Below are 230,686 nucleotides of genomic sequence, written 5' to 3'. Positions count from 1 at the left end.
GTAACCAGATCCTTTTTATCTATGGCGCTTATTTTGCGCTTGGCCGGTAATTTGCTGAAAGGCAAGAGGAAAAAGGGCGAGAAGCTAAGTCTGAGTTTAAAATCATACTTTGGGTTGATAGCTTGCAATTCATCCGGCCCAAAAGTGTTAGCGCTGGGTGGTTTTCTGGTCAAGTAATAGAGTAAAATAATTGATTTTATTCGCATAACCTGTTCCTTTGTCGATACAGGCCCCCGTTTTGTATCGGTTATACTTTTGGCGGATCTTTCTGCTACTTTAGGCTGGGTAATGTAACGTTGTTGTTACATTTGCAATATCGGTTTCCGGCACAGTGCAACGCTGCAATTTAGATGCTGCTTAAAAAATGTCCTAGGTTAAAACGGCCCTCGAGGCAAAATCATAATAACCAAGGAAATCATTATGCAAAGGAAACATTTCATTGCGATTGCAGTTGCTGCAGCCCTGAGCAGCCCGCTCGTTCTGGCACAGGACTATCAAGCCCAGTTACATGCGGTCAATCCTGCCAAAGCCATCAAAGATCAGTACATAGTAGTGTTCAATACCCCGGCGGTTATCAACCTTAATGACCCGAATGGTGTCAGCGCCTACGCCAGCAGTATGGGCGCAAGGCTCGCCAACGAACACGGCATTGAAGTCAGACAAAACTTTGGCAACAGCCTCAACGGGGTATTGGTCAAGGCTAATGGGGCTCAGATCCAGAGTCTGCTTAAAGATCCCAACATCAAATATGTTGAGCAGGATCAAAGGGTGTCCATTGAACCCATGGTGGAAGCCGCCGGCGATCAAGGCGGAGCTACCTGGGGGCTTGACCGGATAGATCAGCGGGATCTGCCGCTCAACAGTAACTACCATTACGACTATGACGGCTCCGGCGTCACCGCCTTTGTCATAGACACAGGTGTACGTAACACTCACAATGAGTTTGGCGGCCGTGCCAGCAGTGGCTATGACTTTATCGATAACGATAACGACAGCAGTGACTGTAACGGTCATGGTACCCATGTTGCCGGGACTATAGGCGGCAGCACTTACGGAGTTGCCAAGAATGTCAATATTGTTGGGGTCAGGGTACTTAACTGCTCGGGCTCAGGTACCAACTCCGGAGTGATTTCCGGGATCAACTGGGTGAAAAACAACGCCCAAGGGCCTTCGGTTGCCAACATGAGTTTGGGCGGCGGCGCCTCCCAGGCGCTGGATGATGCGGTAAATGCGGCCGTAGCGGCCGGGATAAGCTTTGTTGTGGCAGCAGGCAATGACAACAGTAATGCCTGTAACTATTCACCGGCGCGGGCCGCCAATGCGGTGACTGTGGGTTCTACCACCAGCACCGACAGTCGCTCAAGTTTCTCCAACTACGGCACCTGTCTGGACATCTATGCTCCGGGTTCGTCAATCACCTCTGCCTGGTACAACTCCAACAGCGCAACTAATACCATTAGTGGTACTTCCATGGCATCCCCCCATGTTGCCGGGGTGGCGGCACTTTATCTGGCGGAAAACCCAGCCTTGAGCCCGACTCAGCTGACTAACTTGCTGGTAAGCCGCGCCTCATCCGGCAAAGTGGGCGATGCCAAGACAGGTTCACCCAACAAGCTGCTCTATTCTCTGGCAGGCGATGACGGCGGTTGTGGCAATGATTGTCCATCGGATGATACTCCATTGGATAACGGCGTGGGGATCAGTGTCAGCGGTGTCCAGGGTTCATCCAACTATTTCTATATCGATGTCCCTGCGGGCGCTGCCGACTTGAACATAGATCTGGCTGGCGGCAGTGGTGATGCCGATCTCTATGTCAGCCAAGGCAGCAAACCCACGTTAAACAGCTACCAATGCCGCCCCTACAAGAGTGGCAACAATGAGAGCTGCAGCTTCAGCTCGCCGGCAGAAGGGCGCTGGTACGTGATGCTGCAGGGTTACAGTGCCTACAGCGGCGCCACATTAACGGCAACACACAGCGCCGGCGGTGGTTGTGGCAGCGATTGTCTGGAAAATGGCGTGCCGAAGAGCAACTTGAGTGGCAGTGCGGGTTCAGAGCAGCATTTCACTGTCCAGGTTCCGGCGGGTGTTAGCCTGAATATTGCTACCAGCGGCGGCAGTGGTGACGCCGATCTCTATGTTCGCGCCGGGGCTGCACCTTCTACGTCTGTGTATGATTGCCGTCCGTACAAGAATGGCAACAGTGAAAGCTGCAGCTTTCAAGTCACCCAGGCGGCGACCTATCATGTGATGATCCGCGGATACTCCGCCTTCTCGGGCATGCAACTCTTGGCAAGCTTCTGACTATAAAAGGATAAAAAGCCGCCTTCAGGCGGCTTTTTTACTGACGCTATGGTACTCATTCACATATAGAGAACATCCACTTAAAAGATCATCCACTTCAGAGACTGGATTTGCATACCAGGATTAATCGCTCGGCAGTGAAGAAGGCCTCCCCAGAGTTCGCGGAAATGCAGCCGAGACACAGGGAATAACCTCAAAACGATAGCCATAAAGCTCGCCGGCGTCGGGCAAGATCTGCAACAGCTCGTAATCATTGAGTTCAACGCCGGTCGCATTGGCAGACATCTGGCAACGACTGCGGCCATCGGCTTCCATGCCAAAAGCGAAGTCGGCCACAAGCTGCCTGACTTTGTGCCTGTAGGCGGCGGTGAAACGGGCGTATACCAAAGCATCATCTTCCGCTTTTGTTGCGTTATTTTCCGTTTCTTGCGCTTGTGATTTCTGTCCTGCTGGATCCTGGCGTTCAGTATTCAGCTTGTTTGTCTCTTGCTCAGCGCTTAAGACATCTTTTCCTTGGGCGGTGTCCGGGACATGCAAAGGGGGGAGGTTTGCATTTGCTTTATCCTCGTTTGGCTTAAACTGACCATTAAAGGAGAAGCTGACGCCCTTGTCATCGACTCTGAAGCGGCTCTCCATGAAACGCTCCATATCGACCAGCAGCATCAGATGATGCAGGATTAAAAACGATAACATGAGCCTGAGAAAGGTTGTGCTCACAGGATAGGCGTACTTGGGCTGCCACTTGAAGCCGATAAGCCCCACCAGCTTGAGCAGCAGCAGTCCTACCAGGTAGATGGGCAGTAACATCTGCAGCAGCAACAGGGCAATACTGCTGGTGATCACCATCCAAACCGGAAGCTCCAGTAACAGGGCGAAGTTATGGGTATAGTTGAAATGCGCTGCCGAGACGCCGGTGACTTCATTGACTATGGCACCGCTACTGGCCAGCGAAAAGTTGGCTATGGTGGCATAAAACAGCAAAATGACCGCCTTGCCTGCCAAAGAGTGCCACAGTTTGTTGAATAACGGCCAGAACTCAATAACCAACGCGCTGACTGTGAGCAGGGTTGTCAACGAAGGGTGTTGTTCATAAAACGGCAGACTGAATAGCGCCAACAGGTAGAGCTTTTGGGCCGTGCTCAGCTTGGCGAGCCGTTGACTTATACCTGTGCGAAACCTCTGAAGAGAGGTTGAGATCTTATGATACGGCTGCAGGATTGCATGCCGGATGAGTTCGGCTGTTCCCATTGAAACCCGATGAATTATTGATTTGAAATATGGGCTTATTGTCACCAAAAGATAACCTGCTGGCAACATGCTTATCCATTGATATACAAGGGCTGAGTCGGTAAATAGTGGCAGAAGACAATAGGGGAGCAAGCTGCCAGAGCCTGCGGCATCACAATGGATTATGCTCCAGGTGCAGTTCCGCTACAGGAGTCGCTTAGCTTTTGCCACCAATTCACGTGGCGTTTGAGTTCCTTGTCGAGCCGGATATTTAAGCTGTCTTTGTTAGCGGTTTCGGCAAAGAAGTACGCGACACGACTCTCCACCGCGGTTCCCTGATAGAGTTGCTGCAGCAAATCGCCCAAACGGCGTTGAATGTGGCGACTCTGGCTAAGTTGCCGTTGTATTTGCCCGATGAAGTTTTTTACCAATATTCGCTGCAATATCTCCTGACGCTGATTGTTATGGCCTGGGCGGCACAGCAGGCCATCGAGCCGAGGCTCCAACCAATCGTTGAGGCTCGAAAGCCAGAGCAGGCTGACCGCCTGACTGCGCATATTGCGGGCAATAATCCGACTGCGCGCCAATTCAGCCAGTGCCGCATCAAGAGTCTGGGTGTCCAGTGCTTGCCAGGAAAGTTGCCCAACTTGTGCTTTCATTATGTCCGTTTTGAGTTTCACCAGGGCGGCCAGTGCTAATTCTGTTTCGATTAGACCGGCAAGCGGGGATTCGCTGGACAGAGACTCAGTGCCGATAAACAGCAGTTTGTCCAATGCCCTGTCTTGCAGAAGCATCCAATTGAACCAGTCCAGCGCATCTTGTTGCTTTTGCAATAGGGCTTCTGTCAGCAACTGTTTGGTCTGACTTTCTAGCCTGGCGTCTATAAGACAAATCGGCGCGGCTTGAATAAAGGCAAGCTGATACTTAAGCAGCTCGCTGGGCTCTGCGACTCTGCCAAGGCTGGAGTTATGTGCGGCAATTAACTCCCCGAGCCTGCAATGCATTAAGCCAAGGCTTTCCAGCAGTGGCAGTCTGGCTTCCAAAGCTTCAGGTCTATTTGCTGCATTCAGGTTTTGGTCGACTTCAGGTCGATAGTCCGGAGCGATAAAGTTTTGTGCTGTGACTCTCTCAAGCCTTGCGCTGTAATCTTGCCATAGCGATTCGGTATTATCCCGACATGCGGGTAGGGTGAGCAGTATCAGCACTGCAGCAAGGCTACGATAGACTGTTGAAGGAAAAGGTGTCATGGCAAGCCTTATTGGGAAAAGGGATTGAGCCCGGCGCAAGTAATGTTCTCATACAGTTACTCGACCATAAGTTTTATAAATTGTGATCCAAGAGGCTAAGCCCTGCCAAGCTGTCGTAACTAATACAACGTAGCGTTACGCAGACTCGTGCAGAGTTGTGCTTGCTGCTATCAGTTGTTTTTGAGCGCCGTTCAATCTTGTGTAAAGCGTCGTTGGCTTTTTCATCAAGATCTTTCTGTGCAAATTTGCTACAATGATTGCTCGCTTTTTATTGACCTTCCCCCGGAAATTTTTTGCCCGGGGATGATCTGCTTACCCAGACACGACTGCATAGCTACCGCCAATCTGCCGCGGCCGGGGAACTTTTCCCTCAGCAAAAGGCTTTTGAGTAAGACGGTACTCTACAGTTTGACTTTCTGTACTTGCTTGCGGCAAGAGGTTGATCAAGAAGGCGAAGCTACTGCCCGGGCTGCCACGGGCAAGGTCGGGCCCGTCAGGACCTTGGATTCATAGTCAGAAGCGACCCATCGGAGGTAAATGCATTATGACAATAGCTGACGTATTGACAGAGAAACACTCACCACTTTATCACACCGAAGACAAGACAGTTGTCTCCCACACCCAGCGGGATGAAGGCGACTGGATCCAACATACTCTGATGCTGGAAAATTGTGATGCGCCTTTTCGCTTCAAACGCCCTAAAAAATACCGTTCATTGAAAGGTTCCCGAGTGTCGGTCGACTATTACCCGCAAACAACCATAGTAGCCGGTTTTGAAATGGAAACCATGAAGGTGGTGCGGATCCGTCGCTGCTGAAAAAAACTGCTGGAAGTTCTCTACAAATGTTAATATTTTGTGTGTTTCCGGTGGGTGTTCGCTGAACCCGGGGCTATAACCCGGGTAGAACCCACCCAAACCATGCCTTGTAAGGATATTCCGGCCACATAAGCTCGCTGCAACAGCCTACGTTAACTCCTTGCTCCAGCTGTCGTTGACCACCCTCTGCCGACTATTTGTCATTTTGCCCCTGTTCCTGCTGACAACGGGCCAAAGCCAGGCCGCTGAAGATACGCGCTCGGATACCGCTCAGCAACCCGCAAGAGAACTGGTTATTGCCAACTCCAATTCCTGGAAACCCTTTTCATATTTGAATGATGCCGGTGAACCGGCCGGGATCCTGGTGGATATCTGGCAAGAATATGCCAAGGCCAATAGGGTCGAAGTCCGCTTTATATTGACAGACTGGCAAGGTTCGCTGGATCTGGTTCGCAGTGGTCAGGCCGATATCCACGCCGGGCTGCTTTGGTCTCAGGACAGGGAACATTACCTGGATTATGCCCAGGGTTTGCTGGGGATCGAGAGTCAACTGTTTTTCAGTCAAGGGTTACTCGGTACCGAGCCGGACGGCTACCTGACCAACGGCGGTGAAGTCGGCGTTGTCCGTGGCGGCTATGAAGAGACGTTTGTACGTCAGAAATACCCGAAGGCCAGCGTGCTGACTTATGCCAGCAACGATCTAATGTTAAAGGCCGCCTTTGCCGGCAGGTTAAAGGCATTTGTTGCCGATCTGCAGGTCGCCAACTTCTATCTCTATACCTCACGCGAGCCGGCGCGTTTTATTCCAGTCCGCCATCTTTACAGTGCCCAAATTCGTCCGGCTGTCAAAGAGGGGCAGAGCGCCTTGCTGGAAGAGATCCGCCAGGGGCTGGCCCGGATCCCAGATTCCGAATATCAAAGGATCCTCAATCGCTGGATGTATGTGGAAACTGTCTATCCACGCTATCTGCTGCAAGGCTTGCTTGGGATACTTCTGCTCGGGATCCTGGTGTATGTGTTTATGCTGCGCCGTACCGTGGCGGCGCGCACCGCCGAGCTTGAGGCTGCCAATGCCGAGCTGGCTCACCTGGCGGCTACAGATGGGCTTACCGGTATCGCCAATCGGCGGGCATTTATGGATGCGCTCGAACAAGCCTGTGATGGCCGTGGTTATGACAGTCTGACCTTGTTACTGTTTGATATAGATGATTTCAAGCGGATTAATGACAGTTATGGTCATCATGTGGGTGATGAGGTCATTTGCCAATTGACGCAAATGGTAGTGGCCATCTTGCCGGAGGGAAGCGTATTTGGCCGCATAGGCGGTGAGGAGTTTTGTATTCTGCAGCTGGGCATGACAGAAGCCGAGGCCAAGACCCTGGCCACCCGGCTGCTTTTGTCGGTAGACAGAGAGCCATTTGCCACCAAGGCCGGCAAATTGCCCCTCAGTATCAGCATAGGTGCCGTGTATGCCAAACCCGGTGCCCGGGATGCCCAGTCTGTGCTGGCCGACGCCGACCGTTTGATGTATCAGGTCAAGGCGTCCGGGCGTAACGATCTCCTGTTTAGGCGGATCTGATAGTAATGGCATTCCAGGCTCGTATCCCGAGCCTTAGTTAGTAAAACAACTCTCTTTAAGAGTCAGTCAAGTACCATAAGTAGTCTGTACTCATCCAAAGCGTATTGGTCTGTCATGCCGCTGATATAATCCTGCAGCAAACGACACCTGTGGTAAAACTCAGGATACTGATTGGCTTCAATGGCTCTTTTATAGGTGGCCAGGTGCTTGCCAGGCAGCTTATGGAACAGCCGGGTTTCGATAAGAGCTGTTTTGGGCAGGCCTTGTACCAGTTTGCTAAACTCATCTTCGCTCAATGCCAGCAGGGAGCGATAGTTATCCAGTAAGCCTGTGATGATCCTGTATCCCTGCAGCTCAAGTTTCTCCACTTCCCGATGGCAAAATACCTGCTTGATAGCAACTTGCTTGAGGGTTTCTGTAATGGCGTGTTCGTAGCCGCCATCTTCAAGCAGCGACTCGTTCAAGTTGCCGTGGTACACAGCTTCAATATTGTCGATAAAGCGCTTGGCGGCGTGATTGACCAAAGGGTGGATCAGTCGAACGCGGAGGAAGGTAAAAAACTGGCTCTGTTGGTTGATTGCCAGGTGGCGGGCGCTGCTGTCTGCCGCCTCAATCGATTTGCTCATAAAGTCCTTGTGTCCGAGAGCGCCTTGCTTGACCGCAATTTGCCGTTGGTACTCGGCTATCAGACTCTGTTTTAGGGTATCCAGCTCTATGATGCCTTTTTCCACTGCGTCTTCAATATCGGCCAGGCAATATGAGATGTCATCGGCGGCCTCCATGATGTAGCTCACCGGGTGGCGACAACCGGGTGCCATCTCCATGGCTTGAGTCAGTTCGGCAACAAACCTGGACTCACTGGCGTAATAACCGACTTTTTTCATCAGATAGCTTTGCTCAGGATTGGCTTTATCTTTCACAAGCATACCCGGACGGGTGTATTTCAAAATGCCGGCCAGTTGACTGTAGGTGAGATTGAGCCCGAGCAAGGTGTGGATCAAACGAATGCCTTGGGCATTGCCTTCAAAATGGGATAAGTCTTGGATCAACTCTGGATACCCGGAATCGAAACCCGAAGGCGCCAGAGAAACAAGGTTGCGCTTGAACCAATCACTGATCGCGGCCTCACCGAAGTGACCAAAGGGTGGATTGCCCACATCGTGCATCAGGCAGCTCATCTCCACCAGGGTTTCCAATTGCCGTTCCAGATATTGCAGGCCCCAGCGTTCGGCACCTGGCCCCAAAAGCTTGAATATCTTCTGTGCAATAAAGCGGCCTACCTGCTGAACTTCCATCGAGTGTGTCAAACGGCTTCGCACCGCGGCATTGCGTTCAAGCGGAAACACCTGGGTCTTTTGCTGCAGACGACGGATGGCGGCCGAGTTAATGATGCGGCCACGATCGCTTTCCAGCGCCAGCTGCAATTTTTCTGGATTATCTACCCGAGTGTCTTCCGGTTTACCAAAGGGGCGCTGCGCAGTAATTTTGCGGCGAAAATCTATCTCAGAATGCATGTCAGACACCGAGAGAACCTCCAACAAGTAGTTGCCTAAGCAAGAAAATGACTTGGAATCCGTATGTTACTCCAATGTGCCACAGTTTATCCCATGGGGCCAATTTGTGACACTCTATGTAAATTTGCGATGAGTACGATAGCGTCTTCAGTCATCGCAGAGTACTATCCTGAAAAATCCTTTCTCAGAGATGTGTTAATGCTCAAGTCCTTAAGTGTGATGTTGCTGCTTATTTTGGCGGCAACGCTCGGTTTTCTGATGTTCCATGGCGATGATGCCATGCCGGACAGGCTCAAAGGGGAGTGGACCACAGGTTGTCTCGGTGACGGTAAACTGGGTAAAGAGTTTGTCATGCGCTTTGAGGAAAACCGCTACCACAGTGTCGCCAATCTTTATGACAACAACCAATGTACAGGGGCGCCGCTGAGCCAAATCAAGGGCAGTGCCTATATCGAGTCCATAGGCGGCAAAGTCACCACTTGTGAAGGCCAGGAAGCGGATGAGGCGATGCTGTATTGGGATGAACTCGGTGATGCCAAAGCTTTTGTTTATTACATCAATGAGCAAGGTGAGCTGTTAACCGGCCGACCCAACGAAGACAAGAGTGCTACGGCACACTGGTGTCTCGATAAGGACGCCAAGTTTCACCGCCGTTGATAGCAGATTTAGGGGGCGAGTATTTGGAAGCGCCCCCAATGATTTGAGCTTCATTGGCTTTATGCCATTCTCGATAACAACCCTTTTCAGCCACCGTCAGGCTTTGCCGATGGTTGGGCAATATCTAGCTCCCATTAACCAATTCATTCACTGCCGCACGGCCAGTGCACCCTAGTGGGCCAAACTTGGGGCTGTACTGTTATATTGGATATATCAGAGGGTTCGGGTCCATTCAACTTAGAATGACGTTTTCCGCCTCTGCCAGAGTAAATCTCTGGCAGAGGAGGCTATCTTTGCTTAATCGTATGACGATAGCTGTAATAAGTCCGCATGATTCATCATAGGTACCATTACGCCTTTAATATTGACGCGAACCCGGCGTTGATAGGCGTCTTCAAACTCATGATTATAGAGCTTGGTCTTTCTTACACAGTTACCTTGCCGTATGACGCGGGCACCCTTTTGGTAGTTGGCTATACCACCAGGATTACCTGTTACCCGGCCAACAGCTTTGCGCGCCTGTTTAGGGTTTTCGCCCTCTGTGTCGGTCCACAAATGTAGCATTTCGGAGTTGCGGGCTGATTTATCTTTGCGCACCGCTCTGTTGAAAACCAAATACCGTACCTGAAACAGTTCCATAGAGGCGCAGAGTTTCAGCCATTCATCGGAAAAGCTGTCAGCGATTGCCTTGGTGAGGGGATCTATATCAGCCACTTGAGTGCTGCGATGGGCGATAACATCCAGGTCGACATTGTTGCAAACAACCCCCAAGCGTTCTTGCCAGGCTCGCTCAAAGGTCATTCTGTCTACCAGTGTCATTTTGACCAAAGTGGCCTTGAGTTCGTTGTAGCAGCTATCGGAAAAATCGAGCTTCACTTGCGTCTTAACATCTTCCCATGGCTGCGCACTATCTTTCCAAAGGGAATAATGTTGTTTTTGGAACTTATTCAGTTGCTTGACTTCGATTTCTGTCAGCGGCTCGGGTAGCCAAAGTTGTAAATAATGCTCGTTCAGTTCGTCGTATTGATCGTCCACCAAGCAGCGTATTCCCTGTTGCCTTAACAATTCCAGTACGTATTGATGGACAGCATTAAACTTCAGATTCATATTGAATTACGTCCTATGTAATTTGGCCGCACACGCTAGCGAGTTTTTCGATGAAAATCAAGTGGTCATGCCTATTTGAACCTTCTGCAATACCATGCACCCGGCCTTCCAAAAATCATAATTGAGCAGGGGTTATCGTTCTGCCTTCTCAACAAAAGCCGTATTTTATCTGACAATGGGAGCTATCAAGCGAACATGGAGTATTTAACCAGAGGCTTAAAACGGGCTGCAAACTGTAACAAAGCATGTCTCTTTAGCAACAATTGCTGAAAAGTCGTCGCGTCCATGATTTACTTGCGCACTATGCACCCGAAAAAACCGATAAGAATTCAAATTTCCAACAAACGGGTGCCGGGAAGGAAAATAATATGAAAAAACTCACCCTTTGCCTGGCGGTGTCATTGGCGCTGACAGGGCTGTCTGCATGCCAAACCCAAGGCTCTCCCGAGGCGATGGCGTCCAAAGTCTCTGCTGCTGTAAAACAAGATCAGAACCAAGCGTTCAGTGCGTTCAGTCAAAGCTTTATCGATTCGCTATGGCAGGTTGCGCCGACCTGGGCACTCTATAACGGCTTTCATCAATACGATGCCAAACTCCTGGTACCGGATGCGAACAGCCGCACCGCGACGTTGAACTTTATTCAGCAACAGCGCGCCAAGATGGCGAGCTTTGATTTTGCGGCGCTGACAGCGGCTAACCTGATTGACTATCGTTTGATTGAAAATGTCCTCGGCAGCATGGAGTGGGAAATCAAGCGCTTCAAGTCCTGGCAGTGGGACCCATCCAGTTACAATGTGGCCGGTGGTTTTGCGCAAATCATCAATGAGGACTTTGCACCTTTGGATCAAAGGCTGCGCTCTGCATTGGGCCGATTGGAAAATGTGCCGGCCTATTACCTGGCGGCGCAGCAAAATATCGATAATCCCACTCTGGAGCACACAGAGTTGGCCATCATGCAAAATCAGGGTGCCTTTACCGTATTGTCCGATGAACTGCTCGCCAAGGTGAACGCCTCCGGCCTGAGCGCTGATGAAAAGGCGTTATTCAAGCAAAGAATGGATAAAGCCGTGGCGGCCATTGAAGGGCATATCCAATTTCTAAAACAGCTGGAGCAGCAGCTCAAGCGCGAAGGCAGCCGTAGTTTCCGGATAGGTGAAGCGCTTTATGAGGAGAAGTTTGCCTTCGATATTCAGGCTGGTATGAGCGCCCAGGCCCTCTATGAAAAAGCGCTGGCCGATAAGGCCAGGGTTCAGGGCGAAATGGCGAAAATTACCGATAAGCTCTGGAGCAAGTATTTCCAGGAGCCCAAGCCGCAAGACGAGAAGAAGGCTATCAGGCAGTTGATCGACAAGCTTTCGGCCCGGCATGTAAAGCGGGAAGATTTTGTGGCCGAGGTGAGGGCGCAGATCCCCGAGCTGGTGAAGTTTGTCAATCAACACGACTTGGTGACTCTGGATCCGAAAAAGCCTTTGGTGGTCAGGGAAACTCCTGAATATATGCGGGGTTTTGCCGGAGCCTCCATCAGTGCTCCCGGCCCTTATGAGAAGGGCGGCAACACCTATTACAACGTGACTCCCCTCGATGGCATGACCGACGAGCAGGCCGAAAGTTACTTGCGCGAATATAACCACTGGATATTGCAGGTACTGAACATACATGAGGCGATCCCCGGCCATTACACCCAGCTGGTGTATTCCAATGAGTCACCGAGCCTGGTCAAGAGCCTGTTTGGCAACGGTGCCATGGTGGAAGGTTGGGCCGTTTATGCCGAGCGTATGATGCTGGAACAGGGCTATGGCAACTTTGAGCCGGAAATGTGGCTGATGTACTACAAGTGGAACCTCAGGGTGATTTGCAACACCATTCTGGACTACAGCATTCAGGTCAAGGGGATGACTGAAGAGCAGGCCATCAAGCTGATGACGGAAGAAGCCTTCCAGCAGCAGGCTGAGGCGGAAGGTAAATGGCGCCGGGCAACGCTGAGCCAGGTACAGTTGACCAGCTATTACGCCGGATATCGTGAAATTTACGACTTAAGGGAAGAGCTCAAACAGCAGCAAGGCAAGGCGTTTGATCTTAAGACGTTCCACGAAAGCTTCCTCAGCTATGGCAGTGCCCCGGTCAAGTACATCAGTCAATTGATGCAAGACAAGTAGCAAAGGCCGGCGTAAGCCTTGTACTGCATGGCTTACGTCAGAAGAGAGGGCTTGATTGCCGCTTGCCCAATTGTCTATAGGGACAGTTTGACCATCTGTCCCTTTTTCATTATTCCTTCTGTGTGATCCTGCGCACTTTAGCCAGTACTAAAGGAGGATTTTGCTAGCTCGGTTAGGTTAACTATGTTAACGTAAATGGTAATGGTTCTTATTTGAGAATTGTGTTGACGGAAATGACGAAAATTTTGTTAGTGGATGATGACCTGGAGTTCAGGGACTTGCTCAAAGAAGCACTGGAGGGCGAGGGGCACGATGTTGTTTGTGCCGCTGATGGTTTGGATGCGCTGATGAGACTCGACACTTTTACTCCGGATGTTATCTTGCTCGATTTAATGATGCCCAAACTCAATGGCTTTGAGATGTTGCTTGCCCGTAAGGACAACACTCCTGTCATAGTGATCTCGGCTATCGACAGTGAAGAAGAAAGGATCAAAGGTTATGAACTGGGGGCAGACGATTTTCTGAGCAAGCCATTCAGTGTCAAAGAACTGCTGGTGCGGATTCAGGCGCTCATAAGAAGGATCAATATCAGTAAAGGGCAGGACACCGCCGATCTTACGCTCAACAAACATATTCAGTTTGACGAAACTGATTACACTGTGGCCATTGCCGATCAGCAGCTATCCTTGACCCAGACAGAATTTCGCCTGTTTAAGTACCTGTTTGAACGCAAGGGACAAGTGGTTACCAAGCAGGAGCTGCAGCGACGAGTGCTAAAAAAAGAACTGGGGCGGTTTGACCGTAATCTGGATATGCATATCTCCAATACCCGGCGAAAACTGGAACAGACCCGTTTGCCAAGAAGCCTTATCAATACGGTGCGCGGCCAGGGATACAGCTTCAGCCTTTGGTAAGATGCTTTAAACCCTACTGATTTCCCCCTCGAATACCAGAGCCTGTTTCGGCCGCGTTTTCAAGCGCGGTCGATTTGGTTTATCCTATAGCCCACTTGCGTGAGCCTTCCCAGGCTCCACACCCTATAAAAGCAATGAAGGAAAACATCATGCGGATCAGCGCGAATTTTGATGGTGGCAATATTCAGGTCATCAGTCTTGATAACAAGGACGACATCAGACTGGCGATCCGCCCGGATCACGGCGGAGAGTTCTACCAGTGGTTCAATTTCCGTTTTGAAGGCCAGGTAGGAAACAGTTACACCCTCAATATCATCAATGCCGGCAGCGCTTCCTATCCCAAAGGTTGGGAGAACTATCAGGCAGTTGCCAGCTATGATCGCCAGCACTGGTTCCGTCTGCCGACCAAGTATGATGACGGAAAATTGAGTATCAATGTGGAATTGGACGCCGATGCGATTCAGATAGCCTATTTTGCACCTTACAGCTATGAACGCCACCTGGACCTGCTCAGCGCAGTACAGGTGCATCCTGAAGTGAGCCTGGAGCACCTGGGTCTGACCCTGGATGGTCGCGATCTGACGCTGGTCAAGGTGGGTGACGGCGATAACAGCAAGCGCAATATCTGGATCACAGCCCGTCAGCACCCAGGGGAAACCATGGCCGAATGGCTGGTGGAAGGTTTGCTGTATCGATTGCTGGACTCGGATGACCCTGTCTCCAAACAGTTGCTGGATAAGGCCAACTTCTATGTTGTACCCAACATGAATCCGGACGGCAGCGTCAGAGGCCATCTGCGTACCAATGCCGCCGGTGTAAACCTAAATCGTGAGTGGCAAACGCCAAGCCTTGAGAAGAGCCCCGAGGTGTACCATGTGGTACAAAAGATGAAAGAAACCGGCGTGGACCTCTTCTATGACGTCCACGGTGATGAAGGTCTGCCTTATGTGTTCCTGGCAGGCTGTGAAGGCATTCCTTGTTGGGATGAGCGCTTGACTCAGCTGCAGCAGGAATTTGCTTCGGCGCTCTTGCTGGTTAGCCCGGATTTCCAGAGCGAACATGGTTATGAAAAGGACGAGCCAGGCAAGGCCAACCTGACCATAGGTTCCAACTGGGTCGGCGAAACCTTCAACTGCCTGTCAAACACCTTGGAAATGCCATTTAAAGACAATGATAATCTGGCCGATCCGCTGGTGGGCTGGTCCCCCGAGCGTTGCCTGTACCTGGGTGAAGCCTCTTTGACCGCCATGCTGGCCGTCGTGGACAAACTCAGGTAAGGAGCAGCTATGGCACTGGTTGAATGCCCTTTATGCCACAAACGGATCTCCAGTAAGGCACCCAGTTGCCCACACTGCAGTTCCAAACTGGGACCCAACACCGAGTCGCTGTCGAGGATTAGCCATATTCAGCAGTCGACCAAACTGATGAACCAGAGCTTTTTGGCCTTGACCCTGTTTATCGCCGGGGTGGTCATCTGGTTTTGGGGGGGAGAAGTCGCCGAAGGCAATCGAGCTATCGCCGGTGCCGTCTGCTTTACGCTCGGTTTTGTGGGTTACCTGATAACCCGGGTACGTATTATTTTGCACAAGCGGAAAAGTGTATGACAGATATCAACAAAGTGATTGAAGAGATGCCGGTTGAAGTCTATGAAAGACTGCGCAGCGCCGCCGAGATAGGTAAGTGGGAAGATGGTACTGTGCTGACCGAGGAGCAGCGGGAAAACACGCTGCAACTGGTGATGCTCTACCAAGCCAGGCGTTTGGATCAAACCGAGCACTTCACCATAGGCGCCGGGGGGCAGATCAACGAGCTGTCCAAGGCGCAGCTGAAAAAGCAGTTTCGCGGTGAGAGTATTGCTGAATTCAAAGAATCTGATCTGTAATTAATTACTAGGATTCTATTTATAAAAAAGCCCTGTATATACAGGGCTTTTTGCTATCAATTAAATTCAGTCTGCCGTGAGTTCGCCACAGAGGTTTTGCTGCATCTGCCGTCTTATCTCTTCTGTGCCCAGCCCTTGGGAGAGCAGGTAGTGCAACTTGGTCAAGGCGGCTTCCGTAGTCATATCGGCGCCACTGATAACGCCTGCCTTGGCCAGGGCGTTGCCTGTGGCATAACCGCCCATATTGACTTTACCCTGCAGACACTGGGTCAGATTAATAAGCACAGTGCCCTTGTCGTTGGCCCGTTTGAGGGTTTCCAGCAAGGCGGGATCCTGCGGTGCATTGCCGACACCATAGGTCAGTAATATCAGGGCTTTTACCGGTTGCTGCAGTATGTTGTTGAATACCTCGGTGGAGATCCCGGGATACAGAGTGACCACACCTATGGGATGAGGAGTAATGGGCGCCACTTTCAAGGGCTTATCGCAGGGCGGCGCAATTTTTCCGGCCCGCAGGCGAATTTTGATCCCGGCTTCCAGCAATAAAGGGAAGTTCGGCGAGGCAAAGGCATCGAAGCCGTCGGCATGGGCCTTGGTAGTGCGGTTGCCGCGGAATAGTTTATTGTTGAAGAACAGGCAAACCTCGGCAACCGGATAATTGGCCGCGATATACAAGGCATTGAGCAGATTGGTCTGGCCGTCTGAGCGCAGCTGTGACAGCGGAATTTGCGAGCCGGTGACGATAACCGGCTTACCGAGATCCTGCAGCATGAAAGACAGTGCCGATGCGGTAAACGCCATGGTGTCTGTGCCGTGAAGAATGACAAAGCCATCGTACTTGTCATAGTTGGCCTGAATGTCGTCGGCTATCATCTGCCAGTGGCTGGGGGCCATATTGGAAGAGTCTATCAGCGGACAATATTCCTGGATCACGAACGTCGGCATCTCTTCATGGAAAAACTCCGGCATGGAGTTGACGCATTCTGTCAGGAAGCCGGCGACCGGGGCAAAGCCGTTACTGGTTTTTTGCATCCCTATGGTGCCGCCCGTGTATGCGACATAGATGGACTTTTTTTTGTTCATAATCTGGCTTTAGTTTTCACTGGGGCAAAAGAGAGGCCGGATTATAGCAAATCAAGCCCGGCAGCATAAGGCACAAAAAAGCCCGGCGAGCCGGGCTTTCAGGATTATCAGTAACTGCAGTTATCACAGTAGAGATAGACGCCGTTAGGGTCGTCAAAGGCGGCAAACTCTTCCAGTACCTTGCTCCATTGAGTCAGCAGTTTTTCCAGCACGCTGGACTGCTTGACGCTGTGGGGCAGATAAGCGGAGACACTGGCGAACATCTCCTGAATGAAGAGTTGCTCAGGTGTCAGCTCCTGCTCTATCACTCGGCTGTCGAACTTATCCAGTCCGGCCATTTCGGCGGCCTTGGCGATGGCGCTATCGAGATCGCCCAGTTCATCCACCAGACCCAGCTCCAGGGCTTTCTTGCCGGACCAGACGCGGCCCTGGGCAATCTTATCCACCTGTTCGAGTGTCATATTGCGCTCGTTGGCGACCAGCGAGATAAAGTCTTTGTAGCCACGTTCGATATGGCGTTGTATCACCGCCTTGACGCCATCGGAAAGTGGCCGGGTAACAGAGAGACCGGCCCAGTCAGATGTGGCCACTCCATCAGTATTAACACCGATTGAAGACAGAGAGTCCTCGAAGGTGGTTATCATGCCGAAAATGCCGATGGATCCGGTCAGGGTAGTGGGGTTGGCATAGATATAATCGGCGCTGGCCGAAATCCAGTAACCACCGGAGGCCGCCATGCTGCTCATGCTGACTACCACAGGCTTACCGGCTTTCTTCAATGCCAGCACTTCCTGACGAATTTGCTCGGAAGCAAAGGCGCTGCCGCCGGGGCTGTCGACCCTGAGCACTACGGCCTTGATAGTGTCATCGAAGCGGGCCTTACGTAGCAGGGCAGAGGTACTTTCACCGCCGATATCACCGGCAGGTTGACTGCCGTTGAGAATATTACCCTTGGCCACTATGATGCCCACTCCTTCGGTGGGTACCAGCGCCGGCAGTGGTGCCATCAGCTTGGCATAGTCGTAGTAGCTGACCTGCTTGAAGCTATCTCCTTCCTTGCTTTTGCCTACCAGGTCCAACATCGCCAGGCGGAAGTCTTCTGCGCTGGCCAGTTTATCAACCCACTTGAGGTTAACCGCCATGGTGCCGGAATCACCGTCGGCTTGTTCCAGCTCTGCCAAATAAGCTGTGGCATTAAGGCCCAGGCTGGATTTGTCTATGCCGCGATTGGCGGCCACAGTGTCTGTGTAACTGCCCCAGATGTCGTTGAGCAGTACAGAGTTGGCTTCCTTGGCCGCTTCTGACATGTCATCACGGATAAAAGGCTCAACCGCTGACTTAAAAGTGCCGACACGGAAAATGTGCGCCTTGATTTTTAACTTATCCAGTGCCGACTTATAGTATTGGCGGTAGCGGCTCAGGCCATCTACCGCCACCATGCCCTCTGGGTTGAGGTAAACAGTATCGGCAAAACTCGCCAGGAAATACTGGTTCTGATCATAATAGTTACCTATGGCGACCACAGGCTTGCCACTATCTTTGAATTCGTTGAGTGCCTGGCCTATGGCGCTGAGCTTACTCAGACCGCCGTATTGCAACTCGGACAGATCCAATACCAGAGCCTTGATCCGCTTGTCATTGGTGGCGCTGTGAATGGTATAGAGCACATCACTCAATAAGATTTCGCCGTTGACATCGGGTCCTTTGCTTTGGCTTAACATCGCCTCGAACGGGTCAACCTGGCGCTTTTGATCCACTATGCCGCCGGCCAGGTTCAGTACCAGCGCCGAGCCATCCTCAACTTGGATTTCATCACTGCTGACCATGGCGATGACCACGGCTATCAAAGCGATGAAGAATAGCGGGAAGAACACTATGTTCAACACCAGCTTGCGAATGAAGTTGATCACATTCCAGATCAACATCAGGGTATTCTTGGTTGTCAGGGGTTTTGCGGACATAGCCACTCCATTTTTCCATGCATTCCGTTAATGCTAACTGAAAATAGCTGCAACGGGAAAATACATTTGTAAGTGATTTTATTCCTGAGCTTTCACTGCGTTAGCCGATGAGTCGCCGGCGGCCAATGCTTTATGTTGAGCTTGATGGCGGCTCAGGTTATGCTGATTTAAATCACTTGTTTAAAAAGGATGTTTTAATGTCGGGCTTTCCTCATTTATTAGAACCCTTGAATCTGGGGTTTACCCAGCTGAGAAACCGGGTACTCATGGGTTCCATGCATACCGGGTTGGAAGAAGAAAAGGGCGGTTTTGAGAAACTGGCACACTTCTACAAGGAGCGGGCGCTGGGTGGTGTGGGTTTGATTGTCACCGGCGGCATAGCGCCCAACTTTCGCGGCCGTTTGGCCCCCAACGCCTGTCAGCTGAGCTTTCCCTGGCAAGTGGGCAAACACAAAATCGTTACCCGAGCTGTACATGAGGGCGGTGGCAAGATCTGTATGCAGATCCTTCATGCCGGCCGTTACGGCTATCATCCTTTTTCGCTGGCACCGAGCAAGGTCAAGTCGCCCATTACCCCATTTACGCCGAGCGCCATGTCTTTGCGGCAAATCCGCGGCACCATAAAGGATTATGCCACTTCTGCCGAACTGGCCAAACGGGCCGGTTATGATGGCGTGGAGGTAATGGGCTCTGAAGGCTATCTCATCAATCAGTTCATCTGTGAGCGGGTCAATCAGCGCAGTGATGAGTACGGCGGCAGTTTTGCCAACCGTATTCGCCTGCCATTGGTAATTGTTCGCGCTATCCGCGCCAAGGTTGGTCCCGAGTTCATCATTATCTTTCGTCTGTCTATGTTGGATCTGGTCGACAAAGGCTCAAGCCTCGAGGAGGTCATTGAGCTCGGCAAAGCGCTGGAACAAGCCGGTGTCACTATCATCAATACCGGCATAGGTTGGCATGAAGCCAGGATCCCGACTATAGCCACCAGCGTACCCAGAGGCGCCTTTGCCTGGGTCACTGAACGTTTGAAAAAAGAACTCAGTGTTCCTTTGGTGGCTACCAACAGGATCAATACGCCTGAGATAGCCGAGCAGATCCTCGCTTCGGGGCAGGCGGATATGGTGTCTATGGCAAGGCCCTTCCTAGCCGATCCTGAGTTTGTCAACAAAGCCGCGGCCAATCAAAGCGAAGCCATCAATACCTGCATCGGCTGTAATCAGGCTTGTCTCGATCATACCTTCTCGCTCAAGCGTGCTACTTGCCTGGTTAATCCAAGAGCCTGCTATGAGACAGAGATTAATTTCCCCAAGACTGAGTCCCCCAAACGCCTGGCTGTGATGGGCGCGGGCCCGGCTGGGATGGCATTTGCCGTCTACGCCGCTGAGCGGGGGCACAAGGTGACCTTGTTTGAAGCCCGAGATGAAGTCGGTGGCCAGTTTAACCTGGCGCGCAAGATCCCAGGTAAAGAGGAATTCAACGAAACCATACGCTACTTCAAGAATCGCCTCGCACATTTTAAGGTGGACTTGCGTTTGAATACGCCGCTCAACGCCTCAGTGCTCAGGGATGAACCTTTTGATGAGTTGGTGGTTGCCAGTGGTGTCGTGCCAAGAGAGCTCAACTTGCCCGGGTTTGATTCTCCCAAGGTGGTCAGCTATCAGCAGGTACTGCGCGGTGAGGTGGAAGTCGGCCGACGGGTGGCACTTATCGGCGCCGGCGGCATAGGTTTTGACTTGGCGCATTTCCTCGGCGAGCAGGAGTCCAGCACGCTGGAGCCGGAACGTTGGTATCGTCAGTGGGGCATAGACACAAGTTACGCCGAGCGCGGCGGACTGGCCAAACAAACCCAGGCGCATGCCCCGGCCAGAGAGTTGTATTTGTTGCAACGCAAGAAGAGCAAGCTGGGTAAAGGCTTAGGTAAGACCACGGGCTGGATCCATCGCATGGTGCTTAAGCAGCACAAGGTGACAGAGCTCAGTGGGGTCAGCTATGAGCGCTTTGATGACCAGGGATTGCACATACTGATTGATGACAAGCCGCAGCTGCTGCCTGTGGATACTGTGGTGATCTGCGCAGGTCAGGAATCCAACCGCGCACTGTTGCCGGAACTGGAAGAGTGCGGCTTGCCAATGCACCTCATTGGCGGCGTTGATGTCGCTGCCGAGTTGGATGCCAAACGCGCCATTCGTCAGGGTGCCGAATTGGCGATGCGGATTTAGTCTCTAACCGGGCTTAACTCCCCGCCACGGCGGGGATTTTTTTGCTTTACTTATAACCTTATTGTCGAAAAGCTGACATACAACAGCATCGGATTGGAGAGATATCAATGATGAAAACTACCATGGCGAGTTGCTGCGCGCTGTCGCTGTTGACCGGCTCGAGTTTAGTGGCAACTGCCGCTGGTGCAGATAATCCGGTTTCCGTTGAAACGCCTGCCTATGATAAGGCGCTGGCCCATGCACTCGGTGCCGATAAATATGGTATGAAACCTTATGTGATGGCATTTTTAAAGGCGGGTCCCAATCGAAGTGGCAGCAAAGAACAGCGCGCCGAGCTTCAAAGAGCGCACATGAACCATATTCAGCGTTTGGCGCATGAGGGCAAACTCGTGTTAGCTGGGCCCTTTATCGATGGCGGAGAGTGGCGGGGGATTTATATCTTTGATGTTGCCAGTTTGGCTGAGGCTGAAGCCTTGACGGCCAGCGATCCTGCGGTTCAGGCCGGTAGCCTTATCATGGAACTTAAAGCCTGGTACGGTAGTGCGGCATTGCTGGAGGTCAACCGTATTCACGCCCGGATAGCCGAGTCACAGCCTTGAGTGACAAGCTTCGATAGCAACACTAAATGAGCGTTTCAAAGTCGCTTGAGAATATCGTTCGGCACTGAGCTCAACCCGGGCGGCGGTAAAAAACCGCCCAAGCCGCGTTCGATACGCAGATGCTGCAAATCCAGTGCCCGGGTCAGGGGCACGAAGAGGGCGCCGGGATGAAGGATATATTCGCTCACCAGGTTGAAGCCACCGCCACAGATAACTCTTTGATACTGCCAGCCAATATCTGAGGCCGGGTATAGCTGCAGCCGGGTTAATCCGGGTTTGTGCTCTTTGTTGTTGCAGTTGTTGAAGTCGCTCAGAGCACTCTTATCAAGGGGTTTGCTATCAAGGGGGGCGCTATTAAAGCCTGCATCAGCGCTTGGGTGCGGCGGCGCAATAATATCTATCTCTTCTCCCGCCTTTGCGGCGTGTTCAAGCAGCAAAGCCTGCTCGGCAAGGCTTCCCGAGTGGATCACCAGAGTCTGTTTAGGCTTTTCAAGACCCTTTGGGGTTGCATCTTGGGACTTGTCTTCGCCGAGTAACGGCAGCCAGAAGCGTTGGCCCGTTTGATTGGAGAGCGCCTGTTCCTGCTCCGGGGTCGGCCATTCACAAAACCAGATTTGCTGAAAACGGGGAATATGGGCAACGCGCTGGCGATAGACATTCCAGTTGAGCAATCTGGCGATATAGGCAAGTTTGCCAGGCAAGGGGATATCACCAAGCTCGCCCCAAATGCCCCCGGGAAAGGCATCTATCAGCATGAGCCGACACGCTTGTTGCTTGTTGAGCGATGCCAGTAACTGCTTGAGCCAGGCGCTGAGTTCGGCTCGGCTTTGAAGCCTGGTCGGCAGACTTAAGTGTTGAATGCCCTTTGGTAGCAGCGTGTCGACCGCTAACGGCAGTGGACTTGTGATCACCAACGCTTGCTGCGCCTTGATAAAGCCGAGCACTTTCAGCGCCCGGCTCAAGTGCCCGAGCCCGCCGCCGGGGGCGTAATAGATAAGCATCAGTGACTCGCCGTTTGAGCGACCAGCGTCTTGATGACAGCCAAATAACGCTCGGCTTCAGCCTCGGCGCTGCATTGACTCAGTACCGTTTGGTACAAAGCCTGGCTCTTGGCGGCGCGAATCGAAGCCGTATCGGTTTGCCAACGCACCAACGCATCCAAAAGCGATTCCGCCGAAGTTGGATGAAACAGATAACCTGAGTCCGTTTGGCCGCGGAGATTATGGGCCGCGTCACTGTCAGCCAAACGGCCATCAAAGACATGCTTTTCGCGCTCATGCAGGCTGTCGAAGATAAGATCGGCCATACCGCCGCAGCAGGCGCCGAGCACAGGGATGTTAAGCGCCGCCGCCTCCAGCAGCACATTGGGCGTTCCCTCATAGAAAGAGGGAATAGCGATAAGGTCGCATACCAGATAACGGCTTATCAGCTGATACCTGTCAAGAAACGGCTCCAGGGTGTAACTGCCCTCGGGCAGGGTCTGCAACAGCTCGGCGGCGCTTTCATCCAGCTCGCCAATCAGCAACAGATGGCAGCTGTGTACCAAGGGGCTGCGTTTGAAGGTCTCGATAAAAAAGGCCAAACCTTTTTTCTCTTTCAAATGGCCGAAAAGGCCAATCACAGGCTGACTGGGATTTTCCAGGTTATTGGAACGCCAGGCTTTGGCTTGCTCTTTATCCAGCGGCAATGGTTGCCAACGTTCACTATCCAGGCCATTACTCATGTTGTGCACTCTGACTTGCGGCCACAGGGCTTTGACCCGTTTTGCCTTGTCGGCGCTGACGGTCAATACCAGCGCGCTGGCTTGCAGCGTATCCTGCAGCACTTGATAGCGACGATGATCGAGAATACTCAAGTCGAAGTCGTTGCCGCGCAGCAATGTGATAAGCGGTAGCCCAAGCCAGGCGGCAAAGACTCGCCCGGCATGCATGGAGAAGGGATAGCCATAGGCAACGACAGCATCATATTCACCCTCCAGCTTGTGCCATAGAAGATTGAGCGAGTGCGCCGGGTTTGTACCCATGGGGAAGCTGTGATCGCAACCCTGCTCGGCAAAATAGCCGGTCTCCTTTTCCAAGCCGCCGGCGCGTAAATGATAAAGGGTGATATGTACCCCGAGCCGCCGCAAATGGCGCACCAGTCTATCGCAGGATAGTGCCATGCCGCCTTTGGCCGGCGGGTAGTGTTGAGTCAGCCACAGTAGCCTGGGGTTAGCTGTCATAGATATCCCGATATTCGTAATCCGGCAACTGCTCATCATCTTCGTCGACAGGGAGCTCAAAAGCGGCAAAGTCCTCGGCATCAAACTCCTTGTTGTAACTGCCGTGTTTGGTGTGCAGTTGGTACCAGGCACTGCCGAGATACAGTTGTTTGAGGGCGAAACCGGCAAGCGGATCCTCGGGTTTAACGCCTTGTAGGCTCAATTGCTCATACTTGGTGCCTGAGCGCGGATCTTCATAGACTTCCTTGCCGACCTTCAAGGGTTTGGCGGCGCACTGAAAACACAGACCGGTTTTGGGATCTAGGTGATGTTCGCAGACACTGGCTTGGCACTCACTGCAACTGCCAACGGCAGGTTGGCCGCAAGGGCTGAGGGTGAAAAAACCGATTTTTAGCTGACACTGACTCATATTATCCCCTGGCTCGAATACTGGTCTGTTGATAGGACTTGGCGATGGTTCTGAGAATATTCTCGGCATCCATCAAACGTGACTCACCGATAAATTTAAAGGTGGAGTTGGATTTCACCTTGGTGATGCCGTTTTGAGTCTGTGCCTTGCTCGTTGGTGCCAGTTTGGTTTTACGCAGATGGTAGTGATCAGGATTCAAGGTCAGGCAGCTGCGAATGCTGCGCCGTCCCTTGTACTTGATTTTGGTTTTGACCTTGCCTCGGGCGTTGCGACGGGTGCGTTTACGACGACAGATAACATCATCCACCCGCAGTTGCAGCTCATTGCCGTCTTTGAGTTTGGCCCTGAATTGCAACAGTGGCACTTCAAAGTAGGCCAGTTGGGTGCTCTTCTCAGGCTTTTCGGTTCGGGCCGGCTTACGTTTGTGTATGGAGTCGAGATCCAGTTTCAGCTGCACGCTGTTGGTCTCCATCGCCAGTACCTGCATCAACTTTATAAGGCCGGTGCGCACATTGTCGTTGACGTCCATATTGTTGCAGCTGTGAAGCAGTAATATAGACGCCAGAGTCAAACCCACCAGGGTATACACCACCAGGTGAGGCACGGGCAGGAATATGCTGACAATAGTGAAACCTATCAACCAATTGCGGCTGCGGCGAAACTGGCGTCTCAATGGGCTGCCCATACGATCCAATCGGGTCAGGCGCTTGAGAAACAGTAACCAGTGCTGGGTCGAATGGGTTGCATCCAACTTCTTGGTGCGGATAAATTCCTGCTCCGCCGGGGTTAACTGCTTGAACACTTTGCGCATTCGCCAGTAGTGAAGCGGGGCGTTAAAAGGGTTTATGGCTGTTTCCATATCGTTTCCTTGACATTAAACAGGTGCTATTAAACGAGTAGCTATTAAGCGCTAGCTTGCATTGGGCTTTGACTCAGCTGTATATACAAGTCGCTGAGCTGAGCGCAGATCTGTTGCCATTGGAACTGCTCTGCCACCCTTTGTTGGCCCTTGAGTCCCAAATCTTTGGCCTTAGCCGGTTGACTGAGCAGTTCAATACAGGCTCTGGCGAGCTCGGAAGGCCTGGAGGGGGGAACCAAGAGCCCATGCTCTTCATGGGTTACCAGTTCACGAATGACCGGCAGATCCGAGGCGATAACTGCGGTGCCGCAAGCCATGGATTCGAGCACTTTCAAAGGGCAACATCCCTGAAGCATGTTGCGCCTGCAGGGCGTGAGCGGCGCCAAAGACGCGCTCGCGGCCTGAATTTTTTGCCTGAGACTGGCTTGGTCCAGCCCGAAATGCAGCGAAACACAATCTTCCAGTTCCATGGACTTGAGCCAGGCCTTTACCTGCCGGGCCTGGCGATTTTCGAGTGACAGGCAGAGATCCAGCCGGACCTCCAACTGCTGACGCACCAAGGCAAAAGCTTTGAGCAGATCTCTAAGCCCCTGCCAGCGCTGGGCAGCACCAAAATAGATGAGCCTGGGCAGACTCGCATCCTCTGCTTGCCTCAATGGCTCGGCAGGCGGCAACTCGGCGCCGTTTGGCAGATAGACTACTGGAGTGGAAGTGCGTTTTTCAAGGCCGGCAGCCGTGAGTTTTGATGGGGTCACAATCAGATCGGCACCATCCAGGCAACGCTGCTCCCAGGCGCTGATTTTGGCCAGGGTTTTTCGCGGCAGCGACAGGTGAATAGGCAGCTCTATGCTGGGCAGGGCATTAACCTCATAGACGAGCTTGAGCGCTGGATTGTCCTTGCGATGATCCAGCAAAGGCACCCCCGCCCAGGGGTCGCGAAACTGCGCCAATGTCAGGGTATCGCGATTTTGCCTGAGCAGCGCCCCAAGCTGATTGGCATAGTCCAGCGCCTTGGCAAGCACGTTATTGCCCGAGCTTGGATTTAGCTGGTGCCTGACGATACTGACCGCACTGCTTACCTCGTAGGGATTGCTGCCGAGTGACAGGGTTTCCTGCTGCCAGGAAGGCATCTGGGGATCACCTTGTAGATAGAGCATACCAGGGGACTGGAAGGCAAACAGGGTTGACGCCATATAACGTATATGGGTCGAAGCGCCTTTGGGCAGAGGGTAACGATCAAAAGCGCAATAAAGACTTTTGAATGAATAACTTGAGTCTGATTTCATAAGTCCGGCAGAGTACCGGAGTCAGGCAGGATTTACAACGAAAAAACGCTTGTTTAACTGTAGGAGATCTGCCACTGACGGCGTTTTTTGCGCTTGTGTCAGGCCAAGTGTTTAACCCGCAGCAGCGGCATGTCGGCGCCTTCGCTGGAGAGATCCAAGTCCAGATCTTCCGTGGGCACACAGCAGCAGGGCAGACATTCATCCGCCTGTAACTCGGCCAATGGCGTGGTCAGGTAAGTGACCGCGCCACTGCGCACCCGGGTCTTGCATGCGCCGCAAAACCCGCTACGGCACTCGGAAAAAATGCTCACCTTACGGGCTTCGAGCGCTGCCAGGAGAGTCCTGTGCTCTGTGGTATACAGCAGCAGGGGCTCTCCGCGCAGCAGCACGATAGGGGCTTTGTTAAAGGTCAAAGTCGGAGAACTCATCGTCGTCGACAGCCGAATCTATCTGGCCGACCAGGTAGGATGATACTTCCACTTCCTGAGGCGCGACCTGTACGGCATCGCTCTCCAGCCAGTTTTTCATCCAGGGCAGGGGATCGCTCTGCTCACTGTATGGTGCGCCCAGGTTAACCGCCTTCATTCTCTGATTGGTAATGAACTCCACATACTGGCAGAGAATGGTTTCGTTCAGGCCTATCATGGAACCATCCTTGAACAGGTACTTGGCCCAAGCCTTTTCCTGCTCGGCGGCGCGCAGGAACAGATCGTAAGCTTCCTGCTGGCACTCTTTGGCGATTTCACCCATCTCAGGGTCATCTTTGCCACCCTGCATCAGGTTGATAATGTGTTGGGTCGAGTTCAGGTGCAAAGCTTCATCGCGGGCGATCAGGCGAATGATCTTGGCGTTGCCTTCCATCAGTTTGCGCTCGGCAAAGGCAAAGGAGCAGGCGAAGCTGACGTAAAAACGTATCGCTTCGAGCGCATTGACCGACATCATGCACAGATAGAGGGCTTTTTTGATGGTGCGGGTAGTGACTTCAAGCGTGTGACCGTTGACGTCAAACTTGCCTTCACCATGCAGGTGATACAACTGAGTCAGCTCGATAAGGCGGTCATAATACTCGGCAATATCGCCGGCGCGCTTGAGGATCTCCTCATTGACCACTATGTCATCGAACACCACGGATGGGTCGTTGACAATATTGCGGATGATATGAGTGTAGGAACGGCTGTGAATGGTCTCGGAGAAGGACCAGGTTTCAATCCAGGTTTCCAGCTCAGGCAGGGACACCAGCGGCAGGAAAGCCACATTGGGGCTGCGGCCCTGAATCGAGTCCAACAGGGTTTGGTACTTGAGGTTGGAGAGGAAGATATGCTTTTCATGATCCGGCAGGGCGCCGAAATCGATTTTGTCGCGGCTGACATCTACTTCTTCCGGGCGCCAGAAGAAAGATAACTGCTTTTCGATCAGTTTCTCGAATACTTCGTACTTCTGTTGATCGTAACGGGCCACGTTAACCGCCTGACCGAGAAACATAGGTTCGCGGGTGGCATCGTTGGGGGTTTGACAAAAAATTGAATAAGCCATGATCTACTCTTTCCAAACAACGGGGCCACCTGGGCCCCGAACTTGTTACTTAATCCTGCTTAAATCTTGCAGGCGCCGCCGGCACAACCGTCGTCTTCCTTCTCGATGCTGGTAATGTCATCGAATTTGTCGGAAGCACCATCACGGGTGTTGTGGTAGTAAAGGGTCTTGACCCCGAGTTTGTAGGCGGTCAACAGATCCTTGAGCAGCAGCTTCATCGGAACCTTGTTACTTTCAAACTTGGATGGGTCATAGTTGGTATTGGCCGAAATCGCCTGATCGACAAACTTCTGCATAATACCCACCAACTGCAGGTAACCGTCGTTGCCGGGCATCTGCCACAGCAGTTCGTACTTGTCCTTGAGTTCTTCGTAATCGGGCACCACTTGCTTGAGCTGGCCATCTTTACTGGCCTTGACGCTGATAAGGCCGCGTGGAGGCTCAATACCATTGGTGGCGTTGGAGATCTGCGAAGAGGTCTCTGACGGCATCAGTGCCGACAGGGTCGAGTTACGCAGGCCATGCTGCTTGATATCGTGACGCAGAGCATCCCAATCCAGGTGCAGCGGCTCATCACAAATCTTGTCCAGATCCCGCTTGTAGGTATCTACCGGCATGATCCCCTGAGAATAAGTGGTCTCATGGAACAGCGGGCAGGCACCCAGTTCTTTGGCCAGATTCATCGAGGCCTTGAGCAGGTAGTACTGTATGGCTTCAAATGTTCTGTGGGTCAGGCCGTTGGCGCTGCCGTCAGAGTATTTCACGCCGTTCTTGGCAAGATAGTTGGCGAAGTTGATGACCCCGATACCCAGAGTGCGGCGGTTCATCGATGCCGTCTTGGCAGAAGGAATAGGGTAGTCCTGGTAGTCCAGCAGGTTATCCAGGGCGCGCACAGCCAAATCGGCAAGGCCTTCCAGTTCGCCCAAGTCTTTTATCGCACCCAGGTTCAGCGCTGACAGAGTACAAAGGGCGATTTCACCATTTGGGTCGTCAATATTGTTCAGTGGTTTGGTTGGCAGGGCAATCTCAAGACACAGGTTGGACTGACGCACTGGGGCCACTTCGGCGTTGAACGGACTGTGGGTGTTACAGTGATCCACGTTCTGCACATAGATACGACCTGTGGAGGCGCGCTCCTGCATCATCAGCGAGAAGAGCTCGACCGCTTTTAGGGTCTTCTTGCGAATGCTCTGGTCCTGCTCATATTTCACATACAGGCGCTCAAACTCGTCCTGATCGGCAAAGAAGGCGTCATATAAGCCGGGAACGTCCGATGGGCTGAACAGGGTGATGTTCTCACCTTTAATCATCCGCTGATACATCAGCTTGTTGATCTGTACGCCGTAGTCCAGGTGACGGATACGGTTGTCTTCAACACCACGGTTATTTTTCAGTACCAGCAGCGATTCAACTTCCAGGTGCCAGATAGGGTAGAACAGAGTTGCAGCACCGCCGCGAACGCCGCCCTGGGAGCAGGATTTCACCGCAGTCTGGAAATACTTGTAGAAAGGCAAACAACCTGTGTGGAAGGCTTCACCACCACGAATAGGGCTTCCCAGAGCGCGAATGCGGCCGGCATTCACACCGATACCGGCTCTCTGACTGACATACTTGACGATGGAAGAGGCCGTGGCATTGATGGAGTCCAGGCTGTCGTCACACTCGATCAACACGCAAGAGCTGAACTGACGGGTCGGCGTACGCACGCCGGACATGATAGGGGTCGGCAAAGAGATCTTGAAGGTAGAAACCGCATCATAGAAGTCTTTGACATACTGCAGCCGGGTTTCCTTCGGATAACGGGCAAACAGGCAAGCGGCCACCAGAATATAGAGGAACTGGGCACTTTCGTAGACTTCATGAGTCACACGGTTTTGTACCAGATACTTGCCTTCCAGCTGTTTGACGGCGGCATAGGAGAAGTTCATATCGCGCCAATGGTCGATATAGCTGTCGAGCACATCCAGTTCTTCACGGCTGTAGTCTTCCAGCACATGCTTGTCGTACTTGCCCATGGCGACCAACTTGCTGACATGATCGTACAGTTTTGGCGGCTCAAACTGACCAAAGGCCTTCTTACGCAAATGAAAAACAGCAAGGCGAGCGGCCAGGAACTGATAGTCCGGAGAGTCGGGAGAGATCAGGTCGGCGGCAGCCTTGATAATGGTTTCATGGATGGCCTCGGTGGGGATGCCATCGAAAAACTGCAGGTGAGAACGCAACTCCACCTCGGAAACCGAGACGTTGTTTAATCCTTTAGCTGCCCAGGTGATAACGCGGTGGATCTTATCGAGATCTATCGTCTCGCGTGCGCCACTGCGTTTGGTAACTGTCATAGTGCTATTCATTGAAGATAGGCCTTGGTTGTAATATCTGTGAAATGACGCGACGGCGTCATTAAACCTTCCCTTGTAAAACAATCAACCGAACAGTTAACGACGGCGGCCCGAGAGGGCTCTGTTAACCGGGAGTTTCCAGTGCAAGACTAGTATGTCTGATTGCTACCGATACACAAGATATGGTGTTTTTCTATATCTTGGATAACAAGATAGTGAGGTATGGCACTTTTTGCAAGCCTGAGTTTTGGGTATATCTTGTGGATATCTTGAGGATATTGACTGGCCGATTCCGCAAAGCGGCATCATTGCTGGCGCACAGTCGTCATGGTCAAAATTCAAGCGATCTCACTCAAGGTGATCGACTGCTAAAATAAGCAGCGATCCGCGATCCCGCGCAGATCCGGTCGGTTAAAGCAGCATCCGGACTGCGACTTTCTTTAAGGTCTTGTCTACTCAGGAAAACAGTGCCAATTTAGTGCTTGTCTTACCTTGTTACCACAATGGCAGCGACATCACTGCCTGTGGATGATTTAACTGCCAATCGGCGCCCCATTCCGCCGGTTTATCCTCGGCCGCCAGATATCCCCACATGGCGATGGCAGAGGGCATATTCACCGCCTGCGCCGCTGCTATGTCGCGCTCGGCATCGCCAAGATAGAGAATACGTTCGGGAGCGCAGTTAAGCTGCTGAGCAGCCAGCAACATAGGGGCTGGGTGGGGCTTACGATAGAGGGTTGTATCGGCACTGACCACAGCATCAAAGCGCTTAAGCAGCCCCATGCGCTCTAACAAGGGCCGGGTAAAACGCGCCGGTTTATTGGTGACAATCCCCAGCGGTAAGGCTCTTGATAGGGCACTGTCCAGCAAGGCTTCTATGCCTTCAAACAAACAGGCTTTTTGGCCGTTAACCGCATCATATTCCCTGAGCATCGCTTGCCGGAGATGCTCCTGTTCCTCGGCTGAGGCTTGGGGCACGGCGGCTTGCACCATGGCAAGCGAGCCGTGAGAGGCCAGAGTGCGAAGAAGTTTGCGCTTATCCTCTATCGATACCCCATGGGATGCAAGGGCCAAGGCCAGTGCTTCGGTCAGGTCCTCGGCGGTATCCACCAGAGTCCCGTCCAAGTCGAACAGAATCCCTTGAAACGGCAGCTTAGGCGTCATGGCATCAGTCCTGGCGTTGGCAGGCAATCATATAGTTGACTTCAACGCTCTTGGTGTAACTGAATACGCCACTCAAGGGGTTGTATTTGATGCCCAGCGCGTCACGGCACAATAGTTCGGTGTTTTCTGCCATGGCAATTAATTCGGATGGGCGGATAAACTTACTGTGGTCATGGGTACCTGCCGGCAGCATTTTCAGCACATACTCGGCACCGAGTATGGTTTGCACCCAGGACATGATGTTGCGGTTAATGGTGGAGAAGAACACCCAACCTCCGGGCTTGACCATATCGCAACAAGCCTGGATCACAGATTGCGGATCCGGTACATGCTCGAGCATCTCCATACAGGTAACAGTGTCGTAATGCCCCTGATGATTCTGGGCATGCACTTCGGCGGTTTCCTGCAGGTAGTCTATGCTGACGCCGGCTTCCAGTGCATGCAGCCTGGCGACTTCCAACGGCTCAAAGCCCATATCCAACCCGGTGACCTTGGCGCCAATGCGGGCCATGCTCTCGGACAGAATGCCACCGCCGCAGCCGACATCCAGTACCTGCTTGTCAAAGATACCGCCGGATTGAGCGTCTATATAATTAAGGCGCAGGGGGTTGAGTTCATGCAGTGGCTTGAATTCACCGGCAGGATCCCACCAACTGGCGGCCATACTTTCAAACTTGGCAATTTCCTGAGGGTCGACATTGGGTTGAGAAGACATATTCAGACCTGAAACAGCAATAATAAAGATGTGCCCATTATAACCATATAAGCCATAGGGAAGGGCAGCATAAATTGGCGCCTCAATGTGATCGATAGCACTAAAGGCCAAAAGCTGCACAAAATATCGGCAAGATTCGGTTTTTGATGATAAAAACAGCAACGGAACTCATGTCTATGACGGTGATATCTGCCCCCGCTCGCGACTTGTATCATGCCCTTGGCGTTTTTGGCTGCAAAGGCGGCTTTAAGGACTTCCGACATTAAATAACTGTGTTAGAATGCCAAATCACGTTTGTTGGGCTCGACAATGACACGGATTACAAGTTGTCAGCTAATTTAAGGGGATCGAGCAGTTTATGACTGATCTGGCTTTATCAATTTCGCCAATAAATATTGAAGACGAACTAAAGAACTCCTATCTGGATTACGCCATGAGCGTTATCGTCGGGCGGGCATTGCCAGACGTACGCGACGGCCTCAAGCCGGTGCATCGCCGCGTACTCTTTGCGATGAACGAGCTGAAAAACGATTGGAATAAACCCTATAAGAAGTCGGCACGTGTTGTCGGTGACGTGATAGGTAAGTATCACCCTCATGGTGATAGCGCCGTATACGACACCATAGTGCGGATGGCACAGCCTTTCTCACTGCGTTACACCTTGGTGGATGGCCAAGGTAACTTCGGTTCCATCGACGGCGATGCCGCGGCGGCCATGCGTTATACCGAAATTCGTATGGAAAAGCTGGCGCATCAACTGCTGGCTGACCTTGAGAAAGAAACCGTCGATTATGTCCCCAACTACGACGGCACCGAAATGATCCCGGCCGTGTTGCCGACCCGGATCCCCAACCTGCTGGTCAACGGCTCCTCCGGTATTGCCGTGGGTATGGCCACCAATATTCCGCCGCACAACCTGACCGAAGTGGTTAAAGGCTGTTTGGCACTTATCGAAGAGCCTGAGCTGTCTATCGAACAGCTGATGGATTATATCCCGGGCCCGGATTTCCCGACTGCCGCTATTATCAATGGCAAGAAAGGCATAGAGGAAGCGTACCGTACCGGTCGCGGCAAGGCGATTATGCGCGCCCGTGCCGAGGTGGAAACCGAAGACAATGGCCGCGAGCGGATCATTGTTACCGAGATCCCATACCAGGTGAACAAGGCTCGTCTGATTGAAAAGATTGCCGAGCTGGTAAAAGACAAGAAAATTGAAGGCATCAGCGGCCTGCGCGATGAGTCTGATAAAGACGGTATGCGTATTGTCGTTGAGGTCAAGCGCGGCGAAGTGGCCGAGGTGGTGCTCAACAACCTCTATGCCCAGACCCAGATGCAAACCTCTTTTGGTATCAACATGGTGGCCCTGACCAATGGTCAGCCCAAGTTGTTTAACCTTAAGGAGATGCTGGAAGCCTTTATTCTGCACCGCCGTGAAGTGGTGACTCGCAGAACCGTGTTTGAACTGCGTAAGGCCCGCGAACGCGCTCATATCCTGGAAGCCCTGGCTATCGCCCTGGCCAACATCGACCCTGTGATTGCGCTGATCAAGGCCTCGCCAACACCGGCTGAAGCCAAGGTTAAACTGGTGGAAACCGGTTGGCAGCTCGGCAACGTGCAGGGCATGTTGGAAAAAGCCGGTGATGACGCCGCCCGCCCTGAATGGTTGGAGCCGGAGTTTGGTATTCGCGATGGTCTCTACTATCTGACAGAGCAGCAAGCCCAGGCTATCCTCGAGCTGCGTCTGCATCGTCTGACCGGTCTTGAGCATGATAAGATCCTCCAGGAATATGAAGAGCTGCTGGAGCTGATCGCCGGATTGCTGCATATCCTCAGAAGTCCAGAGCGTCTGATGGAAGTGATCAAAGAAGAGCTGGAAGAAGTGCTCGAGCAGTATGGCGATGAGCGCCGCACCGAGATCAACGCTTCTGCCGTGGACATCAGCCTCGAAGACCTGATCTGCGAAGAAGATGTGGTAGTAACCCTGTCGCACTTGGGTTATGCCAAGTATCAGCCACTGAGCGATTACCAGGCGCAGCGCCGCGGTGGTAAGGGCAAGGCCGCCACCAAGGTCAAAGACGAAGACTTCGTTGAGAAGCTATTGGTTGCCAATACCCACGACACCATTTTGTGCTTCTCCGACTTTGGCAAACTCTACTGGCTCAAGGTCTATCAGTTGCCGCTGGCCAGTCGTCAGTCGCGCGGTAAGCCTATCGTTAACCTGCTGCCATTGTCTGAGGGCGAGCACATTACGGCGATTCTGCCGGTTCGTGAATACGAAGCCGACAAGTATGTCATCATGGCCACTTCCCACGGTACCGTGAAGAAGACATCGCTTATCGAATACAGCCGCCCCAGAGCCAACGGCATTATCGCCGTTAACCTGAAAGACGGTGATCAGTTGATTGGCGTTGACCTGACCGACGGCAGCAATGAAATCATGCTGTTCTCCAACGAAGGTAAGGTGGTACGCTTCAGCGAAGATCAGGTGCGCGCCATGGGCCGTACCGCTACCGGTGTTCGTGGTATCAAACTCGAAGACGGTCAGGAAGTGGTTTCACTGATAGTGCCAAAAGAAGATGGCGCCATTCTGACTGTGACAGAGAACGGTTTTGGTAAGCGTACCGAGCTGAGTGAATACCCAACCAAGAGCCGTGCTACCAAGGGCGTGGTTTCCATCAAGGTCAGTGAGCGTAACGGCGCGGTAGTCGGTGCAGTTCAGGTCGGCGACAATGATGAGATCATGTTGATCAGCGACAAGGGCACACTGGTGAGAACCCCAGCGGCCGGTGTTTCCATCATAGGCCGTAATACCCAGGGCGTGACCATTATCCGCACTGCCGGTGACGAGGCCGTGGTGGGTTTACAGCGTATCGATGAAATCCAGTCTGATGAAGACGAAGTGGAATTCGATGAAAACGGCGAACCCATAGTGGCCGAAGCTGCAGCCGAGGATACTGAAGGCCAAGTGCCCGAAGCACCTGAAGCCGAGCAGGAATAACAACATCAAGCATATCTGAGCGTCCATCTGGACGCTCTTTTTTTCAAGGAGAACAATGAAGTGAGCACGATTTATAATTTCTGTGCCGGACCAGCCATGTTGCCGGCCGCGGTAATGCAAAAAGCCCAGCAGGAATTACTGGACTGGCAGGGACACGGTGTCTCCGTTATGGAGATCAGTCACCGCAGTCAGGCCTTTATCGATCTCACCAAGGCTGCCGAATCCAGATTGCGCTCACTGATGAATATTCCCGAAGATTACCATGTACTGTTTATGCATGGCGGTGGTCGCGGTCAGTTCTCGGCTGTCGTGAATAATTTTTTGGGCAATAACGGCAGAGCCCTGTATTTGGAGAGTGGTCAGTGGTCAAAGTCGGCCACGGCAGAGGCCAGAAAGCTGGCCGGAGATGACAGGATTGATAGCCAGAGCATTGTTGAAAAGGTCAATAGACTCAACAAAGTAACCTTACCTAAGCTGGAAGGTGATAGTGGTAAGTATCGCTATGTGCACTATTGCCCCAACGAGACGGTAGATGGTATCGAAATTTTTGAAGAGTTGGAGTCTCCCTGGCCAATAGTCGCGGATATGTCATCCACTATCATGTCCCGTGAAATCGATGTCAGTCGCTACGGACTCATTTATGCCGGGGCACAGAAAAATATCGGCCCTTCCGGTTTGGCCATAGTGATAGTGCGTAAAGAGATGCTGGCTTTGCCGGCCATGCCACAGTCGTCCATCATGGATTATCGCTTGGCGGCCGAAAACGATTCCATGTTTAACACTCCCCCTACTTTTGCCTGGTATCTGGCCGCCGAAGTGTTTGAGTGGCTGCACCGAATGGGCGGTATCGAGGCGATGGCAGCGCTTAACAAGGCCAAGGCCGAACTGCTTTACGCCTGTATCGATGAACTGGACTTTTACCACAATGGGGTGGCGGCGCAAAACCGCTCGCGGATGAATGTAACTTTCCAATTGGCCGATGAGTCGCTCAATGGTGAGTTCCTGAAAGAGGCGGAGGCCGCAGGTTTGGTGGCTCTTAAGGGGCACAGAATTGTCGGCGGGATGCGCGCCAGTATCTATAACGCCATGCCTTTGGCCGGCGTTGAGGCCCTGGTTGCCTTTATGCAGGCGTTTGCGGCCAAGCACAGCAGCTGAACCCCGGCGAAAAGCGCTTTATCGCAACAAATCCCATAAAAAAGCGAATGCCGAGGCATTCGCTTTTTTCATCTAACTCTCCAATTTTAACCTTGCAACACCTTGGCGATAGACTTGGCAAGGTAATCGACATTGCTATCGCTTATCCCGGCGATACTGATCCGGCTTGAGTCCACCATATAGATACCGAACTCCTGCTTAAGTTGTTCAACCTGCTCGGGCGATACCCCAAGGAAGGAGAACATCCCTTTCTGGCGGGCAATAAAGCTAAAGTCCTGCTCGACGCCTATCGCTTTTAAACGCTCAACCAGGATGGCACGGTTACCGTTTATCCTGTCACGCATCACCTTGAGTTCATCCAGCCACTGCTGCTTGAGCTGATTGTCGCCGAGAATGGTTTCCACCAACGCGGCGCCGTGTGCCGGCGGCATGGAGTAGAGGCAACGCACCACGTAAAGCAGTACCGACAAGGCGACATCGGCGGCAGCACTGCTGTTGGCTATGATGCTGCAGGCGCCGATACGTTCGCGATAAAGGCCAAAATTCTTTGAGCAGGAGGAGCAGAGCAACATGTCTTCCACGGCGGCCGCCATCTTGCGAACGCCGTAGGCATCTTCCTCGACACCGTCACCAAAGCCCTGGTAAGCCATATCGATTAGCGGGGTAAAGCCGCGTTTGACGGCGACTTGTACCACTCGGTCCCACTGCTCAGTGCTGAGGTCCTGGCCCGATGGGTTGTGACAACAGGCATGCAGCAGCACAACATCGTTTTCACCAAGGGTGTTGAGTTTGGCGAGCATTTCATCAAACTTCAGGGCCTTGGTGGCGTAGTCATAGTAAGGGTAACGCTCAACCTTGAGACCGGCCGCCTCAAAAAGTCCGGTGTGATTGGCCCAGGTCGGATCGCTGACCCAAACGGTTGCGCCTGGGCGACAACGTTTAATAAAGTCGGCTGCGACCCGCAGCGCGCCTGTACCGCCGGGAGTGGATACGCTGCGAATGCGTCCGGCGCTCAGGGTAGGGTGCTGCTCACCGAATGCCAGCTCGGCAATGAGCCGATTGAAATCACTGCTACCGGCAGGGCCGATATACACCTTGGTGGTTTCCGTGGCGGTGCGGCGCTGCTCGGCGGTTTTAACGCAGTCGAGGATGGGGGTATTTCCCAAGATGTCTTTATAGACACCAACGCCCAAATCAATTTTTTCACCGCGAGGGTCGTCGCGATATTGGCTGAGCAGCCCAAGAATGGGATCGGCTGGCATCGCCTTGAGTGTGCTGAACATAGGGTTCCCTGGATTGAATACTTGTTGAAGAGGATTAGCATAACGGCATTTAGGCTATTTGTTAACGGCTGGCGAGGCTGCAGCAAGCGATAGTCAGAGTGGTGCAACTGGCAAGCTGGGCTTCCAGGGTGTAAAGCTCAGTTGCAGGAAAGGAGAGTCGCATCTGTGAGTCACGTCTTCGAAAGTCAATCGGACAGCAAAGAGCTTATTTAGCGCTGCTTGAATAATTTTCCGCTGAAATCGGCTTTTTTCAGCAAAAAACGGTTGAATCCCTGTGGCGCTCAGGTAACTTTAATGCCACGAACACTTAATTCAGGCCTATCAGCACTCGCTGTATCTAATCTTTTGTCTTGATTTACCGGTTTTATCCCATAATCGGTGACAAGGTCTTTTAACCCGCTTTGGCGGTACGTGGCGTGACGCTGCAACTCCGTCAAACACAGATGCAAGAATCCAAAAAAGATGAAGCAATTGCGACTGGATCCCATAAGTAGAATGCATGGGGAGGTCAACATCCCCGGCTCCAAGAGTATCTCCAACCGGGCGCTGCTATTGGCAACCCTGGCCAAGGGCACCACAGAACTGACCAATCTGCTCGACTCAGATGATATTCGCCACATGTTGGCAGCGCTCAAACAGCTCGGCGTGCAATTTGAGCTTTCCGAAGACAAGAGCCGCTGCAGCGTGCAGGGCCTTGGCGGCGCTATCAACAGCAACAAGCTGCAAGAGCTGTTTCTCGGTAATGCCGGCACCGCGATGCGGCCATTGTGCGCCGCGCTGACCCTGGGGAACGGTGAGTTTGTTCTCACGGGTGAACCCAGAATGGAGGAGCGGCCGATAGGCGATTTGGTCGACAGCCTCAAGGCGTTGGGCGCGGATATTCAATATCTGAAGGATCCCGGCTTCCCGCCATTAAAAATCAAGGCAACGGGCCTCAGTGGCGGGGATGTGGAAATTGCCGGTAATCTCTCCAGCCAGTTTCTTACCGCGCTCCTGATGGTTGCGCCGCTGGCCGGTGCCGCTGTCAATATCAAGGTCAAGGGTGAACTGGTTTCCAAGCCCTATATTGATATTACTTTGGCTTTGATGGCGCAATTTGGTGTCAAGGTTATCAACCACGACTATCAGCGTTTTGAGATCCCATCCGGTCAAAGCTATCTGTCACCGGGCAAGGTAATGGTGGAAGGCGATGCTTCATCGGCGTCTTATTTCCTGGCCGCTGGCGCCATCGCCGGCGGCGAAGTGAAAGTCACCGGAGTTGGCCGTCTCAGCATTCAGGGGGATGTCAAGTTTGCCGATGCGCTGGCGGCCATGGGCGCCGAGATTGAATGGGGAGATGACTTTATTATTGCCAGGGGTAGCCAGCTCAAGGGCATAGATATGGACATGAACCATATACCCGACGCAGCAATGACCATAGCCACAACTGCGGTATTTGCCAAAGGGCCGACCCGCCTCAGTAATATCTACAACTGGCGTATCAAGGAGACAGATCGTCTCAGCGCCATGGCGACAGAACTGCGTAAAATTGGTGCCGAGGTGGAGGAGGGTGAGGATTATATTCTGGTTAATCCACCGCTTGCGCCCAAGCATGCCGCCATCGATACCTATAACGACCACCGCATGGCCATGTGTTTTTCGCTGCTGGCATTTGCCGATTGCGGCGTCACCATCAATGACCCGGATTGCACCTCAAAAACCTTCCCGGATTACTTCCAACGCTTTGCGGCCTTGGCCTGTTAAGCGGCTGAATTTCGGGCTGTTGACAGCAGCGGCCCGAAATTGACCTTGAATTCAGCATACGGAAAGCATGCAGTTGATATATAATATTGGCCGCTCATTTTCGGTGAACTCATACTGTGTCCTCATGGAAGATGACAATTACTGCGGAGGAATTTATGTCTGAACGGGCGCCTGTTGTCACAATTGACGGCCCAAGCGGTGCGGGAAAAGGCACTATAAGTCAGTTGCTTGCCAACAAACTTGGATGGAAACTGCTCGATAGCGGTGCCATATATCGAGTGCTGGCACTTGCCGCTATTCACCACGATGTGGAACTGGATAACGAAGAGGCCATCACCCTGTTGGCCGCGCATCTGGATGTACAGTTTCTGGCGGGAGCCGGAAATGAAGCCATAAAAGTGGTGCTGGAAGGCGAAGATGTCAGCCATGCCATTCGTACTCAGGAATGTTCTGACGCAGCCTCGAGAGTGGCGGCGTTTCCCCGGGTGAGAGAAGCCTTGCTCAGAAGGCAGCGTGCTTTCAGAGTTGCCCCTGGCCTTATAGCCGATGGCCGGGATATGGGAACCGTTGTTTTCCCGCATGCACCGGCAAAATTGTTTTTAACAGCCTCGGCTGAAGAAAGGGCCCAGCGGCGCTATAATCAGTTGCAGGACAAGGGCTTCGATGTTAATATCGAGCGTCTTTTAACCGAGATCCAGGAAAGAGATCACCGGGATATGAATCGCGCAGTTGCGCCTTTGGTGCCCGCAGAAGATGCCCTGGTGATAGACACTACAGGACTCGGGATTGAAACTGTGCTGGAGCTGGCGCTCAAGCACATAGTTGACAAGTTATCTGACGTCAGTCTTTGAGACTGGCGAGATAGGCATTCGCCACAGGGAAGAGGCGAGTTATTTTACTGACTCCACGTTCAGGATAGATACGTGGTTTATTACTTAAAGTTAATTAACATGACTGAATCTTTTGCTGATCTGTTTGAACAATCCCTTCAACAACTGGAATTCCGCCCAGGTTCTATCGTTCGTGGTACTGTAGTTGCCATCGAAAACGGTATGGTACTGGTTGACGCCGGTCTGAAATCTGAGAGCCCAATCCCAGCTGAGCAATTCAAAAACGCTCAAGGTGAACTGGAAATCGCCGTTGGCGACCAAGTTGACGTTGCGCTGGATAGCGTTGAAGACGGTTTCGGTGAGACTCAACTTTCTCGCGAGAAGGCCAAGCGCCACGAAGCCTGGATCGTTCTGGAAAAAGCTTACGAAGATGCTGAAACTGTAATCGGTGTCATCAATGGCAAGGTTAAAGGCGGTTTCACCGTTGAGCTGAACGGTATCCGTGCGTTCCTGCCTGGTTCTCTGGTTGACGTTCGCCCAGTACGCGATACTGCTCACCTGGAAAACAAAGAACTGGAATTCAAAGTTATCAAGCTGGACCAGAAGCGCAACAACGTTGTTGTTTCTCGTCGTGCTGTTATCGAATCTGAAAGCAGCGCTGAGCGTGATGCTCTGCTGGAAAACCTGCAAGAAGGTCAAGCAGTTAAAGGTATCGTTAAGAACCTGACCGACTACGGTGCATTCGTAGATCTGGGCGGTGTTGACGGCCTGCTGCACATCACCGACATGGCTTGGAAGCGTGTTAAGCACCCATCCGAGATCGTGAATGTTGGTGACGAAATCAACGTCAAAGTACTGAAGTACGATCGCGAGCGCACTCGTGTATCTCTGGGTCTGAAGCAACTGGGTGAAGACCCATGGCTGGAAATCAGCAAGCGCTACCCAGAAAACACTCGTCTGACTGGTCGCGTAACCAACCTGACTGACTACGGCTGCTTCGTTGAAATCGAAGAAGGCGTTGAAGGTCTGGTACACGTTTCTGAAATGGATTGGACCAACAAGAACATCCACCCATCCAAGGTTGTTAACCTGGGTGACGAAGTTGAAGTTCTGGTTCTGGACATCGATGAAGAGCGTCGTCGTATTTCTCTGGGTCTCAAGCAGTGCAAGACCAACCCATGGGAAGACTTCGCTAACCGTTATGCCAAGGGCGACAAAGTTACCGGTAAGATCAAGTCTATCACTGACTTCGGTATCTTCATCGGTCTGGACGGCGGTATCGACGGTCTGGTTCACCTGTCTGACATCTCTTGGAACGGTAGCGGCGAAGACGCTGTTGGCGAGTACAAGAAAGGCGACGAAATCACTGCAGTGGTTCTGTCTGTTGATCCAGAGCGTGAGCGTATCAGCCTGGGTGTTAAGCAGACTGAAGACGATCCATTCAACGCTTACCTGGCCGACAAGAAGAAAGGTACTATCGTAGTTGGTACTGTTACTGCTGTTGACGCCAAAGGTGTTACTGTTGAGCTGGCTGACACTGTTGAAGGTTACATCCGTGTATCTGACATCAGCCGTGACCGTGTTGAAGATGCATCAAGCGTCTACAATGTAGGTGACAGCGTTGAAGCCAAGTTCATGGGCGTAGATCGCAAGAACCGTGCAATCAGCCTGTCTGTACGTGCTAAAGACGAAGCTGAAGAAAAAGAAGTGATGGCTAACCTGAACAAGCAGGACGACGCTATCATGACTAATGCAATGGCTGAAGCGTTTAAGGCAGCTCGTAAGTAAGTGCCTGTAGTACAGGGGGCTAGCCCCCTGTTAGGTGACTGTGTTTGGCTTGATAATAGGGGTAGCTAGGATGACTAAATCCGAACTGATCGAAAAACTCGCCACTGGGCAGTCGCAACTGTCGGCGAAAGAAGTAGAAGGCGCCATCAAAGAGATGTTGGAGCAAATGGCGAAGACATTGGAAAGCGGTGATCGCATAGAGATCCGTGGCTTTGGCAGCTTTTCACTTCACTATCGTGCACCTCGCACTGGTCGTAATCCCAAGACGGGAACATCAGTCGAGTTGGATGGCAAGTACGTCCCGCACTTTAAGCCAGGCAAAGAACTGCGCGAACGCGTTGACGCTTATAACCGTTAATCGCTGTTGTATTAAAAGCCTCCGAAAGGGGGCTTTTTTATGTCTGGATCTTGGCTAAAGCTGGTCAGCTCAGTCAAATTACTGGATAATCAGAACATTGAAACGCGTTTATGGAGTGCAACGTGAAGTCATTTGTCGCAACCGTACTGGTGGCAATGCTGTTTGTAGTGGCACTGGTATTTGGCTCCCGCAATGAGCAGCTGGTCACCATCAGTTATTTTGTTGCACAGGGAGAGTTCCGCTTGCCTGTAGTGTTGGCCGTGGTATTTCTGGCGGGGTTTATCCTAAGTTGGATCATCGCCTTCTACTACATCATGAAGCTGAAACTGTCATTGCGTAATGCCCGCAAAAAGATCCAGACCTTAACTCAGCAGCAGGGGCAAGACGCCTAGTATGCTCGAACTTCTCTTTCTGTTGCTGCCTATTGCTGCGGCTTACGGTTGGTACATGGGCCGCCGCAGTTTGAGGCAGAAACAGAATTCAGCGCAAAAGAAACTGAGCCGTGACTACTTCACCGGGCTCAATTTTCTGCTCTCCAATGAGTCGGACAAGGCGGTCGATCTCTTTATCAGCATGTTGGATGTCGATGATGAAACCATAGACACTCATCTGTCGCTGGGTTCCTTGTTTCGCAAGCGTGGTGAAGTAGACAGATCCATTCGTATTCACCAAAACCTGATAGCAAGGCCCAATCTCGCCACAGAGCAAAGAGACATGGCGATGATGGAACTGGGCAAGGACTATATGGCCGCCGGGTTCTACGATAGAGCCGAGGAGATATTCCTTAATCTCGTCAGTCAGGACGATCACAGCGAAGAAGCTGAAACCCAACTGATCTCCATTTACCAAATCACCAAAGAGTGGCAGAAAGCGATTGATATCACCAAGCGCTTGCCACGTAAACGACAGCAGGGTCTGAAACCCGTTATCGCTCATTTCTATTGTCAACTGGCCGAGGAAGCCGGCGATGAAGCGGGAAAACTCAAGGGCTTTCAAGCGGCACTCAAGCAAGATTCTCAATGTGGCCGCGCCTTGTTGTCATTGGCCAAGACCTACCTGGATGCCGGGCAATTGCCTCAGGCCAAGCAGATGCTCAACCAACTGATTGACGCTGATGCCGAGCTTTTTGCCGATGCACTCGCTTGTGCCCGCCAGCTCTATCAAGAGCTCAAAGATATCGATGGTTATCGCGAGCTATTGGCTCACGCGATAGATAAGGGCGCCGGTGCCTCGGTTGTGGTGGCATTGGCGCAACGCATGATTGAAGACGGCAACATCAAAGGCGCCGAAGACATGGTGATGGAAGCTCTATATCGCCACCCCACCATGCGGGGGTTCCAGCACCTGATGCAGATGCATATCAAGCAGGCAGAGCAGGGGCAGGCGCGAGATAGCCTGGCGATGCTGGAAAAACTGGTAGAACAACAAATAAGATTCCGTCCAAGTTACCGCTGTCGGGAGTGTGGTTTCCCGGCACACACCCTATATTGGCACTGCCCATCCTGCAAGAGCTGGGGCAGTATCAAGCGGGTGCGTGGCTTGGACGGTGAATAACCCTCAGATAACGGAGTAAAAATGACAGAGACACCTATTGTGGTCGCCTTGGACTTTGATAACAAATTCAAAGCATTGCAACTTATTGATAAGTTGGATCCGTCTATGTGCCGCCTTAAGGTAGGCAAAGAGATGTTTACCCTGTTCGGGCCTCAACTGGTGAAAGAGATCCATGACCGTGGGTTTGATCTGTTTCTTGACCTGAAGTTTCACGACATTCCCAACACAGTGGCCAAGGCGGTCACTGCCGCCGCCGAAATGGGCGTCTGGATGGTGAATGTCCACGCCAGTGGCGGCCTCGCCATGATGGACGCCGCCCGCCGAGCATTGCTGCCTTACGGGGATAACGCCCCCTTGCTGATTGCCGTTACTGTGCTGACTTCAATGAGCGACGATGAGCTCAAGCTTATTGGTGTTGAAGGCAGTGCTGAAGATCAGGTTCGCAGGCTGGCGCGCCTGACGCAAAAAGCCGGTCTCGATGGTGTGGTCTGCTCGGCCCGTGAGTCCAGTATGCTCAAGGCTGAACTTGGCGCCGATTTCAAACTGGTGACCCCGGGCATTCGTCCGGCGGGCAGTGATGCCGGCGATCAAAAACGCATCATGACCCCGGCTGAAGCGATGGCGGCGGGCTCAGATTATCTGGTCATAGGCCGACCCATTACTCAAGCGGCCGATCCTTTGGCGACACTGCAGGCGATACATCAATCGCTGGCATAAACTTGTGACATACCGGCGACTCGCAGTATGGACCGGAATAACGAATGATCAGTGGATAGGAGAGAAGCTCAATGTTCGATTATCAGGGTAAGTATGTAGTGGTCGTCGGGGGTACCAGCGGCATTAACCTCTGTATCGCCAAGGCGTTCGCAGTTGCCGGTGCCCATGTGGCGGTTGCCAGCCGTAACCCGGAAAAAGTGGCAGCCGCGGTGGCGTTATTGAATGAAGCCAATCCACAAGGTCAACATCTGGGGCTGAGCTTCGATGTCAGGGATTTGCCGGCACTCGAGCAAGGCTTTGCCGTCTTGGCCCAGAGTTTCCCGCATATCGATGTGCTTGTCAGTGGCGCCGCCGGCAATTTCCCCGCCAGCGCCGCCAAGCTCAGTGCCAACGGTTTTAAATCTGTTATGGATATTGATTTGCTGGGCAGTTTTCAGGTGTTGAAGCAAGCCTATCCCATGCTTAAGCGCCCTGGCGCCAGCATTATTCAAATTTCGGCGCCGCAGGCGTATATTGCCATGCCGATGCAGATCCACGTTTGCGCCGCCAAGGCGGGCGTCGATATGTTGACCCGCACCCTGGCTTTGGAATGGGGGCCAGAGGGTATTCGGATAAACTCCCTGGTACCCGGGCCGATTGCCGGTACCGAAGGGTTCAATCGCCTGGCGCCGTCGGCGCAGTTGCAGCAACAGGTGGCCGAGAGTGTGCCGTTAAAACGCAACGGTGAGGGGGAAGACTTGGCCAATGCTGCACTCTTTATGGCATCGCCAATGGCTTCGTATATTACCGGAACCATATTACCGGTTGACGGCGGTTGGTCGCTTGGCGGTGCCAGTGCGGCCATGAGTCAGCTCGGGGCACTGGCAGCAAAGCAAGAATCAAGTAAGTAGCAAGAGAGAGATTATAAAATGGCAAACGCATTACAGGAACAGTTGCTCAAGGCGGGTCTCGCCAGCAAGCAAAAAGTTCGCGATGTCAAAACCCAAAAGAAACGTAACCGCAAGTCCAATATTGATGACGGCTCTGCTGAGCTGAAGGCGCAGATCGCTCAGCAGAAAAAGCAGCAGGCAGAAAAGGACAAGGCACTCAATGAACAACGCTTTGCCGAGGCCACAGAGAAAGGTCTGGTCCGTGGCCTGGTCACCGAAGTTAAGCAAAATGCGGTGGCGCTGCCGAAAGATGGCGAGATCAAGTTCAACTATACCCTGGAGAACAAGATATACCCCTTGTATATCAATGAAAAACTTCAGAGTCAGTTACTCGGTGGCCGCTTGGGGATAGTGCGAATTGAGCAAAGCAGCTATCTGGTGCCTCATAAACTCGCCGAGCGGGTTAATCTGTTGGTGCCGGCTTGGTGTGGCTATTTGTGGCAGGCCGAGAACAACGCCGCGCAAGTAACGGAAGAAGACGACCCTTACGCAGATTATGTCATTCCGGACGATCTTATGTGGTAAGGCGCTTATACCTACCGATTCGGTATAACGCTTGAAAGCCAAAGGCCTCCATAGGGAGGCCTTTGTTGTTTGTGCAGGTTTACCCGTCAGTCACGATACGTTTCACCATAGAAGCTCGCCAGCAGCAAAGCTTTCAGTTCACCTATCAAGGGATACCTGGGATTGGCGCCTGTACACTGATCATCAAAAGCATCTTCAGCCAGTTCATCGAGCTTATCCAGGAAATCGGCTTCTTTGACACCGGCTTCCTGAATCGAGGCCGGGATCCCCAAAGCCAGCTTCAACTGCTCGATTTTGGCTATCAAACGCTCGACTTTTTCGGCGTCACTCAGCCCAGCGTCTGTCAGCTTGAGGTGATCGGCAATGGCGGCATAGCGGCAGAGCGCCTTGGGTCTGTCATACTGGCTGAAGGCGGCTTGCTTGGTAGGCAGGTCGGTGGCGTTGAAACGGATGACATTGCTTATGAGCAGAGCATTGGCCAAACCGTGGGGCAGATGGAATTCGGCACCCAATTTATGGGCCATAGAGTGACATATTCCCAAGAAAGCGTTGGCAAAGGCGATACCGGCAATAGTGGCGCCGTTGTGCACTTTTTCGCGGGCAATCGGCGCTGCAGCGCCTTCTTCATAGGCTTTGGGCAAGTGCTCAACCAGAAGACTCAAGGCCTGCAATGCCTGGCCGTCACTGTACTCGTTGGCCATCACGCTGACATAGGCCTCCAAGGCATGGGTAATGGCATCGATACCACCAAAGGCTGTCAGGGATTTGGGCATATCCATCACCAGGTTGGGATCCACAATCGCCATGTTGGGGGTCAGCTCATAATCGGCGATGGGATATTTGGCACCTGTCTTCTCATCGGTCACCACGGCAAATGGCGTGACTTCAGAGCCGGTTCCTGAAGTGGTGGGGATAGCCACCATCTTGGCCTTGCGCCCAAGTTTGGGGAACTTGTAGATACGCTTGCGAATATCCATGAAGCGCAGCGCCAGATCGGCAAAGTCCACCTGAGGATGTTCATACATTACCCAGATGATCTTGGCGGCGTCCATGGGTGAGCCGCCACCAAGGGCTATGATCACATCCGGTTGGAAGCTCTCGGCCACCTTGGTTCCGGCGCGAACCACAGCCAGGGTAGGATCGGCCTCCACTTCATAAAACACCTCGGTATCCAGCCCCAAGCCTTTGAGGATTTTGATGGTTTCATCGCAGTAGCCGTTATTGAACAGAAACTTGTCTGTCACTATCAAGGCGCGGCGTTTGTCGGCCAACTCTTCCAGTGCTATGGGTAGGCTGCCGCGGCGGAAATAGATGGAGGATGGAAGCTTGTGCCACAACATATTCTCGGCCCTCTTGGCGACGGTTTTTTTGTTGATAAGGTGACTCGGGCCCACATTCTCCGAAATGGAGTTGCCGCCCCAGGAGCCACAGCCCAGGGTGAGGGAGGGCGCCAGTTTGAAGTTATAGAGATCGCCGATCCCGCCTTGAGATGCCGGGGTATTAATCAGAATTCGAGCGGTTTTCATTCGCTCACCGAAACGCTTGACCCGCTGCACCTGGGTATCCTGGTCGGTATAGAGCCCAGAGGTATGGCCGATACCACCGAGCTTCACCAAGGCATCGGCCTTATCCAGCGCCTCGTCAAAGTCTTTGGCGCGGTACATACCAAGCAGCGGCGAAAGCTTTTCATGGGCAAAGGCTTCGGCTTCGGTTATTTCACCCACCTCACCGATCAGTACCTTGGTCCAGCTCGGTACGCTGAAGCCGGCCATTTCGGCAATGCGCGCGGCACTCTGGCCAACAATGGCGGCGTTGAGGGCGCCGTCTTTGAGAATAACCTGTTTCACCGCAAGGCATTCTTCGTCACTGAGCAGATAGCCGCCGTGATGGGCGAAGCGCTCCCGCACCGCCTGATAGATGCTGTCGAGCACTACCACAGCTTGTTCGGAGGCGCACACTACACCGTTATCAAAGGTTTTTGACATCAGGATGGAGGCCACAGCCCGTTTGATATCCGCGGTTTCATCGATAACCACAGGTGTGTTACCTGCGCCGACACCGATAGCCGGTTTCCCGGAAGAGTAGGCGGCCTTCACCATACCCGGGCCGCCGGTGGCCAGTATGAGATTTATCTTTTCGTGAGTCATTAGATGATTGGATAGTGCGACACTGGGTTCATCTATCCAACCTATGATGTCCTCGGGAGCCCCGGCCTTGATGGCGGCATCCAGTACTATTCGGGCGGCCGCGACTGTGGATGCCTTGGCCCTGGGATGTGGGGAGAACACTATGGCATTACGGGTTTTCAGGCTGATAAGCGCCTTGAAGATAGCGGTGGAGGTAGGGTTGGTTGTCGGTACTATGCCGCAGATGATCCCCACGGGTTCGGCGATAGTGATGGTGCCGAAGGTGTCGTCTTCTTCCAGAATGCCGCAGGTCTTTTCATCCTTGTACTTGTTGTAGATATACTCGGAAGCAAAGTGGTTTTTAATCACTTTGTCCTCCAGCACTCCCATGGAGGTTTCGGCGGCGGCCTGTTTCGCCAGCACAATTCTGGCATCGGCGGCAGCCAGCGCTGCAGCGCGAAATATCTTGTCGACTTGCTGCTGACTGAAGCCGGCGAATTTCGCCTGAGCCTGGCTGACTCTTTCCAGTAGCAGATCCAGTTCCTCGGTATTGGTGACTTTCATAATCAGTTTCCCGTAAAAAAATTTAACAAAGACTCATCTTGGTTAAACTCTCTCACATGAAATAAAATTACAACCAAACGGCGTTGCTATCTGTGATCTTGGCCACAGGCATGGCGTTTTATGTAATTCAACAACGTTAGATCTCATCCAGGAGCGAAAAACAACTTTGCATTAGTGTCGACTATACTGCAGCTTTGGCTGCACTGATATTACGAAAATTTATTCGAAGTTGTGACCGAGAATAGAAAATCTCATTTCTGGGGTTTGTTAACTTAAGGTAGAGTATGCACCGTCTCAAGCTACTGTTTCCCGGTGAGTTCCCTACACTGGAAGGATACGAAATTGGATTTGACCCTGTACGTTAAATTTTTCCTCGGACTGGTGGCTATCATCAACCCGGTGGGCCTGTTGCCGGTATTTGTCAGCCTCACCAGTCACCAGACTGAGGCTGAGCGTAATCATACTGCCAAAATATCCAACTTTGCCGTGGTGGTGATCCTCCTGGTTACCACAGTGGCGGGTCAGTATATATTGAATATGTTCAGTATTTCGCTGTCGGCATTCCGAATTGCCGGCGGTACACTGATTGCCATCATCGCCATGTCCATGTTGCAGGGAAAGCTGGGCGAGGTGAAACGCAACCAGGAAGAGGACAGGGAAGCCTCGGCGATGGAATCGGTTGCTGTGGTGCCGCTGGCTTTGCCGCTAATGGCCGGTCCGGGGGCTATCAGCTCAGTCATCGTCTTTGCCGCCGAACATAAAGGCCTGGCCAATCTGCTGGCCATGTCGGTGACTGTGGCCCTGTTTGGTCTGCTCAGCTTTGCATTGTTCAGAATGGCTTCGGTTATCAATAAGCTCCTCGGCAAGACAGGGATTAACGTGATCACCCGTCTGATGGGACTCTTGATGCTATCCATCGGCATAGAGGTGATAGCTGCCGGCTTCAAGGGATTGTTTCCCAACTTACTGGGATAAAATAAAGCGCCCTCGGGCGCTTTATTGTTAGTTGGTTGCGACGATTGTTCATCAGTAATTCTGGCTCAAGTCTATGATGGCACCGCCTTTGGGGCTGAACAGTTGTTGATGCAGCCTGGCGGCAAACTCATCTGTCATTCCCGAGATATAGTCTGCTATCACTCTGTGGCTGTTTTCCCCCCTGCAGTTGGCCTGCTGCCAGCGTGATTGGGTATTGTGGGGCAGGAGCCTCAGAGGATCCGAGGCAAAGGCTTCAAACAGCTCCATCACTATCTGTTGGCCCTTGTACTCCAGCATCTGGATCTCGGGCTTACGCACCACATATTTGAGGACAAACTGTTTCAGCAGCTCCAGCAGCTCGGCAAAGGCGGGTTCCAACTTGGCATTGAATCTGAGCAAGGGTTCGGCAAAGTCCGGGTTCTCGTCGATTTTGATGGCGGTTACCAGCGCATTGACCAGGGTCCCTATGGCATCCTTACGCAAGTGATGTTTGCGGGAAAACAGCTTGAGCTCAATATTCCCGAGCTGGCTTTGGATCCACTCATCTTCAATGGCCTGTAGCGGAGCACGCATATCCTCTTGCCAATTCGCGCCGGTGACTATCCCCATTACTATGGCATCTTCGAGATCGTGCACCGCATAGGCGATATCATCGGCCAGCTCCATAATGGTGCAGTCGAACGACTTGAAGTGAGTGCGTCGGTGCAGCCCTTCCCCCGGGCTGTAATGACTGAGAAAGCTCTGCTTGTCTTTACTGTCCAGCGGCTCAAGTACCCAATCGAGGATAGCTTCATCATCATCGAAAACCCCTTTCACCGGCGGCCATTGGCTCGGCCTTAACTGACGATAGTGACTCAGTTCCGGCTGAGGTCTATCCACTTTCAGTGTGCGTACCGGAGCCGGGTATTTGAGTACACCGAGCAGGGTGCGCCGGGTCAGGTTCATGCCAAAGTGTTCGGTATAGGGTTCGAGCCGGGTAAGGATTCTGAAGGTTTGGCCATTGCCTTCAAAGCCGCCGTGCTCACGCATCATGTAGTTGAGCGCCACCTCGCCGCCATGGCCGTAGGGTGGGTGACCTATATCATGGGCCAGGCATAGGGCTTCGAGCAGACTCATGGAGTCGAGCAAAAAGGCCATTTCGGGATAGTGCTGCTTCAACTGGGCGGCAATGCCCGTGCCTATTTGCGAGACTTCCAGTGAGTGGGTCAGGCGGGTGCGGTAAAAGTCGTTCATGCCCACCCCAAGCACCTGAGTCTTGGCCTGTAAGCGCCGAAAGGCGGCAGAGTGTAGAATTCTGGCTCTGTCTCTCTGATAGGGACTGCGATTATCGTCTCGGCGCTGACTGTTATTGGGCTCGCGCCTGGCTTGCCAGTGGGCTTGGCTCATAATCTCTCCTGCTAGAGCAGTTGATTGATTTCATCCAGATCCAGGGTGAAACTGGGAATAAAATGCTCGCGAAAATACGCCACTGCCGGGTCGGGGTTGGCATCCAGCATGGTTTCGAGTCGCTTGCGAGCACTGTTGAACTCGTTGTTTCCGGCGCGTTTTTCTTCGAGACACTTGAGATAAGCGCACAGCGTATCGGCGGACTTAACCAACTTGCGATGGCTGAGCTCGGCGCTATCACTGATAAACAGAGAGCGGTAATCGTCACGAAACTCTTCGGGCGCCATCTCCAGCAGCCTGGCTTCGGCTATGGCTTCAATCTTCTTGTATTCGGCCTCTATCTCGGCATTGAAGTATTTGACCGGGGTGGGCAGATCGCCGGTAAGTATTTCGCCGGCATCGTGAAAGATGGCCAGGGTCGCGGCGCGATCGGGCGAATATTGGCCATTGAACTTACGGTTACTGATGATGGCCAGCGCATGGGCCACCATGGCAACCTGCAATGAATGTTCCTGCACATTCTCGGTTCGGACGTTATACATCAAAGGCCAACGCTGAATTAACTTCATCCTGGCCAGGTGGGCAAAAAGGTGACTCATACAACTTCCTTTGGTAGCTAAGTTTTTTGCTCGTTTCCCTTACTTTACCTCAGTGGTTAAAGGCTGTCAGTGCCGGGCGGGGATAAAAAAGCCGCCTCGATGGGCGGCTGGCATTGTGTTATTGGCGGTAGTACTCGAGGAAGTCACCGAAGGCGAGCAGGGCCCGTTGTAAGTCTTCCTTATGAGGCAGGAACACCACTCGCAGGTGATCCGGCTCCGGCCAGTTAAAGGCGGTGCCCTGTACCAAGAGAATTTTCTTCTCTTTCAGTAGATCCAACACCAGGCGCTCATCGTCCCTGAGACCGAAACGCTTGCTGTCGATGCGGGGGAATGCATACATGGCGCCCTTGGGTTTCACCACGCTCACACCGGGAATTTGATTGAGCAGCTCATAACAGATGTCCCGCTGCTGAGTCAGGCGGCCATCGATGGCGGTAAGCTCATTGATACTCTGATAACCCCCCAATGCGGTTTGAATCGCATGCTGATTGGGCACGTTGGCGCAAAGGCGCATAGAGGAGAGCATTTCCAGCCCTTCAATATAGCTGCGCGCCGCCTTGAGGTTGCCGGATAGCATCATCCAACCGACCCGGAAACCGGCAACTCTATAGGCTTTGGAAAGACCATTAAACGTCACGGTGAGAATATCGTCCGACAGGCTGCAGGCCGGGATATGCACAGCGTCATCGTAAAGAATTTTGTCATAGATCTCATCGGCAAACAGTATGATGCCGTGCTGCCGGCACAGCTCAACAATCTCCAGCAACAGCTCGCGACTGTATACGGCCCCGGTTGGATTGTTGGGGTTGATAATCACAATTCCGCGGGTTCTTGGGCCAATCTTGCTCTTGATATCCTCAAGATCGGGAAACCAGTCGGCCGCTTCATCGCAGCGATAGTGGCGCGCCTTGCCGCCCGCCAGGTTAACCGCCGCGGTCCACAGTGGATAGTCAGGGGAGGGAACCAACACCTCGTCATCGGTATTGAGTAGCCCCTGCATGGCCATCACAATCAATTCGGAAACACCATTACCTATATAGATATCTTCGATATCGACACCGAAGATCCCCTGGGACTGGTAATGCTGCACTATCGCCTTGCGGGCAGAGAACAAACCTTTGGACTCACAATACCCTTGGGCCGATGGCAGGTTGAGGATAACGTCACGAACTATCTCTTCCGGGGCTTCAAAGCCAAAGGGGGCCGGGTTACCTATATTGAGCTTAAGAATACGATGGCCTTCATCCTCCAACCGACGTGCTTCTTTATGTACCGGCCCTCGAATATCGTAACATACACTGTCGAGCTTATTGGATTTGATGATTGGCCGCATTACTACCTCGAAACTGGCTGATATGAAAGAGTTTAACCTTCGGCACAATACCTAATTTCAAGCGCCTTAGAAAGAGGGGTAAAGCCAAATTCTGTATTTGCGGCAGAACTTTCATCTTTAAAAGCAAAAAAACACGCATGATAAAAAGATAAAAAATCTGTATTTATTACAAAATTAAGTTTGAAGGACTGCTCTGGGTGCTAAGCAATAGCAGTTATCACAAAGTCGCCTTGAGTTTCTTTGAAATAAAAAGGCAGTTTAACTGAATGCTTATATGCAAATGCATGCAAAAAAGCATAAAAATGACATGTAAAACCCTTTGAATCATATGATGTTTTTTTTGGAATCGCCCGCAAGGTCAAAATTTGAACTGACTGACTCAATTTATGGTTGACTCATATCCAGTTGCGCATTATTTTCTGCGCGATGTTTTTAGCAAGGCTCCAACAAAAGCGACCAGTTGTTACTGTCCGTCTGGCGGAAAGCCGTAAATAAAGCAGTTGTTTTGGTGGTGTCTTCAACGCCCCACATGACTTTATAGGGCCGCAAGGCCATCTTTTTGAGGACCTAAGTGCATGTCTGAGCCGACAGCGTTAAGTCTTGTTCCCCCCATAGTTGTATTGGTGCTGGCCATTTGGCTGCGTCGTCCCATCCTGGCCTTAATCATAGGTGCCGTCAGCGGGCTATTGCTTCTTGACCCCAGTCAGGTGCTGAACAGCTTTGCCGATATCTCTCTCAAGGTGATGGCCGATGAGACCATAGGTTGGTTAATCCTGGTGTGTGGCAGTTTCGGTGCCCTGATAGCCTTATTGGTGCGCACAGGTGGCGCCTTGGCCTTTGGCCGTAAAGCGCTCAAACTCGCCAAAGGGCCACGCTCATCTCTGCTGATGACCTTTGTGCTAGGCCTGGTGATCTTTATTGATGATTACCTGAATGCACTCACAGTCGGCGAAACCATGAAACGGGTTACAGACAGGTTCAAGATTTCCCGTGAGATGCTGGCCTATGTGGTTGACTCCACCGCAGCGCCGGTATGTGTGTTGGTGCCGCTATCCACCTGGGCGGTGTTTTTCGGCGGACTTCTGGTCAACAACGGTGTGGCCGCCGAAGGCGAGGGGATCCAAATTTATATGCAGGCGATCCCTTATATGTTTTACGCCTGGTTGGCGGTTGCCATGGTGCTGCTGGTCATCCTTGGCATAGTACCGGCCATAGGACCCATGAAAAAGGCGCAGCTCGCGGCGGCGGCCGGCAATCCGGCCAAAGAGCAGATAGATCTGGATGAAGTTCAGACTTCAGATGAATATGCCGTGCGCGCCATGGAGGAGGAGTTTGAGCAGGCCGACAAGCAAGGTAAGCTGCATAACTTCCTGGTGCCAATTTTGCTGTTGGTTGGTTTTACCGTTTACTTTGATATCGATGTCTGGAAAGGCTTGTTGGCAACACTGGTGATTACCCTGCCATATTACGCGGTGCAGCGTTTGATGCCCTTGTCCGAGATGATGGATCAGATGATAGATGGCTTCAAGAGCATGCTGCCGGCCATAGGCACGGTTATCGCCGCCTTTGTGTTTAAGGATGTTTGCGACCAACTGTTGCTGCCTCAATATGTGATTGAGTCCCTGAGTCCCTTTATGACGCCAAAACTCTTGCCTGCAGTGGTGTTTGTGGCCATGGCAATTCTGGCCTTTGCCACCGGGTCCAGCTGGGGGATTTTTGCGGTGACCATTCCTATTGTAATGCCGCTGGCTCAATCTGTGGGGGCTGATATACCGCTGGTGATAGGTGCCTTGCTGTCGGCTTCATCTTTTGGTAGCCAGGCTTGCTTCTACTCGGACTCCACCGTTCTGGCGGCGCAAGGGTCGGGCTGTAACCTGGTAAGCCATGCGGTGACCCAGTTACCCTATGCCTTGATAGCAGCAGTACTTACCTTTATTGGCTTTATCATAGTCGCATGATTAGTCGCATGATTAGTTGAATGACGGCTGTTTCAAAGCCTGAGCCTACCAACAAAAATCCCCAAGGTTATCCGCGGGGATTTTTTTATCAAAAGGTTGCCGCAAGAAGCCATCAATAAAAGCGGATGCAAAAGGTTCAATAGCTCGACATATCAAACGCTTCTCGGCAGTATTGTGAATAACGATACAGGGAATTTGCCTTCTATGGTGTTTGTCAGTGAGTACCACAAGGCTTAAGGACAGAGCTGCATGCATATATTCTTTGCCATTACTGCACTACTGTTATTACTCATAACACCTCTAAGCAGTAACAAGAGCCGTTGGTTTACCCCATCACCTCGCCAGGCTATGGCTTTTATCAGCGTTCTTTGGCTAATTGTCTGGGGCTGCTCTGCAATTTTCAAAACTATACTTCCCGATGCTTCAGGCTCAGGTGTGATAAGTGCTATTGCAGGCTTGGTACTGGTTATTTTGCTTATTTTTGCCGGTATCTTAATGATCACCCGGATGGATGGAAAACACAGTGCCAAACGAAGTGCGGCACTTAAGGTTTTTCGCGCCAAACAGCGGCAAGATTATGGTCAAACCCCTTTGATTGAACATTTTAATGTTACTCAAAACCAGGATACTGCAGGTCAGCTCATCTCCTTAAACGCGGAGATCGTTTTTAAACGCGATCCCTTAATTGAAGACCACAACATTAAGATAATTGTCTTTGTGGATACCAATAGCCAGACTCAAGGGGCTTCCCTTTATGAAAATGTACTCTTCTCATCCCGCATGGCACTCCAGTGCCAGTCGGAAAGTTCACTCGTCTACCAAGTGGAGATAGAGGCTGCAGAGATAAGGAACGAGCTGAACCGAATAAGAGGCAGGTTGAAAGACTGTTCAAATGAAGAGTTAACGGGGAAGGATGAGAGTGATATCAAACTCGACTACTCTGTGTATGTAATCGGTCCTGATTATATTACGGAGCTAGCTGAGAAACCCGGTATATGCTTTACCTCTTTGTCTGATGAGGCGCTCGCTTTGCGGGACTATTATCCGGGAGGCTCCCCCTATGAAGCAGCTTACCCTGCCTTATCGAATGAGAAGTTAATGCTCAATACCCGTTTACGACTGACAAACCAATAACAAGATGTGTTTTTTACGGTACAAAAAAGCCAGCAATGATGCTGGCTTTTACAAAGGAGGGCGATTTAATTAAACGCGCTTCTTGAATTCACCGGTGCGGGTATCGATTTCAATCTTGTCGCCTTCTTTAACGAAGTCGGCAACCATCACCTTAAGATCTGTACCTACGATAGAAGCAGGCTTCATTACCTTACCTGAGGTATCACCACGGGCGGCAGGTTCGGTGTAACCTACTTCGCGAATGATAGTGGTAGGCAGTTCTACAGAGATGGCTTTACCTTCGTAGAAAGTAACCTGACAGATCTCTTCCATTCCATCAACTATGTAGTTGATGGCATCACCCATGTTTTCGGCTTCAACGTCATACTGGTTGAAGTCTGCGTCCATAAAGACATACATAGGATCAGCAAAGTAAGAGTAGGTGCACTCCAGGCGCTCGAGCTGAATATCTTCCAGCTTGTCGTCAGCCTTGAATACAGTTTCAGTGCCGGAACCTTGCAGCAGGTTCTTCAGCTTCATCTTTACCACAGCAGCGTTACGGCCGGATTTGTTGAACTCGGTCTTGAGTACAACCATAGGGTTGCCGTCAACCATGATAACGTTACCTGCGCGGACTTCCTGAGCAGTCTTCATTACGTATGTTCCTATATAAGCGGTTTTTCAATTCAGCGCAGAATCTTAGCGGGTTTTGGCCATTAGCACTAGCCTGTTTGCCAGATCTGCTTCATTTATTGCTTCAGCCGGCCATTTTTTTGCGTGTTGCATCAATGTCGGCATGGCAGAATTCAGTGCCAGCCAGCTTTGGCTGGCTTGGGCTCCCTGGTCGCAGTTGAACGCGGTATTCAGCGTTCGCCAGGTTTGGGCGACAAGGGGAGGCAGATTATGGCAGTATCGTGCCATAAAAGCATCCAATTTTACCAGATGTGCTTGTTCTTCCTGCTGATAGATATGCCAGATAAAAGGTTTGCCAGCCCACTGAGCTCTTAAAAAAGAGTCTTCCCCGCGAACTATGTTGAAATCGCAACTCCACAACAGCCGATCATAGCCATCTTGATCTGTCATCGGCAGGACTTGCACCTTGAGTGCGCCGCGACTGAAACTCTGGCCTGCTTGCCAACTGACAGGATCTTGCCAGTCGACTTTGGGTCCTGAATCCTGGTTAAATTGCTCAAGCAAAGGCGCGATACAACCTAAGCTGCGCCCCTTGGGGACTAACAGTTGTACCCGCCGCTCACTTTGCTGCCAAAGTTCCAGCAACGCCGGCAAGGCTTGGGTCTCGTAGCTGAACAGGCTAATGAGGTAATCATCAGTGCCAATATCACTAAGCCCCATCTTTGCCAAGTGTGCCATGGCGTGTTCAGGCTTTGCTTGCCAGGCATCACGCTCGCTAAACAGCGACTGCTCGCAGATGAGTCCGCCTGACTTTGGGGTAAAGCCCGGAAAGAAAAAGGTCTTCTTGACCCCTTTGAGCGCCGGCGAACTGAGACCGTGGCAATCATCTATCCAACTCTCGGCGCTGAGATAATCCAGATTTATCCATTTCGGTGCCTTGGCAAGCTCAGGCAGGCTTGTCAGCACTTCCGAGGGCAAGTCGCAAGCAAAGGCTTCTATCAATACTTCGCCCGGTTGCCAGGCTCGGGGTAGGGGAGACAGCCAATGGATGACTTCAACACCACCAAAGTGTTGACTGACAAGGGCCGGGTTTAACTCGGGTAAAATGTGCGTAAAGCTGTTGAGGTCATCGACCCACAAACGTACCTTAATGCCATATTCGCCGGCCAGCTGCCGCGCCAGGCGCCAGGTAACGCCTATGTCGCCATAGTTGTCCACCACAGTACAGAAGATATCCCAATGACGCAGATTATCGGCTTGCATCTTGTTTCTGTTTCCTGAGTAATAGCCAATAAAAAGGCGGCCATATAGGCCGCCGGAGAGTTACCGGGGAGCGAATATCAGTCTTCCAGCTCGGCCAGACACATCTCTTCGTAAATCTGTTTAACCCAGGCGTCGACACGCTCTTCGGTCAATTCGGGCTGGCGGTCTTCATCTATACCCAGACCAACAAAATGCTTGTCGTCAACCAGCCCTTTAGAGGCTTCGAAGTTGTAGCTGTCAGTCGGCCAATGGCCAATGACTATTGCGCCGCGCTCTTCAACGATATCTCGGACCATACCCATGGCATCGAGGAAGTACTCGGCATAGTCTTCCTGATCGCCGCAACCGAAAATGGCCACCAGCTTATCGGTAAAATCAATCTGCTCCAGCTCAGGGAAGAAGTCATCCCAGTCACATTGAGCTTCACCATAGTACCAGGTTGGGATCCCGAAGATCAGCAGGTCGTATTCGGCGATCTGCTCTTTGGTGCTCTTGGCGATATCCTTCACCTCAACCATCTTCTTGCCCAGTTTCTTCTGGATCATCTTGGCTACAGCTTCGGTGTTACCTGTATCGCTACCGAAAAAAAGACCTACAGTTGCCATTGTCTTTCCTTTAATGTCTAGTTCGCTATTTACTTCGATCTTTCCTGACAGGGGCTAACCTAGCTGCTCCTGAAGGATCAATTCTATTAACTGGCTGCGGCTGATGTTACTGGCCAAAGCCTTCTCATTCAAGGCGTCATATAAATCTTGTGACACTTTTAACTCTATTCGTTTCAGACCCTTCGCCCGATCCCGCATGATCTGGTTACGTTTATTCACCTTGAGCTGCTGCTCGCGGGGCAGAGGATTGCTTCTGGGCCGTCCGCGGCGCTTTTCAGTGGCAAAAAGGTCTATGGTTGTTCTATCTGTTGCTTCTTTTGCCATTTGAAATCTGATGTTTAACCTATACCTGAGCCTTCCCAGGTCATTTGAATTATCCCCTTGGCAACAAAGCCTGCACAGCCAAGGAAGAGTACCAACCAAACAATGAAGCGACCAAACTTGGGTACGTTACCCTGATTGAGTACATCCCTGATGGCCATACCGATAAAAAAGAAAATTGCTGCGAAAAACAGATCCAGTCCAACGGCTTCTATCTGTTGCATATACTGGTTCAACACGCTGCAGCCTCCCGGTGTTCCCTAGCCAAAAAGAGGCGCGAATATAGCATATTGGTTCAGGGGCTGCTACCGCATTTACCCTCAGCAAGGGCTTGGATATTAATCGTTACTGTCAATGAAGTCGGACACTATACGGTTGAATATCGCCGGTTTCTGGGCGTGTAGCCAATGCCCGCACCCCTCCAGGGTCTTGGCTTTGACCTTAGGAAACTGAGCCACAATCTCTTCTTTGTAAGCGGCGGTCACATAGTTTGACTCGCTGCCCCGGATCATCAAGGTGGGCCCTTGATAGCTAAGTTGGCCACCGCAGCGCTCAGGGCCATTATGCCAACCTATGATAGCCGGATAACTGTCAATCAGCCCTGGCAGATTCATCTTCCACTCAAAGCCGGATTCGCCGCGGCGCAGGCTCTTGAGCAAAAACTGCGCCGTCGCCTCATCGATCTCATGATTCAAAAGATGTGCCAGCGCCTGACGTCTGTCTTTAATATCCAAAGGCATGCTGCTTAGACCGGCAAACACTTTTTCGTGTCTCGGCGAGTAGGCCACAGGCGCGATATCAGCGGCGGTCAATGACTGTACCCGCTGCGGATAAGCCAGCGCGGTTGCCATGGCAATCTTACCGCCCATGGAATGGCCCACCAGATGCACCTTGTCTATAGCCAGTTCATCAAGCAGGGACACAAGCGCTTTTGCAAGCCCAGGATAGTCCATTTGCGGCCAATGTTCGCTCTGACCATGATTGGGGCAGTCTATCCTTATTACCCGATGATTTTGCTCAAGCAGAGCCCCAAGTGATTTGAGATTATCCAAATCACCGAATAGGCCATGGATCAGCAACACCGGACTACCGCTTCCGGTCGAAACAAAGTGCATACAGCCCCCTCACAGTGAGTTTGTTGCCAGTATTTCAGCAGGGGGCAAATTCTGCGACAAAGGTCAGTATTTGACAAGGATGGATGCGGATTTAACACTGGCTTTGACTGCTTTTTCAACAAATTGGCTGTGCAAGTCATAGGTTTGTAACTCTATTCTCGCATTTTGATGGATTGAGCCTTCCACCGCTGGAGAGTTATGGCATACTTTGAGCCAAATCGCAGCCGCGCCCCAGATGTGCTTTGACGGCAATGTCATGGCGGCTGCATAGAACAAGTTGAAACTAAAGGAATCGGGCCATGAAATATATTGAGGTGGATGAGGAACTGTATCGCTTTATTGCCGGGAAAACCGAAAGGATAGGCGAAAGCGCATCGGATATTCTTCGTCGACTGCTGGGCTTGGATGTGACAGCCGTTGAACCCAAGGCACCGGTTGAACTCAGCCAGCCAAGCATGGAGCAGGGTTATCGTCCCAATACATTACCCGAGGCCGAGTCAACCCTGGACTTTGACAACCTGTTTAGCAGTGCGGCTATCGAAGCCCAAAAGGGGGCTGTTGGCCGTTTTCTGTTTGCCCTCGAATGTCTCTATAACCAGGATCAGCAAGGATTTGAGCAGGTACTGCAGGTTCAGGGGCGTGATCGCCTCTATTTTGCTACCTCGAAGGAAGCCTTGCTTAAGGCCAGTAAATCGGCCAACCCCAAAGAAGTCGGCAGCAGTGGTTTTTGGGTAACCACCAATAACAACACTGCCAAGAAGCACACCATTTTGTCTGAAGTGTTGGAAAAGATGGGCTGCGACGGCGACAAGGCCAAAGAGATAGCCGATAAGGCACTGCCACTTAAGGCATAAATCTTTATTCCAACATCCGCCATCAAGGAGCACTATTTTGGCTATTCATGAGCGGGCCGGTAAGAAGGCCATGCAGAAGGATCTGGTTAATATTCCGCGGCTGATGAGCCATTATTACCGAATTGTCCCCAACTGTGATGACCCGGCCCAAAGGGTGTGTTTTGGCACCTCGGGGCACAGGGGCAGTTCCTTCAGCGGCAGCTTCAATCAAAACCATATCTGGGCCATTACCCAGGCAGTGGTAGATTACCGCCAATCCCAGGGGATTGAGGGTTCACTCTATCTGGGCATGGACACCCATGCCTTATCTGAAGCGGCTTATATTTCGGCCATCGAAGTCTTGCTGGCCAACAATGTAAAGTTGGTGGTGCAAGAGAGCCAGGGCTTTACGCCTACGCCTGTCATTTCCCATGCCATAGTTAGCGCAAACCGAAATGCCGCCGAGCTCAGCGATGGCATTATTATTACCCCGTCCCACAATCCACCTCAGGATGGCGGAATTAAGTACAATCCGCCCCATGGTGGGCCGGCAGAAGGTGAGATTACTGCCTGGATTGAGCAGCGAGCCAATGACTATCTCAAGGCACAGCTGGAAGGGGTCAGGAAACTCAACTACGGCGTAGCCGTCAGTATCGGACTCATCAAGGAAACCGATCTTATAGAGCCCTATGTTGCCGATCTCGCCTCTGTAGTAAATATGCAAGCCATCAAAGATGCCGGCGTTCGCATAGGTGTCGACCCTCTGGGCGGCTCAGGCATCCATTACTGGCCACATATTGTCCGCCGTTATGGCGTGAATATCACAGTGGTCAACGACCGGGTCGATCCCAGCTTCGGCTTTATGCCACTGGATAAAGACGGCAAAATCCGCATGGACTGCTCATCGCCTTTTGCCATGGCAGGCCTGCTTAAGCACATGGATGAGTTCGATATCTGCCTTGGGAATGATCCCGACTACGACAGACACGGGATAGTCTGCCCAGAGACAGGTTTGATGGACCCCAACCACTTTTTGGCGGTGGCGATAGATTACCTGCTGGAGCACAGACCCGACTGGCCGCAGACGCTGCAAATTGGCAAGACCTTGGTTTCCAGTGGCATGATAGACAAGATAGTTGCCTCACACGGTCGCAAGCTTTGTGAAGTGCCGGTTGGTTTCAAGTGGTTTGTCAGTGGTTTGAGTGAAGCCAGCCTGGCCTTTGGCGGCGAAGAAAGCGCCGGCGCCGCCTTCCTTCGACGTGACGGCACAACCTGGTGCACGGACAAAGACGGTTTTATTCTCGGGCTGCTGGCCGCTGAAATCCTCGCCGTAACCGGCAAAAACCCAGCCGAGCGTTATGCAGAACTGGCTGCGATACACGGTCATTGCTTCTACAAACGGATAGACAGCCCCATCAATGCCAAGCAAAAGGCGCGCTTTGCCACCCTCAATGCAGATACCCTGGGGGCAGAGACTTTGGCCGGAGACAAGATTAAGGCGGTACTGACCAAGGCCCCCGGCAATGATGGTGCCATTGGCGGTATTAAGGTGCTAACCGACAACGGCTGGTTTGCCGCCAGACCTTCAGGTACTGAGGCACTCTATAAAATTTACGCCGAAAGCTTTGTCAGCGAGCAGCATCTGCAGCAGATACTGGAACAGGCGAGAGCTCTGATAACCAGCGCCCTAAAAGGCAAGCCGAACTGAGCTTAAGAGATTGCCAATTCAGTAAAAAAGCGCAGCCGTGAACACAGTTGCGCTTTTTTATTTCCGGGGATCAATATTCAAGATGGCAACTGGGCAAGTTATTCTTCTGGATATAATCCTGATGATATTCTTCCGCACGATGAAACTGTTTCACTGGAACAATTTCCGTCACTATGTGCCGCTGACCCCACTTACCACTACGAGCCAACGCCAGTTTTGAGGCCTCAGCCTGCTCCTTCTGCTCTTTGCTATGAAAAAAAATCACGCTCCGATACTGGGTGCCGATATCACCACCTTGGCGATTGAGACTGGTGGGGTTGTGATTGCTCCAGAAAACTTGCAGCAGCTCGGTAAATGAAACCTGGGCTTCATCGAACTCCACCTGAACCACTTCGGCATGGCCGCTGTTTCCCTGTTTTACCTCTTCATAGCGGTTGATTCTATCATCACCGCCCATATAACCACTGGTGGCGTTTAATACCCCGGGCACTTGACGAAAGAAATACTCCACCCCCCAAAAACAACCGCCACCGAATGTTGCTACCGCCATTAAATTTACCTCTAGATGTCCAGATGGCCAAAATTATGCGTGATAAGTTTTTCCGGCGCAAGTGGTGTATTTGTCGGAGTGGCTTTTTTGCTCCTTAGTTAGATAAGAACTATCTGAAACCAGTTCGCAAGCCTGGCATTGGATAGCTTTGGTCACATAACCAATTTAATAAGCTGTGGTACTATGAAACCTTGCTCTCTGGCGCTGGTCTCAACAAGCAAACGCATTGCAACAAGTTCCCAGGAGACAGCGTTAATGGAAACAACAGCCAAATCGGCAATAAGAAGGAGTATTTCGTGTTACAAGCCCTGAAGGATAATCCTGACTTCCTGTCATTGACTCTGAATAACCCCAATTCATTGGAGAGTATTAGTGGCACGCTTGGCGACCACACCCGGATAGCGATTTGGGACACAGGAGTCTTGCTGTTTGAACCTCTGAACAACCAGAGTGATAAAGATATCGTGCTGTCATCCGGGGTACACGGCAATGAAACTGCACCTATCGAACTGTGTAATGGCATTATCAAGTCGCTGTTAAAGCAAGAAATACGGGTAGGGCAGCGAGTACTGTTCATGTTCGGTAACCCGGCGGCAATTAACCGTGGCACTCGTATTGTCGATGAAAACCTCAACCGGCTGTTCAGTGGCGAGCATTCAAATCCCCCCGGGCTGGTGAACCCGGAGCGGATCCGCGCCAAGAAATTGGAAACTTATGTCACACGTTTCTTCGAAGACGCACCACAAGGGGCAAGACAGAGGATCCATTACGATCTGCACACCGCCATTCGCGGCTCCAAGCATGAAAAGTTTGCCATCTATCCCTATCGACCGGGTAAGGCTTACAGCCGCGAACAATTGATGTTCCTGGAGGCGGCCGGAGTCGATACCGTGTTGCTGCATCACGAACCCACAACTACTTTCAGCTATTTCTCGTCAAATCAGTTTGGCGCCGACGCCTTTACCATTGAACTTGGCAAGGTTTACCCCATGGGACAAAACGATATGACACGTTTTATCGCCACCCGGGAGATGCTGAGCCGTTTGATCTGCAAGCAATCGCTCGAACTCGAGGAGCAGGCGCTTGAGCGGGTCAATATCTATCAGGTCTGTAGGGTCATCAATAAGCAGGCCGACGACTTTGAATTTACCTTCGCCAGCGATGTGGAAAACTTCACAGCTTTCCCCAAGGGATATGTGCTGGCGCGGGAAGCGGGCCGGGATATTCGAGTAGAGCAGGACTCGGAAGCCGTGGTGTTTCCCAACGCCAAGGTGCCCATTGGCCAACGTACAGTGATCTGCCTGGTTCAGGCCACAGAGGTGCCATTGGCCTGAATTGTAAACCAATATATACGCGCCGATCCCATGCTAGTTGGCAAAGCACCCAAGGCGGGAGTTGCTTGCTAGTTTACGTTAACGTAATGTTCGAGGCGCGTACTGAAAAAATCGGTAGGGCCGGTTTCGAGCCGGACAAACCCAGAGATAACAAGAGCACACTATGAGCAACGCAACAAAGATGAATGAGACGGTGCATCGGGTGAGTTTTTTGAACAAGGACTCGCTGCATATCCCTGTACTCAAAATACTTCAGGCCGACGGCACCACCTATGAAGAGGCAGTATTGCCCGTCATAGATGAAGCCCTGTCACGCAAGATATTCGATACCTGTGTCTTTACCCGTGTCCTGGACGAACGTATGTTGGGCGCCCAGCGTCAGGGAAGGATCAGTTTTTACATGACCTGTATCGGTGAAGAAGCCGCCGTTATCGGCAGTGCCGCCGCGCTGGATGACAAGGATGTGATCCTTGCCCAGTACCGCGAACATGCCGCATTGCGTTATCGAGGCTTTACCACTGAGCAGTTTATGAACCAGATGTTCAGCAATGAGAAAGATCTGGGCAAAGGCCGGCAGATGCCTATTCACTACGGCAGCCGTGAACTCAACTATCAAACCATCTCTTCACCGCTGGCGACTCAGATCCCGCAGGCATCCGGCGTAGGTTACTCGCTGAAGATGCAGGGCAAGCGTAATGTCGCTATCTGTTACTTCGGTGAAGGTGCCGCCTCTGAAGGTGATTTCCATGCCGGTCTTAATATGGCCGCAGTTCACAAAGCGCCGGTCATCTTCTTCTGTCGCAACAACGGCTACGCCATCTCAACCCCTACGGAAGAGCAGTACGCCGGTAACGGCATAGCCAGCCGCGGCGTTGGTTATGGCATGCACACCATCAGAGTCGACGGTAACGATATGCTGGCGGTTCTGGCCGCAACGCAGCAAGCCAGAGCCTACGCGCTTGAAAACAACGCGCCTGTGCTGATTGAAGCCATGACCTACCGCCTGGGTGCCCACTCATCTTCCGACGACCCATCCGGTTATCGCTCCAAAGAGGAAGAAGCCAAGTGGCAACAGCACGACCCTGTGAAACGCTTCAAGTTGTGGCTTATCAACAAAGGCTGGCTCAAGGAAAGCGACGAGACCGAGCTGTATGAGAAGTATCGCGAGGAAGTGCTGGCCGCGGTAAAAGTGGCCGAAAAGGTTCCGGCACCAGCCATAGACGCCATCATAGAAGACGTTTTTGATCAGCCGACAGCGGCGCTCAAGCAGCAATTAACCGAGCTTAAGGCCCACGTTGCCAAGTATCCGAAAGCCTATCCTAAAACAGCAGGGAGATCATAAGCGTGGCACAGATGAATATGTTACAGGCCATCAATAATGCCCTGACCATAGCGATGGAAGCCGACGAAAAAATGCTGGTTTTCGGTGAAGACGTAGGCCATTTCGGCGGTGTGTTCCGGGCAACTTCCGGTTTGCAGGAAAAGTTTGGCCGTGAGCGCTGTTTCAATACTCCACTTACAGAACAGGGGATTGCCGGCTTTGCCAACGGCCTGGCTTCCAACGGCATGACGCCGGTAGCGGAAATCCAGTTTGCCGACTACATCTTCCCGGCGTTCGATCAAATCGTCAACGAAGCGGCCAAGTTCAGATACCGCAGCGGCAACGAGTTTGATGTCGGCGGCCTGACCTTCAGAACCCCCTATGGCGGCGGCATTGCCGGCGGTCATTACCACTCCCAGTCACCGGAAGCCTACTTTACCCAAACACCCGGTCTTAAGGTGGTGGTTCCCCGTAACCCATACCAAGCCAAGGGTTTGCTGCTGGCCTCCATTCGCGATAAGAACCCAGTGGTCTTCTTCGAACCCAAGCGCCTGTACCGCGCCTCTGTCGGCGATGTGCCGGAAGGCGATTATCAACTGGAGCTGGGTAAAGCCGAAGTGGTTCGTGAAGGTAAAGATATTACTCTGCTTGCCTGGGGCGCGCAGATGGAAATCATAGAGAAAGCAGCCGATATGGCCAAAGAGGAAGGTATTGACTGTGAAGTCATCGACCTTCGTACTCTCGCGCCTTGGGATGTGGAAACCGTGGCCGAGTCGGTGAAAAAGACCGGCAGATTGCTCATCAACCACGAAGCGCCGCTGACCGGTGGTTTTGCCGGTGAAATTGCCGCTACCATCCAACAGGAATGTTTCCTGTACCTGGAGTCGCCCATCAGCCGGGTCTGTGGTCTGGATACGCCATATCCATTGATCCACGAAAAAGAATATATGCCGGATGCGCTTAAAACCTTTGAAGCCATCAAGGCCTCGGTGAATTTCTAGGAGAGCCAGGATGATTAAAGATTTTATTTTGCCCGACATAGGCGAAGGTGTTGTCGAGTGTGAACTGGTGGAATGGTTGGTGACTGAGGGCGATAGCGTCGCCGAAGATCAACCCGTTTGTGATGTGATGACAGACAAGGCACTGGTGCAAATTCCTGCGCCTTTCCCCGGTGTTATCAGTAAGCTTTATTACGCCAAGGGTGAAATTGCCAAGGTGCATGAGCCTTTGTATGCCGTGGAAGTGGACGCTGTAGACAGTGAAGCGCCAGCAGCCAATGTGGCCGGCGCCGATACCGCTGCATCGCCTAGCACTAACGCTGCGGCTAGTGTCGGTAGCCAGGTGGAAGACTTTATGCTGCCGGATATTGGCGAGGGCATAGTCGAGTGCGAACTGGTGGAGTGGCTGGTCGCAGAAGGCGACACTGTGGTTGAAGATCAACCCATCTGCGATGTAATGACAGACAAGGCACTGGTGCAAATCCCGGCGATGAAGGCCGGTAAAATCGTCAAGCTGCACTACCGTAAGGGGCAGTTGGCCCAAGTGCATCAGCCACTGTTTGCCATTGAAGTTGCCGCTGAATCCGCCAGTGCACCTGTGGCTCAAACCGCTGCAGCAAGTGCATCATCTGGCTCAACCTCTGCCGCCTCTCAAGCCCAGACTCAAGCCCATAGCGGTTCGCAAACTGCTGGCAGCAGTATGGTGCCCCAAGGTAAGGCGCTGGCGAGCCCAGCGGTAAGACGTATGGCTCGCAGCCTGGATGTCGATATCGCCAAAGTGCCTGGCAGTGGTAAAAACGGCCGGGTCTACAAAGAGGATATCGAGCGTTTCCTCAAGGGGGCGACTCCTCAGGCACAACCCCAAACTTTGCCACAGGGCCAAGTGCAAACCGGCACAGCGGCAACTGCAAACGACAGGGTAGAGCCTATCAAGGGCGTTCGCGCTGTGATGGCGCGGATGATGACGGAGTCAGTTTCCAGCATTCCGCACTTTACTTACTGCGAAGAGCTGGACTTGACCGAGCTTATCGCCCTTCGTGAAGCGATGAAGGCCAAGTACTCCAATGACGAGCTTAAGCTGACCATGATGCCTTTCTTTATGAAGGCCATGTCGCTGGCGCTGACCGAGTTTCCGGTGATCAACAGCCGAGTGAACGCCGATTGCACTGAGCTCACCTATCTTGGCCGTCATAACATAGGTATGGCCGTTGACTCCAAGGTTGGCTTGTTGGTGCCCAACGTCAAGGATGTGCAGGATAAGTCGATTCTGGATGTCGCCGCCGAAGTTACCCGTCTGACCCAGGCAGCGCGCTCGGGTAGAGTCGCACCGACCGATCTTAAAGATGGCAGCATCTCTATCTCCAACATAGGCGCTCTGGGCGGCACTGTGGCGACACCTATCATCAATAAACCTGAAGTGGCGATTGTGGCCTTGGGTAAGGTGCAAACCCTGCCGCGTTTCAATGCCAAGGGTGAGGTCGAAGCCCGTAAACTGATGCAGGTCAGTTGGTCAGGTGACCACAGAGTAATAGATGGCGGCACTATTGCCCGCTTCTGTAATCTGTGGAAACAGTATCTTGAGCAGCCGCAGGAAATGCTGCTGGCGATGAGATAATCATAAAGGCCCTGCAATGCGGGGCCTTGTTTTAGGTGTGTTTCGGGAGCAGCACTCTTCTTGCCTTCTTAAGGCAATGGCTTTATTTGATCCCAAGCACAAAGTGGTTACGATTTGATGGCAGATTTCGTATAATCGCCAACAGTATTAGTCGCATTGGGTCTGTTATGAGTCAGGTAGCACCAAGCATAGAACACATTCAATATCCTTTCCCGCCAAAACCGGTTCCCTTGTCTGAACAGGAAAAAAGCGAATACAAAGCCAGGATTAAGCAACTGCTCAAGGAGCAGAATGCCGTGCTGGTTGCTCACTACTATACGGATCCTGAAATTCAGGCACTGGCCGAGGAAACCGGTGGCTGCGTTTCCGACTCGTTGGAAATGGCGCGTTTTGGTCGCGATCATCCTGCCAAGAAGCTCATCGTTGCCGGGGTTAAGTTTATGGGGGAAACCGCCAAGATCCTTAGCCCGGAAAAAACCATTCTGATGCCGACTCTGGAAGCCACCTGTTCTCTGGATGTTGGCTGTCCTATTGAGCAGTTCAGTGCCTTCTGTGATGCGCACCCGGATCACACAGTTGTGGTCTATGCCAACACGTCGGCTGCGGTCAAAGCCCGGGCCGATTGGGTGGTGACTTCCAGCATAGCGCTGGAAATCGTGGAACACCTGGACAGTGAAGGCAAAAAAATCATCTGGGGGCCAGACCGTCACTTGGGCAGTTATATTGCCAAGCAAACCGGTGCCGAGATGTTGATGTGGCAGGGCGAGTGTATCGTTCACGATGAATTCAAGGCCAGGGCCTTGCGTCAATTAAAGGCGCAGCACCCGAACGCCGCGATTCTGGTTCACCCTGAATCTCCGGCGAGTGTGGTGGAAATGGCCGATGCGGTAGGTTCAACCAGCCAGTTGATCAAAGCTGCCCAGACCATGGACAATGATACCTTTATCGTGGCCACCGACAGAGGCATCTTCTACAAGATGCAACAGGCAGCACCGGGCAAGACCCTGATTGAAGCCCCAACCGGCGGTGAAGGCGCCACTTGCCGCAGCTGTGCTCACTGCCCCTGGATGGCAATGAATGGCCTCAAGGCGATAGCCAGTGCGCTGGAAAGCCAGGACAACAGCCAGCATGAGATCTTTGTCGATGAGGCGCTGCGTCAAGGGGCTCTGGTGCCTCTGACCCGGATGCTGGATTTTGCCAAGACCCTCAACATGCAAGTCAAAGGCAACGCCTGATAAACCCGCAAGAGTTTGAACCAAGTCAAAGAGCCTGCAAATGCAGGCTCTTTTTCCATTTACACTCGGTTTCATCGACTATACTTGCCGACGTATGCTAAAAATTGTATTTCATAGCAATAAATTAGTAAGTTAGCTGCTTAAAGGATGCATCAATGAAATGGCAATGGATTGAAAATCTTCCTCTGAAACACAAATTTCTCTTGGTTATCCTGCCGCCTTTTATTGCGGCAACCCTGTTTGGTATTTTGTTGTTCAGCGATCGGCTGTCGCTCGCCAATGGCCTGGAAGAAGTGCTGGATCTCAGTGAACTGGCGGTGGTTAACTCGGCGCTGGTGCATGAGTTGCAAAAAGAGCGCGGCATGAGCGCCGGTTATCTCGGCTCCAAGGGCAAGAGTTTTGCCGACAAACTACCGGGCCAGCGGCAACTCACAGATAATCAACTCCAACAATTCAATGATTTCTTGAATAATCATCAGCTTCCCACCGATTTTGCCGCTGATTTAACCGAGGCAAGGAACAGCATTGCCCGCTTGAGAGAAATTCGCAGCCAGGTTGATAGACAAGGGATAAGCGTTGCTGAAGAAGTGGCGTTTTACACTCAGCTGAATAAATTACTGTTGTCGATTGTCGATCTCAGTGTACAGAAGGGCGGCGATCAACAAATTGCCATGCAAGCTGCAGCGTTCTCGGCCTTTTTGCAGATGAAGGAACGCGCCGGTATCGAGCGGGCCGTACTGAGTTCAACCTTCGGCCAAAGTGAGTTCAAACCCGGTGTCTATCGCAAATTTATCACTCTGGTTTCCGAGCAAGACGCTTATCAGGAAAGGTTTGTGGCCTTGGCTGATGAAACCGCACTCAAGAATTTACAGGCATTGCAAGCCCAAGCCGCAGTGGCAGAAGTGGCTCGCTTGAGGGAATTGGCCTTTGGTCAGAAAGCCGAAGATCTCAAGTCTCAATCTCCCGAAACCTGGTTTACCCAATCCACTGCCCGTATCGATCTTCTGCATAAGTTTGAGCAGCAGCTGTCAGACAAACTGCTGGCAGAAACTCTGAGTAAACAGCAAAGCGCAGCCAATCAGACCTGGCTTCTACTCGGGATCATGGTGATAGGTCTGATCATTGTCAGTCTGGTCTCCAGCATCATACTCAAGTATCTGCACGGCAGCTTGAGGGAGTTACATCAGGGCGTAACCCGAGCCCGGGCTCACTATGACTTAAGCGTGCGTTTGCCCCATACGGGCAAAGATGAGTTTGGCGAGCTGGCCGAGTCCTTCAACAGTATGATGACCGACTTTGAACAGGTAATACTGCGCGTCCGCTCCAGCAGCAAGACCCTGCTTGGAGTGGTGCAACAGATGGAACAACACTCGACCCAGATGCAGGCCGATGTATCCGTTGGCTACAGTGAGACAGAACAAGTGGCTTCGGCGATGACAGAAATGAGCTCAACCGTACAGGAAATTGCCTCCAATGCGGTACGGGCCTCGGAAGCGTCCAATCAAGCCAGCACTGAGGCCAGGGAAGGGAGCCTGGAAGTGGGGCGCACGGCATCGGCCATCAATGAACTGGCTGAAGAGATTAGTTATGCCGCCGATGCAATATCCAAACTGGATAAAGATATTCACGGCATTGTCAGTGTACTGGAGGTCATCAGTGGCATAGCCGAGCAGACCAATCTCCTGGCTCTGAATGCCGCCATCGAAGCCGCCCGGGCCGGCGAAATGGGCCGCGGCTTTGCCGTGGTGGCCGATGAGGTGCGCAATCTGGCGCAGCGAGCACAATCTTCCACCGAAGATATTCGTAATATGACAGTAAGGCTCAAACAGGGCGCCGAAGTGGCGGTAGCCGCCATCACCAAAGGCAAGACGCAGGCGGGTACCAGTGTCGATGAGGCCAATCGCGCCGGTGAGGAACTCAGACGCATAGTTGAGCACGTGGAGGTTATCGATAGCATGAATGAACAGATAGCTGCCGCGACCCATGAGCAGTCGGCCGTCTCAGAAGAGGTGAATCGCAACGCTATGAAGATCAGCGATATTTACCGCAATACTCAGGATATCGCCAATGAGCTTGGCAAACTCAATGAGCTGTTGATTAAAGACGCCAACAAGATGAGCGATGAGGTGAGTAAATTCCGCCTCAATGAACATTGATTTCAGCATTTTTCACCTGTTTTGTTCAGCAAACACGCAAACGGATATTATGGCGGATTTTTGCTTGACCGGCATTCGCCTTTTGCGTAAAGTACCGCTCCATCAAGGGGATAGAGATATCTCTTGCTGAATGTGTTGATACGCACAGTAAATAGTATCGATGCGGTGAGGTGTCCGAGTGGCTGAAGGAGCACGCCTGGAAAGTGTGTATACGGCAACGTATCGAGGGTTCGAATCCCTCCTTCACCGCCAGATTTAGACGACGGGGTTCAGTTTAGGCTGAACCCCGTTTTCGTTTGTAAAGCTCAGGGGATGATAGGGGAGTCATCTCAGACTGTTCTGTCCTTCAAGGCTAAAAACCAAGCGAACGGATGATAATGCGCGATAAAGCATTGACCCGGCCTTTGGAGTTCTCTATAGTAGCGCCCCGTTGAGACGCAATGTCCAACGTACGGTGAGGTGTCCGAGTGGCTGAAGGAGCACGCCTGGAAAGTGTGTATACGGCAACGTATCGAGGGTTCGAATCCCTCCTTCACCGCCAGATTCTGATAACGGGATCCAGTATTAACTGGGTCCCGTTTTTCATTTCCGAACCTAACCGACATCACAAACAGGCTGAAGTCATCCGTAGCGCACTTCGTTGTCATATCCATGACAAATTTCCTTTCTGAGTGAATATCCTTCAAGTAATAAATTAAATGACTCAGAATCTGCCAAGGAGACTGTAACCCGGGCGAGGACAATGGTATAAATGGAGCCGATTTGTCCCTACATGTCCAATTACAGGAAAGCTGTCATGATTTTTTCTCAGATTACCGCCGCGCCGGCCGATCCCATTCTTGGTTTAACCGAGGCTTTTAAAGCCGATCCCCGCACGGATAAAGTCAACCTGGGTGTTGGCATCTATAAGGATGAGGCTGGCCAGACCCCGGTACTCAAGTCGGTCAAGTTGGCAGAGGCCAAGTTGCTCGAAGAGGAAAAGACCAAGAGCTATCTCGGTATTGAAGGGGTTGCCCTGTATAACCAGGCGGTTCAACAACTGCTATTCGGTAAAGACAACGCCATAATCGCCGATGGCCGGGCAGTAACGGCTCAGGCGCCGGGAGGTACCGGTTCACTGCGGGTCGCCGCCGAGTTTGTCCTGAGCAACACAGACAGCAAAACCATTTGGATCAGCAACCCAACCTGGGCCAATCACAAGAACATCTTCGAAACCGCCGGGCTTGAGATCAAAGAGTACAGCTATTATCAGGCAGAAACCCATGATCTCGACTTCGATGCCATGATGACAGATCTGCAACAGGCGAGTGAGGGTGATCTTGTGCTGCTGCACGGCTGCTGCCACAACCCGACCGGTATCGATCTGAATATCAATCAATGGCAGCAAGTTGCCAAACTGTGTGCCGAAAAGGGCTTGGTTCCCCTGTTTGACTTTGCTTATCAGGGCTTTGGCACTGGAATCGAAGAAGATGCCCAAGGGCTCAGAGCCGTTGCCGCCTTGGTGCCGGAGCTGCTAGTTGCCAACTCTTTCTCGAAAAACTTCGGGCTCTATAATGAGCGTATCGGCGCCGTGACTCTGGTGGCCAAAGACAGTGAATCAGCTGCCCGGGCTTTCAGTCAGGTTAAGCGTACCATTCGCGCCAACTACTCAAACCCGCCGGCTCATGGTGCCATGATTGTCAGCACTATTCTCAACGACGGTGAACTAAATGCCCTGTGGCAGCAAGAGCTGACTGAAATGCGCCAACGCATAGCCAGCATGAGAACTCTGTTCGTTGAGAGCCTCAAGGCCGAAGGCGTCGATCGCGACTTCAGCTTCATTTCTCGTCAAAACGGTATGTTCAGCTTCTCGGGCCTCAACAAAGAACAAGTTGCCAGGCTTAAAGATGAGTTCGGCGTCTACATTGTCGGCTCCGGCCGTATCAGTGTTGCCGGGATGACCAAGACCAATATGCCGGTTATCTGTAAGGCGATAGCCAAGGTGCTCTAAGCCTGTTGGATTTTGCCCAAGCTTAGAAAGGACAGCTGCGGCTGTCCTTTTTACTTATCCGGCCACAAAACCGGTCTTAAAAATGCTGCTCAGGCAATGAGTTTCTTCGGCTGCAGAGCTTGCACCAGGGCGCTGACCAAGGCGTCTCTGTCGTGACAACCACTCTGGATTGGGTCGGCAAGCGGCGAGCGATAAATCAATCCTTCCTGCGCAGGCTGACCATGACACAGCACAGCATCAATACGCCCTGTGCCTATGAGTTGCTGGCACCAATCCAGTTTGGCATTGAGACTGAGTTCGCCCGCCACTGAAGCCTCGGGCTTCAGATTATCGATAAATACCACTTTAGCGGCGCTGTTTTTAATGGCGGTGGCCAACTCGGGCAACAGCAAAGGCGGCATCAAGCTGGTGAGAAAGCTTCCCGGGCTTAAAATTATCAGTTCGGCAGCTGTCAAGGCCGCCACCGCTTCCTCTGTGGCCCGAACCATAGGTTCAAGATTCATTGCCACTGGCCGCTCTGCCATGCTGTCGACTTCCAGTTCACCAAACACCTTACTGCCGGATACATCGAGTGCCAAAAGATGTGTGGGTTGTTCCGACATGGGGTACAGACGGGTCTCGATTTTGAGTAGGCCGCGGATAAGATTGATAGCCTCAAGCGGCCGGACGCAGAGCTGATCCAACGCGGTCAGGATAAGATTGCCCAGGTTATGGCCGCTGAGTTCGTCCTGGCCATCAAATCTGTATTCGAACAACAAGGAGCCAACAGAAGGTTTATGGGCCAACTGGCTGAGACAGTTACGTAGATCGCCCCAGGCGATACAGTCATTGCTGTTTCTCAACCTGCCAGTGCTGCCGCCATTGTCTGTTGTCGCTACTATGCCGGTGAGGTGGTTACCCAGAAACGCCAAGGCTGACAGGACTCTTCCCAAACCATGGCCACCGCCAATGGCAACAACTTGCCGATATTGACTGAACAACTGCGCTTGCATAGCGGATCCTTGCTGCGGTTTCAAACCCTTTCATTCTACATTAGTGGGGGAAAGCTGCCAGCGGCTGATTTTGTGAAAAGAGATATCTGACATATAATGCGCGGACATTTTCCCCGTAACCTTTGGGCAACAGGCAAAAGGAAAGACTGATTGAAAACCGGAAAACTTGGCTCATTTACCCTGGCACTGGCTTTGGTGATCCTGTCGGTATTGGCACTGAGAGTGTATTTGATACCCAGCTTGAAAACCGCCGAGCAGACTTCAGCGCCACTGATAAAGAACCAATTGGGCGTCAGCTTGATCCCCGATTTCAGCAGTATCAGTGTTGTCAGCGACAAGAAACAGGCGTTTTTTGACTTCCTGCGTCCGGCGGTGCAAAAACAAAACCGGATTATCGCCGAGGAACGTAAATTCCTCGAGCAGGTGCAAAACCATCTGCAAAACCAGCATCAGCTCAATGATGCCGAGCAGTATCGTATTCAACGCTTGGCGGAAAAGTATCAATATGCCATGCGCGCTATCGATAGCGACAGCATCAATAAATTGCTGCGTCGGGTCGATGTGATCCCCGAATCTATGGTACTTATCCAGGCGGCCAATGAGACCGGCTGGGGCAGCTCACGCTTTGCCCGCGAAGGACTCAATTTCTTTGGCCAATGGTGTTTCAAGAAAGGCTGCGGCTTGGTGCCGCAGTCACGCACCGAGGGTATGTCCCATGAGGTTGCGGTATTTAAATCGGTCGATGATTCCGTGGCTTCCTATATGCGCAATCTTAATTCCAATGCAGCCTATTCTTTATTTCGCTCCATTCGCGCCGATCTCCGTAGCCAGCAAGAACCGCTGACCGCTGAAAAGCTGGTCTATGGTTTGGTCAACTACTCGGAGCGTCAGGAAGCCTACATAGACGAATTGCTCGATATGCTGCGTCACAACGAAGAATATTTGGTGGATAACCATGTCGAAAAAACTGCTGTTTAGTGCACTCTTGTTGCTGTCACCCTCTTTGATGGCGAGCCAGGTATCTTTGAACTACGCCGACTTTTACGCGCGGATGAAAGTGATGAACAAGGGGAATTATCAACTCATAGATCTGGCGTTTACAGTACCTGAAACCCAGAACTGTCAGGTGAAAGCCGGCAGTATCAGTACAGAGACTGAGCGCTTTCCGCTGACCTTCGATGCCGGCCAACGGCTATTCATTCCCTTTGATGAAAAACTCAAGAATGCCAGGGCCTTGATTAATCTTGAGATTGCAGGTGAAGGGCAAGGCTGTGGCATTGGGATGCAGCTCAGAGTGCGTAATCCCAAGCAAGAATACAGCGGCGACGAGCTGAGAAACATCAGCAGTCAAATGAATGAAGCGCTGAAGCAGATGCAAGGCTTTCCCATGAAGTACTTCGCCAAGCCTATCTCGGGTTTGAGCATAGAGTTTAGCGGCAGTGAAAATGGTGCTTGGTTCGATGGCCGCCATCAGGCGCTGAATAAGCGCTATGAACTCAGTAACGAGGAAATCGCGTTACTCGAGACGCTGAAGTTTGATGCTACCCCCAAAGTGATCAGCCCTTGGGTCGCGCCAGGCAAATGACAAACGAGTAACCGCTAAACCCGCTGGGTTTATGGTCAAACAAAGCAGAGCCTCGCATTGCGGGGATTTTTATGTCGTATCCGGCACAGGTCCGATATCGTCTCTCCTGCAACATATAGAATAGTGCGGTTAGCATTTTGAGATCGGAAGTAAGATGATTGAATTAAAGCAGGCTATCGCGACTGAGATTGGCCAATTCGTGGTAATGGAACAGTTGCAAAATACGGCCGGCTTTATCATGCCTTACCCGGCGGAAAAGCATCTGGCTGAAATGACGAAAGACACTGTCCACTATCTTTCGATTTATCAAAATGAGTTACTCGCGGGTTTTATGATTTTGGTCGAGGATAAGCCGAAGGAGATAGAGTTCAGAAGAATTGTTGTCGCCCATAAGGGTCAAGGTTTAGGTCAAAGGGCGATGCAATTGATGGAAGAGTATTGCCTTAATGAGTTAAACGCTTCACGTATCTGGCTCGATGTATTTGCTACTAATCAGGTTGGCCGCCATATCTATCAAAAGCTGGGCTATTGTGAATTCGATGCTACTGAAATCGATACTACTGAGGTCAATGGCAAGCGTTTGCTGTTTATGCAAAAGTGGCTTTAGTTTTGATAGTGGCTTTAGTTTTGATTCAGTAAGCGGCAGTAAACAGAGCATTTCCGAACAAGCACCAAGTGCTTGTTCGGAATAGGTGTATCAAGGCTGATAGATGCCAACCACTTCGATACGCTGGCTTTTATCTGCATGTTTGGCAGCACTGTCGAGATCGATATGACCGCTGTTGCTGACATCCATAAAGTCAAAGGCGGGCAAATCGGCTTCGGCAACTTCCCCGCTGGCAGGAGCATCCGGATTACGCTCCAATGCCATAAAGTCAAACACTGTGCGGTCAACACCCTGGGACGGCGCGGTATTTTGCATCGCAGTAAAGATGGTTTCGATGCGCCCCGGGAACTGTTTGTCCCACAGTTTGAGCATATTTTTGACCTCGGCACGCTTGAGGTTTTCCTGGGAGCCGCAAAGGTTACAAGGAATGATAGGGAAGGCTTTCAGTTTGGCGTATTCGGCAATGTCTTTTTCTCGGCAATAGGCGAGGGGACGGATCACCATATTGGCACCGTCATCCGATAACAGCTTGGGTGGCATAGCCTTCATTTTGCCACCATAGAACATGTTGAGGAACAGGGTTTCTATGATGTCGTCTCTGTGGTGGCCCAGCGCTATCTTGGTGGCACCTATTCGCTGGGCAAACCCATAAAGGGTACCGCGGCGCAGCCTGGAACAAAGCGAGCAGGTGGTCTTGCCTTCTGGGATCTTATCTTTGACTATCGAATAAGTGTCTTTTTCTAGAATATGGTAGGCCACGCCTAAGCTATCCAGATAGGCCGGCAGCACTTCTTCCGGGAAGCCGGGCTGTTTCTGATCCAGATTGACGGCGACAATTTCAAACTGCACAGGTGCACGCTGCTGCAGGTTCAGCAAAATGTCCAGCATGGCATAGCTGTCTTTGCCGCCGGAGAGGCAGCACATCACGCGATCGCCTTCTTCAATCATGTTGTAATCAGCAATGGCACTGCCGACTTCGCGGCGTAAACGCTTTTGCAGTTTGTTGAGACGAGTGATTTGTTTCTTATCCAGCTCTTGCATAACTTCAGACATAAAAAAATAAGCGCCCAGTAACACTATGGTTCAGGGCGCGTATTATTCCAGCTAAAGCCGGTCGGGTAAAGGGGCGACTCAGGCCAGAGGCGACTTATAACCGTCGGGTTTTACCGCCAGCAGATCGCAGTTGACCGAATCTATCACATGTTCTGCCGTGTTGCCGATAAGCGCGGCAGAGAAACCGGTACGACCCACAGTACCGAGAACGACCAGCTCGGCGTCCAGTTGCTCCGCCAGCTCAGGGATAACATCCTCAGGTAAACCTTCTTTCACGTGGCAGTGGGCGGTATCGACCCCGTAACTGTTGGCCAGATAATTGACCCGCTGCTCATGCTGCATACGAATGGTTTCGTTGTAGGTGTGGGCATCAAAGTCCGGCAGTTCAATCGCCAGGTTGACCGGAGTTCCGGGATAACCGTTGACAAGGTGCACCTCGGCATCAAACTTGGCCGCCAGTTCCTGGGCATGTTCAATGATCTTGCCGTTCAGGGATTGATGCTCCTCATCTTCAGAGGCAACGTTGACGGCGCAGAGAATTTTGCCTTTCACCGGCCAGTCATGCTGTTTTACCAGCAATACAGGCACTGGAGCCTTACGCAACAAGTGCCAGTCGGTGGGGGTAAAAATAACGGCCTTGAGTTTGTCGTGCTCATGGGTGCCTTTGACTATCAGGTCGTACTCTCCCTGAATGGCAAAGTTGATGATGCTCTCGAAGGGGCGGTTATGCCACAGTACTTCGCTGTCCATCTCGAGTCCGGCTTGCTGATGCGGCTTGAGCAGATCGGCAATCCAGGCTTTGCGTTGATTGATAACCCCCTGACGCATGGCCTCACGTTCCTGATTGGAAAGAATAGAGGTCATTTCATAGGAGAAATCAAAGATGGACAGAAAGACAGTGATCTTGGCCTTGCTGCGAGTGGCGAGTTCCACCGCGCGGGCAAGGGCAGGCTGTTTTTCCGATGTAGGGTCGACTACGACCAATAGCTTTTGATAATCCCTCATGGCTTTTTCCTTATTCCGCAGGATATACCTATATCATGCGATATTGGCTGTGATTTGTATTGCTTGAGATCAATATATTGAATCGCTTGCTATCTTGCTATCCGGGCGGCTCCTGCCAGCCTGTCGAGCTCTTCAAGATCCAGTATAGTGATATATTTTCCTTTTACTTCAATCAGTCCGGCCTTTTGGAACCGTCCCAGCAAACGGCTGATAGTTTCCACCGTCAGGCCAAGATAGTTGCCTATATCACCACGGGTCATGGTGAGGCGAAATTCCCTGGGGGAGAAGCCGCGGCTACCGAATCGGGCCGCCAGGTTACTGATAAAGGCCGCCAGGCGCTCTTCGGCATTCTTTTTGCTGAGCAGCAGGATCATCCCTTGGTCACTCATGATTTCATTACTCATCAGGCGCATGATCTGCTGCCTGAGTTTGGGCATGGTGCCGGAGAGTTCGTCCAAAGTATTGAAGGGGATTTCACAGACCATAGAGGTTTCCAGGGCCTGGGCAAAACTCTGGTGTGATTGGGCATGGATACCGTCAAAGCCTATGACATCACCGGCCAGGTGGAAGCCGGTGATCTGCTCATCGCCCTGTTCTGTGATGGTATAGCTTTTAATCGTTCCGGAGCGGATAGCATACAGAGACTTCAGCGGATCTCCGGACTTGAACAACTGTTCACCCTTCTGAATGGGTTTCTTGCGCTCGATAATATTGTCAAGCTGATCCAACTCATTGGTGTTGAGCGTAAAGGGAATACATAAGGTCCCCATGCTGCAATCATGACAATGAATGGTACAGCCCCCGGCAGCAGGGCGACGATGCTTGTTATTGTCTATTGTCATAGTCTTTCTCAAGTAAAGCGACTCTTCCCATGTTAAACCAATTCACCGACCCCGGCTAGTCAAGCTGAGCCAGGGCGATATAGAGTGTTTGGATCCCGAAGCCAACCAGGAGTAAACCGGCAATCAAGCGTACGGCGCGCTTTTGAGCCCAGTCGGCCAGCGCCTTGGCGGCTACCCCGGCGCTAAGCAAGGCAGGTAATGTTCCCAAACCGAAACAAAGCATGATTAGCGCGCCCTGGCCGGCACTGCCACTGGCCACTGCCCAGGTGAGAGTGCTGTATACCAGGCCACAGGGCAGCCAGCCCCAAACCATGCCGGCCACCAAAGCTTGCCCGGGATGAGTCACAGGTAACACTTTTTGGGACAATGGTTTAAGTAAACGCCACAATCCTTGACCAAGACGCTCAATCTGCACTAAACCTGCCCAGATGCGGGCAATGTAGAGGCCCATGGCGATCATCATTACACCGGCAATGAGCCTGAGCACCAAGAGGTAGATATCGATATCAAACAGCATGCCAAGCCCGGCGGCAGAACCGCCCACCAAAGCGCCGGCCAGGCTGTAACTGAGAATACGACCAAGGTTATAGGGAAGCAGAAACGAGAGTTGTTGCGCCAACGGATTCTGGCCTCGATGGGCAGCGGGAAGCTGGCTGGAAAAGGCGCCCACCAAACCGCCGCACATACCAAAGCAGTGTCCGGCTCCCATCAGGCCCACCAAAAAGGCGCCGGTGAGGTTATATTCCATTGCCTCTATCCTGAGGCGCTTGAGTGACTTCAGCTTCAGCCGTTTGAGATTGCTCCTGTTGCGCCTTGTTGTCCAAAGGTTCCTCATCAAACAGAATCGACACACTGTGGCGCTCGAGATCGTCAAATTGATCCGATTTTACCGCCCAGAAGAAGACACCAACAGCAATCAGCACAAACAGCATGGCGATGGGGATTAGTACGTAGATAATACTCATAAGCGAACCCTGAGAAGTCTGAGGCTGTTGCTGACAACGATCAGCGAACTGGCCGACATGCCGATGGCGGCGATATATGGTGCGACATGGCCTGTAACGGCCAGAGGCAGTATAAGAAGGTTATATCCCAAAGCCCAGGCAAGATTTTGGCGAATGATACGATTGGCTTTACGGGCAACCGCTATGGCTTGAGTAAAACGCCATAGATGATCGCCAAGCAAAATCAGATCGGCGCTGTTTTTCGCCAGCGCAGTGCCACTGCCCATGGCGATAGAGAGATCGGCGCCGGCAAGCACAGGGGCATCATTGATGCCGTCGCCGAACATGGCCACCTTATGTTGCTGTTGCAAACGGCGTACATAATCGAGTTTATCTGCCGGGCTCATGTCTGCATGCACTTCCGCTATGCCCACTTGCCGAGCCAGGGATTCCACATGGGGCCGGGTATCGCCGCTGGCAATCGCCAGACGGATATTGTTTGCCTTGAGAGCCTCGACCGTATCCTTGGCGTCTTCCCTCAGCCTGTCCTGCAAAATAAAACTGGCCACCAAGCCTTGCTCATCGGCAAGGAACACTTGCTGCTGTTCACTGGCGGCGAGCTCGATTCCAACAAACTCGGCGTTGCCTATCTTAAAGTCGCGACCGTTGATCTTGCCGCTGATGCCGCGAGCCACCTGATGATGCACCTCGTTGGCTTCAAGAGCGCCGGCATAAGGGCTAAAGGCCAGGGCTATCGGGTGCAGTGAACCGGCTTCAAGCGCTGCCGCCACTTGTTGCATCTGCAACTCGCTATACTCAGCCTCACGGCCTTTGGTGATGCGGGTTTCCAGCAAGGTCAGATTGCCGCAGGTGAGGGTACCTGTCTTGTCAAAGACCACGGCATCAATTTGCGGCAACTTTTCAAACACTCCCGCTTTACGGGTAATCACCCCCAGGCGGGTGAACAGCGCAGTGGCGCAGGTCACAGCCGTCGGGGTTGCCAAGGCCAGCGCACAGGGGCAGGTAGCCACCAATACAGATAGAGTGACCCAGAAGGCGTCTTCGGGCGAGAACTGGTGCCATACCAGATAAGTGATGGCTGCGATGCTGAGTATGGTGCCGGAGAAATAGCGCGACAGCTTGTCGGCCGTCATGGCGACGGCTGGCTTATTATTGGAGGCCAGTTCCTGCAAACGGATGATCTCTGCCACCAGTTGGTCCTGGCCTATGGCGTTCACCCGTACTTTAAGCGGTTGATCCTGGTTGATGGTACCGGCATAAACCTGAGCTCCCGGTAGTTTGCTTTGTGGCATCTGCTCACCGGTGAGCATGGCCTCGTTGACGGCGGAATGGCCTTGCTCTACCAAGCCGTCGGCGGGGATCACTTCCCCAGGGCGAACCAGTACCAGATCGCCTATTTGCAAGCGCTTGGCGGGGATCTCTTCGCTGCTGCCATCATCCCCGATACGCTTGGCGGTCAAGGGCACCAACTTATGCAGGTTACTCGAACTGACCGAGGCTTTCTGCCGCGCTGCCTGCTCAAAATAGCGCCCAAGCAGCAGGAAGAAGGTGAACATGGACACAGACTCGAAATAGACTTCGCCAGTGCCTTGCACTGTCGCGATACAGCTGGCGATATAGGCGCCGCAGATGGCAATGGAGACAGACACGTCCATATTGAGCCTGCCTGCGAGCAGGGCCCGCAGGGCACTGAAATAGAAAGGCTGCGCTGAGTAGAACACCACAGGTGCGGCAAACATCATGCTCACCCAGCGGAAATAGTCGCGATATTCCACCTCAAGCCCGGTAAAGTAACCGGCGTACAGCGCCAGGGCGAACATCATTACCTGCATGGTGGCAAAGCCCGCCAAGCCAAGCCTCAACAGAAACTTACGGCTGTTCTTTTTACTCTGAACTTCCTGATCATCCAGCTGGTAAGGTGCTGCCTGATAGCCGATGCGGCCGATTTGATTGAGTATTTCAGACAGTTTGATGTCGGCCGGGCGCCAGCTGATGAGGGCTCTTTGAGTGGTAGAGTTGACCTGCACTGAGACTATGCCGGGCAACTGCTTGACTTTGTGCTCGATGAGCCAGGCGCAGGCGGCACAGGTAATGCCGTCAATCGATAGCGAGACAGAGGTTTGATTACCCTGATCGTGCACAAAGTCCTGTTGCACTTCGGGAAGGTCGTAGGCACTGAAGGTTTTGAGCTCATCCGGCACCAGGGCGTTTTGCCTGCTGCCGGGTTCGGAGCGAAATTTATAGTAATTGGTCAGCCCGGCATCCATGATGGCCTGAGCCACCGCCTGACATCCAAGGCAACACATGGGCTGAGCCTGACCATCAATCACTGTACTGAACTGCATGCCCGTGGTGACAGGCTCCCCACAATGAAAACAGACTGTATGTGTCATGACAGCACTCAATTGAGCCAGTAGGTTTTATCCGCTTCTATCTGCAGTCTTTGCTGCAAACGCCATTTACGGTCAAATCCTTCGACTCGTACAACCCAGGCACCATCTAGCGACTCATTGGGAATATAGCGATATACCTTGGAGGCATCGGCAGTCAGCATTTGGGTAAAATCCTTTTCTGCCAGAGTAGGGTGGTAAAACTCCAGGTTCAGTGCCGCCAGATACTCTGGGCCGCCGTGCTGGGTTATCAGGAGTTCGCCATTGTGCCATTCAAGGGAAAACTGCATTCCCAATTGACGGGCATATTGAATTTTGTGGATGTCCTGGTTAATTGCCTTGCCGTTTTTGTAGTAGTCATCGGCAACCAGGGAGTCTGAGTTGGTGAGGGCAATACGCAGAGTGGCAAAACTGGCTATAACGGCGCACATGGGCAAAACGATAAGAAACCAAGGCCAGAACTGCTTATACCAGGCTTGTGGAGCGCTCATACTGTTTACCTACTATTCTATTTGGGCGGCTATTCTATCGCGAAAGCGGTTTTTAAAAAACAAAGGCCCCGAAATTATCGAGGCCTTTGAAAAGTCAAACGAACTTACTTCTCAGCCTGATGTGACAAGCTATATACGTAAGCTGCAATAACGTGAACTTTCTCTTCACCGAGAACGTCTTTCCACGCCGGCATAACACCGCTGCGGCCGTTCTTGATGGATTCCATGATCACGCCACGGCTGCCGCCGTAAAGCCAGACATTGTCGGTCAGGTTAGGGGCGCCCATCAGCTTGTTACCTTTGGCGTCCATACCGTGACAGGCAAAACAGCCCTTCATGAATGAACCTTGGCCCTTGGCGGCCAACGCAGCATCATGTTCACGACCGGACAGGCTCACTACGTATTCAGCCAGACCAGCAATTTCGCTGTCATCGATAGGCAGACCACCTTTAGGCGGCATCATACCGTGACGACCGTTCATTATAGTGGTCTTGATAGTTTCCAGCTCGCCGCCGTACAACCAGTCACCGTCGGTCAGGTTGGGGAAGCCTTTGCCACCGCGACCAGCTGAGCCGTGACACTGGGCACAGTTCTGCAGGAACAGACGGCCACCGACTTTCAGGGCTTCTTCGTTCTTGACCAGCTCGGCCAGTGGCGTTGCTTTGTAAGCTTCGAAGATAGGGCCGTACTTTTCATCGGCCAGCTTCACTTCCTGATCGTACTGAACCCAACGGCCTTCTTCTGTTGCGTCAGCAATCGCCTTGGCGGAGTCGGCCTTGATGCCTTTTTCGGTGCCTATGCTCTGGTTGGAACTGCTCCAGCCAAGCAGGCCTTTGTAGTTACCCAGTCCAGGGTAGAGCACCAGGTAGAGCAGACCAAAGACGATGGTGATATAAAAGAGATAGCTCCACCACTTAGGCAGTGGGTTATTGATCTCCTGAATACCATCATAGCTGTGGTCCATCAGGTCGCCTTCTTTAATCTCCGGCGTGGTGTTTTTGGAGCAGAGCCGTAGCAGAATAAAACATCCTGCGATCACCAGTAAGCTGAGTACGGTGATCCAGATACTCCAGAAGTTACTCATTAACATTATTTGTGTTCTCCTGAGTCCTTCGCATTCTGGTGTTGTTCCTCATCGGAAAACACCAGATTAGCTGCTTCGTCGAATTGCTTTTGACGACGCGAGCTATATGCCCAAGCAAATATCCCGACAAAAACCAGGATCAAAACCAGCGTAATAATCCCTTGCATTGTGCCGTAGTCCATATTTGCCTCCTTATTTCAGTGCGTGTCCCAGCGACTGCAGATAGGCTATCAGCGCCTGCAGTTCTGTCTTGCCTTCAACGGCTTTTTGGGCGCCTTCGATATCTTTATCTTCGTATGGCACACCAAAACCACGCATCACTTCCATTTTCTTGGCTGTGTATTCACCTGTAAGGGTGTTTTCAGCAAGCCAAGGGAAGGCAGGCATGTTGGACTGAGGAACAACGGCACGGGGATCGATCAGGTGAACTTCATGCCATTTGTCACTGTAACGACCACCCACACGGGCCAAGTCGGGACCGGTACGCTTGGAACCCCACAGGAAGGGGTGATCCCAAACCGACTCACCGGCAACCGAGTAATGACCGTAACGTTCGGTTTCGGCACGCAGCGGACGGATCATCTGGCTGTGACAGTTGTTACATCCTTCACGGATATAGATATCACGGCCTTCCAGCTGCAGGGCTGTGTAAGGCTTGAGACCGGCAACCGGCTCAGTGGTATCTTTTTGGAAGATAAGCGGCGTGATCTGCACCAGGCCACCAATACTGATGGCAATCACAGTGAAGATACCCAGCAGGCCGACGTTCTTCTCAACTATTTCATGATTGAATTTCATCGTTACTGCTCCTTATGCGGCTTTGGCTTCTGCGATGGCAGGCAGAGAGTCTTTAGGGGCATAAACAGTGCGCAGCACGTTGTAAGCCATGATCAGCATACCCGTTACGAAGAAACAACCACCCAAGAAGCGGACAAAGTAGAACGGATAAGAGGCTTCCAGACTTTCAACAAAGCTGTAAGTCAGGGTGCCGTCTGCGTTCACTGCGCGCCACATCAGACCTTGCATTACACCGGAGATCCACATGGCAACGATATAAAGTACGGTACCGATAGTCGCCAGCCAGAAGTGCAGGTTCACCAGCTTGGTGGAGTACATGCGGCCATGACCAAACAGCACTGGGATCAGGTGGTACAGAGAACCGATAGACACCATGGCAACCCAGCCAAGTGCACCAGAGTGAACGTGACCAATGGTCCAGTCGGTGTAGTGAGACAGAGCGTTTACTGTCTTGATGGCCATCATAGGACCTTCGAAGGTAGACATACCATAGAAGGACAGAGACACCACCAGGAAGCGCAGAACCGGATCGGTACGCAGTTTATGCCAGGCACCGGACAGGGTCATGATACCGTTGATCATACCGCCCCATGAAGGAGCGAACAGGATCAATGACATCACCATACCCAGAGACTGAGTCCAGTCGGGCAGGGCAGTGTAATGCAGATGGTGAGGACCAGCCCAGATATACAGGGCAATCAGTGCCCAGAAGTGGACAATCGACAGACGATAAGAGTAAACGGGACGCCCGGCTTGCTTGGGAACGAAGTAATACATCATTCCGAGGAAACCGGCAGTCAGCAGGAAGCCTACCGCGTTATGACCGTACCACCATTGCACCATGGCATCGACAGCACCGCTATACAGTGAATAAGACTTCCACAGGCTGACAGGAACAGCCATGGAGTTCACTATGTGCAGTACGGCGACTGTGATAATGAAGGCGCCAAAGAACCAGTTGGCCACATAGATGTGGGAAGTGGTTCGTTTGATAATGGTACCGAAGAACACGGTCGCATAAGCGATCCAGACTACGGCGATGGCGATATCAATAGGCCATTCCAGTTCGGCGTATTCTTTACTGCTGGTGATACCCAACGGCAGAGTGATTACGGCCGAGAGAATGATGGCTTGCCATCCCCAGAAGGTGAATGCAGCCAGTTTAGGTGCAAACAGACGGGTCTGACAGGTGCGTTGAACGACATAATAGGATGTGGCGAAAAGGGCTGAAGTGCCGAACGCAAAGATCACAGCATTGGTATGTAACGGTCTTAAACGACTGAAAGTTAACCAAGGAGTCTCAAAGTTCAGCTGTGGCCAGATTAACTGAGCCGCGATAAGTACACCTAATGACATACCAATAATGCCCCACAAAACTGTGGTTAAGGCAAATTGGCGGACAACGGTGTAATTGTAATCAGCGCCTGTTGGCTGGGAATGGTTCATCATATTGCTTCCACTGCTTATTACTTTTACTTGTTGTTCAGTAAAGGACAGGCCTTTACCTGTTATAAAATGACTCGAGTGAAGGCGTCCCCTATGAGAGTCACACTCTTGTGTCAATGGCTTAGCCTGCATATTTGTGACAAAACGTCAGGCGATGCAATGATACTTGAGCTACGTCAAAAAAGATACCAATCTGCCGGACACATTGTTGATCCAGATCAAACTTGACCATAGAATGTTAACACCTTGCAGCATAAGGTGAAATTTTATGCATAGTGCGACTCTCCCCAAGCTATTTGGCGCCGTTTTCAGCCTGCTTTTGCTCCTGGGTTGTGACCAGGCTCAAACTCCCCGGGCGACCCAAACTGTCGCAGATCCCGATTTATGTGATTTTTCCGTTACCGATTGTGTTAAAAAATTGGGTGAGCAGCAGATCTCCCTGATGCTAAACCCAAGCTTTGCCCCCAGCGAAAAGCCTATTCACTGGCAGCTTGGCTTTAATCGCCCGGTATCCAATCTCAAACTTCGTGTCGAGGGCCGGGATATGTTTATGGGGGTCATTCCTATGACGCCGTCTGCCACCGAAGGGGAAACATTCGAGGGCCAACTGATTTTCGGCTCCTGCAGCAGTGGTTATATGGTATGGCGGGTGTTTGTCAGTTGGCAGCAGGGCACAGAGCAGTACTCAACTTGGTTCGACTTTCTCGCCGACAGCCATAAGCAGAAATAGCCATAAGTTGAAATCGGACATTTTGCCTGAAAACCTCTGCAAGACTAAAAATCTCGTATACCGCGAGCCTGCTCAAATGGCTCGCATCTCAATTTTCGCTATGCAGAACCATTCCCCCGGTGTGCAAACAGCTTAAGGCTCGGCGTCATCGCGCCAATTGTTTTTTATTTTGATAAAGATATCTATGTTATCAATAAACAGCCTTAGAAAGTCCGGGTCAAAATGGCTGCCGCTGTAGGACTGCATCTCGCTCAGTACCTCATCGAGCGGCCAGGCTGGCTTATAGCAGCGGGCGTGTGACAGGGCATCGAACACATCGGCAATGGCAACGATTCTGGCGAAGGGATGTATCTCTTTACCCGAGAGGCCCCTGGGATAGCCACTGCCATCGTACTTCTCATGGTGTTGCAGGGCGATTGTGCCGGCGGCCTTTAGAATGAGCCGCTCTGAATTAGCCAGGATCTGATGGCCGATTATCGGGTGTTGCCGCATCACATCCCACTCAATATCGTCCAGTTTCCCCGGTTTGAGCAGCACATTGTCGGGAATGGCAATTTTCCCTATGTCATGCATGGGCGCAGCGCGCTTGAGCAGATCGGCCTGCGTTTCCGGCAGGCCGGCAAGCAGCGCCAGTTCATGGCAATACTCGGCCATACGCTTCACGTGATTGGCCGCTTCCTTGGAGCGGCTCTCCACCACATCACCGAGACGTAAAATAAGCTCCGACTGAGTATCTTCCACTTCCTGATTCAGCAGCAGGTTTTCGAACGCCACCCCGACATTAATGGCAAAAATGTCGATAAGCTGTTTATCCAGATCGGTCAACTGGCTGACCGAATCCATATAAAGCAGGTTGACCCAGTTATTTTGGGCCGGAAAGTAGCCCACAAAGCAATCATCCCGATAAAGACAACGCTGCTCTTTCAAGGCTTCTTCCATCAGCGACTGAATATTAGAAGGCAAGGGTTTCTCATGGTGGTTGGTAAACTCACCAGTGGCGGCCAATATCTGAATTTTGTTGCCGTTACCCGGCTCCGTTACCGCATCCATGGCATTGCAGCCGAGTATGGTGGTGGCGTCTTTGAGCTCAAGCAAGTTGGCCACCTGGGTCAGCAAGCCATCAGCAAATTTGTGCAGGGTACGCAATTCAAACAGGCCGGAAGTGGCCTCCAAAACCCGCTCCAGTCCCTGGCGATGATTGAGCTGCATCTGCCGCGCCTGCTCAATTTCGGTAATGTCCCTGAAAGAGCGCAGGGCAGAGTAGACACTGGTTGTCAGCTTACGGGAGTCCAACTCGGCCTTGGCTTTATAGTCATTGATGTCATAGTTAACTATCACATCCTCTTCCGGCGCCTGCCCGGGTTGACCGGTACGCAGAATCAGCCTGATGGCTTTATTTTGTTGGTTTTCACGGATCCACCGCACCAACTCAAGCCCGGCATGATCGCTTTCCATCACCACATCAATAAAGGCGACGGCGACATCTTCTTCACCTTGCAGTAGCTCTTTGGCTTGTTCGCCGCTATAAGCGTTGATAAAGCTCAATCCGCGGCCGTCGAGTTTGAAGCGGGAGAGGGCAAGTTTAGTGACTGTGTGCACATCAGGCTCATCATCCACCACCAGAACTTTCCAGGGGGGCAGGGTATCTGTCGTTGTTGAAGCTTTCTTTGAGCCAAATAGCGGGCCTTTCTTGGCCATGTCGATCAGCATCTGTCGGACTCCAATCAATTGAATAGTTTTGATTTACCTTTCAAAAGTGTAGTCCAAGCATCGAGAAGGGCTAGCAATAGCTCACAAATTTGACAACGGCCGGTATAGGGGGATTTTCAGCAGCGCCAGGATCTACTATATTGAGAATTATTCTCATTAAGTGGGTGACAGAATGGAAACCAAAAGCAAAACAATATCGTATAAAACCGATCAGGAAGTTTGCATGGCGATACCCGTCGGCAAACTGGCTGAGTTGATCCACAAGGGCGAATTATGTGCGGCGGATTTTCGTTGTCTCGACAGCCAATCCAAAAAGCAGGTTTGGCAATTGTGCCTTTGGTGCTGTAAGCAAAGAGTCCATTGCGACCGTCAGTGCAGCCAATGTGAGACTGGGATTAGTGCCGATAAATAACATTATCGGCATCAGTCAAAAAAGAGTAAAATCTATAGTAATCATTGCTATAGAATAGGTTTTACCTTGGAAGACTATCAAGCGTTATCTGCCATGCCGCTGTTTGACAGCGCAGACTTGCTTTTGCAGGGTAACCCTGTGGTCAACAACTATATTACCCAATTAAGCCTGGGTAAAGTGGCCGATGCCGGCCTCTTGCTTGAGCATGCAACAGACTGGCTTTACGAACAAAGAGACAGTGAAAACAACTACAAGGCGTACCGCAGCGAGTTGACAACCTTTTTTCACTGGTGTTTCGATGTCGCAGGCATATCCGCCGCCAATGTGGGCCGACGGGAAATGGGACGTTACGTGGCTTATTGCCAGGCACCACCAACAGAGTTAGTGGGTTATTTCAACGTCCCGCAATTCAAGACGGATAAGTTCAATCAGAGTCGGGAACCCAATCCCAACTGGCGGCCGTTTATTGGTCGCAAGGCGCTCGGCAAACCCTTGCCATACAGCCTGAGCGATAATGCCTTGAAGACAAAAATAGCCATACTTTCATCATTTTATACTTATCTTATGAGCGAAGAGTATTGTGAGCGCAACCCGGCGCAGCTCTGGCTCAATCACAGTCGCTTTGCCAATAAGAGTAAGTTCAGGTTGGATCCTGCCGAAGAGCAACTCAAGGTGTTCAGTGAGCTGCAATGGTCTTATCTTGTTGCTTGCGTGCAGCGCCTGGCTGAAGCCGAGCCGGCACAACATCAACGCAGTCTGTTCTTGATTAACCTGATGTACGGCTGTTATCTGCGGATCTCGGAAATTGCCGCTCGTGCCGGTTATGCGCCAACCATGAGTCAATTCAAGCGCCATAATCACAGCGGCATTTGGTATTTTCATATTCCCAGGAGTAAAGGCGGCAAGGCCAGAAACGTGGCGGTATCCAAAGCGTTGCTGCAATCACTGCAAAGTTACCGGCGCCATTTGGGATTGAGTGACTATCCACAATCCAATGAAACCACGCCGCTGTTTATACGGCATCGCGCCGCCGGCCGAGGTCGGGAAAGTGGCGTGCTCAATGCCAACCTCGGCATACGTCAACTGCGGGATGAAATTCAGTTTCTGATAAACTGCGCCGCCGATGATGCCGAGAAAGATGGCTTTATCCAGGAAGCCAATGAAATGCGACAGCTTACTGCGCACAGTATTCGTCATACAGGTATCACTCATGACATCAATCTCAATGCTCGGCCTTTATCCCATGTGCAGGCGGACGCCGGTCATGAAAGCATAGACACCACGTCGCAGTATCTGCACACCAGTCAGGAAGAAAGGCACCAGAGTGCATCCGCCAAACCATTGGATAGACTGCAAGGAATTGAGAGTTAATCCAAGAAAACTATTAGTAGAGGTTTAAAGTCACGGAGGAAGTTGCCTTAAACCTGGGATTACCGGTAATAACTCTCCAGATTTCAAATAGCTGCACATACAGATGCGCACAATGTATATTATGTTAAATTGATTCTGATAAGGCTTACGTACATATGCATGCTCCTTTCATCGTGGATCGGTTTGCGTTTTCCAAGAACTTCCTGAATTGAGTCGATCTCTCTGATGTTGTTTGCTCCATCGTATTACTCCGATTGCGATTACTCCAAGCTGTTGGCGGCAGTAACCACAGCAAAATGTGCTTGCCGTCGATTCCAATTGCTCCATCTAATGGTTTTTCCAAATGACCCTAGCCTAGATTAGCCGCGACTGTGTCTATCTTTTGTAAAGTGTCGGGTCTGCAATTTTGACTCGAAATTTCCCCGATAATTGCAGTGATTACAACACCTTGAGCAGAGAAAGACATCCAAGAATTCAATACACGGTCTTTAAAAAACGGCTGTCAATCAAAAATGAAATGTTTCTTTACGTTGCAGCTTTGCCTCCTTTCCGGGATCACACTTGGATTACATCCCCGGTCTCATTTCCTCAGATTTATGTGAAGTAACACATAAACTGTTCATAGGTTTGAATAGAGTTAATCATTGATATCAGTAACTTGTATTTAAGTTGGCCCTAATTGTAAATAGGAATAAATATCATTTAATAGATTTAATACTTGTGCTATGTTGCGATTCTTTATCAAACCAATTCTTCGGACATCGCAACTCATGTGGTACCTCCTGTTGATCCTGACGATGACCCTGGGCTCACTGCTTATCTATTTAGGCAGTAAACACCAGGCATTGCTTGCCAAACCTTTGCCCTGGCAGGCCAAACTGCTGGGCACTTTATTACTGCTGCTGGCTCTGCTCGGCTGGGGTTTACTGTTGACGGCCTCGGCCGCGTTGTTTTTTTGGCTAATGCTACTTTCCATGCTGCTGGGCTCCCTGCCCTTTATTTCCCTGCTCAAGGGAGACAACAGATGACAACCATTAAGAAAGATAAAATCCGCCCTGACTGGCTGGGGAAAACCCTTGCCGGCGCCTTGCTGGGCTTTGCCCTGGCAGTGGCTCTCAGTGGTATCTTTGCCTGGGTGGGGCCTGGTGGAATAGATGCCAAAGATAAGGTGCAATTCAATATGTGGCTAATAGCGCCACTCTGGCTTTCATTCTTCAGCTTCAGCTATTTGTTCTACAGTGCCCGCCGCGCCATTTTCTGGCTAATGGCGGCCAACGTGCTTGCATGGCTGCTGCTATGGTGGGTTAAGTAAATGCAGATCCGCAGCGATATTCTCAGAATTTATCAAACACTTCATACCTGGGTGGGCATACTCGCCGGGATTTTACTGTTTATCGGTTTTTATGCCGGCGCCCTGACCATGTTTAAGGAAGAGATTGCCGCCTGGTCATCACCACCGCAAACCATTTTGCCACAGGTGAAACTGGAACAGATGGACCAACTACTCAGCGAAGCCACAGCGCAACACCCTGAGTTAAGTAAGGGCTTCAGCCTTCATCTTGCCAGCGACAAGCATTCGCCTTTGAGTTGGTACGCCTCCGGCAGTGAGCGGCAATGGGGTCTGGGCGATGAGCTTTGGCATGCCAGTTTAAGCAATCAAGGTGAGCTCATCTCCCATAAGGAACCCAAGAGCCAACTGGCACGCTTGATAGATGAGCTGCACCGCACCGGCGGTATTCCCGGTGATATGGGACACGAGCAGCTCGGTGCTTATTTTATGGGGGTTGCCGGCATTCTCTATTTTTTGGCGTTGGTTTCCGGGGTGATCTTCCTGCTGCCAACTCTGGTGAAAACGCTGTTTGCCTTAAGGCGCAAGAAAGGCCCCAATCGTTTTTGGCTCGACAGCCACAACCTGCTTGGCATCACAGCACTGCCATTTCATATCATTATCAGTTTGACCGTGGTGGTGTTTGTCTTTCACGATCAATTGTACGGCGCCTTGGGGCAGTTTGTTTATGGCGATAAGCCGATGTTCAACCGCGAAGCACCCAAGGGCGAAGTGCGCTCACTGAGCACCCTGCCCCCGGTGACCGAACTGGTTGCTCGGGCCGAAAGCTTCGCGCCCGGTTATCAGGCACTCAGTTTGACCTATATGGGCATGGATACTCCGGCTCCCATGGTCCGGATGGCCATGTATAACCAAGAAGCGTTGATGCGCGGCCCGATAGGAGACTTCCTTTATATGAACCCCTACACCCTTGAAGTGGGCAACAGCACCTTTACTCCGGGGGAAGAAGGCATTTGGGGCCGGATGGTTTCGGTATTCTTTGGACTTCACTTTGGCTCCTACGGCGGCTATCCCGGTCGCTGGCTCTATTTTTTCCTCGGAATGAGTGGTGCCATACTGTTTTACAGCGGTAATCTGCTATGGCTGGAAAAGCGCCGCAGCAAACAGCGCAAGGGGGAGCCCATTCCAGAGCAACCGAGAAGAGTCAGGATCCTTGGAGCCGCTACTGTAGGAATTTGCTTGGGTTCAATGTTAGGCGTTGCGCTGGCCATGTTGCTGGGTAAATGGGGATATGCTCATGTAGAAAATATCAATCATCTCTATCTGTGGAGCTACTACGCCAGTTTCCTTATTGCCCTGGCTTATGCTTTCTGGCGTGGTGCTGCCAGAGCCGCGGTAACACTGCAAGCGCTATCGGCGCTGGTCTGTCTGGCAATGCCGCTGACATCCATCCTGGCGTTGCTGGCACCCGGTCTTGGAATTTGGGCACCGGAGACCCCAGGCACCTGGGCGGTGGATCTCACCGCATTCGGTTTTGCCGCCATCTTTGCTTTTGGCGCGCTCAAAACCTTTAAACGAGCGACCCAGGGGCCGGCTGACAGTATCTGGGCCATACCGCAAAAACAGCCTATTGCTGCGCTGCAAACCAGCGCTCAGTCTTAAGCTGTTAGTTTGAATCATTCCACAAAGCCCCGTTCGCGGGGCTTTGCTTTGCAAGTCATGCCATCGAGCTCACAAGTTGCACAACAGAATCGCCATTGCCCGGCGCCATTATTGCTTAATCTGCCAACGGCTTTTATAGTAGCCGCTGATTTTTATGGAAGAAAACCAAGGAGCTGGAATGTCCACCAATACGTTGTCTCTCCATCAGATCTGGTGGCTTACACTCACCTCGCCACAGATCAGTTTCCAAACCCAGGCCAGAGGTTATCTTAACCCTACTTCCCTGCATGCCGGGCTCGAAGAACCCAATACACTGGAAGAAGACTGGGGTATTACCGATAGATTATCCCTTCATCAGCAGATTGCCAGTCTGGTTAACGACGGCACCCATGGTCATTATCTGGCCAGTGATTACAGTCAATATGCCTGTGGTACCAGCTTGAACTGGCGATATCTTATTGATTTAGAGCAATCCCCGCGTAGGCAGGCCGAAATGCGCTATGTCGCCGCAACTTATTCCATCCTCGGCCTCGGCGGCACCCGTGCCTATGATTTCGGGCGCGCCTCTTATCTCACCCGGGAAGGATTGCGCTTGGGTTGGGTCAGCCAGGAAGAGTTCGATTTTCTCCACAGCTTTATCGCAGCCAAGAGCCGCTATTTTTACCGCTCTTGGGAGCAATATACCCAAGCCTGGTTTGCCGGGCGTGCGATATGGATGTTTTTAATCAATGAGCCGGACACAGAAGAGGCCGCAGAGGCATTACTCAATGGCTGGATAGCCAGACGACAACGGATAGACTATCGCCGTGCTATCAGTGACAAGGATAACCCCATTCATCAATGCGACTGGGACATGGAATTGCCGCAACTTAGCGCCCCGCAAAGCCTGCTCGATCTTCTCAACCAAACACAGGATTAGTCGCCATGGATATCTGGCAAATACTCGGTATCACCGCCACCCAAGATGAAGCAGCCATCAAGCAGGCTTACCGCACCCAGCTCCGCGACTGTCACCCGGAGGATAACCCGGAAGGCTTCAGAGCACTGCGCAGCGCCTACGAACAAGCCTTGGCTGCGGCCCACCCGGCAACCCAGCCCAAACCGCTGGAGCTGAATACGCCCTCGCCCGCAGCGGCCAAAGCACAACCATTGCCGCAACAGGAGTCTAAGCCGCAAGATTACAGCTACCGGGCCCAGCAAACAGCTGCCAAAGCCCAGGTTGGAACCCCGGAGAGTCTGTTCCAGCAGCTGATGAGCATGTTGGGCAATGAGCGCCTGCGCTTTGACAATGAACACTGGAATCAGTGGGCCGAGCGTGTCGGCCAAAGCTCTCTTTCCTGCCAAGCCCAGCTGTCGCAGTGGGTTCAGGCGGAGATACTCAATTGGCGCTGGCTGCCCGGACAAATTATCAGTCATTTGTGGCATGCACTGGAGTGGAGCTCACTCGAGCGGGGCGATAAGGCGCAGCAACAAAGGGCGGCTTTTTTCGATTGGTGGATTTCGCGGCCGAGCCCTGCGCCGCTGGACTGGTTGGCGACGCAGGATAATGCGACTCAAATCGGCATCCAAAGCTACTACCAACCATTGCAAAATGCACTGCTTGACTGTGATTTCCCCCAAATCCGCATGTTGTTCTTTAGCGATCATGTCTGCGGCGTGCTGCACCCTGCGCTTGCGATTGTCCAACTCAGGGTTATCAGGGCATTAAACCTGAATTGGCCCGTGGAACAGTTGCTTGAGTTATGTGACTTTGTGTTGCAGCAAGGCGAACTCTGGGGCGAAGATTTGGTGCTGCTGGCCGAGATCAGCCGCCGCTGCGGTAAGGAATCCTTAGCACTCAAACTCGCCGATGAGCTCAAGCAAGCCGAGCTGCCTCAGCTATTGGCCGAACATCTGGAAAACTGGTATCTGCCGAGCACGCCGCGTTTGGCACTTTGGTTTAAGGCATTGGCCTGTCAGCAAGGCGGGAACTGGCGAATATCGGCCGCCTTTGAAGAGTGCTGGTTTGATGAACCCCAAGAGACGGATTTCATCGAGCAACTGCTGTACAAGACTGTATTCAACGAAGGCGCTATGCCCCACACCATATTGCCGCTGAAGTCCTTGCCCGGTTATGAAGGCGCGTTGGCGAGATTGTTCTGGGCATGTCAGCTGGGCAGTTGGCAACAGATTGAACAGTTCGCTCAATTGCCGGCTTGCGATCGCGTTGAAGCCGGTTGGCATTATCTCGGCGAATTACTTTGCGACATTGCAACAGAGATCCTCGCCAATAGACCCAAGCATGCCGTGTTTGAAGCACTGGCGGCAGGTTATGGCCAGCCCAACTGGTTTACTATGCCTGCGCCCGATGCCCAGGCCTTCAGCCAACCCACGCCCGAGGAGTGGCTGCAAGTTGGCCAGCGCCATCCCCTGCTGCCGGATAGCTGGCTACAGGCCTTGTGTCAAAGATCCGAAGCCGAAGAATGGCTGTCACTGCTGACGGAAGATCCCAGTCTGTTTGGCATGCTGATCTGGCAACGTGAGGGGGTACGTCAGCCATTGCTGTCGGCATTTGAGCATTCATCGGACGCTGAAAACGGCGAGCAAGCCGCCAAGGAGCAAAGTTCTCAAGCGGATATCGCCCTTGAGTGGGCAGAGTTCTACTATTCATTGCCATGGAGCAAAATCAGCCATCGCTTGGCGATGCGTCAGGCACTTTCACTGACGCAGTTGCCGCAGTCAATCAAGGACACTCCCTTTGCCTTGGCTTGGCAGATGTGTGCGGATCCGCAAAGCATCTCGCCGCTGATTGCCGAAGCCGTCATGCGTTGGCCCAAGCAGTTTGTGTTTTGCATAGAGCTGCGCAACCAGGTTGAGCGCTTGGCGCAATCAAGCTTAAGCGATGAAGAGCTCTGGCAACAGATTGATGCCGAGCAACTGACGGCACTGGGGGCCTTGATCAATCGCAGGGTTGAAACCACTGACGATATACACAATACCCTGATACTCTGGGCGGCACTGAGATATCACCCCAACGCCACTAATAGCTGGCGCTATGTCACCACGCCACAACTGGAGAAGCTTCAGGGGCAGCTGAAAGAGCAAAATATCAATTTCGAAGAGTATTACTACGACGACAATACCCTGGCCTATGGTCTGCTGAATGATGATTGGGAACGGGGCATTCATCCGGAAGCCATTGATGCCTGTGCGGCGAAAAAAGAAGCCAAAGACTATGTCTATCCGGCCTGTTACTGCATAGCCTTGCTGGCCAATGACATCTCACGTTCAGGGTTTAATGGCACCTTGGTAGAGGACTTTCACAAGTCGCAACCCAAGCTTGCCGGTGACAGGCAAAACAACGCCAAGCTATTGTGCCAACTGCTGGAAGATAAGCTCAACCAGGTCATCAGTGACGACCGAGAGAAAGCGCCGCAACGCTTTAATCTGCACAGCGGCAAGCGCCTTTTTGTCTGGGCACTGCTGGTGGCACTGCACGGTTTTTTCGTATTCCCTATTTATCCCGACAATGCAACTTCACTGCTCGACCCCATGTCCATAGTGCAGCAACTCGAGGCTCATAAAGGAAAACTCTTGGTGTTTCTGGCCTTTAACCTGTTTATGGTATTCAGGATCTGCAGTACCCGCCAGACATCTAAAGGCGCCCGCAACTATGGGGTGTGGAGCACCTTTGCCATAGTGTTGGCCTTGGTGGGTAACAGCTTCTGGTGGGCGCTGCCACTGCTTCTTGGCCACCTGCTGGCGGCCGCAGGCACACAAGCCGCGTCTTCAATGCGTCACGGCTGGCCGAAGAGTTTTAAAGAACCCAGAAGAATTACCCTGGAGGAAATTGTTTATTGATCCCAGTGCGCCAGTGCATTTTGAATTGCCTGGCGCACATCACGAATATAGTGTTCATCCTGGGAGGCCAGAGCCTGTTCAAAACTCAGCAACCAGTGCTCTATCTGACGCCGCTCGCCTCCCAGGCATTCCTCATACATGCGATGTAGCTTTTCCGTCAGGTTGAGGTTGGGTAATTGCTCGCGGGGATGCACTTTCAATCTGGCAAGCCTTTGCCTGCTGGCTTGTCTATCGTCTTCCGATACCCCGGTCGGGCTGCGATCTATCACTTTCTGGTGTACCTCTCCTGTGCTGGTGATGGTGACATCCACTTCAAGCATGCCGTTGATATCGTAGCTGAATCTGACATCCACCGACTGCAACCCTTGTCCGGTTGGAATATCGATATCGAGATCCTCAATGTGCAGATTATTGGCAACCCAAAGGCTCTCTCCCTGATAGATGGCGATACACACCTGGCTCTGCTCTTCATGACCGGCGTAATAGCGTTGCTCCAGCGATACCGGCACCACAGTGTTGCGTTCTATGATAGGACTGAACACCCCGGACTGGCCATTGCTCTCTACCCGGATCCCCAGGCTGAAGGGACAAACATCGGTGAGGATCAGCTCCTCTACCGCTTCATCGCGCAAACGACAGGCGGCCTGAATGGCTGCGCCCATGGCCACCACCCGATCGGGATCCAGCTCCTGGCGGCCAAAGCGGCCCAGTAACCTGGTAGCGACCTGCTTTACATGATGCTGACGGCTGGCACCACCCACCAAAATGAGTTCATCTATCTCTTCGGGTTGTAATCTGGCGTCGGCAAGTGCCTGGCTCAGCGGTTTTCGCAGCCGGTTCAGCGTCTGTTGCCAAATCTTTTCCAGCTCATGGCCGTCGAACTCGAGGTTGATATCCTGCTCGCCACTCAAACAGACCCGGGTTCCCTGGCCATTACTGTGACGCTTGGCATTTTCACAGGCGTAATAGAGCTGACTGAGGTACTTGAGAGATTGGCTTTCACGCTCCAGCTGTAGCTTTTGCAACACGCCATCGAGCAGATCCTGAGTGAAGTCTTCACCACCGAGACGGTTATCACCGGCCGAAGCGCGAACTTCTATGATGCCATCCTGGAACTCGACAATGGTGACATCGAAGGTACCACCACCTATATCAAACACCAGGAAACGTCGGCTATGGGACTCGTGTAAGCTGTAAGCCATGGCGGCGGCTGTGGGTTCATTGATAAGGCGTACCGCTTCCAGCTCGGCCAGCTCCGCAGCCGTATGCACTTGTTTGCGCTGCTGATCATTGAAGTAAGCCGGTACAGAAATCACCACTTGCTTAATGGCGTGCCCAAGATAGGCTTCGGCATCGGCCTTGAGGGTACTGAGTATGATGGCGCAAAGCTCAGTGGGGCTGAACTCCTGACCCCCGAGGCGATAGCGTTTCTCACTGCCCAAAAAACGTTTGAATATGGCGGCAGTATTGCGTGGATGAGTCATTAAACGTTCGGCGGCCGGACGACCAACCAATAGGTGCATATCCTCATCGATACTGACGACCGACGGGGTTAAATCCTCTCCCAGGGCATTGGGGATCATCTGCACCTTACCGTCGCGCCAAAGCGCAATGGCGCTGTTGGTGGTGCCCAAATCTATGCCGATTGCGGGTACTTCAGGCTTATCCATCACCTAACTCCTTCCTTTTCCTGCTTATCCATCTTCGCCGGGGGAATTTCCAGCGCCCACACTATGCCTAAAGTTCGACAAAGCAACAAGTTAAATGCTGAAAAACCAACAAAGTCGAAGGATTATTTATCCACCTGTCCCAAATGCAGACAACCAGGGTAATACCAATAGAGTTCTTTGGGGGAAACCAAGATATAAGGCTGATAACTGCGATAAGCCTAACGGTCTTATGAATACGACCAACTTGAATAGATATGGAGAGCAGACATGAAAAGGCCTGCCAGTTTACAAAAGCTGTTCTCTTTGAATATGGCAAAGGAGCAGGGATTTGAACCCTGCATGACGGCGCTATAAACCCGGCAATCCGCTAACCGATACCAGGCTAATAGCAATCATCAAAGCTAAGATACGAAAAAGCCCGCCTGTTTGCACAAGCGGGCTTCTCTGAATATGGCGGAGGAGCAGGGATTTGAACCCTGGATGGGCTATAAACCCATGCCGGTTTTCAAGACCGGTGCATTCAACCACTCTGCCACCCCTCCGAACGCTGCAAATACTATAGCGAGGATATGAGACTGTAAAGCAGAAAATGTCACGGCCTTGTCTATTTGCTCAATCTGCACTCAGTCTTTGGGCGTTTCCTCTGCATGCAGCGCCAAACGAGCGGGATCCGGCTTGGTAAAACCAGCCCTCACCTGCGACCAGCCGGCAAACTGACGCAGTTTATAGCCAGCAAATACCAGCACACTACAACCCAGGATCCCCCAGGCAATAGCAGTTTCCCCGGCCGTGGCCCACACAGCAACCAGGCTTGATGCCCCGAATGCCAAGGTGATCTGTAAAAAGTTTTGCAGCCCGGCCGCTTTGGAGGCGCACTGACTGAAATGTTGCAGCGCACTGTTAACCACTATCGGATAAATGGCACCATTGGCCGCGGCCAGCACAGAAAATGCAATAAGCAATGGATAGATGGTTTGCGCCTTGAATACCAAAGTCGCCAAGGCAATCGCCAACACACACAAACCAAACAGGGCCAGCAACAGTTTAAGCGTCATCTCACTGCCTACCCTGCGGATAAGCAACTTACTGGCATAGCCACCGACAATAAACATGATGGTTTGCGGAATAAAGCTTAAACCTATGGCGTCTGCTTCATAACCGTGCTGTTCCATCACTATCGGCCAGAGTGTCAGATAGGCAAAGAAAGCGCCTGAGCAAGCACCATAGATGAGCACATTGCCCAAATAACCTGTGTTGTTGAAAAAGGTCTTGTAGGCCACTTTTTCTTCAGCTTTGGAAGCGCCTTCATTTGCCGGCTTCACCAACACCATAGTCAGCGCCATCAATGCCGTTGCCGTCGCCGCCAAAATGAAAAAAATCGCTTCCCAGCCCATATACTTAAGCACCTTGGCGCCGAGAATAGGCGCCAAGGCCGGTGACAAGGCCACCAAGGGCATGATGTTGGAGAAGATGCGCTGCGAATCTTTGGCATCATACTGCTCTACCACCAAAGCCTGCCAAATGACGGCAGCACTGCAAACGCCAATCGCCTGGAAGAAACGGGCACAGTTGAGCATGATGATATTGTCACTGAAACCTATACTGACTGTCGCCAGGGCAAACAGCGCCAAGCCACCTAGCAGTGAATTACGTTTACCGAAACGCTGCACCAGAGGGCCGTAAAGCAGTTGCCCCAAGCCCAATCCGGCCAGGAAAGAGGTCAAGGACATGGCCACCTGAGATGAGCTGGCGCCAAGCGAGCCTTCAATTGCTTTGAATGCTGGGAGATACATGTCGGTCGCGATGAAAGCCAACATGCTCAGGAGCGCGAGATAGCATAAAAACATGAAATATTTAAGAGTCATATACAACCTGATTACAACTTAAGACAAAAGTAATATGAATGCCGGAGCAGTCTAAAGCCTTGCTCAATCGAGGTGAAACGTTTATTTTTGACCTATGCTTTCAAATAATCTCACAGCAAGGAATCGCCATGCTTTCTGAACAATCGTTGCAACTTATCGATATTGTTTCTCACCTTGGCAGTTTCACCGCCGCAGCCAACAAGTTGCACAAGGTGCCCTCCGCCGTGAGTTATGCCATTAAGCAGATTGAAGAAGAACTGGGAGTCGTGCTGTTTGAGCGTCATCACCGCAGCGTCAGTTTGACGCCCGCCGGGGCTCACTTTGTCAAGGAAGCCAGGATTATGCTCAAGCAACTGGACGACCTGAAACGGGAAACCCAGCGGGTGGCCAATGGTTGGCAGCCGACGTTATCCATCGCTTTGGACAATATCGTCAGGGCAGACAGGATCAGTGTGTTGATTGCCGACTTCTATCGTCACTTCACCGATGTGGAGCTGATCATCCGTATTGAGGTGTTCAACGGCGTCTGGGAAGCCTTGTCTACCGGTCGCAGCGATGTTGCCATTGGCGCCACCACTGCCATTCCGGTCGGCGGCGCCTACCATCACAGAGACATGGGCGATATCGAGTGGGCATTTCTGGTGAGCAAGTCCCACCCTTTGGCCGCTATCGACCGGCCACTGGAAGATGAAGAGCTCAGGCCCTTCCCTTCTATTTGCCTGGACGATACTTCAAGAGAGATCCCCAAGCGCCACACCTGGTTACTGGACAATCAGCGCCGCTTGGTGGTGCCGGATTGGATCCGCGCCATCAACTGCTTCCGTGAAGGCTTGGGGATAGGTTATATGCCGGTACACCTGGCCAGCCCCTTTATTCGCGCCGGTGCCCTGGTGGAAAAACAGCTGGCCACTCCTCTGGCTGCAAGCTCCTGCTGCCTGGCGTGGAATGCCAACAAGATGTCGCCGGCGCTCAAATGGGTACTGGATTATCTGGGCGATACCGAAAAACTGCACAGAGAGTGGCTCGCCTGACTTTAATTCATAAAAGATTCAGTGTTTAATGGCACAATCTATAACAGGAAACCTGCAGCGGAACCATATACGGTTTAAACTGCTCTAACATGGAAACTAGTCGGGTCGCCAACCCGGGCTATGTCAGTCAACCTTCGGAGAAGCAAATGACTCAGCAAACCCTTTATTCGAGCCAAACTTCCACTATGGAAGTGAACAAAATGCTCAGAAACACCTACATGCTGCTGGCAATGACCATAGGGTTTTCAGCCGTATGTGCCGCCATCGCCATGGCGATGGGGATAGGCCCCATGATGTCACTGGGACTTTCCATCGGTGGCTTGGTGTTGCTGTTCGTCACCCTGAGAAAAGCGGAGTCTGCCGCCGGGATCTTTTGGGTATTTGCCTTTACCGGTATGGAAGGCGCGTCTCTGGGTTATATCCTCAATCATTACGCCGGTATGAGTAACGGCCCTGAGCTGATTATTCAGGCCTTTGGTCTGACATCAGCCATCTTCGTCGCCCTGTCGGCCTATGCCGTGACCACCAAGAAAGATTTTTCCTTTATGCGTGGTTTTTTGATTGCCGGTCTGGTGGTCGTCATTGCCGCTGCGGTGATCAATATCTTTGTCGGTAACGGCGCGGTATTTATGGCAGTCAATGCGGGTATCGCCCTGCTGATGACAGGTTTTATCCTGTTTGATACCAGCCGTATCGTCAATGGTGGTGAGACCAACTATATTCGCGCTACCATTGCTTTGTACCTGGATTTTCTCAACCTGTTTATCAGCCTGCTGCACCTGATGGGTGCCGGTGGTGATGACTGATCCCCTCGGGATGGAAAATAGGTTAAAATGGCCCTAATTCAGGGTCATTTTTTTTGGTATGAGCAAACTTATTATTATGGTGAATGGCAGTGTCTACGGCCCGGCGGCTGGCTTCCATGCACTCAAATATACCCGGGCTGCGCTGCAAGCGGGCCATGAGATTCGCTGTGTATTCTTTTATCAGGATGGGGTGAGCCAGTCCAATGCGCTATGCGCGCCGGCGTCCGACGAATTGGACTTAACTGCCGCCTGGCAGCAGCTGGCAAAGGAGTGGCAGCTTAATCTAGTGAATTGCGTCTCTGCCGCCCTGCGCCGCGGTGTGCTTTCAGCACAGGATGCCAAGGATAACGCCAAAGCGAGTGCCAATCTCGCCGCTGGATTTACCATGGGGGGGCTTGGCGAGTTGGTCACCGGGCTTGAAAAGAGTGATCGTCTGGTGAGTTTTTAATGAAGAAATTAGCCATTATTTTTCGCCGAGCACCGCATGGGTCGGCTTCCGGCCGCGAAGGCCTGGATCTGGCGCTGCTGAGCGCCAGTTTCGAGCAAGAGGTGAGCCTGATATTTACCGATGAAGGCGTGCTTACGCTGCTGAAGCAGCAGCAACCTGAGCTTATCGGTTGCAAGGACTATATCGCCACCTTGGGTGCGCTGCCCCTCTATGACATAGAGACGGTACTGGTCTGCAAACAATCGTTGCAGGAGCTGGGACTTGGCCGCACCGAACTGGTTATTCCTGCCACCATTTGTGATAACGAGCAGATCCGCCAGGCCCTGCTGGATGCCGATGAGGTCATGGTTTTCTGATGATATTACACCAAATACAAACATCGGCGGCGCGCGACACTGCGCTGTCCTGCGCACTGAGATATGCCGGCAAGACAGACGTGTTTCTGCTGGCAGGCGATGCAGTAAGCGCCCTGCTGAAACGTCAATGGGCCATGGCACTGTCCCCCTTTAAAGTGGTGCTGGTGGCCGATGACGTCAAAGCCCGCGGGCTCGAGGACTTTCTTGGTAATTATGAACAGTTGGATTATCCGGCGCTGGTAGCGCTGACATTGGCTCATACAAAGGTTATTTCGTGGTAGATTTCATTCAATTCAATGACAAGCAGATAGCGACCGATCCTCAAGGGTACTTGAAGCAGGTTTCCGATTGGACGCCCGAGCTGGCGCCTGTCATCGCCGCAGGCGAAGAGATAGAGCTGACCGATGCCCACTGGGAAGTGGTTAACTTTGTGCGTAACTTTTATCTTGAATATAAGACCAGCCCGGCTATTCGGGTATTGGTCAAGGCTATCGGCCAGGCACTGGGGCCGGAGAAAGGTAACTCCAAGTACCTCTACACCCTGTTCCCGATGGGGCCAGCCAAGCAGGCAACCAAGATTGCCGGGCTGCCCAAGCCGGCCAAGTGTATTTAAAGCGACTCGATTCTGCACACAAAAAAGCCCCGGTTCTCGGGGCTTTTTACTATTTGAATAACTATTTTAAATTCTCATATACCAGCATGGCTGCCTTGCCGAGCGTGGCTAAAAACAGGGCAGAAAAAACTGCGATGACGGCCACGTAGGCAAGCCAGCGCAGGTAGCGCTGACCTTTATCCATATGACCTCACCCATCAACCTATTTTTTCAATGCCACCCATATAGCTGCGCAGGGCTTCAGGTACTGTGACACTGCCATCGGCATTTTGGTAGTTTTCCAAAATGGCTACCAGAGTACGACCAACCGCCAGCCCTGAGCCATTCAGAGTGTGGATAAGCTTGGGCTTGTTGTCGTCTTTGGAGCGATAACGGGCCTGCATGCGCCGCGCCTGGAAGTCACGCACGTTAGAGCAGGAAGAGATCTCACGGTAAGTATTTTGAGCCGGAACCCAGACTTCAACGTCGTAGGTCTTGGCGGCACCAAAGCCCATATCACCGGTACACAGGACGATAGTTCTGTGCGGCAGCCCCAGCTTCTTCAGTACATTTTCAGCGTGACTGACCAACTCTTCCAATGCAGCTTCCGAATCTTCCGGCTTCACCAACTGCACCATTTCGACCTTGTCAAACTGGTGTTGGCGTATAAGGCCGCGGGTATCTTTACCGTAAGAGCCGGCTTCACTGCGGAAGCATGGTGTGTGAGCGGTCAACTTGATTGGCAGCTCGGCTTCATCCAGTATGGTATCGCGGGCCAGGTTGGTCAGCGGCACTTCTGCGGTTGGTATCAGGCTAAGCCCCTGACCTTCCTCTGTGGCCGGTTTGGTGTGAAACAGATCTTCACCAAACTTGGGCAGTTGGCCTGTGCCCTTGAGGCTGGCTTCGTTGACCAGTAAAGGCACATAGCATTCCGTGTAGCCGTGCTCCTGGGTATGCAAATCCAGCATGAACTGCGCCAGAGCGCGGTGCATACGGGCAATTTGGCCCTGCATAAAGATAAAGCGTGAACCCGTTACTTTTACGGCACTCTTGAAATCCAGTCCTTTGAGCTGTTCACCGAGATCAACATGATCTCTTACCGGAAAGTCAAACTCTCTTGGCGTGCCCCAGCGGCGGATTTCCACGTTGTCGTTTTCGTCTGCGCCCACGGGAGCAGATTCATCCGGCAAGTTGGGAATGCTCATGGCAATAGCGTCCAGCTCTTGAAGCAGTGCACTCAGCTCTTGTTTTTTGCTGTCCAACTGGCTGCCGAGATCACCTACCTGCGCCATGATAGGGGCAACGTCCTCACCGCGGGACTTGGCTTGACCTATGGACTTGGAGATGGCATTGCGACTGGCCTGCAGCTCTTCGGTTTCCACCTGCAGCGACTTGCGCTTTTCTTCCAGCTTGGTCAGCCTGTCTACATCAAGGATAAAACCGCGGGTCGCCAAACGCTCCGCAGTTGTTGCGAGTTCATTACGCAGATATTTTGGATCTAACATGTCTACTTGTCTTATCAGTTATACACGTGAAAAAATCAGCTGTTGTCCCAGGTAAACCATGGCCAGGCACAGTCCCAGGTTCAACGCCACATTCAGAAATGCCTTTAGCAACTCACCTCCCTGTATCAGCAGTAAGGTTTCATTTGAGAAAGTTGAGAAGGTTGTCAGTGCACCAAGAAATCCGACACCGACCAGCGCCTTGATCTCAGGGCTGATATGACTGAGTTCCCCCAGTGCATAGATCATCCCCATCAGAAATGAGCCAAGTACATTAACAGCCAGTGTACCAAAAGGAAAACCACTGCCAAATAGCTGGAGCACAAATATCGATATCAGGTAGCGCAAAACTGCGCCGGTTGCACCACCAAGGGCGACAACAGTCAGATTAATCATACCTTTTGTTCTCACTTTGGCTGTCGAGTTGGCAAAGCTGCGCCAACTTATCGCGGATCCGTTTCTCAAACCCCCGCTCGGTCGGATAATAAAAACGGCTATCGGCCAAGGCTTCGGGGAAATAACATTCGCCGGCGGCGTAGGCATTGGCCTCATCATGAGCATAACGATAGCCTTCTCCGGCGCCGATGGATTTCATCAGCTCGGTCGGCGCGTTTCTCAAGTGCATGGGCACAGGCTGCTGGCCGGTTTCCCGAGCCAGTTGTCTGGCCGCTTTAAAGGCTGTATACACCGCATTGCTCTTGGGCGCCGAGGCCAGATAAACAATCGCCTGCGCTATGGCGCGCTCGCCCTCTGCCGGGCCGACCCGGTGGAAACAGTCCCAAGCGTTGAGAGCAACGGTCATCGCGGTAGGATCGGCATTCCCCACATCTTCAGAAGCTATCGCCAGCAGGCGTCTTGCGACATACAGAGGATCGCAGCCCCCTTCCAGCATGCGACAAAACCAATAGAGCGCCGCATCCGGCGCCGAGCCGCGAATCGATTTGTGCACGGCTGAGATCAGGTCGTAGTACTGATCGCCATTCTTATCGAACCCCGCCAACTGCTCACCGGCCACCTGCACCAGCATGGCTTCGGTAAAACTACCGCCATCCGGCAGCATGTCACTCATCAGCTCTACCAGGTTGAGAACCTTGCGGGCATCGCCATCGGCGAGAGTCGCCAACTTGGCCATCAGCTCAGGTGGCATCTGCAACCGGCGTTTGCCTAGGCCACGCTCTTCATCAGCGAGGGCCTGGGTCACTATGGTAGCAATCTCGGCTTCATCGAGACGCTTAATCAGATATACCCGCACTCTGGAGAGCAAAGCGTTATTGATTTCAAACGAAGGGTTTTCTGTGGTGGCGCCGATAAAAATTACTGTGCCATCTTCAATAAAAGGCAGAAAGGCATCCTGCTGGCTCTTGTTGAATCTGTGTACCTCATCGACAAACAGCAAGGTGCGCTGGCCGCGCGATTGCGCCACGTTTTTGGCGTGTTCTATCGCCGAGCGGATCTCTTTCACCCCGGATGTGACCGCAGATATTCGCTCCACGTGGGCGTTGGCATAATGAGCAACCAGCTCTGCCAGCGTAGTCTTGCCGGTACCCGGCGGCCCCCAGAACATCATGGAATGGGCCTTGCCGGCCTCCAATGCCAGTCTCAGCGGTTGCCCAGGTCCCAACAGATGTTGCTGACCGACGTACTGCTCCAGCGTCGCCGGGCGCATTCTTGCCGCCAGGGGCCGAAAGTCGGGGGCAAAATCAAAGCTCAGGCTGGACAAGGTTAACCTTCCTGCCCCGGGCGCTGATCGTCAATGGAAACGCCTTCGGGAACCTCAAATTGGAACAATCTCTTGTCGCTATCTGTCAGCGGCTTTTGTCCACTCAGTTTGAACTGACTGAGATTACCCTGAGTGTCTTTCAGTGCCAGTTGGGTCAAAGTGTTATCGTTGAAACAGACGCTGACCTGTTGTACTCCGGCCTCTTCAGTCTTGGGCGCTATCTGGAAACACTCTTTGTCCAGAGTGATGTTATAGCGAGCCCAACTGGCCTCGTCGCGGCGCACCAAAAGCGTCATGGGCGAAGCGGCAATGGCATTTTCCAGCGCCAGTACGCTCACTTCCTCGGCGAACGGGTTATAAATCCAAACGTCTTTGCCATCTGCGACTATCACAGATTCATCCGGCTGCTGCAGATGCCAGTAAAACTGATTCGGCTGCGCCAAGGCGAGCTCGCCACTGCCTTGCTGAATAAGCTTGCCATTGATATCTGTGACTTGCTGTTGGAAGTCGGCTTTCAAGCCGGCGATGGCATCCAGTTTTTCTCTGAGCACACCGGCATCATCGGCCATTACAGGTAGGCTGACGGCCAGAGCAAGAAACATAATGCTTTTATTCATCTATACCTCAAATCTGTCTTATCTTGGCGGTGGTGGAGCCAATACTTCGCGGTTACCATTATGCCCCTGGGCACTGACCACCCCTTGAAGCTCCATCTGCTCTATGATGCGGGCGGCGCGGTTATAGCCTATCTTGAACTTGCGCTGCACACTGGAGATAGAGCCGCGGCGGGTTTCGGTAACAAAAGCAACGGCTTCATCGTAGAGCGCATCCAGCTCTTCATCGCCGCCTTCAGGTGCTTCACCGGGCAGTAACACCTGCTCGCCGTCGCTGGCACCCTGCAGTATTTCATCAATATACTGAGGCTTACCGCGGGCATGCCAATCGGCAACCACGGCATGCACTTCGTGATCGTCCACAAAGGCGCCGTGAACCCGGTTAGGCACGCCGGTACCAGGGGGCAGATAGAGCATATCGCCCATCCCCAGCAAGGTTTCGGCGCCCTGCTGATCCAAAATGGTGCGCGAATCGATACGGGAAGAAACCTGGAAAGCGATTCGAGTGGGGATGTTGGCCTTGATAAGGCCTGTTATCACATCCACAGACGGGCGCTGGGTTGCCAGAATAAGGTGAATACCGGCGGCGCGGGCTTTCTGGGCGATACGGGCAATCAGCTCTTCCACCTTCTTGCCGACTATCATCATCATGTCGGCAAATTCGTCCACGACAACGACGATAGAGGGCAACTTGTCGAGCTCAGGTGCCGTATCTTCCATGCTTTCATTGGACTTCCACATAGGATCGTAAATCGGCTCGCCGGCAGCCTTGGCCTCGGCGATTTTGGCATTGAAGCCCTTGAGGTTACGTACCCCGAGCGCCGACATCAGTTTGTAACGTCGCTCCATCTCACCGACACACCAACGCAGTGCATTGGCGGCCTCTTTCATATCCGTGACCACTTCACACAAGAGGTGCGGAATACCTTCATAGACAGAAAGCTCCAGCATCTTGGGATCTATCATAATAAAGCGCACATCTTCAGGGCCGGACTTATACAGCAGACTGGTGATCATCACGTTGACCCCAACCGACTTACCCGAGCCTGTGGTACCTGCCACCAAAAGGTGAGGCATCTTGGCCAAATCCACCACGACCGGATCACCCGCAATGTCCTGTCCCAGCACCATAGTGAGATTGGATTTACTGTCCTTGAACGCCTGGCAGTCGAGCACATCACGCATAAATACGGTTTCGCGGAACTTGTTGGGCAGTTCCAGCCCCACATAGGCCTTACCCGGAATAACCTCAACCACCCGCACGCTTTCTGCCAGCAGCGAACGCGCCAAATCTTTGGATAGGTTAGAGATTTTTGAAGCCTTGACCCCAGGGGCCAAGTCCAGCTCAAAGCGGGTAATCACAGGACCTGGATAGACACCAACCACTTGCGCGGTAATGTTGAAGTCTGCAAGTTTGCTTTCCACCAAACGCGCTACCTGATCCAGCTCTTCTTCACTGATAGGGTTCTTCTTGCGGTTGGGCACATCCAGCAGTGAGATACTCGGCAAAGGATCCATGGGTTGCTTACTCTCCTTTGCAGCACCCTCTTCACCGGGCAAAATGATAATGCCGTTTTCGACTCTGGCCTTCTGGGCCTTCAATTGCCGCTCTTTATGGCTGATGGCACCGGTTGAGACCCGCTTATCAAAGTCGATAGTCTCGCTTCCTTCTGCTTCATCTTGCCAAGGTGGCGTGTCTTCGGCATTGTCCGGAGAAATGCCCGCAGCCTTGGCAGTCTCACTTCCGGCAACACCTGCAGAAAGCACCGGCTCTACCCTGCCCTGACGCTTAGGCTCTATGTCGGCTTTGTCATCGGCAATCGCCGCTTCACTCTCTTGAACTTGCTTATCCTTTTTACGGAAACGACTCAGCAGCCCGGGTTTCTTAACGGGGGCTTCAATAACCTCTTCATCGTCATCCTCCTCGAGCACTTCTTCCGGTTCAACTTCATCGCGCTCGCGACGGAACTTGTCCACTACAGACATAAAACCGCGGGTATCTTCGGTTTCTTTCGGGCCTGACAGACGTGCAGGCAACTGCTTGAGCTTGCGAAAACACCAGATAGTTGCCAAGCCGGTGAGCTCGACTATGGTAAGCCAGCTTATTCCCGTCAGCAGGGTAAAACCCGCGCCGACAAAGCAAAGCAGCAGCAGTGTGGTACCCAACTGGTTGAAGTAAGGCAGCATAGCCTGAGCTATTACATCCCCGGCCACACCACCGGCCGAAAATTCATAGATATCGCCGGCATTCATACTGGCCAAGGCAGCAAGGCTCAGCACCATCAATAGAAAGCCAATCAGGCGCAAGCCGACCGAGAAGTAATCCACTTCCAGCAGTCTGTGGGCACGCCTGAAGATCAACCAACCGGTTCCGGCAATGATGATCGGAATAAGATAGGCGGTATAGCCAAAGAAATAGAACAGGACATCGGCCAGCCAGGCACCTACGGCACCGGTGACATTTTCGATCTCCCCTTGATAGTTAGACTGACTCCAGCCCGGATCACCGGGATGAAAGCTGCCAAGCGCCAACAATATATAGATGGCGACCATGCAGCACAGAATAAGCCCCCCTTCCAGCAGACGTTGCAGGCCGCTGAGGGTTCTGACGCTATTTCCCTGAGACAAATGCGATTTCCATAAGCAAACGAAAAACAGATGGATTTAAGATACCAGAATCAACCTGAATGTGCAGCGAATAAGCCTTCGAAAGCCTCTAAAAGCAAGTGGATAGCGGCATTTTTTTATGCTGCCTCGCCGCCTGGGATAAAAAGTAAACAACCTAGATCAAAAAAGGAGCCATTGTGGCTCCCTTTTACCCTCGTTAACAATCGAGGTTTAGGCTTCAGCAGAAATACTGATGGCCACTTTGCTGGTTTGTTTCACCTCTTCCATCACCACGTAGGTACGGGTGTCGGACACTGAAGGCAGCTTCAGCAAGGTTTCGCCCAGCAATTTACGATAGGCAGACATATCGGATACCCGTGTCTTCAGCAGATAATCGAAATCGCCCGATACCAGGTGGCACTCCTGAATATCATCCAAAAGCTGCACGGCGCGATTAAACTTATCGAAGACTTCCGGAGTATCCCGGTTGAGGGTGATCTCGACAAATACCAACAAAGATGCGCCCAAAAAGTGTGGGTTAACCAGTGCGGTATAGCCGTTAATGTAACCTTGTTTTTCGAGACGCTTGACGCGTTCAAGGCAAGGAGTTGGACTCAAACCAACACGTTTGGAAAGCTCAACGTTGGAAATGCGACCGTCAATTTGCAGTTCATTAAGAATGTTACGATCGATACGATCCAAGTCTTTTACAGGACTCTTTTTATTATTTACCATATTTTTAACCTTGTTTTATCACTAAAACAACATTTAATTTTGCGTATGTCGGAAGTTTAGCAGCATAATCTGCCCGGGCAATACTATACTAGACTTTCCTGAATTGATCACGTTCAGGTCACTATAAAATAACAATTATGCCCATTAAAAGTGGGTTTTTTAGTATATTGAGGCTCGAAAATGATAATTGGTGTTCCAAAGGAAATCAAAAACCATGAGTATCGCGTGGGTATGGTACCTTCCAGCGTACGCGAATTGACTATGCATGGTCATCAGGTTTTTATCGAAACGAATGCTGGTAATGGGATTGGGTTTACCGATCAGGACTATATCGATGCCGGGGCGTCTATTTTGGACACGGCCGCCGAGGTTTTTGCCAAGGCTGAGATGATAGTCAAAGTCAAAGAGCCACAGGCCGTAGAACGTGCCATGCTGCGCCATGACCAGATCCTCTTTACCTATCTGCACCTTGCCCCCGATCTGCCCCAAACTGAAGAACTGGTCAACAGCGGCGCTGTTTGTATCGCTTATGAAACGGTTACTGATGACCGTGGTGGCTTGCCTTTACTGGCCCCCATGTCAGAAGTGGCCGGACGCATGTCCATCCAAGCCGGTGCCATGGCGCTGGAAAAATCTATGGGCGGCCTGGGCATGTTGCTCGGCGGAGTCCCAGGGGTTGAACCTGCTAAAGTTGTGATTATCGGCGGCGGCATGGTAGGTACCAATGCGGCGCAAATGGCGGTGGGCATGGGTGCCGATGTAGTGGTGCTTGATCGCTCCATCGACGCGCTGCGTCGTTTGAATGTTCAGTTTGGCTCCAAGGTCAAGGCTATCTACTCGACGGCCGATGCCATTGAAAAGCATGTATTGCAGGCCGATCTGGTCATAGGTGGCGTGTTGATCCCCGGCGCGGCAGCGCCCAAGCTGGTTACCCGTGAGCACATCAAGAAGATGAAGCCTGGGGCCGCCATAGTGGATGTCGCCATAGATCAGGGTGGCTGTGTGGAAACCTCTCATGCCACAACTCACCAGGATCCTACCTATATCGTCGATGATGTCGTGCATTACTGTGTAGCCAATATGCCGGGCGCCGTGGCACGTACTTCCACCTTTGCCCTGAACAACGCTACCCTGCCCTACATTCTCAAGCTGGCCCGTCTGGGTTACCGCGACGCGCTCTTGTCTGACAAGCACTTGCTGAATGGTCTTAACGTGATGCACGGTAAGATCACCTGTAAAGAAGTCGCCGAAGCCCACAATATGGCTTATACCGCTGCCAGCGAACTGTTACAGTAAGCAAATCAACTAATCGCTTTAAAGGAGCCTCTGGGCTCCTTTTTTTCGATTAAGTCAATCTTGAAGATTCTATTCCTGGCGCTTTACCCTTAGGGGTAAATTACCTACAATCGCTGCAATTTGCCAAGGCACGGAGAATAAAATGAGCCAAGCCAAACATTGTAATCTTTTGATCCTGGGATCAGGCCCCGCAGGCTATACCGCAGCCGTTTATGCTGCCCGCGCCAATCTCAAGCCTGTGATGATCACAGGTATCCAGCAGGGTGGTCAGTTAACCACTACGACCGAAGTCGAAAACTGGCCCGGCGATGCCGAAGGCCTGACAGGTCCTGCGCTGATGGAACGGATGCAAAAGCATGCCGAGAAATTCGATACCGAAATTATCTTCGACCATATCAATGAAGTGGATCTGCAACAGCGCCCTTTCACCTTGAAAGGTGACAACGGTGAGTACACCTGTGATGCGCTGATCATAGCCACAGGCGCATCCGCCAAGTACCTCGGTCTGCCATCTGAAGAAGCCTTCAAGGGCCGTGGTGTATCTGCTTGTGCCACCTGTGACGGTTTCTTCTATCGCAATCAGAAAGTGGCCGTTATCGGCGGTGGTAACACGGCTGTTGAAGAAGCACTCTATCTTTCCAACATAGCTGCCGAAGTGCACCTGATCCATCGCCGCGATACCTTCCGCTCTGAGAAAATTCTCATCGATCGTCTGATGGACAAAGTCGAAAACGGCAACATAGTTCTGCACCTGGACAAGACATTGGATGAAGTGACCGGCGATGCCATGGGCGTGACCGGACTCAAGATGAAGAGCACCAAAGACGGCAGTATTTCCGATTTGGAAGTGGCCGGGGTGTTTGTCGCCATTGGCCACAGCCCCAACACAGGTATTTTCGAAGGCCAGTTGGAGATGAATGGCGGTTATATCAAGGTCGAAAGCGGCCTCAACGGCAATGCCACCCAGACCAGCGTCAAAGGCGTATTCGCCGCCGGCGATGTGATGGATCAGCACTACCGTCAGGCCATCACCTCAGCCGGAACCGGTTGTATGGCGGCTCTGGATGCCGAGCGCTTCCTGGATGCCCAGAAATAAGCTTTGCCGATATACTGAAAAAGCCAGTCATTGATGACTGGCTTTTTTGTCTGAGGCATTAAAGCATAGGCAAATCACAGGCATGAAAAAAGGGACCTTAGGTCCCTTTTTAACAGCAACTACAACTTATCTCCTGAGAGATTAGTTTGCCAGTGCTTCCTTCGCTTTTTCTACCAGAGTAGCAAACACTACTTTGTCGAATACAGCGATGTCTGCCAAAATCTTACGATCGATTTCGATAGACGCCTTTTTCAGACCGTTGATGAAACGGCTGTATGAAAGACCATTCTGACGAGAAGCCGCATTGATACGTGCAATCCACAGTTGACGGAATTGACGTTTCTTCTGGCGACGGTCACGGTAAGCATATTGACCTGCTTTGGTTACGGCCTGTACCGCTACACGGAAAGTACGTGAACGGGCACCATAGTAACCTTTGGCAAGTTTAAGAACTTTCTTGTGACGAGCTCGTGCAGTTACACCACGCTTAACTCTTGGCATTTTTCAATTCCTCCTAATTAAGCGTATGGCAGTTGGCGTGCAATCATAGGCACGTCAGCTTTGGCAACTAAACACTTGGCGCGCAGATGACGCTTACGCTTGGTGCTCTTCTTGGTCAGGATGTGACGCAGATGGGCTTGCTTACGCTTGAAACCATTGGCGGTTTTCTTAAAACGCTTCGCTACACCCTTGTCGGTTTTCATTTTAGGCATTACTAAAACTCCGCATTGGGACATTAATAAAACGCAAGGCGAGCAAAGGCCCGTAGACCTTTACTACTTTTCAGGATTGCCCTGCTATTTCTTCTTGGGCGCCAGCACCATGATGGCTTGTCGACCTTCCATTTTCGGGAAAGATTCAACAACCGCATACTCTTCCAGATCGCCCTTGATACGGTTCAAAAGATCCATACCCAGGTTCTGGTGTGCCATTTCGCGTCCGCGGAAACGCAGCGTAACTTTCGCTTTGTCTCCATCTTCCAGAAAACGAATCAGGTTGCGTAGTTTTACCTGATAGTCGTTTTCATCAGTACCAGGGCGGAATTTAACTTCCTTCACCTGGATCTGTTTCTGCTTCTTCTTCTGTTCTTTCTGGGCTTTTGCCTTGTCGAACAGATATTTACCGTAGTCCATGATACGGCATACAGGCGGCTCAGCATTAGGACTGATCTCAACCAGATCCAGACCTGCCTCATCGGCTACTTCCTGAGCCTCTTTGATGCTGACGATACCAATGGCTTCACCATCCACGCCATTCAAACGTACCTCTGGTACGCCGGTAATTTCTTCATTGATTCTATTCGGGGCCGCCTGACGGCCTGCTGATTTTTTGATCTTTATGACCTAATCCTCCAACAATTCAAGACTACGGAGTGAAATTTGTTGCTTGACCTTAGCGGCGAAATCATCGATTCGCATCTTGCCTAAGTCCACCCCGTCTCGGGTACGCACAGCGACTTCCCGATTTTCCATCTCCTGATCACCTATGACCAGCAAATAAGGAACCCGCCTCAAAGTGTGCTCGCGTATTTTAAAGCCTATTTTTTCATTCCTCAAGTCTTTAGAGGCGCGTATGCCCTGTTCCTTGAAGAATTCGACTACTTCTTCAACATAATCAGCTTGTTTGTCTGTTATGTTCATAACAACAACCTGCATAGGAGCCAGCCAGGTTGGGAAGCGGCCCGCGAACTCTTCGATGAGGATACCGAGGAATCGCTCCAAAGAGCCCAAAATCGCACGGTGGATCATCACAGGAGTCTGACGGCTGTTGTCTTCGGCGACATAAGTCGCGCCCAGGCGTCCCGGTAAGGCGTAATCGAGCTGCACTGTACCGCACTGCCAGGCGCGATCCAGGCAATCATGCAGAGTGAATTCGATTTTAGGGCCGTAGAAGGCACCTTCACCTGGCAGTATTTCAAATTCGATATCGTTGCTGCGCAGCGCTTGTTTCAGAGCTTCTTCCGCCCTGTCCCACATGGCATCGTCACCGATACGCTTCTCTGGACGGGTAGAAAGTTTAACTACGATATTGCTGAAGCCGAAAGTGGAATAGGTGTCGTACACCATCTTGATACACTTGCTGACTTCGGATTGCACCTGCTCTTCAGTACAGAATACGTGCGCATCGTCCTGGGTAAAACCACGAACCCGCATCAGACCGTGCAAGGCACCCGAAGGCTCGTTACGGTGACAACAGCCGAACTCGGCCATCCGCAGCGGCAGATCGCGATAGGACTTGAGGCCCTGATTGAAAATCTGTACGTGGCCGGGGCAGTTCATCGGCTTGATGGCGTATTCGCGGTTCTCACTGCTGGTTGTAAACATCGCCTCGGCGTATTTATCCCAGTGACCGGAACGTTCCCACAACACGCGGTCCATCATCAGTGGACCTTTCACTTCCTGATAGTCGTACTGGCTCAGCTTCTGGCGAATAAAACGCTCAAGCTCAAGGAATACGCTCCAGCCGTCGTTGTGCCAGAACACCATACCAGGAGCTTCTTCCTGCATGTGGTACAGATCCAGCTGCTTGCCGATTTTACGGTGATCACGCTTGGCCGCTTCTTCGAGACGGGTCAGGTGAGTCTTGAGCGCTTTCTTGTCGGCCCAGGCAGTACCATAGATACGCTGCAACATCTTGTTGTCTGAGTTACCGCGCCAGTAGGCACCGGCAACATTCATCAGCTTAAAGAAATGACAGAAACGCATGTTGGGCACATGGGGACCGCGACACATATCTGTGTATTCTTCATGGTGATACAGCGCCGGCGTGGCATCACGGCTGATGTTCTCATCCAGGATCGCCATCTTGTAAGGCTCGCCGCGAGACTCGAAAGTATCACGGGCTTCCTGCCAGCTGACCACACGCTTGACCACGTCATAGTTGGTCTTGGCCAGTTCCAGCATACGTTTTTCCAGCTTCTCCAGATCTTCCTGGGTCAGTTTATGCTCCAGGTCGATGTCATAGTAGAAGCCGTTATCGATAACAGGACCAATCGCCATCTTGGTTTCAGGCCACAGCTGTTTGATCGCATGACCCAACAAGTGTGCGCAAGAGTGACGAAGGATTTCCAGCCCTTCTTCATCTTTGGCCGTGATGATCGACAGTTCTGCATCTGTTTCGATCAGATCACAGGCATCTTTTAACTCGCCGTTGACTCGTCCGGCAATACAGGCTTTCGCCAGACCGGGGCCAATATCAGCAGCAACATCGAGTGTAGAGACTGGGTTGGCAAACTCGCGTTTGCTCCCATCGGGAAGTGTAATTACAGGCATGAAAATTCCTTGTCCAGTGGTGACCCACACGTAGGGCCACTTGGTTATCAATTAAAAAAGAGTGTTTAGCCCTTGGGTTAAGGCAGTACAGGAGCCTTAAGGTCTCCGCCGGGCAGGCTGGCAATTTTACGGGATAAGCCCTTGCCTGCGCAACCCAAAAACACTCAAGGGACAAGCTTTTGCTCACAGCCTGGGGCTATACTTGAACTGTGTTGTGATATGAGGTTCTATCGTCCAAAGGGCATAGCGCTACCGGACAAAGGAGGAAGCCATGCAACTCAAGAGTCAGACTATCTGCTGCCCCCATTGCGGCCACCATCAAAAGGTGGAGCTCGACGCCAGCGGCGGCGATCAGGAGTTCTATAATGATTGCCGGGTATGTTGCAACCCTATCTATATGCGGATGCACATCAATGACCAGAGGCACATGATAGAGCTGTACGTCGATGGCGATGACGAACAGCTCTACTGAAAACCCCGTTTCAGGCTGCTTATATAGGACGAGTGCGGCCGCGAATTAAGTGTATCGGCGACAATTAAGCCAGGTGTCGTTGAGCTAGTACGCGCTCGACCGTATCCACTATCGTTTGGGTTTGACTGTCAATTTCGATATTCAGCCTATTCCCTTCCCGATAGTCCTCTAGATTGGTCAGTCTGAGAGTTTCAGGAATGAGATGCAGCATAAAGCGATTGCCTTTGACCTCGCCAACGGTGAGGCTACAACCATTGATACCGATAAAGCCCTTATAGAAGATGTACTTCAACCACTCTTCGGCCACTTCCAGCTGCATATTGTAATGGCTGTCACTGATATCCAGATGTACCAACTGCGCCTGGGTATGCACATGGCCGGAAAGAATGTGACCCCCAAGCTCGGTACCAAACTTGAGTGACCTCTCTATGTTAACCTTGTCACCAACCCTTAGTCCGACCAGATTAGTCACCGCCAGAGTCTCTTCCATTACGTCGAAAAACGCCCTATCATCAGCAAGCTGGGTTACCGTCAGGCAAACACCGTTGTTGGCAACACTCGCTCCTATTTCCAATCCCTCGCGCAAGGCGGGAGGCAGAGCGACTTCGAGGGTATTTAGCCCGGGCTTTTTCTCGATCGCCAAGATTTCACACTTGGCTTGAACAATACCTGTAAACATTTTCTCACTCGCTTAGTTGTTAGGGCTGCTTTCATGAATCACACCGGCTTTCAGGCCAAACGCTTAGTTCAACTGGCTTTGCCTGTGCTTATTGCACAACTTACCCAGACAATGATGGGGTTTATCGATACCCTGATGGCCGGCAGAGTCAGTGCTGTCGACATGGCAGCCGTCGCTGTCGGAACCAGTCTCTGGCTACCGGCCATTCTGTTCGTTCAAGGCCTATTGCTGGCATTTACTCCCATGTTTGCCCATCATCACGGTGCAAACAACCAAAAGGCGATTCAACCGCTTGCCTTTCAGGCTGCCTATATTGCCATAACCGGCGCCTTGGGTGTGATGCTGTTTCTGGCATCTGCGCCACATATTTTGGATTGGATGGAACTGGAGCCTGAGCTCAAGCGCCTGACCATAGGTTATCTTGACGGCATTCTCTGGGGGGCGCCGGCCTTTGTGCTCTATCAAGTGCTCAGGGGCTGCAGCGAAGGGATCTCCTATACGCTGCCGACCATGATCATAGGTTTTGTCGGCCTGGCGGTGAATATCCCGGCCAACTATATCTTTATCAATGGTCACTTTGGCATGCCCGCCATGGGCGGCGCCGGCTGTGGTGTCGCTACCGCTTTGGTGTTTTGGGCCATGCTCCTGGCCATGGCCATCTATATGCAGTGGCATAAACGCTTTAGCGAGTTGGCTCCCTTCAAGGCGTTTCACAAACCCCATTTGCACACCATTATGGAGATGACCAAGCTGGGCATGCCTATTGCCATGGCGCTGTTCTTTGAAGTCAGTCTGTTTGCGGTGATCGCCTTGTTACTAGCGCCTCTCGGTGCCACTGTCGTGGCCGGACACCAAATTGCGCTGAATTTCTCCTCGATTGTATTTATGTTGCCACTCTCCATCGGCATAGCCGTTTCTATTCGGGTCGGTTATTACCTAGGCCGGGGTCAGAGTGATGTGTCGGCACTGGTGACCAAGGTGGGATTGGCTATCGCCTTTTCTCTGGCCATGCTAACCGCGGTGGCGACTGTGGTATTCAGGTATGAGATTGCCCTGCTCTATAATGACAACCCAGAAGTGGTCACTCTGGCAGGCAGTCTGATGCTGATGGCTGCTCTATATCAGCTGTCCGATTCGGTACAGGTGGTTGCGGCCGGAGCCCTTCGTGGCTACAAGGATACCCGCAGCGCCTTTTTCATCACCTTGTTTGCCTATTGGGCTGTGGGGATGACCCTGGGTTATGTATTGGCGTATACCGATTTTCTGGTACCCGCCATGGGAGCACACGGATTCTGGATTGGGCTTATCGCCGGCTTGACCGTAGCCGCGATACTCTTTGCTATCCGTCTGAGATATATCCAGAAAAGTGGCAAACAGTTCGCGGTTATCTCTGATGAGAGCACGAATTAAGCCGAATGCGATCAAAGCTGCAGCAAGTTGTGCAGCAATTCGCCACTCAATAAAAATTTGTGTTTTTTTACTTGCAACTGGCGGCTGCTCGCCCTTAATATAGCGCTCGTTCGAGGGCGACAGCCTGAAAAACACAATACACCCGTAGCTCAGCTGGTTAGAGCACTACCTTGACATGGTAGGGGTCGGTGGTTCGAGTCCACTCGGGTGTACCACTCTCTTCAGAGAGTCAAAATGAAAATCATGCAATACACCCGTAGCTCAGCTGGTTAGAGCACTACCTTGACATGGTAGGGGTCGGTGGTTCGAGTCCACTCGGGTGTACCAAGCAACCTGCTTCAAGCAGGTTTTTTTATGCCTGAAACTCCCCTTTCCCGCCATTCCAATTTGCGTTTCCTCTTGCTCTTGTCTTTTCATTCCCGCAAAAAGAGTAAACACCTCTACCGCATGGTATTTTTGTAAATCAAGCCCGACTTTTTGCATATTGCTTACTTTCACCGGCCATGGAATCATGGAGCATAGACAAGGTCCTTTGCCGACAGGGAAATTCATGAGCCAACGTACTCTGCACACGCTGTTCAAACCCGGGTCCATCGCCGTCATTGGCGCGTCCAATCGCGACAAGCGTGCGGGCAATGTGGTAATGAAAAACCTGCTCTCGGGGGGCTTTGCCGGGCCAATTATGCCGGTAACGCCCAAGTATAACGCGGTTATGGGCGTGCTGGCCTATCCCAATATTGAGTCTTTGCCGATCAAACCTGACCTGGCCATCATCTGTACCCGCGCCTCCAGCGTACCGGCGATAGTGGAAACCCTGGCACAATTTGGCTGCAAAGTGGCGATCATCATGGCCTCCGGTATGGCCGATGAATTAAACGAACAAGGCGAAAACCTGCTTGAACTGACTCAAGCCAACGCCAGACGTTACGGCATGCGGATCCTCGGCCCCAACAGTTTGGGGATGATGTTGCCGCCCCAGGGACTCAATGCCAGCCTAGCCCATGCCGGTGCCCTGCCCGGCAAAATAGCCTTTGTATCCCAGTCTGCAGCCATCTGCACCACAGTACTCGACTGGGCCAACAACAAAGGGATCGGCTTCTCTTCATTTATTTCCCTCGGTGATGCCACAGACATAGACTTCGATGAGCTGCTGGATTTTCTCGGCCGCGATTCCCGCACCAGCGCCATCATGCTTTATATAGATTCGGTCAATGAGAAGCGCCACTTCCTGTCGGCAGCCAGAGCCGCGGCCCGGCATAAACCTATTTTGGTGATCAAATCCGGCCGCAGCGCCGAGGGTGGCAATGCCGCCAAACTGCACACAGGTGGCATTGCCGGTAATGATGCCGTATATGAGGCCGCCTTTCGCCGCGCCGGTATGCTGCGGGTCACCGACTTGGTTGAGCTATTTGCCGCGCTCGAGAGTCTGGCTCACCTCAACCCGCTCAATGGCGAGCGCCTGTGTATTTTATCAAATGGCGGCGGTCCCGCCGTGCTGGCGGTGGATGAATTGGTGCTCAAGGGTGGCAAGCTAGCACTGTTGTCCGACACCACTGTGGAGAAACTCTCGCAGCTGTTGCCCTCTACCTGGTCCGGGCAAAACCCAGTGGACATCATAGGTGATGCCGGCGCCGAGCGTTACAGCCAGGCGCTGTCTGTGTTGATGGATAGCGATGAGCTGGACGCCATCCTGGTATTGCACTCCCCTTCTGCCCTTGGCGAAAGCGTCACCATAGCCGATGCCTTGATTGAAACCGTCAAACAGCACCCGAAACGTAACCGGGTGAGCATCTTAACCAACTGGAGCGGTGAAGATGCCGCTTATCGGGCTCGAAAGCACTTTTCCAAGGCGGGGATCCCAACTTACCGCACACCCGAGGGCGCCGTGCGCGCCTTTATGCATATGGTGGAGTATCGCCGTAACCAAAAACTGCTGCAGGAAGTGCCGCAATCTATACCTGACACTATCCCAACAGACAGCACTACCGCCAGAAGTCTGTTGCAGCAAGCCATAGCCAAGGGCAAACGGGTACTGGAAACCCATGATGCCCGCAACATACTCAACGCCTATGGCTTGGATACCATAGATACCTGGTTTGCCAGGGATGCGGCCGAAGCCGTGGCCATTGCCGAGAAGGCCGGTTATCCCGTGGCATTGAAAGTGCAATCACCGGATATTTTGCATAAATCGGACGTTCACGGGGTAATGCTGAATCTCACATCGGCTTCCGAGGTCAATCAGGCCGCGGCGGCCATAGTCGAACGGGTGCACGCCTCCAACCCTGCAGCCTCGGTGGAAGGCATGATAGTGCAAAAGATGGCACTGACCGCCGGCGCACAGGAGCTCAGAGTCGCGGTAATCAACGACCCAGTGTTCGGCCCAGCCATCATGCTAGGTGAAGGCGGCTCCGAGTGGGAACCCACCCGGGATGCGGCCGTCGCCTTGCCGCCACTGAATATGGCACTAGCACGTTATATGGTGATCCAGGCGCTCAAGACTCAAAAGATCCGCGATCGTCACTTACCCCAAGGCTTGGATATGCGAGCCTTGTGCCTGATGTTGACCCAGATTTCGCAGCTCATTATCGATTGCCCCGAAATCGAGAGCCTGGATCTTAATCCTGTATTGGCGGCGGGCGAGAAAATTACCCTCTTGGATGTCAATCTGCGCCTTAACCCGGAAGTTACGGATAACGCCGGGCGACTGGCGATTCAACCCTACCCCAAAGAGCTGGAAGAGAAAGCCAAACTGCGTAACGGCCTTGAGGTGATGTTGCGGCCGATACTGCCGGAAGATGAACCCAAGCATCTGGACTTTGACAACTCGCTGACAGATGAAGACAGATACAAGCGCTATTTCGGGGTACGCTCGCGTATGACCCATGAAGAAATGGCGGTACTGACCCAAATAGATTACGCCCGTGAGATGGCGTTTATCGCCACCATAAGAGATGAAAACGGCGAAGAGGAAACCTTGGGTGCAGTGCGAGCCTCTATCGATCCGGATAACACAGAAGCGGAATTTGCCATGGCGGTTCGCAGTTCCCATCAGGGGATCGGTATTGGCAAGTTGCTGCTGGAGAAGCTTATCAACTACTACCGCACCACGGGCACTCAGGTGTTAACCGGTTTCACCATGTTCGAGAACCGCAATATGGCCAGTCTCGCCAAGAGTCTTGGCTTTACTGTCACCTTTGATATGGAAGAACACCTGATCAAGATGCACATGGAACTTGCGGGCAAGGACACATAACCCTTCTATATTGAAGGTGAACAACCACACCTCAAAACCAAGAACCCGGCCAATGCCGGGTTCTTTTGATAATTGGAGCAGACTCGCTCAACGGCGACAAAGGGCAATCAAGTCCAACTCAGGCTGGTAAACCTTGCTGCTGACATCGAAGAGCCCCAACAGCGTATCGAACAGGTTGTCGTGGGAAACACTCTTGGCGGCGGCTTCCTTTGCCAGGCAGTCATCATTCAGCCCAAGTTGCTGCTTGAATTGCTTGGAAAACCAAGCCATCCAAGGCACTCTGGTTTGTTCACTCGGCGCTATGGCATAGGGTGATCCATGCAGATACATGCCCTTTTCGCCCAGGGATTCACCGTGATCGGACAGATACATCATTGCCGTATCATAATCGCCACTGCGTCCCTTTAGCTGCTCGACCACCTGAGAGACGATATAGTCGGTATACAGAATCGTGTTGTCATAGGTATTGGTGAGCTGCTCGCGGCTGCAGTTTTGAATGTCACTACGCTGGCAATCCGGGGTAAAACGGCGATATTGTTCCGGGTAGCGCAGATAATAGGTAGGTCCGTGACTGCCGATGATATGCAACACTATCAGGCGATCCTGGCCATTGTTCGGCTGCGACAAGGCTTGTTTGAGTTCATCAAGCAGCACCTGATCCTGACAAAACTGGCCATCACACAGCTTAGGGTCGGCGTTCAGTGCTATCAGCTTGTTTTCCACCCTGTCACACACTCCTTTGCAGCCACTGTCGTTATCAAACCACTGCACTTTCACACCGGCGTGGTTGAGCACATCCACAGCGGTATCCTGAGCCTTGGCGGCGCGGGAGTCATAATCTTCCCGGCTCATTCGGGAAAACATACAGGGTAAAGAAACTGCCGTGGCCGTGCCACAAGAGCTGACATCGCTGAAGATCAGCGGTGAAATCGCCTTGGTGTAGACATTGGTTGGCCTGTCATAGCCATAGTATTGGTAATTTTGCGCCCTGGCGGTTTCACCGACCACCAGCACCATCAGTCTGGGTTTAGTTTCACCGGCTGGTTTTACCTGCTTGGCATCTGTACCCAACTTTTGATATTCGAGCGGCTTTTGCAGGTAGTGCTGATTGATGTATTTGGCCGCCGAGCCGACAAAATAGGTGGGCACAATGTAACGTTTGATTTCATCATTATTGCGACCAAAAGCCAGATAATTCTGCATATAGAAAAAGGCAATTACCACTATGATGAGGACGTTCGCTATGATGTACAGCGCCTTGTACGCCAGCTCCTTGCCCATGGGCTTATAGGCGATCTGGGTACGATACAAGAGCGCTGCCGGCAGCACCCCGGTCAACAGCAGATTTAACATTGATGCCCAGTTCACATAGGTCAAGGCTTCGGCGCTGTTGGTCTGAAAGGTATTCTCTATCATGCCGGTATCGAATACTACGCCATATTTGAACGCGGCAAAAAATACCCCCGATGAACACAGCAACAGCACAATAAAAAACGGTTTGAGAATATATTTAAAGCTGAACAGGGAAAACAGTATCCCCAAAGCCGAGATCAAGAAGATGGGAATGGTAGCCACAAACAAAGGAGCCACATGCGCTTGGTTCTCGAGCCCCTGTTTGACTATGGTAAAAAAAGGCACATTGAACACGGCCACAAAATACAGTGCCAGTACAAAGGTCAGGCGATTGACAGAGATGGGATTCAACACACTCATTCCTAAATGACGGTTAAAATTGATGCAAGGCTCAGCAATTTCAACTTATGGTTAACTAAATGTTAATATAACAATTTTATCTTAAGGTTCCCTTATCGGTTCCGACATCGCTCATGGGGCCGAATTAAGCTTTCAGACTCTGTGCCAATGGGAAAGTTCGCGATGCACCATACGCTAAAACTGCGGTATAAAAGGTTAAAAGAGTCGTTTGATAACTCAAGAGCCGTTTTGCATGCAAATGTCCCGCAATTGTAAGTTGGAGGCGCATTAAGCTTGGCAAACCGGAAGTCGCCAAAATGTCTCTGAGAGTAAATTACGGCAAGTTTTATTGTGCTCTTCCATGTTCCGGAGAAAAAGAAAGCGCCTTTTAAAGGCGCTTTGAGGTTTTATATCAGGGTAAACAATCGCAATTAGAATTCGCTGTTGAGCCGATTGAAGAACCCAAGCAGTTGCTCCAGCTCAGCGTCACTGAATTTCGCGGTCATCTCTCGGGTTAACTGCAAATGCAGGGCATCATGCTCTTTAAACATCTGCTCGCCCTTTTCGGTTAAGGATACCTGGATGGCGCGCCGGTCATTTTCCAGCGGCTGACGTTCGGCCAGGCCCGCCTTAACCAAACGTTCAACCTGCACGGTCAGGGTTCCTGTGGTAATACCGAGCTTTTCCGCCAGTTCCTTCATCTTCATAGGGCCGTGAGCCCCCAGGATCTCCACTGTATGGATCTGCGCCAGTGAAGCGCCTTGGTCTCTGACTACGCTCTGCTCCCATGAGGACAGACGCTCATAAAACTCTATGATGGCGTGGTTGATTGACTGTTGCAGCGAATCCTGCCGCTGTTGCTGTTTCATCTATTCTTGCACCTCAATGATGATGGTGATGATGTCCTGTCTGTGTGTGGCTCGCTTGCTCACATTCTTTGGCTCTCGGCATCGCCGCTTTATCGCAGTCGGCACATTGATTGACTTCAATGGTCAGATGATCTATGCGACTGAAATCCGCCAGCAACTCATGATAATAGTCGGTACTGTGGGGAGCGTGGCTCACCAAAGAGATCATGGCTGCGTGATGATCGGCGCTGACCGGCCACACATGAATATCGGTTACCTTGTGGTCTTTTTCGGCTTCTATCCGTTCCACCAGCTTGCGACTGAACTCGGCTTCAACACCTGCGTCAAGCAAAATGGGGCTGGTCTGGCTGATAAGTCCCCAAGCCCAGCGACTGATGATAACAGCTCCGACAATGCCCATCACGGGATCCAGCCAATTCAATCCGAAATATTTACCGGCCAACAGCGCGCCAATTGCCAACAAGGAGGTCAAGGCATCGGCCAATACATGGAAATAGGCTGCGCGCAGATTATGATCTTTGTGTCCGTGGGAATCACCATGGTCGTGGACATGCTGCTGTCCGTGATCGCTGTGATGGCTGTGATTGTGGTCATGTCCGTGCTTGTGGCTATCTGCCTGGCTATGGCTATGGCTATGTGCATGGTTATGCCCATGACTGTGGCCATGATCGTGACCGTGATGGTCCTTGAGCAGAAATACACTGACGATGTTGACGGTTAAACCTATGATGGCCACCAGAATCGCCTGGTCAAAATGAATATCTTCCGGATACAGGAGTCTGGAGCCGGACTCTATCAACATCAACAGTGCCACCAAGCCGAGAGCAATCGCACTGGTAAAACCACCGAGTACGCTGACCTTGCCGGTACCAAAGGCAAATCTGGGGTTGTTGGCATGTTTCCTGGCGTAAGAGTAAGCAAACAATGTCAGCATAAATGCAGCGGCATGAGTTCCCATATGCCAACCATCGGCCAACAACGCCATGGAACCGTATATAGTACCGGCAACAATCTCGGCCACCATGGTGACCACAGTCAGCAAAAGCACCCACTTGGTACTCTTCTCTCCCTGCTCATTATGGTGGGTAAAGTTATGATTATGCTGCCAGCGCGTGGTGGTATGAAACTCTGAACTCATAGTTAGCCTGCTGTTATATTTTGATATTCAAACTATTTGATAGGCGAAATATCTCTTTTTCCTGACACAATTTCAAGCATTGCGACTGAAAAAAATCACAAGTGTGACCATGGGATTAACAAACTTCATCCTAAAGTCGGGGGATTATGTCTTATTTGTGTCACCTTTCAGTTATCTGGCTGTCATATGGCGTCATTAGTCTTTGCGTCGCATTTGCAATTCCTATAACGAGATAGAAGATCACGGAGTGAAATCTTATGAGCAAGGCGACTTTCGATCCGACGCGTTATAACAAGAGTCAGAACGAACCTTTTGCCCAGGTACTGGATAAACACCTTTCCCGGCGCAATTTTGTAAAAAGTGGCTTGGGCGTCAGTGCCCTGACTGCATTCGGCGGCTTCGGCCTTGCCGGCTGTGGTTCCGACAACAATAACACCTCTGGCACACCGGATCCTGTGCCCCCTACTCCGGTTCCTCCCAGCCAATCCAGTGTTACACTCGGTTTTGATTCGGTAGCCGGTTCTCGCCTTGATGCAGTGGTTATCCCTGAAGGTTACCGGGCTCAGGTCCTGGCTCCCTGGGGGACTCCGCTGAACAGTAAAGCGGCCGATTGGAAGGCTGATGGCAGTAATACCGCTCAGGATCAGGCCAACTCTGTGGGTCAAAACCACGACGGCATGCATTTCTTCCCGCTTAATGAAGCCGCAACCGATGGCCTCTTGTGTATCAACCATGAATACATTGAACCAGATGCCCTGCACCCCAACGGCCCGACTATGGATGCCGATACCGGCCTGAGAACCCTGGTCGATGAAGTCCGTAAAGAGATCAATGCTCACGGCATGACTGTGGTACGCATCAAGCTTAACGACGGCAGCTGGGAAGTAGTCAAGGACGACAAACACAATCGCCGCTTCACCGGTGCTTCCACCATGGATCTCAGCGGCCCGGTAGCCTACACAGACAAAGTCGTAACCGCCTTCTCGCCTGATGGCAGCCAGACCCGCGGCACCCTGAACAACTGTGGTAACGGTTATACCCCTTGGGGGACTTACCTCACCTGCGAAGAGAACTGGCCCGGCTACTTCGTCAATAAGGGCGAGATGACTCAAGCCCAAAGCCGTATCGGTGTCAGCAGCAGTTCTACCCGCTATGGCTGGGCCGATCTGGCCGGTCATGCCGAAGAGCGACTGGATGAATTTGCCCGTTTCGATGTCACCCCCAAGGCCAGCGATGCCATGTATGACTATCGCAATGAAGATAACGGCTATGGCTATATCGTCGAAGTCGATCCCTACAATCCCAACTCCCGCGCAGTCAAACGCACAGCCCTGGGGCGTTTCCGTCATGAAGGCTGCGCCTACGGCAAGCTGACCGAAGGCAAACCACTGGTATTCTATTCGGGCCATGACTCGCGCTTCGAATATCTGTACAAGTTTGTTTCGGCGGCGCTTTGGGATCCCAAGGATGCAGACAGCAGCAACCGCCTGGCAACCGGTGCCAAGTACATGGATGAAGGTACCCTGTATGTGGCCAAGTTTAACGAAGGTGGCGTAGGTGAATGGTTGCCGCTGACCATGGATGCCATGACAAAGGACGGCAAGACCCTAGCCGATACATTTGCCAGCCAGGCAGATATCATCATTAATACCGCCGGCGCCGCCGATTTGGTTGGCGCGACGCCAATGGATAGACCCGAGTGGTGTGTGGTGGATCCTTTCACCGGCAGTGTCTATCTGACCCTGACCAACAACTCCAAGCGGACTGAAGCCAACGCCGCCAACCCAAGGCTTAAAAACAACTTTGGCCATATCATCCGCTGGGATGAAGGTGCCAGTGATACCGAGTTTAGCTGGGATATCTTCCTGTTCGGTTCTCCGGCCGACGGTGACGACGCCACCAACCTCTCCGGCCTGACTGAACTTAACCAGTTGGCCAGCCCGGACGGCCTGGCGTTCGATGCCCGCGGTATTCTGTGGATCCAGACAGATAATGGCGCCAAAGAGGTGACTGAGCACACCAACGACCAGATGCTGGCAATAGTGCCATCCAAGATGGTCGATGGCGACGGCAAGCCTCTGACAGTTACCGCCGACAATCAAACCGAGCTGAAGCGCTTCTTTGTCGGTCCCAATGGCTGTGAAGTCACAGGCTTTGCTATCTCGCCGGACTACACTTCGGTATTTGCCAACATCCAGCACCCGGGGAATTGGCCGGTATCGGCCAATGCCGCCGAGGAAACACCCATCGGCACCAGCATACGCCCGAGGGCAGCGACCGTGGTGCTGCGTAAAGTCGATGGTGGTGAAGTTGGCATTTAAATAAACAGCTGTGTTTAAACGAACAGCCGGTTCACTCGAACCGGCCTGAACTGACAACGCCCGCCAGACTGAACCTGGTGGGCGTTTTGCCTCTCGATAACTTGAATTAAGAGCAAGCACATAGCTGGTACTATTTTGATTTGTATAGCAATACAAAATTATTTATGATTTTTTTGAAAATAAATAACCCTTTCTCAGAAGCTGGCCGTTTAACTCTACAGAAGCGCAATCATACACAGCGCCAATCCAATAATTGATTTCAGCCCATAGCGGGCCCATAAGGAGAAAACCTATGCTTAAGTCCGGCAAACTGAAACTGGCACTTATCGCTTCCGCTTTGTTATCTGCCCAGGTTTTGGCAGTCAGCCCGCCGCATCCACAGGGATACAATCAGAACATGATTACTGCAAACCAATTTGATGCCAACAGCTATCAGCCGCAGGATAGCAGCAAGATGTTCCCCGCCCCCAAAGAAGGCATGGTGCAACACATACTGACCCTGCCCCAATTGGAAAACGAAGACGACTACATGGTTGAAATTCAGGTGGGCCAAACCCAGATGGTCGACTGCAACAAGCACGGCCTGATGGGCGAGCTTAAGCAGATGGATCTCAAAGGTTGGGGTTACACCTATTGGGAGTTGGATGAAATTGGCCCGGGACGCTCGACCATGATGGCCTGCTTCGATAAGGCCAAGCATGAAGAGTTTGTTCGCATTCCGGGTGAATACAAGCTGAGATATAACAGCAAGTTGCCTATGGTTATCTATCTGCCTAAAGATGCCGAGCTGCGCTACCGGGTGTGGCGGGCCGAAACAGTGTTCAATTATTCCAAGTAACACAGTGCCTTAAGCCTTCTGGCTGCTCAAATAGAGCTGCAACAAACCTTTTCCCGGCCGGTTGCAGCTTTTTTGCTTTATTCTCGATTGCAGAACCTTATAATCGCTGCAGTTTTCCTTTAGAGCCTTTTTTCGGATGAAACTCAGCTTTGTACTCGTCTCCCCTGCTCGCGCCGCCAATGTTGGCGCTGCTGCCCGCGCAATCAAGACCCAAGGGTTCAGTGAACTCATTGTGGTGAATTCGCAAGCTCACCGGGAAGAGGAAGCGGCCTGGGTCGCCTGCGGCGCCGAGGACATACTGGACAACATCCGTGAAGTGGCCAGCCTGGATGAGCTCAGAGAAGAGTTTGAGCTTATGGTGGCCACCACAGCAAGAGAGCGCAGTAGCCCACGACACTATTTAAGCCCGGCAGAACTCGGCGAACAACTGAGTCATCAGCAGGAACAGGTGAAGCGCACCGCCATCGTCTTTGGCTGTGAGGCCAGCGGCCTGAGTAACGCCGACTTGGCAATTTGTGACTTGCTCAGCTACGTACCACTGGCCACCGAATACCCTTCCCTCAATCTGGCGCAAGCCGTGATGGTCTATTCCTACGCTCTGGGTCAGGCTTTGGCTTGTGCCGATGGCAGCCTGGGGCTAAAAAGTGCTCAATCGCCGTTGGCACAACTCAGCGCCCTCAAACAAAAAGCCACCACTCTGCTGGAGCGAGTCGATGCCGCCGATGATGCCAAGTTAAGCCTGTGGTTGAATGAGAGCCTCTCTCGCCTCAGTGACAGAGACGCCAAAATGGCCCACCAACTGCTGGGCGATATCCTCAAGAAACTCGACTGAAGTTACTGTGTTCCCTGGGTTAACTCTTTGCCGGTGCGCCGCCACGCAGGGCGCGGTATAGGGCTATCATAGCCAGCAACTTATCGCGTTTTGACTCGCTCAACGAAAGCTCGGCGCTGAAGCGTTGGCGCTGGGCATCCATCAAATCGAGTGAAGTAGCAACACCGTTCTTGTATCTGAGCCGCGCCAAGCGCACATACTCAGAGGAAGCATCGAGCAAGCGTTGCTGCTCTATCAGAGCCTGCTGCGTTCTCTGATAATCATTCATCGCATTGCGTACTTCCATATAGGCGTTCAATACCGTGCTGCGATAAGCAAGCATTGCCTGCACCTGCGCCTCGTTGGCGATCTCATATTCGGCGCTTATCTTGCCGGCATTGAAAATTGGCGCCGTGATCCCACCGAGCAGCGACCAGGTGAGTCCCTTTGAGCTGAAAAGGTTATCCAGGCTATTGGATTCGCGGCCATATTCGGCGGTAATGGTAAACCCGGGGAAAAAGGCGCTCTTGGCTACCCCGACCCCGGCCGTGGCCGCTACCAGAGCCAGCTCGCTGGCGCGTACATCCGGGCGGCGTGACAGTAGCTGTGAAGGCACCCCAACCGCCAGAGATTCGGGAAATTCACTGCTCACCAGTTTGGGAAGCTCCGGCAGGGGGTGATCGTAAGCCCCCAGTAAGATAAGCAACTGATTACGTTTGGCCTTGCTGTCATATTCGAGCTGAGGCAAGGTCACCATGGCGGTTTGATATTCCACTTCCGCCTGGTGTACATCGAGACCCGAGATCATCCCGTTGGCCCGCCTGAGCTTAGCCAGCTGCAGTTCCTTGGCGCGGATCTGTGCCGTTTCCCGGGAGATCTTAAGTCTTTGCTCAATATCGGTCAGCTCGTAAAAGGCGGTGGCGATATCACTGATAAGACTGATTTTGGATGCCTCAAGCAGCTCTGCCTGCGACAGAGTATTGGCCAGTGCCGCCTCACTGGCCCGGCGGTTGGCGCCCCAGATATCCAGCTCCCATGAAGCAACCCCGTTAAGGCCCAAGGCCGTCTTGGCACTGGGATCTTTATTGGTAATGGCACTGCTGAGTGACCGTTTGGCTTCAAACTCCAGCCCAAGCTCGGGCCACAGGGCCGCATCGACCACCCGCCCTTCTGCTCTGGCGGCTCGCAGCCTGCTCTGCATCATCGCCAGGTCGATATTGTTCCCCAGCGCCTGGCGAATAAGCGTCTGCAGTTCGGGATTGAGGAAAAACGTCTGCCACTCATCCTTAACGGCTTCATTGGACTCTACTTGCGGCAGCGTCTTCTCAAACTGCGCCGGCATGTTGAGCTCGGGGCGCTGATAATCCGGCCCCAGAGTGCAGCCCCAAAGGCCCAAGGAAAGTGTCAAAGCGAGTAGCGCCGGTCTAGTGCATTTGCAGCTGACAAGGCTCTTGTTCGGCTTCTCTTGGCTCATGGCTAATACTCCGGTCATCATAAGCCTTCCTCCGTTTCCGGCTTTTGGCTTGCCGAATCACCCTTAACCTTGGCGCGAACCCAACCGGCTGTGGTCACAAAGAACAGCGGCACCAGTATAATCCCTATGCTGGTCGCCAGCACCATGCCGCCAAGGATGGGAATAGATACCGAGTGACGACTGACTGAGCCGGGTCCGGCCGACAACACCAGTGGCAAGACACCGAGAATAAAGGCCATGGAGGTCATCAAAATCGGCCTGAAGCGCATCGCGGCGGCTTCCATTGCCGCCTCCAGTCTTGAACGGCCCTCCCGGTGCAGTTGATTAGCGAACTCGACAATCAAAATCGAGTTTTTGGCTGCCATCCCGATAAGGGCGATAAAGGCAACCTGGAAGAAGAGATTACTCTGCATACCACTGAGCAGTGTTGCCAAAGAGGCTCCCAGCATGGCGACCGGAGCAATAAGCAGCACGGCCACAGGAATGGTCCAACTCTCATACAGCGCCGCCAAAAACAGGAATACAAACACCAAAGCCAGCGTAATGGCGATACTGGTCTGGTTGGCCGAGCGTACTTCCTGGAAGGTAAGCCCGGTCCATTCGTACTTGAATTCGGGCGGCAGCATGGGCTTAGCTACTCTGTTGATTGCTTTTATCACATCACCTGAAGCATACCCGGCTGCCGGAGTGACGTTGATGGAAGCACTGGAGAACAGATTGTAGTGAGTCACAGCCGCCGGCCCCACAGTGTATTCATAGTCGGCCAGAACTCCGATAGGCACCATGACACCATTGGATGACCGGACATAATAATCTTTGATCTGCTGGGGGAACTGGCGATAACTGTCCTCGGCCTGAACCCTGACCTTATACACCCGGCCAAACAGATTGAAATCATTGACTACGGAGGAATCGGTAAAGGTCTTGATAGTGCTGTAAAGATCGGCCACATCCACCCCGATAGCCATAGCCTTGGCTTCGTTGACCGAGAGATACATCTGCGGAATGGAACCCTGCAGCGACATGGCCGCTGCCGCGACTTCCGGTTGTTGTTTGAGCTGCTCCACCAATTCGTTGCTGGTTTCCATCAGCCCCTTGAAATTGGTTCCCGAAGTATCCTGCAGCACCATTTCAACCCCGGAGCCGTTCCCCAAACCGGGCACGGCCGATGGCAGGTAGAGGTTGAACTCTGCCTGCAATACCTGGCTGAGTTCATGTTTCAGCTCTTTCATCACCTTCTGCACTGTGGCCTGGCTTTGCTCCCGCTCCGCCCAGGGCTTGAGGACCACTTCAAACTGGCCGTTGGCCTGATTCGAACCCGAGCGGCGGTTTTCACCGGCCAGGGTGAAGGACCAGGCTACCGCAGGATGGGCCAGCACATGGCGCTCGGCAATCTTGAGTACCTTTTGGGTGCGGTTGACCGTCGCTCCGGCCGGCAATGTCATATCAATAAAGAAACGCCCTTGGTCCTCATCCGGCATAAAGCTCGATGGCAAGTGGCTCATAATGTACCAAACCGCCACCACCATGGCGCCAAACACCAGGTAACTGCGCCGCGCATGTTTGTTGGCTACACCTACCAGGGATACGTATTTGTCGGTCAATTTGGAGAGGCGGTTGTTGAGCCAGAAGAAGAAACCGCTCTTGGCCGCATCGCCCGGACGCAACAACAAGGCGCAAAGTGCCGGACTCAGGGTCAATGCCACCACTGTCGAGATCAGCACGGCTACGGCAATGGCGACGGCAAATTCCCGATACATAATACCTGTGATACCGGCAAGGAAGGACACAGGAACAAACACGGCGCACAGCACCAAACTGGTCGCTATCAGGGCTCCGGATAACTCTTTCATGGCGCTGCGGGTGGCCGCCATCGGGCTCATGCCCTTTTCATTGATAAGTCGCTCGACGTTTTCCACCACCACAATGGCATCGTCAACCACAATACCAATGGCCAAAACCAGTGCCAGTAGGCTTACTGTATTGATGGTAAAACCGAAGGCCAGCATGGCGGCCAGCGTCCCTATCAAAGAGACAGGTACCGCGATCGCCGGGATAAGGGTCGCCCGCAGGTTCTGCAAAAACAGGTACACCACCAACACCACCAACACCAGGGCTTCGATCAGGGTCTGCACTACCTCATCGATAGACTCTTCGATAAACACAGAAGCATCGTAAAACACCTGCCAGTCCATACCGCTTGGGAACTTGGTCGCGAGTTCGGCCATGGTTTCCTTGACCTTACGGGTCACCTCAAGGGCATTGGCACCGGGCAGCAAATACACCTGCAAGATGGTGGCGTTTTCCCCATTGAGTTGTGATTGTAAGGTATAAGCCGAAGAACCCAGTTCTACCCTGGCAATGTCACGCAAGCGAATGAGCGAGCCGTCGGGATTGGCGCGAACTATGATTTCCTCAAATTCCCTGACACTGGACAGACGTCCGCTGGCGGTTATCGGCAAGGTCTGGCTCAAGGCACTAGTGTTGGGTTGGGTACCCAAGGTACCAGCCGGGGTTTCCTTGTTTTGTGCCTTGATGGCATCGATAACGTCTGTGGTAGTCAGGCTGTGACCGGCCAAGGCATCCGGGCGCAACCACACCCGCATGGCATAACTGCGAGCGCCTGTGTTACGAACCCGGCCAACGCCGGGGATCCTTCTCAGTGCCGATTCGATATTGATGGAGGCGTAGTTGGAGAGGTAGATCTCATCGAAACGGGGATCTTTGGAGGTCAATGACAGCTTGAGCAGTTCCACCGAGGAATCCTTGGAGACTGACACCCCGGCGGTCTGTACATCGATAGGCAAGCTATCGATGGCCTGCTGAGTGGCATTCTGCACATCCACCGCCGCCAGATCCGGACTGGTGCCCACATCAAAGGTAATGGTGACATTGGTGCTGCCGGAATTAGTGCTCTTGGAACTCATATAGATCATATTGGGCACACCGTTGACCTGCTGCTCCAGCGGTGTTGCCACAGACTCGGCGGCTGTAGTGGAAGCTGCCCCCGGATAAGAGGCTGAGATACTCACCTGCGGCGGCGTGATATAGGGATATTGATCCACCGGCAGCTGGAACATGGCTATCAAGCCCAGGAGCACGATAACGATACTGATAACAGCCGAGAATACCGGCCGTCCGATAAAGAACTGAGCCATTTACTTACGCTCCTGTTCTTTTGATTGCTGCTCCAGCGCCTCTTTCTTTTCCTGCTCGTCGAGCCGCTTTTGATACTCTTTGGCATCCAGCGGCTCGGCCAGTTGGCCATGACGCACACGGTGCATGCCTTCGACTACCACACGTTCACCGGCGTTGAGACCGCTTTTAACCACCACGCCTTCCGGGCCCTGGTATTCAATCACGATAAAGCGCCGTTCAACCTTATTGTCCGGCATCACCACCATCACATAGACGCCGCCCTGATCTACCTGAGTCGAGCGCTGCGGGATCACTATGGCATTGTCTATCTCACTGAGTTTGATCCTGACATTGGTGTATTGACCCGGCAATAACTCCTTGTCCGGATTGGGCAGTACCGCCCTCACCTCAAAGGTACCTGTGCTGGAATTGACCTGGGGATCGGTAAAACTGACGTTACCCAAATAGCGATAATCACTGTTGTCCGGTAAGGTGATACGCACAAAGCCTTCAACCGCCTTGCCTTCAGTTTCCGCTTCCTGCTGTTGGTTGTAACTGGTCATTCGCCGTCTGGCATTGAGGTAATCCAGCGCCGACATATTGAAATTCACATAGATGGGATTCACCTGCTTCACCCGTGTCAGCAGCGATTGCCCCTGACTGCCGACCAAGGCGCCGATATCCACCTCAGAGCGGCTGACCAGACCTGCGATCGGCGCTCTTATCTCGGTATAACTGAGTTCCAGCAGCGCCTCTTCCAGCTCGGCGTGGCCGGCGGCCAGGGCCGACTTGGCCTGCGCCAACGCAGATAGGGCATTATCATAATCCAGCTGACTGGCGGCATCCTGCTCATAGAGGGGTTTCAGACGCTTCACATCCCGCTGCGCCTTTTCCAGTATCGCCTGCTGCGACTCGACGTTGGCCTTGAGTCGATTAACCACAGCGTTATAGGGCCTGTTATCTATCTTATACAAGATATCGCCGGCATTGACCGCGCTGCCCTCGGTAAAGAGCCGCTCCTCGACAAAGCCATCGACGCGGGCCCTGACCTCCACATCCAAAGAAGCCTTGGTGATACCGACATAATTACCGTAGACAGGCACCGTCGCCTGTTTGACCTCTTCCACCACCACCAGTTTGGGCGTGATGGCAACGGGTTCGGGGTCACAACCGAGCAATAAAAAGCCACTGACGATAAGCAGTGGCATAGAGAAAAGCGATGCATTTGAACCCTTTCGGGCGAAGACGGTCATTAGCGCAGCAAAGACAGAGGACATAGCAGCTTCCAGCGTTCAATGGGAGATCCTGATTGTTAAACACCCCGACGTTTGGCGACAGGTTGTTCATTTACCAGTGTAAGTCCTTGAAGCTGCGTGTCAATTCCCGACTATTATTAAGGGAAAGCTAATAACTTATTTGAGCCTCAGAGTTTCAACCTGAAAGGCAAACTGCTCTTTAAGTGATTGAATATGCTCGGGCTTATTTTTTATCAAGCGGCTACGTGTTGCCAGACTGCTGCTGATAAAGAGCTTAAACCAAGTATCAAGCGCTTCGGCGCAGCCCTCTTCACCCAGAGACTGCAGCGTTAAAATTGCCACTTCGGCTGTACCCATCTGAAAGTCGCGGCTACCCTTTCTGAGCTGATAGCGAGCCAAGGTTTCGGCGCTGAATGACAACATAGGTAATTGATGCAGGTAAGCACTCTTGCGAAACATCTTCACCGCCTCACGCCAACTGCCATCGAGCAAAATGAACAGCGGTCGCTTGCCTTGCTCCGGATCTCCCTGATTAGCGAACACCTCGCTCAAAGCCTCAGTCACCACCTCTTGCCCCGGTAAGGCATATTCCCCCGGAAACACCAGATAAGGCTGATAATCCGGGTTTTCCAGCAAGGCTAAGAGTTGAGGGTCCGGCTGAGTTCTCGACCAAAGAAAGGCATGGGTATCCGGAATGAGATCGGCTATCAAACGCCCGCTGTTGCTGGGTTTCAATACCTCGGCATCATACATAAGCAAAGCAAACGCCGCTTCGCAGGGCAGAAGGCGCCTGTGCTCACAGGTACAAAAGCTCTGCTCCAACAGGCAACGGCCACAGCGAACAAGATTCTTGCCCCTTGATGCATAAGGCTTGGTCGACAGCGACTGTCGGTATTCATACAGACGGTGTACCGCGTGAGGTTGAATTGACATGAATTTCCCGAATTACAATGACTTAATAACTCTAGTGTACGACTTTCTTACCGCCAGCCTTGATGCTTTGACTGCCGTACGTAAGAGCCGGCGCAGTTTACTGCTGCATCCATGTGGCAGCAAGTCATTTAACCTCACTCTTGCCAGGATAGCCGGCACTTGGTGCTTGTCCATAAGGCCGAATGAAAGAGCCGATGGAAAATAATCCATCATCAAGATTTGTAAACATATCATTCCAATATAGAGACTCAATACAGCAATGAAAGCCCTCTGTAGTGCTGCCATAGCGCTTCCAAAGGTAAACACCCCCAACTTTTGGGTTATATTCCACCCAAACAATGTAAAGATTAAGGTACACAAACCTATTCTATAGAAAATGTTATCAATAGCTTTAATTTTTTTCTTGTATAACAGCGACTTCTGTCATTGAAATTGCAAAATTGCCGAGTATGATAGCGCCCGTCTCGGGAGCTCCCGAGCAGGAAGGGGCTGATACTTATCTCAAGAGGCACTCGCCTTGTCGGCATCTTCCCAAACGGTTCTTTAGTTATGGTTCTTTATCAAGGTTGTAGGAGTATTACTGTGGTACCTGATGAGAATGTTTCCGGCGTATCCTTGAAGCCTTTATTAATCATGCTGGTGATGATGGTCGCCAGCGGCCAGATTGCCCAAACCATTTTTGTGCCGGCGCTGCCTATGATGGGTGAGCAATTCAGTGTCAGTGCCGGGCAACTGCAGGCGATTATGGGCACTTATCTCTTGGCCTATGGCCTACTGCAATTTGTTTATGGTCCGGTATCGGACAGATTCGGTCGCAAGCCGCTGCTGCTCATCGGTCTCAGTCTTTTCGTCATAGGTGCCATCATCGCCGCCTGCGCCGAGAGCTTTAATACCTTGCTGCTGGCCAGCGCCATTCAAGGCTGCGGCACCGCCAGTGCCGGTGCCCTTTGCCGCTCTATTCCAAGAGATTTCTTCTTCGGCGAAAAACTGGTGCGTTTCAACAGCTATGTGTCCATGGCCGTGGTGTTCTCGCCGCTGCTGGCTCCCTTTATTGGCGGAGTGTTGAGTGTGCATTATGGCTGGCATGCCGTGTATTGGTTCCTGGCTTTTTTCGGTGTCTGCGTGGTGATAACCCTGGCGCTGAGGTTCAAGGAATCCCTCCCCAAGGAGAAACGCCAGCCGCAGTCCATGCTCAAGTCCTATGCCTTGGTGCTGAAGCACAGAGCCTTTCGCGGTTATCTGCTGTCCTTGGTGGCTACCTTCGCCGGGATTGCCGCCTTTGAAGCCATCGCCGGTATACTCTATGGCCAGGTGCTGGCTATGAGCCCCATGATGGTCAGTTGTTATTTCGTGGCGCCTATTCCGGGTTATCTGTTGGGAGCCTGGTATGCCGGCAGACAGGCATCACTGCATAAACTGTTTCACCACGGTGTAGCCCTGCTGGGTGCCGGAGCACTGTTTTTACTGCTGCCCGGCCTGTCAACTTTGGTGATAGGTTGGAGTCTACTGATTGGCTCAGTGCTCTTCTTTACCGGGGCCGGCATATTGTTTCCGGCGCTGACATCGGCGGCGCTTGAGCCCTTCCCGCGCCAAGCCGGGGTGGCCGGCGCCCTGCTTGGTGGACTGCAGAACTTTGCCGCCGGTCTTGCGGCCATGTTGATGTCGCTGGTGCCCATGATGGGACAACTCAGCATAGGGCTTTTGACTTCGTCCATGGTGGTGCTGGTGGTGTTGGCACTCAACTATGCCAGAACCCATCCGGATATCGATGTGCATACCGCCGGGGACCCGCTCTGATTTCCCTGTCAAACCATTAAGCAAGACCGGCCACTGGCCGGTCTTGCTGCTTCTACCCCTTACACTTCATGCTCTTCTTTGCGATTCAGACTTTGTTGGCGTTTCAGTCGACTGAGGCATTCGCTTTTGGACGTTATCCTTATGCGCCTTGCCAAACTGCGATCATGACAACAAAGCCAAAACAACCGAATAGCTCAGGCATAAAAAGCGCCCCTAAAGGAGCGCTGGTACCTAAATCTGAGGTTAAACCGAAAACAAAACCAACAGCCCTACCTTAAACGGTTTGGCGACTGATTAGGCCGGTTATTCTGCCAGCTCCTTTTCCAGTTGCTGCGCCACGGCTTCGGGCGAACTGGAATGGCGGGCAAACAGTGAATAAGCCACAGGGATGACCAACAGGGTAAACAAGGTGGCCAGCAAAATGCCGGAGAGCACCACCACACCGATGACAAAGCGGGTCTCGGCGCCGGCACCTTCGGCGAGCACCAGAGGCACGGCACCGGCGGCCGTGGTTATGCCTGTCATCAGTATGGGTCTGAGCCTTTGGTTGGCCGCCTGCAAAATAGCAGCATCAAAGTCGACCCCCTTATCCCTGAGCTGGTTGGCAAATTCAACAATCAGAATACCGTTCTTGGCCGCCAACCCCACCAACATGATGATGCCTATCTGGCTGTAGATATTCAGACTTTGACCGGTCAGCAACAAACCCACCAAGGCGCCCACGGTTGCCAGCGGTACAGTCAGCATGATCACCATGGGGTGAATATAGCTCTCAAACTGCGCCGCCAATACCAGGAACACTATCCCCAGTGCCAGCAGGAACACGAAGTACATGGAGCTGCCGGACTCCTGATAGTCGAGCGACTGACCTTTGTAGCTTATCAAGGCTTCTGCCGGCAGATAGGTGTGGGCCAAATCATTGAGATAATCGAGCGCCTCACCCAGGCTGTAACCTTCCGCCAAACTGGCCTCCAGCGTAATGGCCCGCATCCGGTTGTAGCGATGGAGCTGACTGGCGTCGGCAAACTCCTCTATGCTGACCAGGTTCGAGAGTGGGATCAGCTGCTTGCTGCGATCTGAGCGCACATAGATATTCTGCATATCCGAGGCGGTGTTTTGGCTGTCGCGGTTCCCCTCAATGATCACGTCATACTCTTCACCGTCGCGCATAAAGGTAGTCACCAGGCGTGAACCCAACATGGACTCAAGCGTGCGCCCTATATGAGCGATGGAAACCCCGAGATCGGCCGCCCTGTCTTTGTCGATAACAACTCTGAGCTGGGGCTTGGTTTCCTTGTAGTCATGATCCAAACCGACGAGATTGGGGTTTTCCGCCGCTTTTTCCAGCATGATGTCGCGCCATCTGGCAAGCTCCTCATAACTGGGGCCGCCAATGACAAACTGCACAGGTTTGCCCACTCCACGGCCAAAGGCCTGACGCATTACAGGAAACGCCCTGACACCGGCGAGATCGGCCAGCCTGGCACGGACATCATTGATGATCTCCTTGGCGGGACGGCGCTGGCCCCAGTCATTGAGCACTATGATCGCCATACCGTTAGAGAAGTTGGCCGAGCCGCCCCAACCACGAGGCGCACGGATCAACAAACGCTTGATTTCACCGCTGTCGACCAGAGGCATCAAACGTTGCTCCACCTCGTTCATATAGGCTTCAATATATTCATAGCTGGCACCCTCCGGGCCGTTGACCATCAGGAACATAGATCCCCTGTCTTCTTCCGGCGCAAACTCCTGCGGGATCAGTTTAACCATGTAGGCACTGGCCCCAAGAGCTGCTACCACCAACAGGGAAACCAGCAAGGGGTGCTTCATGGCGCCGGTGAGGCTGCGGCTGTAAAAGCCTGCCAGAGCGTTCATTCCCTTGTCGACCTGGCGCATCAACCAAGTATCCTGGCTCGCGGGTTTAAGCAGCTTGGAACACATCATGGGGCTGAGTGTCAGTGCCACTATCGAGGAAAACAACACGGCGGCACTCATGGTGACGGCAAACTCTTTAAACAGCTTACCGAGATCGCCATCGAGGAAGGTGATTGGCATAAATACCGCCACCAACACAGCCGTAGTGGCAATAACCGCAAAGGCCACCTCACGGGCGCCGAGGAAAGCGGCTTTCAATGGACTGTCGCCCTCTTCGATGCGGCGGTGAATGTTTTCCAGCATCACGATGGCATCATCCACCACCATGCCGATAGCCAGGATCATCGCCAGCAGAGTCAAGAGGTTAATTGTGTATCCCAAGGCGTAGAGCACGATAAAAGTGGCCAGCAGGGATACAGGCACAGTCAGCGCCGGGATCAACATGGCGCGCACACTGCCAAGGAACAGGTAGATGACGATGATCACCAGAATAATGGCGATAAACAGTGTCTGATACACTTCATCGATAGAGGCTTCGATAAACACTGAGCTGTCGTAGGAGCGTTTAATCTCCATCCCCTGGGGCAGAGTCGGGTTGATCTCATCCACCAGTTTATTCACCGCCCGCGCCACTTCCAAAGTATTGGCGGTAGACTGTTTGGAGACCCCCAAGCCTATCATGGCTTCGCCGTTACCACGGAACATGATCCGCTCTTCTTCCGAGCCGATTTCGACCCTGGCCACATCCCCGAGCTTAACCAGGTAGCCATCGCCCCCTTGGGTCAGCACCAGGTTGGCAAAGTCTTCGGCGGTGCGAAAGCTGCGTTCAAGCCGCACGGTAAAGTGACGTTCCTTGGATTCGATGGAGCCGGCCGGCAGTTCGACGTTTTCCGATCTCAGGGCCGCTTCGACATCGGCTACGGTCAGGTTGCGGGCCGCCAGTGCCTGGCGGTCAATCCAGACCCGCATGGCGTAAACCTTGCCGCCACCGACACGCATATTGGCCACCCCGTCGATGACGGAGAATCTGTCGGTGAGGTAACGGCGGGCATAGTCGGTAAGCTGCAAAGTGGTCATCTGATCCGACACCAGATTAAGCCACATGATCACTTCATCGCCGCCATTGGCCTTTTGCACTTCCGGCGGATCGGCCTCTTCCGGTAAGTTATCCAGCAAACCGGCAATCCGGTCACGGACATCGTTGGCGGCGGCTTCAATATCGCGGTCAATATCAAACTCAAGCACCACAGAGGAGCGGCCATCTGTGCTGGAAGAGTCGATATGACGTATGCCTTCAACGCCACTGATCCTATCTTCAATCAGCTGAGTGATACGGCTTTCCACCACAGAGGCACTGGCGCCACGGTAGCTGGTATCTATCGAGACTATCGGCGGGTCGATATCCGGGTATTCGCGTAGTGGCAACTTACCGAAGGACACCAGACCGAAAGCGATCAACAGCAGGCTGATGACCGAGGCGAAAACCGGCCGTTTAACGGAAATGTCTGTCAGTATCATGCTGTGGTCTTCGCCTCTTCAGCCGTCAGGAAGCTGAAATGTTCCTTGAACTCCACCTTGACCTTGTCACCGGGACGGACCTTGAGGATCCCGCGAATGATCACCTGCTCACCCAGCTCGACGCCTTCGAGAATTTCCACCCAGCCACGGCTGCGCAGCCCAATAGTAACCTGACGCTGTTCCACCACACCTTCACTGTTGGCCAGATAGATGTAGTGACGGTTTTGAATAGGAATAATGGCCGACTCAGGCAGCAACAACGCCTCACGGTTTTGCTTGATAAGCTTGACCTTCATCAACATGCCCGGTAGCAGTTGACCATCGGGGTTGGTGATTTCGGCGCGCACCACTACTGCCCGTGTGGTTGGGTTAACCCGGCTGTCGATGGAAACAACCTTGCCGCGAAACAGCTTATCCGGGTAAGCGACCGCGCTGGCTTCCACGATTTTGCCCGGCAACAAGTCCTGAATAAAACGCTCGGGAACCGAGAAGTCCAGCTTGATCACCGAGATATCATCCAAGGTGGTGATCACCACTCCCGGGGTGACCAGGCTGCCGACCGAGACCTGGCGTAAACCCAGGCGACCATTGAAGGGGGCGGTGATCTGTCTGTCCCGCAGCGCCGCCTGTGCCTGCTCGACTTCGGCTCTGGCACTTTCTATCAGAGTTTGCAGTCGGTCGCGCTCGGTTTCTGCGACTGTCTTGCTGGTGACCAGAGAGCTGATGCGGTCGAACTCGCGGGTATTCTCCCGTACCTTGATCCTGGCCAGTTCCACTCTGGCCTGCTGCTCGGCGTCCTGCAGCTTGGCAAGCAGTTGCCCTTGCTTGACTATCTGACCATCATCGAAGCGAATCGAGGTCACCACATCGCTGACCTTGGGGGTGATGGTGACTGACTCATAGGCTTTGGAAGTGCCAAGGGCCTCCACTTCATCCCGCACAGCCTGAATGGCTGCCTTATACACCACAACATTGGGTACCGGGCGGGCCTTTCTCTCCGCCGGGGCTTGCTGCTGATGCCATTGTTGATAACCAATGGCTGCGGCCGCCAGTAGTACCAAAAGGAGTATTATTTTTTTCATTGATTGTCCGAAGGTACAGAGTTTTGTGGGTGAAACAGTTTACTCTGCGACTTATCGGCTTCAATACGTTTTACCTTTTCTTACAAATTACATTTATTTGACACAGACACACACACAGTTAAAACAACTGCATCAAAGCCGCCTGAGCAAAGATACAGGCTATAGATTGACTCAAAAACCAAGGACTATTCTGCAAATGGCTTTACAAACAGGGAGGCGTTGATTTCATCTCTCGTGCGGTAAAGATGAAGAGGCAGGACAAATATCAAACAAAAACATTATAAATTAAATGGTTATAAATGGCTGATGCTGAGAAAGCCACAGAACTTCGGTACCGACTTTTGGCACCCAAGGGCAGCAATAGGCTTATGAGGAGATCAAAAAAGGCGCCGAAATCGGCGCCTCTTCAATCACACTCTCTGGTCTAAACCCGCAGAGCTTAACGCACTTTACGATCTTCGCGCATCAAATCCGCCAGGTTCTGATAGACGGCTTCAATGGTCTCATTCGCGAGCGGTTGGTCGGCCACATCGTGCAGGCGGATCTCTGTCTGCTCTTTGTTGGCAGCACTTTCCTGCAGCAATAAACGATAGCTGCCCTCTTTAAGCGCTAACTTGTTATCGCCCCACAGGGAACTCCAGAAGCCAGAGTTGTCATTCAAGTTAACGTAGAACAAACCTTTGCTTGAGTCCATGTCCACCACTTCCAAACCAAGCTCAGGCAGTACTATCCGCAGACGATCCCAGGTACGCTTGAATGGCGCATCAGCCACCCAGTAGCTCTCGCTGTCGCCGCCCTGATGCAATGACATATCAATACCCAGACTCTGCTTGATACGGTTGGCCTTGATCATCTGCTCCCGTTTGAGGCTCATATAGGCCACGGCGCTATTGAGCATATCTATGGTGTAACGGCGCTTATCTTCACCACTGAGCAGTACCGGCAGCTCTGAGCCGTCGTAATGCTCTTCGTGATCTATAAGATTGATCACCAGGTTGCCTGTGCGGCCATGAGGACGAACTTCGACATCGAAACGGAAACGCTGGCGCAGCTGGTAGACTTTATCGCTGCCAAACCAGGAAGAATCAAGCACCTGCTCTGTTTCAATCCAGTCTGTTTCGATAGCGCCTTTATCATAATCTTCAGAGACTATGCCATAGCCTTGCTTTTGCAGATAACCCTTAACCGTGCTGAAGATCTCCTGTTTGAGATCAACGCTGTTGTCGATGGACTCAACCACCACTTTGATGTTATCACTGCCCTCTTCCACATGGGTGCCTTCAGCCATGGGCAGCACTTGCAAAGGCGGACGAATATCGAGTTTTTCACCAACAAACTCAGTATTACTCTTGGCGCCCGCTTGCGGGATCTCAAACTCTTTACTGAACCTTGGAGTGTCCAATCCTTCCGGGATCACCAAGGGAGCTGAAGTGCCGGCTTCAACATACTCGAAGTTGCCATTGGCCTGACGACGGTCAATCGGCGTACTGCAGGCTGAAACTGCGACAACCAGCACTAAGGGGGAAACTTGCTTTAGCATTAAATTATTCAACCTCTATCCCGGCTTTTTGCATTGCGTTAAGCAACAGACCATGAAACTCCTCGGAAAGTTCAGTCAAAGGCAAACGAATTGTGCCTTCGCTGATGAGTCCCATGCGATGGGCCGCCCACTTAACCGGTATTGGGTTTGCCTCACAAAAGAGTGCACTGTACAGGCCGCTCAGGGGTTCATCCACGGCTTTTGCCTCTGCCGCTCTTCCTTGCAGCGCTGCCTCACACATGGCCTTGAACGCCTTGGGGACGATATTGTTGGCAACCGAGATCACCCCGTTGCCACCAAGGGCCAGGAATTCGCGCGCCGTGGCATCATCACCGCTGAACAGCAGAAAATCATCGCCGCAAAGCTCACGCAGCAGTTTAACCCGTGCGAGATCGCCTGTGGCTTCCTTCACCCCTATGATGTTGGGCACATCACAAAGTTGGGCAACGGTTTCCGGCTTCATGTCAACCGAAGTGCGGCCTGGAACGTTATACAGAATTTGGGGAACATCCGTACTGGCTGCAACCGCTTTATAATGGGCAACCAACCCCTTGGGAGTGGGCTTGTTGTAATAAGGTGTCACCCCCAGCATGGCAGCCACATCGAGTTTCGACAGGCCCTGGGTAAGCTCTATGGCTTCAGCGGTGGCATTGGCGCCATTACCGCCTATGACGGGAATACGGCCTGCGGCAAAAGAAAGGGTTTGTGACACCACTTCGAGGTGTTCGCGAATGGGCAGAGTGGCAGATTCGCCTGTGGTACCAACTGCAACTATGGCATCGGTCCCCTGCTCGATATGAAATTCCACCAAACGCTCGAGACTTGCAAAATCCACTGAGCCATCGCCTTGCATGGGCGTAATTAAGGCTACGATGCTTCCGTTTATCATCTTATGTCCCCAAGATTTCAGGATTCGCTATGGTACTGGTGCAGCCAGCCAATGACAAGCACTGTCAGGGCTAACAAATCGAATTAGTTGTGGTAGCATGGTTGACCGCACAAAAAACTCAGCTCAAAGGGGCTGAGTTTTCGCTCTATGATACCGGAAATATGAGGAAAATTCATGACCAACTACCTGGTCGTTACCGCTATGGGGGCCGACCGTCCCGGCCTGGTCAGCAAACTGGCAAGATTAGCCAGTGATTGCGACTGTGACATAGTCGACAGCCGCATGGCGCTGTTCGGCAACGAGTTTACTCTGATTATGATGTTGTCCGGCTCCTGGGCATCCATTACCAAGATAGAAACCAGCCTTCCCAGTCTCAGTGTCGAACTTGAACTGATGACGGTAATGAAGCGCACCTCCAAGCACACGCCGCAAAATTACATCTCGCGCATTGAAGTGACTTTCAACGGTCAGGACCAGCGCGGCACCATGAAGCGCATCTCCCAGTTCCTGGCAGACAGGTCCTTGGATCTCGGTGCGGTGCGCTCCTACTCGGAAGAGCTGCCGGACGGCAGCCAGACTCAGCACGTTTTCCTGGCCATCAATATCCCGGAAAAGGTCGAATTGGATAAACTGGAAACCAGCATCCAGGCCTTGGCCGAAGAGATGTCCCTGACCTGCAACATCAAACGTATGCAGGGTATTGCGGTCCCCAAAGCCGATTGAATCCCACTCATCCCAGATAAAGATCAAAAGGATTGAACGCATGAACACCTTAAAAGCAGGCGATAAAGCGCCACTCTTCACCCTAAAAAACCAAAACGATGAAAATATTTCACTGCAAGATTGCCTGAAAAAGGGCCGGGTACTGGTGTATTTCTACCCCAAGGCGATGACGCCTGGTTGTACAGTGCAAGCCTGTGGCCTGAGAGACAGCAAGGCGGAACTGGACGAATTCAATGTAACCGTGCTTGGAATAAGCACAGATCCCGTGGCGAGACTGGGCAAGTTTATCGATAAGCATGAGCTCAACTTCACCCTGCTCAGCGATGAAGACCACGCAGTAGCCGATGCCTTCGGTGTCTGGGGCGAGAAAAAATTTATGGGCAAAGTTTATGATGGCCTGCATCGCCTGAGTTTCCTGATTGACCAGGACGGCACCATCTGCCACAGGTTCGACAAGTTCAAGACCAAAGATCATCATCAAGTGGTGCTGGACTATCTCAAGGGATAAACCCCACGGCTACTTTGCCGGCTCCTATTGCCGGCATTCACCGCATCCCCAAGCCAGAGACACTAAAAAGCCCGCAATGCGGGCTTTTGTTTTTCTGCAAGATACCTGAACTTACCTCAGAAGCCCCTTCCCTCAAAATAGGGCCACAGAATAGCCAGGGCGATTGACCACATGGTCAACCAGATAAATCTGTCCAGATAACGCCAGGCCGCGGGACGGCTGAACACGGGCGCCAGCAGGCGCGCGCCAAAGCTCAGACTAAAGAACCAGATAAAGGAAGCCAGCACGGCCCCGGCACCAAACCAGCCCCTGACCTCGGTATCAAACTGGGTACTTATGCTGCCGAGCAAAACCACTGTATCCAGATACAAGTGTGGGTTCAAAAAGCTGATCGCCAAGGTGGTGATCATCGCCTTGCGAAATGAATCCGCCGCTTCAGCATCCCCGGTCTGCAACCCCTGACTCTTGAATGAAGAACGCAGCGCGTTGAAGCCGTACCACAGCAGGAAGGCCGCGCCGCCAAAGCTCGCCAGATGTTTGATGGCCGGCACGGCCAAGATCAACTGCCCTAGCCCGGCAACCCCAGCAGTAATCATCAGGGCGTCTATCAAAGAGCAAGTCAAGGCGATGGGAAACGGATAAGCACGTTTGATGCCTTGCTTCAACACAAAGGCGTTTTGAGCTCCCACGGCAATGATTAGACTGGCACCTATCCCCATGCCCTGAATGAAAGCGGTTTGCATAATCTCTCCAACAGCAGTTCGCCGCGATAGCCGGCGACCAATAAAAGTTTTCAATGGCGGCAGTTTACTCCCGGCAAGAAAATTAATATAACTAATATTTTTTATCGGTCATTAGCAAAACTTATAATCAAACAAGGATTAACCCAAGGAGTTTTTATGCTGGACTACAGTCACCTCAAAGCCCTGTCTGTGGTGGTCGCTGAAGGCGGTTTTGAGCGAGCAGCCAAACGGCTGCATGTGACCCAATCGGCGGTATCACAGCGGATAAAGCAGCTTGAGGAAAGAGTGGGTCAGGCACTGCTCGTCAGGAGTAATCCCGTAGTGCCGACACCAACAGGGAAGCGACTCTTGCGCCACTATGCCCAGGTCGAACTGCTGGAGACTGAGCTCAGAGCCGAAATGGACGCCGACGATCCGGCCATGCCCACTGTGGTGAGAATCGCGGTGAATGCCGACAGTCTGGCAACCTGGTTTCTACCGTCCATCAGCGCCATATTCGCCCGCCGCGGTTGGTTGTTGGAATTGATAGTGGATGATGAATCTTACACTCATCACTTGTTGAAAAACGGTGAGGCTGTCGGCTGCGTGACCACCTTGGGTCAAGCGATGAACGGCTGCTCCAGCGAGTTTCTCGGGGTGATGGAGTATGCCTGTGTGGCCACGCCTGAGTTTGCCGAACGTTTTTTCGACGGCTTGCCGGATACCGACTCGCTGGCCTCGGCGCCGGCAGTGGTATTCTCCACCCGCGACAAGCTGCATGAAAAATACTTGAAGCGCTACTTCGAAATGCTGCCGGGACAATGGTGGCAACACACAGTGCCGTCATCGGAAGGCTTTTTGGAAGCGATTCTACAGGGATTGGGTTATGGCCTGGTGGGCCATTTGCAGGCCGAGCCGCTGTTGGCATCCGGGCGCTTGATAGAGTTGACACCCATGATGCGGATGCGGGTACCGCTTTACTGGCAACACTGGAACCTTAAGGCCAAGCAGACCACTCTGGTATTCAGGGCATTGGCGGCGAGCGCCAGAAACCACTTGTTGCCCGAATGAATAGCGGTTGAAAAAACACAGGCGACCATAGGCCGCCTGTGTCAGTAAACTTGAAATTTACCGCCTTATTCGGCTTGCGCCTCTAAAGCGGCTTTGGCCGCATCTGCTTCGGCGTTGGGCCAGGCGTTCAATACAGCCTTGACCAGAGAAGCCAGCGGGATCGCGAAAAACACGCCCCAAACGCCCCAAAGGCCACCGAAGACCAACACTGCGGCTATGATGATCACCGGGTGCAAGTCCACCGCATCGGAGAACAACAAAGGCACCAGCAGGTTGCCATCCAGCGCCTGAATGATGCCGTAACCCAGCATCAAATAACCGAACTCGGGGCTGACGCCCCACTGGAAGAAGGCAACCAGCGCAATAGGTAAGGTCACCAGGGTGGCACCGACATAAGGAATAAGCACTGAAAGCCCGGTCAACACCCCAAGCAGCGCCGCATAGCGCAGATCCATCAGGGCGAAGAATACGTAACTCACTACCCCGACAATCACAATTTCAATCACCTTGCCGCGAATGTAGTTGAAGATCTGCTGATTCATCTCGAACCAAACCTTACGGGCCAGGTCACGGTTGCTGGGGAAGAAACGCTTGCTGCCGCGGATCAGTTCATCTTTATCCTTGAGAAAGAAGAACACCAGCAACGGCACCAGGATGGCGTAAACCATCAGCACCAGCAAGGATGCCGAATAGCCGAGAAGCTGCTTGGCGATATCCAAAAGATGCTGGGTGTCGAGCAATTTTTTGAGCTCGGACACCATGGTATCGAGCTGATCTGTGGAGATAAACTGCGGATACTGCTGCGCCTGCTCCTGCAGCAGGATTATCCCCTTGTCCAGCATGGTGGGCAGGTCAGTCAGCAGCGCAGCACCCTGGCGCCAGATACTGGGGATCAGACCGAATGACAACAAGATCATCAAGCCGATAAAGAGGATCAGCACCAAAGAGGCGGCCGCGGTGCGGCTTATCCCTACCCTTGCCATCTGTGCCACCGGCCACTCCAGCAGAAAAGCCAATACCAGAGCGACCAGCAGCGGCATCAATAAGCCACCGGCGAAATAGATGGTCAAGGCAATACCAAGCAGAATAAACAGCAGTGTCAGAGCCTGAGGATCACTGAAGCGGGCCTGGTACCAACGACTCAAATAGCTAAACATCCGGGATTCCTGTGGTGATGATGGCTGCGCCATCTTGATTATCGCTTCTTCAAGAAGCTGTGTAGTTACGTCCTGCGCTTCTATTCTGCAACGGATACCTGTAAGCGCAATACAGCAGGCTCGTCGGACTCAATCCGACAATCATAGCCCTGTTTTTTGGCAAAGCGGGGAACATCCTGCCGCGATCCCGGGTCTGAAAGCAAGAGACACAGAGTTTCACCGGGCCGCAAACGTTTCATCGCCATCTTGGCCTTGACCAGGGCTTCGGGACAACGACTCTGAGTTAAATCAATTAAAACCATGATGAGCTTGCTAAACATAAACCTCGGCTATTATCCTAAGTTGCAACTCAAACCACAAGCCAGGCAGTTATGCATTAGTGGCATACAGGAAATCTAATCAGCTTGAGTACATTGACTTTTTCCAAGTTCCGACATTCCATTCTGGCCGGTGCCACTGCTGTTTTAATTGCCACCGCCAGCCAAAGTTTCGCCAATAACGACCTGCCGGATCTCGGTACCGCCGCCGTCAACACCTTCAGTCTCGAAAAAGAGATGGTCTATGGTGACGCCTATATGCGGGTTATTCGTTCCCAGGCGCCTGTGTTATCCGATCCTGTGTTGAGCCAATATGCCACCGAACTGGGTAACAAATTGGTGGCACATGCCACCGGGGTTAAGACCCCCTTCTATTTTTTCCTGTTGCGAAACGATGAAATCAACGCCTTTGCCTTTTTCGGCGGCCATGTGGCAATCCATACAGGCCTGTTTCTCAACGCCGACAATGAAAGTGAATTGGCCTCGGTACTGGCGCACGAAATTACCCACGTAACCCAGAGGCACCTGGCGCGCTCACTCGAAGCCCAGGAGAAAGCCAGCCCGGCTACCATTGCCGGGTTGCTCGGCGCCATCTTGCTGACCATAGTAGCGCCTCAAGCCGGGATGGCGGCACTGGCCACCACCCAGGCACTCTCGACTCAATCCAAGATTAACTATACCCGCTTGCATGAAAAAGAAGCCGACAGGATAGGCATGCAAATTCTGGTGGAATCCGGTTTCGATCCCAACGCCTCGGCCAACTTCTTCGGCAAACTGGCGGCCCGTTACCGTTTTACCTCCAAACCGCCGCAAATGCTGCTGACTCACCCCCTGCCCGAGTCGCGGATCACCGATGCCCGTAACCGCGCGGCTCAGTATCCCCACAGATATGTGGCAGACAACCTTAACTTCCACCTGGCCAAGGCCAGGATCCAGGTGCGCTTTTCCAGCTACAGCGACGATGCTGCACTGTCGCTGTTTGAAACCCAGTTAGCCAAGCACAACTATGCCTTTAAAGATGCGGCCCTCTATGGCAAGGCATTGGCACTGTTTCGCCTCAAGGACTTCAAACAATCCGAGCAGCTCATAGATCAATTGCTGGAAAAAGATCAAGACAACCTCTTCTATCTCGATACCAAAACCGATCTGCTGGTGGAGCGTAAGGATTATCAGGGCGCGATAACGATGTTGGAAGCCCAAAGACGCCTTAAACCCACCTCCCAAGTGATCAACGCCAACCTGGCCAGTGTTTATCTCGAAAGTAAACAGCCGCAGCGGGCAATCCCTATTCTCGAGGACATGGCGTTTCTGGATAAACAAAACCCCTTGCCCTATCAGTTGCTGACCGAAGCCTACAAGCAAACCGGTAACAAGGCGCTGGAACACTTCTCCAATGCCGAGTCCATGGCACTCAGGGCCGACTATAAAGGGGCTATAGATCAGCTCAATTTTGCTTATAAAGCCGCTGACGGCCAGCCTCTGCAGATAGCCAGAATCGAGGCCAAGATACGCCAGTTCCGTGTCGCCGACCGAGCGCTGGACGAATTGAAGAAATAATCGGCTTACACTTTGATTATGCTGGCTTTCACTGGCCCGTTAATCGGGCCACTTTCCCCTGACGTAACCGCAGATTTTTGCTATCATCGTCGCACTTTTCAGCCAAGGTAAAGAGAAAACCCATGACCCAGGTCACTATTTTCCATAATCCTCGCTGCTCCAAGAGCCGCGAAACACTGGCACTGCTGGAGTCCAAAGGCGTCGAGATCCAGATTGTCGAGTATCTGAAGCAGGTACCGGATGCTGCCACCCTCAGTGAACTGCTGGCTAAACTGGGCATCAGCGCCCGTGAATTGATGCGCACCAAGGAAGAGGAATACAAGGCTCAGGGGCTGAATAACCCGGAATTGACCGAAGCTCAATTGATTGCCGCCATGATTGCCACCCCCAAGCTGATAGAGCGCCCAATCGTCCTGGCCAACGGTAAAGCCGCCATCGGCCGCCCACCGGAAAACGTGTTGGCGATCCTGTAAATGAGCAGTCATGCGTTATTACAGATCTCACGCACGGGCTATCTGCTACTGACGGCCTTGTTGGCCTATGCCTTTATCGGTAAAGGACTCGACGGCGAATACTCGCTGCTGTTCACCAGTCTTTGGCTGGTGCCCTTGCTGCTGCCGCTACCTGGGATCCTTAAAGGTAATTCTTATACCTTTGCCTGGGCCAGCTTTATTCTCTGTCTCTATTTTTTGCACGGCTTGACCTTGCTCTACATAGCCGAGGGCAATGAATGGTGGTTTGCACTGATTGAGAGTCTGTTGATCTCATGCTTACTGATCAGCATGCCCTTCTACGCCCGCAAGCGCGGTCGCGAATTGGGTCTGGGACTCAAGAAACGCGCCAAAGACAAAGAGTAAACCCGGATAATAGATAGGGGCCGATAATGGCCCTTTTTTGTGCTCTGCTCAGCTCTTGCTCTGACTCCCTCGCATACTGGCATAATTTGCAACAATTTTTCCCATCTTAAGGACTATTGGTCACCCTGCTGGCCCGTGCTATAGTGCCCAAGTAATACAACCATTTTTATATAAAACAACAACAAATAATAACAAGCAGTCAACCAAGTGGAGTCGTGCCATGAAGATACTGCCTTACCTCCCCTTCACCTGTACTCTATTGCTCACCGCCTGTGGCGGTGGTGGCAACGATGATGGCAGCGACCTTATCCCTCCTGTCGTTACCCCACCCCCAGCCTTGTCGCGTTGTGAACAACAAAGTGAATTCGACAACCAAACCACAGCCTCTGGTCTGGTTTTTAAGCTGCAAAGCCGCTATTTAGCCGGACAGCAAAGCAGCGTTCTGGCCACTCTGGGAACGCTCAACAGCCGTAATATGCAGTTCCAGTGGCAACAGTTGTCCGGGCCCAGTGTCGATATGGACATGAATGACAGCCCTGTGCTGGCCTTTGTGCCGCCGCAAAGCGGTGATTACCGCTTTCAGTTGAATGTCAGCAGCAGTGATCTCAGCCTGCAGGAGACGGTAACCCTGACAGTGATGGACGGTAGTGGCCTTAATATCCGCCAGGATCACCAAGTGGTAGAGGGCAACAATGTCAGCGTACGACTGGATAGAGTCAACGGCACTGTGGCAAACAACATCAGTTGGTGTATTGCCGCCGGACCTGAGCTCAACCTGGATCTGACCAACCCTGAACGCCCCTTGTTTGTTGCGCCCGAGGTCAATCAGGACACAGGGGTGATCTTAAGAGCCAGCGCCAGTGTCAATGGCGAGACCTTAAGCGATGAAGTCAGCATACTGATAACAGATGAAGCGCAAATCACCTCAGAGTACTTTGATGCGCCCATCGCCCGCACCCATGCCTACAAACGCAACTCGCCTTATGCCGAAGTGTTAAAGCGCTGCACTTATTCCAATCAGTTGAGCGCTTGCCAGCTCAGTACCTTGCCCTTGATAGGACAAGGTGCCGGCGGCATCAGTGATAAAGAAGCAATAATGAACCGGGTACTGGTATCCCACGACTGGATGGGACGTAATTTTGAAGCCTTCCTCGATCAAATGGACACTCATGGTGACTTTGCCACCTTGCTGCAATCTGTCACCGCAGTGGTGATAAGTTACGATGTCCGCCCGTCCTTTTACTGGGTGGTCACAGGTGCTATCTATCTGGATCCGGAAGATCTTTGGTTGACGGCAACTGAGCGCGACAGTATCAATGAAGCGCCGGATTACCGTGCCGGTTTCGGTAATGAGCTGCAGTTCCTGATCCCCTGGCGTTATGTCAAAGACAACGATTATGCTTCTGTCTATCGTGATCGCAGCCAGCGCAGCAACCGCCCTATCAGCGAGTTGACAACCGATCTCTCCTCGCTGCTTTATCACGAGTTGGCCCATGCCAATGACTTTTTCCCGCGCAGTGTCCACCAAAGCCTTGAGGGGCCGACTTTGCTGGATGACTATTACCGACGCACGGCGCAAAAAGCCTTGATATCGGATCAGCTCAGCAGCGCCTATCCGCTGGGCAGCACAGAGATGAGCGCCCTGGCCGGCGTGAGCTTTATGGGCCAAACCGCCACCGCCACCCAAAAGGCATATATGCCCGGGGATGTCAGTGGCTTCTTCTCCGCAGACAGAGCCAATGACTTTTACAACTACAGCACCCCCAGGGAAGATGCCGCCATGCTGTTTGAAGAAGCCATGATGAGCTACCGTCTTGGTGTGCAGCGTGATGTGGCAATTACAGACAAACCCGAAACAGTGACCGCAAACAGCATCAGTGTCGACTGGGGTCAGCGGGGACGTATCGGCGCCTCGGCCCTCAGAAACCGTACAGGCTTGGTGCTGAGCGAAATGATGCCTGAGCTCAATGCTCAGCTGCTGCTGGATAGTTTGCCGGCGCCGCTGCAGATGCAACCAGGCCTGAGCTGGGCGGCCAACCTCGGCATATCACCCACACTTATGGCGCCGAAGAGCAATGTCCAGCGTCAGCAAGGGCGTGAACAGACCCAAGTGCCGCTGCGTTTAAGTGGCGATCGCCACAAAACCCCCGTAGGGGTGAACAGACCCTGACGCGCTTTTCGGTTTATTCGAGCATTTAAATGGACTCGACAGTCAGAGGCGCAACATCTCTTTGATAAAAGGAATGGTCAACTTACGCTGATGAACCATGGAGGCCTTGTCCAACCTGTCCAACACATCGAACAAGGTGCGCAGATCCCGGGCCAAACGATTGAGCAGAAAACGGCCCACATCTTCCGGTAATTGCAAGCCACGCATGGCGGCGCGGCGCTGCAATGCCACCAACTTTTCCTCATCGGCCATGGGTTGCAGCTGATAATTGAGCCCCCACTGCATCCTTGAGACCAGATCCGGCAAGGCAAAACCGGCATCTATGGGTGCCGCACTGCCGCTGACCACCAAAGCACAATGTTTCTGCTCGGCGACTCGGTTGTAGAGATCGAATATCGCTTCTTCCCACAAAGGGTGACCGGCAATGGCATCGACATCATCAATACAGACAAGATCGAGCTGCTCCAAGCCTTCAAGCAAAGCGGTGGAGATACTGGCATGAATACCCAGGGGAATATAGAAGCTGCTGCGTCCCAACTCATTGGCATGAGCGCAGGCGGCGTGCATCAAGTGGGTTCGTCCCGACTTAACCGGTCCCCATAGGTAGACGGCTCCCTGGCTGCGGCCTTCGGCACAGGCCCTCAAGGTCTGGATCAGTTCATCGTTTCCTGCCGCAGGATAATAACTGTTAAAAGTCTCATCGTCCGGCAAGTGAACGGGCAGTGAAAGTTGCAAGGGTGAGTTTTGTGTCACTCAGGATCGTTCCAAATCGCAGTAAATCAAGTAATGCGGGCGCCAAGTCTAGCATGACTGGCGCCGCTGTTAAAACCTCAACGGCTGTGCCATTGGTATGGGCCTATGGGCTGGTTCACATTATCGCTGAATTCTGTGGTCTTGGATGGCTGCGGCAATGTATTCATGCCGTCGTTGCCCTGCCCGCCAGCCACATCCTGAAAACCAGTCTCGGCAGAAGATAAACGTGGTTCCAGACGCAGCAGGTTTTTCAAGTCCTCTTCCGAGCCAAAAAGCTGCACGTTGAAAGTGGCACTGTCACCCTGCAGAGTACTGAGGCTGGCTTTACGCACCGCACTGAGTTGGTTGAGAAATGCCTCTATTTCAACCAACTGTTTCATTTGGTTGATGCCGATAAAACGCACCTTGCTCAACAGGCCATCGCCGGAATCGGCAATCGCGTACCGGGAAACGAAGTAATCAGACAGTGACAGCATCATCTCGGCCACGGCTTCGTCCTTACTGGCGGCCCGCCCCTGACGGCTGAGCAGAGGTTGGCCAAAAGACTGACTGACATCTGTCTTGGGATAAAGCACCAGTTGATAGCTGAATTCACTGCCGCTGGCTTCCAGTGTACCCATGGCAAAGAAGTCCGCCTGGTAACGCCCTGAAGCGGTAGCGACGGTATCTGCAAACAAACCGCGCACATCATTGACATTGATGCGCATCAGATCGTCCAGATCCATCAAAGGAAACATCAAAGGCACACCACGTTCCATCGAGGCATTGGCAAACGCCTTGCGCTCTTCGGCACTCGAATCATCACTGAGGATAACCCTCTCATTATTGATATCCGTGCTGAGCCAAAACAGAGTCAGGGGACGTTGTTTGCCCCAGACCGGCAAGCCGGCTTCGCGCAGCATGCTGATTATCTTGCGGTGATCGAAATTCGCCTTCAGCTTTAGCCCCTCTTCGGTATCCAGATAGCCAAACTGACTGACCATGGCATCGGCATTGGCGAGCTTGGCCTGAATTTCCGGGCTTTCGAGGGCGCTACGGGAGCCGGAGTTTTTCAAAATAACATCTTCCAATGCCTTCTTGAGCCCCTTGCTCTTCTCGGCACTGGTTCGGGATTCCACGGCTACTGTGGCTTCATCCAAACGTTTGACCTCAACAGCCTGGGCCAGAGTTGTGGCACAAAACAGGGAGAGAAAAACGACTGGCTTTATAAATGAATTCAGCATCTTTGCGACGGTAAAAAATGGTCGGAATGGCAAAAGTGTATCATATATGCCTCACTTGGCGAGCCGATGGAGATGAAAAACCTCCCGCTTCGTTCATCTCGGGTTTAGCGATAGAATTTGTGAAAAATTTGATCTAAAACGGCAAATAGTCCCCCACGATTTACAGTGAACTGGTAATATTGGCCGGTTTAACCTAAATACGGATAAAAAAATGAAATACCTTGCCCGTCCTCTGCAAGGCGCACAGATGTTATTTGTCGCTTTCGGAGCCCTGGTGCTAATGCCGCTGCTCACCGGCCTAGATACCAGCGTAGCCCTGTTCACCGCCGGATTCGGCACCCTGTTGTTCCAGTTGATCACCAAACGTCAAATCCCTGTTTTCCTTGCTTCCTCCTTTGCTTTTATTCCACCTGTCATGTACGGCGTACAAACCTGGGGCGTCCCCGCGACCATGGGTGGCCTGATGGCTGCAGGATGCGTCTATCTGGTACTGGCCTCTGTGGTTAAACTGCGTGGCAGCGGCGTAATCATGAGGCTCCTGCCTCCTGTGGTGGTGGGACCTGTGATCATCATCATAGGCTTAGGTCTGGCACCGGTTGCCGTGAATATGGCGCTCGGCAAGAGTAGTGACGGCAGTCAGGTACTGGTTGCCCAGGATACCGCCCTTATTGTTTCTCTGGCATCACTACTGACCACCATAGCCGTGGCCATCTTTGCCAAGGGACTGTTGAGGTTGATGCCGATCCTGGCCGGTATCATAGTAGGTTACGGCCTGAGTCTGTATTACGGCATAGTGGATTTCAATGTGGTACATGAGGCCGCGTGGCTGGCCATGCCCAACTTCGTTGCCCCCGAGTTCAACTGGCATGCCATTGCCTTTATGATCCCGGTTGCCATAGCTCCTGCCGTGGAACACATAGGAGACATTTTGGCTATCTCCAATGTTACCGGTAAAGATTATTTGAAAAAGCCCGGTTTGCATCGCACTCTTGCCGGTGACGGGGTTGCCACCATAGCGGCCACCGCTTTTGGCGGCCCGCCAAACACCACTTATTCTGAAGTGACGGGCGCTGTGACCCTGACCCGCAACTTCGACCCCAGAATTATGACCTGGACTGCCATTACCGCCATTTTGCTGGCCTTTGTTGGTAAACTGGGCGCCCTGATGCAGACGATTCCAGTACCTGTGATGGGCGGTATCATGTGTTTGCTGTTCGGCTCTATTGCCGCTGTGGGCCTCAACTCATTGATCAAGCATCAGGTGGATCTCAGCGAGCCCCGCAACCTCTCCATCGTTGGGGTGACATTGGTATTCGGTATCGGCGGCATGGCTTTCGGTATCGGTTCATTCAGCCTGACCGGTATCAGCCTTTGCGGTATTGTGGCCATAGTGATGAACCTGCTGCTGCCAAGCAGCAAGCCCCACGCAGCCAAGACAGGTGACTCCCTCGCGGACTGAGCCTTATCTCATTTTTGCGTAAACTTGAGTATCAAAGTACAAAGCGCCCAAAAGGGCGCTTTTTCATATTTTAAGCCACCCAAGAGGTCTTAACGACTCTTTGGCTGCTATAACGTCAGGCTCATGGGAATATCCACCATTCCCTCTCGCTCACGAACGCCATCTATACGTTTAAAACCGAATTTCAGGTAAACATTCTCGGCAGTGACGGCTGAATTAACCGTAAATTTGCCTTCATTGCCCTTGTCCAGGCATGCCTTTCTGGCCACATCCCAAAGTCGCCGTGCCAGCCCCTGACCTGCTGCTTCTTCGCGAACAAACAGATGATACAGATGGCGATTTTCCCTCATGCCTACTACCCCCAGGAGCTCACCTGAATCATTGACAGCCAGATGATAACGGTAATCTCCGTTTAAATAGCCGCTGACACTGGCAGGCGACATGGAATCAAGCAGCATTGCATGAACCTGAACACCACAGGAGGGCAATACAAACTTGCGGGTTTGGGGAATAATCAGATCACTGATAGCCTGGGCATCGGCAGAATTAGCGATTCGGATACTGGTACTGCTAGTATTGGTAGCCAATTGATAACATCCTGTTTTTTCGTTCTAAATAGTTAGGGTTAATACTTTATGCATGGAACGCATCTATCTCAAGGTTGTTTGCCTTCAACTAGGGAAAAGTTCACTCATACATGACAGATACCGTCGGGTTATTGTAAAAATACGCAGAATAACAAGGGGCTGAGGTTAAGCTTTATAAGCTTTTATTTCAGGCAAGGACTTTTAGCTTTGGCTTCAGGCCGATGCCATATCGGCTTCTTTAGCTGCGGGCTTGACCGCTGTTTGCTCCAGCGGCAACAGCAATATCATCGACGTTCCTATGCCATTGACTCCCGAAGATACCCGCACACTTCCTCCCAACACTTCAGTGGTCAGATGGTGCACTATATGCAGACCGAGCCCGGTACCACCGCTACCTCGCTTGGTGGTATAAAAAGGGTCAAACACCCTTTGACTATCCTGCTCCTTAATCCCTATGCCGTTATCCATCACGCAGATCTCCACCTTGTTTTGCAGCTTGCGGGCACAGATATGCACTTCGCCCCGGTCGGGTTCTTCAAAGGCATGGATCAGCGCATTGTGTACCAGGTTCTGGATCACCTGCCCCAGGGGGCCGGGATAACTGTGCATATGAATATCGCTGGGAATATCCGTGGTCAACTTATGATGGCTGTGTTTCCACTGGCCGTGATTCAGTGCCAGGATGTCCGCTATCAACTCGTGGAGCCAGAAGGCTTGCCTATCGGCATTGGCCCTGTCAGATGCTACCTGACGGAACTGTTGAATAAGCAGGGCTGAACGTTTGAGATTGCGCTCGGCCAGGGTTAAACCTTCCGCTTGGTATTCAATAAACTCCTCCAACTGCGAGCGTTTAATATTGCCACTGTGATACCCACGCTTGAGCTCATCCACCCTTTCATTCAGCGCAGTGACACACAACATGGCGGCACCAATAGGCGTATTGAGTTCATGAGCCACTCCGGCCACCATCAAGCCCAGGGACGATAGTTTCTCGGTGCGAACCAGTTCCTGCTGTGATGCCCTCAGTTGAGCCAATGTCAGTGCCAATGCCGCGTTGCTCTGTTGCAACTCATGAGCCTTATCCCCCAGACGCAGATTGGATCGCGCCAAAAATGCCCCCAGTAAAGTCATGCACAGAAGCACCACGGCGCCGACACCTGTATAGAGCTGCCTCAGCCTGGCTTGAATGAGCAAAGGCTGCTCATCATGGGACAAGGTGTAAAGCATGGGCACTTGGCTGCCATTGTTTAAGCTCGGGCCCACCCGAGAGAAGGTCCACATACCGGTTTCATCGATAAACTGCCCCTGGCTGGTCTGCTGAATGCGCTGCCAGACCTTGGGGTGGACGACCGCCAGACGCTGCTCGGGATCGCCGAACATAAAGCCCCATTCCCTGTGGCCATAAGTTGAAAGCAGCCAATAGCCTTCGGCATTCAGCAGCATGGTCTTGCCGGACTGGCGTAAACGCTCGAGTAAACCACTGCCATCCAGGTTTACCAATGCCAGTCCAAGCTCGCTGGCATTGGTATCCATCACTTTGGTGGCGGCGCGTAAGGTGGGACGATAGGGTTTCTCTATCTCACCGCCTTCGATATTGAGATCAAAAGGAGAGTAATAAACCGCCCCTGGAGCCAGTCGGTTGGCTTCAATTACGTAATAGCGTGATGATTTATCCTGCAATGCGTCGTTGGCAACGACCCGCCTTTGATTATCTGTATGATCAACCCTGACCCGCTCAACTCCTGAGGTGCCTATCCAGCGAACTTGCATATAACTGGGATAGGCCTTGCTGAAATCAACAAACAGGCGTTGTAACAAGCTCAGCTGTTCACTCTCGTCAAGCTTTGGGTCGGCCAGTACCGATGCCGTCATTTGTGATAGCAGGCTGACATCCTGATGTACCTTGGTCAACTGCGCATCGAGTACCAGAGCGTCTCTGTCTACCAGCTCCCGCTGGGCATAACGCACCTGATCTATCTGCCATTGGGATGCATAGTGGTACATAAGCCAGCTTCCCAGCGGTACCAGCAGCCACCAAGGCAAAAGATAACTGACCCAGGTCAACCACTTATTGCGTTTCTGACTCTTGGATGAGGTTTCCCCCGAAATCAGTGGTGCCATCACGGCCTGTTCGGGCAACTCTATCGACATAAGTGGGGTCCCATTCAGCGTTTACTGAGCCACAACAACAGCTCATCCAGTGGCATGGCCTTACCATACAGCCACCCTTGAGCGATATGGCAGCCATTATCCCTGAGCCAGTTGGCCTGGCTGCGGGTCTCAACCCCCTCGGCAACCACAGAAATATTCAATCGCCGCCCCAACTCAATGATCATCGACGCCAGAAAACGGCTGCGCTCATCTTCATCCAGCCTGGCGACAAAGGTCATATCTATCTTCAAGTGATCGGCCGGCAGCTGCAGCAAGTATTCGAGTGACGAAAGCCCGGTACCGAAATCGTCTATCGCAACTGTGCCGCCCCAGGCACGGTGACGCTGGAGAATTTTCGCAACTTGCTGGAACGATTGCATCATGGCGGTTTCGGTGACTTCCAAACACAGACGGCTAGGCTCAACACCTGCCAGACGGCATTGTTGTTTGAGCCTGTCGAGTACATCCGGTTTATCCAGTTGGCGGGCCGAATAATTAAGACTGACCAGAATATCGGTAAAACCGGCCTGATCCAGCGCATGTACCGCCTGACAAGATAACGCAACCACTATGTCGCCTATGCCGTGAATGTAAGACGACTGCTCTGCCAACGGGATAAAGGTGCCCGGAGGTACCATACCGTCTTCGGTCTGCCAGCGCAGCAAGGCCTCCACGCCGACAACCTCACCACTCTTAAGATCTATCTGTGGCTGGAAGTGCAGTACAAACTCCTGGCGTTGAATGGCGGTATGCAGCCGTTGCATCAACTTGAATCTGTGTGCCGCCTGATGCTCAAATTCGGGATCAAACGCCTGTATGCTGCCAGGCCCTCGGGATTTGGCATTTCTGAGCCCTGTACCTGCGGTGCGCAGCAGTTCGGCGGGATCCTGGCCACTGATGGCCAGAGAGACTTCTGTCATACAGGCGGTGAGAATATGACGGCTGTTATCGATTTCAAACGGCGCACTGAACACCCGCTGCGCCCTGTCGATATTCACCTGCTCCTTGTGGCCAACGACGGCGAACAGATCTGAATGCAGTCGTCCAATAACAGTCGGCTGCGGAAAAACCTCCTGTAACCTTTGGGCTACCGCCTGCAGCACCTGATTGCCAAACACTGAGCCAAACAGATTATTGAGGCCGGAGAAATGATCCAAATCCAATAACAGCAGATTGTGCGCACTTGCGCTGGACATAGCCTGCAACCTGGAGAGTTCCCGCAGCAAGGCACTGCGATTGGGGATGCCGAGCAGTTCATCCTGGTAGGCAATCTTGTCGAGCCGGCTTATCAGGGCTACGTTGCCAAAGCCCTTGGAAACATTGGCGGCAAACACCTTTAGCAGCTCCATTTCGGTGTCGTCCAAGGTGCGATCTGTGGCCACATAGATGGCAAATTCGGCCAATGCTGCCGATTTCGGGAAAAACAGCACCTGGCTCTCATCGGTACTGACAAAACGTTTTTCCCTGAGCGCCTGTTCCACCATGGACTGAATGGTCGGATCCGGCAACTCCCTGAGGGCACGATTGGCATACTGCCGGAAACGGCCACTGCAGGCTATGGTCATGGGCTCAAAGATCTCCTGCCCCGAGCCATCTGCGCTATGACGCCCCCGATTGACACAAACCAGCCCCTCATCCGGCACATCAATAAGATTGGCGATTTCACTTAAGGTAACCGAGGCTATCTGTGCCAGCGTTCGCAGCCCAAGCAAACGATTGCTGGACTCGACAATGAGTTGCAAACCACGGCGGGCAGAGGAAATGGTCTTGAGCTGGTGATAATTACGCACAGCACCCGTAAGTATGTTGCGAATGCCGCGGCTGGCGAGATCGGACTTAAGCACATAATCAGACAAGTCATAGTCTTGCATCACAGACTCGGCCGGTGCCATTCCCGGCTGGCCGGTTAAAAGCACAAAACGGGTATCGGATATCCCCAGCAGATCCCGCACCGCCTTGACTAACCTGAGACCGGCATCTTCGGTTTCCATTACCACATCGACCAGGACTACGGCAAAGTCGGCATCTTTACCAAGCAAACTGGACGCCTCAGCCATGCTGTAGGCTTGTATGAGTTCGAGAGGACGCCCCATCAGGGTCATTTTATTGATGGCAAAACTCAGCGAGTTCTGGAATTTGACATCATCATCCACCGCCAGAATACGCCACTTATTGTCGCGTTGATGGGGCTCTTCCGGCGATGTTTCAGACGAAAACAGAAAATCATCGATCATAGTCACTAATCCCTCAGTCACTTTGCCCGCGTTATTACTTGGACAAAACCTGCAGACGCTCTATGCCCTGCCCGGTACTCAGCACTATTTGCCTCGGCCAACTTACTGAACCTAGGCTCTTGAACTTCAGGTCGCTGAACCCAAGAGCCGAAGTTCAGATGAAATCAGCATGGTTACCGCAATCGCTGCGGCAGCACAATTCGGCATCAAGTACTTTTCAATACAGTACGCTATGTCTGATTTAAAGTGTAATCCACTTTTGGCTTAGGGAAAGTGCAAACAAGTCCCATGTGTGCTCTGCGTCGGCTTACAGGCCTGGATGCAAGGCGTGGTTCGCGGCAAATGGCCCTAGTCCTTTGCAAGAAGCACAACACAGCAAACAGGTCTGTAAGCCACGCCCTTTGGGGCTTTCACAGCAAACGGCTCTCTGCGTTATCCGACTTCGACAGGCCCCGGCATGCCTTCAGTCAGATGCCTTGAACGCCAATTGCTGTGCAAGCCACTCTCGACAAAAGAGAAAGCCATGAGGACTTATTCGCACTTTCCTTATGCCGGTTAACTGTCAGAATGACGGTGTAAATTTTTGCCTAACACCTGTTTCTGCCTGCGAGACTGGTTCAGTTGCCAACAACTGACGGGACACAACCTAAGTTGACGGTATTAAAGCAATAAAAGTAAGGCTTTGAGCCATTTATCATTTTTTTAGCTTGCCCGGTTTGCTATTCTGCCCCCCATCATAGGGATTTGCCGAGCCCGCTAGCCAATTGGGGCGGCAAGCCTCCTAATCCCGTAACCAATTAAAATAATCCACAAGGAAGTTATATGATCCGTTCATTCGCCAAGGAAGACATGTATCCACTATTGGAAATCTGGTTGACCGCCTCCATCGATGCACACGATTTTATCGCCGCAGATTTTTGGCAATCCCAACTGGATAATATGCGCCGGGTCTATATTCCAGCAGCCGAGAACTATGTCTACCAGCATGGCGCCGAAGTGCTGGGGTTTTATTCTCTCTACGAGAACAGCCTGGCGGCTTTATTTGTCAAACCTGCGATGCAGGGATTAGGAATTGGCAGTCGCTTACTCGATCACGCCAGGCAGCAAAGAGAACAACTGACCTTAAGTGTTTATTGCGACAACCAGGCCAGTGTCGATTTTTATCAACGCAGGGGAGCTGTGATTATTGGCGAACAAACCTGCGCCGACACAGGCCACAGAGAATATAGCATGCAGCTGACAGGCCTCTGAACCTGAAAGTGGCTCAGATTGCCGACAAAAGTTAGCGCCCTGAAGAGAAGGAACACCCGCTATGAGTGAGCAGCGAGGCAGAGTATTGATCCTGGTTGACGTGCAGAACGTCTACTACACCACCAGGCAAGCGCTCGGGCGCAATCTTGACTACAACCGGCTCTGGTCCAAAGTCACCCGTCAACGGCAGCTGGTTAAAGCCTTCGCCTACGCCATAGACAGGGGCGATAAGAAGCAACGGGAATTTCAAAATATCCTGCGGGCCATCGGCTTTGAGGTGAAACTCAAACCCTTTATCCAACGCGCCGATGGCTCGGCCAAAGGCGACTGGGATGTGGGAATTACCATAGATGCACTGGAATACGCAGATGTGGTGGACACCATAGTGCTGCTGTCCGGTGACGGCGATTTTGCCCTGTTGGCCGAAAAACTACGTCAAAAAGGTAAACGGGTTGAGGTTTACGCCGTTCCCGAATTAACTTCGCTGGCTCTGATCAATGCTGCCAGCGAATTCTTCCCCATAGAGGGAGAATTATTGCTCGGACAGTGAGCTGGGTTAAGGTCTGCAATCCAGTATCTGCTCTATTGCTTGGCCGGCGTGGTTTACACCGGTTAGCAAAGCCAAGTTCAAAAAGGAAAATAAACATGGAAAACAGTGGTTCAGATAAGCGCCCTTATCTGATTTTGGTGCATGGTGCGCTGGCCAATGCCGAGATGTGGCAACCGCATCTCCCCCACCTTGAAAATGAGTTTGAGATAATCCCTGTCAACTTACGCCATTTCACAGGCCAAACGGACGGCGGTTTCGGCCTCAATACCCACGCCGATGACCTGTGTGCACAGATAAACAAATTACCGCAGAAGAAGGCTTTGTACCTTGCCGGTTGGTCTTATGGCAGCGATGTGATCCTCAATCTGTTGCTAAAGCATTCTGTTATGCCCACAGGGATATTTCTCTATGAACCCGGTTACCCTGGGGCACTCGAAGGTCAAGTGATGCAAAGCTGGGGGGAAGATGCCAACAATATGTTTGCGCCGATATTTGAACGGGTCGCCAAAGGCGAGTTGGCTGCAGCTGTTGAAGCCCTGATAGATGGCTCGGGCGGTAAGCCCGGCTACTTTAGCCGCCAGGCCGAGGATATTCGCAAGCCCCAACTGGCGCTGGCTTATACTTTGCCGATGCAGCTCAATCAAACCGAGAGCCCTGCCATCACGAAAGATGCCTTGAAAGCCTTCAGGCTCCCCCAAACCTGTACCTTGATAATTGCCCACGGCAGCGATACCCGGGCACTGTTTCGCTTGGTCAGTGAGCAGACCTCAAACCTAGTTGAGAGTGCTCAACTAAGATTGGTGAAAGACGCCACCCATATGTTGCCTTTGGAAGCGCCCGAGCGCCTGGCCGAGCTTATCAAGAAAAGTTTGCTGTCCTAGCCTCGGCATTGTTCCAAAATCACAAAAAAAGCGGCAACATTTCAGCTGCCGCTTTTTCGTCTTATTTGTCTTATTCCCATTCTGCCCTAGGACTTTGGCCGGTGCGTTATTCGGGCTTTATCATCTCAAAATGGCTGTAGGCCCTGGCAGTGGCTATCCTGCCCCTGGGAGTACGCTGGATAAAACCTTGCTGGATAAGAAATGGCTCCAGCACATCTTCTATGGTTTCCCGTTCTTCGCCTATGGCCGCCGCCAGGTTGTCGAGCCCCACTGGGCCCCCCATAAACTTGTCGATGATCGCCAGCAGCAACTTGCGGTCCATGTAATCGAAGCCTTCGCCGTCCACATCCAGCATATCCAGCGCTTGCTCGGCCACCAACTTGGTGATCCGGCCATCGTGTTTCACCTCGGCAAAATCACGCACCCGCCTGAGCAGGCGGTTGGCAATCCGCGGGGTTCCGCGGGCTCGGCGGGCGATTTCCCTGGCGCCGTCAGAGTCCATCTGCAGTTCCAACATGTTGGCAGAGCGGGCAACTATGGTGCTGAGGTCGTCCACATTGTAAAACTCAAGTCGCAGCGGGATCCCGAAACGAGCCCTTAACGGAGACGTCAGCGCACCGGCGCGGGTGGTGGCTCCCACCAGGGTAAATGGCGGCAAGTCCAGTTTGATGGAGCGGGCTGCCGGGCCCTCGCCTATCATGATATCCAGCTGATAGTCCTCCATCGCCGGATAGAGAATTTCTTCCACCACTGGGCTGAGACGGTGAATTTCATCAATAAACAGGACATCGCCCGGCTCAAGATTGGTCAGCAATGCCGCCAGATCGCCGGCTTTTTCCAGCACAGGCCCCGAGGTGGACTTGATATTCACCCCCATCTCATTGGCGACTATCATTGCCAAGGTGGTCTTGCCAAGCCCGGGCGGGCCGTAGATCAACATGTGATCCAAGGCTTCCTGGCGGTTTTTGGCGGCTTGAATAAACACCTTGAGCTGAGCGCGTGCCTCATTCTGACCTGTGTACTCGTCCAGCAACTTGGGACGCATCGCCCGATCGATAAGCTCCTCCTGAGGAGAGCTCTGGGGTTGGATCAGTCTGTCGGCCTCTATCATGCCTTTACCTTCATTCCTCAGTTATCCGCTCCATGTTACAGCATGGATTTGAGTGCAGCCTTGATCAGGGTTTCTGAATCTATGCCTTCAACAAAGGCGCTGGAAACCGCTTTGCTGGCCTGGGCGGGTTTATAGCCCAAAGAGAGCAAGGCTGCAATGGCATCTTCTTCGGCGCTGTTGGGCGCTTCTACCGGGGTAAAGTTGGACTTGAGCACAAACTCACGCTCATTGCCGCTGGAGGCTTCCATCAGGCTCTTTAGCTTGTCGCGCATCTCAACCAATAAACGCTCGGCGGTCTTCTTGCCCACCCCCGGCAGTTTCACCAAGGTGGCGATATCGTCGCGTTCGACACAACTGACAAATTCCTGCGCCGTCAGCCCCGACAGTATGGTCAGCGCCAACTTGGGGCCGACACCATTGGCCTTGATAAGTAACCTGAACAGCGCTCTTTCCTGCTTGGTAATAAAACCATACAGCAGCTGAGCATCTTCACGCACCACAAAGTGGGTATAGAGAGTGGTGCTCTGTTGCAGTTCCGGCAACTCATAAAAGCTGGTCAGCGGCATCTGCAGTTCATAGCCCACGCCATGCACATCCAACAACACTTCCGGAGCTTGCTTTTCCAGCAATATTCCCTGTAAACGCCCTATCATCTGTATCTTCCATAGCTGCGGGCCGTTGCCCGGCCGCCGAGGGCAACCAGACTCTGGCAAGTATGATAATGACACACGGCCACGGCGAGCGCATCTGCCGCATCCGCCTGCGGGGCGGCTGGCAGTTTGAGCAGCTGCTGGATCATGTGTTGTACCTGAGTTTTCTGGGCCCTGCCCGTCCCGACCACGGCGCTCTTTATCTGGGTTGCCGTGTATTCAGCCACCGGTAAATTCGCCACTGTGGCCGCCACTATGGCCGCGCCTCTGGCCTGCCCCAATTTCAGCGCCGAATCGGCATTTTTGGCCAGGAACACTTTCTCAATGGCAAACTGCTCCGGCTGATATTGACGGATAATCTCCGACAGGCCGTCGAATATCTGTTTGAGACGGGAGGGAAGATCCTCGCAGCTGGTGCGAATGCAACCGCTGCCGAGGTAAATCTGGTGCCTTCCCTGACACTGGATCACTCCGTAGCCTGTGATCCGCGAGCCAGGGTCGACACCCAAAATAATCGCCATAGTCCGCCTTAGCCGAGGCGTTCCATCACATCATCGGCAATTTCCGCGTTGTGATAGACTTCCTGAACGTCGTCGTGATCTTCCAGCGTGTCGATAAGACGCAGGAACTTGGCGGCGGTATCTTCATCCAGATCGGCCTTGGTAGATGGCACCATGGTCACTTCAGCATTCACCGCTTCAACCCCAATGGCATCCAGCGCGTCTTTCACCGCACCGAAATCGGCAGGTGCTGTGTAAACATCCACAGAGCCGTCATCATTGCTGACCACATCCTCGGCGCCGGCTTCCAGCGCGGCTTCCATGATGGCATCTTCATCAACGCCCTCTTCGTAGCTGATAACGCCCTGCTTGGTGAACAGATAAGCCACTGAGCCATCTGTCCCCAGGTTGCCGCCGGACTTATTGAAGGCGTTACGTACGCCGGTCACAGTGCGGTTGCGGTTGTCTGTCATACACTCGACCATAACGGCGGTGCCGCCTGGGCCGTAGCCTTCATAAACCACGGTTTCCAGCGACTGGCCATCGAGCTCACCGGCACCGCGCTTAACCGCACGTTCGACTGTGTCACGGGTCATGTTGTTGGACAGCGCTTTGTCGATAGCGGCACGTAAACGGGGGTTGGAATCCGGATCTGAGCCACCTTCGCGGGCCGATACTGTCAGCTCGCGGATAAGTTTGGTGAACAGTTTACCGCGTTTGGCATCCTGAGCTGCCTTGCGGTGTTTGATGTTGGCCCATTTACTATGACCTGCCATAGGTATATCTCCTCTCAATACCGGTTTAAATTCAGACCGGTAAAAAAACAGACCGAGGCTTATGCCCCGGTTTGATTCACACTTTTATGACTTCAAGCTCAGTCCTTCAGACTTCAGCTTTGTCGGCCGCCTTTTCAGCAACCTTGATACCCAATTCCACCAGTTGTTGTGGATTGGCCTCACCCGGTGCATTGGTCAACGGGCAGGCTGCGGTAGTGGTTTTCGGGAATGCCATCACGTCACGAATCGAGCTGGCGCCTGTCATCAGCATTACCAGACGGTCGAGACCGAAGGCCAAACCTGCGTGCGGTGGTGTGCCGTAGCGCAGTGCTTCCAGCAGGAAGCCGAATTTTTCTTTGGCTTCTTCATCTGTGATCCCGAGAATACGGAATACGGTGGCCTGCATCTCCTGATTGTGGATACGCACAGAGCCGCCGCCGAGTTCGGTACCGTTGAGTACCATATCATAGGCGTCGGATACCGTCTCGGCCGGGTTGGCTTCCAGCTCAGCCGGAGTCACGCCCCTTGGCGCGGTAAACGGATGGTGTACTGCGTACAAACGGCCGTCGGCCTTTTCAAACATAGGGAAGTCAACAACCCACAGCGGCGCCCACTCGCCCTTGAGCAGGTTGAAATCTTCACCCAGTTTCAGACGCAGCGCGCCCATAGCTTCGGCAACCACGTTGGCCTTGTCGGCACCAAACAGAATGATATCACCGCTTTGCGCGCCGGTGCGTTCCAGCAGCGCCTTGACGATATCTTCATTGAGGAACTTGAGCACAGGTGACTGAATGCCTTCCATGCCGGCAGCCAGGTCGTTGACCTTCATCCAGGCCAGACCGCGAGCGCCATAGATACCGACATACTTGGTGTAGTCGTCTATCTGCTTACGGGACAACTCGGCGCCGCCCGGTACCCGGATTACCGCCACACGGCCTTCAACATCGTTGGCCGGGCCGTTGAATACCGCAAACTCAACATCCTTGACCAGATCGGCCACGTCCACCAGTTCCAGTGGGTTACGCAGATCCGGCTTGTCGGAACCGAAACGGCGCATGGCTTCGGCATAGGTCATGGTTGGGAATTCACCCAGGTCCACGTTGAGCAGTTCGAGGAACAGACCGCGCACCATCTCCTCGGTCTTTTGCATCACCTGCTCAGAGCTCATGAAAGAGGTTTCGATATCAATCTGGGTAAATTCAGGCTGGCGGTCGGCGCGCAAGTCTTCGTCGCGGAAGCATTTGACGATTTGGTAGTAACGGTCGAAACCTGACATCATCAACAGCTGTTTGAACAGCTGAGGCGATTGAGGCAAGGCGAAGAACTGCCCCTTGTAAGTGCGGCTTGGCACCAGATAGTCACGGGCGCCTTCCGGCGTGGCCTTGGTCAGAATAGGGGTTTCGATATCCAAAAAGCCGTTGCTGTCCATAAAACGACGCACGGCACTGGTGACCTTGGCGCGGAAAATCAGTCGCTGGGCCATTTCCGGACGACGCAGGTCCAGATAGCGATACTTGAGACGCTGCTCTTCGCTGTTGTTCTGGAAGTTATCCATACTCAGCGGCAGAGGGTCAGCGGCGTTGATTATGGTCAGTTCCTTACCCAGCACCTCGATTTCGCCGGTACGCATATGAGCGTTGACCTGGCTGTCTGGACGGGCTCTGACAACACCTTTAACCTGAACACAGAATTCGCTGCGCAGTGTGCTGGCGACATCGAAAACCTCAGGCAAGTCCGGGTCATATACTACCTGGATCAGTCCTTCACGATCCCGGAGATCCAAAAACACCACACCACCCAAGTCGCGGCTACGGTTCACCCAACCCACCAGGGTCACTTCTTGTCCAACGTGGGACTTGTTTACGTCCCCACAATAATGACTGCGCATCTGCTTTATATCCTTTATTCCGGCCTGCTGAGCTCTGGAACGATTCAACACGATAAGAGCGGCATTATAGAGAATATCTGCCACTTACCAAAGTACTTCACTTTCAGACGGTGAAGTATCAAACAGTTTGCTCCCTTTGACCAGTGGCTGAACCAAGGTCAAGGCACGAGCGTTCAAAATAACAACAATCAGGCACTGCGATAACAGCTGCCGCCACTCTCTTTGGCGCGATACATGAGTTGGTCGGCCCGTTTGAGCAGTTCGATGGCGTTGTCGCCGTCCACCGGATACACGCTGATCCCGACACTGAGTGACAGCTGCACACTGATGTTTTGCCACTTGAGTGGTCCGGCAAGCGATTGGATCAAGTTATCCGCCACCTGACAGACGGCATCGAAATCCTGAATTCGATTGAGTATCACCACAAACTCGTCACCGCCAAAGCGCACCAGAGTATCAGATTTACGGATCACGGCTGCCAGGCGCTGAGTGACCTGCACCAACATTCTGTCACCCACCTCGTGACCATAGGTGTCGTTTATGGCTTTGAAGCCATCGACATCCAAAAACAGCACCGCAAAACGCTCCTGCTCTCTGGCATGTTGCAAAAACGCCTGCTCCAACCTGTCATCGAGCAGTGCCCTGTTGGGTAAGCCGGTGAGCGGATCGTGATTGGCAAGATGCTTCATCTTGAGCTCGGCCTCACGCCTTAAGCTCATTTCCCTGCTGAGGCGCCGATTGAGCTGCAACACCAGCAGTACAATAAACAGCGCAATCAAGAGTGCCAGCAGAAAATAGCCCAACCACTCCTTGTATTGTTGGCTCTTGTCGGTAATCACAGTGCCAACCCATTTTTCATGGATCCTTTGCCGTTGGCTGTCATCTATACCGCTTATTACCCGGTTAATCAAAGGCACCAAGGGTTTATAGCCGGGCGTGACGCCAATATGACTCTTTTGATCGGCCATATCGGTTATCAGGTTCATCTTCAGCGCCGGATATTGCCCGGTAGAAAGTGCCGAGGCCAGCGATACCACTTTATCAATAAAGAGATCTGCCCTTCCCAGGTTGACGGCTTCCAACCCTTCGCGCATGCCGGGCACCAACACTGGGCTTATGCCCTGGCTCTTGGCCATAAGCTCACCGGCCAACTGATAACCTTCAACAATCGCCACTCGCTGGCCATTGAGTTGTCCCAGGCTATAAAGATTCAGATGATCCACGGTGGAAACCATGGCCCAGGGCGATGGCCAATAACCGTCGGAAAAAGCCAGCGCAGCATGTTGCTCGTCCCTCGCCGCCAGACTGGCGGCCATCACCACTTCGCCGCTACCAAGCGCCTTGAGGAGATCACGCCACTCATCGAAAGCCACGGGCAGCAGTTTAAGCCCCAACTGTTGCGCCACCCTCGTCATCACGTCGGCATTAATTCCGGCAAACTGCCCCTGCTCATCCTTGAATTCAAAGGGGGGCCAATCCTTGAGGTAACCCACTTTAAGCTCGGGCAAGCTTTCAAGATAGCCTAGCTCTACCTGGGTCAATGGCAGCCGACTCTGATCCCTGCTGTAAACATGATCGTCACTATTGAGCATCCATTTGTTTTCCAGCGCCGCCAACTCGTCGCGGGTCAACAGGTTAAAGCCTGCGATCAGCCTTTGGGTCAGGCCATCGTCCTGCCTGCGGGTCAACACATAGATATCTGAGCTGAACTGCAAGGCTTTTGCTTGCTGGTAACCGGCCCAGAGTCCATGAGTCAACAGATAGTGCTGAGTCCAGGCCGAGGGCGAGACGAAGCCTGAGATATCGCCCCGGTCGGCGGCATTGACCATGGCATCGAGAGAGTCGAAATACTTGAGCTGTACCTTGGGCAAGGCCTGTTTCAGCTCTGTGATATAAGGCGATGACGGGAAAATCCCCAAGCGTTTGCCGTCCAATAGCGCCAGCGGACTCTCCATCTGGCCTTTGAGAAACAGACGGCTGCTTTGGGTGTGTAAGTGCCAGGCACGCTTGAGTCCAGAGCTGAGATCGTCACTTTCCGGATAGCCTATATGGGCATCGACAATCCCCTGCTTGACCTGCTCCAGAGTGCTGTTCATGCTACCGGCAACAAACTCCACCGGCACCCCGGTTTTGGCGGACCATTTGTGCCAGATATCCACATACAGGCCATGGGGTAAGCCATCCGGGCCAAGATCGGAAAACGGCTCCATATTCAGTGGCATGGCAACCGTGATCCCATGCTGATCGGCACGATACCCCAACCAGCGCCTCTGGGTCTGGACGATAAACTCAGGAGTGATCTGGGCAAAGCCATTATTGATTTCAGCCACCAAGGCCTGCCTGCCTTTGACGACAGCCGGCGCCACCGGCGAATGCTTTATCAGCATCCGGTTGGCTGTGGGATATTGCTGGGCAATACTGCGGGCCAATTGCCGGTCACGAAGATACCCTTCCATGCCGGCAAACACCTTGATTTCTCCGCGGGATACCGCCTTGAGCAATGCGTCGCGACCTGGGTATAAGGCAAATGACAGGCCGGACTCCTGAGCCTTAAGATCCGATTCGTGGGACGAGCCTTTGACTATCCCTATCCGATACGGCAGCAGCTTCTCAAAACTGTCCTTGTGCCTGAGTTCAGAGTGCAGATAGAGGTAGGTGTCAATACGACTGATGGGCTTGGCAAATTCAAATTCGGCCTCGCGCTCTGGGGTCAGCGCTAACGCCAGGTGTACATCCGCCTTGCCTTCTTTGAGCTGCTTCAGGGAATCGTTCCAGTGCCGCGCCACTAGTGTGATGGGTCTTTGATTGACCCGGCTCCATTCCTGCCAGAGATCAACCAGGATCCCCTGCGGCTGGCCGGCATCATCAACAAATTGGTAGGGATAACTATCCTCCCCCATCACTATGACGAGTGGTTTGGCGGGGGACTGGACTTGAGTGGCCGCATCCAGCGGCAGACATACGAGCACACACAATAGACTCAAAAGAGAGGTCAGCGATTTCAAGTGCTTATTTCCTGGTAAGGCGATGTAATTATTTTGTTATTCCTGCACTATTAGACAAAAAATTTGCGTCAATTACCAGAGCGCACTTGCTGCTTTCACGCGGGATTCGGTAAAATACGTCACTGATTTTCCCGCACAAGATTTCAGATGAACACTTCTCAAGACACCATATATGCGACTGACTGCGGTCAGGTCTCAGACTTTGCTTTTGATGACAGGGTAGCCGGCGTATTCAGCGATATGATCCGCCGCTCTGTGCCGGGTTACGGCCAGATAATCAACACCATTGGCGACTTCGCCGAGCGCTTTGTGACACAAGACAGTAAAGTCTATGATTTAGGGTGTTCTCTTGGCGCGGCAACTTTAAGTATTCGTAGGCGTATTGAAGGCAAGGGCTGCGAGATTATCGCCGTCGACAACTCGCTGGCGATGACCGAGCGCTGCCAGGAATATCTCAATGCTTATGTCAGCGATACCAAAGTGCAGCTTATTTGTGGTGATATCCGTGATATCGCCATCGAAGACGCCTCCTTGGTGGTGCTCAACTTTACTTTACAGTTTCTGCCGCCCGAGGATCGCGATACCCTGATCCAGAAAATATATGCTGGCTTAAGACCCGGTGGCGCCTTGGTGCTGTCGGAAAAAATCCGCTTCGGCGATGAGGTTATCCAGCAAGTACTGGATGAACATCATCTGGATTTCAAACGCGCCAATGGCTATAGCGAGTTGGAGATCAGCCAAAAGCGCAGCGCACTGGAAAACGTGATGAAACCTGATCAACTCAACAATCACTACAACAGATTATCCCTGGCCGGTTTTGCCCATTACGGTGTCTGGTTCCAGTGCTTCAATTTCACATCCATGGTAGCTATCAAGTGATCAGTTTCAGTAATTTCTATCAACAGATTGCCGACTCCAATCTGCAGCATTGGCTGGAAACACTGCCGGCCAAACTCGGCGACTGGCAAAGAGAGCACAAGCACGGTGCCCTGCCCAAGTGGGAGAAAGTGCTCGCCAAGCTCAATTACCCCAGCCCCGACAGCCTGGATTTCAAAGACAGTGTCACCATAGGCTCCGGGGAGCAACTAGCAACAGGACAGCGGGAAAAACTGGAAAACCTGCTGCAGTTGCTGCATCCCTGGCGCAAGGGGCCATTTCATATCCATGGCATTCATATCGATACCGAGTGGCGCTCCGATTGGAAGTGGGAGCGGGTCGCGCCCCATATCAGCCCACTGGCAGGCAGAACCGTGCTGGACGTAGGTTGCGGCAGCGGCTATCACATGTGGCGCATGTATGGTGAAGGCGCCAAAATGGTTGTCGGTGTCGACCCCTCTTCACTGTTTTTATGCCAGTTTGAAGCGGTCAAACGCCTCACCGGCGGGACTCCGCCGGTGCACCTGCTGCCTTTGGGTATAGAAGAACTGCCGCCACTGGACGCCTTCGATACTGTGTTCTCCATGGGGGTGCTGTACCACAGGCGCTCACCAATTGACCACTTGTTGCAATTGCGTGATCAATTGCGAACCGGAGGTGAACTCGTGTTGGAGACTTTGGTCATAGAAGGTGATGAAAATGCCGTACTGCTGCCACGGGATAGATATGGAAAGATGAATAATGTATGGTTTATTCCGTCCGTTGCCGCGTTGCAACTCTGGCTTGAGAAGTGCGATTTTCGTGAGGTTCGCTGTGTCGATCTTGATGTTACTTCACTGGCCGAGCAACGCTCCACGCCCTGGATGCGCAACGAATCTCTGGTGGATTACCTCGATCCGACCGACATCAATTTGACAGTGGAAGGTTACCCCGCCCCCAAACGGGCAACCTTTATCGCGATTAAGTAAGTCGAGTTCACCGAACCCTATATAAAAGTGACGCAATCTGGAAAACAGAATACAGGAAGCACTATGTTGAAACAGACGATTTCAATCGCCGTCATGGCCTCCATGGCAACACTTGCCGGCGGCTGCGCCAGCACTCAGGAAGTGGCAAATGCCCCGGTGCCGGTCGACGCCCAGACCTTGCAGTCCAACCTCGCCTCTCAGGAAGCCAGCATAGTCAATGTGATTGCTCAGGCTCAGAATCAACAGCAACAGCATCTGGATGCCTTGAATACTCAGCTTCAGGGTTTGCAACAGCAGATGAAGAAACTGCAGCAGCCCCCCAAGGAAACCATCAAGGAAGTACAGGTGCCTGCGCCCTGCGAAGCTTCACCTATTGGCGACAAATATATTCTCGGTGAAGTCGAGAGCGTCTTTATCGATGAGCTGAATGCCAGTTTCGATACCCGTATCGATACCGGTGCCGAATCCTCTTCACTCGATGCCCGCAACATTATTCTGTTTGAGCGTGACGGCGCCCAATGGGTTAGATTCGATGTGATGATCAATGGCGCGGATGCGCCGGGAAAAACTTTCGAATCCAAGGTGGTACGTTTTGTCCGTATCAAGCAAGACGCCGATGAAAAAGACGATCGCCGTCCGGTGATCCACGCCCACCTCAAAATAGGCAAATATGCCGCCGAAACCGATCTTAACCTTACCGACCGCAGTCACCTCGAATATCCTTTGCTGCTCGGCCGCAAGTTTATGAAAGACATAGCCGTTGTCGATGTAGGCCAAGCTTACCTGCACGGCAAAGCCAAAGACTTAGTGATTTCGAGCCATAAATAGGAGCGGTAATGCATTCACGGAAACCTTTCTACCTGGTGGTAGCTCTGCTGTTTATTGTTGGGCTCAGCGCCAGTATTTATCGTGGTATTGAACACAATGTGCCCTTCCTGCCCGGTGAGCAGGTACAAAGTTGGGCTGTCGATGCCAAAGTCAGTTTTCAGGGTACGGGTGGCCCGGCAGAAGTCTCTTTCTCCCTGCCACAGGATCCGGCATTTGAAGTCTTGATGGAAAATGCCACCTCCCCGGGTTATGGCCTGACTATCAGCAACAATGAACAGGGCCGCCGCGCGCTTTGGTCGATTCGTCAAGCCAATGGCCAACAGGACCTCTATTACAAAGTCACCCTGATCCCCACTGGCCGTGAAATACTCAAGGCTCAGGAAGAACCTCTGCCTCCGGCACCTTATATCTGGCCTGCGACCGAGAAAGCCGCCGCCGAGCAGGTGATGGACGAAGCCTGGGCTCGCAGTGCCGGTAACCTCTCTTTTGCCCGTGAGATCATGCGCGCCATTGCCGGTCGCGATCGCAGTCAGAACATAGAGCTGCTGCTGTCGGCCAACTCACCCACCAAGCTGTTTGTCCATATGCTCAATAGCCGCGGTATTCCCACTCAGGAAGTCAATGGTCTGTATCTGGAAGATCAGCGCCGTCGGCAGCAACTATCCCCCTTTGTCGAAGTCTATCAGGACGGTAAATGGCACCTGTTCGATCTGGTCAAAGGCACAGAGGGCCGTCCGGAAAACATGGTGCTGTGGGAGCGCAGCGGTAAATCGGTATTGGACGTACTGGGTGGCAGCAACTCCCAGGTCAACTTCTCCATGCTGAAAGACACACGTTCAGCCCTGGCGACTTCCATAGACATGATGGCCAAAAACAACGCCATCGACTTTTCCCTCTATCAACTGCCGCTGGAAGAACAGAGCCTGTTCAAGGGTATTTTGCTGATCCCTATCGGGGTGCTGATGGTAGTATTCCTTAGGGTTATCATAGGAATAAAGACTTCAGGTACCTTTATGCCTGTGCTTATCGCCCTGGCCTTTATCCAGACCACACTGCTGACCGGCCTGATAGGTTTCCTGCTGATTGTGGCCTTTGGCTTGATGATCCGCTCCTATCTATCGCATCTGAACCTGTTGCTGATTTCGCGAATATCGGCGGTGATCATAGTGGTGATAGGCATCATAGGCCTGTTTACCCTGCTGTCGTACAAGTTTGGGCTCAGTGAAGGCCTGACTATCACCTTCTTCCCGATGATCATTCTCGCCTGGACCATTGAACGTATGTCTATCCTCTGGGAAGAGGAAGGCGCCAAAGAGGTGATGGTGCAAGGTGGCGGTTCACTCCTGGTAGCCACTCTGGCTTATCTGGCCATGAGCGCCACTTGGGTACAGCACTGGGTGTTCAACTTCCTGGGTATCCATTTGGTGATCTTGGCGCTGGTGCTGTTGATGGGTCAGTACACGGGTTATCGACTGCTGGAGCTCAAGCGCTTCAAGCCACTGGCAGGAGAATAAGATGAATTTTGCCTGGCCATGGCAGCTGCGCCGCGCTGGCGTGCTGAATATGAACAAGCGCAATATCGACTATATTGGCCGCTACAATCCGCGCAAGTTTTACAAACGGGTGGACGACAAGCTCACCACCAAGCAACTGGCGCTTGCCAATGATATTGCCGTGCCCGATCTGATAGGTGTGGTGCGCGAGCAACACGGTATCAATAGTATTCCCGAGCAGGTAAAAGATCGCAGCGGCTTTGTGATCAAACCCTCCAAAGGCTCGGGCGGCAAAGGGATCTTGGTGATCACCCATGTCGAGAATGGTCGCTTCTATAAGCCCAATGGCAATGAAGTCACCCCGAGCGAGGTCGATCGCCACGTTTCCAACATCCTCAGCGGCCTGTTCTCCCTTGGTGGCAAGCCGGATGTGGCCATTATTGAGGGCTTGATTGAGTTCGATCCCGTATTCGATGGCTTCAGCTATGAAGGGGTTCCGGATATCCGCCTGATAGTGTTCAAGGGGTTTCCTGTAATGGGAATGCTCAGGTTGTCCACCGCCGCTTCCGATGGCAAGGCCAACCTGCACCAGGGCGCGGTTGGTGTCGGCTTGGATATCGCTACCGGCCGCGGCCTGCATGCGGTGCAGTTTGACTGCCCGGTCGATTTGCATCCGGACACGGGGCGTAACCTGATTGAAATCGAGGTGCCCCACTGGGATACCTTGTTGCACACGGCCTCGAGCGCCTATGAGATGTGCGAACTGGGTTATCTGGGGACCGATATGGTACTGGATCAAAACAAGGGACCACTGCTGCTGGAGCTCAACGCCCGTCCCGGGCTTGCCATCCAGATAGCCAATGGCATGGGGATATTGCCAAGGCTGCAGCATGTGGAAAGAATGACGGGCAAACCCATGTCAGTGGAAGAACGGGTCGCTTATGCCAAGAAGCACTTTGCCAGCCGTTAACTCCGGCCTGAGTCCATCTCGCCTCAAGTCCAGGCTGCCACTGTCGGTGTTGGCGTCGCTGCTGGCATCGACTGTGGCCTCGGGCATTTCCCCTGCCCTGGCCGCGCCTGATGCCGTCCCCTTGCTGACGGCCCAATGTGTCGAATACAGCAGCAATTTTCAACCTGAATTTCAGGATCTGCAGTTGCTTGAGCGACAAACCCTCGGGCTGCACAATATCAATGACCGCCTCGGTTATTATCGGAGTTTTCCCCTGTCAGCAGCGCAGCATGAGTTGCTGTTGCAGTGTCAGTTGAAACTGGCCGACACCATGGATAGATTCCTGAGCGAACCGGCGCTGATAAGCCTGACATCCGAACTTAACCAGGATGATGAGCCACAGCTTCAGGCATTGGCCCAGAGGTTGGACTGGTTGATGCAGCAACATCTGGGCATAGAGGAAAAGGCCCGTCTTCATGGCGCCCAGGCCAGCATTCGCCAGGGAATGCGCAGTGACGATCTCAAGCTGGAGTTGGGACAATGTGCCCTGCCCGGCATGCAACAGGCTCTCAATCCCGAAGAGAATTCAGCGGAGCAGGAAGCCGCTCAATCAGCCCAAAAGCCCGGCTTTTTTGCAGTCAATATCGCCTCTTACTTGATGCAACAGGCCGATGGTGATTGTCGCGCCAAGGTTTGGCGCACTTATCAGGGCCGCGCCAGATTACGCAATCAACTGCCGCTGTCATCCGTTTTTGCCCTGAGACAAGAGCAAGCCAAGGCGCTCGGTTACCCGAGCTACAGTGATTTTATCCTCAGTTCTCAGTTGCTGAGCACGCCAAGCGATGTGGCCAAGTTTCTCGATGCCAGCACCCAAAAACTGGATTACGCCCCTTGGGATCTGGGCCGCGAGTTACAGCAGGCCCAGTCAACCAAAATGGTCGCGCTCAAAGGCTCTGAAGTACTAAAAGCCCTGTTTGACCATCTCAAACCGCTGGGATTAACCACAGAGCAGATTAACGACGACTGGCTCAGGGTGTATCACCATGGTCGGCTGCAGGGTGAACTTCTTATCAGCGAAGGCAAACACAACCGCCATAAAATGCTGCGCCGCGCCGTTGTCGGCCAACAAACCGGCCAGAGCGAGCTGGTGCTTAAGCCTCAGCAAGTGAAGCTCAAGGACTATCAGACCGCAGTTTCTTCCCTGAGCGCCGCAATAGCCCAACTCAGTGGCGGCGGCCGTTATTATCTCAACAACAGTCTGGAGTTGCCTCAGGATGGCGCCGGTGTGGGCAAAGCCTGGCTTGAGCGCTATCTGGCCGGCGCCTTTGCATTTTCACTCAAGCCGGCTCCCGGCTCTCGCGAACAACTGGCCGAAGAATACCAGCAGCAGCTCAAGGTGTTTCGTGCCAAAGTGGCCCTCGCCAGCTTTGAAGCCTTTGGCAACAGCCAATACCCACAGCTGCACAAGGCGTTTGAAGCCAGTTTTAATGGCTCCTGGCCCGAAGTCAGTGACTATAGCTACAGCTTTGGCGCCATCAGCGATCAGGGGCCGCTCTATTATCTTGGGCTCTGGCAACAGCAACTTGCCAAAGCCATAGATGTTCACACCCGGGGCTGCAACCCGGCGCAACTATTTGATCTCTTGCTGGTCAACGAATCAGCCCAACCTATGGCCGCCCGTTTGCAAAGCCTGTTTGGCGCTGCCGATGCGGCCACACTCATCCGGAGGATACGCGATGCCAATACTCAAGAGAACCGGTCAACTGACTCTTGCCCTCTGCCTGGGAGTGATGAGCAGTACGCTGGCCGCCAAGAGCCAGCCCAGCGCTGACGAGGTTTATCAACGCATTCAGCAGAATCTGGAGCAGCATCTCTACCAGCTGCCACCCAGGGTGCAGGGTCATTACGGGATCCGTCTCTATCGGATGACAGGTGACGAGCAGTACGCCAACGCCGCATTGGTGGATCTGTTTGCGGTTACTGAAGCGCAAAGCTTCTATGCCTGCCAACTGGACGACCCTGAATTTGTCAAAAGTGAATCGCTCAAGGCGATATCCCAACTGGGCAATGGCCCCCGGGCCAAGGCACGCAAAAAAGCGCTCAAACCCTTCCCCGAATTTCTGTTTTATACCGATGTGCTGCTGCGCTACGCCAGTCGCATAGATGAATTGGGATTTACCGGGCCCTGCCACGACAAGTTGCTCAAAGGGCTCAAGAGTACAGATCTGCAGCACGGCCTGACCGACGAAGCCATGATTGAAGCCTGGGCGGCGCAGCTGATCAATTATGTTTACTGGGCCAAGCAGCTTGGCGTTGGCGATTACCTGGAAGACTACAAGGCCGCCTTCAAACGTGTCTACCCTGATGCCGAGGATGACAAGCTCAGTAAGGCACAATATCGCAATAAGCTCTATGGCATGACTCACTTTATCTTCGCCGCCAGTGAATACTATCAGCACCCGGTTGATGCCAAGGAATTCGCCTGGATCCTCGACTACTTCGAAGCCAACCGCGAACGGATCCTCAGTGATGCCACCAACGACATTATTGCCGAAGTAGGAATAAGCTATCTGCTCGCCGGCAAGGGCAAAGATCATCCCATGGTGAAAGCCACCCAGGCGCACATAATCAACTCCTTCGATCCTGAAGTAGACTTTATTCGCTCCCCCAAAGGTAACCCGGCGCTGGCCCTGGGTGAACACCGTAATGTGCTGGCGATGATGCTGCTCAAATGGCCGGAAAAACTGCATAAAGGCCCCTATTTGAGTGAGCTCAAGGCGACCCGAAAATACCTGCCGATGCAGGTGACGCCACTCGAGTCGGTCAAACAGGCGACCGAGTCGACGAAAAAGGCTAAATAGTTTGAAAAACTGGCAGTTTCCACCCATGATAGGCCGAAATCTGACGAGTTTTTAGAAAATGAACAGACCCAAGTCCACATTGGAACAGTGGCGGATCCTGCAGGCCGTCGTCGACTTCGGTGGTTACGCCCAGGCCGCCGAGCAGCTCAACAAGAGCCAATCATCCCTCAACCATGCTGTGGCCAAGCTGCAGCATCAGTTGGGGATCCAACTCCTCGAAGTGCGTGGCCGCAAGGCCTATCTGACCGAATGCGGCGAAGTACTGCTTCGTCGCTCTCGTCACGTCACTCAGGCTGTGGGGGAGTTGGAGCAGCTCGCCAGCAATCTGGAACAGGGCTGGGAGCCGAGTCTGAGCATCGCCAGGGAGTTGGTCTACCCCATGGAAACCCTGACCGAGGCGCTGGCCGCCTTTCTGCCCCAGAGCCGCGGAACCCGGGTCACAGTGCGGGACACAGTGATCAGCGGCACCCAGGAGATGATCAAAAACCATCAGGTAGATATTGCGATTTGCGGTACCCCGCCCATGGGTTATATCTCTGAGCCCCTTTGCGATCTGGACTTCTACCTGCTCTGCCACCCTTCCCATCCGCTGGCGGCCCAAGTTGAAATTGAAGACGACAGAGTGCTGGCCCAACATCTGCAAATTGTGATCAAAGATACCGGCGTCAATAGTCAGCAGGAAATCGGCTGGCTCAAGGCCGAGCAGCGCTGGACCGTCAGCAACTTCCACGAAGCCAAGGTGATCCTGGCCAAAGGCATAGGTTTTTGCTGGATCCCGGCGCATCTGGTCAAGCAGGAGCTGGAAAATGGGCAATTGGTACGGCTCAGTCTCAAAGGCTCCAGCAGTCGCAAGATACTGCTCAGTCTGGTAGTGCCACAGAGAGACAAACAAGGCCCGGCCTGTAAGCTGCTGGAATCACTGATCCTGGCTCAGCATAAATCTGGCTCAGTATAAATCTGAGCTCATTATAAATAGTGAAAAACTGAGCAACTTCATATTTACCGATTATATAATTTCTAATTACGATAAAAACCAGTTGCTGTTAACAACTGGTTTTCTGTTATCAATAAATCATACCTTAAAAATCAGGCTATAACTTATAGTTTGCACCAAGGAAGAATGCACGTCCGGTAGTATCGTAATAACCGGCGCCATCATAAACATATGGGTTACGCGGCGGTGCAATATCGAACGCATTCTTCACACCGAAACGAAGAGAAAACGAATCAGTGAAGTCATAAGAACCCGTGAAGTCCCAAACTGTATACGACGGAATATCGTTATAGTTGTTGTTCTCAGGTTTCCAATCATTAGAAGCTACAGCAGAATGACGGTAGTTACTTCTCGCTTCAAGACTCAGTGCATCATATTCCCATGCAAGACTAAACATAGCCTTCCAGCGTGGATCAGTGTACTCACCAACATCAACCTGAAGATCTGCAGCAAATCCTGTAGGATTAGTTTCCCACTGTTCTAGATATGTTGCGATAACATGGATCTTGAAGTCACCAAAATTATCCGTTGGAATATCGTATATGGCTTCAATATCTACCCCCTTAACATCAAATGATGCCGAGTTAACGGGCGACTGTACGAAATCGATAATATCACCGGTAGATGCATCACGAGTAAAACGGCCACAGTAGACATTATCCAATGATTCAGAGTCGTAGCAATAACGTACTGCAGTACCGACATCAATATACTCAATAGCATCAGTAATCTCAAACGCCCAGTAATCAACGGTTAACGACAAACCTTCTATATAACTTGGGGTATAAATGGCGCCAATTGTGTAATCGTTAGAAGTTTCAGCTTTTAAATCTGGGTTACCAGCATTACTACCTGGGTGATTACTCAAGTACCACTCATCACTAGGGTTCCAACCTTGCGGTAATCCAACAGCTTGACAGTTTTTCTTACGATTAGCATTTGGACCTAATTCAACGTTGATAGCATCACATACATCGGTGAAACTTTCAAAAGTTTGCCCTGCTGGGTCAAACAATTCGCCAATATTGGGCGCCCGCACAGATTTTGACTTAGTCGCACGAATACGCAGATCTTTAATAGGAGCCCAGTTTAAGCCTATTTTCCACGCATCATCTTGGCCTGCCGTGCTGTAATCCATCCATCGATAAGCTAAATCAAGGTCTAAATCATGCGCAAGGAATGTATCTGACAATAATGGAATACTAAATTCAACGGCAAGCTCTGTAACATCATACTCACCTTTCATAGGGTTAGCCGTATTACCAAAAATAGTACCGTCGATAAGTGCTTGATCAGGTGTTGTTTCCGACTCTTCTTTACGATAATCGGCACTAAATGCTGCACTGATATATCCTGCTGGCAGCTCAAACATTGCACCATTAACGACTAAACCTGCTGTCGTTTGTGTAGTCTTCGCCGTGCGACCGGCACTGGTGCTAACCCAATCAATTGCTTCTTGGCTTGCCTGATTTTCACCAAATAGATTTAGCGGAATACATCCAGCAGCTTGTGCGTCAGGATCTCGACATACTATGCTACCATCAGCGGCGAAAACAGCGTCTTTAGCTTGGTCGTAACGATCGGCCCAAATTTCACCTCTCCAAACCGTTGTCTCATCTAGCTGACCTCGTTGGGCGTGGAAAGAGTAATCCCAGTTTTCACTGATAACACCTTCGATACCAACAAGTACACGCAGTGTTTCGCGATCTTGGTTATAAGTACGATTACCGAACTCTCTATCTATACGATAAAGGTTTAGGCTTGACATTCCTGTATCTGTCATCAACTGTCGTGCTTCATCAGTAAGGAAAGCGTTATCCGCATACAATCTATTGCTTGTATGGAAAACAGGTGTACTCTCGCCATTCGACTGATAATCTACATAAGTGATTTCAGAAAATAGTTTATGATTATCATTAATCTCATAATCAGTATTTAATGTGAACACTTTACGCTCAAGCGGCGTACGGATTTGTCCATAGTCTACAGGATCATAGCCTTCACAACTCGGTCCGCAGTAGTTACCATTGGTACCTGGACCATCAATCAAACCTTCTCCATAATCGAAGATTTTCATGTTTCCATCTTTATCAAAAGTATACTGTTGGCCATCATTAGCAAAAAATGTACCGGCCTCATTAATATAAGAAAGTGGTTTACGCCCATAATATGGAATTCGTGTAGGAGCACCTTCCGAAGTATCAGGATTATAAATACTACTTACAGGATTATTTAAAAAATCTCGGTCGGTAGGACGTAATTCTTTCTGCTTTGCATAGGTGAAATTGAAAACTGTTGAAAGTTTGTCATTAAGAAAATCGCCGCCAGCAGTAACGGAAAATTGGCTCTCTTCCCCACCACTCTGTTCTGGCTGCGTGTAAGAAGCATCAAGCTCCACACCTTGCACATCGTCACGCGTAATAATATTAATCACACCAGCGATTGCGTCTGATCCATAAACTGCAGAGGCACCTCCGGTAATGACCTCCATTCGAGCAACCATCGCGGTAGGAATGGTATTCAAATCAACCGCAGAATCGCCACTTGAGCCAGCCACAAAGCGACGACCATTAACCAAAACAAGTGTACGGTCACTACCTAAACCACGTAGGTTAGTCTTATTTAACCCGCTGGCAAAAATAGTATTATTAGAAGTTTCTGGTGAAATACCAACTGTTGATGATGGCAGTTTGTTCAAGATATCAGCAACGTTAGTGATACCCATCTCCATCATTTGCGCACCCGTAATTACTGTAATTGGCGTTGGAGATAACTCACCGATACGCTTAATTTTTGACCCAGTAACTTCGATACGTTCTATTTGTTGTTCTTCTTCTGCATAAACACCAGGGCTTGCTAACAAAGCCACGCCAGAAGAGGCAAACAAGGCCACTCTTATTGCGTTTGATACATTACTTATTGCTGTCATATTCTTCATTCCATTAGATTATTGTCACTCGAATTTCTTAATCACATCGAGTTCTCAAACATAACCACATCAAGGGGTTAACCTGACAGAAACAAAGTTACTACAATGTGACAAATAGTCAACAATAAACGCGTATGAAAAACATCCTTCGTCCAAAACCAGCACTACCAGCACTAACCGGTAGTCCCTCTGAAAAGAACAGCAACCACAATAGATATATCAAATATGTAAGGGTTGAAGGAGCTAAGGGTGTTTGCGACGGCCGGTAAGGCTGTTGGACTCAAAGGTAAATTCAAAGCGCGAAGCGCTAACGACTCTCATCCCGAATGCGCTGCGCCTGTTGCTGCTCAGCGGCTATCACATCGGCAACTGAACCCGACTCAAGCTGCAACTCGGCCTTGGGTGGACTGAAAGCCTGTTCATTCAAGGCATTTGACTGCTGTGCTATGGCGCCCATCAGACGAGACAGGCCTATGGGAAAGTTTGCAGAGTCGCCAGCCTTGGTATCAAAGGAAGGCGCGGACTTTTCAGCGGCCGAATCTGCGGCTCCCAACAGGTTTTGACTCAGCTCAGGCTTTGGTGCGGCGGCAAGTCTCTGGGTTCCGGCCTCTTCTCTTGCCTGGTTATATTTACGCATCGCCTCGGCGGCGACCCGGATATCGGCCATGGAGGGATCGACAGGTGCCATCGCCGCCGCATAGACCTGTTTCATTTTCGCCATGGTCGCCAGCGGATCGCCGTTCACTACAGAGACATCTATCTGAACTTCACCTTCAACCGCGTAACGTTTGCCATCGGGTCCTTTCTCGAATTCAAATGCCGGTTGTCCGGCATGGATCCCGCCTACCGCGGCATGAGCCTGTTCATGGGAGCGCACCTGGGTATCACGCTTCATCAGGGAGTCGATTTCCCGTTCAAGCGCCTGTTGCTCACGACTCTCACGGTTCTGCTGCTGTTTCTGTTGCGCCTCATCCGGCTTGGGTTCGGCTGCGCTTGTCGTATTCGGCTCCCCGGTTGACTGGCGAGCCGCCCCGTCGTCCCCTTCTTTTACTTCGCTGCCAGCCTGGCTCGAAGAGCTGCCAGAAGTGTTGTCAAAATCCTGCTCTGCCCCACTCATAGAGTTGGCGGAAGTATTTGTGCCATTAAAAGCGGGAACCTCAGGTGCTTCTCCCGCTAAAGTTACTGGTATCGCAGGGCCGCCGACAATGTCAGCCCCTTGGCCGAAAAAGGCAGATGCTTGAGCCGATGTCCCCGCGAGCGGCATCGATGCTTGAACCTCTCCATGCCAATGGCCGGAGCTGGACAAGGCCGCGGCCCCCAGGGCTCCTTTAGTCAAACTGACCAGTGCTTCCCGCGGCGGCTTTACGGTTTGTGGCGCTGAATGTTGTGCAGCTGAACCTTGGTGCGGGCTCGAATGGACTGAGCTTGAATTGACTGAACTTGGATTAGCTGAACTTGTATTGACTGAGCTTTGATTTCCCGAGCTCAGGTTTATTGGGCTCGGGTTTATTGAGCTGGGCTTTACGCCACTTATCTGAGAGGGATTTTGAGTGGCGGAGATTTTACCGGCAGGGTTGGCGCTGAGAGGCGATTGGTTTATAGAGCTGCCACTGCTTAAGTTGGCAATTGACGAGCTTGGCCGCCGGGACACGGCTGTTGCCGTCAGCCCCGCGCCGGCCAGCGCGCCAACCATATATTACACCTCGATATCTATGATACTGCCCAAGGTGTCGGATGCGCGTTCAATCACCTCTACTGAAGCTTGCCCCTGGGCCTTGGATTCCAATGCCGATACCAATGCCGAGGTTTTATCTGCCTCCTCAACCGGGCGGGTCGAATCGGCCTGCTGCGCAGGTGTCGGGCGGGCGATATCCACTGTTGCCTGAGTCAGGCCGGACTGGGCGCTTTGCAGCCCTTGAACTCCCGCCGAAAAAGCCGATGGAATTTGCATGATTGCCCCTTGTCTGTATTGGACTGTGGATTTTCGTTCTGTGGTTAAAATCAGTTGCTACCATTTCAGCCACAGCTTTGAACAATTATTGGCCAATTCAGTGCAAATGTACAGCCCGAAAGGTTCATGCACCTTGATGGGTTACCGCAAAAGAGGCGCCTGTGAGCCAACTCGCGTCCCAATCTTTCCAGACAGGTTGCATGCCTTGTGCTCGAATGGCGCTGACCACCTCAGGGACGGTGCGCTCATCACTTATCTGGAACTGATCCAGCTGCAACTTGGGATTGCTATACCCTCCTGGCTCTGTTGAGCTGGCGGCACTCACATGGGTGATCCCAAGGGGCAATAGATTGTCCCTGAGTGAGGCGCTCTCCCGGGTAGAGAGACTCAACTCCAGCGCCGGGCTGAACAAGCGCATGGCGCAGATAAGCTGCACCAATCCGGCATCATCCAGAGTCACCGCCGGCGTTACTCCGCCAACGCAGGGCCTGAGCCTTGGCAGCGACACGCTGAAGCGGCTACGCCAGTACTTTTGCTGTAGATGGTCCAGATGCAATCCCATCAGTGCCGAGTCCAGGCGCCAATCATCCAGCCCGAGCAAAACCCCCAGGCCTATCTTGTCGACCCCGGCCCTGGCGGCCCTGTCCGGTGTATTGAGCCTGAAACCAAAGTCCTTTTTATTGCCTCTGAGATGATGGCGGTCATAGGTGGCGGGCTGATAGGTCTCCTGATATACCATCACGGCATCCAGTCCCTCATCAACCAGTCGCCGATAGCCCGCTTCGGTGAGGGGCTGCACTTCAATCGCCAGATAGCTGAAGTCCTGCTTGAGCCTCAAAAGCGCCTTGGCAAAATAATCCAGCCCTACCTTGGTTTCATGTTCGCCGGAAACCAGCAACACAGAATCAAAGCCGCGCTGCTTGAGAATGGCAATTTCAGCATCCAGTTCGGCCTGGCTTAGGGTCTTGCGGCGAATTTTATTGCTCATGCTGAAACCGCAGTAGTCGCAATCATTGGCGCATAGATTGGAAACATAGAGCGGCGCATAGAGACCTATGTTGGCGCCGAACTTCTTGCGGGTGAGCGCAGCAGAGAGCTGCGCCATAGGCTCGAGAAATTCCCGGGCCGCCGGTGACAAGAGAATGGGCAAGGCCGAGGGATTGTGCGCTATCGTCTCGGGCCGCGCCAGACAGCGCTCCACCTCGGCGGCGCTGACACTGGCAATAGCAAGGCGCAGTAGATCTCTGTCGATAGCGGTAAAACGCTCGAGAAAATCAGCCATGGTTGTCTCCCAGATTGAGAAACCCGGTCAGCGGACTGGTGTTTTGGGCTCGATTGCTGATGGTCCCGAGTCCGGCAAGATAGGCCGCTCGCCCGGCGCGCACCGCATCTTTGAAGCAGCCCGCCATGGTCACGGGATCCAAGCTGGAGGCGATGGCAGTATTAACCAGCACGGCATCGGCGCCCAACTCCATCGCCCGCATCGCCTGAGACGGCGCGCCGATCCCGGCATCCACCACCACAGGCACATTGGCCTGCTCTATGATGATCTTCAAAAAGGGTTCTGTGGCCAGCCCCTGATTGGAACCTATGGGACTGCCAAGCGGCATCACGGCGGCGCAGCCGACCTCTTCGAGGCGCAAGCACAGCACGGGATCGGCATGCACATAAGGCAGTACGGTAAAACCTTCGGTGCACAAGACCCGGGCCGCTTCCAGTGTTTCTACCGGATCCGGCAATAGATAACGGGGATCCGGGTGGATCTCCAGCTTCAATAGTTGAGTGCCCAGCATCTCCCGCGCCAGCTCGGCGGCAAAAATCGCCTCCCTGACATTGCGGGCCCCGGCAGTATTGGGCAGCAGCTGCACGCCGCGCTCTTTGAGCGGTGCCAGCAATTCATCACTGCCCAGGTTAAAATCGAGCCGCTTCATCGCCACAGTAACCAACTCGGCGCCGCTGGCCACGAGCGAGCGTTGCATCAGCTCTGCCGAAGTAAACTTGCCGGTGCCGCCAAATAGCCTGGATTGAAACTCAAACTCGCCAATTTGCAACATATCAACCTCCGGCAACGGCGGAAAACAGCTCGAGACTGTCTCCGCTTTGACATTCAAGCATTGGCCACTGAGATCTGGGCACTACGGCGCCATTACGCACCAGCGCCACTCTGCCAGGCGCTATATCACACCACTTGAGCAGCTGTAACAGCGTCATAGCCTCAGGCAACTCTTTGACTTGATTGTTTATCTTAATTTGCATCGCAATTCTCCTCACGGCTAAGCTCAGAGCGCCCTTTCATAAATTGGGCTTCGGTTTGAAGTTCAGCCTGAGTGTGGGTTTGACAGCAAAGACATGCCGGGTCGGCGCAAAGCGCAGCCTCACGTACGCTTAACGTTCGGCAATCCAAGCTGATGAGTCGTCCCAGGGTGCTGCGCTCTCCAAGCAGAGTATTGATGGCTGCCAGCGACTGCATCGCCGCCAGGGTTTGCACCGCAGGACCCAGCACCCCCATGTCGCGGCAGCGCCCCAAGCCTGTGCTGTCTCGCGGGAACAGGCATTCATAACAGCCCGCCTCGGGATTAAGCCAAGGGGCGGTATGACACAGCAGGCCGGAATCGGCGCTGATCGCCGCCGCAATCAACTCTTTGCCCAGCTTCACACAGGCTTGATTAAGGTTATGACGGCAAAGGAAATTGTCGCTGGCATCCAATACCAGTGACGCCTCACGAATAAGCTCCGCGCTCTTGGGGCCAAATAGCTTGGGCTCAATCTCAATCAGGCAGTTTGGATAATCGCGCCCCAGCTTTTCCTTGGCCACGTCGACCTTCAAACGGCCAATATCCTGCTCGTTGTAGAGCAGTTGCCTCGGCAGATTACCCAGCTCGACAATATCGGGATCGATAAGAATGAGACGCCCTACTCCGGCGGCGGCCAAAGAGTGCGCCAAATGATGACCAAGGCCTCCGAGCCCCACTATGGCGACCGTCTTTGCCCGTAAGGCGAGCTGCCCCGCTTCTGAGACTCTGGGCAGCAGTAACTGGCTACCGTAACGGATAAAGTCGCGATCGCTCAGCCCGGCACAGTCCTGAACTCCGGCACAGTCCTGAACTCCGGTACAGTCCTGAACCCCGACATCGTCCTGAAGCCCGGCATTTTGTTGAGCATAGCTAATCCCGCTTGCAATCGTGGCTGCTCGCCCTAACCAGCTTTGTGTCAGGCGCCTGAAGGCCGTTACCGGTTCGGCGGCCTCGGTAATGGCCCGCACCACGGCGACATTGGCCACTCCGGTATGCTTGACGGCATCAAGGTTATGCTCGCCAATGCCGCCAATGGCGACCGTCGGCAGCAAGGAGCCGAAAGTTTCGCTGTAGGCGCCAAGGCGCGCCAGTCCCTGGGGCAGAGATGGCATTACTTTGGTCGTGGTGGCAAAGATATGTCCGAGGGCCAGATAACTGGGCCTGTGGCGCAATGCAAGCAACGCCTCGAAATAACCATGACTGGATAACCCCAGCGCCAGACCGGCCCCTTGGATGGCCTCAAGGGATGCCTGGCTGAGATCCTCCTGGCCCAAATGCACGCCAAAGGCGCCGTGGGCAATGGCCAGTTGCCAGTGATCATTGATAAATACCCGCGCCTGATATTGGCGCCCGAGCGCGATAGCACGAATGATCGCCTGCTCGGCGCTCGAACCTGGCTGTACTTCCCCCTTGAGCCGCAATTGAATGGTGCGGCAACCTGCCTTGAGCAAGGCTTCCAGTAATTCGACATCGGCCACGACCGGATAGATACCCAGATTATGGGGCAGCGTTTTAAAGTCTTCAGCACTAACGCCTTTAACACCAACACCTCTAGCACTAACAGCATCAGCAGAGGTTGGTGCTGCAAGCCAAGGGGCGCCAAGCACCTGGGCTGGGTTGGCCCAGGGATAATCCTCCAGCGGCCAGATGACAGGCATAAGCCCGGCGGCCAGACAAACCCCGGGGCGACCTAAGGGCCCGGGACCAGTGCCTACCCGATAACTCTGCGCCAAGGCGCCATTGATATAGGCCTTGGCCAGGATCAGGGCATCGGGCAAGATCCAGTCGTGGGCCAAAAATGCCGCTATGGCACTGGATAGCGTGCAACCGCTGCCATGGTTGTTGCTGGATGCTTGTCTTGGGCTCGCCAACACAAACCCCTGCCGTTGATGCAACCCGGAGCTGTGAGGCAAGTCTTTAAAAAGCAATAAGTCTTCTGCCAGACCGCGCGCGATCCCCGCCTCGAAATCCCCCCCCTTGGCCAAGAGATGACAAGGCAGTTCGTTTGCCAGGCAAGTTGCCGCGTCTTGCCAGGAAGGAAAGTCATGAATATCGCTGCGACTCAGCAACGCCAGCTCGTGAATATTCGGTGTCAGCACAGTGGAGAGCGCCGCCAGCGGCCGGTAATCCAGCCGCGCTGCGCCCGTTGCAGTGCTCTTTGAGAGTGCATCGCCGCAACTGGCGACCATGACAGGGTCGACCACCAAAGGAACATCAGGCAGGTGCCGAGCCAACCAGTCACAAAGCAACTGCAGCTGCGCTTGATTGGCTAGCAAGCCGATTTTTATCGCCTTGGGCGGCAAGTCACCGAGCAGAGCATTGAGCTGCGCCAGCAACATCTCCTCGCTCACCGCCTCGGTTAGCGTCACTGCCACACTGCTCTGGGCGGTCAAAGTGGTGATGACAGAGCAGCCATGACAGCCAAGATTACTGAAGGTGGCCAGATCGGCCTGGATACCGGCGCCGCCGCCACTGTCTGAGCCGGCTATGCTCCAGACTATCGGCCTTTTATCAGCCGCCATTTCAGGCTTCCTCTTCATAGCGTGCAGCCTCTGGCTCGGGCTTGGACTTGGGTTTGGGATTGGACTCGGACAAGGACTTTTCGCTTGCTGTAGCCGGATGATACAGGGCGCTGCCACCGGCCTTGAACTGCGCCGACATCCGCGCCATCCCCGCCTCGGCATCCAGTACTTCCAGCGGCTGTGCCATCAGTTCTTCTGCCTGCACTGGCTCGGTTTGGCGCTCTGCCGAGTCTGTCCCTGACGAATCCCCCGAAGCCACCTGAGACGTAACCAAAGACGCTGCATAGTCGCGTACATCCTGGGTAATTTTCATCGAGCAGAACTTGGGGCCGCACATGGAGCAAAAATGCGCCACCTTGGCAGACTCCTGAGGCAGGGATTCATCGTGGAACGCCCGGGCGGTATCGGGATCCAACCCCAGGTTGTATTGATCTTCCCAGCGAAACTCGAATCTGGCCTTGGACAACGCATTGTCGCGCAGCTGGGCGCCTGGATGTCCCTTGGCGACATCGGCGGCATGTGCCGCAATTTTGTATGCAATAAGCCCTTGTTTAACGTCTTCCTTGTTGGGCAAACCCAGATGCTCCTTGGGGGTCACATAACAGAGCATGGCGCAGCCGTACCAGGCAATCATCGCCGCGCCTATGCCAGAGGTGAAATGATCATAGCCGGGCGCAATATCCGTGGTCTGGGGCCCCAAGGTGTAGAAAGGCGCCTCATCACAGTACTCAAGCTGCTTGTCCATATTCTCCTTGATCAGCTGCATCGGAATATGGCCCGGCCCTTCGATAATGGTCTGCACATCGTATTCCCAGGCGATTTTCACCAGCTCACCCAAGGTTTCCAGCTCGGCAAACTGAGCCTCGTCGTTGGCATCGGCAATCGAGCCGGGGCGCATGCCGTCACCGAGCGACAGAGACACATCATAGGCGGCGCAAAGCGCACAGATGTCGCGGAAATGGCTGTAGAGGAAGTTTTCCTTATGATGGCTCAGGCACCACTTGGCCATAATGGAGCCGCCGCGGGATACCATACCTGTCACCCGATTGGCCGTCATGGGCACATAGCGCAGCAATACCCCGGCATGAATAGTGAAGTAATCCACCCCTTGTTCGGCCTGCTCTATCAGGGTGTCGCGAAACACTTCCCAACTGAGATCTTCGGCAATGCCGTTGACCTTTTCCAGCGCCTGATAGATGGGCACGGTACCTATGGGCACAGGCGAGTTGCGCACTATCCATTCGCGGGTTTCGTGGATATAACGGCCGGTGGACAGATCCATCACCGTATCGGCGCCCCAACGGGTAGCCCACACCAGTTTTTCCACCTCTTCCTCGATGGAAGAGGTCACCGCCGAATTACCGATATTGGCGTTGACCTTCACCAAAAAGTTACGGCCGATAATCATAGGCTCGGCTTCCGGATGGTTGATGTTGGCGGGAATAATGGCGCGGCCACGGGCCACTTCGCTGCAAACAAACTCAGGGGTTATCGGCGTGGCAACTATAGCGCCAAAGGCTTCTCCTTTGGCCTTGCGGGCCAGCTGCGGATCTTTGGCAAGCGCTTCGTTGGCCCGGGCCATATTTTCACGAATGGCGATATATTCCATTTCAGGAGTGATAATGCCGGCGCGGGCGTAATGCAATTGGGTCACCCGCTTACCCGGCTTGGCCCGGCGCGGTTTGGGCAAAGCGTCGAATCTCAAATGATCCAGCCCTTCATCCGCCAGCCGCTGCTGGGTAAAACTGGAGCTGGCCGAAGTCAGCTCTTGCGTATCATCACGCTCTAGGATCCAGCCCTGGCGCAATTTATCCAGGCCCTGGCGCACATTGATAGCCGCGTTGGGATCTGAATAAGGGCCGGCACAATCATAAACACGTACGGTGGGATTGGGTTCAAATTGCTCGCTGCCATCTTGGGTTGGTATTCGGGTGTCTGTCTGCCTGATTTGGCGCATGGCTACCTGAATATCGGCCCGGGAGCCCTGAACAAACAGCTTCTGTGAATTGGGATGCTGCAAGGGTTTAAGGTTATCGATAAAGGCCTGGGCGGCCTCACGGGTTTGACGACGATTGGATTGACGATTTGACATAAGCAAGCTCACTCTTTTGGAAAATGAAATTGCTTGTCAGGAGAGTTGAATAATAAGCGGCGCGAGCTGACTGGTTAAACTCCTTGATTTGGAGTCCTCCTCCGGCGGTGTTGGCAGACTGACCTCGTGGTTTCAGGTCAGTTCAATGTCCGCTTGAGAAGCCAGATATCGCCTCGGCTCTTTAAAGCCTTTGGCATAGATTTTTGCTCGCAGTGGCTGCGGTAATGCTGCAGCTGAATGCTTGTTTCCTTCGCAGGTGCTAGCCTGATCAGGTTCAACGGATCCCGAATAAACGGTCTCAGCCCATAGGGCACTCCGACAAGATTGCTGCCGAGTATAAGCACAAGCCGAAGCGGGAAACAAGCCCAATGACAAAACGAGCCACAGGATTGAATCACTTAAAATCACAATTTAATCATTTGAATTAAATTATAGTATTATCAGCAGTTAAAAAATAAATTGATTTCAAATCAAATAAATTGATTGCAAAATTCACTTACCAAGCCGCTTTAGACGGCTGGCCACCGCCTCCTTGAGTGCTTTTTCCATCTCTGTCTGACCGCACTTAAATGGAAACCCCAAGTTTTCGGCATAGGGATTGAGCGGAGTCGGCACCTTGACGACCCGATAGCAGGTATCACCATCCTTGACGATACGGTTGGGGTCGAGCGGCAGATCCAGACTGGCCACTTTATTGAAATCGTCGGCGTCATTGACCCAAAGCACCTCCATCTCCCCATCCATTTCACTGAGGCTCTTACGTCCCGTAGCCTTATCCGCATATTGCTGTGATAGCTGCTGCAGCGCCTGCTGTTGAGAGTGTTGCAATACTTTTCGGGCAGACTTTAATGCGCTTGAACTGAAGTCCAGCTGAGCTTGCTCTGCCGGCTGTGGTCTAAAGTCATTTGCTCGCTCGGGCGCAGGTACGGCTGCATTTTTTGTTTCTTCAATGACTCTACCAGTAGGCTTAACGCTTTGAGCCCGAGTCTTGGGGATACTTTGCTCTTTCTGGTCTTGAACAGCCACTTGTTCAGTCTCTTGCGCTGACTCTTCGGCGGCCTGTTTTCGTGGCTCAGTGTTTTGTTGCTCGTTTTTTTGTGGCTCAGAACGGTTGCTTGAGTCAGCTTTTTTAACCTCTATCGCTTCCTTGGGCTGGGTTATTGCTTCTTCCTCCAAGGCTTTCGGCACTGGCGTTGACGGTTTGGGGCTGGGCTGACTGAAATACAGATAGGATTGCAGCGCCTTGGGTTTGGCAGGCTCAGTCACCTCTCTTTGCCATTCGGCCTGCTGCCAAAACCAGGATAACCCCAGCAATAGTACTAAGTGCGCGGCTCCCGCCGCGGTCCAACTGCTGAAGACGTTGCCCTTTGCCTCACCATCCCCCTGCTCTGCTTTTTTAGCCATGCCAACTTGCGCCAGGCATTGGGGTTGAAACCCAAGCTGTTGACTAAAAGGCGATTGGGCAAAGGAAGGGGCTATCGAATGTGATTGAGAATGGCTTGGTTTGCAGGAACAGGGATTAATGATTTCATCCAGACCAAGCTCAAAGGCAGCATCCCTACCCGGGATGCTAAAGCTCAGGCTTGCCATTGCCGCCGAGCTTTCGTCTCGGCTGGCAATAAACTTTTCTGGAAGATAAGGCATAATCCGCTGATTTATCCGTCGCTGAATGTAAACTCAGTGTTAGAGGAAAACCCTCGGCAAAAAGTTCATTCCCTTGTTTGAAAAGCAATTTACGCTACAAGCTCAAATCGACGGCTTCAAGCAAAACAAGTAAAACCCTTGTCGAATAAGACTGACGGAATTCTCTGAACAAAATAACTGTAAAAAGCGACTTGGAAGCCGGGCAACGAGTTGTTAAGGTGCCACATTAGACGTTTGCAAAAAATGCAGACGATACGGTTCAAGGAATAAATCCATCTCAGCGAACACTTGTACACTTTTATCTAGCCATGGCGCTACGGCGCTGTTAGACTCACTTTCAATGAGGTCGAACCAGAGAGTCAATCATGTCCAACAGCAAAGCCCCTGCAGCCGAAGCCCAGTTCAATGGCCAGTTTTCCGCTGGATACAGTCTGAATGAAGAGATAGCCAATGCCGTCAGCCATGGTTTGGGGGTGATTGCCGGCATTCTGGGATTGGTGCTGATGTTGCTCAAGGGCTGGCATTCGCTGGACGCTATTCAGTTAACAGGTGTAACCATCTATGGCAGCAGTATTATCCTGCTGTTCCTCTGCTCGACCCTGTATCACAGCATTCCTCACCCTGTGTGGAAACGGCGCCTCAAGATGCTGGATCACTGCGCCATCTATCTGTTGATCGCCGGAACCTATACCCCGCTGATGTTAATTACTTTGGCCGATGCCCAGGAAGAATGGGTGCTGATGGCCATCTGGTCGTTGGCACTGGGGGGAATAGTGTTCAAGAGCTGCTTTATTCACAGATTCAAGGCGCTGAGCCTGGTGCTGTATCTGGCCATGGGCTGGCTCTGCGTCGCCGTGTTGCCTGAGCTTATCGATAACCTGTCAACTGCCGGGTTCAACTTGCTGTTGGCCGGGGGGCTGAGCTACAGCTTGGGGGTGATCTTCTACGCTACCAAGGCGATCCCTTTCAATCATGCCATCTGGCACCTGTTTGTGTTGGGCGGCGCCGTTTGCCATTTCCTGTGTGTTTATCTGACGGTGATCTAACGCAGGCGGATAGACTTAACTCAGCGCCGCCGTAGAGAGACGGCTTCCGGCTTGCTGTGCTAACTCTAGTGCAGCTAAGCCGGAGCTCTTATCTCAGCCTGCCATTGATTAAACTCACTGAGTAACCGCCTGGCGGCGATACTATAGTCTCCCCCCAAGTCTTGCCAAACAGCCGCAATACATTCCAAGGTACATAACCCGCCCTGGCGCTGATTGCGCCGTAAGCGAAACGCCGAGCCCTGCTCTGCTTGCAGTTCGACTCTGGCAAGCGACTGCAGATAAGGGCTTTGGCGATACATCTTGCCGGCCTCCTGCCAGGTTGCATCGAGTATGACCAGCGAATTTAGCGGCTTCCCTATTTTCAGAGCAGTTTTCTGAGCGGTTTCCTGAGCAGCGTCTTGAGGCAATGTTGCGCCATGAGCCGGGCTTTGGTTTAGCTTTGAACTTTGGTTTGGAGTTGGGTTTGGGCTTTGGCTTAAGTTTGGGCTTTCATTTGCAGCTTGAGTTCACGAAATACTTTCTTCGGAAGTATTTTCTTCGATTTGCGGATAGAGTAAGGCAGTTCGCCCCAAAGACAAGTGCTCCATTAACCAAGCATCCGGGGCTTTACGCGCCCACAGTACCCGCTTACAGAGAGTCGGATAAGCATTAAGCGCCAGGGTGGCTGTATTACTGGCTCGATTCAGCTCTCTTTCATGGGTCAGCAGGATTATTTTCACAGGCAACAGCAGCTTAAAATGGGTTATCGGCTAATGGAAATCCCGCGAGTTTACCACCAGCGCGTGCATACTGCCCGAGATATCCTCCAGCCGACCGGCCAGCAGATGCAATACGCCGGACGAGAATTCCACGACCCCACTCACCTTGAGGATCCTGGCGCTCAAATAAGCCTGTCGCTGGGCCCTTGCCGTATCACTCCATACCACCAGGTTAACATTGCCGGTTTCATCTTCGAGGGTGATGAAGGTAACACCACTGGCAGTCCCAGGCCTTTGCCTGCCGACCACCAGCCCGGCCACAGTCACATTCTGACCATGACGACACTGCCACAAAGAGGCGGCGCTGTGACACTTGCCGAGTAACCCCTGCTCTCTGAGCAGTGCCAGAGGATGGCGCCCCAGAGTTAGCCCGGTACAGGCGTAGTCAGCCAGCAAGGCATCGACTTCGGTGACCTCAGGCAAGGCGGTTTCAAGGCGAAAATCGGCCTCGTCCGGCTGCTCAAACAAAGGCAAACTCTGCTGACGGGCGGCCAACTGCCACCTGATCTGATGGCGATCGCCCCCCAGGGTAGCAAAGGCATTGGCGCTGGCAAGCGCCTCCTGCTCACGCCTTGGCAGTGCCAGAGCCGCCAACTGCGATAAGTGAGTAAAGCCCTCGCCCCGACCCGCTACTATCTTGACGGCGCTGTGCTCGGATAATCCCTTGACCAACCTGAACCCGAGGCGCAATGCCAAGGAGCCATCGGTTTGTCGCTCCAGTGTGCTGTGCCACTGACTGAGGTTGATGCAAACCGGCAATACCAGGCCGCCATGATGACGAAGATCCTGAATAAGCTGTGATGGGCTGTAAAAGCCCATGGGTTGACTGTTGAGCAAGGCGCAGCAAAACGCCACCGGGTAATAGTGTTTGAGAAATGCCGAAACATAGGCCAGGAGCGCAAAGCTGGCCGAATGAGACTCGGGAAAACCATATTCGCCGAAGCCGCGGATCTGGTTGAATATCTGCCTGGCAAAGGTGTCACTGTAGCCTCGGGCCGTCATCCCCTGAAGCAGCTTGTGTTCAAATTGCTCCAGCTCGCCACTGCGTTTCCAACTGGCCATGGCGCGGCGCAATTGATCGGCTTCCCCGCCACTGAAACCGGCGGCGACCATGGCCAATTGGATCACCTGCTCCTGAAAAATGGGCACCCCCATAGTGCGTGACAACACGCCTTCCACCTCGGCCGAAGGAAAAGTAACCGGCTCGATTTTATCGCGGCGGCGCAGAAAGGGATGCACCATGTCTCCTTGAATTGGACCCGGGCGCACTATGGCTATCTGTATTACCAGATCGTAATAACAGGCGGGTTTGAGCCTTGGCAGCATGCTGGTCTGGGCGCGCGATTCCACCTGAAACACCCCCATACTGTCGCCCTGCTGCAACATATGATAGACGGCCGGATCTTCCCAGCGAATATCCGACATGGCAAAGGGACGAATGTGACGGGAGATCAACTCGAAACATTTGCGGATCGCGGTCAGCATTCCCAACGCCAATACATCGACCTTTAACAGCCCCAGACTCTCGAGATCATCCTTGTCCCATTGGATCACAGTGCGCTTGGCCATGGCGGCATTCTCTACCGGCACCAGCTCGGCCAATGGCCCGGCCGAAATCACAAAGCCGCCGACATGTTGCGACAAGTGCCTTGGAAAACCCATCAGGGTCTCCACCAGCGGCAACAACCACTGCCCCAAACCTTGTTGTGGCAACAGCTTGCCTTGTTGCAACTGCTGCTGCCAAGGCACTTGCGGATCGCGGCGATCGACAGCGCCTATCAGCTCATCCAGCCGTTGCTCGCTGAGCCCCAGAGCCTTACCAACATCTTTCATGGCACTCTTGAAACGATAAGTGATCACACTGGCGGCCAGGGCTGCACGCTCACGGCCATATTTTTGGTAGATATACTGGATCACCTCTTCGCGGCGTTCATGTTCAAAATCGACATCGATGTCCGGCGGCTCATGGCGCTCCTTGGAAATAAAACGCTCAAACAGCATGTTGACCTTGGTAGGATCCACCTCGGTGATCCCGAGGCAATAACAGACCACAGAGTTGGCGGCCGAGCCTCGTCCCTGATGCAGTATCCCTTGCCTGGTGGCAAAACAGACCAGATCATAGATGGTCAGGAAAAAGTATTCGTAATTGAGCTCGGCAATCAGCTTGAGCTCGCGCCGATACTGAGTCTGCACTTCAGGTGTTATCGCCTCGCCAAAACGCCTGCGGGCGCCCTTTTCCACCTCCTGCGCCAGATATTCACTGGCGCTTAGGCCGCTTGGCACCAACTCGGCCGGGTACTCATACTTGAGTTCATCCAAGTTGAAATGGCACCGGGACGCCAGCTCACAACTCCTTGCCAACCAGGCTTGGGGATGACGCCTGGTCATAGTTGTTATCGGCTTAAGCGCCATCTCGGCATTGCCTGATAACAGCTCGCCGGCCATGGGCACGGCGCGGCCATGGCGGATACAGCTGAGCACATCGTGCAGCCTTTGCCGCTCGGCAAGATGCATCTGCACATTACCGGCGGCGACACAGGGAAGTAAAAAACGACTCGACAGCGCCTCACAGGCCTCGAGATACCAAGCCTCTCCGGGTTGCAATTGCCGCTCAATCAAGAGATAAAGCGGCAGTGAAAACGCGGCTTTGACCCGTGTCGCCAGGATATTCAATTGTGCCAGACTCCGCTGCTGCAGCTGCGTCAACCAAGGAGTTTGCTGACTTGGGCTTTGGTGCTCAGTGCTTTGCAAGTCGGCTTGCGCCAGTAAGTCGCTCACTGATGGCGGTCGCCACAGGCAAAAGCAGCCGCGGTCAATGGCCGCAAAATCATCCAGGGTTAACCGATACTTACCCTTATCGGCCCGGCGCCGCCCCCGGGTTATCAGAGTGCTTATAAGACCATAGCCCCGGCGATTTCTTGCCAACAGTACCAGGCAGCCTTCCGGCAGGTGGAATTCGGCGCCGACAATCAGCTTGATACCGCTTTGTTTGGCGGCCCCATGCGCCTTGACCACACCCGCCAGAGAGCACTCGTCGGTAATGGCGATGGCCTCATAGCCCAGTTTGGCGGCCTGCTGCACCAATTCATCCGGGTGGGAAGCCCCGCGCAAAAAGCTGTAATTGGAAATAGCATGCAATTCGGCGTACATCAGCTGAACCAAGCGTGCAGAAAGAGCCCATTAGCGGTGCGGAACAGCCAACACAGACCGCCGCTCTCCTTATGATGGGCAAGAAAATAATCCCGGCAGGGAAAAGGCCCTGAATGCCAGGGGCTCTGTAACCTTTCCGGCCCTCTAAGCAGCTCTACGGCTTCAGGAGCAATGGCTTGCGGCTCTTGCAGCAGCCAAAGAGGCCGCAGTGCCAGCGACGGCTGAACGGGCGGTCTTGCCGGTGGCGGCCAACGAGTCAGGGGAGCCGCAGTGCTGGCCAGTTCAGGCATGGGATCGGCCGCCAACACCAAAGAGCGCACCTTATGGCTACCTAACCTGGCCTGTAATCTGGCGAGTAATTGATTGGCATCCTGCTGCAGCCCTTCTCTGGACTCAGTCAACTCTCGACTACCCAGCTGCTGCGACACAAACTGCCTGGCTCGCAGCTCAATATCGACGACCGGGCTCGGCAGTTGCAACCCTTCCAGCTGTAAGCGGCAGAGCTGAGATAGTCCCTGCAGTTGATATTCCCCGAAGGGATAGTTGAGTGTCAGTTGCAGCGCCCGCGTCTCTGGCTCGCGAAACTTCAGCCACAGCTCCAACTGTTGCACAGCCAACTGCCTGATCCGCAAATAGGTTGCCAATTCCCCCAGCAGCTTTTGCAATGGAAACAGCAATCCCTGAACCCACTCAACATCATGCAGCAAGGTCAACCTGGCCTGAAACTGTTCGGGTAACTCATATCCCTTGCGGCAACAGGGCAAACGCCCCTGGATTTGTGCCAGAAGCTGCAGCAAACCTTGACCAAAGCGCCGCCCCAACTCGGCAAGGGGTAAGGCATCAAGCATGGCTAGAGTCGTCAGCCCAAGCGCGCCGAGCCGTTGCCGTTCCTCTTGGGTTAATGGCAGCAAATCCAGTGGCAAGTCTGGCGGTAAGCCGTGATGCACCTTGAGGCGCCCGGCTTTTTCAGCTGTGGGTGAGCTCATGAAGATAGCTGATACCGCGCTGATGCCGACGTGAGTATGCCGCGCCAATATCGCCGCATCCAGCGGTCTGTGTGCCAGCACCAATGAGCATTCCAGACCATAGGCGGCGACTTTGTTGAGATAAGCCTCGACAATGGCGCTCAAACAGCCAAACAGTTTAGCCATGGACCCCACTTCCAGCAGCAGTGTATCTGTAGGCCAGCGCGCATCGGCCGCATATGGGGCAGCTTGTTCAGTAAGCCCGGATAACAACGGCGGCCAGATTCTGGCGCTGAAATCATAGCTCCACTGACACAACCAATCCCGCAATGCCTCGCTGTCCACCTCCTGCAGTGGCCAGAGTTGCAACTCTCCCAGCAGCGACTGGGCGCTGCCGACACTCATCCCAGCTGTAACGCTTTTTGCTTGAGCGGCGGGACAGGCCGAATGTATAACCAGCTTCCGGCTGTCATACAAGGCCATGGGGACTTGGGGATCAAGAGGCTCTAACGCCGCTGCGGTTGGCACTGCTTTTGGCTGATTTTGGGTTTGGGGCTGACTTTGGGTTTGGGGCTGAGTTTGAGCGCGTATTTGAATCTGAGCCGCACCACTGCCTGTCATACTTCCTGTCATAGTGTCGGTCATAGTACCGGTCATAGTGTCCGTCATATTGTCGAGCATAGTCAGGCGATAACGCTGATATTGCAGCAATAGCTGCGGAAACCAGACTCCCATCCATACCTGGGGCATCTCAGATAGCCTCTTGACTCTGAGCTGTATGGCTTTGAGTGGTTTGAGAATTGACCGTTTGCGGATTAGCGCTTTGAAAAAACCCCGCGGGCTTGTTTGACTCTTGCCGTGCCGTCCAGGGATTAGGCGCGTATTCATTGGATGCAGCAATCCTTGACTGCGCCATCCCCCAAGGACCATGAAGCACGTTACCATAAAACACAGTGCTATGAAGACCAGTGCCATGTAAACCAGAGTCGTGAAGCACAGAGTTGTGAAGAACAGGGCCATTGGCCTTGCGGCCGGAATGCTTTGGCTCAATTGAGTCTGTTGAGTTACTTAAGCAATGATTGGGAGCCGCCTTGCCGCTTCTCAGAGTTACCACGCCTGGCTCGACATGGGGCAGTTCAAGCGCCAGAGCCGGCAAGCCACGCAGATGCAATTCAGGGACGGGCCAACCACCGCGACGCTTTAAAATTTGCAGCCTGGCGGTATTAACACCAGCCGCGCTGATAGCCAGCTTTAAGGTGACAGGATGATTGCTGTCGGCCTGAGCCATTGGCAACTGGCAAATTCCCAGCGCTTTGCCCTGCTCTGCGGCAAGTTGCAACCTTCTGGCCTCACTCAGTGTCAGCTTGTCCAGCCAACTCAGCACCAGGGGACAGGCGCCGCTGCTCAGCCCTTGCTCCATGGCCCAGAGCACCTCTTTACGCTGGGTTAACTCCAGCCACAAAATACGCTCGGCGGCAATACCGTGCTGGGCAAAGCTCTGTGCCAGCGGCTGCAATGGCGGCGCTATCAGCATTATCATGGCATCTCTGGACTCATCCCCTCTAAATTGATTTCCTTTGGACTGATTTCTTTCGGAATGTGAGCCACACTGAGCCGGCAGTAAATAACGCATCAAAGGCAGCAACAAGCTGAGTTCCCCGTGCCCAGGAGACTGGCTGAAGAGCTCACAAATGCCCTGCCTTGGCCACCCTGCATCACTGAGCTGCGCATCCAATGCTTCAAAACCACTGGGATACCCCAATGTTTTGCCCTGACCGCCCGGCCCCAACCAGAGATCCCGGCGCTCCAGCAGGCCGTTCAAGGCCTGAGATTTTGCTGGATCAGATTTTACAGAGTGAGTTTTGGCTGAAAGAGACATGAAAAACACCGATACTGTATTTTTATACAGTATAGCTAACTTTAGCCAACTGACAAGTCGTGCTGGCGCCAAAGCCTTAACCCGAGATAGAATAAATGAGAATGATTATCGAAACATATTCTCGACTTCAGCGAATAATTCAGGAGCTTGCCTTGCTGCCCTTTTCCGGCCTGTTTTCCCAACTCCAATGGCGACTGTTTGGCTATTTTGGTGTGTCATTACTGCTTATTCTGCTGCTCGCCAGTGGTATTGAAGCCATGTTGCTAAACCGCTTGTTACTGCTGCCCCAGCAGACCCAAAGCCAGTTACAGCAACTGGCCGATGAGGCCAACGACTATATCGTCAGGGGCGATATAGCCGGACTGGCGGATTGGGAGGGGCGTCAGGCATTTGTACTCTATGTGCTGGATAGCAAGCAGCAGGCGGTGAGTCAGCGGGAAATGCACCCGCACTTTGTTTACAAACTCAATTTCCTCAAGCAGTTGCAGCAGCCTATGGGGGACAGGGTGCAAAAACCTTTGATAGGTCTGCCATTACGCAATAGCCTGGAGCCGGACAATCCCCTGCTCTTGGTGGTGCAGCTCAACGCCTCTTTACATCCGGCGCAGCAACTGGATAAAAGCCTCTGGCTTATCCGTATCCTGGTAGGACTACTGGTGCTCTTGTTGTTCAGTCGTCTGCTGAGCCGCTATCTGATCCAGCCGCTGAGTTTACTGCGCAGTGCCACCCGTCAGCTGGCACAGGGCCAACTCGATACCCGGATTGCCGGTCATTTTTCACTAAAGCAGCCGGAGTTTTTCCAGTTGGCGACCGACTTTGACCATATGGCCGAGCAGCTGCAAAAGAGCATTCAAACCCAGCAGCGGTTACTGAGGGATGTCTCCCACGAACTGCGCACTCCCCTTGCCCGGCAGGAGCTGGCCTTACACCTGCTGGAAAGTCGCTTGGGGGAGGAACATCAACAACCTCTTGCCAGGCTAAGACGCCAGGGCGAAGAGATGGCGCAATTGATCAACACCATTTTAGACTTCAGCCGCCTGAGCAACGGCTTCATTAAGCTGACGGCAGCGCCTTTTACCCTGACAGAATTACGCCGCTCACTGCTGCAGGATCTGGAGTTTGAGTCTGGCCCCAAGCAAAGCATAGTCTGGGCACAGGCCCCCATTGATGAGCAAACTTTGCATACCGATATGGCCTACTTGAAGCGGGCGCTGGAAAATGTCTGTCGCAATGCCCTCAAATATGCCGGTGAAACCTGCCGGGTGGAAATCCAGGTATCTCAGCTGGGTGACGACAAATTGGGTGATAGCAGACTGCAGCTGAGTATCAGCGATAATGGACCCGGGATCCCCAAGGAGCAACTGGAAGCCTTGTTCAACCCTTTCACCCGTTTGGATGAAGCGCGTCACAGCTCTCAGGGAGGTTATGGGCTGGGATTGGCGATTGTGCGCCAGTGTATGCAGCTCCTGGGCGGCTCGGCCCAAGCGGTCAACCGGCCTCAGGGCGGTTTGAGCATATTGCTTGAGCTGCCGCTGCAACTGCCAAGCTGCAGCGAAGCCCAACTTAAGTCTATCGCTTAGGCGGTAAACTTACGCACCTTCTTCAGTGCCATCTCCTGCTTAAGGCGGGAGAGATGCTCGATAAATACCTTGCCGTGCAGATGATCGATTTCATGTTGCAGCACTATGGCCAGGAAATCATCACTGTGGATCGTCTGGGCTTGGCCCTGGCGATCCAGATAGCTGACAGTGACCGACTCGAAGCGTTTTACCTTGGAGCGATAACCGGGAATGGACAAACAGCCCTCTTCACCGATAAATTCACCGCTGGACTCAGTGATCTGCGGATTGATCAGCACCAGAGGTTGATTGCGCTCTTCTGAGATATCAATGACGACTATTGCGTGCCCACTGCCCACCTGGGTCGCGGCCAAGCCGATACCATCGTCTGTGTGATACATGGTTTGCAACAGATCATCGATGAAAGGCTGCACGGCTTCTATTTCGGTGACAGGCTTGGCTTTACGCTTGAGCCTGGGATCGGGAACCGTCAAAATATCCATAATTGCCATAGGGTTATATTCTCAATTTACTCGACTTGGCGTTCAATGGGCGCCATTATGGCGAAAAAGCATCAAAAGGCAAACCTTGCGTGTGCAGCGCAGAGCGGCCATGGCACTTTTGCCAAGTGAGTAACCTCCGCTATGGAATGGTATTATAATTTGCGCCAATAGCATCAGGAGCCAAGATGACCCCGGAAACGAGCGCCCCGCCACTAAGTCCAATGCAGAAGATTTGGCACATAGTTGCACTGATCCCCGAAGGTCGGGTGGCAAGCTATGGCAAAATTGCCGACTATGCCGGCTTGCCCGGACGGGCCCGCTATGTTTCCCGGGCACTGAAACAGGCGCCGGACAGCCTGGCACTGCCCTGGCACAGGGTTATCAACAGTCAGGGGAAAATCTCCTTTGCCAAGGATACCCATCCGTTTCAGCTACAGATGAGCCTGCTGCGCAGCGAAGGCGTACAAGTGAACCAAGGCAGAATTGCCCTGTCTGAATATGAGTGGCGGCCGGACATGGCCACTCTGGTCTTGTCCATGCCGTTTTAACCACAGGAGACTGCCTTTGATCCGTTCGCTTCTACTTTTGATACTGTTACTGCCCTTGCCGTTATGGGCGCAGACCAGCCCCCTGGCACCCCACACCGCCGAATATCAGGTCAATTATGGCGAAATCAATCTCGGTGGCGCCCGTTTTATGCTGTTGCCGCCAGAGGGCGACTTCTATCAATACAAATTGGACAGTGATCTCAGCCTCTTGGTGCTGAGCGATAAACGCCATATCCGCAGTGAGTTTACCTATCAGGATGGTCAGTTGACGCCGCTGCGCTTCAGCCATCAGCGAACCGGCACTGGCCCCAACTTCAATGAGCAGATAGCCTTTGCCAAGGAACAGGGCAAAATTTTCAGTCGCTACAAGGATGAAAAGAACAAATTGGACTATTCAGGCACTCTCTACGATGCCCTGATGGTACAGCTGCAGTTTCGGCTGGATCTCGCCGCCGGCAAGGAGCCTCTGGCCTATGAGCTGGTCAAGGACAACGAGATAGATGACTATCGTTTCAAGATAGTCGGTAAGGAGCGGATGACACTGGACAGTGGCGTCTATAACACGGTGAAACTGGAAGTGGTTCGAGACAGCACCAAACGGCAGACCTTTGTTTGGATGGCGCCGGATCTCGGCTGGCTGCCGGTGCGCCTGACCCACTTTGAGTCAGGCAGCAAGCAGCTCGATATCAAGTTAGCCAAGCTGAGCCTGGGCTCGGAAGTCAATAACCAGCTCGCCAAGACGGAATAATTTCCAATCCCCCGGCGCCAACAGCTGCCAGTTTTCGTTGCCGGTCAGCGGCCGGGTGGCTATGACAGTGACCACATCCTTGGGGGTGGTCTGGGTGTCGAAATCAATTACCACATCCGTGTCTATCAGTTGCGCCCGGCCAAAGGGCGCCCGGCGGGTGATATAGCAGAGGTTATTGCTGCAATAACTCATCAGATAACGGCCGTCGCTGAGGATCATATTAAACACCCCAAGAGTGCGGATCTCCTCGGCAAGCTGAGCCACATACTCAAACACGGGCAAAATATCGTCCGGCTCGGATTCACCGAAACGCTCGACCAGACGGCTCATTATCCAGCAAAAGGCCTGCTCACTGTCTGTGTCACCCACGGCCTGAAAGCGGCCGCTTTGAAACTTCTGTTCATAGTCAGACAACTGGCCGTTGTGGGCATAGGTCCAGTAGCGGCCCCAAAGCTCGCGGGTAAAGGGGTGGGTATTTTCCAGCGAGACTTCACCGCGGTTGGCCTGCCGAATATGGCTGACCACCACTTCACTCTTGATCGGGTATGACTTGATAAGGCTTGCCACATGGGACTGGCTGCTGGGACTGGCATCCTTGAAGGTGCGGCTGCCCTTGCCTTCATAAAAGGTGATCCCCCAACCATCCACATGGGGGCCGGTCACCCCGCCTCGCTCCGCCAGCCCGGTAAAGCTGAAGACAATATCCGTTGGCACATTGGCACTCATCGCCAGCAGCTCACACATCTTGTTTTTCCTGTCACTGAATCTGTTATTTCATTATCTGCGGCATTGTAGCCAAGCCGTGTCGGCAGGGGAATTATTGCTTGCAATAAAAAATTTAAACAATTGTTTGAAAAATGCTTGTATTCGATTTCGCTTAGGTTTAATTTTATTGCGACACAGGTCTGACCACATACTATAATTGTGATCTTGATCGCCCTCAAGCGAGGCGTTCTACACTGAATAAAGTGGTCGTTTTATTAAGGAGAACAAACAGTGACTACCCTACTATGGATCCTGGCATTGCTCTTGGTTTTAGGAGCAGCAGCGTACCTCAGAGTATCCCTGCTGACCGCAACCATAGCCGCCGCAGTGGTCATGGCAGCAGGCAGCCTGCTGGATGTAACTGGACTGATTAGCTGGATAATTTTCCTGGTTATTGCCCTGCCGCTGAACCTGAGTGCCTTCAGGCAGAGTGTGATAACCCGGCCATTACTTAAACTCTATCGCGGCATCATGCCGGAGATGTCTTCTACCGAAAAAGAGGCGATTGAAGCCGGTACTACCTGGTGGGAAGCCGATCTCTTCGCCGGTAATCCCAACTGGAAGAAGCTGCACAACTATCCGGTTGCCCGTCTGAGCGCCGAAGAACATGCCTTCCTGGAAGGACCTGTGGAGGAAGTCTGCCGCATGGTTAACCAGCATATGGTTTCCCATCAATTGGCGGACTTGCCTGCCGAAGTATGGCAGTTCCTCAAAGACAAAGGCTTCTTTGCGATGATCATCAAGAAGAAGTACGGGGGTCTGGAGTTCTCTGCCTACGCCCAATCCCGGGTACTGCAAAAGCTGGCCGGTGTCAGCAGTGAACTGGCCTCGACCGTAGGTGTGCCCAACTCACTTGGCCCGGGCGAGCTGCTGCAGCACTATGGTACCCCGGAGCAGCAGGATCACTACCTGCCCCGCCTGGCCAAAGGTTTGGAAGTTCCCTGCTTTGCCCTGACCAGTCCTGAGGCCGGTTCAGATGCCGGCGCCATTCCGGATTTCGGTGTGGTCTGCAAAGGCCAATGGCAAGGTGAAGAAGTACTGGGGATGAAACTGACCTGGAACAAGCGCTATATCACCCTGGCACCTGTTGCCACAGTTTTGGGGTTGGCATTCAAGCTTAAAGATCCCGAGCATCTGCTTGGCGATAAGGAAGAGCTGGGCATTACCTGCGCCTTGATCCCGACCGATGTTGAAGGTGTGGAAACCGGCCGTCGCCACTTCCCGCTCAACTGTATGTTCCAAAATGGTCCAACCCGAGGCAAAGAGGTGTTTGTTCCTCTGAGCTTTATCATAGGTGGCCCGAAAATGGCGGGACAAGGCTGGCGCATGCTGGTGGAATGCCTGTCGGTTGGCCGCGGCATCACCCTGCCCTCCAACTCAGCCGGTGGTGTTAAAACCGCGGCTTTGGCAACCGGTGCCTATGCCCGCATTCGTCGTCAGTTCAAGCTGCCTATCGGTAAGCTGGAAGGCATTGAAGAGCCAATGGCGCGCATCGGTGGTAATGCCTATCTGATGGATGCTGTAACCTCCTTGACCACCACAGGTATTGATCTGGGTGAAAAGCCTTCCGTCATCTCGGCGATAGTCAAATATCACCTGACCGACAGAATGCAGAAATGCGTTATCGACGCCATGGATATTCACGGTGGTAAAGGGGTATGTCTTGGCCCCAACAACTATCTGGGACGCGGATATCAAGCGGCACCTATCGCCATCACGGTTGAAGGGGCCAACATTCTGACCCGCTCAATGATCATCTATGGTCAAGGCGCCATTCGCTGCCATCCATATGTGCTGGCAGAGATGGAGTCGGCCTTTGATACCGACGTAAACCGTGGCCTGAATAACTTTGATGCGGCGCTGTTTGGCCATATCGGCTTTACCACAAGTAACTTTATCCGCAGCCTGTGGATGGGCCTGACCGGCAGTCGCTTCTCCAATGCGCCTTTTGCCGACAAGACCAAGCGTTACTATCAGCATATGAACCGCTTCAGTGCCAACCTGGCCTTGCTGTCGGATCTGGCGATGGCGACCTTGGGGGGTAACCTCAAGCGGAAAGAGCGGATCTCTGCCCGCCTGGGTGACTTGCTCAGCCAGTTGTATCTGGCATCGGCAACCCTCAAGCGTTATCAGGATGAAGGCCGTCAGAGTGAAGATCTGCCACTGGTACAGTGGGCGGTTGAAGACGCGCTCTACAAGCTGCAGTCTTCTCTGGATGATCTGCTGGATAACTTCCCTGCTGGCCTCGGCGGCGTGCTGCGCCTGGTGTTGTTCCCCTTCGGTCGACCACTGAAGCGCCCAAGTGATGTGTTGGACCACAAGGTAGCCAAGATAATGCAGACCCCTTGTGCCAGCCGTGACCGTCTGGGTAAGGGACAATTCTGGGAAGCCTGCGACAACAATGCCGTAGGTATTCAGGAGCAGACCTTCAAAGACATACTGGCAGCAGAGCCCTTGTATGACAAAGTCTGTAAGGCTGCCGGCAAACGTCTGCCCTTTATGTGGCTGGATAAAGTGGCCGCAGAAGGCAAGGCGCTGGGCGTTCTGAGCGATGATGAAGTGGCCCTGCTGGAGCGCGCTGAAATCGGCCGAATGAAATCCATCAACGTGGATGACTTTGACCCCGCCGAACTCAAGGCCCAGAGCCTGGAGCAGGACAGCCGCGAAGAACAAGCTGCTTAAACCTGTCGAGTAACAAGCATGAAAAAGGAGACTCTGAGTCTCCTTTTCTTTTATGGCTGGATAGACTTGATCACTTTTATGTCTCTATCTTTTATATCTCTATCTTCTCTGTGCTTATCTTCTTGTAGCTATATCCACCTATTTTTCACCGACCTTACCGCTCTGCCATTTCATCCTTGCCCTGGGCTCATCTCTGCGCGTAGCTCAACTGTTTCTATAGAATGAGATATCATTTTCCGCTTTGGCGCTCTCTTTGGCGCAAGAATTCGGCCAGCAGTTCATCGGTTTGTTGCTGCTGCGCAGCCTGCCAGCCATCTTCATGGACAGCCAACTCAAGTGGTCGCCGGGGCAACCAGCCTTTGCGCTCAAGCTCAGGGGTATCGTTGAAAGCGCTCACCCGCCCCAGACACAAATAAGCGATAATTCTTATCTCCTCAGGTATCCCCAAGGTCTCACGCAGCACTTCATCATCAAGAATACTGACCCAGCCCACACCCAGGCCTTCGGCTCTGGCGGCGAGCCACAGATTTTGCACCGCGCAAACTGCACTGTAGTTGTCCATTTCCGGCTTGATGGTGCGGCCAAGTACCACAGGCCCGGTGCGGCTGGGATCGCAGGTCACACAGATCCCCAAAGGTGCCTCAAGAATACCTTCAAGCTTTAACCGCTGATAATGAAGCCGTCTTTCGCCACTAAACTGTTCCGTCGAACGGGCATTGGCGGCATCAAACCCCTGTTTAATGGCGCGGCGCTTGGCTTCACTGCGCACCAGAATAAAGTCCCAAGGCTGCATAAAGCCAACGCTGGGCGCATGGTGCGCCGCATCCAGGATCCTCTGTAAGCTCTCCTCGGGAACCGGCTTTGACAAAAATTGGCTGCGTACATCGCGGCGGGCAAATATCGCCTTGTACAAGGCTTCTCTCTCCTGCAAAGAAAACGCTTCTGCTTCGGAGGAAACAGCAAAATCGGACATGGTTCACCTCTTTGATGGCTGATCTTTAACGCCTGCGGTGCCCGGACTATAGCAGGCATGTTACAGGAAGCGCCAATCCGGCATCTCAAGATTTGATGCTGCATTAATCTTCTATAGCCAAACCTTGTGATATAAAAATACCGGGCCGTTTTAATGACCCGGTATTTTCCGTTTGCTTTCGGCGCCGTGGCTCAAATTTGATCAGGCGGTAACTTTCCCCTTGTCTTCCCCATTACCTTTCCCGCTCTCTTTTCCACCGGCTTCGCCCTCTTTATCACAGCTCACTTTGTCTTGAACATCAGCCTCAGTTAGCGCGGTTTGCTGCTCTTTCGCTTCCTGCTCCTTGGCCTTTTGCTCGGCTTCAGCCCTTGCCTGCTTGAGGGTTTCCTCCGCTTCCTTGAGCGCCGATGCCTCCGCCAGCGCCTCTTTGGGGATCAGGCTGATAAGCTCGATTCCGCTTGGCAAATCTGTAGTGTTGCCGGTCAACATAGTGACCTTACCATTTTTCAGGTACATCAAGGGCACCACAGTTTCACCATAGCGGCGGCAAAAGTCTTTGTAGCCAAAGCTTTCTGTCAGGTTAGTGCTCTTCAGCACCCCGCCCTTGGACATCAAACTGGCCAGTTTGGCGTAGGAGACAGTTTCACCGAATAGGCACATACGCTTCAAATAGGACTCAGACAATTGATGGCGGGCACTGGTACCGTTGCTTTCCGTGTTACTGAGACCATAAACCTTCTTCTGTCCGAGAATATCCTGGAAATGGAAATAGACCACAGGGTTGAGCTGACGATAGGGAGACAGGATCAACACCTTGCCGATGCCGGTCAAATCCAGATAGGTGTCGGCATGCTCGGAGGCCGGGTTGCCAAAGTAAACCGGAATATTATCCATCCGCGCCAAACGAATGTTATCCCAGTTACTGTCCGCAAGGATCACCTTGATATCCTTGCTCTTGAGCACCTTGGCCAGCTCCCGGGAAAACTTGGAAGCGCCAAAGATCAGCAGGCCGCGGGCAGAGCCTGCCTGCACCCCAAGAATACTGGCCCAGCGTCTGGCGGTGAGCGACTGGATCACAACTGTGCCTATGATGATTAAAAACACCAGTGGCACTATGGTCTCGGCGCCGGGCACTTCCATCTTTTCCAGTTTGATGGCAAACAGTGATGACACGGCCGCCGCCACTATCCCCCGCGGCGCCACCCAGCTCAAAAACCACTTTTCAGCGCTGCTGAGCGAAGTACCTATACCCGAGAGCCAAATGCTCAGCGGCCTGGCCACCAAAAGCACCACTGCCAGTACCCCTAGGCCGCCCAGACCAAGGTCCAGCATGGCCGACGAATCCAACCTGGCCGCCAGCAAAATAAACAGCGCCGAGATAAGCAGTACCGTGAGTGTCTCTTTGAACTCGAGGATATCGGCAATATCCACGCCGCGCATATTGGCGAGCCAAATCCCCATTACTGTCACTGTCAATAGGCCGGACTCTTCCTGCAATAGGTTTGAACCGACAAAGACCCCGAGCATTATGGTCAGTACAGCCGTGTTGGTTAGATAGTGGGGTAAGAGATTACTCCTCAGCACCCGCCCGACAAGATAACCGGCCAAGGCACCAAGCCCAAGGCCAATACCCAGCATAGAGCCGAGTGCCAGCAGTACATGCGCTGTCTGCCCGGCGCTGACAGTAATGTACTCAAACACCAACACCGCCAGCATGGCGCCTATGGGATCTATCACTATCCCCTCCCAGCGCAGAATGCTCGCCAACTGAGACTTGGGCTTAACGGTTCTGAGCATGGGCACTATCACAGTCGGCCCGGTAACCACTACCAAGGCCCCAAACAACAGTGCCAGCGGCCAATCAAAACTCAGCAGGAAATGCGCCGCCGAGGCGATGCAGCCCCAGGTGATCAGCGCGCCCACAGACACCAAATGCGTCACCATCCGGCCATGATCCTTGATCTCCTTGAAGTTGAGCGTCAACGCCCCTTCAAACAGAATGACAGCAACCCCGAGGGAGATGATGGGAAACAGCAAGTCGCCGAAAATCGCATCGGGATCCAGTAAACCCAGCCCGGGACCCAGCAACAAACCACAAAGCAGCAGCGGCAATATCGCCGGCAGACGCATCCGCCAGCCAATCCACTGACACGCCAGAGATAAGACTCCTATCAACGCCAGCATGGCGGTGATTTTTTCAACCATAAGTAGAATCCTTTTTTGTTTCTTTCGGGCGACCCGAAACAGCTTTACAGCATGAGCAACGCCAGAGTCAATCGCTGTTTCTGTATGAGCATATATGAGTTAAAGAGGATGGGATCAGAAATTTTTGTGGCAATGTGCCAGAATCGGCTTGAAACCAGATAAAACAAAAAGCCCGGTCATTGCTGACTGGGCTTTCTGCTTGTTTGGCGGAGCGGACGGGACTCGAACCCGCGACCCCCGGCGTGACAGGCCGGTATTCTAACCAACTGAACTACCGCTCCAAACTCTTGCTTATCGCCTGGGCAATAAGGCTTGAATTCGTTAACTTGACTGGCGGAGCGGACGGGACTCGAACCCGCGACCCCCGGCGTGACAGGCCGGTATTCTAACCAACTGAACTACCGCTCCACTCAAGTTGCCGGGAATAATACGTAGGCCCCTTGTCAGCGTCAACAACTTTTTTACCCCGAGGATCCCGATTAGCTAAAAAATCAGCAAAGCATGGATAATCAAGATGTTCAGTTGGATTTGCGCTCATCCTCATCGGGTAGGGTCAGGTCAATTTCCTGCACATCATCTTCCTTGGGCGCTGCCTGCTGTTTTGCCAGCAACTGCTCTTCAGCCGCAGCCAAGGCCTGCTTCAGACTTTGACGCTTGCGCCAAAACAGAATCGCACCGACCCCAAACAGTAACAGCAAGACGTTACCGCCTATGATCAGGTAAAGGGCATTTTGTTTGGCCGCCGCTTCTTCTTTGGCTGCTATTGCTGCAGCCCTGGCGGCCATCTCTTCGGCGCTCGGTGGCGGCTTGGGTGGCTCGACAAAATTGAAAAAGCGCTCCGGCAGGGTCAACACCAGCTCCCTTCCCTGCTTGTCTGTGCTGAAGACAGTGCCCTTGATACGGTAACTGCCAAAGTCACTCACCTGGGGCAGCACGAGTTGCGTGGTGCCTTCTGTGGGCTGACGCACAGTAACCGGCAGTTGCAATCCGGCCGGCCCCAAAAGCTCAATATCGAAATAGGTTTCCTCAAGGCGCAGAATGTCTGGATTGGCACTCAGCATCAGGCCCCATGGCTGAGTCAGGGGATCGTCCGGCTCAACCACCTTAATATCCACAGGCGAAGGTTCGAGGCGAAATGCCTGTTTGAACTCACGTTCAAACACATCGTTTTGCACACTGACCTGCAGGGTGTAATCTCCCCAGGGCTGGTTGAGGTTGATATTGGAAGTAAAGGTGCCGTCATCTGGCCGTTCATCCAGCGCCTCTCCGTTGTCCTGATAACTGCCGACAATAAGGGTACCGGCGGCAAAGTTTTCATCGCCCGGTTTGTGGGAGGAAACAAAACGCGCCGTCCATTGCAACAGGTATTCAAGCCCGGGAAGTCGCATTCTCAGCGAATCACCGGTGAGATGGGCGGTCAGCTTAAGGCGCTCTCCCTGATACAGTGGCTGAGGCAGTTCATCCACCTCAATCCCCAGCTCGGATACCCGGGTGATTTGCGAGCCGGGCACCACTTTACCAATGAGCTGCCAAGGGCCTGGCACAGGGTTTTCCACCGCAATCATGTCGCCTGTGACACCATCGGTCCATTTGACATTCTCCGGGTGGCGCGAGGCATACCATTTACTGCCATCAGGCAAAACCACCACCACAGGGGCGGAGCCGTATTCCCGCTGCACCAGCAGCACGATTCTGTCGACCATATGGTCGACCCGAAAACGATTCTTAAGCTCAGAGGCCTGTTCCTTGGGTACTATCTCGGCCACAGCCGGGGCCCCAAGGCCAAGCAGCAGACACACCATGAGGCCCAGCGCTGGTCTCAATCCCATTATTTGCTTCAATCCATAGGTTGTGGCTCGTCGCGCCAGAGGCACTTGCCTGATTTTGCAACTAAATCGAGCCTTTGCTCATGCATATTCAGTTCATCGGCCGATGCGGCGATCACTTTAAGTTTTGCGCGATTGGCATCGAGACGCATGATGCCGCCGGCTTCCTGACCTGCTTGTTCACTGGAGAGGTTGAACTTGGTCTGGCCGCCTGTCATCGCCAGATAAACATCGGCGAGGATCTCGGCATCGAGCAAAGCGCCGTGATACTCGCGGCGGGAGTTGTCTATGTGATAACGCTTACACAGGGCATCCAGATTGTTCTTTTGCCCTGGGTGCAAAAACTTGGCGATGGCCAGGGAGTCGAGGATCTGACAAATATCCGCCGTCACCGGCCCCCTGGGATGGGTCATGGAAAACTCATGATCCATAAAGCTCACGTCAAACGAGGCGTTGTGAGCCACAATCTCCGCCCCTTGAATAAAGGCGATAAAGTCGGGGGCTATTTCATGAAACCTGGGCTCGTTGGCCACTCTCTCATCTGTGATACCGTGAACCGCAATCGCTTCTTCATCAATGGGTTGGCCCGGATTGATATACTGGTGGAAAGTGCGGCCGGTCAAGCGGCGGTTAATGACTTCCACACAGCCGATTTCAATGATTCTGTGGCCTAGATAGACGGGGCCTGCGCCCTGGTTCATACCTGTGGTTTCGGTATCCAGAATGATCTGCCGACTGGCATTCGATATGATATTCATCTATTTTTTGCAGCTTCCTGAGTGAATTTACGGGTATACTCGCCCGCATTTGCCGGATATGGTAACAACTTGATGAGCGAACTGAAACAGATCCAGATATACACCGACGGCTCTTGCCTGGGCAACCCCGGGCCCGGCGGCTATGGTGTTGTCATGCGCTATAAACAGCATACCAAAGAACTCTCCGGTGGCTTTGCCCTGACAACCAACAACCGCATGGAGTTGCTGGCACCTATCATAGCGCTTGAGAGCCTGAAAGAGCCTTGCAAAATCGTGCTGACCAGCGACAGCCAATATATGCGCCAGGGGATCACCCAATGGATCCACGGCTGGAAGAAAAAAGGCTGGGTCACTTCCAACAAGACGCCGGTGAAAAATGTCGATCTCTGGCAGCGACTCGATAAGGCCACGCAACAGCATCAGATAGACTGGCGCTGGGTCAAGGGCCACGCCGGACACCCGGAGAACGAGCGTTGCGACACCCTGGCCCGCGAAGCCGCCGAGGCCAACCCTGCCACTGTCGATCAGGGTTATCAGGCCAGTCTTTAATGGCTACAGTCTTTAGAGGCTTGGTCTCTAATGACTACCTTTGTCCGCGACTGTCTTGAGTTTCAAAAATTTGCCGCAAAAGTCGATAAAGGCCTGCGCCAACGGCGTCAGGCTGTGGCTCTTGTGGCGAATAAGGTAAAACGGCCGCTCGAGCGCCAGCCCCTCCACCTCCACCAACGCCAGCTCTCTGCGAGCCAGCTCTTTATCCAGTGTCAGCTCAGACAAAACCCCAAGCCCGGCGCCCTGTTTCACCGCCTGTTTGATGGCATCCGGAGTTGGAAAACAGAAACGGGCTTCTGGCTGCAGGTCCAAGCGGTTGGCGGCATCGACAAAGTACTCCCGGGTGCCAGAGCCCTCTTCTCTCAATACCCAGGAGAGCCCTTTGAGCTCGCTTGGCGAGACCTTGCTTCCCGCCAGCGGGTGCGCCGGATGGCAGAACACCTTGAGACAGTCCTGATGCCAAGGCAATACGGCGATACGACTGTCGAGGCAATAACCTTCAATAAAGCCCAACTCGGCGCGAAACTCGGCCACATCGCGGATAACCTTACGGGTATTGTCTATCGCCAAGTCGACCTGAGTCTGAAGGTGCTGCTGGCTGAATGCCACCGCCGCCTTGGCCAGCAGAAAATTGCCTATGGTGGAACTGGCGCTGACATTTAACATACCGGCCAGTTCATGGTTGTTCGGAGTAAAAGCCTGCTCTATGCGCTCGATGCGTTGCAGCACATCGCTGGCCAGTGGCAACAGCAGACTGCCTTGAGAGTTGAGCTGCAAGCGGTTGCCTATACGCTCAAACAAACGGGTATCGAGCTGCTTTTCAAGCTCCGACAGTGCCATGGAGGTGGCCGGCGCGGAGAGGTTAACCCGCTCGGCGGCCTTGGCCACTTGGCCTGTGCGGGCCACGGCTTCAAAAATCATTAACTGTTTCAGGGTAATACGCATTGCAATTATTGCTCTTCTTTAGTGTGGCGCTCCAGTTGCCTGCCGGAGAATCCCGGTGTCGGCGTGGGTTGCCAGCCGGGGATCCGCTGACGACGTTTATCCCCCAAGGGGGTTAACGGCGAATCCAGCTTGCGGGCCACCAACAGATACAGAGAGCCGGTACCCGGCAGCCACTTTTGCTGCCAATGATGCCATATCCTCAAGGGCGCGGCTTCGCTGAGCAGCGAATGGTACAAGAGCCGCTCATCGTGCACCAACTGATACCCCAGAAGCCCCAGCCAGTCCTTGACCCTGGCCGGCATAAAGAAATGGCCGCTCCAGGGTAAAGCCTGCTGAAATCTGGGCAGCAGCTTGCCGAAAAAGGCGCAGCTGAACGGGTTAATCCCGACGATGAAAAGATAACCTCCGCTGACCAGCACCCTGTCGGCTTCACGTAAAATTCGGTAAGGGTTTGCCTCAAACTCCAGCACCAGGTTCATCACCACCGCATCTATGCTGGCCGGCGCCAACGGCAGCGAGGCAAAATCGGCGACTATCGAAGCGCCTTTGCCGGGATAGAGGGAAAACTGATGCCCGACCGGGCAGTTTTTGATCTCGAGTTCGCGGCTTAAGGCCCCCAGGCGCAATAGATGATAACCAAACACTCTGGGCCACCAATAGGCCAGTTTGCTTTCCAGTTCACGTTTGATAGTCTCACCGGCTGGCAAACTGTCCCAGGAGCTGGGTCTGGACTCAGACGAGAGAGGCATAGATACTCCGGTTAAGCCGTTCTAGGCTCAGCTTAATAACGAACCCCCTATACAAGCAAGTATGAGGCTCAGTAAAATTGAAACTGATCCCGTCGACTCAAAGGAGCCTTGAGCTTATGTCCAATGTCAATGTCCCCCTCGCCCGGCCAAAGATAACGCCCATTGCCGCCTTCGATGACAACTATATCTGGGCCATAGTGGCACCCCAAGGTGATTGCTGTTGGGTGGTGGACCCGGGTGATGCCGCGCCCGTGTTGGCTTTTTTGGCGCAAAATAACCTGACACTGGCCGGGGTACTGATAACTCACCATCACAGCGACCATACCGGCGGTATCCTGGCCTTGAAGGAAGCTTTCGGCTCGCTCCCGGTTTACGGGCCTGCCAATCCGGCCATCAAAGGCATTACCCGGGCACTAACCGAGGAAGGCGAATATCGGCTTGAGCCTGGGCAAGGCCGATTTGCTTTAGAGTGTCGACTGTTCAAGGTCCCCGGGCACACGCTGGATCATATCGCCTACTTGATTGGCGATGCCCTCTTTTGCGGCGATACCCTGTTCTGCGCCGGCTGCGGCCGCCTGTTTGAAGGCAGCGCCGAACAGATGTACCACTCCTTGAGTCAGTTTGCGGCCCTCGATGACAACACCAAGGTGTATTGCACCCATGAGTACACCTTGGCCAATCTGCGTTTTGCCAAAGCCGTTGAACCGGATAACCAGGCACTGACTGACTATCAACTTGCCGCCGAAGCGCTGCGTGAGCAGCAACAACCCACACTCCCCTCCACTATTGGTCGTGAAAAGGCCATCAATCCCTTTATGCGCTGCCAAAAGAACACACTGCAGAGCGTACTGGAGGCCCACAGCGGCCACCCCTGCCATGATCCCGTGAGCCGCTTTGCAGTTCTCAGGCAATGGAAAGACAATTTCTGAAAACCGGGTTACAATAAGCCGCTTTTTTGTGTCGTTATTATGACAACCCTAGGCCAAGATAGATTTATCTACTTGTTTTAAATAACAATACTTGGCTTCCAGTAACGGCACTTCTTTTTCACCACGGAAACCAAACCAGGGTAAAAGTACCACCCAAGGTGCTATCCCGGGCCAAGGGACCAGGCCTATCCCGGGTTTCCGTTTGATGTGCGTTTGCCTGTCTGTTCAGGCCATCATTCGAGGATTGCTGTTTTTGAAGCAAATCAGATTTTTTATGTTGGCGGGGAGCCTTTCCCTGCTTGGCGGCTGTCAGCTGCTGTCTCAGGCGCCGGAGTCCACTGCCGAAGCGCCGGTCAAGGCCACTCCAGCTCCGGTCATCACTCAGGCTCCACAAGTCATCACTGAGCCTGAAGTCGCTGTCACAGATGTATGGCAACGGATCCGCAGCCAACTCAATATGCCGGTTCCCGATGAGAAGCTGGTGCGCCAGTACCGCCAGTGGTACATCAATAATCCAAGACACCTGGAGCAGATCTCCGAGCGGGCTGCCCCTTTTATGTATTTGATTGTCGAGCAGATAGAAGAGCGTAAATTGCCGATGGAGCTGGCGCTGCTGCCGATAGTGGAAAGTGCCTTCGACCCCTTTGCGTACTCCCATGGTGCCGCCTCCGGGCTGTGGCAGTTTACGGCGCCCATGGCGCTGCATTTTGGTCTGGAGATCAACTGGTGGTATGACGGACGCCGCGACGTACCAGCTGCCACGGCCGCTGCGCTGAATATGATGGAATACCTTTACGACAAGACGGGCGAGAACTGGCTCTATGCCATTGCCGCATATAACACAGGCGAAGGTCGGGTGTTGAACGCGGTCAAGCGGAACCGTCAAAAAGGGCAAGCTACCGACTTCTGGTCCCTGTCACTGCCCAAGGAAACCGAGCGTTATGTGCCACAACTGCTGGCACTGGCCGATGTGATCAAAAACGCCGACAAATACGGCATTAACCTGACACCAATTGCCAACGAGCAGAAGCTGGAAGTTGTCGATGTCGGCAGCCAGATAGATCTGGCCCTGGCGGCGCGCCTGGCCGGTATGGAAGTCAATGAACTGCAACAGTTCAACCCGGGTTTTAATCGCTGGGCCACAGCGCCGGAAGGGCCACACAAATTGGTACTGCCGTTGGACAAGGCCAAAGAGTTTGAAATCGCCCTGGCCAGCACTGAACCCAGCGAGCGCCTCAACTGGCTCAGATACAAGATCCGTAAGGGTGACTCCCTTGGAGTGATAGCCAAGAAACATCATACCAGTATCGATGTGATCCGTTCTGTCAACGGCATCAGTGGCAACAATATTGTCGCCGGTAAGCACCTGTTGATCCCGGTCGCCCTCAAGGATGCATCGGCCTACCCGCTCTCCAAAGAGCAGCGTCTGGGTCAGAATAAGTCCGGCAAGAGCAAACGCAACTACCAGGTCAAGTCCGGTGACTCCCTGTGGCAGATAGCCAAGGATAATGGTGTCAGTGTCAACGAGCTGGTGAAATGGAACGGTATCTCGGCCAAGACGCCGTTGCGTCCCGGGAAACAGCTGACCATCTGGACTAAAGCCTCTGGCAAATCCCAGAATGCCAACGCCGTCATGCGCACAGTGAAATACAAGGTTCGCTCCGGGGATTCGCTGGCACGAATAGCCAGCAAGTTCAATGTCACTGTGGATGATCTGCTGGAATGGAACCAGCTCAAGGCCAGCAAATACCTGCAACCCGGACAGATGTTGACCCTGTTCGTGGATGTGACCCGGGTCAAGACCTGATAAAAACTCCTACCCAAGCGGCATCTTTGATGCCGCTTTTGATCCTGCTCTAACTTTCACAAGCCGCTTCGGTACAATTGTTAACCATTTGTTCGCTGTCACAAATTTGACGCTCATCTTTGTCGATAATCATCCGCTGAATTAATCCACCCTAAATAAAAACAAAAATGAGCAGAGATTTGTCCATTACCGGCATCGAGACGCCGGTGCCTGAAGGTGCCCGTATTCTATCAACCACAGATCTCAAAGGGCGTATCACCCACATCAATCAGGAATTTGTCGAACTTTGTGGCTTTTCCCATGAAGAGTTGTTGGGCCATGGGCATAACATAGTGCGCCATCCTCATATGCCCAAGGCAGCCTTTGCCGATCTCTGGCAACAGATCAAGAGTGGCAACAGCTGGATGGGTTTGGTGAAAAACCGCCGCAAGGATGGTGGTCACTATTGGGTCAACGCCTACGTCACCCCGATCCGCCGAAAAGGCAAAATAGTTGAATATCAATCAGTGCGAACCAAGGCAACACCAGAACTGATTGCCAGAGCCGAGGCCTGCTACCTGGCCATCAGTCAGGGAAAATCAGTACTGCCACGCGTTAAACTCGACCTGACAACCAAACTGGCACTATGCTGGGGTGCATCACTGCTATCCTTGGTGCCCCTGCCCTGGCTAAGCGGCCTCTGGCAATTTGTGCCTGTCTGCACCGCGGCAACTTTGATGGGCTGGAGCCTTTTCAGACTCAAACAAAGGTTAAAAAATGTCAGTCAACTCAGCCGCGGAGTACAGAATAATCCACTGATGCAGGCTATTTACTGTAACAGCACAGATGAACTCGCCGAGCTGGAATTGAGCCTGAGAATGCAGCAGGCCGAGATATTCGCCATCACAGGGCGGATAAAAGACAGCGGTGAGATCCTCGATAACAGTTTGAGTGCCCATCAGGCCGCAATCGATGCCAACTACCGCGAACTGGCACAGCAAACCGGCGCGCTCAAACAGCAAGGTGATGCCATCAACGAACTCAAAGGTGCTGTGACAGAGATTGCCGAAACTTCCGCCGACACCGCCAACGAGGTCACTGAGCTTGAGCAAAGTAACCGGCAAACGCTCGAAGCCCTGGCCGCCAGCCGCGCAGCCAACAGTGAAATCACCGCTCTGCTTACCAAGGTGGAGGCTCAACTGCTGGCGCTGGATAAACGCTGCAGCAGCATTAACACCGTGCTGGAAGTGATAGAGCAACTATCGGATCAGACCAACCTGCTGGCACTCAATGCGGCAATCGAAGCGGCCCGGGCCGGTGAAGCCGGCCGCGGATTTGCCGTGGTGGCCGATGAGGTACGTAACCTGGCAATGCGCTCCGGTGAATCCGCCGGTGAAATACATCAAATTATTGCCGAGCTCAGTCTGCAAAGTCGGCAGACAGTGACCGAGATGGAGCGCAGCCAGCAACTGACCAAAGAAAGTCTGCAACTGGAGCAAAAGTTGGCGCAGCGGTTGGATGAAGCCACCAGTGCCCTGGGCCGAATTGCCGCACACAGCCAGCAAATCGCCGTTGCCACGGAGCAGCAAGCCTGTGTGGTTGAGCAGTTGCACCGCCACTCAGAGCAGTTGCAACAAGGGGTTGGCAGCCTGACCAGCAACAGTGAAGCCGCAAGCCATCACGGCGAAGAGTTGACCCGCCAAAGTGAGCGGCAAAAGGAACTGATAGCCCAGTTTTAACGCGCTTTACCGCCCGTTACAGCTTGGTCAAAGACTGAGTATCCCAATAAAAAAGTCAGGATTAACCTGACTTTTTTATTCCAACCTAGATAAGCGCCTTAACGCCTCGCCACCGGCACTTCCAGCATGGCCATAGCCGCCAACTTGGACTCCAGAGGTTTGCCTTCAAAGCGGGCCTGGAAGCTGTATCCCTCAGGGCCAATTCGCTCAAGTGTCTTGGCCGGTACCTTGAACATCACTTTCAGCGTCTGTCCCGGCTTGATACTGGTATCTCTGATAGCCTGAGTGAACATCATTTCATCCGACCAGGCCCAGACTCGCTGTTCCTTATCATCCACCAACCAGAGATCCGCCGTCATCCCTGAGTTAAAGCGGATCCCAACCACGTGCTCGCTCGGGTTACGGATCTCCAGCATCGCCTGCAGCGGCTGCTTATTGACTACTTCTGCAAACGTCAGTTTACCCTCAAGCAAGGCAGCTGTCGGTGCTTTTTTGATGGTACCAAAGTGCAGTGTCGGCATTCTGAGTTCCTCCATCCCAGTCGGGGTCTTTTGAGGCACAGGCTCAGTAGTTGCAGCATTGGAGCCACTGCAACCTGCGAGTGCCAAGACCGCCAGCAAAGGCAAAACGGCACGCATCATTTACCTCCTCCGAGTTTCTTGAAGATGCTGTCTTTAAGCTTGTCTTTCACCTTCTCGGTTTCTTCCTTGAGTTTGGAATCAAACAGCGCCTGGGTATCGAGTGCAAACTTGGGTTCCTGGAATGAACCGGAAATCATCAGCGGAATTTCAACACCGGCCAGATCATTCTTGCCTTCACCGCCTTGGCCCTTGAGACTGCCGACCACTGAGGTTTTCAGCTTATAGTCCAGTTGCTCACTGATAAGGTTGGCACTACCGGCACCCGCCAAGCGAATAAGTGGTGAGGCCATCGCCAGATCCGGGTTATTGGCCACACCATTTTTCAGACTGAAACTACCGGTCAGGCTGGAGAAGTCTGTCTTGCGTTCGCCCTCTTCCTGAGCCGACAAATCACCTTTTAGCTTGGCCTGGGCGCTGCGGATCATATGAGGGATATTCACGCCGTAAAGGGCACCGTCACTGATTTCAAACTTGCCGTTGGCGTCCAGGTTTTGCTTGATGTTATCCGGAATTAGGCTCTTGCCTTTACCATTGACATTAAAAGCGGTGGCACCGGCAAGAATTTCCAAATCGGCCGCATCCTTGAGCAAAGGTTGAATTTTGACGCCGCTGAGCTGAGTATCAAAATTGTAGCTGGCGACCTTGTTGCGACCGTCAAGCTGTGCCTTGGTCATCAGTTTACCCTGATACAAGTCAGCGCTGAGCTGCTTCATATCCAGCACGCCATTGTTCAGAGCCAGATCCATTTTCCAGTTTTCAGTGGTCAAGCCGGCAGCCTTAATGGCCTTAACAGTAAGATCCATGGCGAAGTTGACCTGCTTCATCGCACTCAAGTCCGGTTCACTGCCGGCCTTGGCGGCCGTTGCCGACTCAGTGGTTTTGACTGCGGCTTTATCTTCCTCACCGGCAGGCAGTAACTTGTCGAGGTCAATTTCCCCCAGTGCCAACTTGGCTTTCACATCCGGTACCTTGCCGCCGAAAGCCACTTTGAGATCCCCTTTGCCTTCAATATCGGCCACCTTGAGACTGCTCAATACCAGCTCGGCGTTTTGACGGTTGAGATCCAATTTCACATCGGCATTCAGATTGGCGCTCAACTTGCCGCCGGGCATACTCTTGCCTTCAACGCGATTTTCAATGGCAAAGCCGGTGATCTCCAACTGCTTCATGTCCGCTGAAATCTTCAATTGCCCTTTACCCTCGCTGGCAATTTTCATGTCCGGCATGCTGCCGCTGAACTTATAAGCCAGAGGGGCAAATTTACCCAGCGAAAACTCGCCCAGGGTCAGGGACTCAAGTACAAAGGTTTGGTCACTGCCACTGCGCTTGTCGAGCAGATGAATTTGGGTATTGGTGATATTGATGCCACCAATATTGAGACTGGCCAGCCCTTGAGCGTTGCCTTCGGTATTCTTGGGTTGCTCTTTGGCCGTACCGGCATCGCCGCTGAGCCCATCCAGACTGGTGCGGCCGTCTTTCTGGGTTATGAGATCCAGTTTCAAGCCATCGAGGTTTAACTGGGCAATTTCCACTTCTTTACGAAACAGCGGCATCAGAGCAACTTCAGCGACAACCTGATTGACTGCCAACATCTGTTTCTCATCGAAACCATCCGGGTTACTCAGGCTGATACCGCCCAATTCAATTCCCAGAGTCGGGAAAAAAGTCCAGTTGAGATCCTGACTGATGACCAACTCACGCCCTGTCTGTTTTTTTACCGCATCGACTATTTGGGGTTTAAAGTCGTTGGGATCAAATAACAAGGTCAAATACAGAACCAGACCGAGAAACAATACCGCGAAAATACCCAGTATCCACTTAACCACTTTCATAATAGTTTCCTTGTTCAACAATAAGGACAAAGGCGCTTGTTCAACTGATAAAGGCCATATTCAAGGGATTTTGGCTGACGGCGATGCCATTATCATCGGCATAGAGCATCATGCCGGGAGTTATCTGCACATCACCAATGGAAAGCGCACAGTTGATTTCTCCAGCCCCCTTACGCTCGGTTTTGATAGGTACCGCCGCCAGGGCCTTTACCCCAAGCTGCATGGTCGCCAAGGTGGCAACATCGCGCACGGCGCCATAAATCACGACTCCCTGCCAACCATGGTCAACTGCGCTTTGGGCAATAAGGTCTCCCATCAGGGCCTTGGATGTAGAGGCGCCACCGTCCACCAACAGCACTTTACCCGTGCCATCAGTAGCCAACAGCTGTTTCACCATGGAATTATCCTCGAAACACCTGACGGTTACGACTTCGCCCCAAAAAATAGACTTGCCACCAAACTGGTGAAAAACAGATGGCAGCAACATGAGATCATTTTCATAATGATCAAAGAGATCCGGTAACAAATCCAGCATATAGGCCTCCGTGCAAATACTGCTTTCTAGGTTAACGCCCTTATCCTGCCACCACAAGTTTCATGATAGCAAAACAGGCATCTCCTACGCTGTGCAGTGAAATGCTTGAGTAAGTTCGGAAATATACTATAAACTACTACAAGTGACAGCTTTACGATCCCTTTATCCTGTCCACTCTTTCGGGCAAAATTTCGTTTTAAGTGAACATACATGACAAAAGATCTCGATTTGCAGAGTGCTATTGCGGCGCTCGATGCATATGGATATGAAAAAAAACACTCAACGGATCTTGAGCAAGCCAGAAACAAACAACAGATGACCCGTTATTTGAAGTCTTTGGACTATAGCCTCAGGCGTTTGAAGCTTCTGCAGGAAGCGGTCAATGAATTGGTCGAAGAAACGCAGAACGACTTGCATAAACAAGAGCAAGTCCAAACCTTCAAGACCAAGGTCATCAATTTATCCCGCGAACTCAATATGTCCTACGATGAAGTATTGGTCTATATGGCCAATCAAGGCGGTAAGTAAGTCCTATAGGGAAGTGAGTTCAGTATCGATTGCAATATAGTTCGATATACCAGAAAGGCGCAGACAATATCTGCGCCTCTCTTTTTATAACAATGATATAAACCCTTTCTGTCCAACAACTATTTATTCCATCTTTTAAATTTCATTCCGTTATTGAAAGTTTCTGGTGCCTAACAAAAAGCAATAAGTATCCGCTCAAATCCCCAACCTATTATTCGTCCGGATTATTCCAAATAATCCCATGAAAATTATGAGGCTTTATAGCGCACCCTCTTGTTTGCACTACACTTAGGTACAAACGGCCCAGTTTGAAAAGATAAGGGCTCAAAGCTGTGACGAATGGAGGGCAGCAACCACTATGGGAAAGATGCTAGTGCCTTTGGCTCTGCTGCTACTCTTGTTTATCTGGCTCAGCGGGCCCAGGCAACCAACCTCCCCTGTTTTACTCAATCAGACCCCGGTTCGCATCGCCGTGTCCACCTCGCTGCTTTCAGCCCCTGTCATCATTGCCGATAAGCTCGAACTCTTTGCCCGCGAAGGCGTCTATGTGGTGCTACAACCACTTCAAGGTGGCGATCTTTGTTTCGAGGCCCTGCTCAATCACAGGGCCGATCTGGCCACCAGCTCTGAATCCGTAGTGATGTTTAATAGCTTCAAGCGAACCGACTTTACCGTGCTGGCCAGCTTTGCCGAATCGGATAACGACATTAAGCTGTTAACCCTGAGCCAGAGCGGTATCACTACCCCGGCGCAACTGGATGGCAAACGCGTTGGAGTCGTTGCCGGCAGTGCCAGCGAGTACTTTCTCGATACCATACTGAATATTGCCGGACACCCAGCCTTGGTGCCAGTTCGGGTGGATATCCGCCCGTCTGGCTTGGCACCGGCGCTGTTGGCCGGCGATGTGGATGCGATTTCAGTTTGGGAGCCCTACGGATTTCAGCTGCTCAAGCATCAACCGGGCAAGATAAGCGAGTTCCCCAGCCGGGGGTTATATAGCCTTTCTTTCAATCTCATCAGTCGTAAGGCCGACAACCAAGCGTACTACGAGCATCATGTGCGGATCCTCAAGGCGTTGAAACTCGCCAGTGAATTTATTGTTCTGCACCCGCAGGAAGCCCGTCAACTGGTTGCCGAGTATCTGCACCTGCCAACAGAGGAGGTTGCCGCCCTCTGGCCCGACTACCTGTTCCGTCTGTCGCTGGGTAACAGCCTGCTCAGTAATCTGCAGTCGCAGGCCCGCTGGGCCATGGCCAGCGGCACCATTGAAGCCCAGCAGCTACCGGATTTCAGAAGCGTCGTCGATCCCACTGCATTGGATCAGATACAACACATGTCTTTGGTGGAGCAGAAATGAAGCTATCCAGCCGCCTCAATATTCTGGTCATTCTCTGCATCACCCTGACGCTGGTACTGGCGCTGTCACTGCTGCAACAGCGCCATTTTTCCCAGCAGACATTCCAGCAGATGCACAAACTGGTGGAGCTGCAACTGCATCTGGATCTACTGCGCTCCAACTTGTGGCTGCTGCAGCAATACCGGGATACCCGGGCAGTTGAAAATACCCAGCGGGATCTGCTGCGCCTCAACGCCCTCTTGAGTAACACTCAGGTCGATGATGAGCAGCAACAGCAGCTATTGGCCAATTTAAAACGCCAGAGCAGCAACATCAGTACCCTGCTGGAGCATTCCCTGCCCAAGCTGTCGCTGATAGCAGATGATCAGTTGGTCAGCAGCATGTTGCTGTCCAGATACAATATGAGTATTCAATCCATGAGCGAAGATCTGTTTCGCTTTCAACACTACACCATGGACAGAGCCCGTATACTGCAGCTCAGTCATCTCTATCTCAACGGCGCCCTGCTGCTGGCCATTGCCCTGTTGGTGACAGGCTTTACCCTGCATACTCTGAGGCGTTTTCGGCGCCACTTGGGCAGTTTGAAACGCGGCATTCGCGATCTGGCCAAAGGCGATCTTCACAGCCGTATCAGGTTGGAACAACAGGATGAACTCTCGGAGCTGGCCAATGAATTCAACAATATGAAACAGGCATTGATGGAAACTACAGCCCGAAAGGAGCAGTTACAGCTGGAAGTGGAGGCGCAAACCCGGCAGTTGCAGCAGCAACAGGATAGATTAAGATATTTGGCGGATCATGACGATCTCACCGGCGCACTCAATCGCGGTGCCGCCACCACCGAGCTGGAAAACGCCATAGTACGTTGCCAACGTCAACAGCTTAAAGCGGCGCTGCTGTTTATCGATCTGGATAAATTCAAACCCATTAACGACAACTTTGGCCACAGCGCCGGTGACACAGTGCTGGTGGAAATCGCCAAAAGGCTGCGAGAGACCTTAAGACGCTCGGATTTGGTGGCCCGTATCGGCGGCGATGAATTTATCATCTGGCTGGAGCCGATAAATAGCCGCGAAGAAGTCTGTGCCGTGTTGGAAAAGATTCATGCCTTGGGTGCCGATATCCCCTGGCAAGGGCAACAACTGCAAGTCGGCCTGAGTACCGGCATCAGTCTCTATCCTGAGCATGGCGACACCCTGGCCGAACTCATCGGCGCTGCCGACAGTGCCATGTATCAGGCCAAGCAGGCACAACCTCAGGCTTCCATGGAACTGGCACTAAAGAAGCGCTACAGCTTTGCCTCACCCAGTGCCGATGCCTGACTATGCTTGCCCGGCCACACACGCCTGAACTTCAAACTGCCGGCCAAAGGCGCCTAAACCAGTTGAATCTCGGCAGTCTTATCGCCAACAACAGCAACATGGCAGCAAGGTAAAGACTGGGCTCAATGATTTCAGACTTCACCGACCAGTAATAGTGCACAGGCACCAACAGGGCAATGGCATAAATACTGTAATGCAGTTGCTGCCAACGTCGCCCCATCCGGCGCTGCAATGCCTTGAGCGAGGTCAGCGCCAGCGCTGCAAGCAACAACCAGGCGCTGGCCCCCACCAGAATATAGGGGCGCTCGATAATTTCACTGAATAGCAGCTCCCAGGCAAACAGCAGATCCAGGCTGAAATAGCTGAGAATATGCAAGCAGGCCCAGGCAAATACCCAGAGTCCGAGCAAACGCCGGGTCTGCATCAACAACCCCAGTTTGAATTTTCTGGCAACTGGCGATACCAACAAGGTGGCCACCAAGGCGTTGAGTGCCCCTTTGCCGGTAAAATGGATAATATACTGCACAGGATCGCCACCGGCACTGTCTGTCACCACTTGCAGAGCCAAATAAAGCAGTGGCAAACCGGCCGCCAGATGCAGCAACGCCTTTAACCAAGGCAGTAGCTTGGGATCTAAGCG

198 protein-coding genes, 7 tRNA genes and 1 riboswitch (2 of these 206 only partly in view) are annotated in these 230,686 nt (G+C 52.7%); of the genes, 96 read left to right on the top strand and 109 right to left on the bottom strand.

From position 1 onward, the window contains the following. Both ACMHXI_RS05600 and ACMHXI_RS05595 read left to right on the top strand, forming a co-directional pair. A protein-coding gene (locus ACMHXI_RS05600) for an SDR family oxidoreductase (protein WP_054744399.1) crosses the window boundary here: on the top strand, positions 1 to 4 show its 3' portion. Its footprint begins 686 nt before the window's first position; 4 of the gene's 690 nt are visible here — the last part of the coding sequence; the start codon falls outside the window, past its left edge; its stop codon occupies positions 2 to 4. A gap of 416 nt (positions 5 to 420) precedes the next feature. Continuing rightward, entirely contained in the window at positions 421 to 2,301 is a 1,881-nt protein-coding gene (locus tag ACMHXI_RS05595; RefSeq protein ID WP_071238187.1) for a S8 family serine peptidase, read from the top strand. A gap of 123 nt (positions 2,302 to 2,424) precedes the next feature. Here the strand turns inward: ACMHXI_RS05595 and ACMHXI_RS05590 are convergent, their stop codons facing one another. Both ACMHXI_RS05590 and ACMHXI_RS05585 read right to left on the bottom strand, forming a co-directional pair. Continuing rightward, positions 2,425 to 3,417, bottom strand: coding sequence for a hypothetical protein (locus ACMHXI_RS05590; protein WP_129978485.1), 993 nt, complete (start codon positions 3,415 to 3,417; stop codon positions 2,425 to 2,427). Between the two features lie 293 nt (positions 3,418 to 3,710). Further along, positions 3,711 to 4,775 (bottom strand): DUF3080 family protein, encoded by a 1,065-nt coding sequence (locus ACMHXI_RS05585; RefSeq protein ID WP_413734252.1) that lies wholly within the window; start codon positions 4,773 to 4,775, stop codon positions 3,711 to 3,713. 544 nt (positions 4,776 to 5,319) lie between these two features. Between ACMHXI_RS05585 and ACMHXI_RS05580 the strand changes: the two genes are divergently transcribed. Both ACMHXI_RS05580 and ACMHXI_RS05575 read left to right on the top strand, forming a co-directional pair. Then, positions 5,320 to 5,592, top strand: a complete 273-nt coding sequence (locus tag ACMHXI_RS05580) for a hypothetical protein (protein ID WP_044734518.1) — start codon at positions 5,320 to 5,322, stop codon at positions 5,590 to 5,592. A gap of 160 nt (positions 5,593 to 5,752) precedes the next feature. Next, positions 5,753 to 7,171: a diguanylate cyclase domain-containing protein gene (locus tag ACMHXI_RS05575; RefSeq protein WP_413734250.1), complete on the top strand. Its 1,419-nt coding sequence runs from the start codon at positions 5,753 to 5,755 to the stop codon at positions 7,169 to 7,171. Between the two features lie 62 nt (positions 7,172 to 7,233). Here the strand turns inward: ACMHXI_RS05575 and dgt are convergent, their stop codons facing one another. Then, a complete protein-coding gene (dgt, locus tag ACMHXI_RS05570) occupies positions 7,234 to 8,685 on the bottom strand; it encodes a dGTPase (protein ID WP_413734361.1) in 1,452 nt (483 codons plus the stop codon). Positions 8,686 to 8,883: 198 nt separating this feature from the next. On the opposite strand from dgt, the gene ACMHXI_RS05565 reads away from it, so the two are divergent. Beyond that, positions 8,884 to 9,342, top strand: a complete 459-nt coding sequence (locus ACMHXI_RS05565; RefSeq protein ID WP_115390355.1) for a hypothetical protein — start codon at positions 8,884 to 8,886, stop codon at positions 9,340 to 9,342. A gap of 297 nt (positions 9,343 to 9,639) precedes the next feature. Here ACMHXI_RS05565 and ACMHXI_RS05560 read toward each other — a convergent pair whose 3' ends face one another. Continuing rightward, the gene (locus ACMHXI_RS05560; RefSeq protein WP_139190776.1) at positions 9,640 to 10,449 is read right to left on the bottom strand and encodes a hypothetical protein; all 810 of its coding nucleotides are present in this window, start codon (positions 10,447 to 10,449) and stop codon (positions 9,640 to 9,642) included. A 368-nt stretch (positions 10,450 to 10,817) separates the two neighbouring features. On the opposite strand from ACMHXI_RS05560, the gene ACMHXI_RS05555 reads away from it, so the two are divergent. From ACMHXI_RS05555 to ACMHXI_RS05535, 5 genes are all read left to right on the top strand, one after another. Beyond that, positions 10,818 to 12,605 carry a DUF885 domain-containing protein gene (locus ACMHXI_RS05555; RefSeq protein ID WP_413734247.1) on the top strand — a complete coding sequence of 596 codons (1,788 nt, stop codon included), beginning with the start codon at positions 10,818 to 10,820 and terminating at the stop codon, positions 12,603 to 12,605. A gap of 233 nt (positions 12,606 to 12,838) precedes the next feature. Then, positions 12,839 to 13,519, top strand: a complete 681-nt coding sequence (locus tag ACMHXI_RS05550; protein WP_025010433.1) for a response regulator transcription factor — start codon at positions 12,839 to 12,841, stop codon at positions 13,517 to 13,519. A 149-nt stretch (positions 13,520 to 13,668) separates the two neighbouring features. After that, positions 13,669 to 14,796: a M14-type cytosolic carboxypeptidase gene (locus ACMHXI_RS05545; protein WP_107004838.1), complete on the top strand. Its 1,128-nt coding sequence runs from the start codon at positions 13,669 to 13,671 to the stop codon at positions 14,794 to 14,796. A 9-nt stretch (positions 14,797 to 14,805) separates the two neighbouring features. Next, a complete protein-coding gene (locus ACMHXI_RS05540; protein WP_025887361.1) occupies positions 14,806 to 15,123 on the top strand; it encodes a hypothetical protein in 318 nt (105 codons plus the stop codon). Beyond that, positions 15,120 to 15,401, top strand: a complete 282-nt coding sequence (locus ACMHXI_RS05535) for a YeaC family protein (RefSeq protein WP_025887363.1) — start codon at positions 15,120 to 15,122, stop codon at positions 15,399 to 15,401. The genes ACMHXI_RS05540 and ACMHXI_RS05535 overlap by 4 nt, the downstream gene beginning before the upstream one ends. 66 nt (positions 15,402 to 15,467) lie before the next feature. Here the strand turns inward: ACMHXI_RS05535 and ansA are convergent, their stop codons facing one another. Beyond that, entirely contained in the window at positions 15,468 to 16,484 is a 1,017-nt protein-coding gene (gene ansA, locus ACMHXI_RS05530) for an asparaginase (protein WP_044734515.1), read from the bottom strand. 107 nt (positions 16,485 to 16,591) lie between these two features. Next, positions 16,592 to 18,445 carry a signal peptide peptidase SppA gene (gene sppA, locus ACMHXI_RS05525; RefSeq protein ID WP_107111613.1) on the bottom strand — a complete coding sequence of 618 codons (1,854 nt, stop codon included), beginning with the start codon at positions 18,443 to 18,445 and terminating at the stop codon, positions 16,592 to 16,594. Positions 18,446 to 18,642: 197 nt separating this feature from the next. Between sppA and ACMHXI_RS05520 the strand changes: the two genes are divergently transcribed. Both ACMHXI_RS05520 and ACMHXI_RS05515 read left to right on the top strand, forming a co-directional pair. Further along, a complete protein-coding gene (locus ACMHXI_RS05520) occupies positions 18,643 to 20,664 on the top strand; it encodes an FAD-dependent oxidoreductase (RefSeq protein ID WP_413734243.1) in 2,022 nt (673 codons plus the stop codon). Positions 20,665 to 20,771: 107 nt separating this feature from the next. After that, positions 20,772 to 21,263 carry a YciI family protein gene (locus tag ACMHXI_RS05515; protein ID WP_243880960.1) on the top strand — a complete coding sequence of 164 codons (492 nt, stop codon included), beginning with the start codon at positions 20,772 to 20,774 and terminating at the stop codon, positions 21,261 to 21,263. A gap of 35 nt (positions 21,264 to 21,298) precedes the next feature. On the opposite strand, the gene ACMHXI_RS05510 is transcribed toward ACMHXI_RS05515, so the two are convergent. From ACMHXI_RS05510 to ubiG, 10 genes are all read right to left on the bottom strand, one after another. Further along, on the bottom strand, positions 21,299 to 22,264 hold the full coding sequence (locus ACMHXI_RS05510) for a hypothetical protein (protein ID WP_413734241.1): 966 nt from the start codon (positions 22,262 to 22,264) through the stop codon (positions 21,299 to 21,301). Beyond that, positions 22,264 to 23,484: a glycosyltransferase family 4 protein gene (locus ACMHXI_RS05505; protein WP_208169698.1), complete on the bottom strand. Its 1,221-nt coding sequence runs from the start codon at positions 23,482 to 23,484 to the stop codon at positions 22,264 to 22,266. The genes ACMHXI_RS05510 and ACMHXI_RS05505 overlap by 1 nt, the downstream gene beginning before the upstream one ends. Next, positions 23,474 to 23,893, bottom strand: coding sequence for a hypothetical protein (locus tag ACMHXI_RS05500; RefSeq protein WP_025010425.1), 420 nt, complete (start codon positions 23,891 to 23,893; stop codon positions 23,474 to 23,476). Before ACMHXI_RS05500 ends, ACMHXI_RS05505 begins: the two co-directional genes overlap by 11 nt. Position 23,894: 1 nt before the next feature. After that, positions 23,895 to 24,752 (bottom strand): hypothetical protein, encoded by an 858-nt coding sequence (locus ACMHXI_RS05495; RefSeq protein ID WP_071238179.1) that lies wholly within the window; start codon positions 24,750 to 24,752, stop codon positions 23,895 to 23,897. Between the two features lie 44 nt (positions 24,753 to 24,796). After that, entirely contained in the window at positions 24,797 to 26,038 is a 1,242-nt protein-coding gene (locus tag ACMHXI_RS05490) for a glycosyltransferase family 4 protein (RefSeq protein ID WP_413734238.1), read from the bottom strand. 98 nt (positions 26,039 to 26,136) lie between these two features. Next, complete coding sequence (gene yfaE / locus ACMHXI_RS05485) at positions 26,137 to 26,466, bottom strand: class I ribonucleotide reductase maintenance protein YfaE (protein ID WP_037436974.1); 330 nt, start codon at positions 26,464 to 26,466, stop codon at positions 26,137 to 26,139. Beyond that, positions 26,441 to 27,571 carry a class Ia ribonucleoside-diphosphate reductase subunit beta gene (gene nrdB / locus ACMHXI_RS05480; RefSeq protein ID WP_096141787.1) on the bottom strand — a complete coding sequence of 377 codons (1,131 nt, stop codon included), beginning with the start codon at positions 27,569 to 27,571 and terminating at the stop codon, positions 26,441 to 26,443. Before nrdB ends, yfaE begins: the two co-directional genes overlap by 26 nt. A 59-nt stretch (positions 27,572 to 27,630) precedes the next feature. Next, a complete protein-coding gene (gene nrdA, locus ACMHXI_RS05475; RefSeq protein ID WP_025010420.1) occupies positions 27,631 to 29,919 on the bottom strand; it encodes a class 1a ribonucleoside-diphosphate reductase subunit alpha in 2,289 nt (762 codons plus the stop codon). A 483-nt stretch (positions 29,920 to 30,402) separates the two neighbouring features. Beyond that, entirely contained in the window at positions 30,403 to 31,071 is a 669-nt protein-coding gene (locus ACMHXI_RS05470; protein ID WP_044734508.1) for an HAD family hydrolase, read from the bottom strand. Between the two features lie 4 nt (positions 31,072 to 31,075). Next, positions 31,076 to 31,786, bottom strand: a complete 711-nt coding sequence (ubiG, locus tag ACMHXI_RS05465) for a bifunctional 2-polyprenyl-6-hydroxyphenol methylase/3-demethylubiquinol 3-O-methyltransferase UbiG (RefSeq protein WP_044735812.1) — start codon at positions 31,784 to 31,786, stop codon at positions 31,076 to 31,078. Between the two features lie 358 nt (positions 31,787 to 32,144). Here ubiG and gyrA point away from each other — a divergent pair, with 358 nt between their 5' ends. Both gyrA and serC read left to right on the top strand, forming a co-directional pair. Then, positions 32,145 to 34,784 (top strand): DNA topoisomerase (ATP-hydrolyzing) subunit A, encoded by a 2,640-nt coding sequence (gyrA, locus tag ACMHXI_RS05460; protein WP_413734235.1) that lies wholly within the window; start codon positions 32,145 to 32,147, stop codon positions 34,782 to 34,784. Positions 34,785 to 34,844: 60 nt separating this feature from the next. Continuing rightward, positions 34,845 to 35,939: a 3-phosphoserine/phosphohydroxythreonine transaminase gene (serC, locus tag ACMHXI_RS05455; RefSeq protein WP_345887748.1), complete on the top strand. Its 1,095-nt coding sequence runs from the start codon at positions 34,845 to 34,847 to the stop codon at positions 35,937 to 35,939. A gap of 86 nt (positions 35,940 to 36,025) precedes the next feature. Here the strand turns inward: serC and ACMHXI_RS05450 are convergent, their stop codons facing one another. Next, complete coding sequence (locus ACMHXI_RS05450; RefSeq protein WP_025010416.1) at positions 36,026 to 37,222, bottom strand: amino acid aminotransferase; 1,197 nt, start codon at positions 37,220 to 37,222, stop codon at positions 36,026 to 36,028. A gap of 462 nt (positions 37,223 to 37,684) precedes the next feature. On the opposite strand from ACMHXI_RS05450, the gene aroA reads away from it, so the two are divergent. The 9 genes from aroA to ACMHXI_RS05405 all read left to right on the top strand — a co-directional run bounded on the left by aroA (position 37,685) and on the right by ACMHXI_RS05405 (position 45,666). Continuing rightward, on the top strand, positions 37,685 to 38,965 hold the full coding sequence (aroA, locus tag ACMHXI_RS05445; RefSeq protein ID WP_115390362.1) for a 3-phosphoshikimate 1-carboxyvinyltransferase: 1,281 nt from the start codon (positions 37,685 to 37,687) through the stop codon (positions 38,963 to 38,965). Between the two features lie 155 nt (positions 38,966 to 39,120). Further along, the gene (gene cmk, locus ACMHXI_RS05440) at positions 39,121 to 39,816 is read left to right on the top strand and encodes a (d)CMP kinase (RefSeq protein WP_025010415.1); all 696 of its coding nucleotides are present in this window, start codon (positions 39,121 to 39,123) and stop codon (positions 39,814 to 39,816) included. Between the two features lie 99 nt (positions 39,817 to 39,915). Beyond that, entirely contained in the window at positions 39,916 to 41,583 is a 1,668-nt protein-coding gene (gene rpsA / locus ACMHXI_RS05435; RefSeq protein ID WP_025010414.1) for a 30S ribosomal protein S1, read from the top strand. 70 nt (positions 41,584 to 41,653) lie between these two features. Further along, entirely contained in the window at positions 41,654 to 41,941 is a 288-nt protein-coding gene (gene ihfB, locus ACMHXI_RS05430; RefSeq protein WP_025010413.1) for an integration host factor subunit beta, read from the top strand. Between the two features lie 122 nt (positions 41,942 to 42,063). Next, the gene (locus ACMHXI_RS05425) at positions 42,064 to 42,333 is read left to right on the top strand and encodes a LapA family protein (RefSeq protein WP_025010412.1); all 270 of its coding nucleotides are present in this window, start codon (positions 42,064 to 42,066) and stop codon (positions 42,331 to 42,333) included. 1 nt (position 42,334) lies between these two features. Next, positions 42,335 to 43,495, top strand: a complete 1,161-nt coding sequence (gene lapB / locus ACMHXI_RS05420; protein ID WP_044734503.1) for a lipopolysaccharide assembly protein LapB — start codon at positions 42,335 to 42,337, stop codon at positions 43,493 to 43,495. Positions 43,496 to 43,516: 21 nt separating this feature from the next. Further along, positions 43,517 to 44,212, top strand: coding sequence for an orotidine-5'-phosphate decarboxylase (pyrF, locus tag ACMHXI_RS05415; RefSeq protein ID WP_144164175.1), 696 nt, complete (start codon positions 43,517 to 43,519; stop codon positions 44,210 to 44,212). Between the two features lie 71 nt (positions 44,213 to 44,283). Beyond that, positions 44,284 to 45,102, top strand: coding sequence for an SDR family oxidoreductase (locus tag ACMHXI_RS05410; RefSeq protein ID WP_025010410.1), 819 nt, complete (start codon positions 44,284 to 44,286; stop codon positions 45,100 to 45,102). Positions 45,103 to 45,120: 18 nt separating this feature from the next. Further along, entirely contained in the window at positions 45,121 to 45,666 is a 546-nt protein-coding gene (locus ACMHXI_RS05405; protein WP_025010409.1) for a DUF2058 domain-containing protein, read from the top strand. An 86-nt stretch (positions 45,667 to 45,752) separates the two neighbouring features. Here the strand turns inward: ACMHXI_RS05405 and adhE are convergent, their stop codons facing one another. Then, positions 45,753 to 48,356 (bottom strand): bifunctional acetaldehyde-CoA/alcohol dehydrogenase, encoded by a 2,604-nt coding sequence (adhE, locus tag ACMHXI_RS05400; protein ID WP_107111335.1) that lies wholly within the window; start codon positions 48,354 to 48,356, stop codon positions 45,753 to 45,755. 342 nt (positions 48,357 to 48,698) lie between these two features. On the opposite strand from adhE, the gene ACMHXI_RS05395 reads away from it, so the two are divergent. Further along, positions 48,699 to 49,331 (top strand): YchE family NAAT transporter, encoded by a 633-nt coding sequence (locus tag ACMHXI_RS05395; protein WP_025010407.1) that lies wholly within the window; start codon positions 48,699 to 48,701, stop codon positions 49,329 to 49,331. Positions 49,332 to 49,382: 51 nt separating this feature from the next. Here ACMHXI_RS05395 and ACMHXI_RS05390 read toward each other — a convergent pair whose 3' ends face one another. The 3 genes from ACMHXI_RS05390 to ACMHXI_RS05380 form a co-directional block, all read right to left on the bottom strand. Beyond that, entirely contained in the window at positions 49,383 to 50,717 is a 1,335-nt protein-coding gene (locus tag ACMHXI_RS05390; protein WP_093982826.1) for an anti-phage deoxyguanosine triphosphatase, read from the bottom strand. 11 nt (positions 50,718 to 50,728) lie between these two features. Further along, on the bottom strand, positions 50,729 to 51,316 hold the full coding sequence (yfbR, locus tag ACMHXI_RS05385) for a 5'-deoxynucleotidase (protein WP_208184763.1): 588 nt from the start codon (positions 51,314 to 51,316) through the stop codon (positions 50,729 to 50,731). Between the two features lie 118 nt (positions 51,317 to 51,434). Next, positions 51,435 to 52,649 (bottom strand): pyridoxal phosphate-dependent aminotransferase, encoded by a 1,215-nt coding sequence (locus tag ACMHXI_RS05380; RefSeq protein WP_208184762.1) that lies wholly within the window; start codon positions 52,647 to 52,649, stop codon positions 51,435 to 51,437. Positions 52,650 to 53,224: 575 nt separating this feature from the next. Between ACMHXI_RS05380 and ACMHXI_RS05375 the strand changes: the two genes are divergently transcribed. Beyond that, on the top strand, positions 53,225 to 54,607 hold the full coding sequence (locus tag ACMHXI_RS05375) for a Na+/H+ antiporter NhaC family protein (RefSeq protein ID WP_044734497.1): 1,383 nt from the start codon (positions 53,225 to 53,227) through the stop codon (positions 54,605 to 54,607). Between the two features lie 249 nt (positions 54,608 to 54,856). Further along, on the top strand, positions 54,857 to 55,741 hold the full coding sequence (locus ACMHXI_RS05370; protein WP_054744384.1) for a hypothetical protein: 885 nt from the start codon (positions 54,857 to 54,859) through the stop codon (positions 55,739 to 55,741). 69 nt (positions 55,742 to 55,810) lie between these two features. Here ACMHXI_RS05370 and efp read toward each other — a convergent pair whose 3' ends face one another. The 6 genes from efp to ACMHXI_RS05340 form a co-directional block, all read right to left on the bottom strand. Then, a complete protein-coding gene (gene efp, locus ACMHXI_RS05365; RefSeq protein ID WP_100143637.1) occupies positions 55,811 to 56,374 on the bottom strand; it encodes an elongation factor P in 564 nt (187 codons plus the stop codon). Between the two features lie 45 nt (positions 56,375 to 56,419). Beyond that, positions 56,420 to 57,616 (bottom strand): elongation factor P maturation arginine rhamnosyltransferase EarP, encoded by a 1,197-nt coding sequence (earP, locus tag ACMHXI_RS05360; RefSeq protein WP_144131009.1) that lies wholly within the window; start codon positions 57,614 to 57,616, stop codon positions 56,420 to 56,422. Positions 57,617 to 57,693: 77 nt separating this feature from the next. Next, positions 57,694 to 58,221 (bottom strand): flavodoxin FldA, encoded by a 528-nt coding sequence (gene fldA / locus ACMHXI_RS05355; protein ID WP_025010404.1) that lies wholly within the window; start codon positions 58,219 to 58,221, stop codon positions 57,694 to 57,696. A 54-nt stretch (positions 58,222 to 58,275) separates the two neighbouring features. After that, positions 58,276 to 58,545, bottom strand: coding sequence for a LexA regulated protein (ybfE, locus tag ACMHXI_RS05350; protein ID WP_025010403.1), 270 nt, complete (start codon positions 58,543 to 58,545; stop codon positions 58,276 to 58,278). Between the two features lie 14 nt (positions 58,546 to 58,559). After that, entirely contained in the window at positions 58,560 to 58,781 is a 222-nt protein-coding gene (locus ACMHXI_RS05345) for a DUF2788 domain-containing protein (RefSeq protein WP_025887393.1), read from the bottom strand. A 99-nt stretch (positions 58,782 to 58,880) separates the two neighbouring features. Further along, the gene (locus tag ACMHXI_RS05340; RefSeq protein ID WP_044734494.1) at positions 58,881 to 59,657 is read right to left on the bottom strand and encodes an alpha/beta fold hydrolase; all 777 of its coding nucleotides are present in this window, start codon (positions 59,655 to 59,657) and stop codon (positions 58,881 to 58,883) included. 299 nt (positions 59,658 to 59,956) lie between these two features. Here ACMHXI_RS05340 and seqA point away from each other — a divergent pair, with 299 nt between their 5' ends. Both seqA and pgm read left to right on the top strand, forming a co-directional pair. Beyond that, positions 59,957 to 60,511: a replication initiation negative regulator SeqA gene (gene seqA, locus ACMHXI_RS05335; protein ID WP_044734493.1), complete on the top strand. Its 555-nt coding sequence runs from the start codon at positions 59,957 to 59,959 to the stop codon at positions 60,509 to 60,511. A 37-nt stretch (positions 60,512 to 60,548) separates the two neighbouring features. Continuing rightward, positions 60,549 to 62,198 carry a phosphoglucomutase (alpha-D-glucose-1,6-bisphosphate-dependent) gene (pgm, locus tag ACMHXI_RS05330; protein WP_413734226.1) on the top strand — a complete coding sequence of 550 codons (1,650 nt, stop codon included), beginning with the start codon at positions 60,549 to 60,551 and terminating at the stop codon, positions 62,196 to 62,198. A gap of 70 nt (positions 62,199 to 62,268) precedes the next feature. Here the strand turns inward: pgm and msrA are convergent, their stop codons facing one another. Then, on the bottom strand, positions 62,269 to 62,748 hold the full coding sequence (gene msrA, locus ACMHXI_RS05325; RefSeq protein ID WP_025010399.1) for a peptide-methionine (S)-S-oxide reductase MsrA: 480 nt from the start codon (positions 62,746 to 62,748) through the stop codon (positions 62,269 to 62,271). A 296-nt stretch (positions 62,749 to 63,044) separates the two neighbouring features. Between msrA and astE the strand changes: the two genes are divergently transcribed. The 9 genes from astE to ACMHXI_RS05280 all read left to right on the top strand — a co-directional run bounded on the left by astE (position 63,045) and on the right by ACMHXI_RS05280 (position 73,397). Next, the gene (astE, locus tag ACMHXI_RS05320; RefSeq protein WP_144131005.1) at positions 63,045 to 64,082 is read left to right on the top strand and encodes a succinylglutamate desuccinylase; all 1,038 of its coding nucleotides are present in this window, start codon (positions 63,045 to 63,047) and stop codon (positions 64,080 to 64,082) included. 163 nt (positions 64,083 to 64,245) lie between these two features. Next, positions 64,246 to 65,424, top strand: coding sequence for a thiamine pyrophosphate-dependent dehydrogenase E1 component subunit alpha (locus ACMHXI_RS05315; protein ID WP_028779909.1), 1,179 nt, complete (start codon positions 64,246 to 64,248; stop codon positions 65,422 to 65,424). A 2-nt stretch (positions 65,425 to 65,426) separates the two neighbouring features. Continuing rightward, positions 65,427 to 66,404 (top strand): alpha-ketoacid dehydrogenase subunit beta, encoded by a 978-nt coding sequence (locus ACMHXI_RS05310; protein ID WP_025887401.1) that lies wholly within the window; start codon positions 65,427 to 65,429, stop codon positions 66,402 to 66,404. Positions 66,405 to 66,414: 10 nt separating this feature from the next. Beyond that, the gene (locus ACMHXI_RS05305) at positions 66,415 to 68,016 is read left to right on the top strand and encodes a dihydrolipoyllysine-residue acetyltransferase (protein WP_144131003.1); all 1,602 of its coding nucleotides are present in this window, start codon (positions 66,415 to 66,417) and stop codon (positions 68,014 to 68,016) included. 167 nt (positions 68,017 to 68,183) lie between these two features. After that, positions 68,184 to 69,251 carry a quinolinate synthase NadA gene (gene nadA, locus ACMHXI_RS05300; RefSeq protein ID WP_071238161.1) on the top strand — a complete coding sequence of 356 codons (1,068 nt, stop codon included), beginning with the start codon at positions 68,184 to 68,186 and terminating at the stop codon, positions 69,249 to 69,251. 155 nt (positions 69,252 to 69,406) lie between these two features. Next, positions 69,407 to 71,407, top strand: a complete 2,001-nt coding sequence (locus tag ACMHXI_RS05295; protein WP_251101225.1) for a methyl-accepting chemotaxis protein — start codon at positions 69,407 to 69,409, stop codon at positions 71,405 to 71,407. Between the two features lie 164 nt (positions 71,408 to 71,571). Then, positions 71,572 to 71,659 (top strand) — tRNA-Ser (locus ACMHXI_RS05290). Positions 71,660 to 71,860: 201 nt separating this feature from the next. After that, positions 71,861 to 71,948 (top strand) — tRNA-Ser (locus ACMHXI_RS05285). 255 nt (positions 71,949 to 72,203) lie between these two features. Then, the gene (locus ACMHXI_RS05280; protein WP_208190429.1) at positions 72,204 to 73,397 is read left to right on the top strand and encodes an amino acid aminotransferase; all 1,194 of its coding nucleotides are present in this window, start codon (positions 72,204 to 72,206) and stop codon (positions 73,395 to 73,397) included. An 89-nt stretch (positions 73,398 to 73,486) separates the two neighbouring features. On the opposite strand, the gene yvcK is transcribed toward ACMHXI_RS05280, so the two are convergent. Beyond that, complete coding sequence (yvcK, locus tag ACMHXI_RS05275) at positions 73,487 to 74,389, bottom strand: uridine diphosphate-N-acetylglucosamine-binding protein YvcK (RefSeq protein ID WP_025887406.1); 903 nt, start codon at positions 74,387 to 74,389, stop codon at positions 73,487 to 73,489. A 150-nt stretch (positions 74,390 to 74,539) separates the two neighbouring features. Between yvcK and ACMHXI_RS05270 the strand changes: the two genes are divergently transcribed. The 3 genes from ACMHXI_RS05270 (at position 74,540) to ACMHXI_RS05260 (ending at position 76,581) form a co-directional block, all read left to right on the top strand. After that, positions 74,540 to 75,367, top strand: a complete 828-nt coding sequence (locus ACMHXI_RS05270) for a glucosaminidase domain-containing protein (RefSeq protein ID WP_413734220.1) — start codon at positions 74,540 to 74,542, stop codon at positions 75,365 to 75,367. Then, complete coding sequence (locus ACMHXI_RS05265) at positions 75,345 to 75,974, top strand: DUF2987 domain-containing protein (protein ID WP_208184753.1); 630 nt, start codon at positions 75,345 to 75,347, stop codon at positions 75,972 to 75,974. Before ACMHXI_RS05270 ends, ACMHXI_RS05265 begins: the two co-directional genes overlap by 23 nt. A 154-nt stretch (positions 75,975 to 76,128) precedes the next feature. Further along, positions 76,129 to 76,581, top strand: a complete 453-nt coding sequence (locus ACMHXI_RS05260; protein WP_413734218.1) for a GNAT family N-acetyltransferase — start codon at positions 76,129 to 76,131, stop codon at positions 76,579 to 76,581. Between the two features lie 90 nt (positions 76,582 to 76,671). Here the strand turns inward: ACMHXI_RS05260 and ttcA are convergent, their stop codons facing one another. From ttcA to ccoN, 11 genes are all read right to left on the bottom strand, one after another. Next, on the bottom strand, positions 76,672 to 77,634 hold the full coding sequence (ttcA, locus tag ACMHXI_RS05255) for a tRNA 2-thiocytidine(32) synthetase TtcA (protein ID WP_208184751.1): 963 nt from the start codon (positions 77,632 to 77,634) through the stop codon (positions 76,672 to 76,674). A 78-nt stretch (positions 77,635 to 77,712) separates the two neighbouring features. Beyond that, positions 77,713 to 78,639: a universal stress protein UspE gene (gene uspE, locus ACMHXI_RS05250; RefSeq protein ID WP_025010390.1), complete on the bottom strand. Its 927-nt coding sequence runs from the start codon at positions 78,637 to 78,639 to the stop codon at positions 77,713 to 77,715. An 89-nt stretch (positions 78,640 to 78,728) separates the two neighbouring features. After that, entirely contained in the window at positions 78,729 to 79,481 is a 753-nt protein-coding gene (etrA, locus tag ACMHXI_RS05245; protein WP_025010389.1) for an electron transport transcriptional regulator EtrA, read from the bottom strand. 55 nt (positions 79,482 to 79,536) lie between these two features. Beyond that, positions 79,537 to 80,229: a sulfite exporter TauE/SafE family protein gene (locus tag ACMHXI_RS05240; protein WP_044734484.1), complete on the bottom strand. Its 693-nt coding sequence runs from the start codon at positions 80,227 to 80,229 to the stop codon at positions 79,537 to 79,539. Next, the gene (ccoS, locus tag ACMHXI_RS05235; protein ID WP_044734483.1) at positions 80,219 to 80,446 is read right to left on the bottom strand and encodes a cbb3-type cytochrome oxidase assembly protein CcoS; all 228 of its coding nucleotides are present in this window, start codon (positions 80,444 to 80,446) and stop codon (positions 80,219 to 80,221) included. The genes ACMHXI_RS05240 and ccoS overlap by 11 nt, the downstream gene beginning before the upstream one ends. Further along, positions 80,443 to 82,839: a heavy metal translocating P-type ATPase gene (locus ACMHXI_RS05230; RefSeq protein ID WP_208184750.1), complete on the bottom strand. Its 2,397-nt coding sequence runs from the start codon at positions 82,837 to 82,839 to the stop codon at positions 80,443 to 80,445. Before ACMHXI_RS05230 ends, ccoS begins: the two co-directional genes overlap by 4 nt. A gap of 8 nt (positions 82,840 to 82,847) precedes the next feature. Beyond that, positions 82,848 to 83,327: a FixH family protein gene (locus tag ACMHXI_RS05225; RefSeq protein ID WP_025010384.1), complete on the bottom strand. Its 480-nt coding sequence runs from the start codon at positions 83,325 to 83,327 to the stop codon at positions 82,848 to 82,850. Positions 83,328 to 83,431: 104 nt separating this feature from the next. After that, complete coding sequence (gene ccoP / locus ACMHXI_RS05220; protein WP_025890018.1) at positions 83,432 to 84,412, bottom strand: cytochrome-c oxidase, cbb3-type subunit III; 981 nt, start codon at positions 84,410 to 84,412, stop codon at positions 83,432 to 83,434. 5 nt (positions 84,413 to 84,417) lie between these two features. Then, positions 84,418 to 84,594, bottom strand: coding sequence for a CcoQ/FixQ family Cbb3-type cytochrome c oxidase assembly chaperone (locus ACMHXI_RS05215; RefSeq protein ID WP_025010383.1), 177 nt, complete (start codon positions 84,592 to 84,594; stop codon positions 84,418 to 84,420). A 10-nt stretch (positions 84,595 to 84,604) separates the two neighbouring features. Then, entirely contained in the window at positions 84,605 to 85,210 is a 606-nt protein-coding gene (ccoO, locus tag ACMHXI_RS05210; protein WP_025010382.1) for a cytochrome-c oxidase, cbb3-type subunit II, read from the bottom strand. 12 nt (positions 85,211 to 85,222) lie between these two features. Then, positions 85,223 to 86,659, bottom strand: a complete 1,437-nt coding sequence (gene ccoN, locus ACMHXI_RS05205; RefSeq protein ID WP_028779894.1) for a cytochrome-c oxidase, cbb3-type subunit I — start codon at positions 86,657 to 86,659, stop codon at positions 85,223 to 85,225. A 265-nt stretch (positions 86,660 to 86,924) separates the two neighbouring features. Here ccoN and ACMHXI_RS05200 point away from each other — a divergent pair, with 265 nt between their 5' ends. After that, entirely contained in the window at positions 86,925 to 87,386 is a 462-nt protein-coding gene (locus tag ACMHXI_RS05200; protein WP_144225549.1) for a hypothetical protein, read from the top strand. Positions 87,387 to 87,518: 132 nt separating this feature from the next. On the opposite strand, the gene ACMHXI_RS05195 is transcribed toward ACMHXI_RS05200, so the two are convergent. After that, positions 87,519 to 89,096: a DUF3369 domain-containing protein gene (locus ACMHXI_RS05195; RefSeq protein WP_208184749.1), complete on the bottom strand. Its 1,578-nt coding sequence runs from the start codon at positions 89,094 to 89,096 to the stop codon at positions 87,519 to 87,521. A gap of 505 nt (positions 89,097 to 89,601) precedes the next feature. Here ACMHXI_RS05195 and ACMHXI_RS05190 point away from each other — a divergent pair. From ACMHXI_RS05190 to ACMHXI_RS05165, 6 genes are all read left to right on the top strand, one after another. Next, entirely contained in the window at positions 89,602 to 90,879 is a 1,278-nt protein-coding gene (locus ACMHXI_RS05190; RefSeq protein ID WP_208184780.1) for a tyrosine-type recombinase/integrase, read from the top strand. A 770-nt stretch (positions 90,880 to 91,649) separates the two neighbouring features. Then, complete coding sequence (locus ACMHXI_RS05185; protein ID WP_044735810.1) at positions 91,650 to 91,907, top strand: hypothetical protein; 258 nt, start codon at positions 91,650 to 91,652, stop codon at positions 91,905 to 91,907. Beyond that, on the top strand, positions 91,904 to 92,191 hold the full coding sequence (locus tag ACMHXI_RS05180) for a hypothetical protein (RefSeq protein ID WP_028779881.1): 288 nt from the start codon (positions 91,904 to 91,906) through the stop codon (positions 92,189 to 92,191). The genes ACMHXI_RS05185 and ACMHXI_RS05180 overlap by 4 nt, the downstream gene beginning before the upstream one ends. Beyond that, the gene (locus ACMHXI_RS05175; RefSeq protein ID WP_345873945.1) at positions 92,192 to 93,829 is read left to right on the top strand and encodes a PepSY-associated TM helix domain-containing protein; all 1,638 of its coding nucleotides are present in this window, start codon (positions 92,192 to 92,194) and stop codon (positions 93,827 to 93,829) included. It begins immediately after the preceding gene. A 178-nt stretch (positions 93,830 to 94,007) separates the two neighbouring features. Next, positions 94,008 to 94,748 carry a DUF1266 domain-containing protein gene (locus ACMHXI_RS05170; protein WP_117200699.1) on the top strand — a complete coding sequence of 247 codons (741 nt, stop codon included), beginning with the start codon at positions 94,008 to 94,010 and terminating at the stop codon, positions 94,746 to 94,748. A 5-nt stretch (positions 94,749 to 94,753) separates the two neighbouring features. Continuing rightward, on the top strand, positions 94,754 to 97,669 hold the full coding sequence (locus ACMHXI_RS05165; protein WP_413734212.1) for a hypothetical protein: 2,916 nt from the start codon (positions 94,754 to 94,756) through the stop codon (positions 97,667 to 97,669). Here the strand turns inward: ACMHXI_RS05165 and ACMHXI_RS05160 are convergent. From ACMHXI_RS05160 to punC, 3 genes are all read right to left on the bottom strand, one after another. After that, positions 97,663 to 99,339 (bottom strand): Hsp70 family protein, encoded by a 1,677-nt coding sequence (locus ACMHXI_RS05160; protein ID WP_413734210.1) that lies wholly within the window; start codon positions 99,337 to 99,339, stop codon positions 97,663 to 97,665. The genes ACMHXI_RS05165 and ACMHXI_RS05160 overlap by 7 nt on opposite strands. A gap of 451 nt (positions 99,340 to 99,790) precedes the next feature. Further along, positions 99,791 to 99,881: transfer RNA gene (locus ACMHXI_RS05155), tRNA-Ser, on the bottom strand. 81 nt (positions 99,882 to 99,962) lie between these two features. After that, entirely contained in the window at positions 99,963 to 101,156 is a 1,194-nt protein-coding gene (punC, locus tag ACMHXI_RS05150; RefSeq protein ID WP_243888098.1) for a purine nucleoside transporter PunC, read from the bottom strand. Between the two features lie 176 nt (positions 101,157 to 101,332). On the opposite strand from punC, the gene punR reads away from it, so the two are divergent. The 6 genes from punR (at position 101,333) to ACMHXI_RS05120 (ending at position 104,458) form a co-directional block, all read left to right on the top strand. Continuing rightward, the gene (gene punR / locus ACMHXI_RS05145) at positions 101,333 to 102,235 is read left to right on the top strand and encodes a DNA-binding transcriptional activator PunR (protein ID WP_028779875.1); all 903 of its coding nucleotides are present in this window, start codon (positions 101,333 to 101,335) and stop codon (positions 102,233 to 102,235) included. Between the two features lie 146 nt (positions 102,236 to 102,381). Beyond that, positions 102,382 to 103,041: a Bax inhibitor-1/YccA family protein gene (locus ACMHXI_RS05140; RefSeq protein WP_025009742.1), complete on the top strand. Its 660-nt coding sequence runs from the start codon at positions 102,382 to 102,384 to the stop codon at positions 103,039 to 103,041. Positions 103,042 to 103,099: 58 nt separating this feature from the next. Continuing rightward, the gene (gene tusD, locus ACMHXI_RS05135; RefSeq protein WP_071238146.1) at positions 103,100 to 103,489 is read left to right on the top strand and encodes a sulfurtransferase complex subunit TusD; all 390 of its coding nucleotides are present in this window, start codon (positions 103,100 to 103,102) and stop codon (positions 103,487 to 103,489) included. After that, on the top strand, positions 103,489 to 103,845 hold the full coding sequence (gene tusC, locus ACMHXI_RS05130) for a sulfurtransferase complex subunit TusC (RefSeq protein WP_025009740.1): 357 nt from the start codon (positions 103,489 to 103,491) through the stop codon (positions 103,843 to 103,845). Before tusD ends, tusC begins: the two co-directional genes overlap by 1 nt. Continuing rightward, positions 103,845 to 104,126: a sulfurtransferase complex subunit TusB gene (gene tusB / locus ACMHXI_RS05125; protein WP_025009739.1), complete on the top strand. Its 282-nt coding sequence runs from the start codon at positions 103,845 to 103,847 to the stop codon at positions 104,124 to 104,126. The genes tusC and tusB overlap by 1 nt, the downstream gene beginning before the upstream one ends. After that, positions 104,120 to 104,458 (top strand): TusE/DsrC/DsvC family sulfur relay protein, encoded by a 339-nt coding sequence (locus ACMHXI_RS05120; RefSeq protein WP_025009738.1) that lies wholly within the window; start codon positions 104,120 to 104,122, stop codon positions 104,456 to 104,458. The genes tusB and ACMHXI_RS05120 overlap by 7 nt, the downstream gene beginning before the upstream one ends. A gap of 61 nt (positions 104,459 to 104,519) precedes the next feature. Here ACMHXI_RS05120 and ACMHXI_RS05115 read toward each other — a convergent pair whose 3' ends face one another. From ACMHXI_RS05115 to lrp, 7 genes are all read right to left on the bottom strand, one after another. After that, positions 104,520 to 104,642, bottom strand: a complete 123-nt coding sequence (locus ACMHXI_RS05115) for a hypothetical protein (protein WP_025009737.1) — start codon at positions 104,640 to 104,642, stop codon at positions 104,520 to 104,522. A gap of 13 nt (positions 104,643 to 104,655) precedes the next feature. Then, positions 104,656 to 105,942: a serine--tRNA ligase gene (serS, locus tag ACMHXI_RS05110; protein ID WP_045282768.1), complete on the bottom strand. Its 1,287-nt coding sequence runs from the start codon at positions 105,940 to 105,942 to the stop codon at positions 104,656 to 104,658. 18 nt (positions 105,943 to 105,960) lie between these two features. After that, positions 105,961 to 106,335 carry a fluoride efflux transporter CrcB gene (gene crcB, locus ACMHXI_RS05105; RefSeq protein WP_025009735.1) on the bottom strand — a complete coding sequence of 125 codons (375 nt, stop codon included), beginning with the start codon at positions 106,333 to 106,335 and terminating at the stop codon, positions 105,961 to 105,963. Further along, positions 106,328 to 107,659 carry a replication-associated recombination protein A gene (locus tag ACMHXI_RS05100; protein ID WP_071238144.1) on the bottom strand — a complete coding sequence of 444 codons (1,332 nt, stop codon included), beginning with the start codon at positions 107,657 to 107,659 and terminating at the stop codon, positions 106,328 to 106,330. Before ACMHXI_RS05100 ends, crcB begins: the two co-directional genes overlap by 8 nt. A 2-nt stretch (positions 107,660 to 107,661) precedes the next feature. After that, the gene (gene lolA, locus ACMHXI_RS05095) at positions 107,662 to 108,276 is read right to left on the bottom strand and encodes an outer membrane lipoprotein chaperone LolA (protein WP_101058794.1); all 615 of its coding nucleotides are present in this window, start codon (positions 108,274 to 108,276) and stop codon (positions 107,662 to 107,664) included. A gap of 18 nt (positions 108,277 to 108,294) precedes the next feature. Beyond that, entirely contained in the window at positions 108,295 to 110,901 is a 2,607-nt protein-coding gene (locus ACMHXI_RS05090) for a DNA translocase FtsK (protein ID WP_101058795.1), read from the bottom strand. A 210-nt stretch (positions 110,902 to 111,111) separates the two neighbouring features. Further along, entirely contained in the window at positions 111,112 to 111,615 is a 504-nt protein-coding gene (gene lrp / locus ACMHXI_RS05085) for a leucine-responsive transcriptional regulator Lrp (RefSeq protein WP_025009731.1), read from the bottom strand. 180 nt (positions 111,616 to 111,795) lie between these two features. Between lrp and ald the strand changes: the two genes are divergently transcribed. After that, positions 111,796 to 112,911 (top strand): alanine dehydrogenase, encoded by a 1,116-nt coding sequence (gene ald / locus ACMHXI_RS05080; protein WP_025009730.1) that lies wholly within the window; start codon positions 111,796 to 111,798, stop codon positions 112,909 to 112,911. 142 nt (positions 112,912 to 113,053) lie between these two features. After that, on the top strand, positions 113,054 to 114,007 hold the full coding sequence (gene trxB, locus ACMHXI_RS05075; protein WP_044734469.1) for a thioredoxin-disulfide reductase: 954 nt from the start codon (positions 113,054 to 113,056) through the stop codon (positions 114,005 to 114,007). Between the two features lie 141 nt (positions 114,008 to 114,148). Here trxB and rplT read toward each other — a convergent pair whose 3' ends face one another. From rplT to thrS, 4 genes are all read right to left on the bottom strand, one after another. Further along, the gene (gene rplT / locus ACMHXI_RS05070) at positions 114,149 to 114,508 is read right to left on the bottom strand and encodes a 50S ribosomal protein L20 (RefSeq protein WP_025009729.1); all 360 of its coding nucleotides are present in this window, start codon (positions 114,506 to 114,508) and stop codon (positions 114,149 to 114,151) included. Between the two features lie 17 nt (positions 114,509 to 114,525). Next, positions 114,526 to 114,720 (bottom strand): 50S ribosomal protein L35, encoded by a 195-nt coding sequence (gene rpmI, locus ACMHXI_RS05065; RefSeq protein WP_025009728.1) that lies wholly within the window; start codon positions 114,718 to 114,720, stop codon positions 114,526 to 114,528. An 84-nt stretch (positions 114,721 to 114,804) separates the two neighbouring features. Next, complete coding sequence (infC, locus tag ACMHXI_RS05060; RefSeq protein WP_037436578.1) at positions 114,805 to 115,347, bottom strand: translation initiation factor IF-3; 543 nt, start codon at positions 115,345 to 115,347, stop codon at positions 114,805 to 114,807. A gap of 3 nt (positions 115,348 to 115,350) precedes the next feature. Continuing rightward, entirely contained in the window at positions 115,351 to 117,279 is a 1,929-nt protein-coding gene (gene thrS / locus ACMHXI_RS05055) for a threonine--tRNA ligase (protein WP_044734468.1), read from the bottom strand. Positions 117,280 to 117,550: 271 nt separating this feature from the next. Between thrS and ACMHXI_RS05050 the strand changes: the two genes are divergently transcribed. Continuing rightward, a complete protein-coding gene (locus ACMHXI_RS05050; protein WP_101058796.1) occupies positions 117,551 to 117,751 on the top strand; it encodes a CPXCG motif-containing cysteine-rich protein in 201 nt (66 codons plus the stop codon). Positions 117,752 to 117,815: 64 nt separating this feature from the next. Here the strand turns inward: ACMHXI_RS05050 and ACMHXI_RS05045 are convergent, their stop codons facing one another. Next, a complete protein-coding gene (locus ACMHXI_RS05045; protein WP_101058797.1) occupies positions 117,816 to 118,430 on the bottom strand; it encodes a riboflavin synthase subunit alpha in 615 nt (204 codons plus the stop codon). A gap of 33 nt (positions 118,431 to 118,463) precedes the next feature. Here ACMHXI_RS05045 and ACMHXI_RS05040 point away from each other — a divergent pair, with 33 nt between their 5' ends. The 4 genes from ACMHXI_RS05040 to ACMHXI_RS05025 all read left to right on the top strand — a co-directional run bounded on the left by ACMHXI_RS05040 (position 118,464) and on the right by ACMHXI_RS05025 (position 123,093). Beyond that, the gene (locus tag ACMHXI_RS05040; protein WP_025009723.1) at positions 118,464 to 119,840 is read left to right on the top strand and encodes an MATE family efflux transporter; all 1,377 of its coding nucleotides are present in this window, start codon (positions 118,464 to 118,466) and stop codon (positions 119,838 to 119,840) included. 138 nt (positions 119,841 to 119,978) lie between these two features. Further along, positions 119,979 to 120,055 (top strand) — tRNA-Val (locus ACMHXI_RS05035). 35 nt (positions 120,056 to 120,090) lie between these two features. After that, positions 120,091 to 120,167 (top strand) — tRNA-Val (locus tag ACMHXI_RS05030). A gap of 223 nt (positions 120,168 to 120,390) precedes the next feature. Next, positions 120,391 to 123,093 carry a bifunctional acetate--CoA ligase family protein/GNAT family N-acetyltransferase gene (locus ACMHXI_RS05025; RefSeq protein WP_208184745.1) on the top strand — a complete coding sequence of 901 codons (2,703 nt, stop codon included), beginning with the start codon at positions 120,391 to 120,393 and terminating at the stop codon, positions 123,091 to 123,093. A gap of 87 nt (positions 123,094 to 123,180) precedes the next feature. On the opposite strand, the gene ACMHXI_RS05020 is transcribed toward ACMHXI_RS05025, so the two are convergent. From ACMHXI_RS05020 to ACMHXI_RS05010, 3 genes are all read right to left on the bottom strand, one after another. Continuing rightward, entirely contained in the window at positions 123,181 to 124,806 is a 1,626-nt protein-coding gene (locus ACMHXI_RS05020; RefSeq protein ID WP_117200679.1) for a phosphoethanolamine transferase, read from the bottom strand. A 410-nt stretch (positions 124,807 to 125,216) separates the two neighbouring features. After that, positions 125,217 to 125,654: a MarR family winged helix-turn-helix transcriptional regulator gene (locus tag ACMHXI_RS05015; RefSeq protein ID WP_025009721.1), complete on the bottom strand. Its 438-nt coding sequence runs from the start codon at positions 125,652 to 125,654 to the stop codon at positions 125,217 to 125,219. Positions 125,655 to 125,667: 13 nt separating this feature from the next. After that, a complete protein-coding gene (locus ACMHXI_RS05010; RefSeq protein ID WP_413734201.1) occupies positions 125,668 to 126,792 on the bottom strand; it encodes a cation diffusion facilitator family transporter in 1,125 nt (374 codons plus the stop codon). Between the two features lie 257 nt (positions 126,793 to 127,049). Between ACMHXI_RS05010 and ACMHXI_RS05005 the strand changes: the two genes are divergently transcribed. From ACMHXI_RS05005 to ACMHXI_RS04995, 3 genes are all read left to right on the top strand, one after another. Further along, a complete protein-coding gene (locus ACMHXI_RS05005) occupies positions 127,050 to 129,113 on the top strand; it encodes a PhoX family protein (RefSeq protein WP_413734199.1) in 2,064 nt (687 codons plus the stop codon). 292 nt (positions 129,114 to 129,405) lie between these two features. Further along, positions 129,406 to 129,951 carry a serine protease inhibitor ecotin gene (gene eco / locus ACMHXI_RS05000; RefSeq protein ID WP_044734463.1) on the top strand — a complete coding sequence of 182 codons (546 nt, stop codon included), beginning with the start codon at positions 129,406 to 129,408 and terminating at the stop codon, positions 129,949 to 129,951. Between the two features lie 136 nt (positions 129,952 to 130,087). After that, the gene (locus ACMHXI_RS04995) at positions 130,088 to 130,783 is read left to right on the top strand and encodes a tRNA/rRNA methyltransferase (RefSeq protein ID WP_413734197.1); all 696 of its coding nucleotides are present in this window, start codon (positions 130,088 to 130,090) and stop codon (positions 130,781 to 130,783) included. Positions 130,784 to 130,802: 19 nt separating this feature from the next. On the opposite strand, the gene ACMHXI_RS04990 is transcribed toward ACMHXI_RS04995, so the two are convergent. The 4 genes from ACMHXI_RS04990 to ACMHXI_RS04975 form a co-directional block, all read right to left on the bottom strand. Then, entirely contained in the window at positions 130,803 to 132,170 is a 1,368-nt protein-coding gene (locus ACMHXI_RS04990; RefSeq protein ID WP_243881615.1) for an efflux transporter outer membrane subunit, read from the bottom strand. 83 nt (positions 132,171 to 132,253) lie between these two features. Further along, positions 132,254 to 135,394 (bottom strand): efflux RND transporter permease subunit, encoded by a 3,141-nt coding sequence (locus ACMHXI_RS04985; protein ID WP_413734195.1) that lies wholly within the window; start codon positions 135,392 to 135,394, stop codon positions 132,254 to 132,256. Continuing rightward, positions 135,395 to 136,651, bottom strand: coding sequence for an efflux RND transporter periplasmic adaptor subunit (locus tag ACMHXI_RS04980; RefSeq protein ID WP_391564203.1), 1,257 nt, complete (start codon positions 136,649 to 136,651; stop codon positions 135,395 to 135,397). 135 nt (positions 136,652 to 136,786) lie between these two features. Beyond that, positions 136,787 to 137,563: a tRNA-uridine aminocarboxypropyltransferase gene (locus ACMHXI_RS04975; RefSeq protein ID WP_025889957.1), complete on the bottom strand. Its 777-nt coding sequence runs from the start codon at positions 137,561 to 137,563 to the stop codon at positions 136,787 to 136,789. Positions 137,564 to 138,178: 615 nt separating this feature from the next. Here ACMHXI_RS04975 and emrD point away from each other — a divergent pair. Beyond that, positions 138,179 to 139,360 carry a multidrug efflux MFS transporter EmrD gene (gene emrD / locus ACMHXI_RS04970; protein WP_257574394.1) on the top strand — a complete coding sequence of 394 codons (1,182 nt, stop codon included), beginning with the start codon at positions 138,179 to 138,181 and terminating at the stop codon, positions 139,358 to 139,360. Between the two features lie 303 nt (positions 139,361 to 139,663). On the opposite strand, the gene ACMHXI_RS04965 is transcribed toward emrD, so the two are convergent. The 4 genes from ACMHXI_RS04965 to dapA all read right to left on the bottom strand — a co-directional run bounded on the left by ACMHXI_RS04965 (position 139,664) and on the right by dapA (position 146,267). Next, positions 139,664 to 142,756: an efflux RND transporter permease subunit gene (locus ACMHXI_RS04965; protein ID WP_028779221.1), complete on the bottom strand. Its 3,093-nt coding sequence runs from the start codon at positions 142,754 to 142,756 to the stop codon at positions 139,664 to 139,666. Next, positions 142,753 to 143,838, bottom strand: a complete 1,086-nt coding sequence (locus tag ACMHXI_RS04960; protein WP_208184741.1) for an efflux RND transporter periplasmic adaptor subunit — start codon at positions 143,836 to 143,838, stop codon at positions 142,753 to 142,755. The genes ACMHXI_RS04965 and ACMHXI_RS04960 overlap by 4 nt, the downstream gene beginning before the upstream one ends. A gap of 439 nt (positions 143,839 to 144,277) precedes the next feature. Beyond that, entirely contained in the window at positions 144,278 to 145,378 is a 1,101-nt protein-coding gene (bamC, locus tag ACMHXI_RS04955) for an outer membrane protein assembly factor BamC (protein WP_208184740.1), read from the bottom strand. Positions 145,379 to 145,382: 4 nt separating this feature from the next. Then, positions 145,383 to 146,267, bottom strand: a complete 885-nt coding sequence (dapA, locus tag ACMHXI_RS04950) for a 4-hydroxy-tetrahydrodipicolinate synthase (RefSeq protein ID WP_028779222.1) — start codon at positions 146,265 to 146,267, stop codon at positions 145,383 to 145,385. Between the two features lie 174 nt (positions 146,268 to 146,441). Between dapA and ACMHXI_RS04945 the strand changes: the two genes are divergently transcribed. Then, positions 146,442 to 146,990, top strand: a complete 549-nt coding sequence (locus tag ACMHXI_RS04945) for a glycine cleavage system protein R (protein ID WP_025009712.1) — start codon at positions 146,442 to 146,444, stop codon at positions 146,988 to 146,990. A gap of 40 nt (positions 146,991 to 147,030) precedes the next feature. Beyond that, a complete protein-coding gene (gene bcp, locus ACMHXI_RS04940) occupies positions 147,031 to 147,498 on the top strand; it encodes a thioredoxin-dependent thiol peroxidase (RefSeq protein WP_025889755.1) in 468 nt (155 codons plus the stop codon). 116 nt (positions 147,499 to 147,614) lie between these two features. On the opposite strand, the gene ACMHXI_RS04935 is transcribed toward bcp, so the two are convergent. After that, on the bottom strand, positions 147,615 to 148,241 hold the full coding sequence (locus ACMHXI_RS04935; RefSeq protein ID WP_208171077.1) for a LysE/ArgO family amino acid transporter: 627 nt from the start codon (positions 148,239 to 148,241) through the stop codon (positions 147,615 to 147,617). A gap of 156 nt (positions 148,242 to 148,397) precedes the next feature. Here ACMHXI_RS04935 and ACMHXI_RS04930 point away from each other — a divergent pair, with 156 nt between their 5' ends. Continuing rightward, positions 148,398 to 149,291 (top strand): LysR family transcriptional regulator ArgP, encoded by an 894-nt coding sequence (locus ACMHXI_RS04930; RefSeq protein ID WP_025009709.1) that lies wholly within the window; start codon positions 148,398 to 148,400, stop codon positions 149,289 to 149,291. A 65-nt stretch (positions 149,292 to 149,356) separates the two neighbouring features. Here the strand turns inward: ACMHXI_RS04930 and ACMHXI_RS04925 are convergent, their stop codons facing one another. After that, positions 149,357 to 150,448: an AI-2E family transporter gene (locus ACMHXI_RS04925; protein ID WP_028779227.1), complete on the bottom strand. Its 1,092-nt coding sequence runs from the start codon at positions 150,446 to 150,448 to the stop codon at positions 149,357 to 149,359. Positions 150,449 to 150,528: 80 nt separating this feature from the next. Beyond that, the gene (locus ACMHXI_RS04920; protein WP_025009707.1) at positions 150,529 to 150,750 is read right to left on the bottom strand and encodes a sulfurtransferase TusA family protein; all 222 of its coding nucleotides are present in this window, start codon (positions 150,748 to 150,750) and stop codon (positions 150,529 to 150,531) included. Positions 150,751 to 150,852: 102 nt separating this feature from the next. Here ACMHXI_RS04920 and ACMHXI_RS04915 point away from each other — a divergent pair, with 102 nt between their 5' ends. The 4 genes from ACMHXI_RS04915 (at position 150,853) to ACMHXI_RS04900 (ending at position 155,349) form a co-directional block, all read left to right on the top strand. Continuing rightward, complete coding sequence (locus ACMHXI_RS04915) at positions 150,853 to 152,322, top strand: M48 family metalloprotease (protein ID WP_413734189.1); 1,470 nt, start codon at positions 150,853 to 150,855, stop codon at positions 152,320 to 152,322. A gap of 122 nt (positions 152,323 to 152,444) precedes the next feature. Then, a complete protein-coding gene (gene arsC / locus ACMHXI_RS04910) occupies positions 152,445 to 152,795 on the top strand; it encodes an arsenate reductase (glutaredoxin) (protein WP_025009706.1) in 351 nt (116 codons plus the stop codon). Further along, entirely contained in the window at positions 152,796 to 153,179 is a 384-nt protein-coding gene (locus ACMHXI_RS04905; RefSeq protein ID WP_208184739.1) for a DUF2069 domain-containing protein, read from the top strand. Between the two features lie 220 nt (positions 153,180 to 153,399). Continuing rightward, on the top strand, positions 153,400 to 155,349 hold the full coding sequence (locus ACMHXI_RS04900; protein WP_208184738.1) for a PKD domain-containing protein: 1,950 nt from the start codon (positions 153,400 to 153,402) through the stop codon (positions 155,347 to 155,349). A gap of 42 nt (positions 155,350 to 155,391) precedes the next feature. Here ACMHXI_RS04900 and hda read toward each other — a convergent pair whose 3' ends face one another. Beyond that, complete coding sequence (gene hda / locus ACMHXI_RS04895) at positions 155,392 to 156,102, bottom strand: DnaA inactivator Hda (protein ID WP_025009703.1); 711 nt, start codon at positions 156,100 to 156,102, stop codon at positions 155,392 to 155,394. Positions 156,103 to 156,179: 77 nt separating this feature from the next. Continuing rightward, positions 156,180 to 157,325 (bottom strand): DUF2066 domain-containing protein, encoded by a 1,146-nt coding sequence (locus ACMHXI_RS04890; protein ID WP_208184737.1) that lies wholly within the window; start codon positions 157,323 to 157,325, stop codon positions 156,180 to 156,182. 211 nt (positions 157,326 to 157,536) lie between these two features. Between ACMHXI_RS04890 and ACMHXI_RS04885 the strand changes: the two genes are divergently transcribed. Continuing rightward, entirely contained in the window at positions 157,537 to 158,784 is a 1,248-nt protein-coding gene (locus ACMHXI_RS04885; RefSeq protein WP_413734185.1) for a uracil-xanthine permease family protein, read from the top strand. Between the two features lie 107 nt (positions 158,785 to 158,891). On the opposite strand, the gene ACMHXI_RS04880 is transcribed toward ACMHXI_RS04885, so the two are convergent. The 3 genes from ACMHXI_RS04880 to ACMHXI_RS04870 form a co-directional block, all read right to left on the bottom strand. Further along, the gene (locus ACMHXI_RS04880; protein ID WP_243891880.1) at positions 158,892 to 159,371 is read right to left on the bottom strand and encodes a GNAT family N-acetyltransferase; all 480 of its coding nucleotides are present in this window, start codon (positions 159,369 to 159,371) and stop codon (positions 158,892 to 158,894) included. 213 nt (positions 159,372 to 159,584) lie between these two features. Then, positions 159,585 to 161,522: a sensor histidine kinase gene (locus ACMHXI_RS04875; RefSeq protein WP_208184736.1), complete on the bottom strand. Its 1,938-nt coding sequence runs from the start codon at positions 161,520 to 161,522 to the stop codon at positions 159,585 to 159,587. A gap of 14 nt (positions 161,523 to 161,536) precedes the next feature. Then, on the bottom strand, positions 161,537 to 163,756 hold the full coding sequence (locus ACMHXI_RS04870) for an EAL domain-containing protein (protein ID WP_144160064.1): 2,220 nt from the start codon (positions 163,754 to 163,756) through the stop codon (positions 161,537 to 161,539). Between the two features lie 822 nt (positions 163,757 to 164,578). Between ACMHXI_RS04870 and ACMHXI_RS04865 the strand changes: the two genes are divergently transcribed. The 3 genes from ACMHXI_RS04865 (at position 164,579) to ACMHXI_RS04855 (ending at position 166,438) form a co-directional block, all read left to right on the top strand. Then, positions 164,579 to 165,007 (top strand): GNAT family N-acetyltransferase, encoded by a 429-nt coding sequence (locus ACMHXI_RS04865; RefSeq protein WP_208169650.1) that lies wholly within the window; start codon positions 164,579 to 164,581, stop codon positions 165,005 to 165,007. A gap of 61 nt (positions 165,008 to 165,068) precedes the next feature. Beyond that, entirely contained in the window at positions 165,069 to 165,557 is a 489-nt protein-coding gene (locus tag ACMHXI_RS04860; RefSeq protein ID WP_025009695.1) for an NYN domain-containing protein, read from the top strand. Positions 165,558 to 165,652: 95 nt separating this feature from the next. Further along, the gene (locus ACMHXI_RS04855) at positions 165,653 to 166,438 is read left to right on the top strand and encodes an alpha/beta fold hydrolase (protein ID WP_107110374.1); all 786 of its coding nucleotides are present in this window, start codon (positions 165,653 to 165,655) and stop codon (positions 166,436 to 166,438) included. Positions 166,439 to 166,544: 106 nt separating this feature from the next. Here the strand turns inward: ACMHXI_RS04855 and ruvB are convergent, their stop codons facing one another. From ruvB to ACMHXI_RS04825, 6 genes are all read right to left on the bottom strand, one after another. Beyond that, positions 166,545 to 167,549, bottom strand: a complete 1,005-nt coding sequence (ruvB, locus tag ACMHXI_RS04850; RefSeq protein ID WP_025009694.1) for a Holliday junction branch migration DNA helicase RuvB — start codon at positions 167,547 to 167,549, stop codon at positions 166,545 to 166,547. Between the two features lie 35 nt (positions 167,550 to 167,584). Continuing rightward, positions 167,585 to 168,202, bottom strand: a complete 618-nt coding sequence (ruvA, locus tag ACMHXI_RS04845; protein WP_025009693.1) for a Holliday junction branch migration protein RuvA — start codon at positions 168,200 to 168,202, stop codon at positions 167,585 to 167,587. Further along, positions 168,199 to 168,720, bottom strand: a complete 522-nt coding sequence (ruvC, locus tag ACMHXI_RS04840) for a crossover junction endodeoxyribonuclease RuvC (protein WP_025009692.1) — start codon at positions 168,718 to 168,720, stop codon at positions 168,199 to 168,201. Before ruvC ends, ruvA begins: the two co-directional genes overlap by 4 nt. 8 nt (positions 168,721 to 168,728) lie before the next feature. Then, positions 168,729 to 169,475, bottom strand: a complete 747-nt coding sequence (locus ACMHXI_RS04835) for a YebC/PmpR family DNA-binding transcriptional regulator (protein WP_025009691.1) — start codon at positions 169,473 to 169,475, stop codon at positions 168,729 to 168,731. 106 nt (positions 169,476 to 169,581) lie between these two features. Continuing rightward, positions 169,582 to 171,363: an aspartate--tRNA ligase gene (gene aspS, locus ACMHXI_RS04830; RefSeq protein ID WP_025009690.1), complete on the bottom strand. Its 1,782-nt coding sequence runs from the start codon at positions 171,361 to 171,363 to the stop codon at positions 169,582 to 169,584. Between the two features lie 188 nt (positions 171,364 to 171,551). Next, entirely contained in the window at positions 171,552 to 174,368 is a 2,817-nt protein-coding gene (locus ACMHXI_RS04825; protein ID WP_243891879.1) for a diguanylate cyclase domain-containing protein, read from the bottom strand. Between the two features lie 147 nt (positions 174,369 to 174,515). On the opposite strand from ACMHXI_RS04825, the gene cmoA reads away from it, so the two are divergent. The 8 genes from cmoA (at position 174,516) to ACMHXI_RS04785 (ending at position 183,298) form a co-directional block, all read left to right on the top strand. Beyond that, positions 174,516 to 175,247: a carboxy-S-adenosyl-L-methionine synthase CmoA gene (gene cmoA / locus ACMHXI_RS04820; RefSeq protein ID WP_413734179.1), complete on the top strand. Its 732-nt coding sequence runs from the start codon at positions 174,516 to 174,518 to the stop codon at positions 175,245 to 175,247. Further along, positions 175,244 to 176,212, top strand: coding sequence for a tRNA 5-methoxyuridine(34)/uridine 5-oxyacetic acid(34) synthase CmoB (gene cmoB / locus ACMHXI_RS04815; protein WP_037436567.1), 969 nt, complete (start codon positions 175,244 to 175,246; stop codon positions 176,210 to 176,212). The genes cmoA and cmoB overlap by 4 nt, the downstream gene beginning before the upstream one ends. Before the next feature lie 63 nt (positions 176,213 to 176,275). Then, the gene (locus tag ACMHXI_RS04810) at positions 176,276 to 177,040 is read left to right on the top strand and encodes an ATP-dependent zinc protease (protein WP_037436565.1); all 765 of its coding nucleotides are present in this window, start codon (positions 176,276 to 176,278) and stop codon (positions 177,038 to 177,040) included. A gap of 8 nt (positions 177,041 to 177,048) precedes the next feature. Then, a complete protein-coding gene (locus tag ACMHXI_RS04805) occupies positions 177,049 to 178,554 on the top strand; it encodes an inactive transglutaminase family protein (RefSeq protein WP_413734177.1) in 1,506 nt (501 codons plus the stop codon). A 1-nt stretch (position 178,555) separates the two neighbouring features. Next, a complete protein-coding gene (locus ACMHXI_RS04800; RefSeq protein WP_025009688.1) occupies positions 178,556 to 179,503 on the top strand; it encodes an alpha-L-glutamate ligase-like protein in 948 nt (315 codons plus the stop codon). Next, positions 179,475 to 181,313, top strand: a complete 1,839-nt coding sequence (locus ACMHXI_RS04795) for a M3 family metallopeptidase (protein ID WP_208184735.1) — start codon at positions 179,475 to 179,477, stop codon at positions 181,311 to 181,313. The genes ACMHXI_RS04800 and ACMHXI_RS04795 overlap by 29 nt, the downstream gene beginning before the upstream one ends. After that, positions 181,273 to 182,343, top strand: a complete 1,071-nt coding sequence (locus ACMHXI_RS04790; RefSeq protein ID WP_243891887.1) for a DUF3541 domain-containing protein — start codon at positions 181,273 to 181,275, stop codon at positions 182,341 to 182,343. Before ACMHXI_RS04795 ends, ACMHXI_RS04790 begins: the two co-directional genes overlap by 41 nt. A gap of 58 nt (positions 182,344 to 182,401) precedes the next feature. Continuing rightward, positions 182,402 to 183,298: a LysR family transcriptional regulator gene (locus ACMHXI_RS04785; RefSeq protein WP_025009685.1), complete on the top strand. Its 897-nt coding sequence runs from the start codon at positions 182,402 to 182,404 to the stop codon at positions 183,296 to 183,298. 136 nt (positions 183,299 to 183,434) lie between these two features. Here the strand turns inward: ACMHXI_RS04785 and ACMHXI_RS04780 are convergent, their stop codons facing one another. The 9 genes from ACMHXI_RS04780 to ACMHXI_RS04740 form a co-directional block, all read right to left on the bottom strand. Next, complete coding sequence (locus ACMHXI_RS04780; RefSeq protein ID WP_025888108.1) at positions 183,435 to 186,266, bottom strand: TonB-dependent receptor domain-containing protein; 2,832 nt, start codon at positions 186,264 to 186,266, stop codon at positions 183,435 to 183,437. Positions 186,267 to 186,573: 307 nt separating this feature from the next. Continuing rightward, positions 186,574 to 187,959: a putative metalloprotease CJM1_0395 family protein gene (locus ACMHXI_RS04775; protein WP_413734174.1), complete on the bottom strand. Its 1,386-nt coding sequence runs from the start codon at positions 187,957 to 187,959 to the stop codon at positions 186,574 to 186,576. A 3-nt stretch (positions 187,960 to 187,962) separates the two neighbouring features. Then, on the bottom strand, positions 187,963 to 188,217 hold the full coding sequence (locus ACMHXI_RS04770; protein ID WP_413734172.1) for a chemotaxis protein: 255 nt from the start codon (positions 188,215 to 188,217) through the stop codon (positions 187,963 to 187,965). Between the two features lie 124 nt (positions 188,218 to 188,341). Further along, positions 188,342 to 189,499 (bottom strand): 2-iminoacetate synthase ThiH, encoded by a 1,158-nt coding sequence (gene thiH, locus ACMHXI_RS04765; protein ID WP_413734170.1) that lies wholly within the window; start codon positions 189,497 to 189,499, stop codon positions 188,342 to 188,344. After that, positions 189,492 to 190,271 (bottom strand): thiazole synthase, encoded by a 780-nt coding sequence (locus tag ACMHXI_RS04760; RefSeq protein ID WP_413734168.1) that lies wholly within the window; start codon positions 190,269 to 190,271, stop codon positions 189,492 to 189,494. Before ACMHXI_RS04760 ends, thiH begins: the two co-directional genes overlap by 8 nt. A gap of 1 nt (position 190,272) precedes the next feature. Continuing rightward, a complete protein-coding gene (gene thiS, locus ACMHXI_RS04755; protein WP_115390410.1) occupies positions 190,273 to 190,473 on the bottom strand; it encodes a sulfur carrier protein ThiS in 201 nt (66 codons plus the stop codon). Next, positions 190,463 to 193,033: a thiamine phosphate synthase gene (thiE, locus tag ACMHXI_RS04750; RefSeq protein ID WP_413734166.1), complete on the bottom strand. Its 2,571-nt coding sequence runs from the start codon at positions 193,031 to 193,033 to the stop codon at positions 190,463 to 190,465. The genes thiS and thiE overlap by 11 nt, the downstream gene beginning before the upstream one ends. 1 nt (position 193,034) lies before the next feature. Then, a complete protein-coding gene (thiC, locus tag ACMHXI_RS04745; RefSeq protein WP_413734164.1) occupies positions 193,035 to 195,125 on the bottom strand; it encodes a phosphomethylpyrimidine synthase ThiC in 2,091 nt (696 codons plus the stop codon). A gap of 228 nt (positions 195,126 to 195,353) precedes the next feature. After that, positions 195,354 to 195,453, bottom strand: a riboswitch (TPP riboswitch). 164 nt (positions 195,454 to 195,617) lie between these two features. Next, positions 195,618 to 196,529 (bottom strand): hypothetical protein, encoded by a 912-nt coding sequence (locus tag ACMHXI_RS04740; protein WP_413734162.1) that lies wholly within the window; start codon positions 196,527 to 196,529, stop codon positions 195,618 to 195,620. Positions 196,530 to 196,619: 90 nt separating this feature from the next. Between ACMHXI_RS04740 and ACMHXI_RS04735 the strand changes: the two genes are divergently transcribed. Beyond that, on the top strand, positions 196,620 to 196,850 hold the full coding sequence (locus ACMHXI_RS04735; protein WP_208160936.1) for a hypothetical protein: 231 nt from the start codon (positions 196,620 to 196,622) through the stop codon (positions 196,848 to 196,850). A gap of 284 nt (positions 196,851 to 197,134) precedes the next feature. Further along, entirely contained in the window at positions 197,135 to 197,815 is a 681-nt protein-coding gene (gene trhA / locus ACMHXI_RS04730; protein ID WP_107352149.1) for a PAQR family membrane homeostasis protein TrhA, read from the top strand. 74 nt (positions 197,816 to 197,889) lie between these two features. On the opposite strand, the gene ACMHXI_RS04725 is transcribed toward trhA, so the two are convergent. The 5 genes from ACMHXI_RS04725 to ACMHXI_RS04705 form a co-directional block, all read right to left on the bottom strand. Beyond that, on the bottom strand, positions 197,890 to 198,222 hold the full coding sequence (locus ACMHXI_RS04725; RefSeq protein WP_413734160.1) for a DTW domain-containing protein: 333 nt from the start codon (positions 198,220 to 198,222) through the stop codon (positions 197,890 to 197,892). 99 nt (positions 198,223 to 198,321) lie between these two features. After that, positions 198,322 to 198,534, bottom strand: coding sequence for a hypothetical protein (locus tag ACMHXI_RS04720; protein ID WP_413734158.1), 213 nt, complete (start codon positions 198,532 to 198,534; stop codon positions 198,322 to 198,324). A 30-nt stretch (positions 198,535 to 198,564) separates the two neighbouring features. Next, positions 198,565 to 201,723 carry an error-prone DNA polymerase gene (locus ACMHXI_RS04715; protein ID WP_413734156.1) on the bottom strand — a complete coding sequence of 1,053 codons (3,159 nt, stop codon included), beginning with the start codon at positions 201,721 to 201,723 and terminating at the stop codon, positions 198,565 to 198,567. Then, positions 201,723 to 203,438, bottom strand: a complete 1,716-nt coding sequence (locus ACMHXI_RS04710; protein ID WP_413734155.1) for a Y-family DNA polymerase — start codon at positions 203,436 to 203,438, stop codon at positions 201,723 to 201,725. The genes ACMHXI_RS04715 and ACMHXI_RS04710 overlap by 1 nt, the downstream gene beginning before the upstream one ends. A 1-nt stretch (position 203,439) precedes the next feature. After that, entirely contained in the window at positions 203,440 to 204,567 is a 1,128-nt protein-coding gene (locus tag ACMHXI_RS04705) for a hypothetical protein (protein WP_413734153.1), read from the bottom strand. A gap of 152 nt (positions 204,568 to 204,719) precedes the next feature. Between ACMHXI_RS04705 and ACMHXI_RS04700 the strand changes: the two genes are divergently transcribed. Beyond that, a complete protein-coding gene (locus ACMHXI_RS04700) occupies positions 204,720 to 206,147 on the top strand; it encodes an ATP-binding protein (RefSeq protein ID WP_413734151.1) in 1,428 nt (475 codons plus the stop codon). Here ACMHXI_RS04700 and def read toward each other — a convergent pair. Beyond that, complete coding sequence (def, locus tag ACMHXI_RS04695) at positions 206,144 to 206,638, bottom strand: peptide deformylase (protein WP_208125968.1); 495 nt, start codon at positions 206,636 to 206,638, stop codon at positions 206,144 to 206,146. The two genes, ACMHXI_RS04700 and def, sit on opposite strands and share 4 nt — an antisense overlap. Before the next feature lie 176 nt (positions 206,639 to 206,814). On the opposite strand from def, the gene ACMHXI_RS04690 reads away from it, so the two are divergent. Continuing rightward, a complete protein-coding gene (locus ACMHXI_RS04690) occupies positions 206,815 to 207,177 on the top strand; it encodes an MGMT family protein (protein ID WP_037436559.1) in 363 nt (120 codons plus the stop codon). Positions 207,178 to 207,196: 19 nt separating this feature from the next. Further along, positions 207,197 to 207,925, top strand: coding sequence for a DUF3108 domain-containing protein (locus ACMHXI_RS04685; RefSeq protein ID WP_413734358.1), 729 nt, complete (start codon positions 207,197 to 207,199; stop codon positions 207,923 to 207,925). Here ACMHXI_RS04685 and ACMHXI_RS04680 read toward each other — a convergent pair. After that, positions 207,869 to 208,669, bottom strand: coding sequence for a class II glutamine amidotransferase (locus ACMHXI_RS04680; RefSeq protein ID WP_025009668.1), 801 nt, complete (start codon positions 208,667 to 208,669; stop codon positions 207,869 to 207,871). The two genes, ACMHXI_RS04685 and ACMHXI_RS04680, sit on opposite strands and share 57 nt — an antisense overlap. Before the next feature lie 252 nt (positions 208,670 to 208,921). Between ACMHXI_RS04680 and fadE the strand changes: the two genes are divergently transcribed. Next, positions 208,922 to 211,372, top strand: coding sequence for an acyl-CoA dehydrogenase FadE (gene fadE / locus ACMHXI_RS04675; protein ID WP_044734422.1), 2,451 nt, complete (start codon positions 208,922 to 208,924; stop codon positions 211,370 to 211,372). A gap of 229 nt (positions 211,373 to 211,601) precedes the next feature. On the opposite strand, the gene bluB is transcribed toward fadE, so the two are convergent. The 6 genes from bluB to dnaQ form a co-directional block, all read right to left on the bottom strand. Further along, positions 211,602 to 212,345 (bottom strand): 5,6-dimethylbenzimidazole synthase, encoded by a 744-nt coding sequence (gene bluB / locus ACMHXI_RS04670; protein ID WP_025009666.1) that lies wholly within the window; start codon positions 212,343 to 212,345, stop codon positions 211,602 to 211,604. 201 nt (positions 212,346 to 212,546) lie between these two features. Then, complete coding sequence (locus ACMHXI_RS04665; RefSeq protein ID WP_107004765.1) at positions 212,547 to 214,550, bottom strand: cation:proton antiporter; 2,004 nt, start codon at positions 214,548 to 214,550, stop codon at positions 212,547 to 212,549. Between the two features lie 204 nt (positions 214,551 to 214,754). Continuing rightward, positions 214,755 to 214,831 (bottom strand) — tRNA-Asp (locus ACMHXI_RS04660). Positions 214,832 to 214,881: 50 nt separating this feature from the next. Then, positions 214,882 to 214,958 (bottom strand) — tRNA-Asp (locus ACMHXI_RS04655). 110 nt (positions 214,959 to 215,068) lie between these two features. After that, positions 215,069 to 216,379, bottom strand: a complete 1,311-nt coding sequence (locus ACMHXI_RS04650; RefSeq protein WP_107004764.1) for a TIGR03503 family protein — start codon at positions 216,377 to 216,379, stop codon at positions 215,069 to 215,071. A gap of 8 nt (positions 216,380 to 216,387) precedes the next feature. Beyond that, positions 216,388 to 217,134 (bottom strand): DNA polymerase III subunit epsilon, encoded by a 747-nt coding sequence (gene dnaQ / locus ACMHXI_RS04645; RefSeq protein ID WP_109248002.1) that lies wholly within the window; start codon positions 217,132 to 217,134, stop codon positions 216,388 to 216,390. Between the two features lie 72 nt (positions 217,135 to 217,206). Here dnaQ and rnhA point away from each other — a divergent pair, with 72 nt between their 5' ends. After that, positions 217,207 to 217,683: a ribonuclease HI gene (rnhA, locus tag ACMHXI_RS04640; RefSeq protein WP_025009664.1), complete on the top strand. Its 477-nt coding sequence runs from the start codon at positions 217,207 to 217,209 to the stop codon at positions 217,681 to 217,683. A gap of 27 nt (positions 217,684 to 217,710) precedes the next feature. Here the strand turns inward: rnhA and ACMHXI_RS04635 are convergent, their stop codons facing one another. Further along, on the bottom strand, positions 217,711 to 218,628 hold the full coding sequence (locus ACMHXI_RS04635) for a LysR substrate-binding domain-containing protein (RefSeq protein ID WP_071237593.1): 918 nt from the start codon (positions 218,626 to 218,628) through the stop codon (positions 217,711 to 217,713). Between the two features lie 5 nt (positions 218,629 to 218,633). Continuing rightward, on the bottom strand, positions 218,634 to 219,377 hold the full coding sequence (locus ACMHXI_RS04630; protein ID WP_129979723.1) for a class I SAM-dependent methyltransferase: 744 nt from the start codon (positions 219,375 to 219,377) through the stop codon (positions 218,634 to 218,636). Between the two features lie 116 nt (positions 219,378 to 219,493). Here ACMHXI_RS04630 and gloB point away from each other — a divergent pair, with 116 nt between their 5' ends. From gloB to ACMHXI_RS04615, 3 genes are all read left to right on the top strand, one after another. After that, positions 219,494 to 220,306 carry a hydroxyacylglutathione hydrolase gene (gene gloB / locus ACMHXI_RS04625; RefSeq protein WP_146507470.1) on the top strand — a complete coding sequence of 271 codons (813 nt, stop codon included), beginning with the start codon at positions 219,494 to 219,496 and terminating at the stop codon, positions 220,304 to 220,306. A 274-nt stretch (positions 220,307 to 220,580) separates the two neighbouring features. Further along, the gene (locus ACMHXI_RS04620; protein WP_345857489.1) at positions 220,581 to 222,113 is read left to right on the top strand and encodes a LysM peptidoglycan-binding domain-containing protein; all 1,533 of its coding nucleotides are present in this window, start codon (positions 220,581 to 220,583) and stop codon (positions 222,111 to 222,113) included. A gap of 167 nt (positions 222,114 to 222,280) precedes the next feature. After that, positions 222,281 to 223,831: a methyl-accepting chemotaxis protein gene (locus ACMHXI_RS04615; RefSeq protein WP_413734146.1), complete on the top strand. Its 1,551-nt coding sequence runs from the start codon at positions 222,281 to 222,283 to the stop codon at positions 223,829 to 223,831. Between the two features lie 98 nt (positions 223,832 to 223,929). Here the strand turns inward: ACMHXI_RS04615 and ACMHXI_RS04610 are convergent, their stop codons facing one another. From ACMHXI_RS04610 to ACMHXI_RS04600, 3 genes are read right to left on the bottom strand one after another with little or no spacing between them, the layout of a single operon-like run. Next, positions 223,930 to 224,472 carry a BsuPI-related putative proteinase inhibitor gene (locus ACMHXI_RS04610; protein WP_081782881.1) on the bottom strand — a complete coding sequence of 181 codons (543 nt, stop codon included), beginning with the start codon at positions 224,470 to 224,472 and terminating at the stop codon, positions 223,930 to 223,932. Further along, positions 224,469 to 226,304 carry an AsmA family protein gene (locus ACMHXI_RS04605; protein ID WP_413734144.1) on the bottom strand — a complete coding sequence of 612 codons (1,836 nt, stop codon included), beginning with the start codon at positions 226,302 to 226,304 and terminating at the stop codon, positions 224,469 to 224,471. Before ACMHXI_RS04605 ends, ACMHXI_RS04610 begins: the two co-directional genes overlap by 4 nt. 40 nt (positions 226,305 to 226,344) lie before the next feature. Beyond that, positions 226,345 to 226,839 (bottom strand): putative 4-hydroxy-4-methyl-2-oxoglutarate aldolase, encoded by a 495-nt coding sequence (locus tag ACMHXI_RS04600; RefSeq protein ID WP_025009658.1) that lies wholly within the window; start codon positions 226,837 to 226,839, stop codon positions 226,345 to 226,347. Between the two features lie 210 nt (positions 226,840 to 227,049). Here ACMHXI_RS04600 and ACMHXI_RS04595 point away from each other — a divergent pair, with 210 nt between their 5' ends. From ACMHXI_RS04595 to ACMHXI_RS04585, 3 genes are all read left to right on the top strand, one after another. Continuing rightward, entirely contained in the window at positions 227,050 to 227,367 is a 318-nt protein-coding gene (locus ACMHXI_RS04595; protein WP_025009657.1) for a hypothetical protein, read from the top strand. Positions 227,368 to 227,725: 358 nt separating this feature from the next. Continuing rightward, positions 227,726 to 228,724 (top strand): ABC transporter substrate-binding protein, encoded by a 999-nt coding sequence (locus tag ACMHXI_RS04590; protein ID WP_144377437.1) that lies wholly within the window; start codon positions 227,726 to 227,728, stop codon positions 228,722 to 228,724. Next, a complete protein-coding gene (locus ACMHXI_RS04585) occupies positions 228,721 to 230,046 on the top strand; it encodes a GGDEF domain-containing protein (RefSeq protein WP_025888076.1) in 1,326 nt (441 codons plus the stop codon). Before ACMHXI_RS04590 ends, ACMHXI_RS04585 begins: the two co-directional genes overlap by 4 nt. A gap of 31 nt (positions 230,047 to 230,077) precedes the next feature. On the opposite strand, the gene msrQ is transcribed toward ACMHXI_RS04585, so the two are convergent. Beyond that, positions 230,078 to 230,686 carry the 3' portion of a protein-methionine-sulfoxide reductase heme-binding subunit MsrQ gene (gene msrQ, locus ACMHXI_RS04580; protein ID WP_275955705.1) on the bottom strand. 6 nt of this gene lie beyond the right edge of the window, so only the last 609 of its 615 coding nucleotides appear in the window; the start codon falls outside the window, past its right edge; it ends in the stop codon at positions 230,078 to 230,080.

The organism is Shewanella sp. BJSY2023SW005 (assembly GCF_047314585.1).
In the GTDB taxonomy this organism is placed as follows: Bacteria; Pseudomonadota; Gammaproteobacteria; order Enterobacterales; family Shewanellaceae; genus Shewanella; species Shewanella algae.
This window is presented reverse-complemented; position numbering and strand designations above follow the sequence as displayed.

Bases quoted from the DNA above. Each gene is read 5' to 3' on its own strand.
- ACMHXI_RS05595 (WP_071238187.1), top strand. From the start codon at position 421: ATGCAAAGGAAACATTTCATTGCGATTGCAGTTGCTGCAGCCCTGAGC.
- ACMHXI_RS05585 (WP_413734252.1), bottom strand. From the start codon at position 4,775: ATGACACCTTTTCCTTCAACAGTCTATCGTAGCCTTGCTGCAGTGCTG.
- ACMHXI_RS05580 (WP_044734518.1), top strand. From the start codon at position 5,320: ATGACAATAGCTGACGTATTGACAGAGAAACACTCACCACTTTATCAC.
- dgt (WP_413734361.1), bottom strand. From the start codon at position 8,685: ATGCATTCTGAGATAGATTTTCGCCGCAAAATTACTGCGCAGCGCCCC.
- ACMHXI_RS05565 (WP_115390355.1), top strand. From the start codon at position 8,884: ATGCTCAAGTCCTTAAGTGTGATGTTGCTGCTTATTTTGGCGGCAACG.
- ACMHXI_RS05560 (WP_139190776.1), bottom strand. From the start codon at position 10,449: ATGAATCTGAAGTTTAATGCTGTCCATCAATACGTACTGGAATTGTTA.
- ACMHXI_RS05555 (WP_413734247.1), top strand. From the start codon at position 10,818: ATGAAAAAACTCACCCTTTGCCTGGCGGTGTCATTGGCGCTGACAGGG.
- ACMHXI_RS05550 (WP_025010433.1), top strand. From the start codon at position 12,839: ATGACGAAAATTTTGTTAGTGGATGATGACCTGGAGTTCAGGGACTTG.
- ACMHXI_RS05545 (WP_107004838.1), top strand. From the start codon at position 13,669: ATGCGGATCAGCGCGAATTTTGATGGTGGCAATATTCAGGTCATCAGT.
- ACMHXI_RS05540 (WP_025887361.1), top strand. From the start codon at position 14,806: ATGGCACTGGTTGAATGCCCTTTATGCCACAAACGGATCTCCAGTAAG.
- ACMHXI_RS05535 (WP_025887363.1), top strand. From the start codon at position 15,120: ATGACAGATATCAACAAAGTGATTGAAGAGATGCCGGTTGAAGTCTAT.
- ansA (WP_044734515.1), bottom strand. From the start codon at position 16,484: ATGAACAAAAAAAAGTCCATCTATGTCGCATACACGGGCGGCACCATA.
- sppA (WP_107111613.1), bottom strand. From the start codon at position 18,445: ATGTCCGCAAAACCCCTGACAACCAAGAATACCCTGATGTTGATCTGG.
- ACMHXI_RS05520 (WP_413734243.1), top strand. From the start codon at position 18,643: ATGTCGGGCTTTCCTCATTTATTAGAACCCTTGAATCTGGGGTTTACC.
- ACMHXI_RS05515 (WP_243880960.1), top strand. From the start codon at position 20,772: ATGATGAAAACTACCATGGCGAGTTGCTGCGCGCTGTCGCTGTTGACC.
- ACMHXI_RS05510 (WP_413734241.1), bottom strand. From the start codon at position 22,264: ATGCTTATCTATTACGCCCCCGGCGGCGGGCTCGGGCACTTGAGCCGG.
- ACMHXI_RS05505 (WP_208169698.1), bottom strand. From the start codon at position 23,484: ATGACAGCTAACCCCAGGCTACTGTGGCTGACTCAACACTACCCGCCG.
- ACMHXI_RS05500 (WP_025010425.1), bottom strand. From the start codon at position 23,893: ATGAGTCAGTGTCAGCTAAAAATCGGTTTTTTCACCCTCAGCCCTTGC.
- ACMHXI_RS05495 (WP_071238179.1), bottom strand. From the start codon at position 24,752: ATGGAAACAGCCATAAACCCTTTTAACGCCCCGCTTCACTACTGGCGA.
- ACMHXI_RS05490 (WP_413734238.1), bottom strand. From the start codon at position 26,038: ATGAAATCAGACTCAAGTTATTCATTCAAAAGTCTTTATTGCGCTTTT.
- yfaE (WP_037436974.1), bottom strand. From the start codon at position 26,466: ATGAGTTCTCCGACTTTGACCTTTAACAAAGCCCCTATCGTGCTGCTG.
- nrdB (WP_096141787.1), bottom strand. From the start codon at position 27,571: ATGGCTTATTCAATTTTTTGTCAAACCCCCAACGATGCCACCCGCGAA.
- nrdA (WP_025010420.1), bottom strand. From the start codon at position 29,919: ATGAATAGCACTATGACAGTTACCAAACGCAGTGGCGCACGCGAGACG.
- ACMHXI_RS05470 (WP_044734508.1), bottom strand. From the start codon at position 31,071: ATGACGCCTAAGCTGCCGTTTCAAGGGATTCTGTTCGACTTGGACGGG.
- ubiG (WP_044735812.1), bottom strand. From the start codon at position 31,786: ATGTCTTCTCAACCCAATGTCGACCCTCAGGAAATTGCCAAGTTTGAA.
- gyrA (WP_413734235.1), top strand. From the start codon at position 32,145: ATGACTGATCTGGCTTTATCAATTTCGCCAATAAATATTGAAGACGAA.
- ACMHXI_RS05450 (WP_025010416.1), bottom strand. From the start codon at position 37,222: ATGTTCAGCACACTCAAGGCGATGCCAGCCGATCCCATTCTTGGGCTG.
- aroA (WP_115390362.1), top strand. From the start codon at position 37,685: ATGAAGCAATTGCGACTGGATCCCATAAGTAGAATGCATGGGGAGGTC.
- cmk (WP_025010415.1), top strand. From the start codon at position 39,121: ATGTCTGAACGGGCGCCTGTTGTCACAATTGACGGCCCAAGCGGTGCG.
- rpsA (WP_025010414.1), top strand. From the start codon at position 39,916: ATGACTGAATCTTTTGCTGATCTGTTTGAACAATCCCTTCAACAACTG.
- ihfB (WP_025010413.1), top strand. From the start codon at position 41,654: ATGACTAAATCCGAACTGATCGAAAAACTCGCCACTGGGCAGTCGCAA.
- lapB (WP_044734503.1), top strand. From the start codon at position 42,335: ATGCTCGAACTTCTCTTTCTGTTGCTGCCTATTGCTGCGGCTTACGGT.
- pyrF (WP_144164175.1), top strand. From the start codon at position 43,517: ATGACAGAGACACCTATTGTGGTCGCCTTGGACTTTGATAACAAATTC.
- ACMHXI_RS05410 (WP_025010410.1), top strand. From the start codon at position 44,284: ATGTTCGATTATCAGGGTAAGTATGTAGTGGTCGTCGGGGGTACCAGC.
- ACMHXI_RS05405 (WP_025010409.1), top strand. From the start codon at position 45,121: ATGGCAAACGCATTACAGGAACAGTTGCTCAAGGCGGGTCTCGCCAGC.
- adhE (WP_107111335.1), bottom strand. From the start codon at position 48,356: ATGAAAGTCACCAATACCGAGGAACTGGATCTGCTACTGGAAAGAGTC.
- ACMHXI_RS05390 (WP_093982826.1), bottom strand. From the start codon at position 50,717: ATGAGCCAAGCCCACTGGCAAGCCAGGCGCGAGCCCAATAACAGTCAG.
- yfbR (WP_208184763.1), bottom strand. From the start codon at position 51,316: ATGAGTCACCTTTTTGCCCACCTGGCCAGGATGAAGTTAATTCAGCGT.
- ACMHXI_RS05380 (WP_208184762.1), bottom strand. From the start codon at position 52,649: ATGCGGCCAATCATCAAATCCAATAAGCTCGACAGTGTATGTTACGAT.
- ACMHXI_RS05375 (WP_044734497.1), top strand. From the start codon at position 53,225: ATGTCTGAGCCGACAGCGTTAAGTCTTGTTCCCCCCATAGTTGTATTG.
- ACMHXI_RS05370 (WP_054744384.1), top strand. From the start codon at position 54,857: ATGCATATATTCTTTGCCATTACTGCACTACTGTTATTACTCATAACA.
- efp (WP_100143637.1), bottom strand. From the start codon at position 56,374: ATGAAGACTGCTCAGGAAGTCCGCGCAGGTAACGTTATCATGGTTGAC.
- earP (WP_144131009.1), bottom strand. From the start codon at position 57,616: ATGCAAGCCGATAATCTGCGTCATTGGGATATCTTCTGTACTGTGGTG.
- fldA (WP_025010404.1), bottom strand. From the start codon at position 58,221: ATGGCAACTGTAGGTCTTTTTTTCGGTAGCGATACAGGTAACACCGAA.
- ybfE (WP_025010403.1), bottom strand. From the start codon at position 58,545: ATGGCAAAAGAAGCAACAGATAGAACAACCATAGACCTTTTTGCCACT.
- ACMHXI_RS05340 (WP_044734494.1), bottom strand. From the start codon at position 59,657: ATGCACTTTGTTTCGACCGGAAGCGGTAGTCCGGTGTTGCTGATCCAT.
- seqA (WP_044734493.1), top strand. From the start codon at position 59,957: ATGAAATATATTGAGGTGGATGAGGAACTGTATCGCTTTATTGCCGGG.
- msrA (WP_025010399.1), bottom strand. From the start codon at position 62,748: ATGGCGGTAGCAACATTCGGTGGCGGTTGTTTTTGGGGGGTGGAGTAT.
- ACMHXI_RS05315 (WP_028779909.1), top strand. From the start codon at position 64,246: ATGAGCAACGCAACAAAGATGAATGAGACGGTGCATCGGGTGAGTTTT.
- ACMHXI_RS05305 (WP_144131003.1), top strand. From the start codon at position 66,415: ATGATTAAAGATTTTATTTTGCCCGACATAGGCGAAGGTGTTGTCGAG.
- nadA (WP_071238161.1), top strand. From the start codon at position 68,184: ATGAGTCAGGTAGCACCAAGCATAGAACACATTCAATATCCTTTCCCG.
- ACMHXI_RS05295 (WP_251101225.1), top strand. From the start codon at position 69,407: ATGAAATGGCAATGGATTGAAAATCTTCCTCTGAAACACAAATTTCTC.
- ACMHXI_RS05280 (WP_208190429.1), top strand. From the start codon at position 72,204: ATGATTTTTTCTCAGATTACCGCCGCGCCGGCCGATCCCATTCTTGGT.
- yvcK (WP_025887406.1), bottom strand. From the start codon at position 74,389: ATGCAAGCGCAGTTGTTCAGTCAATATCGGCAAGTTGTTGCCATTGGC.
- ACMHXI_RS05265 (WP_208184753.1), top strand. From the start codon at position 75,345: ATGTCGAAAAAACTGCTGTTTAGTGCACTCTTGTTGCTGTCACCCTCT.
- ACMHXI_RS05260 (WP_413734218.1), top strand. From the start codon at position 76,129: ATGATTGAATTAAAGCAGGCTATCGCGACTGAGATTGGCCAATTCGTG.
- ttcA (WP_208184751.1), bottom strand. From the start codon at position 77,634: ATGTCTGAAGTTATGCAAGAGCTGGATAAGAAACAAATCACTCGTCTC.
- uspE (WP_025010390.1), bottom strand. From the start codon at position 78,639: ATGAGGGATTATCAAAAGCTATTGGTCGTAGTCGACCCTACATCGGAA.
- etrA (WP_025010389.1), bottom strand. From the start codon at position 79,481: ATGACAATAGACAATAACAAGCATCGTCGCCCTGCTGCCGGGGGCTGT.
- ACMHXI_RS05240 (WP_044734484.1), bottom strand. From the start codon at position 80,229: ATGGAATATAACCTCACCGGCGCCTTTTTGGTGGGCCTGATGGGAGCC.
- ccoS (WP_044734483.1), bottom strand. From the start codon at position 80,446: ATGAGTATTATCTACGTACTAATCCCCATCGCCATGCTGTTTGTGCTG.
- ACMHXI_RS05230 (WP_208184750.1), bottom strand. From the start codon at position 82,839: ATGACACATACAGTCTGTTTTCATTGTGGGGAGCCTGTCACCACGGGC.
- ACMHXI_RS05225 (WP_025010384.1), bottom strand. From the start codon at position 83,327: ATGAGCGCTCCACAAGCCTGGTATAAGCAGTTCTGGCCTTGGTTTCTT.
- ccoP (WP_025890018.1), bottom strand. From the start codon at position 84,412: ATGAGTAACTTCTGGAGTATCTGGATCACCGTACTCAGCTTACTGGTG.
- ACMHXI_RS05215 (WP_025010383.1), bottom strand. From the start codon at position 84,594: ATGGACTACGGCACAATGCAAGGGATTATTACGCTGGTTTTGATCCTG.
- ccoO (WP_025010382.1), bottom strand. From the start codon at position 85,210: ATGAAATTCAATCATGAAATAGTTGAGAAGAACGTCGGCCTGCTGGGT.
- ccoN (WP_028779894.1), bottom strand. From the start codon at position 86,659: ATGATGAACCATTCCCAGCCAACAGGCGCTGATTACAATTACACCGTT.
- ACMHXI_RS05200 (WP_144225549.1), top strand. From the start codon at position 86,925: ATGCATAGTGCGACTCTCCCCAAGCTATTTGGCGCCGTTTTCAGCCTG.
- ACMHXI_RS05195 (WP_208184749.1), bottom strand. From the start codon at position 89,096: ATGCTGATCGACATGGCCAAGAAAGGCCCGCTATTTGGCTCAAAGAAA.
- ACMHXI_RS05190 (WP_208184780.1), top strand. From the start codon at position 89,602: ATGCCGCTGTTTGACAGCGCAGACTTGCTTTTGCAGGGTAACCCTGTG.
- ACMHXI_RS05185 (WP_044735810.1), top strand. From the start codon at position 91,650: ATGTGGTACCTCCTGTTGATCCTGACGATGACCCTGGGCTCACTGCTT.
- ACMHXI_RS05180 (WP_028779881.1), top strand. From the start codon at position 91,904: ATGACAACCATTAAGAAAGATAAAATCCGCCCTGACTGGCTGGGGAAA.
- ACMHXI_RS05175 (WP_345873945.1), top strand. From the start codon at position 92,192: ATGCAGATCCGCAGCGATATTCTCAGAATTTATCAAACACTTCATACC.
- ACMHXI_RS05170 (WP_117200699.1), top strand. From the start codon at position 94,008: ATGTCCACCAATACGTTGTCTCTCCATCAGATCTGGTGGCTTACACTC.
- ACMHXI_RS05165 (WP_413734212.1), top strand. From the start codon at position 94,754: ATGGATATCTGGCAAATACTCGGTATCACCGCCACCCAAGATGAAGCA.
- ACMHXI_RS05160 (WP_413734210.1), bottom strand. From the start codon at position 99,339: ATGGATAAGCCTGAAGTACCCGCAATCGGCATAGATTTGGGCACCACC.
- punC (WP_243888098.1), bottom strand. From the start codon at position 101,156: ATGTTGGCTTTCATCGCGACCGACATGTATCTCCCAGCATTCAAAGCA.
- punR (WP_028779875.1), top strand. From the start codon at position 101,333: ATGCTTTCTGAACAATCGTTGCAACTTATCGATATTGTTTCTCACCTT.
- ACMHXI_RS05140 (WP_025009742.1), top strand. From the start codon at position 102,382: ATGACTCAGCAAACCCTTTATTCGAGCCAAACTTCCACTATGGAAGTG.
- tusD (WP_071238146.1), top strand. From the start codon at position 103,100: ATGAGCAAACTTATTATTATGGTGAATGGCAGTGTCTACGGCCCGGCG.
- tusC (WP_025009740.1), top strand. From the start codon at position 103,489: ATGAAGAAATTAGCCATTATTTTTCGCCGAGCACCGCATGGGTCGGCT.
- tusB (WP_025009739.1), top strand. From the start codon at position 103,845: ATGATATTACACCAAATACAAACATCGGCGGCGCGCGACACTGCGCTG.
- ACMHXI_RS05115 (WP_025009737.1), bottom strand. From the start codon at position 104,642: ATGGATAAAGGTCAGCGCTACCTGCGCTGGCTTGCCTACGTGGCCGTC.
- serS (WP_045282768.1), bottom strand. From the start codon at position 105,942: ATGTTAGATCCAAAATATCTGCGTAATGAACTCGCAACAACTGCGGAG.
- crcB (WP_025009735.1), bottom strand. From the start codon at position 106,335: ATGATTAATCTGACTGTTGTCGCCCTTGGTGGTGCAACCGGCGCAGTT.
- lolA (WP_101058794.1), bottom strand. From the start codon at position 108,276: ATGAATAAAAGCATTATGTTTCTTGCTCTGGCCGTCAGCCTACCTGTA.
- lrp (WP_025009731.1), bottom strand. From the start codon at position 111,615: ATGGTAAATAATAAAAAGAGTCCTGTAAAAGACTTGGATCGTATCGAT.
- ald (WP_025009730.1), top strand. From the start codon at position 111,796: ATGATAATTGGTGTTCCAAAGGAAATCAAAAACCATGAGTATCGCGTG.
- trxB (WP_044734469.1), top strand. From the start codon at position 113,054: ATGAGCCAAGCCAAACATTGTAATCTTTTGATCCTGGGATCAGGCCCC.
- rplT (WP_025009729.1), bottom strand. From the start codon at position 114,508: ATGCCAAGAGTTAAGCGTGGTGTAACTGCACGAGCTCGTCACAAGAAA.
- rpmI (WP_025009728.1), bottom strand. From the start codon at position 114,720: ATGCCTAAAATGAAAACCGACAAGGGTGTAGCGAAGCGTTTTAAGAAA.
- thrS (WP_044734468.1), bottom strand. From the start codon at position 117,279: ATGCCTGTAATTACACTTCCCGATGGGAGCAAACGCGAGTTTGCCAAC.
- ACMHXI_RS05050 (WP_101058796.1), top strand. From the start codon at position 117,551: ATGCAACTCAAGAGTCAGACTATCTGCTGCCCCCATTGCGGCCACCAT.
- ACMHXI_RS05045 (WP_101058797.1), bottom strand. From the start codon at position 118,430: ATGTTTACAGGTATTGTTCAAGCCAAGTGTGAAATCTTGGCGATCGAG.
- ACMHXI_RS05040 (WP_025009723.1), top strand. From the start codon at position 118,464: ATGAATCACACCGGCTTTCAGGCCAAACGCTTAGTTCAACTGGCTTTG.
- ACMHXI_RS05025 (WP_208184745.1), top strand. From the start codon at position 120,391: ATGAGCCAACGTACTCTGCACACGCTGTTCAAACCCGGGTCCATCGCC.
- ACMHXI_RS05020 (WP_117200679.1), bottom strand. From the start codon at position 124,806: ATGAGTGTGTTGAATCCCATCTCTGTCAATCGCCTGACCTTTGTACTG.
- ACMHXI_RS05015 (WP_025009721.1), bottom strand. From the start codon at position 125,654: ATGAAACAGCAACAGCGGCAGGATTCGCTGCAACAGTCAATCAACCAC.
- ACMHXI_RS05010 (WP_413734201.1), bottom strand. From the start codon at position 126,792: ATGAGTTCAGAGTTTCATACCACCACGCGCTGGCAGCATAATCATAAC.
- ACMHXI_RS05005 (WP_413734199.1), top strand. From the start codon at position 127,050: ATGAGCAAGGCGACTTTCGATCCGACGCGTTATAACAAGAGTCAGAAC.
- eco (WP_044734463.1), top strand. From the start codon at position 129,406: ATGCTTAAGTCCGGCAAACTGAAACTGGCACTTATCGCTTCCGCTTTG.
- ACMHXI_RS04995 (WP_413734197.1), top strand. From the start codon at position 130,088: ATGAAACTCAGCTTTGTACTCGTCTCCCCTGCTCGCGCCGCCAATGTT.
- ACMHXI_RS04985 (WP_413734195.1), bottom strand. From the start codon at position 135,394: ATGGCTCAGTTCTTTATCGGACGGCCGGTATTCTCGGCTGTTATCAGT.
- ACMHXI_RS04980 (WP_391564203.1), bottom strand. From the start codon at position 136,651: ATGTCCTCTGTCTTTGCTGCGCTAATGACCGTCTTCGCCCGAAAGGGT.
- ACMHXI_RS04975 (WP_025889957.1), bottom strand. From the start codon at position 137,563: ATGTCAATTCAACCTCACGCGGTACACCGTCTGTATGAATACCGACAG.
- ACMHXI_RS04965 (WP_028779221.1), bottom strand. From the start codon at position 142,756: ATGATACTGACAGACATTTCCGTTAAACGGCCGGTTTTCGCCTCGGTC.
- ACMHXI_RS04960 (WP_208184741.1), bottom strand. From the start codon at position 143,838: ATGAAAAAAATAATACTCCTTTTGGTACTACTGGCGGCCGCAGCCATT.
- bamC (WP_208184740.1), bottom strand. From the start codon at position 145,378: ATGCTAAAGCAAGTTTCCCCCTTAGTGCTGGTTGTCGCAGTTTCAGCC.
- dapA (WP_028779222.1), bottom strand. From the start codon at position 146,267: ATGATAAACGGAAGCATCGTAGCCTTAATTACGCCCATGCAAGGCGAT.
- ACMHXI_RS04945 (WP_025009712.1), top strand. From the start codon at position 146,442: ATGACCAACTACCTGGTCGTTACCGCTATGGGGGCCGACCGTCCCGGC.
- bcp (WP_025889755.1), top strand. From the start codon at position 147,031: ATGAACACCTTAAAAGCAGGCGATAAAGCGCCACTCTTCACCCTAAAA.
- ACMHXI_RS04935 (WP_208171077.1), bottom strand. From the start codon at position 148,241: ATGCAAACCGCTTTCATTCAGGGCATGGGGATAGGTGCCAGTCTAATC.
- ACMHXI_RS04930 (WP_025009709.1), top strand. From the start codon at position 148,398: ATGCTGGACTACAGTCACCTCAAAGCCCTGTCTGTGGTGGTCGCTGAA.
- ACMHXI_RS04925 (WP_028779227.1), bottom strand. From the start codon at position 150,448: ATGTTTAGCTATTTGAGTCGTTGGTACCAGGCCCGCTTCAGTGATCCT.
- ACMHXI_RS04920 (WP_025009707.1), bottom strand. From the start codon at position 150,750: ATGGTTTTAATTGATTTAACTCAGAGTCGTTGTCCCGAAGCCCTGGTC.
- arsC (WP_025009706.1), top strand. From the start codon at position 152,445: ATGACCCAGGTCACTATTTTCCATAATCCTCGCTGCTCCAAGAGCCGC.
- ACMHXI_RS04905 (WP_208184739.1), top strand. From the start codon at position 152,796: ATGAGCAGTCATGCGTTATTACAGATCTCACGCACGGGCTATCTGCTA.
- ACMHXI_RS04900 (WP_208184738.1), top strand. From the start codon at position 153,400: ATGAAGATACTGCCTTACCTCCCCTTCACCTGTACTCTATTGCTCACC.
- ACMHXI_RS04890 (WP_208184737.1), bottom strand. From the start codon at position 157,325: ATGCTGAATTCATTTATAAAGCCAGTCGTTTTTCTCTCCCTGTTTTGT.
- ACMHXI_RS04885 (WP_413734185.1), top strand. From the start codon at position 157,537: ATGAAATACCTTGCCCGTCCTCTGCAAGGCGCACAGATGTTATTTGTC.
- ACMHXI_RS04875 (WP_208184736.1), bottom strand. From the start codon at position 161,522: ATGTCGATAGAGTTGCCCGAACAGGCCGTGATGGCACCACTGATTTCG.
- ACMHXI_RS04870 (WP_144160064.1), bottom strand. From the start codon at position 163,756: ATGATCGATGATTTTCTGTTTTCGTCTGAAACATCGCCGGAAGAGCCC.
- ACMHXI_RS04865 (WP_208169650.1), top strand. From the start codon at position 164,579: ATGATCCGTTCATTCGCCAAGGAAGACATGTATCCACTATTGGAAATC.
- ACMHXI_RS04860 (WP_025009695.1), top strand. From the start codon at position 165,069: ATGAGTGAGCAGCGAGGCAGAGTATTGATCCTGGTTGACGTGCAGAAC.
- ACMHXI_RS04855 (WP_107110374.1), top strand. From the start codon at position 165,653: ATGGAAAACAGTGGTTCAGATAAGCGCCCTTATCTGATTTTGGTGCAT.
- ruvB (WP_025009694.1), bottom strand. From the start codon at position 167,549: ATGATAGAGGCCGACAGACTGATCCAACCCCAGAGCTCTCCTCAGGAG.
- ruvA (WP_025009693.1), bottom strand. From the start codon at position 168,202: ATGATAGGGCGTTTACAGGGAATATTGCTGGAAAAGCAAGCTCCGGAA.
- ruvC (WP_025009692.1), bottom strand. From the start codon at position 168,720: ATGGCGATTATTTTGGGTGTCGACCCTGGCTCGCGGATCACAGGCTAC.
- ACMHXI_RS04835 (WP_025009691.1), bottom strand. From the start codon at position 169,475: ATGGCAGGTCATAGTAAATGGGCCAACATCAAACACCGCAAGGCAGCT.
- aspS (WP_025009690.1), bottom strand. From the start codon at position 171,363: ATGCGCAGTCATTATTGTGGGGACGTAAACAAGTCCCACGTTGGACAA.
- cmoA (WP_413734179.1), top strand. From the start codon at position 174,516: ATGAACACTTCTCAAGACACCATATATGCGACTGACTGCGGTCAGGTC.
- ACMHXI_RS04810 (WP_037436565.1), top strand. From the start codon at position 176,276: ATGTTGAAACAGACGATTTCAATCGCCGTCATGGCCTCCATGGCAACA.
- ACMHXI_RS04805 (WP_413734177.1), top strand. From the start codon at position 177,049: ATGCATTCACGGAAACCTTTCTACCTGGTGGTAGCTCTGCTGTTTATT.
- ACMHXI_RS04800 (WP_025009688.1), top strand. From the start codon at position 178,556: ATGAATTTTGCCTGGCCATGGCAGCTGCGCCGCGCTGGCGTGCTGAAT.
- ACMHXI_RS04795 (WP_208184735.1), top strand. From the start codon at position 179,475: ATGCCAAGAAGCACTTTGCCAGCCGTTAACTCCGGCCTGAGTCCATCT.
- ACMHXI_RS04790 (WP_243891887.1), top strand. From the start codon at position 181,273: ATGAGCAGTACGCTGGCCGCCAAGAGCCAGCCCAGCGCTGACGAGGTT.
- ACMHXI_RS04785 (WP_025009685.1), top strand. From the start codon at position 182,402: ATGAACAGACCCAAGTCCACATTGGAACAGTGGCGGATCCTGCAGGCC.
- ACMHXI_RS04780 (WP_025888108.1), bottom strand. From the start codon at position 186,266: ATGACAGCAATAAGTAATGTATCAAACGCAATAAGAGTGGCCTTGTTT.
- ACMHXI_RS04775 (WP_413734174.1), bottom strand. From the start codon at position 187,959: ATGGTTGGCGCGCTGGCCGGCGCGGGGCTGACGGCAACAGCCGTGTCC.
- ACMHXI_RS04770 (WP_413734172.1), bottom strand. From the start codon at position 188,217: ATGCAAATTCCATCGGCTTTTTCGGCGGGAGTTCAAGGGCTGCAAAGC.
- thiH (WP_413734170.1), bottom strand. From the start codon at position 189,499: ATGGCTGATTTTCTCGAGCGTTTTACCGCTATCGACAGAGATCTACTG.
- ACMHXI_RS04760 (WP_413734168.1), bottom strand. From the start codon at position 190,271: ATGTTGCAAATTGGCGAGTTTGAGTTTCAATCCAGGCTATTTGGCGGC.
- thiS (WP_115390410.1), bottom strand. From the start codon at position 190,473: ATGCAAATTAAGATAAACAATCAAGTCAAAGAGTTGCCTGAGGCTATG.
- thiE (WP_413734166.1), bottom strand. From the start codon at position 193,033: ATGGCGGCTGATAAAAGGCCGATAGTCTGGAGCATAGCCGGCTCAGAC.
- thiC (WP_413734164.1), bottom strand. From the start codon at position 195,125: ATGTCAAATCGTCAATCCAATCGTCGTCAAACCCGTGAGGCCGCCCAG.
- ACMHXI_RS04740 (WP_413734162.1), bottom strand. From the start codon at position 196,529: ATGGCTAAAAAAGCAGAGCAGGGGGATGGTGAGGCAAAGGGCAACGTC.
- ACMHXI_RS04735 (WP_208160936.1), top strand. From the start codon at position 196,620: ATGGCTTGGTTTGCAGGAACAGGGATTAATGATTTCATCCAGACCAAG.
- trhA (WP_107352149.1), top strand. From the start codon at position 197,135: ATGTCCAACAGCAAAGCCCCTGCAGCCGAAGCCCAGTTCAATGGCCAG.
- ACMHXI_RS04715 (WP_413734156.1), bottom strand. From the start codon at position 201,723: ATGTACGCCGAATTGCATGCTATTTCCAATTACAGCTTTTTGCGCGGG.
- ACMHXI_RS04710 (WP_413734155.1), bottom strand. From the start codon at position 203,438: ATGCCCCAGGTATGGATGGGAGTCTGGTTTCCGCAGCTATTGCTGCAA.
- ACMHXI_RS04705 (WP_413734153.1), bottom strand. From the start codon at position 204,567: ATGTCTCTTTCAGCCAAAACTCACTCTGTAAAATCTGATCCAGCAAAA.
- def (WP_208125968.1), bottom strand. From the start codon at position 206,638: ATGGCAATTATGGATATTTTGACGGTTCCCGATCCCAGGCTCAAGCGT.
- ACMHXI_RS04690 (WP_037436559.1), top strand. From the start codon at position 206,815: ATGACCCCGGAAACGAGCGCCCCGCCACTAAGTCCAATGCAGAAGATT.
- ACMHXI_RS04680 (WP_025009668.1), bottom strand. From the start codon at position 208,669: ATGTGTGAGCTGCTGGCGATGAGTGCCAATGTGCCAACGGATATTGTC.
- bluB (WP_025009666.1), bottom strand. From the start codon at position 212,345: ATGTCCGATTTTGCTGTTTCCTCCGAAGCAGAAGCGTTTTCTTTGCAG.
- ACMHXI_RS04665 (WP_107004765.1), bottom strand. From the start codon at position 214,550: ATGGTTGAAAAAATCACCGCCATGCTGGCGTTGATAGGAGTCTTATCT.
- ACMHXI_RS04650 (WP_107004764.1), bottom strand. From the start codon at position 216,379: ATGGGATTGAGACCAGCGCTGGGCCTCATGGTGTGTCTGCTGCTTGGC.
- dnaQ (WP_109248002.1), bottom strand. From the start codon at position 217,134: ATGAATATCATATCGAATGCCAGTCGGCAGATCATTCTGGATACCGAA.
- rnhA (WP_025009664.1), top strand. From the start codon at position 217,207: ATGAGCGAACTGAAACAGATCCAGATATACACCGACGGCTCTTGCCTG.
- ACMHXI_RS04635 (WP_071237593.1), bottom strand. From the start codon at position 218,628: ATGCGTATTACCCTGAAACAGTTAATGATTTTTGAAGCCGTGGCCCGC.
- ACMHXI_RS04630 (WP_129979723.1), bottom strand. From the start codon at position 219,377: ATGCCTCTCTCGTCTGAGTCCAGACCCAGCTCCTGGGACAGTTTGCCA.
- gloB (WP_146507470.1), top strand. From the start codon at position 219,494: ATGTCCAATGTCAATGTCCCCCTCGCCCGGCCAAAGATAACGCCCATT.
- ACMHXI_RS04620 (WP_345857489.1), top strand. From the start codon at position 220,581: ATGTTGGCGGGGAGCCTTTCCCTGCTTGGCGGCTGTCAGCTGCTGTCT.
- ACMHXI_RS04615 (WP_413734146.1), top strand. From the start codon at position 222,281: ATGAGCAGAGATTTGTCCATTACCGGCATCGAGACGCCGGTGCCTGAA.
- ACMHXI_RS04610 (WP_081782881.1), bottom strand. From the start codon at position 224,472: ATGATGCGTGCCGTTTTGCCTTTGCTGGCGGTCTTGGCACTCGCAGGT.
- ACMHXI_RS04605 (WP_413734144.1), bottom strand. From the start codon at position 226,304: ATGAAAGTGGTTAAGTGGATACTGGGTATTTTCGCGGTATTGTTTCTC.
- ACMHXI_RS04600 (WP_025009658.1), bottom strand. From the start codon at position 226,839: ATGCTGGATTTGTTACCGGATCTCTTTGATCATTATGAAAATGATCTC.
- ACMHXI_RS04595 (WP_025009657.1), top strand. From the start codon at position 227,050: ATGACAAAAGATCTCGATTTGCAGAGTGCTATTGCGGCGCTCGATGCA.
- ACMHXI_RS04590 (WP_144377437.1), top strand. From the start codon at position 227,726: ATGGGAAAGATGCTAGTGCCTTTGGCTCTGCTGCTACTCTTGTTTATC.
- ACMHXI_RS04585 (WP_025888076.1), top strand. From the start codon at position 228,721: ATGAAGCTATCCAGCCGCCTCAATATTCTGGTCATTCTCTGCATCACC.